The sequence below is a fragment of the Consotaella aegiceratis genome, from assembly GCF_036541425.1.
In the GTDB taxonomy this organism is placed as follows: Bacteria; Pseudomonadota; Alphaproteobacteria; order Rhizobiales; family Rhizobiaceae; genus Consotaella; species Consotaella aegiceratis.
Genome location: NZ_JAZHFT010000002.1, coordinates 56,450 through 285,928 on the forward strand (window position 1 = coordinate 56,450; position 229,479 = coordinate 285,928).

The 229,479-nt window shown below is 65.3% G+C and carries 209 protein-coding genes, 1 tRNA gene and 5 pseudogenes (2 of these 215 only partly in view); 105 read left to right on the forward strand and 110 right to left on the reverse strand.

The window, feature by feature from the left end:
- From SMD10_RS01845 to xylF, 7 genes are all read right to left on the reverse strand, one after another.
- Positions 1-933, reverse strand: the 5' portion of a protein-coding gene (locus SMD10_RS01845; protein WP_331683937.1) for an ABC transporter substrate-binding protein. The gene continues 15 nt to the left of window position 1, outside the view; 933 of the gene's 948 nt are visible here — the first part of the coding sequence; its start codon is at positions 931-933; its stop codon lies off the left edge, out of view.
- A 71-nt stretch (positions 934-1,004) separates the two neighbouring features.
- Positions 1,005-2,006 carry an ABC transporter permease subunit gene (locus SMD10_RS01850; protein ID WP_432757156.1) on the reverse strand — a complete coding sequence of 334 codons (1,002 nt, stop codon included), beginning with the start codon at positions 2,004-2,006 and terminating at the stop codon, positions 1,005-1,007.
- 40 nt (positions 2,007-2,046) lie between these two features.
- Positions 2,047-3,585 (reverse strand): sugar ABC transporter ATP-binding protein, encoded by a 1,539-nt coding sequence (locus SMD10_RS01855; protein ID WP_331683938.1) that lies wholly within the window; start codon positions 3,583-3,585, stop codon positions 2,047-2,049.
- A 110-nt stretch (positions 3,586-3,695) separates the two neighbouring features.
- On the reverse strand, positions 3,696-4,613 hold the full coding sequence (locus SMD10_RS01860; protein ID WP_331683939.1) for an aldo/keto reductase: 918 nt from the start codon (positions 4,611-4,613) through the stop codon (positions 3,696-3,698).
- Between the two features lie 126 nt (positions 4,614-4,739).
- Complete coding sequence (locus SMD10_RS01865; protein WP_331683940.1) at positions 4,740-5,888, reverse strand: sugar ABC transporter permease; 1,149 nt, start codon at positions 5,886-5,888, stop codon at positions 4,740-4,742.
- A 42-nt stretch (positions 5,889-5,930) separates the two neighbouring features.
- Positions 5,931-7,469: a xylose ABC transporter ATP-binding protein gene (locus SMD10_RS01870; RefSeq protein ID WP_331683941.1), complete on the reverse strand. Its 1,539-nt coding sequence runs from the start codon at positions 7,467-7,469 to the stop codon at positions 5,931-5,933.
- Between the two features lie 132 nt (positions 7,470-7,601).
- The gene (gene xylF / locus SMD10_RS01875) at positions 7,602-8,618 is read right to left on the reverse strand and encodes a D-xylose ABC transporter substrate-binding protein (protein ID WP_331683942.1); all 1,017 of its coding nucleotides are present in this window, start codon (positions 8,616-8,618) and stop codon (positions 7,602-7,604) included.
- A 501-nt stretch (positions 8,619-9,119) separates the two neighbouring features.
- Between xylF and SMD10_RS01880 the strand changes: the two genes are divergently transcribed.
- Positions 9,120-10,148, forward strand: a complete 1,029-nt coding sequence (locus SMD10_RS01880) for a LacI family DNA-binding transcriptional regulator (protein ID WP_331683943.1) — start codon at positions 9,120-9,122, stop codon at positions 10,146-10,148.
- Here SMD10_RS01880 and SMD10_RS01885 read toward each other — a convergent pair.
- Positions 10,145-11,092 (reverse strand): LysR substrate-binding domain-containing protein, encoded by a 948-nt coding sequence (locus SMD10_RS01885; protein ID WP_331684183.1) that lies wholly within the window; start codon positions 11,090-11,092, stop codon positions 10,145-10,147. The two genes, SMD10_RS01880 and SMD10_RS01885, sit on opposite strands and share 4 nt — an antisense overlap.
- Before the next feature lie 189 nt (positions 11,093-11,281).
- On the opposite strand from SMD10_RS01885, the gene SMD10_RS01890 reads away from it, so the two are divergent.
- From SMD10_RS01890 to SMD10_RS01900, 3 genes are all read left to right on the forward strand, one after another.
- A complete protein-coding gene (locus SMD10_RS01890; RefSeq protein WP_331683944.1) occupies positions 11,282-12,319 on the forward strand; it encodes an aldo/keto reductase in 1,038 nt (345 codons plus the stop codon).
- A 158-nt stretch (positions 12,320-12,477) separates the two neighbouring features.
- A complete protein-coding gene (locus SMD10_RS01895) occupies positions 12,478-13,275 on the forward strand; it encodes an SDR family NAD(P)-dependent oxidoreductase (RefSeq protein ID WP_331683945.1) in 798 nt (265 codons plus the stop codon).
- 119 nt (positions 13,276-13,394) lie between these two features.
- A complete protein-coding gene (locus SMD10_RS01900; RefSeq protein WP_331683946.1) occupies positions 13,395-14,291 on the forward strand; it encodes an NAD-dependent epimerase/dehydratase family protein in 897 nt (298 codons plus the stop codon).
- Between the two features lie 102 nt (positions 14,292-14,393).
- Here SMD10_RS01900 and SMD10_RS01905 read toward each other — a convergent pair whose 3' ends face one another.
- The 8 genes from SMD10_RS01905 to SMD10_RS01940 form a co-directional block, all read right to left on the reverse strand.
- Entirely contained in the window at positions 14,394-15,008 is a 615-nt protein-coding gene (locus tag SMD10_RS01905) for an NUDIX hydrolase (RefSeq protein ID WP_331683947.1), read from the reverse strand.
- A gap of 263 nt (positions 15,009-15,271) precedes the next feature.
- Complete coding sequence (locus SMD10_RS01910; RefSeq protein ID WP_331683948.1) at positions 15,272-18,100, reverse strand: heavy metal translocating P-type ATPase; 2,829 nt, start codon at positions 18,098-18,100, stop codon at positions 15,272-15,274.
- Between the two features lie 110 nt (positions 18,101-18,210).
- The gene (gene yjfF, locus SMD10_RS01915) at positions 18,211-19,197 is read right to left on the reverse strand and encodes a galactofuranose ABC transporter, permease protein YjfF (protein WP_331683949.1); all 987 of its coding nucleotides are present in this window, start codon (positions 19,195-19,197) and stop codon (positions 18,211-18,213) included.
- Entirely contained in the window at positions 19,194-20,219 is a 1,026-nt protein-coding gene (locus SMD10_RS01920) for an ABC transporter permease (protein ID WP_331683950.1), read from the reverse strand. Before SMD10_RS01920 ends, yjfF begins: the two co-directional genes overlap by 4 nt.
- Positions 20,216-21,739: a galactofuranose ABC transporter, ATP-binding protein YtfR gene (gene ytfR / locus SMD10_RS01925; RefSeq protein ID WP_331683951.1), complete on the reverse strand. Its 1,524-nt coding sequence runs from the start codon at positions 21,737-21,739 to the stop codon at positions 20,216-20,218. Before ytfR ends, SMD10_RS01920 begins: the two co-directional genes overlap by 4 nt.
- Positions 21,740-21,888: 149 nt before the next feature.
- The gene (ytfQ, locus tag SMD10_RS01930; protein WP_331683952.1) at positions 21,889-22,851 is read right to left on the reverse strand and encodes a galactofuranose ABC transporter, galactofuranose-binding protein YtfQ; all 963 of its coding nucleotides are present in this window, start codon (positions 22,849-22,851) and stop codon (positions 21,889-21,891) included.
- Positions 22,852-23,120: 269 nt separating this feature from the next.
- Positions 23,121-25,433 carry a carbamoyltransferase HypF gene (gene hypF / locus SMD10_RS01935; protein ID WP_331683953.1) on the reverse strand — a complete coding sequence of 771 codons (2,313 nt, stop codon included), beginning with the start codon at positions 25,431-25,433 and terminating at the stop codon, positions 23,121-23,123.
- A complete protein-coding gene (locus tag SMD10_RS01940) occupies positions 25,408-25,740 on the reverse strand; it encodes an ArsR/SmtB family transcription factor (protein WP_331683954.1) in 333 nt (110 codons plus the stop codon). Before SMD10_RS01940 ends, hypF begins: the two co-directional genes overlap by 26 nt.
- Positions 25,741-26,159: 419 nt before the next feature.
- Between SMD10_RS01940 and SMD10_RS01945 the strand changes: the two genes are divergently transcribed.
- A complete protein-coding gene (locus SMD10_RS01945) occupies positions 26,160-26,387 on the forward strand; it encodes a sulfurtransferase TusA family protein (RefSeq protein WP_331683955.1) in 228 nt (75 codons plus the stop codon).
- Between the two features lie 222 nt (positions 26,388-26,609).
- On the opposite strand, the gene SMD10_RS01950 is transcribed toward SMD10_RS01945, so the two are convergent.
- Together SMD10_RS01950 and SMD10_RS01955 are read right to left on the reverse strand one after the other, a co-directional pair.
- On the reverse strand, positions 26,610-27,284 hold the full coding sequence (locus tag SMD10_RS01950; protein WP_331683956.1) for a phosphoribosyltransferase: 675 nt from the start codon (positions 27,282-27,284) through the stop codon (positions 26,610-26,612).
- A 41-nt stretch (positions 27,285-27,325) separates the two neighbouring features.
- Positions 27,326-28,018, reverse strand: coding sequence for an orotate phosphoribosyltransferase (locus tag SMD10_RS01955; RefSeq protein WP_331683957.1), 693 nt, complete (start codon positions 28,016-28,018; stop codon positions 27,326-27,328).
- 251 nt (positions 28,019-28,269) lie between these two features.
- On the opposite strand from SMD10_RS01955, the gene gnd reads away from it, so the two are divergent.
- The 10 genes from gnd to modC all read left to right on the forward strand — a co-directional run bounded on the left by gnd (position 28,270) and on the right by modC (position 38,038).
- A complete protein-coding gene (gnd, locus tag SMD10_RS01960) occupies positions 28,270-29,247 on the forward strand; it encodes a phosphogluconate dehydrogenase (NAD(+)-dependent, decarboxylating) (protein ID WP_331683958.1) in 978 nt (325 codons plus the stop codon).
- A 184-nt stretch (positions 29,248-29,431) separates the two neighbouring features.
- Positions 29,432-30,058, forward strand: coding sequence for a TetR/AcrR family transcriptional regulator (locus SMD10_RS01965; RefSeq protein ID WP_331683959.1), 627 nt, complete (start codon positions 29,432-29,434; stop codon positions 30,056-30,058).
- A gap of 197 nt (positions 30,059-30,255) precedes the next feature.
- Entirely contained in the window at positions 30,256-30,573 is a 318-nt protein-coding gene (locus SMD10_RS01970; protein ID WP_331683960.1) for a hypothetical protein, read from the forward strand.
- Positions 30,574-31,436: 863 nt separating this feature from the next.
- Positions 31,437-32,423 carry a Bug family tripartite tricarboxylate transporter substrate binding protein gene (locus SMD10_RS01975; RefSeq protein WP_331683961.1) on the forward strand — a complete coding sequence of 329 codons (987 nt, stop codon included), beginning with the start codon at positions 31,437-31,439 and terminating at the stop codon, positions 32,421-32,423.
- Positions 32,424-32,524: 101 nt separating this feature from the next.
- Positions 32,525-32,956, forward strand: coding sequence for a tripartite tricarboxylate transporter TctB family protein (locus tag SMD10_RS01980; RefSeq protein WP_331683962.1), 432 nt, complete (start codon positions 32,525-32,527; stop codon positions 32,954-32,956).
- 4 nt (positions 32,957-32,960) lie between these two features.
- Positions 32,961-34,499, forward strand: a complete 1,539-nt coding sequence (locus SMD10_RS01985) for a tripartite tricarboxylate transporter permease (protein ID WP_331683963.1) — start codon at positions 32,961-32,963, stop codon at positions 34,497-34,499.
- A gap of 201 nt (positions 34,500-34,700) precedes the next feature.
- Positions 34,701-35,486, forward strand: coding sequence for a TOBE domain-containing protein (locus SMD10_RS01990; RefSeq protein WP_331683964.1), 786 nt, complete (start codon positions 34,701-34,703; stop codon positions 35,484-35,486).
- 12 nt (positions 35,487-35,498) lie between these two features.
- Complete coding sequence (gene modA / locus SMD10_RS01995) at positions 35,499-36,257, forward strand: molybdate ABC transporter substrate-binding protein (RefSeq protein WP_331683965.1); 759 nt, start codon at positions 35,499-35,501, stop codon at positions 36,255-36,257.
- 6 nt (positions 36,258-36,263) lie between these two features.
- Positions 36,264-36,950, forward strand: a complete 687-nt coding sequence (modB, locus tag SMD10_RS02000; RefSeq protein ID WP_331683966.1) for a molybdate ABC transporter permease subunit — start codon at positions 36,264-36,266, stop codon at positions 36,948-36,950.
- Positions 36,947-38,038, forward strand: coding sequence for a molybdenum ABC transporter ATP-binding protein (gene modC, locus SMD10_RS02005; protein WP_331683967.1), 1,092 nt, complete (start codon positions 36,947-36,949; stop codon positions 38,036-38,038). Before modB ends, modC begins: the two co-directional genes overlap by 4 nt.
- 37 nt (positions 38,039-38,075) lie before the next feature.
- Here the strand turns inward: modC and SMD10_RS02010 are convergent, their stop codons facing one another.
- From SMD10_RS02010 to aroC, 7 genes are all read right to left on the reverse strand, one after another.
- Positions 38,076-38,918, reverse strand: coding sequence for a fumarylacetoacetate hydrolase family protein (locus SMD10_RS02010; protein ID WP_331683968.1), 843 nt, complete (start codon positions 38,916-38,918; stop codon positions 38,076-38,078).
- Between the two features lie 107 nt (positions 38,919-39,025).
- A complete protein-coding gene (locus SMD10_RS02015) occupies positions 39,026-40,255 on the reverse strand; it encodes a class I SAM-dependent RNA methyltransferase (RefSeq protein WP_331683969.1) in 1,230 nt (409 codons plus the stop codon).
- Entirely contained in the window at positions 40,248-41,018 is a 771-nt protein-coding gene (locus tag SMD10_RS02020; RefSeq protein WP_432757157.1) for a TlyA family RNA methyltransferase, read from the reverse strand. Before SMD10_RS02020 ends, SMD10_RS02015 begins: the two co-directional genes overlap by 8 nt.
- A gap of 69 nt (positions 41,019-41,087) precedes the next feature.
- Entirely contained in the window at positions 41,088-43,004 is a 1,917-nt protein-coding gene (gene dxs / locus SMD10_RS02025; protein WP_331683971.1) for a 1-deoxy-D-xylulose-5-phosphate synthase, read from the reverse strand.
- Positions 43,005-43,153: 149 nt separating this feature from the next.
- Positions 43,154-43,429 (reverse strand): exodeoxyribonuclease VII small subunit, encoded by a 276-nt coding sequence (locus SMD10_RS02030; protein ID WP_331683972.1) that lies wholly within the window; start codon positions 43,427-43,429, stop codon positions 43,154-43,156.
- Positions 43,430-43,453: 24 nt separating this feature from the next.
- Positions 43,454-44,380 (reverse strand): histone deacetylase family protein, encoded by a 927-nt coding sequence (locus SMD10_RS02035; protein ID WP_331683973.1) that lies wholly within the window; start codon positions 44,378-44,380, stop codon positions 43,454-43,456.
- Between the two features lie 82 nt (positions 44,381-44,462).
- Positions 44,463-45,557 carry a chorismate synthase gene (gene aroC, locus SMD10_RS02040; protein ID WP_331683974.1) on the reverse strand — a complete coding sequence of 365 codons (1,095 nt, stop codon included), beginning with the start codon at positions 45,555-45,557 and terminating at the stop codon, positions 44,463-44,465.
- 224 nt (positions 45,558-45,781) lie between these two features.
- Between aroC and SMD10_RS02045 the strand changes: the two genes are divergently transcribed.
- Complete coding sequence (locus SMD10_RS02045) at positions 45,782-46,009, forward strand: DUF1344 domain-containing protein (RefSeq protein WP_331683975.1); 228 nt, start codon at positions 45,782-45,784, stop codon at positions 46,007-46,009.
- A 138-nt stretch (positions 46,010-46,147) separates the two neighbouring features.
- On the opposite strand, the gene SMD10_RS02050 is transcribed toward SMD10_RS02045, so the two are convergent.
- From SMD10_RS02050 to SMD10_RS02060, 3 genes are all read right to left on the reverse strand, one after another.
- Entirely contained in the window at positions 46,148-46,756 is a 609-nt protein-coding gene (locus tag SMD10_RS02050; protein WP_331683976.1) for a histidine phosphatase family protein, read from the reverse strand.
- 3 nt (positions 46,757-46,759) lie between these two features.
- The gene (gene fabI / locus SMD10_RS02055) at positions 46,760-47,578 is read right to left on the reverse strand and encodes an enoyl-ACP reductase FabI (RefSeq protein ID WP_331683977.1); all 819 of its coding nucleotides are present in this window, start codon (positions 47,576-47,578) and stop codon (positions 46,760-46,762) included.
- Positions 47,579-47,816: 238 nt separating this feature from the next.
- Complete coding sequence (locus SMD10_RS02060) at positions 47,817-48,779, reverse strand: DnaJ C-terminal domain-containing protein (protein WP_331683978.1); 963 nt, start codon at positions 48,777-48,779, stop codon at positions 47,817-47,819.
- 258 nt (positions 48,780-49,037) lie between these two features.
- Between SMD10_RS02060 and SMD10_RS02065 the strand changes: the two genes are divergently transcribed.
- The gene (locus SMD10_RS02065; RefSeq protein WP_331683979.1) at positions 49,038-49,658 is read left to right on the forward strand and encodes a VC0807 family protein; all 621 of its coding nucleotides are present in this window, start codon (positions 49,038-49,040) and stop codon (positions 49,656-49,658) included.
- On the opposite strand, the gene SMD10_RS02070 is transcribed toward SMD10_RS02065, so the two are convergent.
- Complete coding sequence (locus tag SMD10_RS02070) at positions 49,655-50,077, reverse strand: RT0821/Lpp0805 family surface protein (protein ID WP_331683980.1); 423 nt, start codon at positions 50,075-50,077, stop codon at positions 49,655-49,657. The two genes, SMD10_RS02065 and SMD10_RS02070, sit on opposite strands and share 4 nt — an antisense overlap.
- Positions 50,078-50,141: 64 nt before the next feature.
- On the opposite strand from SMD10_RS02070, the gene pdxH reads away from it, so the two are divergent.
- A complete protein-coding gene (gene pdxH / locus SMD10_RS02075) occupies positions 50,142-50,762 on the forward strand; it encodes a pyridoxamine 5'-phosphate oxidase (RefSeq protein WP_331683981.1) in 621 nt (206 codons plus the stop codon).
- A gap of 91 nt (positions 50,763-50,853) precedes the next feature.
- Here pdxH and SMD10_RS02080 read toward each other — a convergent pair whose 3' ends face one another.
- From SMD10_RS02080 to SMD10_RS02095, 4 genes are all read right to left on the reverse strand, one after another.
- Positions 50,854-51,276 carry a YciI family protein gene (locus tag SMD10_RS02080; RefSeq protein ID WP_331683982.1) on the reverse strand — a complete coding sequence of 141 codons (423 nt, stop codon included), beginning with the start codon at positions 51,274-51,276 and terminating at the stop codon, positions 50,854-50,856.
- 109 nt (positions 51,277-51,385) lie between these two features.
- Positions 51,386-52,093 carry an NAD-dependent deacylase gene (locus tag SMD10_RS02085; RefSeq protein WP_331683983.1) on the reverse strand — a complete coding sequence of 236 codons (708 nt, stop codon included), beginning with the start codon at positions 52,091-52,093 and terminating at the stop codon, positions 51,386-51,388.
- Between the two features lie 69 nt (positions 52,094-52,162).
- On the reverse strand, positions 52,163-53,578 hold the full coding sequence (gene tldD, locus SMD10_RS02090) for a metalloprotease TldD (RefSeq protein ID WP_331683984.1): 1,416 nt from the start codon (positions 53,576-53,578) through the stop codon (positions 52,163-52,165).
- A gap of 114 nt (positions 53,579-53,692) precedes the next feature.
- Positions 53,693-54,214, reverse strand: coding sequence for an invasion associated locus B family protein (locus SMD10_RS02095; protein ID WP_331683985.1), 522 nt, complete (start codon positions 54,212-54,214; stop codon positions 53,693-53,695).
- An 80-nt stretch (positions 54,215-54,294) separates the two neighbouring features.
- Between SMD10_RS02095 and SMD10_RS02100 the strand changes: the two genes are divergently transcribed.
- From SMD10_RS02100 to SMD10_RS02165, 14 genes are all read left to right on the forward strand, one after another.
- Positions 54,295-54,498, forward strand: coding sequence for a hypothetical protein (locus tag SMD10_RS02100; protein ID WP_331683986.1), 204 nt, complete (start codon positions 54,295-54,297; stop codon positions 54,496-54,498).
- A gap of 134 nt (positions 54,499-54,632) precedes the next feature.
- Positions 54,633-55,535, forward strand: a complete 903-nt coding sequence (coxB, locus tag SMD10_RS02105) for a cytochrome c oxidase subunit II (protein WP_331683987.1) — start codon at positions 54,633-54,635, stop codon at positions 55,533-55,535.
- A gap of 25 nt (positions 55,536-55,560) precedes the next feature.
- Positions 55,561-57,159 carry a cytochrome c oxidase subunit I gene (ctaD, locus tag SMD10_RS02110; RefSeq protein WP_331683988.1) on the forward strand — a complete coding sequence of 533 codons (1,599 nt, stop codon included), beginning with the start codon at positions 55,561-55,563 and terminating at the stop codon, positions 57,157-57,159.
- 91 nt (positions 57,160-57,250) lie between these two features.
- Entirely contained in the window at positions 57,251-58,195 is a 945-nt protein-coding gene (gene cyoE / locus SMD10_RS02115) for a heme o synthase (RefSeq protein WP_432757164.1), read from the forward strand.
- Positions 58,195-58,326, forward strand: coding sequence for a cytochrome c oxidase system small membrane protein (locus SMD10_RS02120; RefSeq protein ID WP_331683990.1), 132 nt, complete (start codon positions 58,195-58,197; stop codon positions 58,324-58,326). The genes cyoE and SMD10_RS02120 overlap by 1 nt, the downstream gene beginning before the upstream one ends.
- A gap of 1 nt (position 58,327) precedes the next feature.
- Entirely contained in the window at positions 58,328-58,954 is a 627-nt protein-coding gene (locus tag SMD10_RS02125; RefSeq protein ID WP_331683991.1) for a cytochrome c oxidase assembly protein, read from the forward strand.
- A 102-nt stretch (positions 58,955-59,056) separates the two neighbouring features.
- The gene (locus tag SMD10_RS02130) at positions 59,057-59,935 is read left to right on the forward strand and encodes a cytochrome c oxidase subunit 3 (RefSeq protein WP_331683992.1); all 879 of its coding nucleotides are present in this window, start codon (positions 59,057-59,059) and stop codon (positions 59,933-59,935) included.
- 82 nt (positions 59,936-60,017) lie between these two features.
- The gene (locus tag SMD10_RS02135; protein ID WP_331683993.1) at positions 60,018-60,413 is read left to right on the forward strand and encodes a DUF983 domain-containing protein; all 396 of its coding nucleotides are present in this window, start codon (positions 60,018-60,020) and stop codon (positions 60,411-60,413) included.
- A gap of 46 nt (positions 60,414-60,459) precedes the next feature.
- Positions 60,460-61,194, forward strand: a complete 735-nt coding sequence (locus tag SMD10_RS02140; RefSeq protein ID WP_331684184.1) for an SURF1 family protein — start codon at positions 60,460-60,462, stop codon at positions 61,192-61,194.
- A gap of 92 nt (positions 61,195-61,286) precedes the next feature.
- Positions 61,287-62,261 (forward strand): 4-hydroxy-3-methylbut-2-enyl diphosphate reductase, encoded by a 975-nt coding sequence (gene ispH / locus SMD10_RS02145; RefSeq protein WP_432757165.1) that lies wholly within the window; start codon positions 61,287-61,289, stop codon positions 62,259-62,261.
- A gap of 40 nt (positions 62,262-62,301) precedes the next feature.
- Complete coding sequence (locus tag SMD10_RS02150) at positions 62,302-63,282, forward strand: homoserine kinase (RefSeq protein WP_331683995.1); 981 nt, start codon at positions 62,302-62,304, stop codon at positions 63,280-63,282.
- On the forward strand, positions 63,279-63,758 hold the full coding sequence (gene rnhA / locus SMD10_RS02155; RefSeq protein WP_331683996.1) for a ribonuclease HI: 480 nt from the start codon (positions 63,279-63,281) through the stop codon (positions 63,756-63,758). Before SMD10_RS02150 ends, rnhA begins: the two co-directional genes overlap by 4 nt.
- Positions 63,759-63,978: 220 nt before the next feature.
- Positions 63,979-65,226: a DUF3500 domain-containing protein gene (locus SMD10_RS02160; RefSeq protein WP_331683997.1), complete on the forward strand. Its 1,248-nt coding sequence runs from the start codon at positions 63,979-63,981 to the stop codon at positions 65,224-65,226.
- Positions 65,227-65,229: 3 nt separating this feature from the next.
- A complete protein-coding gene (locus SMD10_RS02165) occupies positions 65,230-66,528 on the forward strand; it encodes a HupE/UreJ family protein (RefSeq protein WP_331683998.1) in 1,299 nt (432 codons plus the stop codon).
- Between the two features lie 149 nt (positions 66,529-66,677).
- Here SMD10_RS02165 and SMD10_RS02170 read toward each other — a convergent pair whose 3' ends face one another.
- Both SMD10_RS02170 and SMD10_RS02175 read right to left on the reverse strand, forming a co-directional pair.
- The gene (locus tag SMD10_RS02170; RefSeq protein ID WP_331683999.1) at positions 66,678-67,163 is read right to left on the reverse strand and encodes a peroxiredoxin; all 486 of its coding nucleotides are present in this window, start codon (positions 67,161-67,163) and stop codon (positions 66,678-66,680) included.
- A gap of 35 nt (positions 67,164-67,198) precedes the next feature.
- Positions 67,199-68,047, reverse strand: coding sequence for a protein-disulfide reductase DsbD domain-containing protein (locus tag SMD10_RS02175; RefSeq protein ID WP_331684000.1), 849 nt, complete (start codon positions 68,045-68,047; stop codon positions 67,199-67,201).
- Between the two features lie 171 nt (positions 68,048-68,218).
- On the opposite strand from SMD10_RS02175, the gene SMD10_RS02180 reads away from it, so the two are divergent.
- Positions 68,219-68,821, forward strand: coding sequence for a YqgE/AlgH family protein (locus tag SMD10_RS02180; RefSeq protein ID WP_331684001.1), 603 nt, complete (start codon positions 68,219-68,221; stop codon positions 68,819-68,821).
- A 6-nt stretch (positions 68,822-68,827) separates the two neighbouring features.
- Here SMD10_RS02180 and SMD10_RS02185 read toward each other — a convergent pair whose 3' ends face one another.
- Genes SMD10_RS02185 through thrC form a run of 5 tightly spaced genes read right to left on the reverse strand, consistent with a single transcriptional unit; the run spans position 68,828 to position 75,635 of the window.
- Positions 68,828-69,343: a 2-thiouracil desulfurase family protein gene (locus SMD10_RS02185; protein ID WP_331684002.1), complete on the reverse strand. Its 516-nt coding sequence runs from the start codon at positions 69,341-69,343 to the stop codon at positions 68,828-68,830.
- Positions 69,343-72,252 carry an EAL domain-containing protein gene (locus SMD10_RS02190; protein WP_432757166.1) on the reverse strand — a complete coding sequence of 970 codons (2,910 nt, stop codon included), beginning with the start codon at positions 72,250-72,252 and terminating at the stop codon, positions 69,343-69,345. Before SMD10_RS02190 ends, SMD10_RS02185 begins: the two co-directional genes overlap by 1 nt.
- Positions 72,253-72,287: 35 nt before the next feature.
- Entirely contained in the window at positions 72,288-72,911 is a 624-nt protein-coding gene (locus SMD10_RS02195) for a GNAT family N-acetyltransferase (RefSeq protein ID WP_331684004.1), read from the reverse strand.
- 7 nt (positions 72,912-72,918) lie between these two features.
- Positions 72,919-74,232: a M16 family metallopeptidase gene (locus SMD10_RS02200; RefSeq protein WP_331684005.1), complete on the reverse strand. Its 1,314-nt coding sequence runs from the start codon at positions 74,230-74,232 to the stop codon at positions 72,919-72,921.
- Complete coding sequence (thrC, locus tag SMD10_RS02205) at positions 74,229-75,635, reverse strand: threonine synthase (RefSeq protein ID WP_331684006.1); 1,407 nt, start codon at positions 75,633-75,635, stop codon at positions 74,229-74,231. Before thrC ends, SMD10_RS02200 begins: the two co-directional genes overlap by 4 nt.
- A gap of 300 nt (positions 75,636-75,935) precedes the next feature.
- Between thrC and SMD10_RS02210 the strand changes: the two genes are divergently transcribed.
- On the forward strand, positions 75,936-76,283 hold the full coding sequence (locus SMD10_RS02210) for a hypothetical protein (RefSeq protein WP_331684007.1): 348 nt from the start codon (positions 75,936-75,938) through the stop codon (positions 76,281-76,283).
- Between the two features lie 61 nt (positions 76,284-76,344).
- Here SMD10_RS02210 and SMD10_RS02215 read toward each other — a convergent pair whose 3' ends face one another.
- Positions 76,345-77,031 (reverse strand): HAD family hydrolase, encoded by a 687-nt coding sequence (locus tag SMD10_RS02215; RefSeq protein WP_331684008.1) that lies wholly within the window; start codon positions 77,029-77,031, stop codon positions 76,345-76,347.
- Positions 77,032-77,223: 192 nt separating this feature from the next.
- On the opposite strand from SMD10_RS02215, the gene SMD10_RS02220 reads away from it, so the two are divergent.
- Entirely contained in the window at positions 77,224-78,357 is a 1,134-nt protein-coding gene (locus tag SMD10_RS02220) for a site-specific DNA-methyltransferase (RefSeq protein WP_331684009.1), read from the forward strand.
- A gap of 156 nt (positions 78,358-78,513) precedes the next feature.
- Here the strand turns inward: SMD10_RS02220 and SMD10_RS02225 are convergent, their stop codons facing one another.
- Positions 78,514-79,137 carry an HAD family hydrolase gene (locus SMD10_RS02225; protein WP_331684010.1) on the reverse strand — a complete coding sequence of 208 codons (624 nt, stop codon included), beginning with the start codon at positions 79,135-79,137 and terminating at the stop codon, positions 78,514-78,516.
- 39 nt (positions 79,138-79,176) lie between these two features.
- Positions 79,177-80,289 (reverse strand): A/G-specific adenine glycosylase, encoded by a 1,113-nt coding sequence (mutY, locus tag SMD10_RS02230; protein ID WP_331684011.1) that lies wholly within the window; start codon positions 80,287-80,289, stop codon positions 79,177-79,179.
- Between the two features lie 110 nt (positions 80,290-80,399).
- Here mutY and SMD10_RS02235 point away from each other — a divergent pair, with 110 nt between their 5' ends.
- The 5 genes from SMD10_RS02235 to ppdK all read left to right on the forward strand — a co-directional run bounded on the left by SMD10_RS02235 (position 80,400) and on the right by ppdK (position 86,725).
- A complete protein-coding gene (locus SMD10_RS02235) occupies positions 80,400-81,167 on the forward strand; it encodes a glycosyltransferase family 25 protein (protein WP_331684012.1) in 768 nt (255 codons plus the stop codon).
- The gene (locus tag SMD10_RS02240) at positions 81,164-82,408 is read left to right on the forward strand and encodes an O-antigen ligase family protein (RefSeq protein ID WP_331684013.1); all 1,245 of its coding nucleotides are present in this window, start codon (positions 81,164-81,166) and stop codon (positions 82,406-82,408) included. Before SMD10_RS02235 ends, SMD10_RS02240 begins: the two co-directional genes overlap by 4 nt.
- Positions 82,409-82,414: 6 nt before the next feature.
- Positions 82,415-82,939 (forward strand): DUF721 domain-containing protein, encoded by a 525-nt coding sequence (locus SMD10_RS02245; protein ID WP_331684014.1) that lies wholly within the window; start codon positions 82,415-82,417, stop codon positions 82,937-82,939.
- A gap of 141 nt (positions 82,940-83,080) precedes the next feature.
- Positions 83,081-83,857: a DsbA family protein gene (locus SMD10_RS02250; RefSeq protein WP_331684015.1), complete on the forward strand. Its 777-nt coding sequence runs from the start codon at positions 83,081-83,083 to the stop codon at positions 83,855-83,857.
- 195 nt (positions 83,858-84,052) lie between these two features.
- Positions 84,053-86,725, forward strand: coding sequence for a pyruvate, phosphate dikinase (gene ppdK / locus SMD10_RS02255; protein WP_331684016.1), 2,673 nt, complete (start codon positions 84,053-84,055; stop codon positions 86,723-86,725).
- A gap of 31 nt (positions 86,726-86,756) precedes the next feature.
- On the opposite strand, the gene SMD10_RS02260 is transcribed toward ppdK, so the two are convergent.
- Positions 86,757-88,538, reverse strand: a complete 1,782-nt coding sequence (locus SMD10_RS02260) for an SLC13 family permease (RefSeq protein WP_331684017.1) — start codon at positions 88,536-88,538, stop codon at positions 86,757-86,759.
- 165 nt (positions 88,539-88,703) lie between these two features.
- Here SMD10_RS02260 and SMD10_RS02265 point away from each other — a divergent pair, with 165 nt between their 5' ends.
- Positions 88,704-89,630 carry a DUF1499 domain-containing protein gene (locus tag SMD10_RS02265; RefSeq protein ID WP_331684018.1) on the forward strand — a complete coding sequence of 309 codons (927 nt, stop codon included), beginning with the start codon at positions 88,704-88,706 and terminating at the stop codon, positions 89,628-89,630.
- A gap of 57 nt (positions 89,631-89,687) precedes the next feature.
- Here the strand turns inward: SMD10_RS02265 and purD are convergent, their stop codons facing one another.
- The gene (purD, locus tag SMD10_RS02270; protein WP_331684019.1) at positions 89,688-90,956 is read right to left on the reverse strand and encodes a phosphoribosylamine--glycine ligase; all 1,269 of its coding nucleotides are present in this window, start codon (positions 90,954-90,956) and stop codon (positions 89,688-89,690) included.
- Positions 90,957-91,189: 233 nt separating this feature from the next.
- Here purD and ubiA point away from each other — a divergent pair, with 233 nt between their 5' ends.
- Entirely contained in the window at positions 91,190-92,185 is a 996-nt protein-coding gene (ubiA, locus tag SMD10_RS02275) for a 4-hydroxybenzoate octaprenyltransferase (RefSeq protein ID WP_331684020.1), read from the forward strand.
- 40 nt (positions 92,186-92,225) lie between these two features.
- On the opposite strand, the gene SMD10_RS02280 is transcribed toward ubiA, so the two are convergent.
- The 12 genes from SMD10_RS02280 to SMD10_RS02335 all read right to left on the reverse strand — a co-directional run bounded on the left by SMD10_RS02280 (position 92,226) and on the right by SMD10_RS02335 (position 104,628).
- On the reverse strand, positions 92,226-92,795 hold the full coding sequence (locus SMD10_RS02280; protein WP_331684021.1) for a DUF6101 family protein: 570 nt from the start codon (positions 92,793-92,795) through the stop codon (positions 92,226-92,228).
- A gap of 172 nt (positions 92,796-92,967) precedes the next feature.
- Positions 92,968-94,395, reverse strand: a complete 1,428-nt coding sequence (locus SMD10_RS02285; RefSeq protein WP_331684022.1) for an FAD-binding oxidoreductase — start codon at positions 94,393-94,395, stop codon at positions 92,968-92,970.
- Positions 94,396-94,511: 116 nt separating this feature from the next.
- On the reverse strand, positions 94,512-95,480 hold the full coding sequence (locus SMD10_RS02290; RefSeq protein ID WP_331684023.1) for an L-threonylcarbamoyladenylate synthase: 969 nt from the start codon (positions 95,478-95,480) through the stop codon (positions 94,512-94,514).
- A 164-nt stretch (positions 95,481-95,644) separates the two neighbouring features.
- Positions 95,645-95,779, reverse strand: a complete 135-nt coding sequence (locus SMD10_RS02295; protein ID WP_331684024.1) for a hypothetical protein — start codon at positions 95,777-95,779, stop codon at positions 95,645-95,647.
- 168 nt (positions 95,780-95,947) lie between these two features.
- On the reverse strand, positions 95,948-97,549 hold the full coding sequence (locus tag SMD10_RS02300) for a glycoside hydrolase family 25 protein (protein WP_331684025.1): 1,602 nt from the start codon (positions 97,547-97,549) through the stop codon (positions 95,948-95,950).
- A 295-nt stretch (positions 97,550-97,844) separates the two neighbouring features.
- Positions 97,845-100,178 carry a glycine--tRNA ligase subunit beta gene (gene glyS, locus SMD10_RS02305; RefSeq protein ID WP_331684026.1) on the reverse strand — a complete coding sequence of 778 codons (2,334 nt, stop codon included), beginning with the start codon at positions 100,176-100,178 and terminating at the stop codon, positions 97,845-97,847.
- Between the two features lie 87 nt (positions 100,179-100,265).
- Positions 100,266-101,156, reverse strand: coding sequence for a KPN_02809 family neutral zinc metallopeptidase (gene ypfJ / locus SMD10_RS02310; protein ID WP_331684027.1), 891 nt, complete (start codon positions 101,154-101,156; stop codon positions 100,266-100,268).
- A 149-nt stretch (positions 101,157-101,305) separates the two neighbouring features.
- Complete coding sequence (locus tag SMD10_RS02315; RefSeq protein ID WP_331684028.1) at positions 101,306-102,250, reverse strand: glycine--tRNA ligase subunit alpha; 945 nt, start codon at positions 102,248-102,250, stop codon at positions 101,306-101,308.
- A gap of 122 nt (positions 102,251-102,372) precedes the next feature.
- On the reverse strand, positions 102,373-102,555 hold the full coding sequence (locus SMD10_RS02320; RefSeq protein WP_331684029.1) for a hypothetical protein: 183 nt from the start codon (positions 102,553-102,555) through the stop codon (positions 102,373-102,375).
- 85 nt (positions 102,556-102,640) lie between these two features.
- Positions 102,641-103,516, reverse strand: coding sequence for a S49 family peptidase (locus tag SMD10_RS02325; protein WP_331684030.1), 876 nt, complete (start codon positions 103,514-103,516; stop codon positions 102,641-102,643).
- Between the two features lie 97 nt (positions 103,517-103,613).
- Positions 103,614-104,423, reverse strand: coding sequence for a tRNA1(Val) (adenine(37)-N6)-methyltransferase (locus SMD10_RS02330; RefSeq protein ID WP_331684031.1), 810 nt, complete (start codon positions 104,421-104,423; stop codon positions 103,614-103,616).
- Positions 104,410-104,628, reverse strand: coding sequence for a putative signal transducing protein (locus SMD10_RS02335; RefSeq protein WP_331684032.1), 219 nt, complete (start codon positions 104,626-104,628; stop codon positions 104,410-104,412). The genes SMD10_RS02330 and SMD10_RS02335 overlap by 14 nt, the downstream gene beginning before the upstream one ends.
- A 353-nt stretch (positions 104,629-104,981) precedes the next feature.
- On the opposite strand from SMD10_RS02335, the gene SMD10_RS02340 reads away from it, so the two are divergent.
- The 3 genes from SMD10_RS02340 (at position 104,982) to SMD10_RS02350 (ending at position 108,904) form a co-directional block, all read left to right on the forward strand.
- Positions 104,982-105,986, forward strand: coding sequence for a polyprenyl synthetase family protein (locus tag SMD10_RS02340; protein WP_432757158.1), 1,005 nt, complete (start codon positions 104,982-104,984; stop codon positions 105,984-105,986).
- A gap of 181 nt (positions 105,987-106,167) precedes the next feature.
- Positions 106,168-107,994, forward strand: a complete 1,827-nt coding sequence (locus SMD10_RS02345) for a tetratricopeptide repeat protein (RefSeq protein WP_331684033.1) — start codon at positions 106,168-106,170, stop codon at positions 107,992-107,994.
- Between the two features lie 10 nt (positions 107,995-108,004).
- The gene (locus SMD10_RS02350; protein WP_331684034.1) at positions 108,005-108,904 is read left to right on the forward strand and encodes a 4-(cytidine 5'-diphospho)-2-C-methyl-D-erythritol kinase; all 900 of its coding nucleotides are present in this window, start codon (positions 108,005-108,007) and stop codon (positions 108,902-108,904) included.
- Between the two features lie 13 nt (positions 108,905-108,917).
- Here SMD10_RS02350 and SMD10_RS02355 read toward each other — a convergent pair whose 3' ends face one another.
- Positions 108,918-109,445, reverse strand: a complete 528-nt coding sequence (locus SMD10_RS02355) for a glycosyl transferase family 2 (RefSeq protein ID WP_331684035.1) — start codon at positions 109,443-109,445, stop codon at positions 108,918-108,920.
- Between the two features lie 133 nt (positions 109,446-109,578).
- On the opposite strand from SMD10_RS02355, the gene SMD10_RS02360 reads away from it, so the two are divergent.
- The gene (locus SMD10_RS02360; RefSeq protein ID WP_331684036.1) at positions 109,579-110,736 is read left to right on the forward strand and encodes a PA0069 family radical SAM protein; all 1,158 of its coding nucleotides are present in this window, start codon (positions 109,579-109,581) and stop codon (positions 110,734-110,736) included.
- A gap of 394 nt (positions 110,737-111,130) precedes the next feature.
- Positions 111,131-111,751: a ribonuclease HII gene (rnhB, locus tag SMD10_RS02365; protein ID WP_331684037.1), complete on the forward strand. Its 621-nt coding sequence runs from the start codon at positions 111,131-111,133 to the stop codon at positions 111,749-111,751.
- Positions 111,752-112,045: 294 nt separating this feature from the next.
- Here rnhB and SMD10_RS02370 read toward each other — a convergent pair whose 3' ends face one another.
- The 9 genes from SMD10_RS02370 to SMD10_RS02410 form a co-directional block, all read right to left on the reverse strand.
- A complete protein-coding gene (locus SMD10_RS02370) occupies positions 112,046-112,531 on the reverse strand; it encodes a F0F1 ATP synthase subunit B family protein (protein WP_331684038.1) in 486 nt (161 codons plus the stop codon).
- 13 nt (positions 112,532-112,544) lie between these two features.
- Positions 112,545-113,153 carry a F0F1 ATP synthase subunit B gene (locus SMD10_RS02375; RefSeq protein WP_331684039.1) on the reverse strand — a complete coding sequence of 203 codons (609 nt, stop codon included), beginning with the start codon at positions 113,151-113,153 and terminating at the stop codon, positions 112,545-112,547.
- 77 nt (positions 113,154-113,230) lie between these two features.
- A complete protein-coding gene (locus SMD10_RS02380; RefSeq protein ID WP_331684040.1) occupies positions 113,231-113,458 on the reverse strand; it encodes a F0F1 ATP synthase subunit C in 228 nt (75 codons plus the stop codon).
- Positions 113,459-113,528: 70 nt separating this feature from the next.
- Positions 113,529-114,278 (reverse strand): F0F1 ATP synthase subunit A, encoded by a 750-nt coding sequence (locus tag SMD10_RS02385; RefSeq protein WP_331684041.1) that lies wholly within the window; start codon positions 114,276-114,278, stop codon positions 113,529-113,531.
- Positions 114,279-114,360: 82 nt separating this feature from the next.
- A complete protein-coding gene (locus SMD10_RS02390; RefSeq protein WP_331684042.1) occupies positions 114,361-114,759 on the reverse strand; it encodes an AtpZ/AtpI family protein in 399 nt (132 codons plus the stop codon).
- Between the two features lie 306 nt (positions 114,760-115,065).
- Complete coding sequence (locus tag SMD10_RS02395; RefSeq protein ID WP_331684043.1) at positions 115,066-116,250, reverse strand: cell wall hydrolase; 1,185 nt, start codon at positions 116,248-116,250, stop codon at positions 115,066-115,068.
- A gap of 143 nt (positions 116,251-116,393) precedes the next feature.
- Entirely contained in the window at positions 116,394-117,785 is a 1,392-nt protein-coding gene (gene der / locus SMD10_RS02400; RefSeq protein ID WP_331684044.1) for a ribosome biogenesis GTPase Der, read from the reverse strand.
- A gap of 16 nt (positions 117,786-117,801) precedes the next feature.
- Positions 117,802-118,809, reverse strand: coding sequence for a tetratricopeptide repeat protein (locus SMD10_RS02405; RefSeq protein WP_331684045.1), 1,008 nt, complete (start codon positions 118,807-118,809; stop codon positions 117,802-117,804).
- A 194-nt stretch (positions 118,810-119,003) separates the two neighbouring features.
- Entirely contained in the window at positions 119,004-119,582 is a 579-nt protein-coding gene (locus SMD10_RS02410; RefSeq protein WP_331684046.1) for an NnrU family protein, read from the reverse strand.
- Between the two features lie 259 nt (positions 119,583-119,841).
- Here SMD10_RS02410 and SMD10_RS02415 point away from each other — a divergent pair, with 259 nt between their 5' ends.
- The gene (locus SMD10_RS02415; RefSeq protein WP_331684186.1) at positions 119,842-120,300 is read left to right on the forward strand and encodes a GNAT family N-acetyltransferase; all 459 of its coding nucleotides are present in this window, start codon (positions 119,842-119,844) and stop codon (positions 120,298-120,300) included.
- A 17-nt stretch (positions 120,301-120,317) separates the two neighbouring features.
- On the opposite strand, the gene SMD10_RS02420 is transcribed toward SMD10_RS02415, so the two are convergent.
- Positions 120,318-121,223, reverse strand: a complete 906-nt coding sequence (locus SMD10_RS02420; RefSeq protein WP_331684047.1) for an AraC family transcriptional regulator — start codon at positions 121,221-121,223, stop codon at positions 120,318-120,320.
- 95 nt (positions 121,224-121,318) lie between these two features.
- On the opposite strand from SMD10_RS02420, the gene SMD10_RS02425 reads away from it, so the two are divergent.
- Positions 121,319-122,146, forward strand: a complete 828-nt coding sequence (locus tag SMD10_RS02425) for an oxidoreductase (protein WP_331684048.1) — start codon at positions 121,319-121,321, stop codon at positions 122,144-122,146.
- A gap of 235 nt (positions 122,147-122,381) precedes the next feature.
- Complete coding sequence (locus SMD10_RS02430; protein WP_331684049.1) at positions 122,382-122,696, forward strand: type 2 periplasmic-binding domain-containing protein; 315 nt, start codon at positions 122,382-122,384, stop codon at positions 122,694-122,696.
- 155 nt (positions 122,697-122,851) lie between these two features.
- On the opposite strand, the gene SMD10_RS02435 is transcribed toward SMD10_RS02430, so the two are convergent.
- On the reverse strand, positions 122,852-123,865 hold the full coding sequence (locus SMD10_RS02435; protein ID WP_331684050.1) for a zinc-binding alcohol dehydrogenase family protein: 1,014 nt from the start codon (positions 123,863-123,865) through the stop codon (positions 122,852-122,854).
- Positions 123,866-123,963: 98 nt separating this feature from the next.
- Here SMD10_RS02435 and SMD10_RS02440 point away from each other — a divergent pair, with 98 nt between their 5' ends.
- Complete coding sequence (locus tag SMD10_RS02440) at positions 123,964-124,326, forward strand: winged helix-turn-helix transcriptional regulator (protein WP_331684051.1); 363 nt, start codon at positions 123,964-123,966, stop codon at positions 124,324-124,326.
- Between the two features lie 132 nt (positions 124,327-124,458).
- On the opposite strand, the gene SMD10_RS02445 is transcribed toward SMD10_RS02440, so the two are convergent.
- The gene (locus SMD10_RS02445) at positions 124,459-125,160 is read right to left on the reverse strand and encodes an HAD-IA family hydrolase (protein WP_331684052.1); all 702 of its coding nucleotides are present in this window, start codon (positions 125,158-125,160) and stop codon (positions 124,459-124,461) included.
- 92 nt (positions 125,161-125,252) lie between these two features.
- Between SMD10_RS02445 and SMD10_RS02450 the strand changes: the two genes are divergently transcribed.
- Positions 125,253-126,134 carry a LysR substrate-binding domain-containing protein gene (locus tag SMD10_RS02450; protein ID WP_331684053.1) on the forward strand — a complete coding sequence of 294 codons (882 nt, stop codon included), beginning with the start codon at positions 125,253-125,255 and terminating at the stop codon, positions 126,132-126,134.
- 263 nt (positions 126,135-126,397) lie between these two features.
- On the opposite strand, the gene SMD10_RS02455 is transcribed toward SMD10_RS02450, so the two are convergent.
- Both SMD10_RS02455 and SMD10_RS02460 read right to left on the reverse strand, forming a co-directional pair.
- Complete coding sequence (locus SMD10_RS02455; protein WP_331684054.1) at positions 126,398-127,402, reverse strand: ABC transporter substrate-binding protein; 1,005 nt, start codon at positions 127,400-127,402, stop codon at positions 126,398-126,400.
- 136 nt (positions 127,403-127,538) lie between these two features.
- Positions 127,539-129,008 carry a mannitol dehydrogenase family protein gene (locus SMD10_RS02460; protein ID WP_331684055.1) on the reverse strand — a complete coding sequence of 490 codons (1,470 nt, stop codon included), beginning with the start codon at positions 129,006-129,008 and terminating at the stop codon, positions 127,539-127,541.
- A gap of 612 nt (positions 129,009-129,620) precedes the next feature.
- Here SMD10_RS02460 and SMD10_RS02465 point away from each other — a divergent pair.
- Complete coding sequence (locus SMD10_RS02465) at positions 129,621-130,511, forward strand: AraC family transcriptional regulator (protein ID WP_331684056.1); 891 nt, start codon at positions 129,621-129,623, stop codon at positions 130,509-130,511.
- Between the two features lie 118 nt (positions 130,512-130,629).
- On the opposite strand, the gene SMD10_RS02470 is transcribed toward SMD10_RS02465, so the two are convergent.
- The 7 genes from SMD10_RS02470 to SMD10_RS02500 all read right to left on the reverse strand — a co-directional run bounded on the left by SMD10_RS02470 (position 130,630) and on the right by SMD10_RS02500 (position 141,442).
- The gene (locus tag SMD10_RS02470) at positions 130,630-131,631 is read right to left on the reverse strand and encodes an alcohol dehydrogenase catalytic domain-containing protein (protein WP_331684057.1); all 1,002 of its coding nucleotides are present in this window, start codon (positions 131,629-131,631) and stop codon (positions 130,630-130,632) included.
- An 80-nt stretch (positions 131,632-131,711) separates the two neighbouring features.
- Positions 131,712-132,770, reverse strand: a complete 1,059-nt coding sequence (locus tag SMD10_RS02475) for a Gfo/Idh/MocA family protein (RefSeq protein ID WP_331684058.1) — start codon at positions 132,768-132,770, stop codon at positions 131,712-131,714.
- Between the two features lie 8 nt (positions 132,771-132,778).
- Positions 132,779-133,564 carry a ThuA domain-containing protein gene (locus SMD10_RS02480; RefSeq protein WP_331684059.1) on the reverse strand — a complete coding sequence of 262 codons (786 nt, stop codon included), beginning with the start codon at positions 133,562-133,564 and terminating at the stop codon, positions 132,779-132,781.
- Positions 133,565-133,626: 62 nt separating this feature from the next.
- Positions 133,627-136,332, reverse strand: coding sequence for a malto-oligosyltrehalose synthase (gene treY, locus SMD10_RS02485; RefSeq protein WP_331684060.1), 2,706 nt, complete (start codon positions 136,330-136,332; stop codon positions 133,627-133,629).
- A 2-nt stretch (positions 136,333-136,334) separates the two neighbouring features.
- A complete protein-coding gene (gene malQ / locus SMD10_RS02490; protein ID WP_331684061.1) occupies positions 136,335-138,185 on the reverse strand; it encodes a 4-alpha-glucanotransferase in 1,851 nt (616 codons plus the stop codon).
- Positions 138,182-140,056, reverse strand: coding sequence for a malto-oligosyltrehalose trehalohydrolase (gene treZ, locus SMD10_RS02495; protein ID WP_331684062.1), 1,875 nt, complete (start codon positions 140,054-140,056; stop codon positions 138,182-138,184). The genes malQ and treZ overlap by 4 nt, the downstream gene beginning before the upstream one ends.
- Before the next feature lie 300 nt (positions 140,057-140,356).
- Entirely contained in the window at positions 140,357-141,442 is a 1,086-nt protein-coding gene (locus SMD10_RS02500; RefSeq protein WP_331684063.1) for a zinc-binding metallopeptidase family protein, read from the reverse strand.
- Between the two features lie 199 nt (positions 141,443-141,641).
- Between SMD10_RS02500 and SMD10_RS02505 the strand changes: the two genes are divergently transcribed.
- The 4 genes from SMD10_RS02505 to ybaK are packed head-to-tail and all read left to right on the forward strand — an operon-like array spanning position 141,642 to position 148,816.
- The gene (locus SMD10_RS02505) at positions 141,642-145,010 is read left to right on the forward strand and encodes a transglutaminase family protein (RefSeq protein WP_331684064.1); all 3,369 of its coding nucleotides are present in this window, start codon (positions 141,642-141,644) and stop codon (positions 145,008-145,010) included.
- Between the two features lie 17 nt (positions 145,011-145,027).
- On the forward strand, positions 145,028-147,445 hold the full coding sequence (locus SMD10_RS02510; RefSeq protein WP_331684065.1) for a circularly permuted type 2 ATP-grasp protein: 2,418 nt from the start codon (positions 145,028-145,030) through the stop codon (positions 147,443-147,445).
- On the forward strand, positions 147,442-148,332 hold the full coding sequence (locus SMD10_RS02515) for a transglutaminase family protein (RefSeq protein ID WP_331684066.1): 891 nt from the start codon (positions 147,442-147,444) through the stop codon (positions 148,330-148,332). The genes SMD10_RS02510 and SMD10_RS02515 overlap by 4 nt, the downstream gene beginning before the upstream one ends.
- Before the next feature lie 4 nt (positions 148,333-148,336).
- Positions 148,337-148,816: a Cys-tRNA(Pro) deacylase gene (ybaK, locus tag SMD10_RS02520; protein WP_331684067.1), complete on the forward strand. Its 480-nt coding sequence runs from the start codon at positions 148,337-148,339 to the stop codon at positions 148,814-148,816.
- A gap of 124 nt (positions 148,817-148,940) precedes the next feature.
- On the opposite strand, the gene SMD10_RS02525 is transcribed toward ybaK, so the two are convergent.
- The 6 genes from SMD10_RS02525 to SMD10_RS02550 all read right to left on the reverse strand — a co-directional run bounded on the left by SMD10_RS02525 (position 148,941) and on the right by SMD10_RS02550 (position 158,780).
- A complete protein-coding gene (locus SMD10_RS02525; protein ID WP_331684068.1) occupies positions 148,941-149,474 on the reverse strand; it encodes a P-loop NTPase family protein in 534 nt (177 codons plus the stop codon).
- Between the two features lie 248 nt (positions 149,475-149,722).
- A complete protein-coding gene (glgB, locus tag SMD10_RS02530) occupies positions 149,723-151,954 on the reverse strand; it encodes a 1,4-alpha-glucan branching protein GlgB (RefSeq protein ID WP_432757159.1) in 2,232 nt (743 codons plus the stop codon).
- The gene (gene treS, locus SMD10_RS02535; RefSeq protein ID WP_331684069.1) at positions 151,954-155,283 is read right to left on the reverse strand and encodes a maltose alpha-D-glucosyltransferase; all 3,330 of its coding nucleotides are present in this window, start codon (positions 155,281-155,283) and stop codon (positions 151,954-151,956) included. Before treS ends, glgB begins: the two co-directional genes overlap by 1 nt.
- 16 nt (positions 155,284-155,299) lie before the next feature.
- On the reverse strand, positions 155,300-157,324 hold the full coding sequence (locus SMD10_RS02540; protein ID WP_331684070.1) for an alpha-1,4-glucan--maltose-1-phosphate maltosyltransferase: 2,025 nt from the start codon (positions 157,322-157,324) through the stop codon (positions 155,300-155,302).
- A 177-nt stretch (positions 157,325-157,501) separates the two neighbouring features.
- Positions 157,502-158,350 (reverse strand): fumarylacetoacetate hydrolase family protein, encoded by an 849-nt coding sequence (locus tag SMD10_RS02545; RefSeq protein WP_331684071.1) that lies wholly within the window; start codon positions 158,348-158,350, stop codon positions 157,502-157,504.
- A 151-nt stretch (positions 158,351-158,501) separates the two neighbouring features.
- Entirely contained in the window at positions 158,502-158,780 is a 279-nt protein-coding gene (locus SMD10_RS02550) for a hypothetical protein (protein ID WP_331684072.1), read from the reverse strand.
- Between the two features lie 441 nt (positions 158,781-159,221).
- Between SMD10_RS02550 and SMD10_RS02555 the strand changes: the two genes are divergently transcribed.
- Positions 159,222-159,527, forward strand: a complete 306-nt coding sequence (locus SMD10_RS02555; RefSeq protein WP_331684073.1) for an urease subunit beta — start codon at positions 159,222-159,224, stop codon at positions 159,525-159,527.
- A gap of 49 nt (positions 159,528-159,576) precedes the next feature.
- Here SMD10_RS02555 and SMD10_RS02560 read toward each other — a convergent pair whose 3' ends face one another.
- Positions 159,577-159,960: a hypothetical protein gene (locus SMD10_RS02560; RefSeq protein WP_331684074.1), complete on the reverse strand. Its 384-nt coding sequence runs from the start codon at positions 159,958-159,960 to the stop codon at positions 159,577-159,579.
- A 199-nt stretch (positions 159,961-160,159) separates the two neighbouring features.
- Here SMD10_RS02560 and ureC point away from each other — a divergent pair, with 199 nt between their 5' ends.
- From ureC to SMD10_RS02590, 6 genes are all read left to right on the forward strand, one after another.
- On the forward strand, positions 160,160-161,872 hold the full coding sequence (gene ureC, locus SMD10_RS02565) for an urease subunit alpha (RefSeq protein WP_331684075.1): 1,713 nt from the start codon (positions 160,160-160,162) through the stop codon (positions 161,870-161,872).
- Positions 161,873-161,965: 93 nt separating this feature from the next.
- A complete protein-coding gene (locus tag SMD10_RS02570) occupies positions 161,966-162,412 on the forward strand; it encodes an urease accessory protein UreE (protein WP_331684076.1) in 447 nt (148 codons plus the stop codon).
- Between the two features lie 70 nt (positions 162,413-162,482).
- Complete coding sequence (locus SMD10_RS02575) at positions 162,483-162,764, forward strand: YrhK family protein (RefSeq protein ID WP_331684077.1); 282 nt, start codon at positions 162,483-162,485, stop codon at positions 162,762-162,764.
- The gene (locus SMD10_RS02580; protein ID WP_331684078.1) at positions 162,761-163,432 is read left to right on the forward strand and encodes an urease accessory protein UreF; all 672 of its coding nucleotides are present in this window, start codon (positions 162,761-162,763) and stop codon (positions 163,430-163,432) included. The genes SMD10_RS02575 and SMD10_RS02580 overlap by 4 nt, the downstream gene beginning before the upstream one ends.
- Entirely contained in the window at positions 163,429-164,058 is a 630-nt protein-coding gene (gene ureG, locus SMD10_RS02585) for an urease accessory protein UreG (protein ID WP_331684079.1), read from the forward strand. The genes SMD10_RS02580 and ureG overlap by 4 nt, the downstream gene beginning before the upstream one ends.
- Before the next feature lie 72 nt (positions 164,059-164,130).
- Positions 164,131-165,042 (forward strand): Stf0 family sulfotransferase, encoded by a 912-nt coding sequence (locus SMD10_RS02590; protein WP_331684080.1) that lies wholly within the window; start codon positions 164,131-164,133, stop codon positions 165,040-165,042.
- A 29-nt stretch (positions 165,043-165,071) separates the two neighbouring features.
- Here SMD10_RS02590 and SMD10_RS02595 read toward each other — a convergent pair whose 3' ends face one another.
- The 4 genes from SMD10_RS02595 to SMD10_RS02610 all read right to left on the reverse strand — a co-directional run bounded on the left by SMD10_RS02595 (position 165,072) and on the right by SMD10_RS02610 (position 168,748).
- A complete protein-coding gene (locus SMD10_RS02595; RefSeq protein ID WP_331684081.1) occupies positions 165,072-165,566 on the reverse strand; it encodes an ureidoglycolate lyase in 495 nt (164 codons plus the stop codon).
- Positions 165,566-166,585 carry an allantoicase gene (alc, locus tag SMD10_RS02600; RefSeq protein ID WP_331684082.1) on the reverse strand — a complete coding sequence of 340 codons (1,020 nt, stop codon included), beginning with the start codon at positions 166,583-166,585 and terminating at the stop codon, positions 165,566-165,568. Before alc ends, SMD10_RS02595 begins: the two co-directional genes overlap by 1 nt.
- Positions 166,582-168,009: an allantoinase PuuE gene (puuE, locus tag SMD10_RS02605; protein WP_331684083.1), complete on the reverse strand. Its 1,428-nt coding sequence runs from the start codon at positions 168,007-168,009 to the stop codon at positions 166,582-166,584. The genes alc and puuE overlap by 4 nt, the downstream gene beginning before the upstream one ends.
- A 64-nt stretch (positions 168,010-168,073) precedes the next feature.
- Positions 168,074-168,748, reverse strand: coding sequence for an HAD family hydrolase (locus SMD10_RS02610; protein WP_331684084.1), 675 nt, complete (start codon positions 168,746-168,748; stop codon positions 168,074-168,076).
- Between the two features lie 143 nt (positions 168,749-168,891).
- Here SMD10_RS02610 and uraH point away from each other — a divergent pair, with 143 nt between their 5' ends.
- The 11 genes from uraH (at position 168,892) to SMD10_RS02665 (ending at position 182,190) form a co-directional block, all read left to right on the forward strand.
- Positions 168,892-169,269 carry a hydroxyisourate hydrolase gene (gene uraH, locus SMD10_RS02615; protein ID WP_331684188.1) on the forward strand — a complete coding sequence of 126 codons (378 nt, stop codon included), beginning with the start codon at positions 168,892-168,894 and terminating at the stop codon, positions 169,267-169,269.
- Between the two features lie 3 nt (positions 169,270-169,272).
- Positions 169,273-170,742 (forward strand): xanthine dehydrogenase small subunit, encoded by a 1,470-nt coding sequence (gene xdhA, locus SMD10_RS02620; protein WP_331684085.1) that lies wholly within the window; start codon positions 169,273-169,275, stop codon positions 170,740-170,742.
- Entirely contained in the window at positions 170,742-173,144 is a 2,403-nt protein-coding gene (gene xdhB, locus SMD10_RS02625) for a xanthine dehydrogenase molybdopterin binding subunit (protein WP_331684086.1), read from the forward strand. Before xdhA ends, xdhB begins: the two co-directional genes overlap by 1 nt.
- A gap of 26 nt (positions 173,145-173,170) precedes the next feature.
- Positions 173,171-174,019: a xanthine dehydrogenase accessory protein XdhC gene (xdhC, locus tag SMD10_RS02630; protein WP_432757167.1), complete on the forward strand. Its 849-nt coding sequence runs from the start codon at positions 173,171-173,173 to the stop codon at positions 174,017-174,019.
- A gap of 25 nt (positions 174,020-174,044) precedes the next feature.
- Positions 174,045-175,598: an ABC transporter ATP-binding protein gene (locus SMD10_RS02635; RefSeq protein ID WP_331684088.1), complete on the forward strand. Its 1,554-nt coding sequence runs from the start codon at positions 174,045-174,047 to the stop codon at positions 175,596-175,598.
- The gene (locus SMD10_RS02640) at positions 175,588-176,721 is read left to right on the forward strand and encodes an ABC transporter permease (RefSeq protein WP_331684089.1); all 1,134 of its coding nucleotides are present in this window, start codon (positions 175,588-175,590) and stop codon (positions 176,719-176,721) included. Before SMD10_RS02635 ends, SMD10_RS02640 begins: the two co-directional genes overlap by 11 nt.
- The gene (locus SMD10_RS02645; RefSeq protein WP_331684090.1) at positions 176,718-177,644 is read left to right on the forward strand and encodes an ABC transporter permease; all 927 of its coding nucleotides are present in this window, start codon (positions 176,718-176,720) and stop codon (positions 177,642-177,644) included. Before SMD10_RS02640 ends, SMD10_RS02645 begins: the two co-directional genes overlap by 4 nt.
- Before the next feature lie 40 nt (positions 177,645-177,684).
- Positions 177,685-178,785, forward strand: a complete 1,101-nt coding sequence (locus SMD10_RS02650; RefSeq protein ID WP_331684091.1) for a BMP family ABC transporter substrate-binding protein — start codon at positions 177,685-177,687, stop codon at positions 178,783-178,785.
- Between the two features lie 162 nt (positions 178,786-178,947).
- Positions 178,948-180,198 carry a urate hydroxylase PuuD gene (locus SMD10_RS02655; RefSeq protein WP_331684092.1) on the forward strand — a complete coding sequence of 417 codons (1,251 nt, stop codon included), beginning with the start codon at positions 178,948-178,950 and terminating at the stop codon, positions 180,196-180,198.
- Positions 180,195-181,601, forward strand: a complete 1,407-nt coding sequence (guaD, locus tag SMD10_RS02660) for a guanine deaminase (protein WP_331684093.1) — start codon at positions 180,195-180,197, stop codon at positions 181,599-181,601. Before SMD10_RS02655 ends, guaD begins: the two co-directional genes overlap by 4 nt.
- A gap of 112 nt (positions 181,602-181,713) precedes the next feature.
- Positions 181,714-182,190 (forward strand): lysozyme inhibitor LprI family protein, encoded by a 477-nt coding sequence (locus SMD10_RS02665; RefSeq protein ID WP_331684094.1) that lies wholly within the window; start codon positions 181,714-181,716, stop codon positions 182,188-182,190.
- Positions 182,191-182,247: 57 nt separating this feature from the next.
- Here SMD10_RS02665 and SMD10_RS02670 read toward each other — a convergent pair whose 3' ends face one another.
- On the reverse strand, positions 182,248-182,859 hold the full coding sequence (locus tag SMD10_RS02670; protein ID WP_331684095.1) for an MSMEG_1061 family FMN-dependent PPOX-type flavoprotein: 612 nt from the start codon (positions 182,857-182,859) through the stop codon (positions 182,248-182,250).
- Between the two features lie 94 nt (positions 182,860-182,953).
- Between SMD10_RS02670 and SMD10_RS02675 the strand changes: the two genes are divergently transcribed.
- The gene (locus SMD10_RS02675) at positions 182,954-183,841 is read left to right on the forward strand and encodes an AraC family transcriptional regulator (RefSeq protein ID WP_331684096.1); all 888 of its coding nucleotides are present in this window, start codon (positions 182,954-182,956) and stop codon (positions 183,839-183,841) included.
- Here the strand turns inward: SMD10_RS02675 and SMD10_RS25530 are convergent.
- Positions 183,762-184,058 carry a DUF1127 domain-containing protein gene (locus tag SMD10_RS25530; protein ID WP_432757160.1) on the reverse strand — a complete coding sequence of 99 codons (297 nt, stop codon included), beginning with the start codon at positions 184,056-184,058 and terminating at the stop codon, positions 183,762-183,764. The two genes, SMD10_RS02675 and SMD10_RS25530, sit on opposite strands and share 80 nt — an antisense overlap.
- A gap of 73 nt (positions 184,059-184,131) precedes the next feature.
- Between SMD10_RS25530 and SMD10_RS02680 the strand changes: the two genes are divergently transcribed.
- Entirely contained in the window at positions 184,132-184,932 is an 801-nt protein-coding gene (locus SMD10_RS02680) for an AraC family transcriptional regulator (RefSeq protein ID WP_331684097.1), read from the forward strand.
- Here SMD10_RS02680 and SMD10_RS02685 read toward each other — a convergent pair.
- From SMD10_RS02685 to SMD10_RS02695, 3 genes are all read right to left on the reverse strand, one after another.
- On the reverse strand, positions 184,914-185,309 hold the full coding sequence (locus tag SMD10_RS02685) for a VOC family protein (protein WP_331684098.1): 396 nt from the start codon (positions 185,307-185,309) through the stop codon (positions 184,914-184,916). The genes SMD10_RS02680 and SMD10_RS02685 overlap by 19 nt on opposite strands.
- A gap of 103 nt (positions 185,310-185,412) precedes the next feature.
- A complete protein-coding gene (locus tag SMD10_RS02690; protein ID WP_331684099.1) occupies positions 185,413-185,937 on the reverse strand; it encodes a disulfide bond formation protein B in 525 nt (174 codons plus the stop codon).
- Between the two features lie 20 nt (positions 185,938-185,957).
- On the reverse strand, positions 185,958-186,539 hold the full coding sequence (locus SMD10_RS02695) for a YqaA family protein (RefSeq protein WP_331684100.1): 582 nt from the start codon (positions 186,537-186,539) through the stop codon (positions 185,958-185,960).
- Positions 186,540-186,780: 241 nt separating this feature from the next.
- Here SMD10_RS02695 and SMD10_RS02700 point away from each other — a divergent pair.
- Positions 186,781-186,867, forward strand: a tRNA-Leu gene (locus SMD10_RS02700).
- Between the two features lie 45 nt (positions 186,868-186,912).
- Here the strand turns inward: SMD10_RS02700 and SMD10_RS25535 are convergent.
- Positions 186,913-187,241 (reverse strand): annotated as a pseudogene (locus SMD10_RS25535) (IS481 family transposase); the annotation flags it as partial.
- A 5-nt stretch (positions 187,242-187,246) separates the two neighbouring features.
- Here SMD10_RS25535 and SMD10_RS25540 point away from each other — a divergent pair.
- Entirely contained in the window at positions 187,247-187,471 is a 225-nt protein-coding gene (locus tag SMD10_RS25540; protein WP_432757168.1) for a LysR family transcriptional regulator substrate-binding protein, read from the forward strand.
- Between the two features lie 832 nt (positions 187,472-188,303).
- Here SMD10_RS25540 and SMD10_RS02705 read toward each other — a convergent pair.
- A complete protein-coding gene (locus SMD10_RS02705; RefSeq protein WP_331684101.1) occupies positions 188,304-189,224 on the reverse strand; it encodes a membrane dipeptidase in 921 nt (306 codons plus the stop codon).
- A 44-nt stretch (positions 189,225-189,268) separates the two neighbouring features.
- Between SMD10_RS02705 and SMD10_RS02710 the strand changes: the two genes are divergently transcribed.
- Positions 189,269-190,420 carry a carboxylesterase family protein gene (locus tag SMD10_RS02710; protein ID WP_331684189.1) on the forward strand — a complete coding sequence of 384 codons (1,152 nt, stop codon included), beginning with the start codon at positions 189,269-189,271 and terminating at the stop codon, positions 190,418-190,420.
- A 178-nt stretch (positions 190,421-190,598) separates the two neighbouring features.
- Here the strand turns inward: SMD10_RS02710 and SMD10_RS25545 are convergent.
- From SMD10_RS25545 to SMD10_RS02725, 4 genes and pseudogenes are all read right to left on the reverse strand, one after another.
- A pseudogene (locus SMD10_RS25545) lies at positions 190,599-190,751 on the reverse strand (SMP-30/gluconolactonase/LRE family protein); the annotation flags it as partial.
- A gap of 140 nt (positions 190,752-190,891) precedes the next feature.
- A pseudogene (locus SMD10_RS25550) lies at positions 190,892-191,095 on the reverse strand (hypothetical protein); the annotation flags it as partial.
- 207 nt (positions 191,096-191,302) lie between these two features.
- Entirely contained in the window at positions 191,303-191,713 is a 411-nt protein-coding gene (locus SMD10_RS02720; protein ID WP_331684102.1) for an ADP-ribosylglycohydrolase family protein, read from the reverse strand.
- Positions 191,703-192,401 carry an extracellular solute-binding protein gene (locus tag SMD10_RS02725; RefSeq protein ID WP_432757169.1) on the reverse strand — a complete coding sequence of 233 codons (699 nt, stop codon included), beginning with the start codon at positions 192,399-192,401 and terminating at the stop codon, positions 191,703-191,705. Before SMD10_RS02725 ends, SMD10_RS02720 begins: the two co-directional genes overlap by 11 nt.
- Between SMD10_RS02725 and SMD10_RS02730 the strand changes: the two are divergent.
- Positions 192,384-192,503 (forward strand): annotated as a pseudogene (locus SMD10_RS02730) (transposase); the annotation flags it as partial. The gene SMD10_RS02725 and the pseudogene SMD10_RS02730 overlap by 18 nt on opposite strands.
- Before the next feature lie 334 nt (positions 192,504-192,837).
- Here the strand turns inward: SMD10_RS02730 and SMD10_RS02735 are convergent.
- The 7 genes from SMD10_RS02735 to SMD10_RS02765 are packed head-to-tail and all read right to left on the reverse strand — an operon-like array spanning position 192,838 to position 201,514.
- A complete protein-coding gene (locus SMD10_RS02735) occupies positions 192,838-193,962 on the reverse strand; it encodes a M24 family metallopeptidase (RefSeq protein WP_331684190.1) in 1,125 nt (374 codons plus the stop codon).
- 2 nt (positions 193,963-193,964) lie between these two features.
- The gene (locus tag SMD10_RS02740) at positions 193,965-195,185 is read right to left on the reverse strand and encodes a M20 family metallopeptidase (protein ID WP_331684104.1); all 1,221 of its coding nucleotides are present in this window, start codon (positions 195,183-195,185) and stop codon (positions 193,965-193,967) included.
- Between the two features lie 13 nt (positions 195,186-195,198).
- Positions 195,199-196,851 carry an ABC transporter ATP-binding protein gene (locus tag SMD10_RS02745; protein ID WP_331684105.1) on the reverse strand — a complete coding sequence of 551 codons (1,653 nt, stop codon included), beginning with the start codon at positions 196,849-196,851 and terminating at the stop codon, positions 195,199-195,201.
- Positions 196,852-196,862: 11 nt separating this feature from the next.
- Positions 196,863-197,687 carry an ABC transporter permease gene (locus tag SMD10_RS02750; RefSeq protein ID WP_331684106.1) on the reverse strand — a complete coding sequence of 275 codons (825 nt, stop codon included), beginning with the start codon at positions 197,685-197,687 and terminating at the stop codon, positions 196,863-196,865.
- On the reverse strand, positions 197,680-198,627 hold the full coding sequence (locus SMD10_RS02755) for an ABC transporter permease (RefSeq protein WP_331684107.1): 948 nt from the start codon (positions 198,625-198,627) through the stop codon (positions 197,680-197,682). Before SMD10_RS02755 ends, SMD10_RS02750 begins: the two co-directional genes overlap by 8 nt.
- 51 nt (positions 198,628-198,678) lie before the next feature.
- Positions 198,679-200,232 (reverse strand): ABC transporter substrate-binding protein, encoded by a 1,554-nt coding sequence (locus tag SMD10_RS02760; RefSeq protein WP_331684108.1) that lies wholly within the window; start codon positions 200,230-200,232, stop codon positions 198,679-198,681.
- 10 nt (positions 200,233-200,242) lie between these two features.
- Entirely contained in the window at positions 200,243-201,514 is a 1,272-nt protein-coding gene (locus SMD10_RS02765) for a M20 family metallopeptidase (protein ID WP_331684191.1), read from the reverse strand.
- A 121-nt stretch (positions 201,515-201,635) separates the two neighbouring features.
- Between SMD10_RS02765 and SMD10_RS02770 the strand changes: the two genes are divergently transcribed.
- Complete coding sequence (locus tag SMD10_RS02770) at positions 201,636-202,427, forward strand: GntR family transcriptional regulator (protein WP_331684109.1); 792 nt, start codon at positions 201,636-201,638, stop codon at positions 202,425-202,427.
- A gap of 230 nt (positions 202,428-202,657) precedes the next feature.
- Here the strand turns inward: SMD10_RS02770 and SMD10_RS02775 are convergent, their stop codons facing one another.
- Complete coding sequence (locus SMD10_RS02775; protein WP_331684110.1) at positions 202,658-204,262, reverse strand: ATP-binding protein; 1,605 nt, start codon at positions 204,260-204,262, stop codon at positions 202,658-202,660.
- A 544-nt stretch (positions 204,263-204,806) separates the two neighbouring features.
- Here SMD10_RS02775 and SMD10_RS02780 point away from each other — a divergent pair.
- The 9 genes from SMD10_RS02780 (at position 204,807) to SMD10_RS02820 (ending at position 215,881) form a co-directional block, all read left to right on the forward strand.
- Entirely contained in the window at positions 204,807-205,883 is a 1,077-nt protein-coding gene (locus SMD10_RS02780) for a BMP family ABC transporter substrate-binding protein (RefSeq protein ID WP_331684111.1), read from the forward strand.
- The gene (locus SMD10_RS02785) at positions 205,883-207,418 is read left to right on the forward strand and encodes an ABC transporter ATP-binding protein (protein WP_331684112.1); all 1,536 of its coding nucleotides are present in this window, start codon (positions 205,883-205,885) and stop codon (positions 207,416-207,418) included. Before SMD10_RS02780 ends, SMD10_RS02785 begins: the two co-directional genes overlap by 1 nt.
- The gene (locus SMD10_RS02790; protein WP_331684113.1) at positions 207,418-208,500 is read left to right on the forward strand and encodes an ABC transporter permease; all 1,083 of its coding nucleotides are present in this window, start codon (positions 207,418-207,420) and stop codon (positions 208,498-208,500) included. Before SMD10_RS02785 ends, SMD10_RS02790 begins: the two co-directional genes overlap by 1 nt.
- On the forward strand, positions 208,497-209,423 hold the full coding sequence (locus SMD10_RS02795; protein ID WP_331684114.1) for an ABC transporter permease: 927 nt from the start codon (positions 208,497-208,499) through the stop codon (positions 209,421-209,423). The genes SMD10_RS02790 and SMD10_RS02795 overlap by 4 nt, the downstream gene beginning before the upstream one ends.
- A 203-nt stretch (positions 209,424-209,626) precedes the next feature.
- Entirely contained in the window at positions 209,627-209,818 is a 192-nt protein-coding gene (locus SMD10_RS02800) for a hypothetical protein (RefSeq protein WP_331684115.1), read from the forward strand.
- Positions 209,819-209,927: 109 nt separating this feature from the next.
- The gene (locus tag SMD10_RS02805) at positions 209,928-210,782 is read left to right on the forward strand and encodes an FAD binding domain-containing protein (protein WP_331684116.1); all 855 of its coding nucleotides are present in this window, start codon (positions 209,928-209,930) and stop codon (positions 210,780-210,782) included.
- The gene (locus SMD10_RS02810; RefSeq protein WP_331684117.1) at positions 210,779-213,094 is read left to right on the forward strand and encodes a xanthine dehydrogenase family protein molybdopterin-binding subunit; all 2,316 of its coding nucleotides are present in this window, start codon (positions 210,779-210,781) and stop codon (positions 213,092-213,094) included. The genes SMD10_RS02805 and SMD10_RS02810 overlap by 4 nt, the downstream gene beginning before the upstream one ends.
- Complete coding sequence (locus SMD10_RS02815) at positions 213,087-213,575, forward strand: (2Fe-2S)-binding protein (RefSeq protein ID WP_331684118.1); 489 nt, start codon at positions 213,087-213,089, stop codon at positions 213,573-213,575. The genes SMD10_RS02810 and SMD10_RS02815 overlap by 8 nt, the downstream gene beginning before the upstream one ends.
- A complete protein-coding gene (locus SMD10_RS02820) occupies positions 213,575-215,881 on the forward strand; it encodes a xanthine dehydrogenase family protein molybdopterin-binding subunit (RefSeq protein ID WP_331684119.1) in 2,307 nt (768 codons plus the stop codon). The genes SMD10_RS02815 and SMD10_RS02820 overlap by 1 nt, the downstream gene beginning before the upstream one ends.
- On the opposite strand, the gene SMD10_RS02825 is transcribed toward SMD10_RS02820, so the two are convergent.
- On the reverse strand, positions 215,790-216,557 hold the full coding sequence (locus SMD10_RS02825; RefSeq protein WP_331684120.1) for a cupin domain-containing protein: 768 nt from the start codon (positions 216,555-216,557) through the stop codon (positions 215,790-215,792). The genes SMD10_RS02820 and SMD10_RS02825 overlap by 92 nt on opposite strands.
- Positions 216,558-216,680: 123 nt before the next feature.
- Here SMD10_RS02825 and SMD10_RS02830 point away from each other — a divergent pair, with 123 nt between their 5' ends.
- The 14 genes and pseudogenes from SMD10_RS02830 to SMD10_RS02895 form a co-directional block, all read left to right on the forward strand.
- Complete coding sequence (locus tag SMD10_RS02830; protein WP_331684121.1) at positions 216,681-217,019, forward strand: cupin domain-containing protein; 339 nt, start codon at positions 216,681-216,683, stop codon at positions 217,017-217,019.
- Positions 217,019-217,414, forward strand: a complete 396-nt coding sequence (locus SMD10_RS02835; protein WP_331684122.1) for a cupin domain-containing protein — start codon at positions 217,019-217,021, stop codon at positions 217,412-217,414. The genes SMD10_RS02830 and SMD10_RS02835 overlap by 1 nt, the downstream gene beginning before the upstream one ends.
- Positions 217,414-218,262, forward strand: a complete 849-nt coding sequence (locus SMD10_RS02840) for a nitrilase-related carbon-nitrogen hydrolase (protein WP_331684123.1) — start codon at positions 217,414-217,416, stop codon at positions 218,260-218,262. Before SMD10_RS02835 ends, SMD10_RS02840 begins: the two co-directional genes overlap by 1 nt.
- Positions 218,263-218,316: 54 nt before the next feature.
- Positions 218,317-218,925 (forward strand): SRPBCC family protein, encoded by a 609-nt coding sequence (locus SMD10_RS02845; protein WP_331684124.1) that lies wholly within the window; start codon positions 218,317-218,319, stop codon positions 218,923-218,925.
- A 276-nt stretch (positions 218,926-219,201) separates the two neighbouring features.
- The gene (locus SMD10_RS02850) at positions 219,202-220,050 is read left to right on the forward strand and encodes a cyclase family protein (RefSeq protein WP_331684125.1); all 849 of its coding nucleotides are present in this window, start codon (positions 219,202-219,204) and stop codon (positions 220,048-220,050) included.
- 31 nt (positions 220,051-220,081) lie between these two features.
- Complete coding sequence (locus tag SMD10_RS02855; protein WP_331684126.1) at positions 220,082-220,624, forward strand: carboxymuconolactone decarboxylase family protein; 543 nt, start codon at positions 220,082-220,084, stop codon at positions 220,622-220,624.
- 59 nt (positions 220,625-220,683) lie between these two features.
- Positions 220,684-221,916 carry an ABC transporter substrate-binding protein gene (locus tag SMD10_RS02860; protein WP_331684127.1) on the forward strand — a complete coding sequence of 411 codons (1,233 nt, stop codon included), beginning with the start codon at positions 220,684-220,686 and terminating at the stop codon, positions 221,914-221,916.
- 97 nt (positions 221,917-222,013) lie between these two features.
- Positions 222,014-222,709: a cysteine hydrolase family protein gene (locus tag SMD10_RS02865; RefSeq protein WP_331684128.1), complete on the forward strand. Its 696-nt coding sequence runs from the start codon at positions 222,014-222,016 to the stop codon at positions 222,707-222,709.
- A 29-nt stretch (positions 222,710-222,738) separates the two neighbouring features.
- Positions 222,739-223,608, forward strand: a complete 870-nt coding sequence (locus SMD10_RS02870; RefSeq protein ID WP_331684129.1) for a carbohydrate ABC transporter permease — start codon at positions 222,739-222,741, stop codon at positions 223,606-223,608.
- Complete coding sequence (locus SMD10_RS02875; RefSeq protein ID WP_331684130.1) at positions 223,605-224,510, forward strand: carbohydrate ABC transporter permease; 906 nt, start codon at positions 223,605-223,607, stop codon at positions 224,508-224,510. The genes SMD10_RS02870 and SMD10_RS02875 overlap by 4 nt, the downstream gene beginning before the upstream one ends.
- Positions 224,511-224,513: 3 nt before the next feature.
- The gene (locus SMD10_RS02880) at positions 224,514-225,596 is read left to right on the forward strand and encodes an ABC transporter ATP-binding protein (protein WP_331684131.1); all 1,083 of its coding nucleotides are present in this window, start codon (positions 224,514-224,516) and stop codon (positions 225,594-225,596) included.
- 13 nt (positions 225,597-225,609) lie between these two features.
- A complete protein-coding gene (locus tag SMD10_RS02885; protein WP_331684132.1) occupies positions 225,610-227,931 on the forward strand; it encodes a beta-glucosidase in 2,322 nt (773 codons plus the stop codon).
- A 30-nt stretch (positions 227,932-227,961) separates the two neighbouring features.
- A complete protein-coding gene (locus tag SMD10_RS02890) occupies positions 227,962-228,957 on the forward strand; it encodes a molybdopterin-binding protein (RefSeq protein WP_331684133.1) in 996 nt (331 codons plus the stop codon).
- A gap of 142 nt (positions 228,958-229,099) precedes the next feature.
- Positions 229,100-229,479: pseudogene (locus SMD10_RS02895) on the forward strand (IS5 family transposase) (its annotated part continues 412 nt past the right edge of the window); the annotation flags it as partial.

Here is a 229,479-nt window from a genome sequence, read left to right on the forward strand (position 1 = left end):
CCAGCCTTGGTACTCGTCGACATTGTCGGCGGTAATCAGCTTGGGGTCGAGCAGCACCGTATCCTCTTCGGGCTTGTTGCCCATGAAGACCTCGTAGCCCATCTTGAAGGCTTCGCCGGCCATCACGTAGGGGTCCTGCGAAGCCGAAGCCTCGAGCAGCGTATTGCCGCTCTTCAGCGCCTTCTCGACGTCGGGCGCGCCGTCCACCGCGGTGATGAAGAAGTTCGTGCGGTTGAACTGCTTGGCCGCCAGGTCGGCGCCCAGCCCGGTGGGATCGTTGATGGCGAACACCGCGTCGATGTCGTCGTAGCGGGTGAGCAGGCCCTGCATTACCTCCAGGCCGCCCTCGCGCGAGCCCTTGCCGTTCTGGTTGTCGGACAAAACGGTGATGCCGGAGTTCTGCGAGAACACGTCCTTGCAGCCCTTCACCCGATCGATGATCGACGAGCTCTGCGGGCCGTTGATGATGATCACGTTGCCCTCGCCGTTCAGCTTGTCGACGATGTACTGGCAGGCGATCTCGCCGGCCTTGACGTTGTTGGTCATCACGGTGACGTCGGCGCCGGGCGCGGAGACGTCGAACGCCGCGACCACGACGCCGGCATCGGTGGCGCGCTTGACCGCCGGCGCGATGGCTGTCGCATCGACCGCGTTCAGCATGATGATGTCGGTGCCGGCGGCGATGAAGCTGTCGATCTGTGAGGCCTGCTTGTTGAGATCATAGTCCGCCGAGACCGAGGTCACCTGGACGTCGGGGTTGATCTCCTTGGCGCGGTCCTCGATGCCCTTGATGGTGGCGACGAAGAACGGATTGCCGAGCAGGCCGACCGAAATGCCGATCTTCTCGAGCGTCTTGCCGTCCTGGGCCGAGGCCGGCGCAGCAGCGATGGCCGCCAGCGCGATGCCGCAGAGAGCACGCTTCAGAAATGTCATTGGTCTTTTCCTCCTGGAGTTCGCGGGAAGCCTCCTCCCGCATGGATGCGCCGGCCGTGGCCGGAACGCCGTCAGGTCCGGCTCCCGCCCTTCTCGCGATAGCGATCGAGCGCGACCGCGCCGATGATCACCAGACCTTTGATGATGTACTGCCAGATGTCCGAGACGCCGACGAGGATCAGGCCGTTGGACAGGACCGCGATGATCAGCGCGCCGACCAGCGTCCCCCAGATCGAGCCGACGCCGCCGACGAAGCTGGTGCCGCCGAGAATGACGGCCGCGATCGCGTCCAACTCGTAGGACTGGCCCAGTTGCAGGCCGTTGGCGGCATAGAGCCGCGCCGCCGACATCACACCGCCCAGACCGGCGAACAGACCCGAGACGCCGTAGACGAAGAGCAGCACCTTCCAGACCTTGATGCCGGTCAGCCGTGCGGCATCGACATTGCCGCCGACCGCATAGATCCAGGTCCCGAGCACCGTCCGTTTCAGGACGAACCAGGACAGGATGACGACGGCGAAGGCGATGATCACCAGCCAGGGGACGCCGAACAGCGACCCGTTGCCGATGAAATCGAACGGCAGATCGGAGTTGAACACCGTGGTGTCGTCGCCGAGCAAGCGGGCGAGGCCTCGCATGGCGGTCAGAGAGCCGAGCGTGACGATGAAGGGCGGCAGGCCGAGCGCCGAGATCAGCCCGCCATTGGCCAGGCCGCAGGCAAGGCCCATCGCCATTCCACCGGCGATGCCGAGCATGCCCCAATCGGGCACGAGCGACACGATCACCGCCACCATCGCCGACGAGGCCAGGATCGAGCCCACCGACAGGTCGATGCCGCCGGTCAGGATGACAAAGGTCATGCCGGCGGCCAGCACGGTGTTGACCGACGCCTGCTGCATGACGATGGACAGATTGTTCCAGGCCAGGAAGCGGCCCGACATGATCTCGAAGCCGATCGCCAGGAGCACCAGGACCGGCAGCATGCCGACGGCGCGCAGCGTCGATCGCAACCTCGGCCCTACTCCCACCATGCCCGATCGCGCTTCCGCACGTTCGCCCGCACCTTCCGCCATCGCAGACCTCCCCATACTCCCATTCGGGACCGCCGCCGGGCTATGCCGCCGCCGCTCCGGTCGAATAGTTCATGATCTCCTCCTGCCGGATATAGCCGTCCTCGGCAGGCATCACCTCGCCGACGATGCGCCCGTCGCGCATCACCAGAGCGCGGTCGGCGATACCGACCACCTCGGGCAGCTCGCTGGAAATCATCAGGATCGCGACACCGGCCTGGGCCAGTTCGTCGATCAACCGGTAGATCTCCGACTTGGCGCCGACATCCACGCCGCGCGTCGGCTCGTCCAGGATCACCACCCGCGGACCGGTCTCGAGCAGGCGCGCCAGCAGCACCTTCTGCTGATTGCCGCCCGACAGCGAACCGGCCGTGACGGACGCGCTCGGCGTGCGAATGGCGAAATCCTTGATGGCCTTGCCGGCGCGCCTCGCCGCCGCCTGGAAATCGAGGATGCCGCCCGCATGCGCGTCCTTCTGGATGACGCCGATATTAATGTTTTCGCGGATCGACATGTCGAGAAACAGGCCGAGCGCCTTGCGGTCCTCCGTCAGATAGGCGATGCCGGCCTCCAGAGCGGCGCGCGGCGTATTGAGAGCGACCTGCCGGCCATTGAGCCAGACCTCGCCCGTGGTCTTCGAGTCGGCGCCGAAGATCAGCCGCGCCAATTCGGTGCGCCCGGAGCCGACGAGGCCCGACAGCGCCAGCACTTCGCCAGCATGCAGATCGAAGCTGCAATCGTGGACGCGGTGGCCGTCGCCCAAACCGCGCACCGACAGCACCACGTCTTCCTTGCCCTCGCGGGCGTGGTGGTCCTTCTTGTAGAAGGTCGACAGATCGCGCCCCACCATCATCGACACCAGCCTCTCGGCGGACAGCTCGTCGCGCGACAGGGTGCCGACATCGGCGGAGTCGCGCAGCACCGTGACGCGGTCGGCCAGTTCGTAGACCTCGTTCATCCGGTGGCTGATGTAGATGACGGCGATGCCGTGCCGCTTGAGGTCGCGGACGACGTCGAACAACCGCTCGGTCTCGCGCGTGGTCAGCGACGTGGTGGGTTCATCCATCACGATGATGCGGGCACGTGTCGACAGCGCCCGGGCAATCTCCACCAGTTGCCGCTCGCCCAGCGACAGGCGGGCGACCTGCGTTCCCGGCGAGAACGATACGCCGAGGCGCTGTAGGATCGCCTGGCAATCACGTTCGCTGGCGGCGCGATCGACGAGGCCGTAGCGCGCGGTCTCATTGCCGAGATAGATATTCTGCGCCACGCTGAGATTGGGCGCCAGCGACAGCTCCTGATAGATCACGGCGATGCCGGCCGCCTTGGAGGTCCATGGATCGCCGGTGGCGAGCGCCTCGCCGGCCACCAGGATCTCACCACCGGGATCGGCGCGGTAGGCACCCGACAGGACCTTTATCAGCGTGGACTTGCCGGCGCCGTTCTCGCCCATCAGGGCATGAACCTCGCCGGCGTAGGCGGTCAGCGAGACGCTCGACAGCGCCTTCGTCGGCCCGAAGGTCTTGCTGATATTCCGCATTTCGAGGAGCGGCGGAGCGCTCTCGGCCCGGTCATCCGTCATCGGCTCCTCCCCGACGGTTATCGTTGCAAACGGTACCACCGCCCGCCGCGCCCCGTCTACGCGTCCCTTCGGCCCGTCGCATTATGCTGTGGACGGCGCCGCCGGACGGCTCAGGCGCGCATCGGCGCGGTGATGCGGTCGATCTCCGCCAGCTCGACGGCATCGAGCGCCCAGCCGGCCGCCGCCACATTCGCCCGCACCTGTTCGGCCGAAGTCGCGCCGGCAATGACGGAAGCGACGGGACGATGGTGGAGCAGCCAGGAGAACGCGAGTTCAAGAAGCGTGTGCCCCCGCGCCTCGCAGAAACCGACGAGACCCTCGATGACGTCGAGCGCCTGCGGCGTGACGTGATCGGTGCCGTCCAGACGCGTGCCGGTGGGCATCGCCGCATCCTTGCGATACTTGCCCGTGAGCAGGCCCCGCGCCAGCGGGAAATAGGGCAGGAAGCCCATGTCCAGCCGCTCGCAGGCATCGAGAACTTCCTGCTCGGGTGCGCGGTGGAACAGGCTGTATTCGTTCTGCACGCTGACGAAGCGCGCCGCGCCCTCCGTCACCGCCGTTCGCGCCTCGGCGAGTTGCCGAGCGTCGAAATTGGAGCAGCCGATCTCGCGGACCTTGCCCGCCTTCACCAGATCGCCGAGCGCGGCGAGGGTCTCGGCGATCGGCGTGGACTCGTCAGGCCGATGCAGCTGGTAGAGGTCGATCACGTCGGTCTTCAGGCGCTTGAGGCTGTCCTCGACGGCCTGGCGAATATAGGCCGGCTTGGCGCCCTGGCGCTCTTCGTCGACCTTCATGCCGAACTTGGTGGCGAGCACGAACCGGTCGCGGCGCCCGGCCAGCGCTTCGCCCATGAAGCTCTCGCTTTTGGTGTCGCCGTAGATGTCGGCGGTGTCCAGCAGCGTGATCCCGGCATCCAGCGCGGCGTCGATCACGCGCGTCGTGGCCGCCTGATCGAGGCGCCGCCCGAAATTGTTGCAGCCGAGGCCGACCTCCGACACCTCCAGCGAACCGATGCGACGTGTCTTCATGACGACCTCCGAACAAGACAGGACCCGAATGACAGCATTGCCGCCACGCCTGCGATCTGTGTCGCAGAGCGGTGGCGGCAAGTGTCGTGCCGTTTCGGAGTTCCCTCCCGAGGGAGGAGAGGCGGATCAGGCCTTGGCGCTGGTGGCGATGTCGACCCAGACGGCCAAGAGCAGGATCGAGCCCTTCACGATCATCTGCCAGAAGGTCTCGACGCCGAGCATCGACATGCCGTTGTCGAGGCTCGCCATGATCAGCGCGCCGATCAGCGCGCCGTAGACCGTGCCCGAGCCGCCGCGCATCGAGGTGCCGCCGATGATGCACGAGGCGATGGCGTCGAGTTCGCCCAGATTGCCGGCCGAGGGCGAGCCGGCGGCCAGACGCGCCGTGGTGGTGAGCCCCGCAAAGGCGCACATCAGACCGACGAGGCCGAAGATCATCAGCTTGACGGTGCGCACGTTGACGCCGGAGAGCCGGGTCGCCTCGAGGTTCGAGCCGACGGCGTAGATGCGGCGGCCGAACACCGTGCGCTGCGCGATCAGCGTGAAGACGCCCAGGATCACGCCCAGCACCAGCACCGGGATCGGAATGCCGCGATAGTCGTCCAGCATGATCACGAAACCGGCGAGAACGGCGCCGATGGCGGCGAGCTTCAGGATATCCTGCCACAGCGGCGGGACATCGAGATTGTACTGCTGGCGTTTGGCGCGCGAGCGGAAGAACAGGACCGCCATCAGGGCGAACACCAGGACCGCCAGCGCGTCACCGATCAGAAGCGGCAGGTAGGCCTGGCCGATCAAGACCAGCCCCGGCGAGACCGGCGCGATGGTCGCGCCGTCGGTGATGCCCAGTAGCACGCCGCGATAGGCCATGAGGCCCGCCAGACCGACGATGAAGGACGGCACCCCGCGATAGGCGACCCACCAGCCGTTGAACAGGCCGGCCGCCAGGCCGAGGGCGATCACCACGATGATCGTCAGGACGACCGGAAACCCGTAGATGACGTCGAGAATGGCCGCGACACCGCCGAGCACACCGAGCAGCGAGCCGACCGACAAGTCGATCTCACCGGAGATGATGACGAACACCATGCCCGACGCCAGCATGCCGGTGATCGCCATCTGGCGCAGCAGGTTCGAGAAGTTGCGGGCCGACAGGAAGGCGCCGTCCGTCTGCCAGCCGAACAACAGCCAGATCACCGCGATGACGGCCAGCAGGCTCAGCACCTTGTAGCGGCTGAACAGGCTGGCGAATTGTTGTGTCCCCGACGCAATCATGAACGTCCCCCACTATCGTCGTTTTATTGGGTTTGTGCCCGCTCAGGCCGCTTGCTTGCGCCTGGTCAGGGCCGCGGTGAGGATCTTTTCCTGCGTCAGCGTTCCATCGTTGACGAAGTCACCGCGCAACTGGCCCTCCCCGATCACCAGGACGCGGTCGCTGATGCCGAGCACCTCGGGCATCTCCGACGAGATCATGATGATGGCGATGCCTTCCTTGGCGAGGCCGTAGATCAGTTTGTAGATTTCGTATTTGGCGCCGACGTCGACGCCGCGCGTCGGCTCGTCCAGGATCAGCACCCGCGGCTTCGGCATCAGCATCTTGGCGACCACGGCCTTCTGCTGGTTGCCGCCCGACAGGCTGGCGATCGGCAGAACCGGGCTCGCCGTCTTGATGCCCAGCCGGTCGATCTCGCCATGAATGGCGGAGAATTCGGCCGCGTCGTCGATCAGCCCGCCGTTGGTGAACCGGCTCAGAACCGACATGGTGATGTTCTGGCCGACGCCGAGCAGCGGGACGATGCCGTGGCGCTTGCGGTCCTCCGGCACCATGCAGATGCCTTGCCGGACCGCATCCTTGGGATCTTCGACGGAGATCGGCTTGCCGTCGAGCTTGAGCTGCAGCGAATGCGAACCGCGATAATAGCCGAAGATGGCGCTCGCCATCTCCGTGCGCCCGGCCCCCACCAGCCCGGCGACGCCGAGGATTTCCCCGGCGCGCACCGCGAACGAAACGCCGTCCACCTTTTTCATGTCCGGATTGAGCGGATCGTAGCAGGTGACGTTCATCACCTCGAACACCACGTCGCCGATCGCGTGCGGCTCGCTCGGATACTTTTCCGTCAGCTCGCGACCGACCATCATGTTGATGATCTTGTCGACGGTCAGCTCGGCCATCGGCTCCGCCCCGATGAACTGGCCGTCGCGGATGACCGTGACGGTGTCGGCAATGGCCTCGATCTCCTCCAGCTTGTGCGAGATGTAGACGCAGGCGACGTTGCGCCGCTTCAGATCGCGGACGATGTCGAGAAGGATCTGCGTCTCCGACTGCGACAGCGCCGAGGACGGCTCGTCCAGGATCAGCAGCTTGGCGTTCTTGCCGAGAGCCTTGGCGATCTCGATGAGCTGCAGAATGCCGCCCGAATAGTGCGAAACCGGAAGCGCCACGTTGACGTGGCTCATCTTGAGTTCCGCCATCAGCTTGGCCGCTTCGGCGTTCATCGCCTCGTAGTCGAGAAACCCGCCCCGCGACGTCCGTTCGCGTCCCAGGAAGATGTTTTCGGCCACAGACAGTTCGGGCACCAGCATCAGTTCCTGATGGATGATGACGATGCCGGCGTCCTCGGTCTCGCGGATCGATTCCGCCTGGAGCGGCTTGCCTTCCCAGAGGATCTCGCCGTCCCAAGTTCCATAGGGATAGACGGCCGACAGCACCTTCATCAGGGTGGACTTGCCGGCACCGTTCTCGCCGCACAGGCCGACGACCTCGCCGGGACGAACCTGCAGGTTGATGCCGTCGAGCGCTTTGACGCCCGAGAATTCTTTGACGATCCCTCGCATTTCGAGGAGGTATTCGGACATGACACGGCTCCCTTGGAGGAGGACGAGCACCCAAGGCTCGAGGCACGGGCCGGTCGGCGGCGCACGCCGAGAATCAAATCGTTTGAATGGAAGAAGGGGCGGCTGGCGCCGCCCCCATTTTGGTCCTTCGGCTTATTGGCCGAAAACCTGTTCCTTGGTGTAGAAGTCGTCGTCGATCAGGACCTGGACGTTGTCCTTGGTGATGGTGGTCGGGGTCAGCAGCAGGCTGTCCACTTCCTTCATCCCGTTGTCGAGCTTGGCGTTGAATTCGGGCTTTTCGCCCTTGACCAGCTGGACGGCCAGCTTGGCGGCTTCCGAAGCGATCTGCTTCAGGGGCTTGTAGACGGTCATGGACTGGGTGCCCTGGACCACGCGCTGCACGCCGGCGAGATCCGCATCCTGACCCGAGACCGCTACCTTGCCGGCGAGACCCTGGGCGGCGAGCGCCTGGATCGCGCCACCGGCGGTGCCGTCGTTCGACGCGACGATGGCGTCGACGTCGTTGGCATTGGCCGTCAGCACGTTCTCGATGATCGACAGAGCCTCGGTCGGGCTCCATTCCTTGACCCACTGGTCGCCGATGATCTCGATGTCGCCCTTGTCGACCAGCGGCTGCAGGACATTCATCTGGCCTTCGCGCAGCAGCTTGGCGTTGTTGTCGGTGGGCGAGCCGCCGAGCAGGAAATACCGGCCGGTGGGCTGCACGTCGACGACGCCCTGGGCCTGCATCTCGCCGACCCGCGTGTTGTCGAAGGAGATATAGGCGTCGACGTCGGCGTTGAGGATCAGGCGGTCGTAAGAGACGACGGCGATGCCGGCGCTCTTGGCTTCGTTGATCGTGTTGGTGAGCACCTTCGAATTGAAGGGCACGATCACGATGGCGTCGACGCCCTGCGCGATCATCGTCTCGATCTGCTGGATCTGACGCTGCTCGTCGGCGTTGGCCGACTGAACGTTCACGGTCGCGCCGAGCTCTTCGGCAGCGGCGATGAAGTAGTCGCGATCGCGGGCCCAACGTTCGACGCGCAGGTCGTCGATCGAAAAGCCGAGGACCGGGCTATCGGGACTGGCAACGGCCGGTGCGGCAAACGCTCCAAGCCCAACCATCGCCGCGGTCACGACACTGGCGACTGAAAACAGGCTTTTCATACTTCTCCTCCTGATTACCAACCCGACGGATCGACGCGACCCGCAAAGGCGGCCTTCGCGCGCGATGCTGCGCGCAGCCAAATCAAATACCGAAGCGAAACCCTCCCCGAACCCTTAGATCGGCCGATCAAATCGACCGTCTTGGAGGCCCCGCAAGCAACCTGTGGCTTCAAGCCTCTCAGCCCGGCTACCGACCGCCTTATAGTCAGCCGACGTTCGTGCCTCAAGTCCCTTCATCAGAATGTTCGACAGCCAAGCACGAGACCAATCGCCACGCCCCTGCGACGCCTCGACCAATTCGAACGCCTTGCTGAGCAAAGACTATTTGTCTAAGTAAAGAAGCTCTTCTGCTCCATGACCTCGACCAGATTTTGCCTTCGACGAATCGCGGCATGGCGCGGAGAGGCAGCAAATATGGTAAGCGATGAGCAGCATGTCAGGTCTTTCTGAGCAGCGTACCTCAAGGCGGACATCTCGTCTCCGCTGTCGCGGGTTTCTACCGTGAAGAGAGTGACGGTCCACGACGTCGCCGCCGAGGCGGGTGTCAGTCTCGCGACGGTGGATCGCGTCCTCAATGGCCGGGTCGGCGTCAGCCCGGCAACGATCGCCCGCGTCAAGACCGCCGTGGAACGGCTGAACTATAGGCGGGACGTCTTCGCCGCCAGCTTGGCGACGGGCCGCGACTACCGCTTTCAGTTCCTTGTCCCGGCCGGCAACGCCAACACCTTCATCGGCAATCTGGGCCAAGCGGTCCAGGAGGCGGCCGAGCGGCTCGCCGACCAGCGCATCTTCCTGTCGCTCATCCCGTACGAGGCGTTCGCGGAGGCCTCGCTCGCGCGCAAGCTGGCGGCGATCGATCCGGCGACCGTCAAGGGCGTCGCCGTGGTGGCGATCGATTCGCCCAGCGTCCGCCAGGCGATCGACGGGCTGGTCGCCCGCGGTGTCGCCGTCGTCACCGTCGTCTCCGATGCGGTCCCCTCGCACCGCGCCCGCTGCGTGGCGATCGACAACATCTGCGCCGGCCGCGTCGCGGGCACGCTGATCGGTCGGTTCCTGGGCGGCCGCAAGGGCAAGGTGGCGCTGATCTTCGGCTCGCTTTCGCTGCACGATCACGCGGAGCGGCGCATCGGCTTCGAGCAGATCATGCGCCGCGACTTTCCGCACCTGCAGATCCTTGCCGCCGAGGAAGGGCGCGACGACAGCGGCCTGACCAAGCCGCTGGCCGCACGGCTCATCGCCGAACATCCCGATCTGATCGGGCTCTACAGCCTGGGCGCGGGCAACCGCGGCATCATCGAAGCGCTGGAGGAAAGCGGGCGCGCCCATTCGATCGTGACCATCGGCCACGAGCTGACGCCGCATTCCCGGATGGCCCTGATCTCGGGGACATTCGACGCCATCATCCACCAGAACGTGGCGAGCGAAGTGACGGCCGCCGTCAACACCTTGAAGGCGCTCTGCGACAAGGAGCCGGCCACGTCGGAGCCGAACATCCCGATCGACATCTACTTCCGCGACAACCTTCCCTAAGGGGCCACCGGCTCCAGATCGACCGCGTTCTTCGCCTCGTCTCGATCCCGATCGGCCGGGGTCAGCAGAAGCTCCAGGAAGGCGCGCGCCGCCGGATCGCTCGGCCCCTCGTCCGGGCGTTCCGCCGCAGCGTAGGCGACCACCAGCTCCCAGCACATTTCCGGCTCCGCCAGCCGAATGACGCCCAGCGAAGACGATCGCGCTTCCGCTACCGCCTCGGGCACCAGCGCGACGCCGAGCGCCCGCGCCACGAGGCCAAGAAGCGTGTCGAGATCGCTGACCTCGAAGGCGATGCGGCGGTCGACCCCGGCCTCCGCGAAGGCCTGATCGGCGAGACGCCGGGTTCCCCAGGAGGGTTCGAAATCGACGAAGGGCTCATCCTTGAAGGCAGCCAGCGGCACGTCGTCGCGTCCGGCCAGCCGATGGTCGGGCGCGCACGCCATCACCAGCGTCTCGCAGGCGATCAGCGAGGTGGCGATGCCCTCCGGCAGGTCGCCCAACGGCAGCACCGCTAGATCGAGCCGGCCGCCGCGGATCTTGTCGGCAAGGTGCGAGGCGTTGCCCTGGCACAACCGCACCTCGATATCCGGATAGCGCTGGTGGAATGCGGCGAACAGCGCGGGAAGATCGAGAAAGGCCGGCAGGCTCTGCACCGTACCGATCGACAGCGTGCCCCGCTTCATGCCGTTGAACGCGCTCACCGCCTCCTGCGCGTCACGCACCGCATCGAGCGCGATCCGCGCCTTTTCCAGAAAGATCTGGCCGGCGGCTGTGACCCGCACGCGCCGCGTGGTGCGCACGAACAGCTTGGCGCCGAGTTCCTGTTCCAGCGCCCGCACCGAACTGGACAGGGCCGACTGCACGATGTTGACCCTTTGGGCCGCTCGCGTGAAATGCTGCTCCTCGGCCACGGCGACGAAGTGCTGAAGCTGGCGCAGTTCCATGAACACCCCCGATTAATCCATGGCGTCGAATAATATCATCTCCCTTTTCAATTTGAATGATGAGTTTTGCAAGCGCATGGTGCGCGTCATCGGCGGGAGGCGCCGGCCGGGCGATGCTTTCGCGCGCACCACCGCAAAGCCGCTTTGACAGTCCGCGACCCTCGAAGGTCGCCAGCAGGAGGCAAACCCATGGCCACCGACACCTTTGCGCAGGGCGTCCCCCTGCCCACCCGCCGCTTTGGCCGGACCGACATGGAGATCACGCGCGTCGGCTTCGGCGCCTGGGCCGTCGGCGGCACCAATTCGCCCTACAACTGGGGCAGCCAGGACGACCGGGATTCGATCGCGGCCATCCGCCATGCGGTGGCGAGCGGCGTCAACTGGGTCGACACCGCGCCGATCTATGGCAAGGGCCATTCCGAGGAGGTCGTTCGCGAGGCTTTGTCCGCCATTCCGGCAGCCGAACGTCCCTATTTCTTCACCAAGTGCGGCCTGGTCTGGGACGAAGAGGGCGCCGAAGGTGGATCGCGCCGGGTCGGCGCGGCGGCGAGCCTGCGCGCCGAGGCCGAGCGGTCGCTCAAGCGCCTCGGCGTCGAGCGCATCGACCTCTATCAGGTTCACTGGCCGGCCGAGGACGGCACCCCGATCGAGGACTATTGGCAGACGTTGCTCGACCTGAAGGCCGAAGGCAAGGTCCGCGCCGTCGGCCTGTCGAACCACAATCCGCAGCAGCTCGAACGGGCTGAGGCGATTGGGCATGTCGACACGCTGCAGCCACCGTTCTCGGCGATCCGCCGCGATATCGCGGCCGCCGAACTGCCCTGGTGCCGGGCCCACGAGACCGGCGTCATCGTTTACAGTCCGATGCAGTCCGGCCTGCTCACCGGCCGCTTCTCGATGGAGCGCCTGCGCTCCCTGCCGGAGGGCGATTGGCGCACCCGCAACCCGCAGTTTTCCGGCGAGGCCCTGGAGCGCAATCTCGCGCTGGCCGAGGCCTTGAAGCCGATCGCCGAACGTCACGGCACCAGCGTCGCCGCCGTGGCGGTCGCCTGGACGCTCGCCTGGCCGGCGGTCACCGCGGCCATCGTCGGAGCACGAACCCCGGCCCAGGTCGACGGCTGGATCGGCGCGGCCGCGCTGGAGCTGACCGGCGCGGACATGACCGCGATCGCGGCCGCCATCGAGGCGACCGGCGCGGGCAGCGGCCCCGCCCTGCCCGAGGTCTGAACCGGGGCCGCTTCGTTGACGCGGGCCGGCGGCCCTCCCTATGCTCGACGCGGCCGAAGGCCGGACGACAAGCGGCCCTTCCAGGACGATCGCCGGCCATGGCTCATCCTGCCGGCGGACCTCCAACCGGCCACCCAAGCGAACGACAGAGACAGCCCATGACCGAGACCGCCGCCACCGAAAATCTCCGCCTGATCATCCCCGACCTTGCCGGAAAGGTGGTCCTGATCACCGGCGCCTCGACGGGTATCGGCGCCGCACTCGCCCGGGCCTTTGCCGCGCAAGGAGCCCAGGTCGGCCTGCATTACAATGCCAGCGTCGACGCGGCCGAGACTGTTGCCGAGGAGATCGTTCATGACGGCGGCAAGGTCTTCCTGGTCCGCGGCGACGCGGCCCAGTCGGGCGAACTGACCCGCGTCGTGGAGGAGACGGCGGCGCATTTCGGCCGCCTCGACGGCCTGATCAACAATGCCGGCGCCATGCTCGGCCGTGTGCCCTATGCCGAGATGACCGACGAGCAGTACGACAAGGTGATGGACCTCAACGCCCGCTCGGTGATCACCGCCTCGCGGGTGGCCCTGCCGCACCTGAAACAGCAGGGCGGCTTCATCATCAACACCAGTTCGATCGCGGCGCGCAACGGCGCCTCGCACGGATCGGGCGTCTACGGCTCGGCCAAGGCATTCGTCTCCAACGTCACCAAGGGCATGGCCAAGGAGTTCGTCGAGTTCGGCATCCGGGTCAATGCCGTGTCGCCCGGCACCATCATGACGCCCTTCCACGAACGCTATTCGACACCGGACAGACTGGCCCAGATCGCCGAGACCATCCCGCAGAAGCGGCTCGGCACGGCCGAGGACTGCGTCGGCGCCTACCTCTTTCTCGCCTCGGAAGGCCTGAGCGGCTACATCACCGGCCAGACCATCGAGGTCAACGGCGGACAGCTGATGGTTTAGGCCCATCCTCGTCCGAGGAGGTTTGCCGCCTCGGGCACCGGCATTTCGCCGCTCAATGAATTTTTTGCGGCGGCGCAGCCCGGCCCCGGCCGCGCGGGCCGCCGATCGGAGGAGACCCCATGTCCAAACGGATCGTTTTCACCGGCGGCTCCGGCAAGGCCGGCCGCCATGTCATCCCCTGGCTCAAGGCCAAGGGATACGACATCCTCAATCTCGATCTGAAGCCGCTCGACTGTCCCGGCGTCAACACGCTGATCACCGACGTGACCGACGGCGGCCAGGTCTTCAACGCTCTGACCACGCATTTCGGCTTCGCCGACCAGGCGGCCGGCGCGGTCCCGCCCAGGGTCAACGCCGTGGTGCACTTCGCAGCGATCCCGCGCATCCTGATCGAGCCGGACAACGAAACCTTCCGGATCAATGCGGTCAGCACCTACACCATGATCGAGGCGGCGCTGAAGCTCGGCATCCGCAAGGTCGTCATCGCCTCCAGCGAAACGACCTACGGCGTGTGCTTCGCGGAAGGCGACAAGGATTTTCACCAGTTTCCGCTGGAGGAGGACTACGACGTCGATCCCATGGACAGCTATGGCCTGTCCAAGGTGGTGGGCGAAAAGACGGCGCGCGCCTTTGCCATGCGTTTTGGCGCCGACGTCTACGCGCTCCGGATCGGCAATGTGATCGAGCCGCACGAATACGGGAAATTCCGTGGCTTCCTCGCCGACCCGATGTCGCGCAAGCGCAACGCCTGGAGCTACATCGACGCACGCGATCTCGGCCAGATCGTCCATCTCTGCCTAGAGAAGGACGGGCTCGGCTTCCAGGTGTTCAACGCCACCAACGACACGATCACGCTGAACGAGCCGACCGAGGCGTTCCTGAAGCGCGCCTGCCCGAACGTGCCGATCACCCGTCCTCTGGACGAATACGAGGCGCCGCTGTCGAACCGCAAGATTCGCGAGGTGCTCGGCTTCAAGGAAGAGCACAACTGGCGAAAATACCTGCCGGACGCCTGAGCGCGCGGACGGTCGAGCCAAGGGCATACGCTCTTGGCTCGCGCACGATCGCCGGCCGCCCGGCAATGACTGGCGCCGCCACAGTGGCTCGAACTCGCGGGCTCAGGCGCCGAATCTCTCCTTGATCGCCTGGTTGATTTCCCAATACCAGTCGATGTCCTGACTGTAGGGTTTGGTCTTTTTCAGCGCCGCTTCGATTTCGCCGCCCGAATAGCCGTACCATTCGACTGGAACGTCTACACGAATCCCCAGATCCAACTCGCCGGGCGGCACCTGGCAGAAGCGCTGCCCCTCGAACTCCCAGTCCACCACGTCCTTGCCCGGCGGCGACGTGCGCCCTGACGCCTGGGCGACCGTTTCATGCAGAGCCAGACAGACCTGCTTCAAGGTCTCCCGCTCCAATTTCAGCAGCAGCGCATAAAAGTTCGAGGTATCGTGCGGCTCGATCAGAGTTTCGAAAGCAGCCCCGGCCGGATCGACAGGAAACTTCAGCCCCGATTCTTCCTGAAATTCCTTGACCACCGTGGCTTTCGCCGCGCCCAGACCCGAGCCGGTCTCGATACGGCCGCCAAAGGGCGCCCATTGGCCGGCATTGTTGGGGCAACTCGGCGGGCCGGCTTTGCCCTGCCAGAATCCGTTCAGCCAGTTCTTGGTCCCGAGCAGGAACAGGAACCCATGCTCGTCTTCGCCGTAAAAAATCAGATAGGCCTGGGTCATTCCAACCTCCCATTTGGATCGTGCGACGAGGACGCCTCTTCGCCGCATCAGGTCGGGGCAGAATGACTACAACCTATAATTGTGTCAAATGGATTCCTCGCGCCGGGCGTGGACGAGGAGCCCACGCAAGGTGCCAACACCGGCGAGCCTCAGTCACCGATAACCTTTACACCACCGACGATCGTGATCGCTCCGCATCAACGGGAAATGCCCGAGCGGGACCGACCACTCGGGCATTGGCATAAATGCAGAAAATCCGGTGGTCAGGCCGCCTGCAGCGTCTCGTTCGGATAGCCGGCCTGCGCAATGGCCTGCTTGATGGCGGCTTCATCGGCGCCGCTCTCGACCATGGCCGTGCCGGCCTCCAGGTCGATGTCGACCTTGGCGGCCGGATCGACGCTTTTCACCGCCTTCTCGACAGTGGCAACGCAGTGCTTGCAGGACATTTCCTCGACTTTCAGTTTCAGCATGGGAGCTTCCTTTCCAGGTGAGAGGTTTGGAGTGGATTCCGGCGTCGCCGGGATTTTTGCCGGCTCGGGTTGCGCGGCAGGCCTTTCCTCAGGCGTAAACGACGGCGACGCCTCGCGAACGGCTTCGTTACGGCCCGCCGACGACGGCCGAAAACGCTTGAGCCGCAGCGCATTGGACACCACGAAGACGCTCGAGAGCGCCATCGCGCCAGCCGCGAGAACCGGCGACAGGAGAATGCCGAAGCCGGGATAGAGCGCACCCGCCGCCACCGGGATCAGCACCACGTTGTAGGCAAAGGCCCAGAACAGGTTCTGCTTGATGTTGCGCAGCGTCGCCTTGGACAGCGCGAGCGCATCGGCGACGCCGGTGAGATCGCCCGACATCAGCACCACGTCGGCGCTTTCGATGGCGACGTCCGTGCCTGTGCCGATGGCGAGCCCGATGTCGGCTTCGGCCAGCGCCGGCGCGTCGTTGATGCCGTCGCCGACGAAGGCGACCGTGCGCCCGCCCTGGCGCAGCGACTTCACCGCCTCGATCTTGCCTTCCGGCAGGACCTCGGCCACCACCTCGTCGATGCCGAGCTTTTGGGCGACGGCTTGCGCCGTGCGGCGGTTGTCGCCGGTGATCATGGCGACGCGCAGCCCCTGTCCGTGCAGCGCGGCGATCGCCGCCGGCGTCGTCTCCTTGATCGGATCGGAGACCGCGAGCAGCGCCGCGGCCCGCCCGTCGAGCGCGGCATAAAGCGGCGACTTGCCCTCTTCTGCCAGCCGCCCGGCCGGGTCGGCGAACCGGGCCGCATCGATGCCAAGCTTGACCATCAGCCGATCGGCGCCAATCGCCACGGCGCGGTCGCCAACCGTTGCCGTGACACCGAACCCAGGCACCGCCTCGAACTCGTCGACCGCCGCCGGCGCAGACGCGCCCTCCGCCTCGGCTGCGGCCACGAGCGCGGTCGCGATCGGATGCTCCGACTTCGCCTCCACCGCCGCGATCACCGCCAGCACTTCGGCGCGTTCGAACCCGTCTGCCAGGACGAAATCGGTCAGTTCCGGCCGGCCCTTGGTCAGCGTGCCGGTCTTGTCGAGCGCGACCACGCTCGTCTCGTTCAAGGATTGCAGCGCCTCGCCCTTGCGGAAGAGCACGCCGAACTCGGCCGCCCGGCCGGTGCCGACCATGATCGAGGTGGGCGTGGCGAGACCCATGGCGCAGGGGCAGGCGATGATCAGCACCGCCACCGCATTGACCAGCGCCAGGCCCAGCGCGGGCGACGGGCCGAACACCATCCAGACCACAAAAGTGAGCGCCGCCGCCGTCATCACCGCCGGCACGAACCACTGCGTCACCCGGTCGACCAGCGCCTGGATCGGCAGCTTGCCGCCCTGCGCCGCCTCGACCATCTTGACGATCTGCGCCAGCACGGTGTCGCTGCCGACCTTTTCGGCGCGGTAGGTGAAGCTGCCGGTCTTGTTGATCGTGCCGCCGACCACCGTGTCGCCCTCACCCTTGACGACGGGCACCGGCTCGCCGGTGATCATCGACTCGTCGACATAGGACGAGCCGGCGGCGAGCGTGCCGTCCACCGGCACCTTCTCGCCGGGGCGGACCTCGATTACGTCGCCGACAGCGACCTGTTCCAGCGGCACTTCGGCAAAACGTCCGTCGCGCTCGACGCGCGCCGTCTTCGGCTGAAGGCCGATCAGATGTTTGATCGCCTCGCTGGCCCGCCCCTTGGCGCGCGCCTCGAGCAAACGGCCGAACAGGATCAGCGTGACGATCATCGCCGCGGCTTCGAAATAGACGTGCACCGTGCCTTGCGGCAGCGCCGAGGGCCAGAAGGTGGCCACGACCGAAAAGGCCCAGGCGGCGCTGGCGCCGACGACGGTGAGCGAGTTCATGTCCGGCGCGCCATGCAGAAGCGCCGGCACGCCCTTCCTGAAGAAGCGCAGGCCGGGACCGAACAGGACGACGCTGGTCAGCACGAACTCGACGAGCCGGCTGCCGAAGACACCGAGACTGCCCTCGACGACCGCTCTGGCCCCGGGGATGAAATGGGAGCCCATTTCCATCAGGAAGACGGGGAGCGTCAGGAGGGCGGCCAGCAGAAGGTCACGCTTCAGCGCGCTGAATTCCTTCGCCTTGGCCTCGGCGCGCTTGTCGGCAGCGCCCGCACCGCCGTCCAGACGATGCGGTTCGTAGCCGGCCTGGCGCACCGCCGCTTCGACGGCGGCAAGATCGACGGAGGTCCCCGCGATCGACGCGCGCTCGGTGGCGAGATTGACCGAAACGGTCTGCACCCCGGGCACCGTGGCGATCGCCTGCTCGACGCGCCTGACGCAGGAAGCGCAGGTCATGCCCTCGACACCGAGATCGATCGTCTCGCGCGGCACCTCGTAGCCGGCCTGCTCGATGGCGCCGACCACCGCCGCATCGTCGGGTGCGGCCTCGAAGGTGACGTCGGCACGCTCGGTCGCGAGATTGACGTTGGCGGACCGAACGCCCGGCACCGAAGCGATCGCCCGTTCCACCCGCCGCACGCAGGAGGCGCAGGTCATGCCCTCGACCGTATAGTGGCGCGACGCTCCAGGCTGGACGAAGCGCTCGGCTGGAAGACTCTCGTTCATCGCATCGTCTCCATAAGCAGACGATAGCTAGATGGAGCTTCCAGTCACTGGAAGGTCAAGGAGGATATCCCGCCCGAGACATTTCGTCCGGGCAAGGCAGCCTTGCGCCGTCACGCCGACTGGGCGCGCCAGGGTCCGACGCCGCGCTCCGACATCCACAGGATGCCGCGTTGCAGCGCGATGAAACCGAAGAGCAGCAGGCCGATGACGATCTTGGTCCACCAACTCGACAGCGTGCCGTCGAAGACGATGTAGGTCTGGATCAGCCCCTGGATGAAGATGCCGATCAGCGTGCCGGCGACGAACCCGGCCCCGCCGGTGAGCAGCGTTCCGCCGATGACCACGGCGGCGATGGCGTCGAGCTCGACGCCGACGGCGGCCAGCGAGTAGCCGGCCGAGGTGTAGAGCGAGAAGACGATGCCCGACAGCCCGGCCAGGAAGCCGGAGACGGCGTAGATGCCGATGGTCGTGCGCGCCACCGGCACGCCCATCAGTTCCGCCGATTGCAGACTGCCGCCCAGCGCGTAGACGTTGGTGCCGAAGCGCGTGCGCTGCGCCACCAGCGTGCCGACGACGAAGACGACGAGCATGGTGACGCCGATCAGCGTCAGCCGACCACCGCCCGGCATCTTGTAATAGATGTGCTGGAGCGTGTCGTAGAAGGGATGGGTGATCGGCACCGAGTCGATCGACAGGAGGAAGGCCACGCCGCGGGCGAGGAACATGCCGGCCAGGGTGACGATGAAGGCTGGCATCTGAAGATAGTGGATGATTGCCCCCATGCAGGCGCCGAAGGCCGTGGTGATCATCAGCGCCAGCGCGAAGGCGACCAGCGGGTGGATGCTGAAATTCTTCAGAACCACGGCCAGGAAGACGCCGGTGAAGGCGATCACCGAGCCGACCGACAGGTCGATGCCGCCCGACAGGATGACGAAGGTCATGCCGACCGCCGTGATGCCGAGGAACGCATTGTCGGTCAAAAGATTGCCGGCAACGCGGGTCGACCACATCGACGGGAACTGCGCCACGCAGATCAGATAGGCGAGGACGAAAACGACGATGGTCGTCAGCAGCGGCAGATATCGCGATCCCTTCATCGCACCGGTGTCTCCTGCTTGATCGGCGTATGCCGGCGCTCGCGGCGCAGATAGGCCCAGACCATCTGGCTGGCCGGCGACTGGACGATCAGGATCACCAGAATGATCGCCGCCTTGATGATCAGGTTGAACTCGGGCGGGAAGCCGGCCACCAGGATGCCGGTGTTCACGGCCTGCATGATCATCGCGCCGATGAGCGACCCAACGATGGAAAATCGGCCGCCGAGCAACGACGTGCCGCCGATGACGACGGCAAGGATGGCGTCGAGTTCGAGCCACAGGCCGGCATTGTTGGCGTCGGCGCCTCTGATGTCGGCGGCGGCGATCACGCCGGCGGCGGCGGCGCAGAGCCCCGAGGTGGCGTAGACCGCCAGGAGCAGCGAGCGCGAATTGACGCCGGCGAGCGTCGAGGCGCGACGGTTGATGCCGATCGCCTCGATCAAAAGCCCGAGCGCCGTGCGCCGGACGATCGCGACGATCAGGACGGCCATGAGGATCCAGATGACGAACGGCATCGGCAGCCCCAGGACCGACCCGCTGCCGACGAAGATCAGCCCCGGATGGGTAAAGGTCAGGATGACGCCCTCGGTGATCAGTTGCGCGATGCCGCGCCCGGCCACCATCAGGATCAGGGTCGCGATGATCGGCTGAATGTCGAGCAGAGCGACCAGCGCACCGTTCCACAAGCCGCACAGGATGCCGACGCCGAGCGTGCCGGCGAGCGTGGCAGGCAGCGAATAGCCCTGGGTGATCAGCGACGCGGCGACCGCGCCGGTGATCGCCATTGCCGCTCCCACCGACAGGTCGATGCCTTTGGTGGCGATCACCAGCGTCATGCCGATGGCGAGCAGCGCCACCGGCGCGCCGCGGTTGATGACGTCGATCAGGCTGCCGTAGAGCCGCCCGTTCTGGATTTCGACATGGAAGAAGCCCGGCGAGATCAGCGCGTTGAGAAGCAGGATGACGGCGAGCGCCGCCAGTTGCGGGGCGAGCCGCCTCAATGTCCGGGATACGCCGCTCATGCCACTGCCTCCGGGGTGCCACGCGAGGCGATCGCCCGCATGATGCCGGCCGTCGAGACCTCCTCGCCGGTGAGTTCGGCGACGTGCCGCCGGTCACGCAGGACGATGACGCGCGACGAGTAGCCGACCAGTTCGTCGAGTTCCGAGGAAATCACCAGGAGCGACATGCCCTGGCGGCAGAGCTCGCGGATCAGCCGGATGATCTCGGCATGCGCCCCCACATCGATGCCGCGCGTCGGCTCGTCGAGAATGAGGAAGCGCGGATTGGTCGCCAGCCAGCGGGCCAGGAGCACCTTCTGCTGGTTGCCGCCCGAGAGGAACTTCAGCGGCATGTCCTTGCCCGCGGTGCGGATGTCCAGCGCCGCGATATAGTGGTCGGCAATCTCGTCCTGCTCGCGCCGCGACAAGGGCCGCGCCCAGCCGCGCCGTGCCTGCAAGGCGAGCGCGATGTTCTCGCGCACCGACAGATCGCCAGCGATGCCGTCGGTCTTGCGATCCTCCGGGCAGAAGCCGAAGCCGGCGCGCACCGCCTTTTGCGGCGAGGCCAGGGTGACGAGCTTGCCCTCCACCTCCAGCGTGCCGCCATCGGCCGCCTCGATGCCGAACAGAAGCTGCGCCGTCTCGGTGCGGCCGGAGCCGAGCAGCCCGGCGACGCCGACCACCTCGCCGCGCCGAACGTCGAGATCGAAGGGCGCGATCACACCGCGTTTGCCGAGTTGCCGCACCCGCACAATGGGCTCGCCGGCGGGCGGCGGCGTGGCCGCCTGCGCGCTGTCTTCCGCCTCCTCCAGCCGGTGGCCGAGCATCATGGAGACGAGGTCGAGACGGTCGAGCCCGTCCACCGACCGCGAGGCGATCAGCCGGCCGTTGCGCAGCACGGTCACCGCGTCGGCGATCTGGTAGACCTGATCGAGGAAGTGGCTGATGAAGATGATGCCCAGGCCCTGGGCGCGCAGCTGTCGCACCACGTCGAACAGCATCTCCACCTCGGCCGCGTCGAGACTGGCCGTCGGCTCGTCGAGGATCAGCACCTTGCCGGAGATATCGACGGCGCGGGCGATCGCGATGATCTGCTGGATCGCCACCGAAAAGCTCGAAAGCTGCGCGCGGGGATCGATGCCCAGCGCATAACGGTCGAGGATCGCGCGGGCGCGGCGGTTCATCTCGCGCACATGGGTGAGACCGAAGCGCATGGGCTGGCGGCCGATGAAGAGGTTTTCGGCCACCGAGAGGTTCGGCAGCAGGTTCACCTCCTGATAGACCGTGCCGATGCCGAGCGCCTGGGCGTCGAGGACGTCGCGCGGGGCGATCGCCGCGCCGTCGAGGAGCACTTCGCCGCTGTCGCGGCGATAGGCACCGGTGATGACCTTGATGAGCGTCGACTTGCCGGCGCCGTTCTCGCCAAGCAATGCGTGGACCTCGCCGGCCTGGAGCGAAAAGTCCACGTTGTCGAGCGCGGTGACGCCGAAGAAACTCTTGCTGACTCCTCTGACGCGGAGCAGCGGTTTGTCATTCACCATCGATCCGATCCCCATGAGCGGCGCGGACGCCGGTCGCCTCGCCGCTCGACCTTTGGATTCCGGCACGAGCGGCAGGCCTGGGGCCTTATCCGGCAGCGTCCGGAAGGGCGTGCCGCCCGCCGAAGCGGACGACACAGGACGGATGGGGCTCAGTAGCCGAGGTTCTTCTTTTCCTCGTAGACGGCCTTCGGGTCGTCGGCCTGGGTGTAGAGCTTCGATTCGGTCTGGATGAACTTCGGCGGCACGGTGCCGCTGTCGAAATAGGCGGCCAGCGCATCGAAGGCCGGGCCGGCCATGTTCGGCGTCAGTTCGACCGTCGCGTTGGCCTCGCCCTCGGACATCGCCAGGAAGATGTCCGGAACGGCGTCGATCGAAACCACCAGGATATCCTCGCCCGGCTTCAGGCCGGCTTCCTTGATCGCCTGGATCGCGCCGACGGCCATGTCGTCGTTGTGGGCATAGAGCGCGCAGATGTTGCTGCCGCCGTTTTCCGCTTTCAGGAAGCTCTCCATGACTTCCTTGCCCTTGGTACGGGTGAAGTCGCCGGTCTGGCTGCGGACGATCTTGATGTTGTCGTGGCCCTCGATCGCTTCCGCGAAGCCTTCCTTGCGCAGGATCGCGGGCGACGAGCCCGTGGTGCCCTGCAGCTCGACCACGTTGCAATCCTTGTCGCCGACCTCGCCCACCAGCCACTCGCCGGCGACGACGCCCTCGTGATGCAGGTCCGAGCCCACCGCCGTCAAATAGAGATCGTCGGAGGAATCGACCTGACGGTCGAGCAGGACGACCGGGATATCGGCGTCCTTGGCCTCTTCGAGCACCGAGTCCCAACCGGTGGCGACGACGGGCGCGAGCAGGATCGCGTCGACGCCCTGGGCGATGAAGCCACGGATCGCCTTGATCTGGTTTTCCTGCTTCTGCTGCGCATCGGCGAACTTCAGGTCGATGCCGCGCTCCTTAGCCTGCTGCTGCGTCAGAGTAGTCTCGGCGGCGCGCCAGCCCGATTCCGAACCGATCTGTGAGAATCCGACGGTCATGTCGGCCGCGCTTGCGGACGACCAAGCCAAACTCGCCGCGACTGCCGTCCCGGCCAGCAAAATCAACGATCGCATGGTATCTCTCCCATTTGTATTGACCGGTCTCCCCACCGGTGCCGCTACGCTAGCGCGCACCGATTGGTCGCGCTAGGGTGGAAACCGCTCAATAGATGGACGATCCTGCTGCGACGCGTGAGCGACCGGCCCCCAGATTTTCTGGAAACTTGCCGATTCTGCCCGACAGCACAGCCAATACTTTCCCGCCAAGGACAAGTTCTTTTGCACTGCAGCAAAAGCAATCGTATCGCGGGGGTGATCCGGCCGTGACGGCAGCCGCGATCGCCTCAACCCTTGCGTGATATCTCCGCCGCACCGCAGCGAAGAAGGGCCTGAGCCTCGATGATCTGGCCGAACGCAAGCCCGCCGTCGTTGGCCGGCACGAGACGCGGAAGATGGGCGACGATGCCCTGCTCCGCGCAAAGCGCGAGCACGCGCTCGGCCAGGCGGCGGTTCTGGAACACGCCGCCCCCGAGGCCAACAGCATCGAAGCTCAGCGTCTCGGCCAGAGCGAGGACCTGACGCAGCAAAGCGCGCGCCAAGCTCTCGTGAAAGATGCCGGCCCGCGCCGCCGGCGCGAGACGCTCGTCGACCAGGATCTCCAGCAGCGGCTCCCAGTCGACACACGACACGCCGTCTCCGCTCTCGATCAGCGGCAACGGCACCGCGTCGCATCGGTCCTGAGCGATGCTTTCCAACAGCATCGGCCCCTGGCCTTCGAAGCTTGCCGTCTCGATCCCCAGGATCAGAGCGGCGGCGGCATCGAAAAGCCGGCCGACGGAGGAGGTCCGCATTAGCCGCACGCCCTTCTGCCAGGCCTCGGCGGCCAGCGGCCCCGCCTCGTGGCGCGGCAGCCAGGAGCGGCCGGTCTCCCACATCAGGGCGGCGGCCGTGCGCCAGGGCTCGCGTCCCACCCGGTCGCCGCCGATCAGGCGGAACGGCCGGATGCTGCCGACCCGATGCCAGTCGCCCGGCGCGCCCAGCAAGGCCTCGCCGCCCCACAATTCGTTGTCCGGCCCCAGCCCGACGCCGTCCCAGGCAAAGACCAGCCAGCGGCCGATCTCGGGATGTTCGCCCGCCAGAGCCGAGGCATGGGCGACATGATGCTGCACTCGGGTGACGGGCCGGCCGTCGGCAACCGCCCATCGTGTCGAGGCGTAGTCCGGGTGGCCGTCGCACACGACGCGGCGGGCCAGGACGCCATAAAGATCCTGGAGATCGGCGATCACCTGCTCGAAGACGGCACGGCTGCGCGGACTGTCGAGCTCACCGATATGCGGCGAGACGATCGCCCGGCTGTTCCACGCGAGCGCGATCGCGCCCTTCATATGTCCGCCCACCGCCAGCAGCGGCTCGCCCAGCGGCGCGTCCAGGTCCAGTTCCAGGGGCGCCAGGCCGCGTCCGACGCGGATCGGCCGTGCCCGCCCGCCGATCACCCGCACCACGGAATCATCGGCCGGACGCAGGATTGGCCGGTCGTGCTCCAGAAAAGCGTCGGCCACCCAGGCGAGACGGTGCCGGGCCTCCTCGTTGTCGGTGATCACCGGTTCGCCGCTGATGTTGCCCGAAGTCGCCACCACCGGCGCGCCGAAATCGGACAGCAGCAGATGGTGGAGAGGGCTATAGGGCAGAAAGACGCCGAGCTCCGACAGGCCGGGGGCGAGCGCCTGCGCCAGAGCGCTGTCGGCACGCTTGGTTGCCAGCACGATCGGACGCACCGGATCGGCCAGCGCCGAGGCTTCCGCCGCATCGAGGGTGACAGCAATCCGCGCGGCATCGAGGCCGTCTGTGCCGGTCTGCGGCACCATGATCGCCAGCGGCTTGTCCGGGCGCCGCTTGCGCTCCCGCAGGGCGGCGACAGCCTTTTCGTTCGCCGCGTCGCAGACCAGATGATAGCCGCCGATCCCCTTGACGGCGACGATGCCGCCAGCTTGGAGGCAGGCGACCGTCGCGGCCAAAGCCGCTTCGCCGTGGGCTTCGCGAACGCCTTCGCGAAAAAAGCTCAGTCGCGGACCGCAGACGGGGCAGGCGAGCGGCTGGGCGTGAAAGCGCCGGTCCATCGGATCGCCGTACTCCGCGCCGCAGTCCGGACACAGCGGAAAGCCTGCCATCGCAGTCGATGGCCGGTCATAGGGCAGCGCCCGAATGATCGTATAGCGAGGGCCGCACTGGGTGCAGTTGGTAAAGGGATAGCGATGCCGGCGCTCGCCCGGATCACGCAGTTCGGCGACGCAGTCGTCGCAGCAGAAGAGATCGGGCGGCAGATGAATGTCCGGCTCGCTCGCGACCGCGCTGGCCAGAATGCGAAAGTCGGCAAAATCGCTGGCCGCGACGACTTGCGAGGATTCGAGCCGCGGTCGCGCCAGGGGCGGCGCCTCGTCGGTGAGCGCCAGCTCGAAGCGCTGCAGATCCGCCGACGCACCGGCGATCTCGATGATCACCCGCCCGGCGTCGTTGCGCACCCAGCCGACGAGCCCGCAACTCTTGGCGAGACGATAGACGAAGGGCCGAAAGCCGACGCCCTGCACCCGCCCGCCGACCACGATGCGGCGAGCTGCCCGGTGCGGGCCGCCATCAGCGTTGGACGTCGGGTACCCCACAATAAAGCCCGTACAGCGTCGAGAGAACCGCGCTGACCTCCCGGCCGTTGAGCGAATAGAAGATCATTTGCGCCGAACGGCGCGTCTGCACAAGCTCATGACGGCGAAGAACCATCAGATGCTGGGACAGAGCCGACTGGCTGAGCCCGATGATCCGCTCCAGTTCACCGACGGATTTTTCCCCGTGGACCAGCTGGCACAGGATCAAGAGGCGCCACTTGCTGCCGATCGAGCGTAGCAATGCGGCCGCCCGTTCTGCATTTTCCTCGAGCGCAGCTGTGTTCATTTCCACGGGAAAATCCAGCATGGACCACCACTGACCAAACGAGCATCGCCACCGCCCCCAACCTCCGGCTGCGACAAACTCGACCGACTAACTCAACTCTGTTGTTCTACATCCCATCTTTTGGGCCGTAGGATCAAGAGCCATTCCAGTTCCAAGGTCCAAACCACGCGCTTCAAACCCGTGGTCTTCCGCCGTTCGATCGACCGTCGGGCCTTTGCTGCACACGATTGCAGCTCGCCATCGTCATGCTTGCCCACTCTTCAGAAGAACCCGGCGATAGACTCGGACGGCTCAAGTCTATCCCGGACCGACCATGGCCGTTGACGCTACGGAGACACTGTCGCCGGCCCGTTGGGCGGCACGTCGCGCTTTGTGCTAAATGGCCGCCGATGACCGGCCCTCGCCGCGAGCCGGCTCGACATCGGGAGCACCCCATAGCCATGGCCGACACGGTCCTCGATACCAGAGGCTTGAACTGTCCGCTGCCCGTGCTGAAGACCCGGAAGGCCCTCCGGACGATGGCGGCTGGCGAAATTCTGGAGGTGCTCGCCAGCGACCCGCTGTCGGTGATCGACCTGCCCGCCTTCTGCCGGGAGAGTGGCAACGATCTCCTCGATCAGACGCAGGATGGCAGCGTCTACCGCTTCGTGATCAGACGCGCCGGCTGAGCAAATGCCGGCGTTAACCATTCGTTAACCAACCGAGCGGAAACTGAGCTGTGCAGCAAGCGTGGATACGGACAGGTCGACGAAGATCGATCGCCACTAGGACAGCGGGGGCGCGGCGCGAGGGGTGAAATATCGCCGCGCCCTTGCCGCTACCTGGAAGACCGGAATGCCGGCGCCGCATTTCATCGAGGCCAAAGTGGCGGCACCTGCCGAACAGGACGGTCAGCCTTTGCGCGTCGTGAAGGCCCGGGCTTCGACCAGCAGCCGAACGACGTCGTCGTCCGAGGTCTGTGTGAAGTCGGCATAATGGATGCCGACCGCCTGGAACGGATTCGGCGTTTCCAGACAGATCACCTCGTCGGCTTCTTCTTGAAGAATTTGCAGGCTTTCGCGCGGAGCCAGCGGGATGGCAAGAACGAGGCGGCTCACGCCCGCTTTGCGCAACGCCTTCAGCGCCACCCGCGCGGTGCCGCCCGTAGCGATGCCGTCATCGACGAGGATGACGGCGCGCCCGCGGACGGAAACGGGTGCGCGCTCGCCCAGATAGAAGCTGCGCCGCCGTTCGATTTCGGCAAGCTGTCGCTGCATCTCCGCCGCGACGTAGCCGTCGGGCGGCTGGACGAAGCGGATCGCCTCGTCGTTGAGAACGAGTTGCGGATCGTCGCCGTCGATCACCGCGCCGATGCCGAGTTCGGGCGCTCCCGGAGCGCCGAGCTTGCGCGCCAGAAGGAGGTCGAGCGGCGCCCGCAGCACCCGCGCAACCTCGAAAGCGACCGGGACGCCGCCTCGCGGCAGCGCCAGCACCACGGGATCGAAATCCTTGAACCGGGCCAGCGCGGCCGCTAGCTGGCGACCGGCGTCGTAGCGGTCCGTGAAATATTCGTCGAAGTGCAGCATGGAGGTTCTCCCGCTGCCCACGATGCGGTCAGCCGTTTCGCTCAGCTCCCGCTGGCAGGAGTTGCGCCGCCGTGGGCGCGCGACCACTCGTCGGGACCATGCAGAAAGTCCTCCACCGCCGAGAGGGTTGCATCGTCGAAATAGCCCTTGCCGCGCGCCACCTTCAGCACATCCCACCAGCTTGCCAGCCAGTGCAGTTCGAGGCCGAGATCGGCCAGCGTCTGCCGCGAGCGCGGGAAGATGTCATAGTAGAAGACGACGAAGGCGTGGTCGACCTGCATGCCCGCCTTGCGCATGGCCTCGCAGAACTTGGCCTTGCTGCCGGCGTCGCTGGCCAGGTCCTCGACCAGCAGAGTGCGCGCCCCGTCCTTGAAGGCGCCTTCGATCTGGGCGCCGCGGCCGAAGCCCTTGGGCTGCTTGCGCACATACTGCATCGGCAGCGACAGCCGATCGGCGAGCCAGGCGGCGAAGGGAATGCCGGCGGTCTCGCCACCGGCGACGGCGTCGAGCGATTCGAAGCCGATCTCGCGCAGCACGACGGAGGCGGCGAAATCCATCAGGGTGGTGCGCAGGCGCGGATAGGAGATCAGCTTGCGGCAGTCGATATAGACCGGGCTCACCATGCCCGACGTCAGGCGGAAGGGCTCGTCGGCGCGGAAGTGAACGGCCTCGACTTCGATCAGCATCGACGCCGTCAGTTCGGCGATGAGAGTTTTGTCCGGAAAGCTCGTCACATCTGGCCTCGCGCTTGAAGGGATGACCCGCAGGACGGGCCGCGACGCTTGCCACGACCCGCCCGGGTCCGGCGCGCATCTAGCCTCGCCATACTCTCTCCATCAAGGTCCGAACCGCGACGAGTCGCGATGCTGTCGGCGGGGCTCGCCTTGCCATGCCTTCCTCCCTGACCAGTTTCGCAGGCATGACCGTGCCGGAGCGACCTGACGGTTGCCGGCGCAGACTGTCGATCGGATTGAAGGATATTGCCATGCGTTTGGGAATCATCGGTCTCGGCCGGATGGGTGGGAACATCGCGCGCCGCTTGATGCGCGGCGGTCACGAATGCGTGGCCTATGACCGCTCCGAACAGGCGGTCGCCAAGCTCGGGGCGGAAGGCGCCGTTCCCGCCTCGTCGCTGGGCGACATGTGCGGGAAGCTGACCGGGCCGCGCATCTTCTGGCTGATGCTGCCCGCCGGAGCGCCGACCGAGCAGACGGTGGCCGACCTGGCAGGTCTCGCGGGCGAAGGCGACGTCATCATCGACGCCGGCAACACCTACTACAAGGACGACATTCGCCGGGCGAAGATGCTCGCCGAGAAAGGCATCCGCTATATCGACGTCGGCACGTCGGGCGGCGTCTGGGGCCTGGAGCGCGGCTTCTGCATGATGATCGGCGGCCCGAAGGAGGAAGTCGACCTGCTCGATCCGATCTTCGACACGCTGGCTCCCGGCTATGGCGAGATCGAGCGAACCGAGGGCCGCGATACCCCCGACGACCGCGCCGAGCGCGGCTATATCCATACCGGCCCGGCCGGCTCAGGCCATTTCGTCAAGATGGTCCACAACGGCATCGAGTACGGCATGATGCAGGCCTATGCCGAAGGGTTCGATCTGCTCGCCCAAAAGGCCTCCGAACGCCTGCCGGAAGACGAGCGGTACGAACTCTTCCTGCCCGACATCGCGGAGGTGTGGCGGCGCGGCAGCGTCATTTCCTCCTGGCTTCTCGACCTCACCGCCCAGGCGCTTGCCCACGACGAGAAGCTGTCGAAGTTCTCCGGCCATGTCAGCGATTCCGGCGAGGGCCAATGGACCATCGAGGCGGCCATGGAGGAGGCCGTGCCGGCCCATGTGCTGACCGCCGCGCTCTATGCCCGCTATCGCTCGCGCGTCGACCATACGTTCGGCGAGAAGCTGCTGTCGGCCATGCGCTTCGGCTTCGGCGGTCACGTCGAGATCCCGCAGTAAGCCCGGCTGCCCCCGCGCTCCAGGCCCGGGCGAAACAGGCTCGGGTGTAGCCGTGGCGGCCTGCGAAACGATTCCTTTACCGTAAGGGCCGAGCGACCGAGGGGTTGAAAACCCGTCATCTTGTCGCCCCTATCGGGTTCTCGTATGCCGATGGCGCATCCCGAGCCACGGAGCCCATCCGCCTTTGCGCAAGTCGATCTCGAACATCCGCAAGCCGGAGATTGTGCAGGCGACGCTCAAGGCCGTCGCGCGCAACGGACTTCCCTTTCCGGCCTACGATGCGATTGCCCAGGAAGCCGACATGTCGCGGCAGCTCATCCGACACTATTTTCCGGATCCGGAAGAGCTGATGCTGGCCACCTGCGACGCTCTGGCGGCGGCCTATCGGGATCTGATGCTGCAGGGGATCATCGCCTCGGCCAAGACGGAGCGGCTGGACGTCTTTCTCGACTTCTACTTCAACTTCCTGTCCGACAAAGGGCTGACCAAGCCGCTCGACGACACGGTCTACGACGCCATGATGGCGCTCGCGACCCGCTCGCCGCGAATCCGCAAGAACCTCTACGAGCAGTATACGCTGCTGCAGCATACGATTGCGCACGAGGTGCAGATCAGCCACCCGGCGCTCAGCCAGAAGGCCTGCCGGGAAGTCGGCTTCCTGTTCGTCAGCCTGATGTACGGCCATTGGAAAATGGTCGCGAGCCTGGGTTTTTCGGACGACAACAATCGCGTCACGAGACAGGCGCTGGATCGCCTCATCCAATCCTACATCGCCCATTACGTCGACCCCGATCTCGGCGACGAAACGTAGGTGCGACGGCAGCGAGGCGTGCTCTCCCCAGCGCACGACCACGCTCGGAAAGTCAGTCTGACATTCCTGCTAATTATAAGCAGCAGTTAGTTTTTTTGTCGCTCGGTGCGGTTTGCGATCCAGATTCGCACCAGCCATCGGAGGCATAGTGCGCCCCATCGCAATCCGATCGACGTCCGAGCGAACGTGGGCCACCCATGACCGACGAAAACGCCTGCCCGATTCCTCTCGAACTCCTCGCGCTGATGATGCGGGCCGACCAGAACAAGGTGTCCGACATCGTCCAGGCGATGCCGATGGCGCAACGCGCCGCCTTGGCCGCCTTCTGCATCGCGCGATGCCATCTGCGTCCCTTGGCCTTCCAGGTCGCCCGACACTGCGACGCTCGCTCGTTGCGGCTGATGGCCGGCAACGCCGGGGAAGTGCTGCTCGACCAGGCTCGCAATCACACCTTCGACCAGGACCCCGCCGAAGCCCGCAAACCCAAGATCACGCTGGCGAAATGCGTCGCGTAGAGCACGCCACGCGCAAGTGGACGCCGACGGCGCGTGAGGGCAAGAGAGGCAGCAAGTCCGCCAAGCGGTCGAATGAAGCCGTCCAGGCACCGTCCGTGCCGGCCGGGCTCGCCGGCACGCTTTAGCCTTACCGAAGCAGACCAGTGAGGCCCGGGCGCGTTACCTGCGCCACGGGAAGCGATACAACCGCACCAACTCCATCGACGCCGGAACTATTGGCCCGTCGCAGGCCGTACGGCACCGTCTCCCTCCGCTTTGGACTCGTAGTGGTCCGCGCTTGGCGCCGCCACTCGGCGGCGGCTTTGAGGATGGTCGCCGGCTTTACCGTTCGCCGCGCAAACTTCGTCGGCAGCCGCTTCCATCGCCTGTGTTGCAACCCTTAGATGATGTTCGGCCTCCGGGATGTTCAATTGCCGGGTCAGGTTCAGCATGTCTCGCAATTGCCGGCCCAACGCCCGCAACGTCACGAGATTCCAACGGTTTTGAGGCATCCTTTCGCTCCACCGGCTGACTGCGAAGGGGCAACGGTATCCTGTCTCCGCAGGCAGGGCCTGCGAGATGGGATGGACGACCGCCTCGCCCCGATTGAGCCGGATTTTTCAGGTCATGCCTATTTCGACACCCGCAGGCGCGTCCGTGTCAACGCCGACGCAATAGGCATTTCTACGCAATAATGACCCGCACGCTTATTGTTCCCAAGTCTTATGGTTTGTGTTGCAAGTCTCGCCTCGTCTGATCAGCATGGCGTTCATCGCTTGACTGACCGGTCTTCCGTGAATTCCCCCACACGCCTCAACAAAAGCCGCTTGACGCGACATCAAAGCGCAGAAAAACTCGTGCGCGTATTCTTGGGAGGAACACGAATGAAGCAGACCCTTGGCCTCGCGGCCGCCTTTGCCGTATTTTCGGTATTGGCGTCGCCCGCCGTCGGACAGGAATTTTCGCCCGGCAACACCGAATGCATCGCACCGGCGGCACCCGGCGGCGGCTGGGACTTCACCTGTCGCCAGGTCGGCAAGACCATGCAGGATCTGGATGTCATCCCCGGCACCATGCAGGTTTCGAACCTTGTGGGCGGCGGCGGCGGCGTGGCCTATGCCGAGGTCGTCAACAAGCGCAGCGACGACAACAATCTCGTCGTGGCAGCCTCCTCCGCGACGGCCACGCGGCTGGCCCAGGGCGCCTTCCCCGGCAACACCGCGGATCAAGTGCGCTGGCTCGGAGCGGTCGGTGCCGACTACGGCATCATCGCGGTTGCCGCCAGCTCCGACATGACGACGCTGCCCGAGTTGTTCGACCGCATCAAGACCGATCCGACCTCGATCTCTGTCGCCGGCGGCTCGGCGGTGGGTGGATGGGATCATTTGAAGGTCCTGATCGCGGCCAACAAGGCCGGCATCGAAGACGTTCGCCAGATCAAGTACGTCGCGTTCGACGGTGGTGGCGAAGCGGTGACGCAGCTTCTGGCCGGATCCGTCCAGGCGTTCACCGGGGATGCGTCGGAGGCCAAGGGCTTCGTCGATTCCGGCGACATCAAGGTGCTCGCCGTCCTGGCGCCGGAACGCCTCGAAGGCGACTTCGCCGAATTCCCGACCGCCAAGGAGCAGGGTATCGACGCCATCGGCGCCAACTGGCGCGGCTTCTACGGTCCCGGCGACATGTCGGACGCGGCCTACGAATTCTGGTCGAATGCGATCGGCAAGGTCTACGCGTCGGATGAATGGAAGCAGGTGATGGCGCAGAACGGTCTCGCTCCGCTCGACCTGCAGGGCGAGGAATTCCAGGCTTTCGTCCAGGAGTCGATCGCCAACATCGAGTCGATCTCGCGCGATATCGGAATCATCCAATAAGGCGTCGGGTGTCCCGCGCCGGCCGACAACCGGCGCGGGACACGTTTCTTGCCCCCATATCGTCCTCGCGCCCCGCGGCGCGACGGCTCGGAGCACGCGTCATGAGTGACCGCATTCTCGGCATCGCCGGCCTGTTGATCGCCGCCTTTTACGCCTTTTCGGCCACTCTCATTCCGTTGAGCTTCATGTCCGACCCGGTCGGACCGAAGGCCTTTCCCTTCATCATCGCCGCGACGCTCGGACTGTCGTCGCTGGTGTTCGTCCTGAAGCCGGACGAAGAGCCTGAATGGCCGACCCTGGGACGGCTGGCCGAGATCGGGTTCGCGGCCGTCGTGCTGGTTCTCTACGCGCTGGCCCTGCCCAAAGCCGGGTTCGTGCTCGCCACCGCGGTCACGGCTGCCTTCCTGTCCTGGCGCATCGGCGCCCATCCGCTGGCGGCTGTCATTGCAGGGGTCTGCATTGCCGTCGGCATCTACGTCTTCTTCCATCTCGTGCTCGGCCTGTCGCTCGCGCGCGGGCCCTGGGGCTTCTAGGGACATGGATACGCTCGTCGCCCTCGCCGGCGGCTTCGCCGTCGCGCTGACCTGGCAGAATCTCTTCCTCGCCTTCGTCGGCTGTTTTCTCGGCACGGTGTTCGGGGCCTTGCCCGGACTGGGCCCGTCCAACGGCGTGGCGATCCTGATCCCGCTCGCCTTCACTCTGGGCCTGCCGGCGACACCGGCCATCATTCTTCTGACCAGCGTCTATTACGGCGCCATGTATGGCGGGCGGATCTCTTCGATCCTGCTCAACATCCCTGGCGACGAGCCGGCGATGATGACGACGCTCGACGGCTATCCGATGGCGAAGAAGGGACAGGCCGGCGAAGCCCTGGCGCTGTCCGGCATCGCCTCCTTCGTCGGCTCGTTCTTCGCCACCTGGGGGCTCGTCTTTCTGGCGCCGCAGCTCGTCGGCCTGGCGCTCCTCTTCGGGCCCGGCGAATATTTCGCCCTCTACGTCCTCGCTTTCGCCACGCTGGGCGGCGTCGCCAGCCGCAACCAGGCCAAGGCCGCCTTTGCCGCCGCGATCGGGCTTGGCATCGCGACGATCGGCGTCGACGGCCAGACCGGGGTGCCGCGCTTCACCTTCGGCGAGGTTCACCTCTACGACGGGATCGACTTTCTGGTCGCCATCGTCGGGCTCTTCGCGGTCTCGGAAGTCTTCGTCTTCCTCGAGCATCGCGGTGACGAACGCAAGACCGGTGCGCCGAGCAGCATCGGCCGCGTGACCGCGCCCTGGTCGATGCTCAAGCGGACGCTCGGCGCGATGGGCCGCTCCACGGTGTTGGGCTTCATCGCCGGCGTGCTGCCGGGTGCCGGCGCGTCGCTGGGCTCGTTCATCTCCTATTCGGTGGAAAAGCGCGTTTCGGACCGCAACGGCACGTTCGGCGAAGGCGACCCGCGCGGGGTCGCCGCGCCCGAAGCCGGCAACAATGCCGCCGCCGGTGGCGCGCTGGTGCCGATGCTGGCGCTGGGCGTCCCCGGCTCGGGCACCACGGCGGTTCTGCTCGCCATGCTGCTCGCCCTCAACGTGACGCCCGGCCCACTGCTGTTCCAGAACAATCCGGATGTGGTGTGGGGCCTGATCGCGGCCCTCTTCATCGGCAATGTCATGCTGCTCGCCATGAACATCCCCCTGGTCAGCCTGTTCGTGCGCGTCCTTCTGGTGCCGCCGAAATATCTGATGCCGACCGTGGCGATGATCTCCTTCGTCGGCATCTACGGGATTTCCGGCTCCAGCTTCGACCTCATGGTCATGGTGCTCTTCGGCGTCGCCGGCTGGGGCCTGCGCAAGCTGGGCGTCCCCCTCGTCCCGATCATTCTCGGCGTGCTGCTCGGCGACCAGATGGAAAAGAATCTGAGACGCGAGCTCACCATTTCGAACGGCGACTGGCTGGCGCTGTTCGATTCGCCGCTCGCCATCGCCCTATGGGCGCTCGCCATCGCCGGCTTCGTCCTGCCCATCGTGGCGGGACGCTATTTTCGCGTCGCGCGGGACACCGGCGACGCATCCGTCGAGGGCGCCGACCCCGACTAGGACCACCTGCCGTCCACTAGGCTGCCGACCTTCCCGGGCGGATCCGCCCGAGAGAGTCGGTGGACCGTGCCGGTCAGCGAGTTGCACTTGACGCTCCACGCTTCGCGTCGACCGATGGCGCATGTCGCGACGGCGGGGCTTGCGCATGGAGACGATCTATCGTTATGTAGCCAACATACATAACGATAGATCGCATCGGTCATGGAAGCCCTCATCAGCCTGCGCGACGAAAACCGTTCCCAGATCGGGCGCGAGCGCATCCAACTTCTGGAGGCGGTGGCGCGCGAGGGGTCGATCACCGCCGGCGCCAAGGCGGTGGGCCTCACCTACAAGGCGGCCTGGGACGCGCTCGACGCCATGGCCAACCTGTTCGGCCAGCCGCTTCTGGAAAAGCGCACCGGCGGTCGCGCCGGCGGCGGCGCCACCCTGACGCCGGCCGGCATCCGCATCATCCAGGCCTATCACCGCATGGAAAGCGAGATGGCGCGGGTCATGCGCACGCTGGAGCCCGAGCTCGCCGGCACCGGCATCTCCCCCATCAATCTGATTTCCGGTTTTCTGATGAAAACGAGTGCACGCAACGCCCTTCGCGGGCCGATCACCGCCATGCATCACGATGCCCTGCGGACCGAGGTGGAAGTCGAGGTGGCAAAGGGCCGCGCGATCCACGCCATCGTGACGAACGCCAGCGTGCGCGAGCTCGGATTGTGCGTCGGCCGCGAGGCGACGATGCTGATCAAGGCCCCCTTCGTCGCCGTCGCCGTGGGCGACGAGCCGCCCAAGGTCACCGCCCGCAACGTCATTCCCGGCACCATCCTTCGCTGCGAGAGGTCGGCGGTCGATGCCGAGGCCGTCATCGACATCGGCGGCGACAAGACGCTCGCCGCCACCATCACCGCCCGCAGCGCCGAGGCCCTGGGCCTCGAACCCGGCCGCGCGGTCTTCGCCCTGTTCGAAGCCACGCATGTCATTGTCGCCATCGACTGAATGGAGATCCATATGAAGTCCTCCCCTCTTCTGACTGCCCTCGCCCTGACCACCGCCCTGTTCGGCGTGGGTCAGGCAAATGCCGCCGAAACCAACGTCGCGGTCGCCGCCAACTTCACCGAAGCGGCCAAGGACATCGCCGCAGCCTTCAACAAGGCCACCGGCGACACGGCCACCCTCAGCTTCGGCTCGACCGGCCAGCTCTATACGCAGATCAGCCAGGGCGCGCCCTTCCAGGTCTTCCTGGCGGCGGATGCGGAGCGTCCGGCCAAGGCCATCGAAGAAGGCTACGGCGTCGCCGACAGCAACTTCACCTATGCCATCGGCAAGGTGGTTCTGTGGAGCCCGGATGCCGCCATGGTGAGCGGCGAGGACACGCTGAAGGACACGAGCTTCGAGAAGATCTCCATCGCCAACCCGACGGCCGCCCCCTATGGCGCCGCCGCCGTCGAGACAATGCAGGCGCTGGGCGTCTACGATACGCTGAAGCCGAAGATCGTCGAGGGCAACAACATCGCCCAGGCCTTCCAGTTCGTCGATAGCGGCAACGCGGAACTCGGCTTCGTCGCCCTGTCGCAGATCGCCGGGCGCGAGGACGGCTCCCAGTGGATCGTGCCCCAGGAAGATTACAGCCCGATCCTCCAGGATGCCGTGCTCCTGAAGACCGGTGAGGACAGCGACGCCGCCAAGGCCTTCCTCGACTTCCTGAAGGGTCCCGAGGCCCACGACATCATCGAGAACTACGGCTACGCCACCGATGGCGGGAACTGATCGGCATTGCTGGGCCTGCCACCTGACGCCTGGACGCCGATCCGGCTGACGCTGGAACTCGCCTTCGTCACGACCGGCGTGCTGCTTATCCTCGGCACGCCGCTCGCATGGTGGCTGGCGCGCTCGAAGGCATGGTGGAAGGAAGGCGTGGCGACGGTGGTGGCGCTGCCGCTGGTGCTGCCGCCCACCGTCCTCGGCTTCTATCTTCTGGTCACGCTCGGCCCCAACGGGCCGGGCGGCGCGCTCGCCTCGCTCTGGGGCGCACGCACGCTGGCCTTCACCTTCGAGGGTCTGGTGATCGGCTCGGTGATCTACTCGATGCCGTTCGTCGTCCAGCCGATCCGCAACGCCTTCGAGGCGATGGGCGACCGGCCGCTGGAGGTGGCGGCGACGCTGCGCGCCTCGCCGCGGCGCGCCTTCTGGAGCGTGGCGATTCCGCTCGCCCGGCCGGGCTTCCTGACCGGCGCGGTGCTCGGCTTCGCCCACACGGTCGGCGAATTCGGCGTCGTGCTGATGATCGGCGGCAACATTCCCGGCGAGACCAAGGTGCTGTCGGTGGCGATCTACGACTATGTCGAGACGTTGCAATGGCGCCAGGCGAACATCCTGGCCGGAGCGATGGTGATCTTCGCCTTCGCCGTGATCCTTTCGGTCACCGTGATCGGCCGGCGCCTCGGACGGGTCGCCCAATGAGCCCGACCGACCGCATCGAAGCCGCCTTTCGCGGGCGGCTGGGCAGCTTTGCCCTCGACGCCGCCTTCGAGATACCGGCGCGCGGGGTGACGGCGCTGTTCGGTCCTTCCGGCTGCGGCAAGACCAGCGTGCTGCGCTGCCTCGCCGGCCTCCAGCGCGTCGCCGACGGCGTGTGCCGGGTCGGCGGCGACGTCTGGCAGGACGCGACCACGTTCCGCCCCACCCATCTCAGGCCGATTGGCTATGTCTTTCAGGAGCCGAGCCTGTTTGCCCATCTCTCGGTCCGGCGCAATCTCACCTTCGGCGCGCCGCGCGCCCCCGCCGAAACCGGGAACGGCGTCGGCTTCCGCGAGGTGGTGGAGCTTCTCGGCATCGCGCACTTGCTCGACCGGGCGCCCGAAAGGCTCTCCGGCGGCGAGCGCCAGCGCGTGGCGATCGGCCGGGCTCTGCTCTCGCAGCCCCGGCTGCTGCTGATGGACGAGCCGCTGTCGGCCCTCGACATCGCGACCAAGCAGGAGATCATGCCGTTCCTGGAACGCCTGCATGCTGCCCTGGCGATCCCCGTGGTCTATGTCAGCCACGACATCGCCGAGGTGGAACGCCTGGCCGATCACCTGATCCTGATGGAGTCCGGCCGGGTGATTGCAGCCGGAGCCCTCAACGAACTGCAGAGCGACCCGAGCCTGCCGCTGGCGCTCGCCCGCGATGCCGCGGTCAGCCTCGACGCGACGGTGGAGTCCTACGAGACCGAAGACGGCTTGATGAGACTCACCGTCAAGGGCGGACGCTTCCTCGTACCCTCGCCGCCGGGCCGCCCCGGAGAGACGCGCCGCCTGTCGATCGTTGCCGGCGACGTCAGCCTGACGCTCGAACCGGCTCAGGGCACGACGATCCTCAACATCCTGCCGTGCCGAATTCTGAGAGGAGCGCCGCGCGGCGAGCACGAAATGGTGGCGCTGCTCGGTCTCGGACCGGACGGCGACGGCGACCGCCTGCTGTCACGCATGACGCGCCGCTCCTGGCACCATCTGGATCTGGCCGAAGGCAAGACCGTCTATGCCCAGGTCAAGGGTGTGGCGCTACGCTAAGCAGACCAGTCACCGAGCGGATAGAACGCGAACCGGCTTATGCCGCCACACACACATACTCGTGCTCGCCGAGGCCGGTGCCGCTCAGATGGATGCGATCGCCCGCCTTCAGGAAGCGAGGCGGGTCGTAGGACAGGCCGACGCCGCCCGGTGTGCCGGTGAAGACCACGTCTCCCGGCTCGAGCCGCATGAAGCGGGAGATGTAGGAGACGAGATAGGGGACGTTGAACACCATTTCGCCCGTATGGCCCACCTGCTGCTCCACACCGTTGACCTCGAGCCGCAGGGTGATGTCGTCGAGATTGGGCATCTCGTCCTTGGTCACCAGCCAGGGTCCGAGGGGCGCGAAGGTATCGTGCGACTTGCCCTTGACCCACTGGCCGCTACGCTGGAGCTGGAAATTGCGCTCCGTCAGGTCGTTGCCGAGCGTATAGCCGGCGACATAGTCCAGTGCGCGCTCGACCGGCACGTATTTCGCCATCCGACCGATGATGACGGCCAGTTCGATGCCCCAATCGGTGCGCGCCGACATACGCGGAATCTCGATGTCGTCGTTGGGTCCGCACACCGATGACGACGCCTTCATGAAGATGGTCGGCTCGGGGTTGATCTTGAAGCCGGCGAGTTGCGCGGCATCGTGATAGTTCGGACCGACGCCGACGATCTTGCCGATCTTGGCGACGGGGGCGCAGAGCCGAACGCCCGGCTCCGCCTCGGGCAAATCTTCCAGGGACTGGCCGGCCAGGCCGGCGAGATTGTCGGGGTCGATCGCCGAGCCGGATAGGGATGGAACGATACTGGAAATGTCGCGGATCCTGCCATCGACATCCAGCGCGCCCGGTTTTTCCGAACCACGCAGCCCGAACCGCACCAGCCGCATAAAGATCTCCTCGCATTTTTGAGGAATAACTGCCTGAAACAGAGGCGGTTCCGCCTACTCAGCTCTTCTTCGTTTCCCTTTTCGGCACCGAAAAGCGCATTGGTCCTTCAACGGGCGAACGCAGCCACCGCTTCGACATGGTGAGACCACAAAAATTGGTCGATCGGTGTGACAGAACGAAGACGATAGCCGGCTTCGATGAGAAGATGCGCATCGCGCGCCAGCGTTGCCGGGTTGCATGAAACGGCGACCACGCTGCGAACGGTCGAGCGGGCCAGTTCGCGCGCCTGCGCTTCCGCACCGGCGCGGGGCGGATCGAAGACTACACCGTCGAAGCGGGACAACTCCTTGGCCGTCAAGGGTCGCCGGAAGAGGTCGCGTCGCTCCAGCGTCATCGGCTTGAGCCCCGGCACGCCTCGCACGGCCCTGTCGAGCGCGGCCAGCGCCGGCGCATCGCTTTCCACCGCCATCACTCGGGCATGGCGGGCCAGACGCAAGGCAAAGGTCCCGACGCCGGCAAAGAGATCGGCGACCTCCTTCGCTTCGCCGAAATGATCCAGAACCTGGTCGGCCATCGCCTCTTCAGCCGCCGCCACCGCCTGCAAAAAGGCACCGGGCGGCGGCGCAAGCGCAATGCCGCCGATCTCGATCAACGGCTTGCGGGCTTCGACCACCACCTCGTCGTCGATCGACACCCGGGCGAAATCGCGTTTCAGGGAAAAGGCGACCACCGCCTGCCGGCTCTTCTCGGAGAGCTTCGTCGCGTCGGCAAGCGCGATGTCGAGGCCGGAGGGGGTAGCCGTAACAGCCATGCGCAGCGGCCTCCGGCGGTCGAGCACCATGCCCGCCAACGCCTTGAAATCGGGGAGCCGCGCGGCGATCTCCGGCATCACGACGAGGCAGACGTCGAGGTCGGTCAGGCGATGGCTCGCGACCTCGAAGAAACCGAAGCGCACCTGCCCCCCCTCGCGCACGGCCGAGAACACCGCGCGACGGCGCGAGGCCGGCGGGCAGGCGACCAGATCGCCGATCGGCGGCTGGATGCCGCGGCGCGCAAAGGCATCGACCACGATCTGGCGCTTCCACGCCCGATAGAAGGCATCGCTCGCGTGTTGCAGATCGCAGCCGCCGCAGGCGCCGAAATGCGGACAGGGCGGTTCCCGCCGCTCCGCCGAAGGCTCCAGGATCGCCGACGGCCGCGCCTTCGACGCCTTAGCCCCGTCGATCTCGACGAGTTCGCCGGGAAGCGTGAACGGCACATAGACCGGGCCGCCTGCCACCGCGGCGACGCCGTCGCCCTTAGCGCCCAGCGACTCGATGCGCAGAGACTCAGCCATCCTTGATTCCCGCCAGCAAAAACTCCGCGTTGCCGTCGCCCCCGGTGATCGGCGAGGGCATCAAGCCGGTGGCGCGCCAGCCCGGCTGCCCGTCCAGCCAGACCCGCAGATCCTCGGCCACCCTCGGTCCGTCGGCGGGATCCCGAAGCAGCCCGCCCTTGCCGAGCGCGGCGCGCCCCGCCTCGAACTGCGGCTTGACCAGAAGCACCGCGATCGCCCCGGCTTCGGCCAGCGCCAGGGCCGGCGGCAGCGCCAGCTTGAGCGAGATGAAACTGACGTCGCTGACGAGGCGTTCGATCGCCCGTCCGCCCAGATGCTCGCGGGCAAGATTGCGCGCATTCAGCCCCTCGATCGCGGTGACACGCGGATCGGCCTCGATATCGGCATCGAGCTGCCCATGCCCGACGTCGATCGCCACGACATGCGCAGCACCGCGCTGCAACAGCACCTGGGTGAAGCCGCCCGTCGAAGCGCCGACATCGAGAGCCGTGCGTCCCGCCACCTCGATGCCGAAGCCGTCGAGCGCCGCCTGAAGCTTCAGCGCCGCGCGCGAAACATAGCTGCCGGCCGGATCGTCCAGCACGATCGCGGCATCGGATGCGACCAGTTGACCGGGCTTCGTGGCGACAGCGCCATCGACCCGGACATGTCCACGCAGAATGGTGTCGCGCGCCCGCGCACGACTGCCGACCAGCCCGCGCTCGGCCAGGATCTGATCGAGGCGAAGACGCAACTTGGCCCCTGAGAAGCGATCGGATGCCATGTTCGCGCTTGGGTCACAGCCTCGAAGTCGAGATTGGAGGTTTTGGAGCAAATCCAGCGGCACGAGCCGTCATGCCTGCAGGCTGCGTTTGGCACTCTCGCCCAGAGCCTTGAACGCCGCATCCACGATGCCGGCCTTGTCGAGTCCGGCCTGGGCGATCATCGCCTCCGGAGCGGCGTGCTCGACGAACCGATCCGGCATGGTGAGCGCGCGAACCTTCAGGCCGCCGTCGAGAAGGCCGCGAACCGACAGATGATGCAGCACCTGCGAGGCGAAACCGCCGGACGCCCCCTCCTCCACCAGGATCAGAACCTCGTGATCGCGAGCCAGCCGCAGAATGAGATCCTGATCCAGCGGCTTGGCGAAGCGCGCGTCGGCGACCGTCGTCGAAAGTCCAAAGCTGTCGAGGTCGGTCGCCGCCGCCAGACTGTCGGCGAGCCGCGAGCCGAAGGAGAGAATCGCGATTTTGGTGCCTTCCTTGACGATCCGGCCCTTGCCGATCGCGAGCGCCTGCCCGCGCTCCGGCAGATCGACGCCGACACCGGCGCCGCGGGGATAGCGGAAGCTGATCGGTCCTTCGTCGTAAAGGACGGCGGTCTTGACCATGTGGCGCAGTTCCGCCTCGTCGGCCGCCGCCATCACCACCATGCCCGGCAGCGGCGCCAGGAAGCCGGTATCGAACGAGCCCGAATGGGTCGGCCCGTCGGCGCCGACGAAGCCGGCCCGGTCGATGGCGAAGCGCACCGGCAGGCGCTGGATCGCCACGTCGTGCACGATCTGGTCGTAGGCGCGCTGCAGGAAGGTGGAATAGATCGCACAGAACGGCTTGTAGCCCTCAGCCGCCAGACCTGCCGCGAAGGTCACGGCATGCTGCTCGGCGATGCCCACGTCGAACGTTCGTTTGGGAAAAGCCTCGGCAAAGGCGTCGAGGCCGGTGCCCGAGGGCATCGCAGCGTTGATCGCGACGATCCGGTCGTCCTCGCGGGCTTCGGCGACCAAGGTATCGGCGAAGATCTTGGTATAGCTCGGCGCGTTGGCCTTGGATTTCGCCTGGGCGCCGGTGATCACGTCGAACTTGCCGACGCCGTGATATTTGTCGGCCGAGTTTTCCGCCGGCGGATAGCCCTTGCCCTTCTTGGTGACGACGTGGACGAGGATCGGCCCGGTCTTCGCGTCGCGGACATTCTTCAGAACCGGCAGCAGATGGTTGAAGTCGTGCCCGTCAATCGGCCCGACGTAATAGAAGCCCAGTTCCTCGAACAGCGTTCCGCCGGTGAACAGGCTGCGCGTCAGTTCCTCGGTGCGCCGCGCCCCTTCGCGCATGAAATCGGGCAGATGGCGGGAGAAATTCTTGGCGCCGGCACGCAACGCCCGATAGGTCCGGCCGGAGACGAGACGCGCCAGATAGGCGCTCATCGCGCCCGTCGGCGGCGCTATCGACATATCGTTGTCGTTGAGGATGACGATCAGCCGGGCGTCGAGCGCACCGGCGTTGTTCATCGCCTCGTAGGCCATGCCGGCCGACATCGCCCCGTCGCCGATGACCGCGACCACCCGGTTGTCGCCGCCGGACAGGTCGCGCGCCACGGCCATGCCGAGGCCGGCCGAGATCGAGGTGGAGGAGTGTCCGGCGCCGAAGGCGTCAAAGGGGCTCTCGGTGCGCTTGGCGAAACCGGAGAGGCCGCCCTCCTGGCGCACCGTGCGCATCCCCTCGCGCCTTCCGGTCAGGATCTTGTGCGGGTAGGCCTGATGGCCGACATCCCAGATCAGGCGGTCGTCGGGCGTGTCGAAAACATAGTGCAGCGCGACGGTCAGTTCGACCACACCGAGACCCGCGCCCAGATGGCCGCCAGTGCCCGACACTGCATCGATCAGGTCGACGCGCAGTTCGCCGGCCACCTGCTTCAGCTTCGATTCGGGGAGTTGCCTCAGGTCTTCCGGAGTTCTGACGCAATCGAGCAGCGGCGTTTTCGATTCTTCTGACACGGGAACGGAGAAACCTTTTGCGTTCGGGCCTGCCGCTAAGCCTGCGAAGCTCGGGGCCCGAAGCGGTGAGACTCATTCTAAAATCGGGTTCGCGACGCCGGAATCAAGCATCCTCCAACGGAAAGTCCAACGACGCCGCTTCCCAACGGTCAACCGAGATCGAGAGGTTCGGCCCCCTCGGGCTTGCCGTTGCGCGAAACCTTGATCTTCTCGATCTTGTCCTCGGCGGCCGAAAGCAGCCGTTCGCAATGGTTCTTCAGCTTCTCGCCCCGCTCATAAATTCGGATCGAACGGTCGAGCGGGACGTCGCCATGTTCCAGATCGGCGACGATGCGCTCCAAGGCGGCGAGCGCCTCCTCGAAGGTCATCCGCCGGATGTCCGAATCGTCGGCGGGCAAAGCCTGTTCATTCGCTTGGTCGGTCATTCCTGTCCTGTTCTTTCAGCCGGCTCAGCCCGTCATCAGGCGCTGGATATGCGCGGCGACCGAATTGGCCAAGCCGGTGAGATCATAGCCGCCCTCCAGCACGGAGAGGAGCCTGCCATCGCAATATCGGTCGGCGATGTCCAGCAGGCGGCTGGTGGCCCAGTCGAAATCCCCTTCCGACAGCTTCAGGTGGCCGAGCGGATCGCGATAATGCGCGTCGAAGCCGGCGGACACAATGACGAGATCGGGCTGGAAGCGATGCAGGGCGGGCAGAATGCGCGACTTGAACGCCTCGCGGAACGGCTCGCTGCCGTCACCGGATCTGAGCGGGGCGTTGACGATGTTGCCCGCCCCGATCTCCGTCGTGGCGCCGGTGCCCGGATAGAGCGGCATTTCGTGCGTCGAAGCGTAGAGCACGGAGGGGTCTTCCCAGAAGATGTCCTGGGTGCCGTTGCCGTGGTGGACGTCCCAATCGACGATCGCGATGCGCTCGAGCCCATGCACCGCCTGCGCGTGACGAGCGGCGATCGCCGCCGTGTTGAAAAGGCAGAAGCCCATGGCCGACTGGCGTTCGGCGTGATGGCCCGGAGGCCGTCCGGCCACGAACACGCTGCTGGCAGCACCGCTCATGAGATCGTCGACGCCGGCACAGGCGCCGCCCACGGCATGCATCGCCGCCGCGAAGCTTTTCGGGCTCAGCACCGTATCGTACTCGACGCGCGCCAGGCCGCTATCGGGGACCGCCTTCGCGATCTTGCGCACGAAGCTTTCGGGATGACAGCGCTCGATCGCCTCCAGCGTACCTTCCACGGCGGCCGCCCGGTCGAGAAAATGGAAGGCTTCCGCCTCCAGTGCCGCCGCAATCGCCTGCACCCGCTCCGGCCGCTCGGGATGCCCTGGGCCGGTCATATGCTCGGCGAACACCGGATCGTGATAGAAGCGGGTGTGCATGAGCAGAAATTAGCGCTCTCCGCGAAGGCTTCCACACCATCACGCGCAATGCGCGATTACGGTTTGGAAAGAAACCCGTCCCTCATCCTTTTCCGGTCTGGCCGCGATGGCGCAGATAGTGGTCGGCGATGGCGCAGGCGACCATCGCCTCGCCCACCGGCACCGCCCGGATGCCGACACAGGGATCGTGCCGCCCTTTGGTCATCACCTCGACCTCGTTGCCGTCGGCGTCGATCGAACGGCGCGGCGTCAGGATCGACGAGGTCGGCTTCACGGCAAATCGCGCCACTACCGGCTGGCCGGTGGCAATGCCGCCCAGAATGCCGCCGGCCTTGTTGGACAGGAATTCCGGTCTGCCGTCCGGCCCGATCCGCATTTCGTCGGCATTCTCTTCGCCCGACAGCGTCGCAGCCTCGAACCCCGCCCCGATCTCGATACCCTTGACCGCGTTGATCGACATCAGTCCGGCGGCGATGTCCTGATCGAGCTTGCCATAGATCGGCGCGCCGATGCCGGCCGGCACGCCCTCGGCGACGATCTCGACCACGGCGCCCACCGAGGAGCCGCGCTTGCGCACCTGATCGAGAAACTCCGCCCAGCGCTCGACTGTCTTCGCATCCGGGCAGAAGAACGGATTGCGACCGACCTCGTCCCAATCCCAACGATCGCGGTCGATCCGGATGTCGCCGATCTGCACCAGCGCCCCGCGCACCACCAGTCCGGGCACCACCTTGCGCGCCAACCCGCCGGCCGCGACCCGACACGCGGTTTCGCGCGCCGACGAGCGCCCGCCGCCGCGATAGTCCCGGACGCCGTATTTGATGTCGTACGTGACATCGGCATGTCCGGGGCGATAGCGTCGCGCGATGTCGGAATAGTCCTTGGAGCGCTGATCGACGTTTTCGATCATCATCGAGACGGGGGTGCCCGTGGAGACCAGTTCGCCCTCGGCCTCGCCCGGCATGACACCCGACAGAACCCGCACCCGATCGGGCTCCTGCCGCTGCGTCGTATAACGCGACTGGCCGGGTCGCCGCCGGTCGAGCCAGGCCTGGATCTCGGCTTCGGAAAACCGGAGGCCGGGCGGCAGGCCATCGACGACGGCGCCGATCGCCGGCCCGTGGCTTTCGCCCCAGGTGGTCACGCGAAACAGGTGACCGAAGCTGTTGTGCGACATGGGAATTGGCTCGCTCGAAACAGAATGGCGTTCGTTTACGGACGCGCGCCAACGGGGTCAATCGATCACATAAACAATCGAAATGCGGCTTTACAAATTGTTAAGCATAGCCGCCCCAGCAAATGCCATAATTCCGTCTGACGGTAAGCAAATCACGAAACATCGCCTCGCCGCTGGATGCGGCAGGGAGAACACAGGACCGGGGTGCAATGGAGGGTGTGGGAATGGCCAAGAGAATCGTAGCCTTTTTCGCCTGTTCGTTCCTGAGCGTTGCGTTGACCATCCCGGCGCTGGCGCAGGAGACTGCCGGCCGGGTCGTCGAAATCGACCAAGCGAACGCGATGCTGAGGCTCGAGGATGGCAGCATCTACCTTCTGCCGCCCGAATTCGACTATGCCGCCGTCGAACCCGGCATGGAAGTCTACGTCATCTACGACGAGACCGAGAGCTGAGCGAAGCTTCCAGGATCATCGCTGAGGCAACCCTACGACAAGTGCTCGACGCCGCTCGCGCCGGGCTCTCCGGGGTTCCTTCTGCAGATGCTCGTCCGTGCCCGGAAGGCGCGGCATGAACGGCCCGGCAGATCGAGTTCAGATCCACTCTGCCCGGTTGTCGGCCACCCGCAGAACCTGATCCTGCGGGATTTGGGCATGCGCCGCGTGATTGACGGCAACACCCTCGTAGAGCTTGAAGAAGGCACGCATGACGCCACCATGGGCGACGATCAGGCTCGGCCGGTCCAGCCCCTCGAAGACCGGTGCGACGCGCGCTGCCAGCGCCTCGTAGCTTTCCGCATCGTCGCCGGGCGGCACATAGTGCCACTTGTTGGCTTCGCGCTCTTCCACCGCCGCGGCGTCGACGACCGCGAGTTCCTTGATCGTCGAGCCCTGCCAATCGCCGAAATGGATTTCCTTCAGCCGGGCGTCGGTCTCGAAATCGGCAGGCGGCAGGCCCAGTTCGGTTCGGATGAGGCGCATCGTCTCGCAGGCGCGTGACAGCGGGCTGGCCAGGAAATAGAGGTCCTTGGCCCCGGCGCCGAGGACCTCGGCGAGCCGCCGGCCGTTGCGTTTTGCCTGGGCGCGGCCGATCTCGTTGAGCGGGATATCGCGCTGGCCCTGGATGCGCTCCTCGGCGTTCCAACTGGTCTGGCCATGGCGGCTGAGATAGAGCAGCGGCAGGTTGCCGAGGGAAAGCGCCACGATTCAGTCCTTGACCACCGAGATGTCCGGCGCGTCCACGGCCTTCATGCCGACCGTGTGATAGCCGCTGTCGACGTGATGAACCTCGCCCGTTACGGCGCTGGACATGTCGGAAAGCAGATAGAGCGCCGACTGGCCGACCTCGTCGATGGTCACCGTCCGCTTCAGCGGCGAATTGTACTCGTTCCACTTCAGGATATAGCGGAAGTCGCCGATGCCCGACGCCGCCAGCGTCTTGATCGGACCGGCGGAAATCGCGTTGACGCGGATCGCCTTGCCGCCCAGGTCGACCGCGAGATAGCGCACCGACGCCTCGAGCGCCGACTTGGCGACACCCATGACGTTGTAGTGCGGCATCACCTTCTCGGCGCCATAGTAGGTCAGCGTCAGGATCGAGCCACCGTTCGGCATCAGCTTTTCGGCGCGCGCCGCCACCGCCGTCAGCGAATAGACGGAGATATCCATGGTCTTGCGGAAGTTGTCCCGCGTCGTCTCGATGTAGCGGCCGGTCAGTTCGTCCTTGTCGGAAAAGGCGATGGCATGGACGAGAAAATCGATCGTGCCCCAACGCTCGCGCACCGTCTCGAACACCGCATCGATGGTCGGCTCGTCGGTGACGTCGCAATGGCCGACGACGATCGCGCCCAGTTCTTCCGCCAGCGGATCGACCCGTTTCTTCAGGGCCTCGCCCTGATAGGTCAGGGCCAACTCGGCACCCTGATCGGCAAGAGCCTTGGCAATTCCCCATGCGATCGAACGATTGTTCGCCACCCCCATGACGATGCCGCGCTTGCCGTTCATGAGGCCGTTCGCTTGAACCATGATCGCATCCTCCGGGGACTAACTGCGCAGCCAGCGCTGTGCGGCGGGGGGTATGGCACAGCCTTCCAGGACCTTCAAGCCAGCGCGCCGGCGGCCAGGGCGGACCGTCGCCCGGCGCCGTCGGGGCAAGGCCTGGAGTGGCATGCCGTCGAAGGGATGCGCGCGGGGCGTGCTAACTTTTTGTTTGCACGCCGTATCTTTCGCGAAGAAGTCTCGCCGGAGGCCGTCCGCGCACCTCTCAGGGCCGGCGCGAGCGGAAAAAGTCGATGAGATCCTGATCCGGCGCATCGGGCAGCATGACCTTGAGTGCCACCAGAATGTCGCCGTGGCCACCGCCCTTTTTGGTCAGACCCTTGCCCTTGATCCGCATGGTCTTGCCGGAATTCGACCAGGGCGGCACGGTGAGCGAGATCCGTCCGTCCAGGGTTTCCACCGTGACCTTGCCGCCCAGAACGGCATCCTCGAGCGGCACCGGCAGATCGAGCGTCAGATCGCGGTCGACGACGTCGAAGCGTGGATGCTTGACGAATTCGATCGTGACCAATGCGTCGCCGGCCGGCGCGCCTTCGAAGGCGGCGGGCTGGCCCTGGCCGCGCAGCCGGATCGTCTGACCGTCTTCGACGCCGTCCGGCAGGCGGATCGCCAGCCGCTTGCCGCTGGGAAAGATCGCCTCCACCTTGTGGTGAGCAACGACGTCCTCGAGGCGGACCTTCAGGTTGGCGCGGATGTCCTCGCCCTTGGCCGGCGTGTTGCGTGCTGCGGTGAACCCGCGCGTCCCGCGGCGGCCACCGAAACCGCCAAACCCGCCAAAGCCTCCGCCCCCGCCTCCCCCGGCGCCTCCGAAGGCTTGCTCGAAAAAGTCGGAAAAGGCGGCTTCCGAGGCGAAATCCTCGGCTCGCGTGCTCGAGTGGAAATCCGATCCTTGCGCCCCGCCGCCCGGTCGTCCGCCACCGAAGCCGGAAAAGCCCTGAAACTTGGGCTTGCCTTCGGCGTCGATCTCACCGCGATCGAACTGGCCGCGCTTTTCCTTGTCGCCGAGGATCTCGTACGCCTGGTTGGCCTCGTTGAAGCGGGCGGATGCGTTGGGATCCTTGGCATTCGCGTCAGGGTGATACTTTTTCGCAAGCTTGCGGAAGGCGGACTTGATTTCCTTCTCGCTCGCAGTCTTGGGCACGCCGAGCACGGCATACGGATCACGCATGAAGCTTCTGCTCTCCGCTATGGCACTGACTTGGATAGGACCGGAGGACAGATTCCGGCAACCGTTCCTATATGGAGAGGATCGAGCCGTTTTTTAAGATGGCGCGCCGACGGGTCGATGCCGAAGAGCCGTATCCGTCGACGACGAACCGGCCCGACGATATAAGCAGGTCAATCGAAACGGACATCAACTGACGGTCTCGGCGACCTGGACCGAGACCGACTGATCGTCCACCGTCCAACGTCGTGTATGGCCCCCATGCTGAAAGACATCATCGTCAGCGCGGTTCTGCCCTACGCCACCTATCTCGTCCTGACGGGCTATGGCGTGGGCACCGTTCATGCGCTGATTGCCGGCGCCATCTTCCCCGTCGTGTCGGTGCTCTGGGCGTTTTTGCGGGAACGACGGATCCAGGCCTTGGGCCTCATCGTGCTGGCGGCGACCGTCGCCTCGGCGCTGGGCGCCCTTGCGGTCGACAGCCCGACGCTGGCGCTCGCCAAGGGCTCGATGATCACCGCGTCGGTCGGCCTGATCTTCGGCGCCTCTTTGTTCGCCCGCCGTCCGCTGGTCTTTCATCTGGCCGCCGGCAGCGATGCCCAGTCGCGAGCCGAGACCGAGCAGCGCTGGGGAACGAGCCCGCGCTATCGCGCCACCTTGCGCACCATCACCATCGCCTGGACCATCGGGCTCTTCATCGAGGCCGCCTTGCGGCTGGCGCTCATTCCGCTGCTGCCAATCGCCATTTTCCTGCCAACCAGCGAAACCATGTGGATCGTGTTCTTCGCCCTGATGACCGCCTGGAGCTGGCGCTATGGGCGAATGCGCATGGGCCGGGACCCGACGGCGGGCCCGCCGACCGACAGGGCAGCCGAAGGCTAGCCTTCTTCGGCGAAGCGCGTTAGCGTCCATTCGCCCGCGCCGTTCGTGCAGGCCTCGCCGTTGTAGAGGGCGATGCCGTCGAAGCGCTGGCGCGATGTCTTGAACAGACGGCAGATCTGCCCGCCGCCCTTGATCTCGGTGATCGCGGTGATCTCACCGCGCGTCCCGGTCTCGGCGTTGGCCCACGGCAACGGCTGCGCTTCGACCGTGTGAATGTCGGCCGCCGAGACCGCGTTGCGCACGGTGCGATTGTCGGAAATCAGGTCGTTGGACGGAGCGGCGGCCGCAGGCGCCTTCGAAATCGAGCCCGTGGTGATGGTGTCGTCGATCAACCCGTTCATTCCGCCGTCGGAAATGGTACAGCCTGCCAGCACCAGGGCCGCAGTGGCGGGAATGAAGATGCTTTTGATCGAGGGCATCGCGCTCTAGAGGTTGTTGTCCGGCCGTGTGATGCGGACGGACTTTGTCAGATGAGTGGCATTTATGACCAAAGATCCGTTAAAGGACGATGAACTCCACGCGGCCGAGGAGCCGCTCGACCTCTTCGCAGCCTGGATGAAGGATGCCGAGGCCGGCGAGCCGAACAATCCGAACGCCATGGCGCTGGCGACCGTCGACGAGACCGGGCTGCCGGACGTGCGGATGGTTCTCCTCAAGGATTTCGATTCGCGTGGCTTCGTGTTCTACACGAATTTCCAAAGCAACAAAGGCCGCCAGCTGCTGGCGACGCGCAAGGCGGCGCTGTGCTTTCACTGGAAGAGCCTGAGGCGACAGGTTCGCCTGCGCGGCGACATCGAGATCGTATCCGAGGAGGAGGCCGACGCCTATTTCGCCAGCCGGGCGCGCGGCAGCCGCATCGGCGCCTGGGCGTCGGAACAGTCGCGGCCGCTGGAAAGCCGTCACGCGCTGGAAAAGCGGGTGGCGCAATTCACCGTCAAATACGGCGTTGGCACTGTCCCGCGGCCGCCCCATTGGTCCGGGTTCCGCCTGATCCCGACGCGCATCGAGTTTTGGCGCGACCGGCCGTTCCGACTGCACGACCGTCTTGTCTACGAGCGAACAGCGCCCGCGCAAGGCTGGACCACCGAGCGGCTCTATCCCTGACCACTGGAGCGCCGGGAACGGCTTCGGTCGCTCGGCGGGCGTGCGTCGCCGTCATCAGAGGCAGCGACGCAATGTCATTGCGCGGGCGACGCTATTGCTTCTCCGACGTCGTGCGCAGCCGCTCTTCCTGCTCGGCGGCTTCGGCAGGCAACACATCTCCAAAATCGGCCCGTTCATAAAGCGGACGAATCTCGATTTCCGAAGGCCCCGGCATCGGGTTGGGGCAACGCTTCACCCACTCGACCGCCTCCGCCATGTCCTTGACCTCCCAGAGCCAGAAGCCCGCGACCAGCTCGCGAGTCGCGGCGAAGGGACCGTCGACAACGGTGCGAGTGGCACCGTCGAAGGCCACCCGCTTGCCGTTCGACGACGGCTTGAGGCCGTCGGCGGATCGCAGGATGCCCGCACTCGCCAGCTCTTCGTTGAACTTTCCCATGGCTTCGAACATCGCGGGCGACGGCATCAGCCCCGCCTCGCTGTCCTCCGTTGCCTTGACCAGAACCATCACGCGCATTCTCTCCTCCGATCGTCAGGGCCGTGATCGCCCGAGCGTCCAAGAAGATCGGGGGGCCCCTTGATCGGCAAGGATCGCGATTTTTTTCTGGCGAGACGGCAAAATCCGGTCAAGCCGCCAGGATCTCATCCACGAAAGCCGGAACGACCTCTGTCGCCCGGCCATACCGCGCGGAGGCGAAGTGGTAGGAGCCGGCCGACGGCTCCAGATTGAGCTCGATCGTCCGGGCTCCGGCGACGCGGGCCTCGGCGACAAAGCCGGCGGCCGGATAGACGGCGCCGCTGGTGCCGATGGAGACGAAGACGTCGGCGCTCCACAGCGTCTCCTGGATCGCCTCCATGTGATACGGAATTTCTCCGAACCAGACGATGTCGGGCCGCATCCGGCCCACCGCCGAGCAGGCCGGACACGCGTCTTCCACCGACGAATCGCCCGCCAGCTCCTGTCGCACTCCGCAGGATGCGCAGAAGACGCGGTTGAGCTCGCCATGCATGTGGATGACGCCGGTCGAACCGGCGCGCTCATGCAGATCGTCGATATTCTGCGTGACGATCGTCACCCTGCCGGCATAGTCGCGCTGAAGACGCACCAGAGCGAAATGAGCGGCATTGGGCTCGGCCTCGGCACCCGACCGCCGCCGATCGTTGTAGAAGCGATGGACCAGAGCGGGATCGCGCTGGAACCCCTCCGGCGTACAGACGTCTTCGATCCTGTAGCGGGACCAGATCCCGCCCTCGTCACGGAAGGTGTCGATACCCGATTCGGCGGAAATCCCCGCACCGGTGAGGATGACGATGGATGCTTGGCTCTTCGGCATGACCAACCTTTTCGCATCCCCGGCATGTCTATTTCATGATGCACCGCCGGCGCACGATGTCGCAGCCGTTCAGGCCTCCGTGCCGCCGACCGTCACCTGGTCCATGCGCAGATGCGGCTGGCCGACGCCCACCGGCACGCCCTGGCCGGCCTTGCCGCACATGCCGATGCCGGTGTCGAGTGCCATGTCGTTGCCGATCATCGAGACGCGATGCATCGCCTCCGGCCCGTTGCCGATCAGCATGGCGCCCTTGAGCGGCTCGCCGACCTTGCCGTCGCGGATGCGATAGGCCTCGGTGCAGCCGAACACAAACTTGCCGCTGGTGATGTCCACCTGGCCGCCGCCGAAGGAGACGGCATAGATGCCGTCCTTCACCGAGGCGATGATCTCCTCCGGCGACTTGTCGCCATTGACCATCAGCGTGTTGGTCATGCGCGGCATCGGCACATGGGCATAGGACTGGCGCCGGCCATTGCCGGTCGCCCGCATGCCCATCAACCGGGCGTTCTGGCGGTCCTGCATGTAGCCGACGAGCTTGCCGTCCTCGATCAAGACGGTGCGATTCGTCGGCGTGCCCTCGTCGTCGACGGTGAGCGAGCCGCGCCGCTCGGCGATCGAGCCGTCGTCGACCACGGTGACGCCCTTGGACGCGACCTGCTCGCCCATCAGCCCGGCGAAAGCCGACTGCTTCTTGCGGTTGAAATCGCCTTCCAGCCCGTGGCCGACGGCCTCGTGCAGCATGACGCCTGGCCAGCCGGCGCCGAGCACGATGTCGAAACTGCCCGCCGGCGCGGGCACGGCCTCCAAATTGATGAGCGCCTGACGCAACGCCTTGTCGGCAAGATCCTGCCAGCTTTCCCGCGTGACGAAGCCGCCGAATCCGAGCCGGCCACCGGCGCCGAACGAGCCGCTCTCCTGCCGGTCGCCCCGACCGGCGACCACCGAGACGTTGATTCGCACCAGCGGGCGCACGTCTTTGACCAGTTGGCCATCGGCACGCAGGATCTCCACGCTCTGCCATTGCGAGCCCAGGCTGACCGACACCTGACGCACGGCCTCGTCCTTGCCGCGCAGATAGGCGTCGATGTCCTGCAGGAGCTTAACCTTGGCCTCGAAAGACGGCTCGGGAATCGGGTTCTCCTCGCCGTAGAGCTTGCGGTTGGTGCCCTGCGGCGGCTCGGCGAGAACGCCGGCATGGCCGCTCTTGATGGTGGAGACTGCGGCCGCCGCCCGCTTCAGCGCAGCCTCGGAGAGATCGCCCGAATGGGCGTAGCCGACCGACTCACCGGCCACCGCCCGCAACCCAAAGCCCTGGTGAGTGCTGAAATTGCCGGCCTTGAGGCGACCGTTGTCGAACACCAGCGATTCGGACTCGTGATATTCCAGATAGAGTTCGCCGTCGTCCGCGCCGTGCAGGGTTTCGTCGACGATGGCGCCGACGGCATCGCGGGACAGGTCGAAGCGATCGATCAGGGAGACGGCCATGGCAGCTTCCTTGTGAAGGACGCGACCGAACGGCCACGTCGAGGAAAACCTCAATATGGCGACACGGCCGCCCGATACCAGGGCGGATTCCGTGAAGGGCGCGCGACAGGCCTCTTACGGCAGCGCGTCGAAGCCGTCCTTGAAGCCGTTGAGATCGACGGGAATGCCGATGCCCTCTTCCGGCGTCTGGAACACGATGAAGGTCGCCATGGTGCCCTCCGAGAGGGTCTGGAGAAGCGTGTCCTCCAGAATCACCTCGGCGTAGCAGCCGTCCTCGAAGCAGCGCACGAACTGGGCGCGGCCGATATCCTTGCCGTCGACATAGAGGCCGAGCCCGTTGGGCAGAAGCGTGCCGAGTGGAGCCAGTACCCTCAGGATGCGCGCCTGCTTGTCGGCGGTCTTCAAGGCCACGACCGACAATCCGATTTCGGGCCGATCCTCGGCCACGACGTTCTGCAGCAGCGCGCACTGCTCGGTGGAGGCACCGGCCGGCTTGTCGCAGACGACCGCCCAGGCCCCATGCTGCGAGCGCACCGCACCCGTTGCCCCGGACTGCGCCTCGGCGCCACCCGTCAGGCATAGGATCGACGCGAAGGCGAAAAGCGCGGCGGCGGATTTCTTCAACATGATCATCATCCAGATCGATGTGGCCCAACAGATACGCGCTCGGTTACGGGCCGCCCGTCGCGGACATGGCGTCCACAACCAGAGGGCCGATGCTTGCGCAAGCCTTTGTGCTTGAACGCGGCGGCGGCATCAAGCCTGAAGTCTGCGCGCCCGAGCGTAGCCTCCGGCAGACCGCGCCGCAAAGCGCCGATCCGGGCATCGCCGCCCGACAGCCAACCGAGCACGGATCAAAAGCGATGCCCGGCACCCGGGATCGAGCAAATCGATTCGATGCCGAAAATGCCGCCGCGTAAGGCGTTCGGCATTTTTTCGAATGGGTCTAGACCGGCGGTTCATTGACCTATATCAAACCCTGTTCATGTACCGTTAAAGGTTGCAACTCGATATGGCCCCGGGCGAAATCGCCTCGTGTCAGGGAGGGTGATGGGTGAAGAGACAATTTATCGCAGCCTCGATCTTGCTGGCGACGGTGGCTTCGGCTGCCGCTCAGGAGGGTGCGCCGGACGGCCAGCCCCACTCCTGGGAAATCGGGCTGCAGCGGGCGTTCTCTCCGGTCGCGGAGCAGATGCACTGGTTCAACAGCTACATCCTCTTCTTCATCATCCCCGTCGTGGTGCTGGTCGGCGCCCTCCTGGCCTGGGTCGTTTTCCGGTTCGGCGCATCGCGCAACGCGACGCCCTCGCAAACCAGCCACAACACCGTGATCGAGGTGGTTTGGACGGTCGCGCCGGTGATCGTCCTGATCCTGATCGCCATCCCCTCGTTCCAGCTTCTCACGCTCCAGTACAACCCGCCGAGCGACCCTGAGATGACGGTCAAGGTGACCGGTTATCAATGGTACTGGAACTATGAATATCAGCCCGAATCGGGCGACGGGGCCGAACCGGCGGAAGCCGTGGCCTTCGATTCCTATCTGCTCCAGGACGGCGACCGGGCGGGCGCCGGCAAGGAAGACATGGCCGCCTATCCGCGCCTGCTGGCCGTCGACAACGAGCTGGTCGTTCCGGTGAACACGGTGGTGCGCGTACTCGCCACCGCCGGCGACGTCATCCATTCCTTCGCCGTCCCCTCCTTCGGCATCAAGGTCGACGCGGTGCCGGGGCGGATGAACGAATATTGGTTCTCGGCCGAGAAGGAAGGCATGTTCTACGGCCAGTGCTCCGAGCTGTGCGGCAAGGACCACGCCTTCATGCCGATCGCCGTCCGGGTGGTTTCCAAGGACCAGTTCGACACGTGGCTGAGCGCGGCGGGAACGAGCGTCGAGGATGCCAACAAACAGCTCATGGCCGAGATCCAGGCGGCGGATGCCGTCGAGGTCGCCGGACGATAGTCGGAAAGGTTTGAGGGATATCGAGATGGCCGACACCGTTGCCCACGACACCCACGATCACAGGCCGACCGGCTGGACGCGCTGGGTCTATTCGACCAACCATAAGGACATCGGGACGCTCTACCTGATCTTCTCGATCTGCGCGGGCGTCATCGGCGGAGCGCTGTCGGTGGCGATGCGCGCCGAGTTGCAGGAGCCGGGGATGCAGATCTTCGGGGATCCGCAGCTCTTCAACGTCTTCACCACCGCCCATGGCCTCATCATGATCTTCTTCATGGTGATGCCGGCGCTGATCGGCGGCTTCGCCAACTGGATGATCCCGATCATGATCGGGGCGCCCGACATGGCGTTCCCGCGCCTGAACAACATTTCGTTCTGGCTGATCGTGCCCGCCTTCCTGCTCCTGCTGCTCTCCATGTTCGTGGAAGGCGCGCCGGGCTCCAACGGCGCCGGCACCGGCTGGACCATGTATCCGCCGCTGTCGATCACGGGCCATCCGGGGCCGGCTGTCGATCTTGCCATCTTCGGCCTGCACATTGCGGGCGCCTCATCGATCCTCGGCGCCATCAACTTCATCACCACCATCCTCAACATGCGCGCGCCGGGCATGACGCTGCACAAGATGCCGCTGTTCGCCTGGGCGGTGCTGGTGACCGCGTTCCTCCTGCTGCTGTCGCTGCCGGTGCTGGCCGGCGCCATCACCATGCTTTTGACGGACCGCAATTTCGGCACGACCTTCTTCGCGCCGTCGGGCGGCGGTGATCCGATCCTCTACCAGCACCTGTTCTGGTTCTTCGGACATCCCGAGGTCTACATCCTGATCCTGCCGGCCTTCGGCATCATCAGCCACGTCATCTCGACCTTCTCGAGGAAGCCCATCTTCGGCTATCTCGGCATGGCCTATGCCATGGTGGCGATCGGCGTAGTCGGCTTCGTGGTGTGGGCGCACCACATGTACACCTCGGGCATCTCGCTCGACACGCAGCGCTACTTCGTGTTCGCGACCATGGTCATCGCGATCCCGACGGGCATCAAGGTGTTCTCGTGGATCGCCACCATGTGGGGCGGCTCGATCTCGTTCCGCGTGCCGATGCTGTGGGCGCTGGGCTTCATCCTGCTCTTCACCATCGGCGGCGTCTCGGGCGTCAAGCTCGCCAACGCCTCGATCGACCGCTACCTGCACGACACCTATTATGTCGTCGCCCACTTCCACTACGTGCTGTCGCTGGGCGCCGTCTTCGCCATCTTCGCCGGCTGGTACTACTGGTTCCCGAAGATCACCGGCTACATGTACAACGAGCGCATCGGCCAGATTCACTTCTGGATGACGTTCATCGGCGTCAATCTGGTATTCTTCCCGCAGCATTTCCTCGGTGCCGCCGGCATGCCGCGGCGCTATGCGGACTATCCGGACGCCTTCGCCGGCTGGAATTTCGTCTCCTCGATCGGCTCCTACATCTCGGGCTTCGCCGTTCTGGTGTTCCTGTGGGGCATCTTCGAGGCGTTCTCGCGGAAGCGGATCGCCGGTCCCAACCCGTGGGGCGAAGGTGCGACCACGCTCGAATGGCAGCTCTCTTCGCCGCCGCCCTTCCATCAGTGGGAAGAGCTGCCGCGGGTCCGCTGACCGCCGCGTCGATGATTGAGGGATGGGCTGGCCGCGCGCCGGCCCTACCTTGCCCGATAGAGACGATCGACAAGTGGAGTGCGCCGTGTCGCTGATCGAAGCTGACAATCACTTGGTGGCCAGCCGGGGCGTGAGCTTGGCGACGCCGGGCGACTATGTCGCGCTTCTGAAGCCGCGCGTGATGTCGCTGGTCATGCTGACGGCGGTGACCGGCTTCATGCTCGCGCCCGGCCATCTGCATCCGGCGCTCGGCGCCTTCGCCATGCTGTCGATCGCCATCGGAGCCGGTGCGTCCGGCGCGCTCAACATGTGGTACGACGCCGACATCGACCGGCTGATGACGCGCACCGCCAAGCGGCCGATTCCGCTCGGCCGCATTGAAAGGCAGGAGGCTCTGGCCTTCGGGCTGACGCTCTCGGTCTTCTCGGTTGTCATGCTCGGGTTGACGGTGAACCTCGTCGCGGCCGCGCTGCTCGCCTTCACCATCTTCTTCTATTCCGTGATCTATACGATGTTCCTGAAGCGCACGACGCCGCAGAACATCGTGATCGGCGGCGCGGCCGGCGCCTTTCCGCCGATGATCGGCTGGGCCTGCGTCACCGGTACCGTGTCGATCGAGAGTGTCGTCCTGTTCCTCATCATCTTCCTGTGGACGCCGCCGCACTTCTGGGCGCTCGCGCTGTTCAAGCTGAAGGACTACGGCGTCGCCGCCGTGCCGATGATGCCGAACGTCGCCGGCGAGGCTTCCACCCGCCGCCAGATTCTCGCCTATTCGCTGCTGCTCGCGCCGATCGGCGTCATGCCGTACGTACTGGGCTTCGCCGGCCCGGTCTACGGGGTCGCCTCGGCGCTGCTCGGCTTGAATTTTCTGCGCCATGCCTGGCTCACCTATCGGATGGCCGACGGCGACACGCAGATGCTCGCGGCGAAGAAGCTGTTCGGCTTTTCGATCGTCTATCTGTTCGCGCTGTTCGCACTCCTTCTTGGCGAGGCGGTGGTGGCGAAGACGCTGCCCATGCTGATGGGTCTGATCTGATGCTGGAGCGGATCAAGCTGACCGCGGAAGAGGAGCGCGCGCGTCGCAAGCGCTCGCTGGCGATCGGCGTCGCGCTGGTCGCTCTCGTCTTCATCTTCTACGTCATCACGCTCGTGAAGATGGGGACCTGAGATGGCGGATCGTCCCATCCCCTCGGCCACGGAGCGCCAGAAGGCGGCCCAGCGTCGCGGCCTCAAGATCGCTGTCGCCTGCGCGGCGTTCGCGGCGGGCATGGTCGGCGCAGCCTTTGCCTCGGTCCCGCTCTACCAGGTGTTCTGCCAGGTGACCGGCTACGGCGGCACGACGCAGCGCGCTACCGCGGGCGCGAACGAAGTGATCGACAAGGAAATCACGGTCCGCTTCGATTCCAATTCTTCGCCAGGAGTGCCCTGGTCGTTCCACCCGGTCGAGCGCTCGATACGGGTGAAGCTCGGCGAAACCCGACAGACCGCCTATCATGTGAAGAACCTGTCCGATCAGCGCATCACCGCGCGTGCCACCTACAACGTGACGCCGGATGCCGCGGGGCTCTACTTCAACAAGATCGCCTGCTTCTGCTTCACCAACCAGACGCTGGAGCCGGGAGAAGAGAAGGACATGCCGATCGTCTTCTTCGTCGATCCGGATATCCGCGAAACCGAAGAGATGGCGAGCCTACCGCCGATCACGCTGTCCTACACCTTCTTTCCCGTCGCTGTCGGCGACGTGCCGGTCGCCGAAGCACCGGACCCCGGCGGAACGCCGACGGGCAAGCTGTGACGACGAGACGAGAAGAGCGCCAGGCGGCGCCATTGGTAATTGACGATCGATGCTCGATCCTCCCAGGGGACGGGCGCGGAGGAAAAGAGGCCGGGGACGCGAATGGCTGAAACGCACGTGAAGCATCACGACTACCACATCATCGATCCGAGTCCCTGGCCGTTCCTGGCATCGCTCGGCGCGTTCATCATGCTGTTCGGCGCCGTCGGCCTGATGCGTTTCCATTCGGGCGGACAGTTCCTGTTCTTCGGCATGGATCTGGCCACGCCCTGGATCTTCCTGGTCGGCTTGGCGATCGTGCTCTACACCATGTTCGCCTGGTGGTCGGACACGATCGAGGAAGGCCGCGCCGGCGCCCATACGCGCGTCGTCTCACTGCATCTGCGCTACGGCATGATCATGTTCATCGCCTCGGAGGTGATGTTCTTCGTCGCCTGGTTCTGGGCCTACTTCAACGCCAGTCTGTTCCCCAACGAGGCGATCGAGGTGGCTCGCGTCCAGGCCACCGGCGGGCAATGGCCGCCGGCCGGGCTCGAAGTGATCGATCCGCTGCATCTGCCGCTGTTCAACACCATCACTCTGCTTCTGTCGGGCACTACGGTGACCTGGGCGCACCATGCTCTGCTCGAAAACGACCGCAAGGGGCTGATCGCCGGGTTGTCGATGACCGTCGTGCTCGGCGTGATCTTCTCCTTCGTCCAGTTCTACGAGTACGCCCACGCGCCCTTCGCCTTCGCCGGGTCGATCTACGGCTCGACGTTCTTCATGGCGACCGGCTTCCATGGCTTCCACGTCATCATCGGCACGATCTTCCTGCTGGTCTGCCTGATCCGGGCGATCAACGGCGGGTTCACGCCACAGAAGCATTTCGGCTTCGAGGCGGCCGCTTGGTATTGGCACTTCGTCGACGTGGTCTGGATCTTCCTGTTCTTCTGTATCTATGTCTGGGGCGGCTGGGGCGCGCCGCTCGCCGAAGGCTGACCGCCGACAGGAGAGCTTCGACGAGGGCGGTCGCCGCGGCGACCGCCCTTTCTATTTGCGCCCTGGCAGGACGGAGGAAGCGATGAGCCAGCACGACAGCATCGAGGCGCCGGTCGATCCGGTCATCTCGGGTCTCAAGGGACGCTGCCCGCGCTGCGGCAAGGGGCCACTGTTTTCCGGCTACCTCACGACGGCCGATCGCTGCAGCGAATGCGACCTCGACTATGCGTTCATCGACTCCGGCGACGGCCCGGCGGTGTTCGTGATCCTGTTCATCAGCATCATCGTCTGCGCCCTTGCGCTTGCCGTCGAGGTCGCCTACAGCCCTCCCATCTGGGTGCATCTGATCCTTTGGATTCCATTGGTATTGGTTCTCTGCCTGCCGCTTCTGCGCGTGCTGAAAGGGGCCATGATCGCCCAGCAATATCGCCACCGCGCCTCGGAGGGGCGGCTGGAGCATCATGACACAGACGACTGAGATCGAAATGCCGGCCGAAACCGCGCCGAAGCGCCAGGTCCGGCCCATGTCGCGAGCCCGCCTCTGGAGCATTCTGGTGCTGGGCCTCGTCGTCTTCGTCATCCTGTGCGGCCTCGGCACCTGGCAGGTGCAGCGGCTGGCCTGGAAGGAAGGCCTTCTCGACGAGATCGCCACCCGTATGGCTTCTGCGCCGCAGCCGCTCGCCGAGATCAACGCGCGCTATGCCGAGACCGGCGACGTCGACTATTGGCCGGTCGAGGTCAGCGGGCGCTTCGTGCATGCGGGCGAGCGCTATTTCCTGTCGACCCACGACGGCGAAGCCGGCTGGAACGTCTATACGCCGATGATGCTCGACGAGGGCCGGGCGGTGTTCGTCAATCGCGGCTTCGTGCCTTACGAGATGAAGGACCCCGCGACCCGGCCGGAGGGCCAGATCGAGGGCGTGGTCACGGTGACCGGGCTCGCCCGCGACGGCGAGACCGAAAAGCCCAACTCTTTCGTGCCGGACAACGACGTTCGACAGAACATTTTCTTCTGGCGCAGCGTGTCCGACATGGCCGAAGATCTGAACCTGCCCGGCGAAGTGCGAATCACGCCGTTCTTCATCGACGCCGGACCCGGTGCCGCTCCCGGCGGCTATCCGATCGGCGGCACGACGATCGTCGACCTCCCGAACGATCATCTGCAATATGCCATCACCTGGTTCGGGTTGGCCCTCGTTTTGGTCGTGATGCTGGTCATGCTCGTGGTCCGCCGCCGCCGATACGACACCCTCGCTTGACAGCGGCCTGCCTCGTCCCTTCATTCGGGGCGTCCGAGACAGCGGAGAGCCTTTTGCCCGACATCCTAGCAAGACCCGCGCTGACGATCCGCATGTGCGAGCCGCGCGGCTTCTGCGCCGGCGTCGACCGGGCGATCCAGATCGTCGTGCTGGCGCTGAAGAAGTACGGCGCGCCGGTCTATGTCCGTCACGAGATCGTCCACAACCGCTATGTGGTCGAGGGCCTGCGTAACATGGGCGCGATCTTCGTCGAAGAGCTCGACGACGTCCCGGCCGACGGCCAGCCCGTGGTGTTTTCCGCCCATGGCGTGCCGAAGTCCGTCCCGGCCGCAGCCGAAGAGCGCGACCTGCTCTATCTCGACGCCACCTGCCCGCTGGTCTCCAAGGTCCACAAGCAGGCCATCCGCCACATGCGGTTGGGCCGCCATGTGCTGCTGATCGGCCATCGCGGCCATCCCGAGGTGATCGGCACCATGGGACAGCTGCCCGAAGGCGCGGTATCGCTGATCGAGACGGAGGCCGACGTCGCCGCCTTCGTGCCGCCCGAGGGCGTCGAGCTCGGCTTCGTCACCCAAACCACGCTCTCGGTGGAAGATACCGCCGGCATCATCGCCGCGCTCAAGCGCCGCTTTCCGACGCTCAACCGTCCCTCGTCGGAATCGATCTGCTACGCCACCACCAACCGCCAGGACGCGGTGAAGGCGGCAGCCCCCGGCGCGGACCTGTTCCTGATCGTCGGCGCGCCGAACTCGTCCAATTCGCGCCGTCTGGTGGAGGTGGCCGAACGGGCGGGCGCCACGGCCGCCGCCCTGGTCGAAGGCGCCAAGGACATTCCGTGGGACAGGCTCCACGATGGCGCGACGCTTGCCATCTCGGCCGGGGCCTCGGCTCCCGAGGTGCTGGTGGACGAATTGGTCGATGCGTTTCGCGGCCGCTATTCGGTGACCGTCGAATTGGTGCAGACGGCCCAGGAGAACGAGAATTTTCCGGTGATGCGATCGCTGCGCGATCTGCCGCTGACCGTCGACGACATGGCGTTCGTCAACGGCCGCGGAGCCGAGCGATGAGAGGCCGCGCGACGGCGCCGGCACGCGGGGCGAAGGTCTGATGGCAGTCTATACCGATGTGACGGAGCCGGATCTTGCCGCATTCCTGGCGCGCTACGATCTCGGCAAGCTTTTAAGCTACAAGGGCATCGCCGAGGGCGTCGAAAACTCGAACTTCCTGCTGCGCACCGAAGCCGGCACGTTCATCCTGACGCTCTACGAACGGCGGGTGGCCAAGAGCGACCTGCCGTTCTTCATCGACCTGATGGAGCATCTGGCCAAACACGAGCTCTCCTGCCCCTTGCCGGTGCCGCCGCGCGACGGCGAGGCACTAGGCGAATTGGCGGGCCGACCGGCGGCGATCTTCACCTTCCTGGAAGGCATGTGGACGCGCCGGCCAACCGCCAACGACTGCCGCCAGGTGGGCGCCGCCATGGCCGGCATGCATCGCGCGGCCTCGGACTTTGCGTTGACGCGGGCCAACGCGCTGTCGGTCTCGGCCTGGCGGCCGCTGTTCGACACCTGCGGCGGACGCGCCGACGAGGTCCAGGCCGGGCTCGGTGCCGAGATCGCCAAGGACCTTGCCGTCCTGGAGCGGTCCTGGCCGGCGGATCTGCCGCGCGGCGTGATCCACGCCGATCTCTTTCCCGACAACGTCTTCTTCCTGGGCGGCGAGTTGTCGGGGCTGATCGACTTCTATTTCGCCTGCAACGACCTTCTCGCCTACGATCTGGCGATCGCGCTGTGCGCCTGGTGCTTCGAGCCGGATCACGCCTTCAACGTCACCAAGGGGCGCGCGCTGATCAACGGCTATCGCTCGGTGCGGCCGCTGTCGGACGCCGAGATCGCGGCCTTGCCGGTTCTGGCGCGGGGCGCGGCCATGCGCTTTCTGCTGACCCGCCTCTACGACTGGCTGACCATCCCCGACAGCTCGTTCGTCACCAAGAAGGATCCGCGAGAATATCTGAAAAAACTGCGCTTCCACCGCTCGGTGGTGAGCGCAGCCGACTATGGCATCGATTTGGAGCCCGCCGAGCGATGAGCGAGACGACGGACGAAGAGCGGGTGGAGATTTTCACCGACGGCGCCTGTTCCGGCAATCCGGGGCCCGGCGGCTGGGGCGTGATCCTGCGCTGGAAGGGCAAGGAGAAGGAGCTCTCCGGCGGCGAGGCCATGACCACCAACAACCGCATGGAGCTGATGGCGGCGATCCAGGCGCTGACGGCGCTCAAACGGCCGTGCGCGATTGACCTCCACTCCGACTCCGAATACATGCGCAACGGCATCACCAAGTGGATCCACGGCTGGAAGCGGAACGGCTGGAAGACGGCCGACCGCAAGCCGGTCAAGAACGCCGAGCTGTGGCAGCAGCTCGACGCCGAGCGCGACCGCCACGACGTCACCTTTCACTGGGTGAAGGGCCATGCCGGCCACGACGAGAACGAGCGCGCCGACGAACTGGCCCGCGCCGGCATGGCGCCGTTCAAGAAGCGGTCGGTGGCTGCCGGACAAAGATAGAGGCGCCTCCGCGCTTTCGGTCCTTCGCCGGCTCAATCGGCGCTTCCGCCTTGCCCATGACGAGCGGACGGCTCACGCGGTAATGGCTCGAAACCCTCTTGCGGCAGCCTTGTCGTGCGGGTCGGTTGCAGCAAATGAGCGCACAACAGGCGTGCAACGGGAATCTTCCTCAGTCGCGTCATGTGTGAGTTGCAGAGCCAAGATGATTGGAAATGAACCGATGACGATGATCCTACGCGCTGCCATGCTGATGGCCACGTTCGTCGCAGGCGCGATTTGCGGTCCTGCGTGGGGACAAACCTCGGCCGATGCCACGATCGAGCTGAAGGATGACGGGTCCGTCGCGGTCTCGGGTCTGAACCGGCCTGCCGCCGGCATGACGCTGCCCGAAGACTGCCGCGCGGAAGCGGACAACGCGGCGACGGTGACATGCATGGCCGAGCGTTTTCTCGGCATGCTGAGTGAAGAGCAGAAAAACCAGGTTCTGCTGCCGATGACATCGGAAAACGCGACATCCTGGTCGAACCTGCCCTGCGGCTCCTCCTGCCGGGTCGGGATCGAGTTGGCCGACCTCGACGAAGACCAGCGGCAGGCGGCGCTCGGCGTCATTCTTGCGGCCTCCGGCACCGACGCGGACAGCGGCTTCGACGAACTCACCCAGGTCCTCATGGCCGACGACATCCTGACGCTTGCCCAAGATGCCGGCATCGCCTCCGGGCCGGGCGGGGGGCCACCGCCCGACGACATGAAGATGCCGGACGGCGCCGAGGCCCCGGAAGGCGGGGGCGACATGGGGCCGCCGCCCGATGGCGGACTGGCCTATTCCAGCAACGCCTATTTCATCGCCTTCCTCGGCGAACCGAGCACGACGTCGACCTGGCAGCTTCAGTTCGGCGGACACCATCTCGCGATCCTGCACACTTTCGCAGCCGGCAAGGAAATCGCGGCCACGCCCAATTTCATCGGGATCGAGCCCAAGGTCTGGACGCAGGACGGCACCACCTACGCGCCGTTGACCGATGATCGCGACACGATGGTCGATATGCTCTCGTCGCTTTCGGCAGAGCAGATGGCCAAGGCGAAGCTGAGCCAGGCCTTTTCCGATGTCCTGCTCGGACCAGGCAAGGACGGCCAGTTTCCCGAGACGAAGGCGGGCCTTCCGGCCGGTGATCTGACTGGGGAGCAAAAAGCACTGGTGCTCGACGCCATGCGTTCCTGGGTCGCCGACACATCAGCGACCTCCGCCGCGTCGATCATGACGCAATACGAGGCAGAGCTTGACGACACCTATATCGCCTTTTCCGGCCACGCGACGCTCGATAACCATGCCGATTACGTCCGCATCGACGGGCCCGGCGTCTGGATCGAATTCGTGTGCCAGAACGGTGTCATTTTCGGCGATCAGATTCACTACCATACGATCTGGCGCGACCATGTGAACGATTACGGTGCCATCTACGACTTCTGATCCATGATCACCGGTATCCTCGTGCGCGTTCTCCAAGTCCTGGGCATCGCGCTGGCCTGTCTGGTCTGCGTAACCGCCCAGGCCCATCCTATCCCGGAGAGCACCCTTGCTCTTCGGGTCGAGAAAGATCGCGTCGAGGCGAATCTCACCATCCCCCTGTCCGAGTTCCGACTCGCCTTCGATCTGGCAGACCCCGTCACCGAAGCCGGAATCGACGCCCGGTCCGGCCAAATCGCCAACTATCTCGTCCGCCACATCGTGGTGACATCGCTCGACGGCACCGATGGCGATGCGTCCTGGGCCGTGGAAGCCCAAAACATCCGGCTTGATCGGGGCGAGACAGCGGAGGGAGCCTATGCGGAGATCGCCGCCCGTCTTGCCTTCCGATCTCCCGACGGCGAGATCGGTCCGTTTCGCCTGTCCTATGACGCGGTGCTGCACAAGGTCGTCACCCATCGGATCCTGGTTTCGCTCACCCAGGAGGAAGGCGATGGACTCGGCCGTCAGATCGGCATCATTTCCGCAGCTCCGAAGGACGGCAGTGTCGCGCCGCTGATCGTCACGCCCGAGACATCCGCCAACAATTTCACCTCAATGCTGCGCCTCGGCATGTCGCACATCGCCGAGGGGACCGATCATTTGCTGTTCCTGCTCGTGCTCCTGCTGCCTGCGCCGCTGATCGCGGTGGCCGGACGCTGGCGCGACCAAGCGCCAGGCCGGTGCGCCCTATGGACGATCGCGAAGGTGGTCACGGCCTTCACGATCGGGCACTCGTTGTCCCTGGCCGTGGCCGTTCTTTTGCATCTGGACATTCCCCAGGCTCCGATCGAGGTGCTGATCGCATTGACGGTGTTGATGGGCAGCCTGCATGCGATCCGCCCGCTGTTTCCCGGAAAAGAGGCCTGGGTGGCAGGCCTGTTCGGTGTCGTTCACGGCCTGGCCTTCTCCTTCACGCTGGCTCGTCTCGATCTGAGCTCGTTACAACTGGCGCTCAGCCTCCTCGGCTTCAATCTCGGAGTCGAGATCGTCCAGCTGGCTATCGTCGTGGCGACGATGCCGTTTCTCCTGGTTCTGGCGCGAGTTCCGGGCTACCGCGCCCTGCGCCTGGGCGGAGCGACCGTGACCGGGCTTGCCGCCATCGGCTGGACGGCTGCCCGGATGGGACAGAACAATCCGCTCGCCGAAATCGGCGACGGGATCGGCGCCGTTGGCGTCTACATCTGGGTCGCTCTCGTGATGGTCGCTCTCTTTTCCCTATTTGCCGGTCCTGGCCGCAAAGCCAGATCGGGAATAGCTGGCTGATTGCGTCCGCTCCCGCCTCGGACGACGGTTGATGTGTGTATGAGCTGTGGGTTCCGGAGGGATCCCCAGCGTTCGTTCCAGGTCGATTGAGAGGGGTCTGTCCGCTTTCATGTGCGGATAAAAGCCAAGCGAAGCAGGACGACGCCCCCCTACAGCAGCTCCAGCATGTGCGCGGCGGACGAGCGCTCGGTCTGGCCCGGCGAATCCTCGACTTCCAGCGCGCGCACCACGCCGTCTTCGACCAGCATGGAGTAGCGCTTTGAGCGCGCGCCCAGGCCGCCGGCCGAGAGGTCGATTTCGAGCCCCAGCGCCCGGGTGAACTCGCCGTTGCCGTCCGAGAGGTAGAGGATCTTGCCCGCGCCGCCGGTCGACTTCTCCCAGGCGTGCATGACGAAGACGTCGTTGACGGCGACCACCGCAATGGTGTCGACGCCCTTGGAGCGGATTTCGTCGTTGTAGTCGAGATAGCCCGGCAGATGATTCATCGTGCAGGCCGGCGTAAAGGCGCCCGGCACGCCGAACAGCACGACGCGCTTGCCCTCGAACAGATCGCCCGTCGACAGGTCCGTCGGCCCCTGCTCGCTATGGGTCTTCAACGTGGCATTCGGAATGCTGTCGCCGATGCTGATCGTCATGTTGGTTCCCCTTGGCGCTCGAAGCCGCCGTTTCGTCATGTCCGCGGTTTGATCGCGACTGCGAGCTCGCGTGCCTCGACGGCCGTTTCGCCCAGTGTCATCACCGCATCGACGGCCAGCGCTGAGCTAGGCTCCTTGCGCGGCTTTTCCAGAACGGGCACCTCGAAAACCGTCCGGCCGCCAAGGCTGCGAATTTCGGCGGGAGAACCGAACGTCCAGCCCTTCGGCCCGGCGACGAACAGATCGGCGTCGTGTGCTTGCGTCGGAGCGAGCGTCGTCTCCACCGAGAGGGTTGTCATATCCGGATCAAGCGAAGCACCGCTGATGTCGCTCGCCGCCTCGTCCCGCCGAGGCAACGCGGCAAAGGCCGCTTCGACGGCCCCCGTCTCGTTCGGCGCGGTATCCGGATCGAGCGAAAGCTCCGCCTGGACCGGGATGCAGACGTCGTGGCAGACGCCGAGGAAGACGGAGACGGCGAGGCTCGCCGAATCCGCGGGTTTCGGCTTGCGCAAGGTCAGCGCCACCGCCAGCGGCGCCGAATAGCCATTGGTCTCGAAGCCCGCCTCCTCGTAGCGTCCGGGGGCGGGATAGCCGACCTCCTCCAGTTCGGCGTTGCGGCTCTGCGAGGTGTCGATCATCGGCGGGATGCCCGCTTCGCCGGGATCGATCCAATAGGTCTTCCAGCCGGGCTCGAGATCGATGGTAAGCGCGGCGCGAAAGCGTCCGTCCGCGGCGGGCGGCTCGGCGACCAGCGACAGCGTCACGGTGTCGGCCTTGAACACGGCGCCGGGCGTCGTCGACTGCGCCGGCGCGTCTTTGATGCCGAGCGGCAACAGGGCCGCGAGCAGGGCCATCGGCCGGACCAGCGCAAAACGACGGAACATGGAACACCTCCGGTGATCGCTTTCAGCCCCTTCCCTACCCGCAAGGCGCTGGACCGATCCATTCAAAATCCCGGGAAATCTCCGATCGCAAAAAAGCGTCGGCGCGCATCCACGATACGACAATTGCAAGAAGCAGGTGCAACGGCGGGGAAACTCTCCTATCTTAAACTCATGGCCATGAGCATCAAACCGGATCCGTCATCGTCTTCGCTGGAGGATCATTTCCTCATCGCGATGCCAGGGATGCAGGATGAGCGCTTCGTCAAAAGCGTCATCTACATCTGTGCGCACTCGCCGAGCGGCGCCATGGGATTCGTCATCAACAAGGCCCAGCCGATGTCCTTCGCCTCGCTGTTGAAGCAGCTCGGCATCGTCGAGGACGAGGCGGATATCCGGCTGCCGCGCCAGGGACGCGAGGTTTCCGTATGCATGGGCGGCCCGGTCGAGCAGGGCCGCGGCTTCGTTCTTCATTCGAGCGATTATGAATCGGAATCGACGGTGCCGATCGCCGACCAGATTCGGCTCACGCCGACGCTCGACATCCTGAAGGCCATCTCGGAGGGCATCGGCCCCCACGAGGCGGTCATGGCGCTCGGCTATGCCGGCTGGGACGCAGGCCAGCTCGAAGCCGAGATCGCGGCCAATGGCTGGCTGACCTGCAAGGCCGACAGCGCGATCATGTTCGACACCGATCTCGACAGCAAATACGACCGCGCGCTCGGACTTCTGGGCATCGATCTCACCTTTCTCGCCTCCGACGCGGGCCACGCCTGAAGACAGTCAGTCCGCCGCCTCCCCGAGGTCCTTCGCCAACACATCCACTTGGTCGTCGCCGTAGACGGCCACGCCGTGGCGTCGCAGAAGCGCGGCGACGACGCCGGCACCGGCCGTCCGGTCCCCGGAGAACGTCCCGTCATAGATCTCGCGGCTGCCGCAGGACGGACTGCGGTCGGTGAGGACCGCCGCGCGGCAATCGTGGCGCCGGGCCAGGTCGAGCGCTCGATGCGCCGCCTCGATGAAGGCAGCCGTCACGTCGCGCCCGCTGCGGTCGACCACGCGCGCTCGCCCGTCGAGAACGTCGTCGCCGGTCCCGCCGCGGATTTCCGCAGGCAGACGCGGGACGCCGAAGCCTGCCGCCATCTCCGGACAGATCGACACCAACCGACCCTCGTCACGCCAGGCCGCCAGTTTCGTCGGGTTGGAGGGGGTACGGACGCCGCCGTCATAGCGCACCGGCTGGCCGACCAGGCAGGCGCTGACCAGGATGGACGGTCGCCGTTCCTCGGAGACGGCCATCAGGCCGACCGCCGCAGCGCCTCTCGCTGCTCGACCAGTTCGCGGCGCGCTTCGTCGGCCGTCAGCGGCGCCGAATAAAGGAAGCTCTGCGCATATTTGCAATCGAGCTGGCGCAGCCGGCCGGCGTCCTCCTCCGTCTCCACCCCCTCGGCAACCACGGTGAGATCGAGTTCGTGGGCCATGCGAATGATCGAGCTGAGGATGATCGGCCGCTTGGGGCGGCCATCGCTCTTCAGGAACGACTGGTCGACCTTCAGCGTGTCGAAGGGGAACTGCATCAGATAGGACAGGGAGGAATATCCCGTGCCGAAATCGTCGAGCGACAGACCGAGCCCCATCTCCTTCAACCGGGCCAGGACCTGGGCAGAGCGTTCCGGATTGTCCATCACGAGCGATTCGGTGAGTTCCAGCTTCAACGTTCCCGGCGGCAGCTGATAGCGCTTCAGCACCGCGGCGACGTCGCGCAGGAGGTCCTGCCGGATCAGTTGCCGGCTGGAGATGTTGACCGAGACGAACAGCTCGGCATCGATCATCTTCTGCCATTCCGACAGCCGCCTTGCCGCCTCGTCCAGCGCGAACTGACCGAGTTGCACGATCTGCCCGCTGCTTTCGGCGATCGGGATGAACTCCGCCGGCGAAATCGCGCCGCGCTTCGGATGCTCCCAGCGCAGGAGCGCCTCGAAGCCGGCGATCCGACCATCTTCCAGACGCACGATCGGCTGGAAGGCAAGCGCCAGTTCGCCACGACCGAACGCGCGGCGCAGATCGGATTCGAGCTGTAGGCGACCGGCCCCCGACGTGCGCAGCGACGGCCGATAGGGCTCGATCCGGTCGCCGCCGTAGCGCTTGGCCTGGTACATGGCCAGTTCGGCTTCCTTGAGCGCATCCTCCGGCCGCGTCGCCTCGGTCCATCCCGTCAAGCCGACCGAGCAGGTGAGCACGATCTCGCGCCCGCCGAAGGAAATCGGCGCCTTGACCGCCTCCCGCAAGGTTTCGGCAAAGCCCGCGATGGCGTCGAGGTCGGTTTCCGACATCAGGATCACGCCGAACTGGTCTCCGGCCAGCCGGGCCAGCGAGTCCTGCGGCCTCAGGATCCGCTTCAACCGCCGACCGACGGTCAGAAGGATCGTGTCGCCCGTGGCGATGCCGAAATCGTCGTTGACCTGCTTGAAGCGGTCGATGTCGATCATGAAGACGGTGGGCCGCACGTCCGCGCGTACGGCCGCCAGCGTGCCGATGGCCTCCAGCCGGTCGATGAACAGCTCGCGATTGGGCAGGCCGGTCAACTGGTCGTGCAGGGCATCGTGGAGCATGCGCTCCTCGCCCTTCTTGCGCTCCGTCACGTCGGTGAGCGTGCCGACGCAGCGCACCACCTCGCCGTCCGTCCCGAGCACCGGGCGCGCTCGCAGATGCAGCCAATGATAGGCGCCGTCGTGGGCACGGACGCGGAAATCCTGGGCGATGCGCCCGCATCGCTGTTCTACGACCGTGTCGAGCGTCAGCCTGAAGCGGTCGCGGTCGTCGGGATGGAGAATCGGCAGCCAGTCGCGCGCCGGCCCGTTCATCGTGGCGATCGGCAGCGGCGATGGCAGATCGTCGTCGACACCGGCGAAGATCCGGTCGCGATCGACGTCCCAGTCCCAGACGGCGTCACCGGTGCCGGCGAGAGCCAGCGAGCGACGTTCCAGGTCAGAGAGTGGGCCCAGGTTAAAGGAGCCGCCGGCAAAAGCGTGCTGCATGACCGTGAAGCCGATCAGCAGCACGATCAGCACCAGCCCGCCGCCGAGCGCCGGCTGAATCACGTCATTGGTGAGCCGGCCGGTCACGGTGAGCCAGCCGCCCACCAACCACAGAATGATCAGCGCCCAGGTCGGAATCAGCATGATCGCCCGGTCGAAGCCGAGCCACGAGAGATAGAGGATCAGCAGCAGCCCCAAGCCGCCGATGGCCGCCAGCGACAGACGGGCGAGACCGGCGGCGATCGGCGGATCGAAGGCGGCGAAGACGCCGAGCCCGACCAGCGCCAGCATCCAGAGCGCCGTGAAGATGGTGAAGACGCCGTGCCAACGATTGAGGTTGAGATAGGCGTAGAGGAACAGGACGAGGGTAAGCGCCAGCGCCACCTCGGTGGCGGCGCGCCACATGCCCTCCTGCCCCGGCATGATGGGCACCAGCTTCTGCCAGAAGTCGAAGTCGATGCAGATATAGGCGAGCACCGCCCAGGCGAGCGCCGCCGTCGCCGGGAACATCGCCGAACCCTTGACCACGAAGAGGATGGTCAGAAACACCGCCAGCAGGCCGGCGATGCCGAGCACGATGCCGCGATAGAGCGTATAGGCGTTGATCGCGTCCTTATAGGCTTCCGGCTCCCAGAGCCGGATCTCCGGCAGGCTCTTCGACGTCATCTCGATCACGAAGGTGACCACCGAGCCGGGATTGAGCGTCACCAGGAAGACGTCGGCCTCCGAGCTCGGCTGCCGGTCGAGCGCAAAGCCTTCCGAGGGTGTGATGGAGGCGATCCGCTGCGAGCCGAGGTCGGGCCAGATGATGCCCGAGCCCGGCAGCTTGAAGTTGGGCGCGACGATCAGGCGATCGAGCTGCTGGTCGGTATCATTGGCAAGCGCGACGACCGCCCAGTCTCCCGAAGCGTTGGGGGCCTGCGCCTCGACCTCGATGCGCCGCACGATGCCGTCCGCGCCGGGCACCGTGGAGACCTGGAGGTTCGGGCCACGCCCGCGATAGACCTCCACTGCGGGTGCGAGATCGATGACCGAGACGTCGCGCGAGATGCTGACGGGTTCCAGCGCCTGGGCCGTCAACGTGGTGCCCGCCAGCACGACAAAGGCGAGGCAGATCTGCACGAACGCGAAAAAGGCGCATGAAACGGCCGATCGCCGACCGGCGAGCATCGCATTCGCCGATGCGTCGAAGCACAACGCTCTCATTACAGAACCGCCGATGTCAGGCCGGGCAGAACGCTGTCCGACGCCCTCCACTCTTCGGAGAGAAGAGCATAGAGATAGTGATCTTCCCAACGTCCGGCGATCTTCAGATAGCGCCGCAGATGGCCCTCGCGCGTGAACCCGGCGCGTTCCAGCAGCCGGATCGAGCGTTGGTTGGACGGCAGGCAGGCCGCTTCGATCCGGTGCAACCCCTCGAGCTCGAACACGAAATGCTTGAGCGCCTCGACCCCTCGCGACATCAGCCCCGCGCCCGCATAGGGCTCGCCCATCCAGTAGCCGAGGGTGCAGGACTGGGCGACCCCTCGGCGGATCTGGCCGACGGTCGCCCCGCCGTAGAGCGTCGCTTCCGACGGATCGAACAGGAAGAAGGTATAGCTGGTGCGGTCCCGCGCGTCCTGGCGGTAGCGCTGCAGCCTCAGATGATAGGATCGGCGGCTCAACTCGTCACTGCTCCAAAGCGGCTCCCAGGGCGTGAGAAACGCGCGGCTGCGGTGTCTGAGATCGCGCCAGGCGAGGTAGTCGCCCCCTTGCGGCATGCGCAGAACGACACCCTGGCCCTCGACCTTCGGAAACACGGGATGGAACAGGGTGTCGAAGACGCTCATCGTGGTCTCAGGAGAGGGCCGTCTTCGCAGACTGGGTGTGCGGCGACGAGCCGAGCCGCGCCGACAGGTCCTCCAGGGTGGAGAGCCCCCCAACGGGGCCGATCGCGGCGATCGTCGGAGCGGTGGCCACGAAAGTCCGCTCGGCAAGATCGGTCAGGCGCCCGGCATCGATCGCGGAAAGCCTGTCGATCAGCGCGGTATTGGAGATCGTCTGGCCGCTGAACAGGATCTGGCGGGCGATCTGCCCGGCACGCGACGATGGACTTTCCTGCGACATCAGCAGGCTGGAGCGCATCTGGGCGCGGGCGCGCGCCACCTCCTTTTCGGAGATGCCCTCGACCGCCCGCATCAGCTCGTCGGCAATGATCGGGGCGAGTTCGGCGAGCTGCTCCTCGCCAGTTGCGGCATGGACGCCGAAAATGCCGGAATCCGAAAAGCTCCAGTGGAAGCTGTAGATCGCGTAGCACAGGCCCCGCGCCTCGCGGATTTCCTGGAACAGACGGGACGACATGCCGCCGCCGAGAATCAGTGACAGCACCTGCGCGGCATAAAAGTCCCGCTTGTAATAGGGGCGCCCCTCGAAGCCGAGCACCACCTGGGCATCCATCAGGTCGCGCCGCTCCCGGAAGTCGCCGCCGGTGTAGGTGGCGGGCTGGCGAGGCGTGACGTCCTTTGTGGTGGCCGGCAGCGTCGACCAGCCGCCGAGCGTATCGGAAATCCGCTTGACGATGTCGTCGTGGGAGACGGCGCCGGTTGCCACGACCACCATGCGGTCGGGCGCGTAGTGATGGGCGAGATAGTCGCGCAGCGCCTCCGGCGTAAACGAGGTCACGGTCTCCCGCGTGCCCAGGATCGGCCGGCCGATGATCTGGTCGCGATAGGCGATCTCCTGGAACCGGTCGAACACCACGTCGTCGGGCGTATCCTCGGCCGCACCGATCTCCTGGATGATGACATGCTTCTCGCGTTCGAGCTCTTCGGCATCGAACTTGGAGTCGACCAGGATGTCGGTCAAAATGTCGAGGGCGAGCGGCACGTCGTCCTTCAGCACCCGCGCATAGTAGGCCGTCGTCTCGACGCTGGTGGCGGCGTTGAGATCGCCGCCGACGTTCTCGATCTCCTCGGCGATCTCGCGGGCGCTTCGCCGGCTGGTGCCCTTGAAGGCCATGTGCTCCAGGAGATGGGCGATGCCGTGGTCGGCGGGGCTCTCGTCGCGGGCACCCGCCTTGACCCAGATGCCGAGGGCGGCGCTTTCCAGATGCGCCATGGTTTCGGTCGCGATCGTCAGACCGTTGGCGAGGGTGCTGGTTTCGACCGTCATGCTGCCCCCGCACCGACGGCGCGGCTGAACCGCGCCACATAATCCTCGACATGGCCAAGATCGTTGGCCAGACGCTCGAACCGTTCCTTCTTCGCCATCAGATCGGAATGACTCGGCGGCAGCGCCGGCGCAACCCCGCAGGCCGCTTCCACGGCCGCGGGAAACTTGGCGGGATGGGCCGTACCCAGCGTCACCATCATCTCCTCGTCCCGCCGCTCGCGGGCGACCTTCACGCCGACCGCGGTGTGAGGATCGAGGAGATAGGCGGTCGAGGTCAGCACCTCGGCGATGGTCGTCGCCGTATCGTGCTCGTCCGCCGAGCCCGCGTCGAACTCGGCGCGGATCGCGGCGAGCCAGGGTTCGGGCAGCGTGAAACCGCCAGACTGGCTCAGCTGTTGCATCAGGCGGCGTACGCCCGGCGCATCGCGCCCTGAAGCCTCGAACAGCAACCGCTCGAAGTTGGACGACACCTGGATGTCCATGGAGGGCGACGAGGTCGCGTGGACGCCCGCCGTCTCGTACCGCCCGGAGGCGAGCGTGCGGGTCAGGATGTCGTTCTGGTTGGTGGCGATGACCAGCCGATCGATCGGCAGTCCCATGCGCTTGGCGGCAAAACCGGCGAAGATGTCGCCGAAATTGCCGGTCGGCACCGTAAACGAGATGGGCCGATCGGGCGCGCCAAGGCTGGCCGCCGCCGTGAAATAGTAGACGATCTGGGCCATGATGCGCGCCCAGTTGATCGAATTGACGCCCGACAGCGAGACCTGGCGGCGGAAGCGGGCGTCGTTGAACATCGCCTTGACCAGCGCCTGGCAGTCGTCGAATGTCCCCTCGATCGCCAGCGCATGGACGTTGGCGGCGTCCGAAGCCGTCATCTGCCGCTGCTGGACGGGCGAGACGCGGCCTTCCGGAAACAGGATGAAGATGTCGGCGCGCTCGCTGCCGGCGAACGCCTCGATCGCCGCACCGCCCGTATCACCGGAAGTGGCACCAATGATCGTCGCCCGCTCGCCGCGCTCCTTGAGAACATGGTCCATCAGCCGTGCCAGGAGCTGCATGGCGACGTCCTTGAAGGCGAGCGTCGGACCGTGAAACAGCTCGAGGACGAAATCGGCCGGGCCGATCTGCACCAGCGGCACCACCGCGGGATGGCGGAAGGTGGCATAGGCCTCGTCCACCATCGTCTTGAGGTCGGCCTCGGCGATATCCTCGCCGACGAAGGGGCGCAGCACGGTCAGCGCCACCTCGGCATAGGGCCGCCCCCGGAACGACCGGATGTCCTGGTCGGTGATCGTCGGCCAGACCTTGGGGACGTAGAGGCCGCCGTCATTTGCGAGTCCGGCCATCAGAACGTCCGCGAATGTCAGCGTGGGCGCCTCGCCGCGCGTACTCACATAGTCCAAGTCGTCACCATTCGTTCTCCCGTCAACGGCTGTTTCAGCCGCTCATGTCGATTTCACGGCGCCGGTCGCAAAATCCTTCCCGCGCTGGTATAGAACGGCCCGCCACAGGAAGGGAAGAACCGTAGCATGGATATGTCTATCGCGTCGCGGCTCGGTGCCTTGGCCGCTCTTGGATTGCTCGCGGCTTGCCAGTCCACGACACCGCCCAGCGACATCGCGGCCCCGAGAACGGCAGCCCGAGAGGAAGGCACCGTCCCGGACTATTGTCCACAAATCTCGCTGAGGGACGGGACCGCGGTCTTGAACAAGCAATCGGGCGATCAACTGCAATATGCCGCTTCGATCACCGAAACCAGCCGCGAATGCCACATCGTCAACGGGCAGCTGTCGATCCGCGTCGGCGCGGCGGGACGCGTCATGCCCGGCCCGGCTGCCACGGCGGGGGCGGTGCAGTTGCCGATCCGCGTCGCGGTCGTTCGCGGCTCGGACGTGCTGTATTCGAATCTTGGCGCAAAAGCCGTCGACCTGGTGCCGAGCCAAGGGGCGTCGCAATTCGTCTTTGTCGACCAGAACGTCGTCGTACCGCAGCCGACGGCTCACGACTATCTGATCTATATCGGCTTCGACGAAGGCGCGCCGCAGCGCTGAAGCGCGGCCTGGTCCGTTCTCGGCCCTTTCGAGGGTCGAGAACGCGGCGGTCACGCGAGCCTCAAAGCTCGCTCCATTCGGACAGGGCCTGGATGACGGCGGGGAAATCGGCGAGCCGGCCGATCACCGTCTCGGCTCCGGCCTCGGTCAGGGCGTCGGCATGGCCGGGATAGGAGTGACCGGCACCGGTAAAGCCGACCACCCGGCAGCCGGCTGCCACCGCACCGGCGACGCCATGGACCGAGTCCTCGAGCACGATCGCCTGACGCGGCTCCACGTCGAAGGCCTTGCAGGCGTAGTGGAAGATGTCAGGCGCCGGCTTGCCGCGCTTGCTGCCGACTTCCACCGCCGAGAACACATACGGCCGGAAGCGATCCCACAACCCGACATGGTCGAGCTCCGCCTCGAGCCGGACCGAACTGGAATTCGAGCAGATGCAGCGCGGCAGCTCGAGGATGTCGAGAATCTCGTGGGCGCCGGCGATATCATTGACCTCCTCACCCAGCCGCCGATCCGTCTCCGCCTCGACGCGCTCGACGAAATCCTTCGGAAAGGCGAGCCCCACCTCCTCGGCGAGAAGTTCCATCATGCGCGTCAGAGGCAAGCCGGCAAAGCGCGTCTGGATCTCTTCCGGCGCGATCTCATAGCCGAGGTCCTTCAGCATATCGGCCTCGACCCGGGCCGAGATCACCTCCGAATCCACCAGGGTCCCGTCGCAGTCGAAAATGGCGAGGGCGATGGCGGTCATGATGAGCTCCGGTATCGTCTGGACGTCGGATGCGGCTTCGTCTCGGCCGCAACATGGGAGGAAGAATGCCTAACGGCAAGCGGATGGCCGGTTAGCACGGTACGCGCTTCCGCACAAAGCAAGCTTCATCGATTGTTTACTCCGTTCGGTAACCATGATCGCGGTTTCACGTAATGCGTACCGGGGACGGACATGGCAAAGGCACAAAGCGTCGCAATCGAGACGCGGGGTGAGCATCGAAGCGTCTGGCTCGACCAAATCCTCAAAGGCGATTGCATCGCGCAGCTCGAAAGCCTGCCGGAAAAGTCGATCGACGCGGTCTTCGCAGACCCGCCCTACAATCTGCAACTCGCCGGCGACCTTCACCGCCCCGACCAGAGCCTCGTCGATGCGGTGGACGACGCCTGGGATCAGTTCGAAAGCTTCGCCGCTTACGACGCCTTCACGCGGGCCTGGCTTCTCGCCGTGCGCCGCGTCCTGAAGCCGACCGGCTCGATCTGGGTGATCGGCTCCTACCACAACATCTTCCGGGTCGGCGTCGCGATGCAGGATCTCGGCTACTGGCTCCTCAACGACATCGTCTGGCGCAAGACCAACCCGATGCCGAATTTCCGCGGGCGCCGTTTCCAGAACGCCCACGAAACCCTGATCTGGGCGGCACGCAGCCAGGACGCCAAGAGCTATACCTTCAACTACGACGCCATGAAGGCCGCCAACGACGACATTCAGATGCGATCGGACTGGCTGTTTCCGATCTGCAGCGGCGCCGAGCGGCTGAAAGACGACGCGGGCCGCAAGGCGCACCCGACCCAGAAGCCCGAAGCCCTGCTCAGCCGCGTCATCCTGTCCTCGACCAGGCCGGGAGACGTGGTGCTCGACCCGTTCTTCGGCAGCGGCACGACAGGCGCCGTGGCCAAGAGACTGGGCCGCCACTTCGTCGGGATCGAGCGCGAACAGGCTTATATCGATGCCGCGGAACAGCGCATCGCCGCGGTCGAGCCGCTCGATTCCCTGTCGATCCAGGTGACGACGGGCAAGCGCGCCGAGCCGCGCGTGCCGTTCGCCAGCCTGATTGAGGCGGGCCTCATTCAGCCCGGCGCCGAACTCACCGACGCGAAGGGCCGCTGGCACGCCCGGGTGCGGGCGGACGGCACCGTGGCGATCGGCGGCGAGTCCGCTTCGATCCATCGGTTGGGTGCCAAGGTGCAGGGGCTGGCGGCCTGCAACGGCTGGACCTTCTGGCATGTCCGCTCGAACGGCAGCCTTAAGTGCATCGACGAACTGCGCCAGGAAATCCGCGCCCGGATGACGTCGGTTCACGCTTAAAGCATGATGCCGAAAAGTTGCAGACTTTTCTGACCCACATCATGCGGGAAAACAACAGGCTAGAGCGACATGGCGATTCAATCTGAACGCATATCGCTCTGAAGCCGGTCTTTCGATCGGGCGCGGGCCGGCGCCCGCCTTGGCGTCGGCCTTCGCTCAGCCGGCGGGCGCCACCATGACGCCAGCGGCACGCAGCTCTTTCCGCAGCTGCTCCGGGCCTTCGTGGCGGATCGCCTGCCAGCCCGCGCGGATCGCCGCCTCCACGTTCTTCGGCGAATCGTCGATGAACAGCGTCGCCTGGGGGTCGAGGCCGAAGGCCTTGGCGTGATGGTGGAAGATCTCCGGCTCGGGCTTGGCCATCTTCAGCCGGCCGGACACGCTGACGCCGCGCGGCTCGGCCAGGAAGTCGAACAGCTTCTCGGCCTCGGCGAAGGTATCGGCGGCCCAGTTGGTGAGCAGCGTCACGTCCATGCCCATGGCGATCACCTCGCGCAGGATCGCCACGCTGTCGTCGTAGGCGTAGGGGATCATCTCCATCCAGTGCTTTCGGAAGGCCCGGATGAGATCCGCCCGCTCCGGATGCACCGCGATCAGTTCTGCCTCCGCGTCCTGCCAGGATCGGCCGCGATCCTGCTCGTGGTTCCAAGCCGGCGAGCAGATCTCCGCCAGAAAGCGCCGTCGCTCCGCCTCGTCCTCGATCAGCCGCCGAAACGGAATTTCCGGATCCCAATGGATCAGGACGCCCCCGATATCGAAAACCACATGCTTGATCGCCATCATCGTCCCCCTTTGTACTGAACTTGACCGTTGCTCGTCGGATCACGATCCAGCCGACGGGCGTCGCGCCGTCCGCGACCTGACGGCAGACCGTGGCCGGACAAAGGCATCGGGCACGGCGACGGTCACCACCTTCTTCATCAGCGTCGGAAGCGCCTCGCCGGCCAGCGTCTCGGGTGGCGCCCACCATCCCTCGACGGCCGGATCGAAGGTGATCTCGGCCCGCCAGACGGTGAGATCCAGATCGAAGTGGGTGAAGCCATGCGAGGCGGAGCCGATCGCGCGCCAGGTCGCCGGAAAGGGCGCCGAAGTGGCGTCCTCGGCACCGTCCTGGCGCGCACTCCAGGCCGTGGTGGGCGGCTCGGCCATACCGCCGAGCATGCCGCTGTCGGGTCGACGGCGCAGCCAGATCGCTCCATCCGCCCGACGAATAGCGACGAAAGCGGCACCACGCCGGCTCGGCTTCGCCGCCTTGGGCCGCTTGACGGGAAAAAGCGCCTGCGTCCCGCGATCGCGCGCCAGGCACCCCTCGGCGACCGGGCAAAGGATGCAGGCCGGCCGCTTGGGCGTGCAGATCGTCGCGCCCAGATCCATCATCGCTTGCGCGAAATCGCCGGGCCGCTCGGCTAGCGTCAGATCGGCCGCACGGCGCCGGATTTCCGGTTTGGCGGCGGGCAGCGGCGTCTCGATCGCGTAGAGTCGCGAGATCACCCGCTCGACATTGCCGTCGACGACCGCCACCGATTCGTCGAAGGCGATCGCAGCGATCGCCGCCGAGGTGTACTCGCCGATACCGGGCAAGGCGCGCAATTCGGCGGCAGTGCCGGGAAATCGCCCGCCATGGTCTTGCGCCACCCTCCGGGCGCAGGCGACGAGATTGCGGGCCCGCGCGTAATAGCCCAGGCCGGCCCAGGCGCTCATCACCTCCGCCGTGTCGGCGGCGGCAAGGTCCTGCACCCGCGGCCATCGGCCGACGAAGGCCTCGAAATAGGGTTTGACGGCCGCCACAGTGGTCTGCTGCAGCATGATCTCCGACAGCCAGACGCGATAGGGATCGGGCCGATGGCCCGCCGCACGCTCGCGCGGTCCGCTGCGCCACGGAAGCTGGCGGGCGTGGCGGTCATACCACGCCAACAACGAAGTCGTCGCGTCCACGGCCAATCGGCGATCCGTGGCCGACAAAAGTGTTGCATTCGTTATGGGTTTGTATCTTTTGGCGGACATCCGCCCGGCTCCCATTTACTGACCGAAGGGCCCCTTGCGTCGTGTCGAGTTCGAAAAGCGCGCCGATCGTGTTTTACGTGATCAATCTCGATCGATCCTCCGATCGACTGGGCGCGATCGAAGCCGATGCCAGCCGAAGCGGCATCACGCTGATACGTGTTCCGGCAATCGAGGGAAAGATGGTGCCGGAACAGACGCGCAGGACGCTTCTCGACGAACGCGGCTTCAAGCAGTGGCACGGCAAGCGGCCAATGCCGGGCGAATATGGGTGCTATGCCAGCCATCTGAAGGCGCTGGAGCAGTTTCTCGACCATGGCGCGCCGTTTGCGGCCATTCTGGAGGACGACGCGCATTTCGGCCCGGAACTGTTGCCCCATATCGACGAGATCCTCTCGACCGACGATTGGGACGTCGTGAAGCTCTACCATCATCGCAATCCGCTGATTCGCCCGATCCGCAAGATCGGTGTCCGCCATCGCCTCGGCATCGGCACCTGGGGCCCGACCGGCAGCGGCGCGGGCTATCTGGTCAACCGGAAGGCCGCAGAACGGCTGATCGACGGTCTCCGGCCCATGCGCCTGCCCTATGACGTGGCTCTCGAACGCGGCTGGGCGTTCGGGCTGCGGGTGCGCGCCGTCTGGCCGAATCTGATCAAGACCAACCCCCGCACCCGCGCATCGATCCTCGACGGCGGGATCAAGTATTCTTCGATGAAGCTCAAACCCTGGCAACGCCTGCCGACGCTGGCCTTCCGCACCCGCGACCTGGCCCATCGCCTGCTCTATGCCATGGCAGGAGGAGGCTCGTGACGTTCAGGCGCTGGCTGTTCTGGCGCAGACGCTTCGACACGTCCCTTTTGGCCCTGACATTTGCGCTTCTGGCGATGGCCGAGCTGCTGGGCAAAGGCTTGCTGGTGCTGTTTGCGGGGATCGGCATCTACCTCTTCTTCGGCTGGCATCGGGTCCGTCGCCTGGCGTCGCCCCCCTTCACCGTCGCCGTCGTAGTCTATTTCGTCTGGTCGACCGGCCTCAGCATCGTCAGAGGCGAGCCGCTCACCGACAATCGCCAGATCGCCTATGACGCCATTATCCTGGTCTCGATCTTCCTGCCCTTGGGCATCTGCCTCGTTCCCCATCCCGCCAAGGCCATGGCGCTCGGGGCACGGGTCGGCGTCGGCGCCGTCTTCATCCTGACCTTCACCATGCCGCTGAGCGAAAGCGGTCGCGTCGGGCTCGGCATCAACGAAGCGGTCTTCGGCTTTCTCGCGGCCGCGATCGGCGTGATCAGCCGTCTTCCAGCCGGCAGGCTCCCGGCAGGCTTGGCGACGGGACCGGCGTTCTTCTATATCGCCGCGGTCCCGGCCATTCTGAGCGGAACGCGAGCGGTCTGGCCGATCATCATCCTGATCGCGGCCTTCGACGCCATCGCCGCGCTGCGCCATATGGTGCGCGCCGGTCGTGCCCGCCTGGCGGCGATCGCCGCCACCGTCGCGCTGGCCGCGATCGCCCTGTCTCCACTGCCGGGGTTCGTAGCAGGCCGCGTGATGGAGGCTCACGCACAGCTCGACTCCTTCATGCAGGGCCGCGAATTGCGGAGCTCGATCGGCGTCCGCGGCGCCATGTGGCAGGGCGGTCTCGCCGTCATCGCGGAACACCCGGTGATCGGCGTCGGACCGACGAAACGCGTCGAGGCAGCGGCCGAGGCGGCCTCGATGGGCTCGGAATTCATCCGGGAATACCTCCACCTGCACAATCTGATCCTGGATACCGCCTTGAGCAGCGGGGTGGTCGGCCTCATACTGCTTCTCGCCATCTTCGGCGCCTTCCTTTGGGAGGTGTTCCGCGGACCGGCGGATCGACAGTTGAAGGAGACCTCGGTGGCGATGGTGTTTCTGGTCTTTCTGTTCGGTTCGTTTCACGGCATCTTCCTGAACGAATGGAGCCTGTGCATCATCTTCGGCTTCCTGACTGTCGTCCTGACGGACTTGCGACGTCGCACGCTTCTCACAGAGGCTCGCAGCCGGCTTCTTTCGGCTACGCCCGGGGGCTAGTCGGCCATGGCGAGGCAGCAGCAACCGAGAGGCGGGCGAAAGCGGACGGGCACGCGGCCGCTCGGCGATATCGCCGCCGACATCCTCGATCCGGTTCTGGTCAAGAAGGCCGGCATGAGCTCGGCGCTGGCGGTGTCCTGGGCCGATATCGTCGGCGCTCGCCTTGCTGGAATCTCCCGACCGGAACGGCTGCGCTGGCCGCCGCGCCGCAGCGAGGACGATCCGTTCGAGCCTGCGACGCTGGTAGTCGCCTGCGAGGGGTCCGGCGCGCTTTTCCTGCAGCATCAGACCGGCGAACTGATCGCCCGGGTCAACGCCATGTTCGGCTTTGCCGCCGTGGCCAGGATCCAAATCGTGCAGCGGCCGGTCCATGTCGAGCGGCCGAGCCACAAGCCGACGCTGCGCACGCTCGGTGCCGAGGAGCGCCGGAAGATCGCCGAGTTGACGCAGACCATCGAGGATCCGGCGCTGCGGGCAGCGCTGACGGCCTATGGCGAGAGCTTGGCTCAGCGCCGGCGCACGCCCAAGTGATCGCCCGACGGCCCGGTAAAGCGCCTTTTCCTGTTGGAAAAGACACAATCTCTTTCTAGAAACCCCTCGGTCGTCGTGGTTTCAGGGACTGCCGCGTCGCAGCCAGTAAGCAAAGCCGAGAGCAAAAAGGGTGAAGAGTCGATGAACCGTTTGCCGAGACACGCCGGAAAGCCGCGCCAGAACCCTGCGACATCCCCCCTGCGGCTGGCTGGGACCCTTCTGGCCGGAGCCGCGCTGCTGACGCTCGCCGGCTGTTTCGACGAGGCCGAGGATCAGGCCAACGATCAGGTCGAGCAGATGATCGTCGCCCAGGCCGAGCAGCCCGCCGAACAGACCGCCAAGTCGGCCGCCGTCGATGCGCCGGCCGCGCAGGGCAGCGTGGACGTCGCCAAGCTGATGGATACACAGCCCCTGCCCGACGTCGTCGTCGGCGATGCCGATGCACCCGTGACCATCGTCGAATATGCGTCGCTGACCTGCAGCCACTGCGCCGACTTTCACGCCGAGACGCTGCCCGTGGTCATGAAGGACTATGTCGACACGGGCAAGGCGAAGTTCATCCTGCGCGAGTTCCCGTTCGATCCGCTCGCCCTTTCGGGCTTCATGCTGGCGCGGTGCGCGCCGGGCGACCGCCGGACGGCCATGACCGACGTGCTGTTCGAGCAGCAGGACACCTGGGCCCGGGCCGAAAAGCCCTCGGTCGCGCTGCTGCAACTCGCCAAGCTCGCCGGCTTCACCCAAGACACGTTCACCCAATGCCTGAACGACAAGGATCTGCAGGGCAAGGTCATGGAAGTGCAGAAAGCCGGCGAATCGTTCGGCGTCAACGCCACGCCGACGTTCTTCATCAACGGCGACAAGTACGCCGGCGCGCTGTCGCCGGATGAGATGTCGGCGGTGCTCGACGCGCATCTCTAGGCCCGCGTCTCACGGCTTCGCGCAACATCGGAGCGGCCTTTTGCTTGGGAATCCGGCTCTCGTCATCAGGATGGTGCGGCGACCGGGGCGGCTGGCAGAGGGATGGATTGGCCCTAGCTTGGCCGGTAAGCTAGAACGTCTGGGCGGAGTGGCTCCGCATTGACGTTCTAGCGCACCGGATTTGTCGACACGGCGATGACCAAGCGGATTTTCACCTTCAAGCGGGGCGCCGCCGATCGCACGTCCGACGCGGCCGAAGCGCTCGGCTTCAAGGGGGCCAATCTCGCCCTCCTGGCCTCGCTCGACCTTCCGGTCCCCCCAGGCTTCACGATCTCCACCTCCGCTTGGCGGCAAGCCGCGCTCCACAAGGAGCTGACGCAGGAGACCAGGGCCGATATCCGCGCGGCGGTGGAATGGCTCGAGGAGGTGACCGGCCGCCAGTTCGACGGCGAGCGGTCCTTGCTGCTGGCGGTGCGCACAAGCGCCAAGGTCCGAATGCCAGGTCTTGCCGAGACCGTGCTCGACCTCGGCCTCAATGACCGGACCGTGGAGCTGATCGCGACGGAGCTCGGCGACGAGGCCTTCGCGTTCCGCAGCTACCGGCGCTTCATCGAATCCTTCTCCGCGCTTGTCTACAATGTCGATCCGGCGGACTTCGAGGATCTGGCGGACGAGGAGCGCCAGAAGTCCGGCTGGACCTCCGACGAGCCCGCGACGGCCGATGAATGGCGCGCGCTGATCGCCGCCTATCTGACCTATCTCGAAGACGAACTGGGCGAGACGCTGCCGCAAACGCCGCTGGAACAGCTCTATCAGGCGATCGAGGCATGCTTCGCCAGCTGGCGCAAACCGGTGGCGCGAACCTTCCGCGCAGCACACGGCGTTCCCGAGAATGCCGGCCTTGCGGTAACCGTCCATGCCATGATCTTCAACGAACGGGACGAAAATTCCGGCACCGGGCGGGCCTTGTCGCGCGACTTCGCCACCGGCGAATCGCGCCTCACAGGCGAATTCGTCCTCGGCGTCCGCGACCGCGACCAGTTCGGCAATGGCGGCGAGGTCTGGGATCTGGGCAAACTGCACGAACCGCAGCATCGGCCCCTCTTTCCCGCCGCCCTCGATCAGCTCGCGGACCACGTACGCCGCCTCGAAGCGCATGTCGGCGATGCCGTCGAGGTGAGCTTCATGGTCGGCGACAGCGAGTTGTTCCTGCTCCAGTCCGGCATCGCCAAGTGCAACGCCGCCGAGGCGATCCGCGTCGCCGTCAAACTCGTCGGCGAAGGCCTGGTGGATCCGGAAGAGGCCTTGCTGCGCATCGACCCCAACTCGCTGGACCAGCTGCTGCATCCGACCATCGAGCGCTCCGACGCGCTGCAGCTCGTCGGCAAGGGCATGCCGGCCTCGCCCGGAGCCGCGACCGGCGTGATCGCCTTCACGGCCGAGCAGGCCCAGGCGCTGGCGGCCGAAGGCCGTCCGGTGATCCTGGTGCGCACGGAGACCTCTCCCGAAGACATTCACGGCATGCATGTGGCCGAGGGCGTGGTCACCGTTCGCGGCGGCACCACGAGCCACGCGGCCGTCGTCGCGCGCGGCATCGGCAAGCCCTGCGTGACGGGGGCCGGCTGGATGCGCATCAATCTCGACGCCGGAACCGTCACGACGCAGGAGCAGACGCTTCGCAACGGCGACTGGATCACCATCGACGGTTCGACGGGCGAGGTGATCCGAGGCCGGACGGCGCTGCGCACTCCCTCGCTCACCGGCGACTTCGCCGCATTGATGGCCTATTCCGACCGGGCGCGGCGGATGCGCGTGCGCACCAATGCCGAGACTCCGAGCGAGGCCCGAGCGGCGCGAACCTTCGGTGCGGAAGGAATCGGCCTGTGCCGGACGGAGCACATGTTCTTCGACGGCGAACGGATCCAGGCGATGCGCGAGATGATCCTCGCGGCGGACGAGGCCGGGCGCCGGGCCGCCCTCGACCGGCTCCTGCCGATGCAGCGGTCCGACTTCATCGAGCTGTTCGAGATCATGGCGGGACTGCCCGTCACCATCCGGCTGCTCGATCCGCCGCTGCACGAATTTCTGCCGAAGGGCGAGGCGGAGGTCCAGGAAACCGCCCGGCTGCTCGACATGGACGCCGACGCGTTGTGCGAACGCATCATCGCACTGAAGGAATTCAACCCGATGCTCGGCCACCGCGGCGTCCGGCTGGCCATTTCTTATCCGGAGATCGCCGAGATCCAGACGCGGGCGATCCTGGAAGCGGCGATCGAGGCGGGCGCCAGGGCCGGCGCGGCCGTGGTCCCGGAAATCATGCTGCCGCTGGTCAGCCTTCGCAAAGAGCTCGACTTCGTCAAGGCACGGATCGACAAGGTCGCCGAGCTCGTCATGGCCGAGCGCGGCACCAGCGTGACCTATCACGTCGGAACCATGGTGGAGCTGCCGCGCGCGGTGGTGCGCGCCGATACGCTGGCCGACATCGCCGACTTCATGTCCTTCGGCACCAACGACCTCACCCAAACGGTGTTCGGCATTTCGCGCGACGATTCGGCAAACTTTCTGGCGACCTACGAGCGGCAGGGCATTCTCGCGCGGGATCCGTTCCAATCGGTCGATGTCGAGGGTGTCGGCGAGTTGATCGGGCTGGCCGTCGACAAGGCCCGGCGGACACGGCCCGACATTCCGATCGGCGTCTGCGGCGAGCAAGGCGGCGATCCCGCCTCGATCGACTTCTTCGAGCAGGTCGGGTTGAACTACGTCTCCTGTTCACCCTTTCGGGTGCCGATCGCGCGGCTGGCGGCGGCGCAGTCGGCCATCCGTTCCGCCCGGCTTCTGCAGGGGCGGCGGCGCAGCCCGCTGGTATAGCGGGGGCGGCCAGTCTTTGCCCTTTCGGGCTTCAGAGCCCGTAATAGAAGCTGATGGCGATACAGCTTGCCAGGCCGACGAGAATGTTCATCGGCACGCCGATCTTCACGAAATCCAGGAACTGGTAGTTGCCCGCGGCATAGACCAGCGTGTTGGTCTGGTAGCCGATCGGCGTGGCGAACGAGGCCGACGCGCCGAACATGACGGCCGCCACGAGGCTGCGCGGCTCCATTCCCAGCGACACGGCCAGACTGATCACCACCGGTGTCAGGATCACCGCGACCGCGTTGTTGGTGACAATCTCCGTCAGCACCGAGCAGATCGCATAGACGATGACCAGCACCAGGAACGGCGGCGCATCGCGCATCAGCGGCTCCGCCGTCTTGACCAGCAGGTCGATCGCACCGGCCTGCTCCATGCCCTGGCCGATCGCCAGCATGGCGAAGATCAGGATCAGGATGTCGCCGCGAATCGAACGCCAGGCTTCATCCGCGTCGAACACGCGCACCAGCAGCAATCCGGCGATGGCCAGAAAGGCGAGGATCTGAATCTGGGCGACGTCCATGGCAGCCAGAATGACGACGGCCGCCAGGGCGCCGATCGCCAACGGTGCCTTGGAGCGGCGGAAGGAGCGCGCCTTGGTGACGTCGACGCCGATGAGGTCGTTGGCTTCGGCGATGCGGGCGATCGCCTCCGGGCGACCTTCGAGCAGCAGCCGGTCGGCCGGACGCAGCCGCGTTTCCGAAAGCGAGGGGCCGGGAAGATGGCGATGGCGGGCCACGCCGAGGACCGCGACGCCCGAGCCGGACAGCTCCACCAGATCGGAAATCCGCCGTCCGATGCCGCGCCGGAATGGCGCCACGGTCGCCTCGGCGACGATGCTCGCCTCGTCCTTGGACCGCTTGGCGACCCGCGCCACCCGATAGTCCTCGCTGTCGTTGAGGGTCAGGATTTCCTCCGGCGTGCCCACCAGAATGATGCGATCGGCCCGCTGCAGTTCCTGCTCGCCGAGATTGGCGCGCAGATGATTGCCCCCACGCTTGAGCGCCACCACCCGGACCCCGCGCGTGGAAAGCTCGGCGATGTCCTTCAGCTGCTTTCCGATCGAGGCGGCGCCTTCGCCGACGACCACCTCGGTCAGGTAGCCGCCGGCATTGACGGCACCCAGCGCATCGACGGCGGAAGCTCGGTCGGGCAGCAGATACCGCCCCGCAAAGACCAGGAAGGCCACGCCGACCGTCGCCGCGACAATGCCGATCGGCGTGATCTCGAAGATCGAGAACGGTTCGAGGCCGTTGTTGCGGGCGACGCCGTCGACCAGGAGGTTGGTCGAGGTGCCGATGAGCGAGCAGGTGCCGCCGAGAATGGCGACGAAGGAGAGCGGAACCAGAAGCCGCGTCGGGGCGAGGTCGAGCTTCTTGGCCAGTTCGATGACCACCGGGATCAGCACCAGCACGACAGGCGTGTTGTTCATGAAGGCGGAAGCGACGAGCGTCCCGGCGACCATGGCCGCAAGCGTCAGTCGCGGACGCTTCTCGGCGCTGGCGACGATGCGGCTGGCCGCGCCTTCCAGCGTTCCGGTGCGGATCAGCGCGCCGGACAGGACGAACATCGCTCCGATGGTGATCGGCGCGCTGTTGGAGAACACTTCGGTGAACTGGTCTCCATTGATGTAGCCGAGCGCCAGAAAGGCAACGGCTCCGGCCGTCGCCGACACTTCCGGCGGATAAAGCTCCATTGCGAAGGATACGAAGACCAAGGCCACGATGACCAAACCGATCAGGGCCGAATAGTCGAGCAGGAAAGCTTGCATGAAGGCTCGATGACAGACAGCACGAGCGAATGAACATGCAGGGCCGAGACGGAACGGCAAGAGCCGCCCCTAAAATGTCGCGGTTTCAGGGCCATGCCGGACGACGCCAAGACCGGAAGCCATGGCGTGCATTGGTCAGAATCCCGTTCTGAGGTATCAGAAGCCATGAGCATCGCCGCCCGATATGCCGGATCCAGGATGGCCGGCCACTACCTCACCCGACGCCTGCGTGCCGCGGGTTGGGCGTGGCGGCTCGCGACCTTTTCGTTGATCCTGCTGCCGGTCACGATCCTGCTCTACCGCCTCGGCGTGGTCGAGCTGAACGCCCTCTTCATGCTGCTGGGCCTGACCGGCGGCCTTGCCGCGCTGGCCCTGTTGCTGTCGCTGTTGGTGCTGCAGCGGGTCTGGCGCAAAGGCGATCATGGCGGCGGACGTGCGGTTTCCGCCCTGCTCTTGGCGCTTCTGGTTCTGGCCCCCTTCGTTCTGGCGGCCGCCCTGTGGGAAGCCAATCCCCGCGTCAACTGGGCTGTGACCGGAGAAGAGGAAGCGGTTCCCGTCGGCACGATCCAGGCCCGCGCGCTCGGCGAGATCCGGACCACCGGCACGGCCTCTCCCGATCAGACGCTGAGCGGACGTCGCTTCAGGGCGAGCGCCGCCCAGATCAACACGGTCGCTCGCGACGTGCTGGATGCGAAGGGATGGTCCGTCGAAAGCGTCATCGCCGGCGCGCCGGTTCCACCGGAACCCGCATCGGAGGCTTTGCCCAACGACCTGCAGGACGGGGCGGCCGCCGGCGGCACCGCGCTGACAGAGGACGACGAGGCCCAGGGACCTGCTCCCGATCCGGCGAGCCGGCCCGACGCCCAGGATTACGTCATCACGGCCGTCGCCCGCAGTCCGGTCTTCGCCTTCCCGAGCGAAATCGTCATCCGCATCCATGAGGTGGCGGACGAAACCCGCGTCGAGATGCGGTCGACCTCGCTCACCTTGCCCTACGATCTCGGGCAGAACGCCCGTTTCATCCGGGGCTTCCTCACCCAGCTGGACGATGCCGCCGCCGCCGTCGAAGGCGTCACGGCCGCCGGCGGCTAAGCCTTCGGCTTCCCTCTCCGGCCGAGGACCAGCGGGTCACAACGGTCAATTTGATGGTCAGGAGGTCTCGCGCATGATCGCCCGGTGGCCGATGTCGGACCGGTAGAAGCCCTCCGGCCAATCGACCTGCTCGACGGCCTCGTAGGCGCGCCTCGCCGCCTCGCGGACGGTGCCCCCCCGGGCGGTGACGGCGAGTACGCGTCCGCCGCTAGCCAGCAGTCGGCCATCTTCGAGCCGCGTGCCGGCATGGAAGACGTGCCTGCGCTCGTCTCCCTCCGGCAGCGATCCGATCACGCTGCCCTTGGCGTAGGGGCTGGGATAGCCGCGCGTCGCCATGATCACCGTCAGCGCGGCGTCCTCGGACCATTGCGGCTCGACGCCCGACAGGTCGCCCTTGGCGACGGCGAGCAGGATCGGCAGGAGATCGCTGTCGAGGCGCATCATCAGCACCTGGCATTCGGGATCGCCGAAGCGCACGTTGTATTCGATGAGCTTGGGACCCTGCTCGGTCAGCATCAGCCCGGCGTAAAGCACGCCCTTGAACGGCGTTCCCGCCTCTCTCATGCCGGCGAGCGTCGGACGGATGATCTCGTCCATGGCACGCCGGACCAGGGACGGCGTCATGGCGGCGGCTGGCGAGACGGCACCCATGCCGCCGGTGTTCGGCCCGCGATCGCCGTCGAAGGCGCGCTTGTGGTCCTGAGCCGTGCCGAACAGCAGCGCCTGCTCGCCGTCGCACAGGCAGAACAGGCTCGCCTCCTCGCCCTCGAGATATTCCTCGATCACCACGCGGGCGCCGGCCCCCTCATCGAAACAGGCACGCACCGCGCCGAGCGCCTCGTTGAGCGTCGTCGCCACGGTGACGCCCTTGCCGGCGGCCAGCCCGTCGGCCTTGACCACGATCGGCACGCCGACCCGCCGCAGATGGGCCTCGGCCTCGTCGAGTGCCCGGAAATGGCCATAGCGCGCCGTCGGAATGTCCATGCGCTCGCACAGGTCCTTGGTGAAGGCCTTGGAGCCTTCGAGCCGTGCGGCTGCCGCCGATGGACCGAAGACGAGGATGCCGGCCGCCTCCAGAGAGTCCGGCAGTCCTGCAACGAGCGGCGCCTCGGGTCCGACGACGACCAGGTCGATCGCCTTGTCGCGGCAGAAGCCGATCACCGACGAATGGTCGTCGACGTCGCACTCGGCGAAACGGGCACAGGCGGCCATGCCCGGATTGCCGGGCGCGACATAGAAATTGCCGAGTTCAGGCGACTGCGCCAGCTTCCAGGCGAGAGCGTCCTCACGGCCGCCGGATCCGATGAGGAGAACGTTTAGGGTCATGGGTTGGCCGTCTATATCGCAGGTCGATCGAGTAAGCCAATTACGGATGCGCGACGGCCAAGGTCAAGACCAAATGGCGCGGCATGGCACGATGCCCGCGCAACGACCGCTAGTCTGGAATGTTGATAAACAACCCTTCCGGCAACGCATCCTCGATGCTAACAATTCTGTATAAGTTGCCGATGGCAACGAAAAGTCCTTGACGGATGAACCGTCGCAGGCACTCTCCGAACATGACGAATCTCAGAGGCGGCCTCGCGTCATCCGTAGACCGTGTATCCGATGCGCCGTCTAACAATTGGGTCTATCGACTGCTGCCACGCGGCCTGTGGCCCTATGCGCAACTGGCCCGCTGGGATCGTCCGATCGGCTGGCAACTGCTTCTGTGGCCGTGCTGGTGGGCGGCGGCCCTCGCGCCGCAAAAGATAGCGCCGACTGCGGTTCACACCGGCCTGCCCTCGGGCTGGCATCTGGCCCTGTTCGTGATCGGCGCGATCGCCATGCGCGGCGCCGGCTGCACCTACAACGACCTGGTCGACCATGAGATCGACGCCAAGGTGGCGCGCACCCGGTCGCGGCCGCTGCCGTCCGGCCGCGTGACGCGGCTGGAGGCCAAGCTGTTCCTGCTCGTGCAGGCGCTGGTCGGGTTCGTCGTGCTGCTGCAGTTCAATTTTTTCGCGATCCTGCTCGGCATCGCCTCGCTCGCCGTGGTCGCGATCTATCCGTTCATGAAGCGCTTCACCGACTGGCCGCAGTTCGGCCTCGGCCTCGCCTTTTCCTGGGGTGCGCTGATGGGCTGGGCCGGCTACTGGGGCTCGCTTACCCTGTCGCCGTTGCTGCTCTATGCCGCATGCGTGCTGTGGACGATCGGTTACGACACGATCTATGCGCATCAGGACAAGGAGGACGACGCCCTGGTCGGCGTACGATCGACGGCGCGTCTGTTCGGCGAGCGCACCAAGCTCATGCTCGCCGTCCTCTATTGCGGCACGATCGTCTTGATGGCGCTGGCCTTCGCCACGGCAGGCGCCGATGGCGGCCCCGGCTGGCCGGCCTATGCGGGGCTGGCGATCGGCGCCATGCAGATGACGTGGCAGATCGCCACGCTCGACATCGACGATCCGGATCAGTGCCTGCTGCTGTTCAAATCGAACAGCCTGTTCGGCTGGATCATCTTCTTCGGCCTGGTGTTCTCGGCCCTGTGGATGCTGTCTTTTCCGATCCGGTGAGCCTGCTTGCGCGGGAGAGACGTTTCCCCCGCGCGACGCGTCAATTCCGCGCGATGATTTCCTTGCCCTCGACGACCATGCGCACGCCGAGGCCCGGCTTGCGTCTCGCCAGGAAGCGCGGACGACGACCACGATTGGGCGAGCGGCGACGCGGCGCCGGCTGGCTGGATCGCACCATTCCGAGAGAATCCTCCAGCGGACGAGCCTGCCCGTCCGCCTCGATCATCAGCATCGGAAGGCTGTAGAGGTCCGACCATCCGCGCCAGTCGGCCGCGACGTCGTAAAGATCGGAGGCGACCAGCAGCGGCACCGACAGCAGCGGATCGTCGTGCAGCAGTTCCAGCGTGACGGTCACGTGTCCCGCGTCGTCTTCCATGGCACGCGCCGCAACGCCGCGGAAAGCCCGGGGCGCCAGAGCGACCGACACCGGAATCTGGCACTGGTCGAGCGTGCGGCGAACGACGGCGCCGCGCCGGCTGACCCGATAGGAGATCTTTTCGCCGGCTTTGGTCATCTCGACGCTTTGATAGCCGTCGAGACTGGGATCCAGTCTGATCGGCGCGCTGGCCCACTCGGGCCTTGCCATCTCGATATTGGACACGGTGCTCATTGTTGACGCCTCTGTCTTTGCCTCCTGAGAGCCGATGTTTCGGTCTCTCACTGGTCGGTAGGTCCGACCGAATGTCGAGAAGCTACAGAGGTGCCCTTGCACTCATGCTAAGAAATTCGGTTAAGTGTTTATCACTTCAGCGAAGGTTATCAGGATCACAATAGAAAAGATTCTAAATAACTTTTCCGGGGTTCAGAATGCCGTGCGGATCGAAGACCGCCTTGATCTGGCGCATCAGCGCCAGCGCCGTGGGATCTCCCGTCTGAGCGAGTTCGTCCCGCTTGAGCTGGCCGATACCGTGTTCGGCCGAGAAGGTCCCGTCGAGTTCACGGACGATACCATGGACGATGTTATTCATTTCCTTCCAGCGATCGAGAAAAGCGTCGCGGTCGGCATCGACGGGCTGGGAGATATTGTAGTGGATGTTGCCGTCGCCGAGGTGACCGAAGGCGACGATCCGCGCTCCCGGTATCGCCGCCAGGACGGCCGCGTCGGCCCGGCGCAGGAAGTCCGGTACCCGGGCCACCGGCACGGCGATGTCGTGCTTGATCGAGCCGCCTTCGGGAATCTGGGCCCAGCTCAACTCCTCGCGCATCCGGCGAAACATGGCGGCGTCGGCAAGCGACTGCGCGATCACGGCGTCGACGATTCCGCCGGCTTCGAATGCCGCGCCGAGCACGGTTTCCATGGTTTCGCGCGCATCCTCGGCCGAGCGGCCCGAGGAGATTTCGATCAGCGCGTACCAGGGATGGATCGCCGCCAGCGGGTCGCGGAGTCCGGACACATGGCGTAAGGCGAAGTCGACGCCGATCCGAGGGATCAGTTCGAAGGCCGTGAGCTGCACGCCGGCGCGCGCCTGAGCCTCCTGGAAGAGAGCCAGCGCGGCCTCCGGCGTCTCGAGCGCGACATAGGCCAGTTCGCGCCCGGCCGGCTTGGGGAAGAGCTTCAGGACGGCGGCCGTTATGACGGCGAGCGTGCCCTCCGATCCGACCAGGAGATTGCGCAGATCATAACCCCGATTGTCCTTGCGAAGCCGCCTGAGTCCGTGAACGATCTCGCCCGAGGGCAGAACCGCCTCCAGGCCGAGGCAGAGGTCGCGCGCGTTGCCATAGGCCAGCACGCCGATGCCTCCGGCATTGGAGGCCAGATTGCCGCCGATCTGGCAGGAGCCTTCGGCGCCGAGCGACAGCGGAAACAGGCAGTCCGCCTCGTCCGCCGCCTGCTGGACGCGGGCCAGCACCGCGCCCGCTTCGACCAGCATGGTACGGCCGACGGGATCCACCTCGACGATGCGGTCGAGGCGCGACAGAGACAGGAGCACCTCGGCGTCCGACAACGGTTGCTGGCCGCCAACGAGCCCGGTGTTGCCGCCCTGCGGCACGATCGGCGTTCGGGTCTCGGAGGCCAGCCGCATGATCGCCGCTACTTCGTCGCGGTCGCGCGGGCGCAGGACCAGGCGCGAGCGGCCGGTGAAGCGCTGGCGCGGCTCGTGCAGATAGGGTTCGATCAGGCTGTCCTCGCGCAGCGCATGGGCGGGGCCCACGATGGCGGCGAAGCGATCGGCAAGATCCGGAGACAGGGACGTGCGATGATTTGACATAGGCCGCCCATTAGACCTGTCGGCGCGTCCCGTCGAGCGCAGCGCAGCATGATGGCCGCAAGGCACCCATCCATGCGGCGGGAGCCCACGTGCCGGTGCGATGGTCGCTTGAAAATTCAACGGGAGTCGCGCGGCGCCGCTGCCCGGTGCAGCCGGTCGTTGATCGCCTCGCCCAGGCCGTGGCTCGGGACAGGGGCGACGGCGATCCGGATCACCTCCGGCCGGTCGAACGCCGTCAGCGCCGAAAACAGCGTTGCCGCCGCCTCGCGCAGGTCGCCGGTCGGGCTGAGGTTGATCACGGCGGCGGCGGCGTCTTGTCCCTCGATCGGATCGGGTCCGAAGGCAATGAGATGCTCGCCCGGCTCTACGAACTGGACATCGAGGCGAACCAAGCCCGCAGGAGCATAGTGCGAGGCGAGCTGTCCCGGCGCCTGCACCGCGGCCCCGGGCGCGACGCGCACCACCGGCAGACCGGCGGCCGCTTCGATGTCCTCGACGGCGACGGCTCCGGCGCGAAGCAGCAGAAGATGATCGCCCGCCGGTTTCACGATGGTCGATTCCAGGCCCATCGGACAGGGGCCGCCGTCCAGGATCATGTCGATCCGACCGTCCAGCCCGCGCCGGACATGCTCGGCCGTGGTCGGGCTGACACGCCCCGAGGGATTGGCGCTCGGCGCGGCGACGGGACGGCCGAGTTCGGCAATGAGATCGAGCGCAATGCCGCGCGGCGAGCGGACGGCGAGCGTCGGCAGTCCCCCCGACACCAACGGGTGGATATCCGAACCCGACCGCGCCGGCAGGACCAGCGTGAGGGCTCCCGGCCAAAAGGCCGTTGCCAGTCTCTCGGCAACGGGGTCGAACGTCACGATCGCAGCCGCCATGGCGAAACTGTCGACATGGCAGATCAAAGGATTGAAGCGAGGCCGCCCCTTCGCCTCGAAAATGTGGGCGACCGCCGGTCCGTTGGTGGCATCGGCGGCAAGCCCGTAGACGGTTTCGGTCGGGATGGCCACCAGTCCGCCATCGCGCAGACAGCTTGCAGCCTGCCGGGTAGCATCCGGCGACACGGGAATCACGATCGTCATCGGCCCAGCCTATAGCAGCCCGGCGACTTCCTCATCCATCAAGAACGCAAATGCACAGAGGCCGGCAGCCCGGCTCATGGGCGCCAGTCACAAAACACTGTGGGCAGGCGGCGGCTAAGCCGCCGCTCCATGAGGACTCAAAAAGGAGCCGAGTAGGATCGGTATTATTGCGTCGTGGTCGTCGCCGCGTCCGGAGCCGGCGCCACCGCCGCGTCCTGGGCCGACCAATCCCAAACGAACCAAATGATGATCAAAACGACGATAATGCCGATGATCCAGCCGATCGTCCGATTATTCATCGTGCTGACTCCGCACTGTACGGCTGGACACTTTTCCAGCCTACCGAACAACCCGTCAGCACCGCCTTTGGTTCCCTCGGATCCAAAAAAGCCGGCGATGCGGACCGCCGGCCTGAAGCGAGAAACTCAGCTTGCCGGGACGGCACTCGCGCCCCGGCAAAGACGGGCTTAGCGCGTGGTTTCGAACGCCATCAGCACACGCTGATCGACGCTATCGGCCGGCAGCAACTCTGCCGATGCGAAGCTCGTCAGACGAGGACCGCGCTCGGCACCGTGCGGCAGTGCCTGCGACAGCACATAGGCCGGCATGGACAGCATCGAACTCTTGCGCTGGGCATCGGCGGCACGAATGATGTCGAGGAGCTTGGACTTCTGATCCTTGGTGAGCGGCACAAGCCGGCTCGCCGCGGACTTTTTCCTGTCGCCGGCCGAAACGGCGGCATCGACGGGGTGGTAGGTCCGCGAGACGATCGAGCCGATCGCCTGCATTTCTTCCTTGGCCTGGTCGAGCCCGCTCAGGACCGAGGGGGCCGCGGAGGCCGTCTTCACCGCAGGCTTGGTCTCATCGGCCGCAGGCGTTTCCTTGGATGCCGTCTCGGCGTCCGGGCGGGGCTGCGGAATGGCGACCTCGGGTGCGGCGTGCTTCCAGTCGCCGACTTTGTGCTCCTCGAAGGCGGCCTGGTTGAGAAGACGCAGCGGATCGACGGCGTGGCGCTCCGCACCAGGGCCGTAAGCAGCCACGACCGTATTCAGCGAGCCGTCAGCATCCTCTGTCGCACGGTCGGCTGCGGCAGCGACTTGGACTTCACTCGCCTCGATCGCCTTCGACAGCGCACCACCGACGACATCCATCGCATGGCGAGCCTTGCCGCCCAGATCGGCGACCAAAGCCCACGGGCTCGTCGCAGGAACCTCGTCCTGCTTCTCGACCAGGCCATCGAACGGCCAGGCGGCCCGCAGTCCGGCGACGTCCAGGGACGCGACGTTGACGTCGATATCGGACTTGGCGCCCTTCACGCGGTAGGGGCAGGACCGTTCGTTGCAGTTGTGCATGGAGGAAAACTGCCACAGCGCGTAGGTCGGCCAGGTGTCCTCCGGAAACAGCCCGGTGATGTCGTCGCGATAGCGCGCATACCAGAGCTGCAGGCGCGACAGCAGCGGATAGGTGGCCTTGTGCTGGGCGATCCACTTGGCGGTCGAGCCGTTGGTGTAGAGCACCGGATAGCGACCGGTGCGGATCTTCACCTGGTTGGCGAAGATCTCGGCGTCCTGAAGCGACATCCACTCGTCGGTGTTGTCCTCGATGTCCAGCGCGATCAGGTCGTCGGCCTCGGGCTCGGCGAAATCGATGAAATGGTCGGCCTGCTCGCGAGGATTGCCGGGACGGCCGAGATGGTAGGCGCCCCACTTGAGGCCCAGCGTCTTCGCCATCTCGCGGCGCGTCATGTAAAGCTCTTTGGTGACGGAGTACTTCCACCACCGGTTCTTGCAGAGAAGCGCCTCGTCGCCGGACTTGCCCGAGCAATTCCATTCCGGCGGCAGACCGTCGGAGGCCTTGTTGATGAAACCGACGACCCGCTTGTCGGAGATCAGCTGCTTCCAGTCGATCGGATTGAACTCGTAGGCGTCGATGACGAGCGCCCGATCCGAGTTCTTCCAGGGCTGATCGAAATCAGCCCGGGCCGGCGCCGAAAACAACAAAACAGTAGCGGTCAAAGCACAGGCGAGTCTGATGGCAGCCGCAATAGCAGCAGCAGGCGCGTCTTGCATTCCCGATATCCCCTCGGTGTCGCTCGTATGGCTCAATCGTCCCCCGCGACGGTTCCGGTCCCCCAAGCCAAGCGACTTGCCGTTCCCTGCGGTATGAGACTGATTTCCCCCGACAATCGGGCAGGTTCCGGGCGCTGCGATCACGAATTGTTAACAGATCGCCGGAAAATGGCGCAAAACGCCCGTTTCAGGCTGCCTCGGCCCACGCAGAGCAAGCTTGCGGCAAGCTTCACGGAAGCAGCCGCGCCGCGCCGCAATATCGAAGTCGAATCAGAGCCGAATCAGGAGCCGGCGGTCAGCCGGCGACGCGAGAAAAGTCGGCAACCTTTTGCGTCGCCTCGCGGATCCGCGTGAGCAGAGCCAAACGGTTGGCGCGCACGGCCTCGTCCTCGGCATTGACCAGCACCTTGTCGAAGAACGCATCGACGGGCGCGCGCAGATCGGCCAACGCGGCCATGGCGTGCTCGTAGTTTTCGACCTTCAATGCTTCGTCGAGCTGAAGTTCCGCCCGGTCGATCGCGCCGGCGAGAGCCTTTTCCTCGTGCTCGGCGAGAAGCGACAGATCGACGCTCCCGGCGATGCGCGTGCCCTTCTTCTCTTCCGCCGCCAGGATGTTGGCGGCGCGACGGAAGCCCGCAAGCAGGTTCTGCCCGTCCTCGGTGTCGAGAAAGGCGCCCAGCGCCGCGACACGACGGGTGATGTCGAAGAGGTCGTCGCGCGCGAAGGCCGATGCCGAGCTTTCCTTCTCCGATTGGCTGATCTCCCCCCTGGTGGGGGAGATGGGCGGCAGCCCAGAGGGGGGGACTGCGGCGTCGGCGTCCTGGGTTCGCCCCCCCTCTGCCTTGCCAGGCATCTCCCCCACGAGGGGGGAGATCGAAGCGGCATCGTCCCGCCCGCTGGAGAGCACCGCATCGACGAGATCGTGCCGAGCGCCGGATTCGCGCAACTGCACCTTCAGCCGATCGTGGAAGAAGGAGAGGAGATCGCTCGACGCGCTCAATGCCGTCATCCGGAGGCGCAGCCCATTCTCCAGCACTAGCCGGATGACGCCCAGTGCGGCGCGGCGCAGGGCATACGGGTCCTTCGACCCCGTCGGCTTCTCGTCGATCGCCCAGAAGCCGACGAGGATGTCCAGCTTGTCGGCGAGCGCCACCGCGATCGCGACGGGATCGGTCGGCACGCGATCCGAGGGGCCGAGCGGCTTGTAATGCTCCTCCACCGCCGCCTGGACGGACGGATGTTCGCCCTGCAGAGCGGAATAGTACCGCCCCATCAGGCCCTGCAGCTCTGGAAATTCGCCGACCATCTCGGTGGTCAGGTCCGCCTTGGCGAGCAGTGACGCACGCCGCGCCAGGCCTTTCAGCGTATCGACGGAGACCGTTTCACCACCAAGCTCCGCGCCGTCCGGCCAAAGCGTCTCGGCGATCGTCTCGGCCAACGCAGCGATGCGCTGGACGCGCTCGCCCTGCGTGCCGATCTTGGCATGGAAGGTGACGCCCAGCGCATCGAGCTTGGCCATGCGCTGGTCGAGCGGCTTCGACAGATCGAGGCCGAGCTTGTCCGCCGACGGCTTGAGGCTGGAGAGATCCGGCAGGTCGCCCTGGTCCGTTTCCCAGAAATAGAGCGCGTCGGAGAGCCGCGCCGCCACGACCTTGCCGTTGCCGCGCGCGATCTCGGCGCCGCCGTCCTTGGCCGCGATGTTGGAGACCAGGACGAACTGGTTGGCGAGCCGCCCGTTGCCGCCATGCGGCCGCGTGACGAAGCACTTCTGGTTCGCCTTGATGGTGAGCTGGACGACCTCGGGCGGGATATCGAGAAACGCCTCGTCGAATTCGCCCATCAGCGTCACCGGCCGCTCCACGAGCCCCGACACTTCCTCGAGCAACGCTTCGTCGGGCACCACTTCCAGGCCCTTGGCGAACGCCAGGTTCTCCGCATCGTGGCGGATCATGTCCTTGCGGCGCTCGGCATCGAGCACCACGAAGGCGCGATCGAGGCTCGCCGCATAGTCGTCGAAGCGGCGGACCCGGATCTCGTCGGGCGCATGGAAGCGGTGGCCCACCGTCATCCGGTCCGACTTCAACCCATCCACCTCGAATTCGACCACCACCGGCTCCTCGGTCTCGGGGCCGAAAGTGCAGAGGATCGAATGGAGCGGGCGCACCCAGCGCAGGCTGCCCGGCTGCCGCGAGGCCGCCCCCCAGCGCATCGACTTGGGCCAGGGGAAATCGCGGACGATCCCCGGCATCAGATCCGCGACGATGGCCTCGGCCGTGCGGCCGGGCTTGCGCACCACGGCGACGTAGAAATCGCCCTTCTTCGGATCGGATCGGACCTCCGCCTCGTCGACGGAAGCGAGGCCGGCGCCGCGCAAGAAGCCTTCGATTGCCTTGGGCGGCGCGTCGACCCGCGGCCCCTTGCGCTCTTCCGCCACGTCCTTCGACTTCGCCGTCACGCCGCGCACATCCAGCGCGAGCCGGCGCGGCGTCCAGTATTCGCGCGCGCCCTCATATGTCAGACCGGCATCGACCAGACCGTCGGTCACCAGCTTCCTGAGATCGCCGGCAGCCTTGCGCTGCATGCGAGCGGGAATTTCCTCGGAGCGGAGTTCGATCAAAAGGTCGGGCATGGCGATTCAAGCAAAAGGAAGGACGCGTGGCGCGTTGACACCACGCGTCCTGACGAATTGCAAGCGCTCGCGTGCGATTTCGTCGCCCTAGATGTCGCCCGAGAAGGTGTCGCAGGCGTTCATGTCGCCGCTCTGGTAGCCGCGGCGGAACCAGGTCTGACGCTGCGCCGACGTGCCATGAGTGAACGAGTCGGGCACCACCACGCCCTGGCTGCGCTTCTGCAAGGTATCGTCGCCGATCTCGCCAGCCGCATTCAGCGCCTCATCGATATCGCCGTCGTCGAGATAGCCGGCGCTGTCGGTGTCGTGCGCCCAGATGCCGGCATAGCAGTCCGCCTGCAACTCGACGCGCACCGACATCGCATTGGCCTGAGCTTCGCTCATCTGCTGCCGCGCCTGGTTGAACTGCGGCAGGATGCCGGTGAGGTTCTGCACGTGATGGCCGACCTCGTGCGCGATCACATAGGCCTGCGCGAAGTCGCCGGGCGAATTGAGCTGATTACGAAGCTGCTGAAAGAAATTGAGGTCGAGATAGAGCTTGCGGTCGTTCGGGCAGTAGAACGGCCCGGTGGCGGCGCTCGCCGTGCCGCAGGCCGACTGGACGACGTTGGTGAAGAGCACCAGGGTCGGCTCGGGATAGTCCTCGCCGGCATTGGCGAAGCGCTTGTTCCAGACGTCCTCGGTATCGGCCAGCACGGTGGCGACGAAATCGTCCGTCTCGTCGGCGGTGCCTTCGACACCGGGCCCCTGGCTGCCGCTCGTCTGATAGCTGCTGCCGCCGTCGTTCATCATGCCGAGAAGCGACAGGGGATTGACGCCGAAGCCGAGCCACAGCACCGCCATGACGATCAGCAGGCCGATGCCGCCTCCGCCGCCGGCGCGGACCGGGATGCGCATCCCGCCGCCTCCGCCGCCGCCGAAGCTGGCGCCCCGCCGGTCCTGAACATTGCGAGACATCCGCCGCCCGCGCCACTCCATCGCACTCTCCTGACTCCGTGGGTCGGAGCATGAACGCAGCAGGGGCGATTTGGTGCCACCATCACCCGCCCGCGATGGGATGCGCCTGTAAGTCGGCGCCGGAGCGGGGCCGTTCGGTCGTGGAAGGGTCCTGCCGCCCCCGTATTCGGTCAGGCAGCGGCCGCTGTGGCTCCGCCGGCCTCGGTCAGGAGAAATGCCTCGCCGCAGGCCTTCGCCAGCGTGCGAACCCGCAGGATGTAGCTCTGGCGCTCGGTGACCGAGATGACGCCGCGCGCATCGAGCAGGTTGAAGACGTGCGAGGCCTTGATGCACTGGTCGTAGGCCGGGAAGACACAGGCATGCAGAGTGCTCTTGCCGTTCGGTGCGCCGGCCGCAAGGATCGCCGCGCATTGCTGTTCGGCTTCGTCGAAATGGCGATGCAGGATGGCCGTGTCGGCGAGCTCGAAATTGTAGCGCGAATATTCCTGCTCGGCCTGCAGGAAGACGTCGCCATAGGTGACCTTCTCCTCGCCCTCGCGGCCGTTGAAGTTGATGTCCCTGAAGTTGTCGACCCCCTGCACGTACATCGCCAGCCGTTCGAGCCCATAGGTGAGTTCGCCGGCCACGGGCGCGCATTCGATGCCGCAGACCTGCTGGAAGTAGGTGAACTGCGACACCTCCATGCCGTCGCACCAGCATTCCCAGCCGAGCCCCCAGGCGCCGAGCGTCGGACTCTCCCAGTCGTCCTCGACGAAGCGGATGTCGTGGAGCAGCGGATCGATGCCGATCGCGTCGAGCGAGCCGAGATAGAGCTCCTGGAGGTTCGACGGATTGGGCTTCAGGATCACCTGAAACTGATAGTAGTGCTGGTAGCGGTTCGGGTTTTCGCCATAGCGCCCGTCCTTCGGCCGGCGCGACGGCTGGACATAGGCGGCGTTCCACCGCTTCGGCCCCAGCGCACGCAACGTCGTCGCCGGATGGAAGGTGCCGGCACCCACCTCCATGTCATAGGGCTGCAGCACGACGCAGCCATAGTCCGCCCAATAGCGCTGGAGGGTCAGGATCAGGCCCTGGAACGAGCGGCGGGGATCCATATGGGGGGCGATGGCGGACATGGCGGCGCTTTCCTCTCATGCGGCCCGAGGGCGGACACGGATGAGCGGGTTGCCATGGGCGGGGAGAAGCGGTCAAGCCGAAAGCGAAGCGAATCGGCTGGATGTCGACGCGCCGACGCGCGTCAGTCGCGTTTCAGCCGATAGACGCCGTCGGATCCGCGCACCAGCGTGCCCTGCGCCCCGGTGCGGCTTTCGGCCTCGGTCCGCCGGTTGCGTTCCATGACGCGGGTGGCCTCCTGCTTCATCCGCTTGTAGCCGAGATAGGCTGCGGCGCCGACGAGGCCGAGAAAGATAAACTGCGGCATGATCTGGCCCTGACCGTTCCTGCGCCGACTATGCTCCTCGCGATTCGGCAAGTAAAGCAGCCGGCGTCCGGCCGCCGTGACGAACTCACAGACCGTAGCGCGTCCAGAGCGCCTTGTCCTCGGCGACCGAAATCAGCGCCTCGGCAGCGCCGGCCCCGATCGTCTCGCCGTCCAGTCCGAACAGACCGAGGCCGGCAATCGCCGGCGTCCGCCGGCCGAACCATCCCCGCGCCTGCTGAACCAGAGAGGGCTTGGCCTTGTCGCCGAAGCGCTCCCGGATCACGCCGTGAAGATCGCCGAGCCGATCCACGAGGCCGAGGTCCTGGCCCCGCTTGCCGGACCAGAACAGGCCGGAAAAGAGATCGGGATCGTCGGACAGCCGGGCGCCGCGACGCTCCTTCACGAGGTCGATGAACGTCTGGTGCACCTCGATCTGAAGCGTCTTCAGATGTTCGACGTCCTCCGGCTTTTCCGGCTGGAAGGGATCGAGGGTCACCTTGTTCTTGCCCGCCGTATAGACGCGCCGCTCGACGCCGAGCTTGTGCATCGCCTCGACGAAGCCGAAGGAGCCGGACACCACGCCGATCGAGCCGACGATCGACGAGGGATCGGCGATGATCTCGTCGCCGGCGCAGGCGATCATGTAGCCGCCGGAGGCCGCGAGATCCTCCACGAACACCAGCACCTGCTTGTCCTTCTCGGCCGCCAGATCGCGGATGCGCTGAAAGATCAGGCGCGACTGCACCGGCGAGCCGCCCGGCGAATTGACCAGGATGGCGACGGCCGGCGCCTTCTTGACGGAGAACGCCTTGTCGAGCGCCTGCGCCACCGTGGCCAGCGACAGGCCGCTGCGCAGCCGGCCACCGCCGGCCATGATCGTGCCGCTCATCCGGACCACCGGAATCGGGACGGTGTCCTTGCGGAACCGGGCGGGAAGATAGCGGGTGAGAGTGTTGGCCACGCGAAAGCGCCCTTTTGCAGCAGATTGACGTGGCTTGCCATGTAAGTATGCCGCCGGGTTTCGCAACGAGGGGGCGCGGCAAAAGGATATCGTCGGCTCAGCCGTCGACGGCGATGTCCGCGGTCCCCTCGGCGATTGCCTCGGCCAGCGGGGTCAATCCACCGTCCGGCCCATGCAGCACCAGCGGCGGCAACAGCGAAAGCCCGCCTCGCGACGCTTTGCGGGCGCTGACGAGCAGTCGGATCGCCGGTTTGGCAGGATGCGCATGGACGGGCACCAGCCCGAGATCGCCGAGCCGACCCTGGGCGGCCGCAAGCACCTCGCCGACGACCTCCGGCCGCACGATCATCGAAAGACGGCCCCGGGACTTCAGAAGTGCGGCGGCAGTGCGCACCCAGCGATCCAGAAAGCCGGTACCCTCCATGTGCCGGGCCTCGGCGCGCAGGGCATCGGGAGACCGCCGGCCCCTGGCCTCATGAAACGGCGGATTGCTGAGGACGAGATCGAAGCTCTCGTCGAACAGGCCCGCCGCCTCCCGACCCGGCCGGGTGGCCAGAACATCGGTCTCGATCACTCTCAGCCGGGGCGCGAGGCCGGCGTTGTCGGCCACCTCGATCGACTGCCGCGCCAGCATGGCCATCGACGGATTGATCTCGACCAGCGCCATGTCGAGCATCGACGCGCGCGCCGCAGCGGCGAAGCCGACGACACCGGTGCCGGCGCCGAGATCCGCCGCATGGCCGACCTGGCTCGCGCCGACGGTCGCCGCCAGCAGCATGGCATCGAGGCCGGCGCGATGGCCGGCGCCCCGCGGCTGAAAAAGCTGGAAGCGGCCTCCGAAAAACCCGTCGAGCGTCGTTTCGAGCCCGGCCGTGGCAGCGCTGCGATCGGCTTCAGGAGAGCTCATGACCGAGATCGGCATCGCGCAGGAGCCGGCGCGCCTGCTCGGCCCGCTCCGGATCGACCATGACACGGCGCGGCAGGACCCCGATCGAGCCGTCGAGGATGCTCATATGGCCGTCGGCCACGAAATGCGGGATGGCGGCATCCTTCAGCAGTGCCTCGACGAAGCTGATCAACACGGCGTCGTTGGAGCGGATCAATTCTTCCATTCGATGGTACTTCTCCCTCTCGAACCCCGCAGCGTCATTGTACCGGCTCGAGGCAGAAAAACGACATCGGGTTTTCCGTTTCGCGATCGATGGCCCTGCCCGATGCCGAATTCCAAGGCTTTTCGACGCTTAAAATCTGGAACGACCCTTCGCGTCCGGTCATTGCCGTCGGCAGGCACCAGGCGGAATGCGAGCGTCGCAAGCGACTGCAGGTGCTCTTGCAGGCCTGAAGCAAAGAGGCAAGGATGGTGGATGATGACGATCTCCTGCTTTCCGAGAAACGTTCGACCCAAGTTCCTGCTTGCCCCCGCCGCGCCGGACCGCTATTCCGACGCAATCAACGGAGTGAGATTGTGAGCCTCGCCAGCGAGATCAAACCGCAAAGCGGCATCGATCCGATCGTCAAGCTGACGGCGCCCGACATGGATCAGGTCAACGCGCTGATCTTGGCCATGGCCGGGTCCAATGTCGAACTGATCCCGCAGATCGCCGAACATCTGATCTCGTCGGGCGGCAAGCGCCTGCGCCCCATGCTGACGATCGCGGCGTCTCTGGCCTGCGGCTATCGCGGCCAGGGCCATATCAAGCTGGCGGCGAGCGTCGAGTTCATGCACACCGCCACACTGCTCCACGACGACGTGGTGGACGAGAGCGATCTGCGCCGGGGCAAGCAGTCCGCCCGGATGATCTGGGGCAATCAGGCCAGCGTGCTGGTCGGCGACTTCCTGCTCGGCCAAGCCTTCAAGATGATGGTCGAAGTCGGCTCGCTGACCGCCCTGGAAATCTTGTCCAACGCCTCCGCCGTGATCGCGGAGGGCGAGGTCTGGCAGCTCGCCGCCTCCAAGAAGTTGACCACGACCGAAGCCGACTATCGCTCGGTGATCGAGGCGAAGACCGCGGCGCTGTTCTCCGCGGCCGCCGAGGTCGGGCCTGTCATCGCCGATGCGGGCACTGCCCTGCGCGAGGCGATGCGCAGCTATGGCCTCAATCTTGGCCTCGCCTTCCAGCTCGTTGACGACGTTCTCGACTATGGCGGGACGTCGGTCATGCTCGGCAAGAACACCGGCGACGACTTCCGCGAGGGCAAGATCACTCTGCCCGTCATCCTCGCCTATCAGCGCGGGACCGACTCCGAAAAGGCGTTCTGGCGCGAGGCGATGGAGGAAGGCCGCACGGACGAGAGCGCGCTCGCCCAGGCCACGGCTCTGCTGCAGCGTCATGGCGCGCTGCGCGATACGGTCGCGCGGGCTCGCCACTATGGCGGTCTGGCCTATCAGGCGGCGGAGGCGCTGCCTGCCTCGGAGAGCCGCGATGCGCTGCTTCAGGTGGTCGAATTCTGTATCGACCGCGTCACCTGACCCGACGAGCCGACCACGGGCCTTGCCCTGAGTCGCAAAATCGTCATGGTGCGCATTCAAAACGGACAGTCCTGGCGGAGAGGACAGCGCGTCGAAGCGCTGCCGTCCGACCAGCAAAGACAGCGCTTTCATGCGGCATTCGCGAACGTTGCCGCGCGACACCTCTCGGAAGGAACGGAACGTGCAGATATCGCGCCTTTTTCCGCTGGTTTGCGTCGGTGCCCTCGCCATCGCATCCGCCGTCGGCGGCGCTTCGGCCGCAGCTAATGACAGCACCCAGACGCCGCGCATCGATCTGAGAACCCAGAGCCTTTCCGGCGCCTACCTGGCCGCCAAGGCGGCGCAGCTGGCCGGCGATCTGACGGCCGCCACCGACTATTACGAGCAGGCGCTGAAGATGGATCCGACTGCGCCGGAGTTGCAGCAGGACGCCATGTTCGCCTTCCTCGCCGCAGGCCGGTTCGACGAGGGGGTGCAACTCGCCGCAAAGCTTCGGGATTCGACCGAGGCCGGCAAGGTCGCCCGGATCGCCATGGGCATCGATGCATTGCGCCGGGGCCAGTTCGACAGCGCCCTGAAAGAATTCGACATCAGCGACCTCAGCGACCTGGATGCGTTGCTGCTCGGCCATCTGTCGGCCTGGGCCGAGGTCGGCGCCGGCGATGTGGACAAGGCCCTGCAGCGTCTGGACGAGCTTGAGGGGGTGCCCTGGTACCCGATCTTCAACCAGTACCAGAAGGGCCTGATGGCCGGCTTTGCCGAACGGCGCGAGATCGCCCGCCAGGCCTTGAACGCCGTGCTCGACGACGAGACGGACGCCCGCACCTCGCCCGATGCCTATCTCTCCGCAGCCGAGGCGCTCGCCCGGATCGAGGCTCGCGAAGGCCAGCGCGACGCCGCGCTTGCCGCGATCGACAAGGGTCTGGCGATCGCCGCCGCCTACGATCCGCTGCTGCGCCTGCGTGAGCGCATCGAGGCCGGCGAGACGATCGAAGCGCCCGTGACCAGCGTGCGCCAGGGAGTGGCCGAAACCCTCTACATTCTCGGCCAGGCCATCAATCGCGGCGAGGGTCAGCAGGTCGCGCTTCTCTACTTCCAGCTGGCTCATGCCATCGCGCCGGCCGACGATACGTTGCTGACGGCCCTGGCCGGCATCGCCGAACGCGGCGATCGCCTCGACCAGGCGATTTCCTATTACGAGAAGATCCCGGAGGATTCGGCCCTACGGCGCAACGCCGATCTGCAGATGGGCCTCGACCTCTGGTATGCGGAGCGCAAGGACGAGGCGAAGACCCATCTTCGGCGCGCGCTCGAGCAATATCCGGACGATCTTCAGGCTCATCTGGCGCTTGCCGACGTGCTCGCGGCCGACAAGGACTATGCCGGCGCGGCCGAGGTGCTGGACAAGGCGGTCGACCTCGCCGACGACACGGACGAGCAGAACTGGAACGTGTTCTATCAGCGCGGCATCGCCTACGAGCGGCTGGGCGAATGGGACAAGGCGGAGCCGAATTTCCGCCAGGCGCTCAAGCTGGTGCCGAACCAGCCGCAAGTCCTGAACTATCTCGGCTATTCCTGGGTGGATATGAACCGCAACCTGGAAGAAGGCCTGGAGATGATCAAGACGGCTGTCGATCTGCGGCCGAACGATGGCTACATCATCGATTCGCTCGGCTGGGCCTATTATCGGCTCGGCCGCTTCGACGATGCCGTCGAGCAGTTGGAGCGGGCGGTTCTGCTCAATCCGGTCGACCCCACGATCAACGATCATCTGGGCGATGCCTATTGGCGGGTCGGCCGTAAGCGCGAGGCGCATTTTCAATGGCAGCGGGCTTTGGGCGGCGATCCGAAACCCGAGCCGGAGCAGATGACGAGCATCGCCGAAAAGCTGCAGGACGGGCTCGGACCGGTCGAGAAACGGCCTGACGCGCCTGCCGGCACCGACCGGACCGACGATCGTGCGTCCAACGCCGAGAAGCCCGTAGCCCAGCCGCAGAGCGCCGACTGACGCCGAGGCCGTGAGCGCGGTCGACCCAACCCGCTCGGCGGAGCGCCAAGGTTTTGCGCCCGCCAAGGTCAATCTGGCGCTGCATGTGACGGGCCGACGGGCCGACGGCTTTCATGAACTCGACAGCCTGGTCGCCTTCGCAGAGCATGGCGACCGGCTCGCTGTCGCTCCATCCGCTTGCGACCGACTGACCCTGATCGGGCCGTTCGCGCCCGCCCTGGACGGCGTGGCGGCCGACAATCTCGTGATGCGAGCACTTGACCTGGCACGCCACTGCGCGGCCACCCGAGGCACCCGCATCGGTCCCCTTTCCATCACCCTCGAAAAGCGCCTGCCGGTCGCCGCCGGCCTCGGCGGCGGGTCGGCCGACGCCGCGGCGCTGCTGGCGCTTCTCGCAGAAGCCGATCCAGGGCTCCGCGACGATCTCGCTTCGGCCTGCCTGGGCCTTGGAGCCGACGTGCCGATGTGCCTGGCCGGACATCCCGCGCGCGTTCAAGGGGTCGGCGAAATCGGGCAGGCTCTGCCGGCCTTTCCGCGGGTTCCCGTCGTCCTGGTCAATCCGGGAGTCCCGGTCGCGACGCCGGAGGTGTTCCGTCGCCTCGTGAAACGGCAGAATGCGCCGCTCCCGTCGGTCGCCGGCGGCTGGCCGACGATCGAGAGCCTGGTCGCCTACCTGGCGGGGGCGCGCAACGATCTCGAAGAGCCGGCGCTCTCGATCGCGCCAGCGATCGACGAGGCCCGCAAGGCGCTGACTGAGGCAGGCGCCCTTCTGTCGCGCATGTCGGGCTCCGGCGCCACCATCTTCGGCCTGTTTGCGACGAAGGATGCCGCGCACGACGCGGCCACCGCGATCGGTGCCGAGCATCCGCATTGGTGGGTATTGCCGAGCACTTTGCGCGGGACGGGGTAACGAGTACCGGACGCTAAGGCTGGGCGGCGTAGGGACGGATCGCCGCATCGAGGCGCACCGAGGCCACGCCTTTGGCGAGATCCGCGAGCGAGCGCGCGTTTCCGGCCTTCGACAGCGCCTGGCCTTTCGACAAAATCAGGCCGCAGGAAAGCGGCGGGCTCCACCACGCGAACGGATCGAGGAAACGGCTGAGCCCGCGGCCCTCCCACGACCTGGAAAACCGCGCCGGACGCGGCCCGGCTCCATGTCCGAACGAAAAGTGGTTGCCGACCGCCTCGATCCAGCCGGGACTGAGACGCGCACCGACGCATAGCAACAAAAGCCATTCGCCGCGCGCCGCCGAAATCGTACCGGCCATGCTCTCCCCCTCGGCGATCCGGCAGCCGGCCTCCTCCGCAACAGCACGCGCCTCTTCGCCGAGACCGCGATCCAGCACCACGACGTCGCGCACCATTCCCTCGACGGCTCCGGGCACCAGCGAGAGAAGGCTGGCGGCCAGCGGCCCGGGCTCCTCACCCACTTCGATCAAGACGCTCAACATGACGTCCCGTCTATCCAAATGACGGTTCCATGAACAGCGGGAACAAACCGGCCGCAAGAATGTTCTTGTAATGTTCTCATCTCGATGTTAGGACTTTGTTCACAACACTAGACCCGAAACGGGAGGTAATCCCATGCAAGAGGTCCAGGCCGCCGACAGCGCCGCGTTCTCGGCGCCGGGTGGCGTCGATATCGCCAACCACATCATTGCCGAGTCCGGGCTTCGGGTTGGGTTCGACCGGCGGCGCGGGCGGGGCGCCGGCGTCAATCCGTCGGGGCGCTTCGAGCCGATGTCCCGCCACGTCTTCGACGACGGCTGGCAGACGCTCGACGAACTGCCCGCCTTCAAGACCGAGGTTCAGGTGGAGCGGCCGAAGACGGTCATCACGCGTAACACCTCTCCGGACATTTCCTTCGACCGGTCGATCAATCCGTATCGTGGTTGCGAGCATGGCTGCGTCTACTGCTTCGCCCGGCCGACCCACGCTTATATGGGACTGTCGCCGGGCCTCGATTTCGAATCCAGACTGTTCGCCAAGCCGAATGCGGCGCGACTTCTGGAGGACGAGCTGTCGAAGCCGACCTATCAGCCGCGCACCATCGCCATCGGCACCAACACCGACCCGTATCAGCCGATCGAGAAGACTTGGCGTGTCATGCGCGAGGTCCTGGAGGTGCTGGAGGCGGCCAACCATCCGGTCGGCATCGTCACCAAGTCGGCGCTCGTCGCACGCGACATCGACATCCTGTCGCGGATGGCCGCCAAGGGCCTGGCGCGGGTCGCTCTGTCAGTGACGACGCTCGACCGGACGCTCGCCCGCGCGATGGAGCCGAGAGCGGCAACGCCGGAAAAGCGCCTGGAAACGATCCGGCTCCTAAGCGAGGCCGGAATTCCGACGATGGCGATGGCCGCGCCGATCATCCCGGGACTCACCGATCACGAGATCGAGCGCCTGCTGGAGGCGGTCGCCACCGCCGGGGCCAAGGAGGCCGGCTATATCCTGTTGCGGCTGCCTTTAGAGGTGAGCCCCATCTTCAAGGACTGGCTGCTGCGCCATTATCCCGACAAGTACCGGCATGTCCTGACGCTGATCCGCTCCATGCGGGACGGTAAGGACTACGATTCGGAATGGGGCAAGCGGATGCGCGGCAAGGGGCCCTACGCCTTTCAGATTAAACGCCGGTTCGAGATCGCCTCCGAGCGATTCGGCCTGAACCGGGGTCGCACGCCGTTGCGCACCGATCTCTTTACCGCTCCGAAGGGCAGCGGCGTGCAACTGTCCCTGCTCTAGAAGCACTGCTGTCGTCTGCCGGGCTCCGGCCGGGCGCACAGATCCCGGCCGAAGGCTAAAGTTGGGATGCTGCCGGATCGAGCGGCGACAAATTTATACGCCGAACCGGCCGAACCGGCACCGGTGTTGCGGTCGCAAAGCGGTGCTCGGACGGGCTGTGTGAGATGCCCGACGGAGGCAAACATTCGCCCGCTCATCCCCACCCCTCGATGCGGCGGGCCTTGTGGAGAATCGGAGAATGCGCGAGTCTTGCCGCATCATGACTCGCCATTCCTCCGATTCTCTTTTTTCTTCGCCCCAGCCGAAGGCGGCGGGCAAGGCGGCCGCCGCAGCGCGCACGAAGGATACGGCCGGCGCCAAGCAGGCCCGGCCGAAGACCGCCAGGATCGAAGTGTTGGCGCCGACCTTCACCCTCGAGGAAGAACGGCTGGCCAAGGGTGCACGGCTGGTCGCGGGGGTCGACGAGGTGGGCCGCGGGCCGCTCGCCGGACCGGTGGTCGCCGCCGCGGTGATTCTCGATCCGAAGCGTATTCCGGCCGGGCTCAACGATTCCAAGAAGCTCACCGCCGAAGTGCGGGAAGCCCTTTTCGCCGAGCTGCTTTCCGTTGCGCGGGTGTCGTTCGCGTCCGCCAACGCGCTGGAAATCGACCGCTACAACATCCGGGGCGCCACGCTCATCGCCATGACCCGCGCGCTCGCCGCATTGGACGAGCAACCCTGCCACGTCCTGATCGACGGCCGGGACGTGCCGCCGCGCGTCGGCAGCCGGGGGACCGCCGTGATCGGCGGGGACGCGCGATCCGTGTCGATCGCCGCCGCGTCGATCGTTGCCAAGGTGGTACGCGACGCCATGATGCGGCGCGCCTGCGACGTGTTTCCGGGGTACGGCTTTCGCCGTCATGTGGGCTATGGCACGGCCGAGCATCTCGACGCCCTGCGCCGGCTCGGTCCCTGCTCGATCCACCGCATGAGCTTCAGACCCCTGCGCCCCGATCTTCTTGCCGCGGCAGAATGAGGCAAAGGAAGCCGCTCAAGAGATAGCGGCGGCACCCGACGTTGAGTGGATCAGCGACGCGACGGCCGACGATGACGCCGCCGCAATGGACTTCCCATTCCTTCGATACGGATGAAGCAGGCCGACCGCGAGAGATTGCCGCGAAGCCGCGAGCCTACGGCACCTGCAATAGAGGCGAACGTCCGCGTCGACGGCTCCAAACGAAAACGAGCAGCCCGACGGGCCGCTCGCCAATTCGATAAGAATGAATTTCGGCAGCCGCCATGACGGCCGTCCGTGACGAGGTCCGCCGGACTACTGAAGCCGCTTGCGGACCTCGGCGATCGACTGCTCGAAGAACCGGTCGTCCTTCGCCGCGCCGTTGCGCTCGGCGATCAGCTTGGCCGCTGCGGCTATGGCGATATCGACGGCCGAAGACCGCACGTCGGCCACCGCGTCAGCTTCGGCCTGGGAGATCTTCATCTCAGCCATCGTCGTGCGACGCGCGATATAGTCGGCGCTCTTGACGCGTGCCTCTTCGACGATCGCGTCGGCTTCCCGCTTGGCCGAAGCCACGATCTCCTTAGCCTCGTCTTCCGCCTCGCGGCGGCGACGCTGGAATTCGGCCAGCTGCTGCTTGGCCTCTTCCTTGAGCTCGCGCGCTTCCTCGATCTCGTTGCGGATCTGATCCGCACGAGCGTCGAGAGACCGAATCATCATGGCCGGGGCTTTGAAATAAACGGCCACGCCAACCAGAACGAGCAGGCCGACGGTCGCCCAGAATGCCGCTTCTGCAAACATTGACTGCTACTCCCTAGGCCTGCACCGAGCGGATCGCCGCCAGTGCCTCCTCCTGCGAAACGTCGAGGCCCGCGACCTCCCGCAGGATCGTCGCCGTCACATCCTCGGCAATCTCGCCGACATTGGCCATTGCCGATGCCTTGATCTCGTTGATCCGGGCCTGTTCCGCCGCGAGCTTGTCGTTGAGCTCCGCCTCGGCCTTGGCCCGTTCGCGATCGGCGTCGGCGCGGGCCGCGTCGCGCGCGGACTGGGCAATCTCCTGCGACCGCTGACGAGCCTCGGCCAGCTCCTGTTCGTAGGCAGCCTGGGCCTCGTCGGCATCGGCCTTCATCTGTTCGGCCGCTTCCAGATCGAAGGCGATCCGGTCCCTGCGATTTTCCAGGATACCGGACAAGCGCGGTACGATCACGCGGTCGAGCACCATGTAAAAGGCGCCGAAGACGATGACCAGCCAGAGAATCTGGGACGCAAAAAATTCTGAATTCATCGGCGGGAAGACGCCGGATTCGTGGCCGCCTTCGACTTGCACGACCTCGCCGTGCGTCACTCCGCCGTCATCGGACGGCGACGCGTGACCGGTTTCCGGCGCTTCCGTCTGAGCAAAGGCTTCAGTCACGAACATTCTCGTCTCCCGCTCCATCGGCCGGTCGGCGACGAAATCGCCAACCGGCCTGAACCGCGATCACCAGCCCGCAATCGTCAGCCGACGAAGAGGAGCAGCAGCGCGATCAGCAGCGAGAAGATGCCGAGCGCCTCGGTCACGGCGAAGCCGAAGATGAGGCGGCCGAACTGGCCATCCGCCGCGCTGGGGTTGCGCAATGCGCCGGCGAGGTAGTTTGCGAACATGTTGCCGAGGCCGAGCGCCGTGAAGCCCATGCCGAAGCAAGCCAAGCCTGCGCCGAGGTAACGTGCAGCTTCCGCGTCCATCATTTTCTCCTTCGGGTTTTGATCGTGCGGTGGGTTGGCGGCCGACGGATCGACCGCGGTTTGGGTGGAATCAGTGATGCGGATGAACCGCGTCGTTGAGGTACATGCAGGTCAGAATCGCGAAAACATAGGCCTGCAGGACGGCGACGATGAGCTCCAGCGCCGACAACGCCACCACCATGAACAGCGGCAGGATCGCGCCGGTCACGCCCAAGGCGCCCAGCGTTCCCAGAGACACGACGAAGCCAGCGAAAACCTCGAGCGTGATATGGCCCGCCAGCATGTTGGCGAACAGTCGAACGGAATGCGAAACCGGGCGCGAGAGGTAGGAAATGACCTCGATCAGCACCACGAAAGGCAAAATGACGGGCGGGACGCCGGACGGCACGAACACGCGGAACCAAGACAGGCCGTGCTTATAGATGCCGTAGCCGGTCACCACCGCCATCACGGTGATCGCCAGCGTAAACGTCACGATGATGTGGGCGGTGATCGTGAAGAAAAACGGAAACAGACCGATCAGGTTGGCGAGCAGCACGAACGTGAAGATGGCGAAGACGAAGGGAAAGAAGCGCATTCCCTGCGTCCCGGCGGCATCGCGCAGCATCCCCGCCGTGAATTCGTAGAGCAGTTCCGAGATGGATTGCACGCGGCTGGGGATCAGGCCACGGCCGCTCGTCGACCAATAGAGAAAACCTGCCGCCAGTCCGGCCGTAATGACCATGAAAAGCGAGGAGTTCGTGAAGGAGAGATCGACTCCGCCGATCTCAATCGGGATCAGCCTCGTGATCTGGAATTGATGGATCGGATCCACTGCCAAAACGCACACCCTTCAACGGTTTTAGGGCTTAAGGAAGCCGCATTGCCATAACCGGCCCAACCGCTATTCGCAACACCCCTCTTCAATCATTGGCGGGCTTTTCGGACGTTTGCCCGGCCTTTTGCGGTGCAGCATCGCCGGTCTGATGGGCCTTCTCCGCCGATACGGAGCGCACGACATTCAGGACTCCGGCCGCAAAACCGAGCATCAGAAAGACGATGAGAGCGATCGGCAACGTTCCAGCGACACGATCGATCAGGTATCCGATGGCACCACCGACGAAGATGCCGCCGATGAACTCGCTGGCCAGCCGCATTCCTTGTGCCATGCCCTGCATGACCGGTGCGCCGCGACGAGGGGGTTTGACCTTCGCGGTCTTGGCGCGCTGCGCCGACAACCGTTCGGCCAGCGTGTTGCGGCGTGCCTCCCATTGCCGTTCAGTGAGGGGCGTTGCGTGAGAAGCCTCGGCGTCCTTGCCCATGGCCGTCTGGTCGCGATCGTCCGCCGACATTCGTGCTCCCCGATCCGCGCGGCCTCGTGTCGAGCCGCCTTCCCGAAACATGTCCCGCCTGAGCGGCATGGTTCGGGTATCATCAAGTGTCGGCACAGAAAATAGGGCAGGCTGGCGATTCGGCTTGCCCGCGGGCTGGCCTCAGCGGCCCTCAGGCTAAAAGCCGGCGAACAGTTCTCCGAAATCCCGACGATCCCTTCGGAGACCGGATTTCAAGACGCGCTAACGCCGCGCAGGCTCGATATCTCTCCCGACCCGATCGATCGGAAAGCCGTATCAATCCCAGCCGCCACCAAAGGTGCGATAGAAGATGTGCTGGCCGATGCGGTCGACCCGCTCCATGGCGCGTGCCCAGCGTGGTTTTACGTAGGTCGCGTGGTAATGGGTCGCGGAGCCGACCTCGTTGATCCAGATCTGGCCCTTGCTGACCTGATCGGCCACCCGCTTGGCGATCTCCCACGCGTCGCGGTCGCTGACACGGTCGCGCCGTCCGTCGCAGGCGAAGGAGAACTGGCAGCGATTGCGCCAGTCCTTGTTCTGATAGACGACGCCGCAGATCGTATTGGGAAAGCTCGGATTGCGAACCCGGTTCAGAATCACCTGGCCGACCGCCGCCTGCCCGAGCTCCGATTCGCCGCGCGCCTCGTAATAGATGCCGTTGGCAAGGCAGGTCTGCTCGCGCTCACTGAAGGCCGAAGCCGGCAGCGGCGTCGCCGCCCAGGCATGATCGCCGGCTTCCAGCGGCGGCACGAACGGCGCCTGGGGCTCCTTCAGGATCTTCTCGAACAGCGTTGCGATGGTGCCGCGTTCCTCCGCGGCATAGCCGAGCGCCGTTGCGGTCCCGGTGTCGTCCAGCGAGGCGACCATGGTCTCGCTGGCGCCTGCATCGAACGAGCCCGACCGACTCGGCTGAAAGCTCATGGCGACCTGGATCAGGTCGGCGCTCGGAGCGGGAACGAGAAAGGCCTGGCGGACGGCATCGTCGCCCTTCGACAGGTTTGGTTGCAGCAGGCTGTGGCGCTCCAGGATCGAACCGGCGGTGAACGCCTTGGGCGGCGTCACCGGCGCCGAGGTGATCACACGGCTGCTCTTGTCGCGACGAGCGACGCGGGCCTCGTCCGGCGTATCGAAGGCGGGCCGAACCGTATCCATCGAAAACAGACCGCCATCGGCGCCACGCACGCCCGAGCCCGCCGGAAGCCGCTGCTGCTGCTTGTCGTCAGCATAGGCCAGCTTGGCTTCGGCGATGGCGCCGGCCGGCGACGGCACGAAATAGGCCTGCCAGCGCGCTTCAGCATTGGCGCCTTCGAGCAGGCTGGCCATGTCCTGGAAGGCGGCCGCGGTCGTCATCGCCGGAACCAGCACGAGGCCGAGCGCCACAATCGTCGGCCACCGCCGCGTGCTTGCCGCGCCGCGCCGTGTCGCCGTCTTCCCTTTTTGCTGCCGTTGTTCCGCCGGCATACCCGCCACTCGCCCCACGCCATTCATGCGGGCGAGTATCGGAGCTCAACCTTGTATCTTGGTTAACAAGTGGTGGATCGGACCAGAAAAATGGTTTCCATTTCAAGACCTAGAGCGGAAATGCAGCCACGACCCGAGGCCCGCTAGCGGCCTCGCTTGGCATAGGGGTTGTCGGGCTTGCGCAGGCCGAGCCGGATCGGCACGCCGAACAGGCCGAAATCCTCGCGCAGCCCACCGACGAGATAACGCGTATAGGAGGTCCCGAGCGCATCGGGACGGGAGGTCGACAGCATGAAGGTGGGCGGCCGCGTCTTCACCTGGGTCATGTATTTCAGGTTGACGCGGCGGCCGGAGACCGCCGGCGGCTGATGCCGGGCCACCATGCCCTCCAGCCATTGATTGAGCCGCGCCGTGGAGATCCGCTTGTTCCAGACCTCGTGGGTCTCGGCAACGGCCTTCATCAGGCGCTCCAGCCCCTCGCCGGTCTCGCCGGAGATGGGAACGGCGCGGATGCCACGCGCCTGCGGCAACAGCCGGTCGGTCTTCTCGCGGAGATCGGCGAGCACGGCCTGCCGGTCCTCTACCACGTCCCACTTGTTGAAGGCGATCACCGGCGCGCGGCCTTCGCGCACCACGAGATCGACGATCTGCAGATCCTGGCGCTCGAAGGGGATCGTCACGTCGATGACGATGATCACCACCTCGGCGAAGCGCACGGCGCGCAGCGCATCGGCAACGGAAAGCTTTTCCAGCTTCTCCTGAATGCGCGACTTGCGCCGCAGGCCGGCCGTGTCGAACATCTTGATGCGGCGGCCGCGCCAATCCCACTCGACCGAGATCGAATCGCGCGTGATGCCGGCTTCCGGCCCGGTCAGAAGCCGGTCCTCGCCGATGAACCGGTTGATCAGCGTCGACTTGCCGGCGTTGGGGCGGCCGACCACGGCGATGCGCAGCGGCTTGGTCGGATCGTAGGCTTCCGGCTCGTCCGTCTCGCCCACTTCGACCTCGGTCTCGGCGACCTCGTCCCCCGACGTGAAGGCCTCCAGTCCGAGCCCCTCGACGATCGCGTCGCGGAGGTCCGCCATGCCCTCGCCATGCTCCGCCGAAATTGGACAGGGCTCTCCGAGGCCGAGCCCGAAGGCATCGGCGAACCCGGCTTCGGCGCCGCGCGCCTCGGCCTTGTTGGCGACGAGCACCACCGGCTTGCCGGACCGCCGCAACAGCTCGCCGAACACGGCATCGAGCGGCGTCACGCCGGCCTTCGCGTCGATCAGGAACAGCGACAGGTCGGCGGCCGCGATCGCCGCTTCCGTCTGCGCCCGCATGCGTCCCTGCAGCGTCTCCGCGGCGGCCTCCTCGAGCCCGGCAGTATCGATCACCTCGAATTCGATGTCGGCGAGCTTCGCCTCGCCCGCGCGCCGGTCGCGCGTCACCCCCGGCCGATCGTCGACCAGGGCGAGACGCTTACCGACGAGGCGGTTGAAGAGCGTCGACTTGCCGACATTGGGTCGGCCGATGATGGCGATCGTGACCATGGCCGCCCGTCCGCGATCAAGAGGGCGGAATGCCGGCCGGCTGCTCGGCCGGCTCGGCTTGCGATTCGGGAGCCGGAGCCGACGTCGCGTCGGATGCAGGCTCTTCGGATCCGGCCGGGGCGTCAGCCGCCGTTCCGTCGGCGCCTGGAGGTGTTTCGGCAGCATCGTCACCAACCGTCCCTTCCGTCACCGACCCGGATTCGGTCTCGTCGGGTGCGCTGGCAGGTTCGTCCGGCAGCGCGGATGCGGGAGCGGCCTCGTCGCCGGCTGCAGGCTCGACCGCAGGCGGCGCCGTGTCGGGAGCAGCGGTCGCATCTTCGGCGGGTGCCGCAGATGTCGAATCGGCCGGGGTCACCTCTCCATTGCTGGTGTCGCCGGCAGCGATCACGTCGAGCATCAGATGCGCCCGGTCGACGATGCCGCGCGGCGTGCTGCCATCGTCGGCCAGCTGCTGGAACAACAGCTTTGCGTCGTCGACGTCGCCGGCCTTCCAGGAGGCAAGCGCCAGGGCCTCGCGCGCGGGCCCGCGCAGCGGATCGGCATCGCTGGTCAGCCGCTCGACCTGCCCGCGGACGTCGTCGAGGCTGCCGGTGTCCACGAGGATATAACCGGCGCGCACCGCCGCCATATCTCGAACCGCCTGCGTCGCGGAGGAATCGGCTTCCACCGCCTTGTACTCGGCCAGGGCCTTGTCCACCGCGCCGGCCTTCTGATGAACAGCGGCCAGGCGCATACGGGCGAGCACCGGATAGACGCCATAGCCCTCGTCGATGATCGACTGGAGGGCGGGTTCGGCCTCATCGGCGTTGCCGGCCGAAGCGAGATCGCTGGCGGCGATGAAGCGGTCGCCGGCCTCGTTGGCTCGACGCGTCTCATAACGCTCCCAGATCACGACGACGCTGGCGATCACGACCACCGCAACCGCGCCGCCGATGACGAGTCTGCCATAACGCTTCCAGAGCGCATGGACCCGGTCCTGGCGGAGCTCCTCGTCTACCTCGCGAAAGAAACTGTCGTCGCTCATCCACCCACTCTCGAAAGCCGTGGCGCACTTCCCGTCCGGAAGTCTGCCTCCGCTCTTTCTCGTTGCCTGCGTGAGGATCCCGTGCGGGCTCCTCTCAGATCATGCTCTGGTGCCATCGTCGCGCTCACCGGCCGTGGGCCGCGATCGCTTCCCGCGTCTTCTACCGATTTTTCCGGTCCGCGAAAGGGGCGACCTCACGCAAGCGGCGAGACACCGAACAGCCAGACGTGAAGGCCGCCCAGGAAGAGAGCGGCGAAGACGATGCCGATGACCAGCGCGGCAACGTCGCCCCGCATCCCCTGCGCGGTCGGATAGGAGCCCATCCGGCGGCTTCGCGCCAGAGACGCGACATAGTCGGCCACGGACCAGACCAGGAACCCGCCGAAGAGCAAGAGATCGGCACTCGTCCCATTGGCCAGCAGATGGCCAAGCGACCACAGGACGACACTCAACACCAGCGGATGCACGACGGTCGCCTTGATCCGACCGACCGGCGCGTAGGCCGCCGATGCCAGGATGAATGCGATGGGGACGAGAAGCAGCGCCAGGTGGCGCGTGCCGGCCGGCGGGACCCACAGCTGCGTTGCCTCCAGCCGGGCGTCGCCGTAGCCGAAGATGATCAGCAGCAGACCGATCAGCGAGAGCAGTCCATAGATTGCCTTGTAGGGCGCCTCTCCCAAGCGGCGCATCACTCGATTGCGGGCTCTCTCGGCGACGATTCGTGTCGAGTGTACCGCGAGGAAGAGGATCAGTCCCGCCACCAACATCAACATGCCGCCCCCCGTCGCTTGCCCGGCGCCACCCGCAGGCATCGCGTCAAGCGACCATAGGGCGATACGCCGGCCGACACCATAGGAGTCGGTTTCGAGCACCCCCGCCCTTTGGAGCGGCCAGTCTCGACATCGCCCGGCTCCGGCCTTAGCCTCGTCCCAATAGATCGCGCCCGCCGCGCCTCCGCCATGAACGGCCGGCGGAACTTCAACCCTTCGTCCCGATGGGGACAATCACGAACCCGGCCGCGTTAGCATGACCATGGACAATCTCATCGTTCGCCTCGCCACGCCGGACGATCTCGATGCGCTGATCGCGCTGTTTGCCGACGACCAGCTCGGCGGCCATGGCGACAGCGCCGATCCGGCCCTGCGCCCGGCCTACCTCGCCGCCTTCGAACGTATCGCCGCCAGTCCGTCCCAGCATCTCTACGTCGCCGAGTTGGAGGGCGCGGTCGTGGGAACGTTCGAGTTGACGCTCAGCACCGACCTCGTCGAGCGCGGCGCGACCAAGGCGATCCTGGAAGCGGTGCAGGTTCGCTCGGACTTGCGCGGGCGCCGCATCGGCGAAGCGATGGTCCACTTCGCCATGAACGAGGCGCGACGTTATGGCGCCGTGGGGATGAAGCTGACCTCCAACGCCAAGCGCGTCGACGCCCACCGCTTCTACGAGCGCCTCGGTTTCGCCAAGAGCCATGCCGGCTTCACGATCAAGCTCTGACCGCCGATGCGATCGGCTCAAAAGAACTCGCCCAGATGCTCGCGCATCCATCGGGCTTCTTCCGTCGCGCTGCGGCGAAAATGACGTCTGAAATCGCGACTGAACTGGGCGGCGCTGGCATAGCCCACCTCGGCGGCGATCGCAGCAATCGGGCCCTCCCGTCGCGCGATCATCAGACGCGCTTCGTGCAGCCGCATGGCCTTGACGTATTGGATCGGCGTGCTGCCGGTCAGCGCCTTGAAGTGCGCGTGATAGGTGGGAACGCTCATGCCGGCCTCGGCCGCGAGATCGGCCACCGACAGTCCCGTCCGATAACGATCGCGAATCCGCGCGAGGCTTTGCACGATCCGGCCCGTCGCGCCGCGCTGTCGGAGGGCCGCCGCCAGCGCCCCGCCCTGCGGCCCCATGAGCACCCGGTAGTGCAATTCCCGCAGCAGTCCCGGGCCCAGGATCGCAAGCTCCGTCAGGTCGTGGAGCGCCCGCAGGATCCGCAGCAGCACATCCCCGATCGCCGGCTCCATCGGGCTTGAGATCAGGCTTCTGGCCGGCTCTGCCCGCGAGCCTTGATGTCGCGCGTCGAGTTCCGTCGCGATTTGGGCGGCAAGACGCAGATCGAAATCGACATAGACCGCCAGCAATGGCCGCCCCGGTGCGGCCTGCGACGCCATCCGGAACGGAACCGGCACCGAGACGGCCAGGTAGTGATTCGCATCGTAGCGGTAGAGCTCGCCCTCCAGAAATCCCTGCTTGGCGCCCTGCAGCACGAAGACCGCACCGGGCCGGTAGAGCACCGGCACATCCTCCAGAACCGTCTCCGACCTCAGAAGGCGCACGGAGGAAAGAGACGTGGCGTTGTAGCCCGGCCGAGGCGCTAGACGCGCCGCCAGGGTCAGGAGCTCGCCGGACGCATCACCCTGATTCATAGGATCGAGCAAGAAATCAACAGGATATGCCCTAGGGGCGTGAATTTGGAGAGAGTATCCGTCAACTCACGCAAACGATCAAGACGGAGCCGACCATGTCAGCCAAGACGTTTTTCATTACCGGCGCCAACTCGGGCTTCGGCCTTGCCATTGCCGAGGCGGCCATCCGAGCCGGCCACACGGTTGTCGGCACCGTCCGATCGGAGACCGCAAGAGCCGCGCTCCTCGAACGACTGCCGCAGGCCCATGCGATGCTCTGCGACGTCACCGAATTCGACCAAATCCCCGAGATCGTCGCACGGGCGGAGGAAGACCACGGTGCCGTGGACGTTCTGATCAACAATGCGGGTTATGGCCATGAAGGCGTGCTCGAGGAATCGCCGCTCGACGAGATGCGCCGGCAGTTCGACGTGAACGTCTTCGGCGCCGTCGCCGTGGCCAAGGCCTTCCTGCCGCGCTTCCGCGAGCGGCGCTCCGGCTTCATCGTGAACGTGACGTCGATGGGCGGACTGATCACCATGCCGGGGATCGCCTATTACTGCGGCAGCAAATTCGCGCTGCAGGGCATCTCGGAGGTCATGCGCGCCGAGATGGCCCCGTTCGGGGTGTACGTGACGGCGCTCTGCCCCGGCTCTTTTCGCACCGACTGGGCCGGCCGTTCGATGGTCCGGACCGACCGCTCGATCCGCGACTATGACGAGCTGTTCAATCCGATCCGAGCAGCGCGTCAGGAGAAGGACGGCAAGCAGCTCGGCGATCCGGCGAAGCTGGCGGCAGCCGTTCTTACGCTCGTCGCCTCCGACAATCCACCGCCGCAACTGCTGCTCGGCAGCGACGCGCTCAAGCTGGTGACCGACCGCATCGAGCGCATGAAGCAGGAAATCGCGGCCTGGGAAGAGTTGACCCGCTCGACCGACGGCTGAGACCGGAGGGGCGAACCGAAGAGGCCGCACTTGCGCCCGCGACGCGCGCGGTCGTGGACGCGCTCAAAACCCACGCCCGCGCCGCGAACTTTCTATGGGCCGCATCCCAAGCGACGGCCTCCACCGATCGCAACCGGTCACGGGATCAGCCGAGAGCTTTCGCGAAGACCTCTGCGGGCTGCGTCGAGCAAGGCACCTTGACGGTCCCATCCCGCCCCGGCGCAATCCAGCCGGAGTGGATCGCGTCGAGCAAGACCTCGTGCTGGCTGGCACCGCGTGGCGAGAAACCAATGCCCCTGATTGTCTCGTTCCATGCCTCGCGTGGCACGGCCTGCGGCCTCACTTCGCGCCCGAGCGCCTCTCCCATGGCATCATCGCGACGTTCCGGAACTGGCTCAACGCCGACTTCGAACGCGGCACGCTCGCGCCCGTCCTCTCCGAATGGTGGATGTCCTTCGAAGGGCCGCGACTTCATTGTTCCAGCCGTTTCATGCCGCCGCCTCTTCGCGCCTTCGTCGATCTGCTGAGAGAGCAGCCGAGGCGTCGATGAAACGAGCGGACGATGGGCCGCTGCTGGCCGGCCCGCCCCACTCGCCCTTCGTGTCAGAGCCATCTGGCGACGCAGTAGGCGATCCAGGGCGCCGGCGGAAAAGAGCCGAGCCATCGGTTCGACAACGCTGCGTCCCGGCCGTGGCGCGGCTTCGACTACCAGCCCTCGAGCACGATCTTGCCCTTGGCCATACCGCTCTCCAGCAGCGCGTGGGCCTTCCTGAGATTGGCCGCATTGATCGGCGACCAGCGCTCGTTGATGGTGGTCCTGATCTTGCCGTCGTCCACCATCTGCGAAACCGCGTCGAGCAACTTGCCTTGTTCGTCCATGTCGGGCGTGCCGAAGATCGGACGGGTGAACATCAGTTCGTGGTGGATTGACACAGCCTTCCGCTTGAACTGCATGACGTCGAAGCCCTGCGGATCATCGATCAGCGCGAAGCGGCCTTGCGGCGCGATGAATGCCGCGATTTCGCCGACATGCTTGTCGGTGTGCGTGGTCGAAAAGACGAAGCCCGGCGCGCCGATCCCGAGCGCTTCCACCTGGGCGGCCAGAGGCTTCGAATGATCCAGCACGTGATGGGCGCCAAGCCCCTCGACCCAGTCCCGCGTCTCGGGGCGCGACGCCGTGGCGATGACGGTGAGGTCCGTGCGTTGACGCGCGATCTGCACGGCGATCGAGCTGACGCCGCCGGCGCCACCGATAATCACGATGGCCCGCGCCGCGCCGGGCACCGCCTTGTTGACGTCCAGCCGGTCGAAGAGGGCTTCCCATGCGGTGATCGACGTCAGCGGAAGCGCCGCAGTCTCGGCCCAATCCAAGGATTTCGGTTTCCTGCCGACGATGCGCTCGTCCACCAGGTGGAATTCGGCATTGGTGCCGGACCGCGTGATAGAGCCTGCGTAATAGACCTCGTCGCCGACCTGAAAAAGCGTGACGTCGGGACCCACAGCGGTGACGATGCCCGCCGCGTCCCAGCCGATCACCTTCCAGTCGGCATCCTGCGGCGGCGTGCTGCGCCGGACCTTGAAGTCGACCGGGTTCACCGAAACGGCCTTCACCTCGACGAGAATGTCATGGCCGGTCGGCGCCGGCGTCGGCAGTTCGATATCGACGAGCGATGCGTCGTCGGCGATCGGCAGGGGCTTTTGGTATCCAACGGCTTTCATGAGCGTGTCTCCTTGCTTGTGGAGCACGAATTTAGCGGGTACCGTGATAAAGCACGATACGCACAAGTTCTGCCTATAGTGTCAAAAAGGATACCATGGTGGCCAAGCTTCCCCACTCGCGATTCGACTGCGTTCCCGGCTGTTCGGTCGAGGCGGCGATCAGCCTGATCGACGGCAAGTGGAAATGCGTCATCCTCTTCCACCTGCTCGAAGGCACCGCTCGCTTCAACGAGATCCGGCGGAGGATTCCGGGCGTCACCCAGCGCACGCTCACCAACCAGCTGCGCGAGTTGGAGGCCGACGGGCTGATCGTGCGCAAGGTCTACGCCGAGGTGCCCCCGAAGGTCGAATACAGCCTGTCGGAGCTCGGCCACAGCATGACGCCGATCTTGGGCGCGCTGAAGGACTGGGGCGACGCCAATCTCGACCGTTTCGCCACGGCGGGTACGCCGGCGGCGTGAAATCGGGCGCGATATCCGTGCAAGATCCGCCGGCACGAGCGGCCGCGGTTTCGAGCCGGACATTCCTCCGATCTGCCGGGATCTCGTTCAAAGCAAGTTCATCAGCTTTCCTGGTGCCCTTCCCGGAATTCGTTACATCCAGCGGGCCGCGGCGAGCAGCGCCGGCACCGCGTCGAGCGTAAGGGCAATCCCGTCGGGCGCATAGTCGCGAGGCGGTTCTCGGCCGGTCCCCCGATCGATCCAGATCGCGCGAAAATTCAGATCACGGGCCGCCACCAGATCCAGATGCGGACTGGCGCAGACATGCACGAGCTGGTCTCGAGCAATGCCGAGTTCGTCCCAGGCATGGCGGAAAATGTCGCCCGACGGCTTGTAGGCTCCAGCCTGCTGTGCCGTGATCACACGGTCCACATGGCCGCCGAGCTGAGCCACGTTTTCAGCAATGACGGCATCGTCGGCGTTCGATATCACCGCCAGCCGAAACCCTGCCTCCTTCAGCCGCCCCAGGGTGTCGACGACCTCCGGAAAAGGCGGCATCCTGCCGATCGAGGCAGTGAGAATTTCGGCATCCCGGGGATCCGACGGCTGCGACAGGTCCGCCATGGTGCGTTCAAGCGCTTTGGCGCTGACCTCTCGGAATGAGAGATGTGGCCGCGACTGCTCCAGTTCGTGCTCGTGGCCGTCGTAGACCGAGATGAACGACCGAGGATCGATCGCTGCTCCGGTTCGCGAGAGGATCGCGTCCACGGCCGCCAGCAGACCCTCGTCCCACTGGATCAGCGTTCCGTAACAGTCGAATGTCAGCCAGTCCGGCCGGGGTCCCGTCAATGCCATCGCCGAATACTCCATTGATCCAGCGAGATTATTGACGGCCGCTTCATGCATATGGAAATTAAATATAACAATAAACGACATTGGTATTTTAAATGACGATGGATTTCGATCTGTTGAGGACCTTCGTCGCCGTGGTCGATGCCGGCGGCTTCACGCGTGCCGCCGAGCGCGTTCACCTCACTCAATCGACGGTCAGCCTTCAGATCAAGAAGCTGGAAGCGGGCATCGGCCGTCCCCTTCTGGTTCGGGAACGAAGCGGAGGCGGCGTTCGCACGACCGAGGAGGGCGATATCCTCCTCGGCTATGCCCGCCGCCTGCTGGCTGTCTCGGCCGAAGCCTTGGAAACCCTGCGCCATCCCTCGGCGCCCAAAACCGTGCGGCTCGGCGTGCCGGAGGATTTCGCCGGCCGGCGGCTGATCGGGCTGCTGTCGTCGTTCTCCCGCGCCTTTTCCGATATCCGCCTCGACACTCAGAGCGGTTGGAGCGCCGGCATCTGGCGCCTGCTCGACAATGGCGACATCGATCTTGCCCTGATCAAGCGGGAGCCCGGCGATGGGCCGTGCCTGGCGAGTTGGACGGAGCAGCTGGCATGGGTCTCGGGAGCCGATCATCCGCTCCCCCGGGACCCGATTCCGCTCGCTCTCTTCCCGCCCGGCTGCATCTATCGCGAGCGCGCAATGCGGGCGCTCGACCGCGCCGGCCTGCGCTGGCGCATCGCCTATACCAGCCAGGGTCTCATGGGGGTCCAAGCCGCCGTCGCCGGCGGTCTGGGCGTGAGCGTCCTGCCCCCGGACGCGATGCTGGACGGCGAGCACAGGATTTTGAGCGAGGCCCGTCTGCCGGATCTGGCTGCGTCCGAACTCGCGCTCGTCGTCGCCGACCGCCGGCCGGACCCGGCGGTGCGAACGGTGGCCGACTTTCTGGTGGACCAAGTCGGCCGGATGGTGGAGGGACGGGGCGCAAGACGCGGCTGAGATCGGTCCTCGTGAGCTCCTCGGAGAACTTTGCGACAAAACCAATGGCCAGACGACCGCCAGGGTCGCGGAGCGCACGAGCTTACCCGCGGAGCAGGCTCCGCTTTTGCGCCGAACGAGCACCTTGCGGCCCTCGTTCGGCAGGATGAGGCCATCTGCGCGACGCAGACCGAGCCCCTCGGCCCGATGGTCGTGAACCGGCCAATTAGAGTCGGGCCAAGATGGACGGACCGACGGGATACGCTTTCAAGGCCGGCCGGCGGTCAGAGCGCGGCCTTCACCTTTTCAGCGACCTCCGGCGATACCCACTTCGTCCAAATGTCCTCGTGCGTTTCCAGGAACTCCAGCGCGGTGTCCTCGCCGGTCGCCTGATTCTCGTCCTTCCAGGCGAGCACGCCGTTGACCGTGTCGTTGTCCCACGACCGTGCCTTCAGATACTCCGCGGCCTGCGGGGATTTCTTGGCGAGGTCCGGCGTGATCAGCGTGTAGACGTCGGCCGGCGTCCAGGCGTTGAGCTTCGGATCTTCGCAATCCGGCTGCGTCGTACAGTTTTTCCATTCGGCAGCGTCAAACGGCGCATCGAACTCGAGCAGCTTCATCGGATAGCGACCGACGATCGCCGTCGGCGACCAATAATAGCCGAGCCACCCCTTCTTGCCTTCGAAGGCATTGGCGATCGAGCCGTCGAGTCCGGCCGACGAGCCGGTGTCGAACAGCACGAACCCCTTGTCCTTTGCATCATAGGCCTTGAAGAAATTGCCGACCATGATCTGGCAGCCCCAGCCCGCCGGGCAGTTGTAGACCGCCCCCTGGGACGGGTCCTCAGGCGAGGGAAACAACTCGGGATGCTCGAAGGCGTCGGACAGCTTCTGAATGTCGGGATGCTCGTCGGCAATATACTGCGGGATCCAGAAGCCCTCCTGGCTCCCGTCCGACAGAACCTTGGCGCCGTATTCGATCCGGCCGTCCTTGACGGCGGCGTCGATCTGCTCGCGGAACTGGTTGACGAACATCTCGGGCGCCACGTCCGGCTCGCCCTTTTCCGTCATCGAGGTGAAGGTCGGCATGGTGTCGCCCGGCACCAGTTCGGCGTCGCAGCCATAGCCGTTTTCCAGGATGAAGCGGTCGATCTCGCCCATCACCTCGGCCGAAGCCCAGCTCATGGCGGCGATGCGGATCTGGCCGCATTCGCCGTCCTGGGCCCGAGCGGCGCCCGGCAGCACGCACAGCGCCACCGCTGAGGCAGCCAATAGAACTGCAGTCTTCATGGATTGCCCTCCGGTCGGCGCGCCGATGGACGCGCTCTCCGCAGGGCAACTAGTTCGGCCGGACCACCCGGCGAGAGGATGACGCCCCGGCCACGAAAATTTCAGCCGCTCTACTCGCCGGCACGCCGAGCCGGCGTCAGCAGAACGCCTCGACCGTTTTGCGCGCACCTTCGCTGTGCAGCATCTGCAGGGCCTTGGTGTAGAGTTCGACGAAGCGCGGCTGGTCGGCCAGATCGCCGAACACCTCGCGGTTCTCGATGAAGGCGGTGATGCTTTCGCGGTTCTTGGCCGCGACCGCCATCAGTTCGTCCTTCAACCGGTCGACCACTTCGATGGGCTGGCCCTGTTCGTCCGTGCCTTCGGCATAGCGGGCCCAGCTCGCCACCACCGCGGCGCTGCGCGAGATTTCGCCGCCCGAGGCGAGATTGATGCGGATGACCGGCACCAGCCACTTGGGAATTCGGTCGGAACTCTCGGCACACAGCCGTGCCAGCGTGTCGCGCACTTCGGGATTGGCGAAGCGCTCGATCAGGGTGTGGCGATACTTGTCGAGATCGATGCCGGGCACCGGATCTAGGGTCGGCGTCGCTTCCTTCTCCATGTAGTTGAGCAGGAACTGGACGAACAGCGGATCGGCGCAGACCTCGTGGGCGTAGCGATAGCCGGCGAGATAGCCGAAATAGGTCAGCGCCTGGTGGCTGGCATTGAGCAGCCGCAGCTTCATCAGCTCGTAGGGCACCACGTTCTCGACCATCTGGACGCCCGCGTCCTCGAAGGGCGGGCGGCCTTCCGGGAAATGATCCTCCACCACCCATTGCGTAAACGGCTCGCAGACCACCGGCCAAGCGTCGTCGATACCGAAGCGTTCGGCGACCTGCCTGAGGTCGTCCGGCGATGTGACCGGCGTGATGCGATCCACCATGGCGTTCGGGAAGGCCACCGACTTCAGCATCCAGTCCCCGAATTCGGCATTCTTGGCGCCGGCAAAGGCCGTGAACATCTTGCGCGCCACGTCGCCGTTGCCCTGGATGTTGTCGCAGGACATCACCGTGAAGGGCGCGATGCCACGCTCGCGGCGGCGCCTCAGCGCCTCGGCGACGAGACCGAACGTCGTGCGCGGGACGGCCCCGTCCTGAAGATCCTGGGCGACGTCGGGCGTGTCGAACAGGAATTCGCCGGTGACGTGGTGAAAATTGTAACCGCCCTCGGTCACGGTGAGCGAGACGATCCGCGTCGTCGGCGCGGCCATCAGCTCGATGACGCCTTCGGGATCGTCGGGCGCGTAGCGATAGTCGACGATCGAGCCGATGACGCTCGCTTCGTAGCGGCCGTCGGGATGCTTGATCACCAGGGTGTAGAGTCCGTCCTGGCCCTTGAGGGCGTCGCGCATCTTCTGGTCGGCCGGCATCACGCCGACGCCGCAGATGCCCCAGTCCATGGCTTTGCCCTGGTTCATCAATTGATCGAGGTACATGGCCTGGTGCGCGCGATGGAAGCCGCCCACGCCGAAATGGACGATGCCGACCTTGACCGCGCTGCGATCGTAGCTCGGCTTGGCCACCTCCTTCGGCAAAGATGCCAAGGTCTGATTGCTGAGCTTCTGCATGATTCCGGTAACCCCCAAGGTCTTCGTGGGCCGTTTTCCTCGTGGCCCTGTCTTGCCGTTGCCACGGGAGGGTGCGTTCCGGCTGCGCGGGTCGCTGGGTTTTGCAGAGAAACCTGCCCCCGACCGGCCTCGCTCCCTGCGGCGGATGGACACGGGCCTCGCATCCGGCCCCCGTCAATCCACACCGGACGTCGAGTCCGACCCGACCGCGCCGCTTCCGGCCGAAGCACCTCCCTTGGGCCGCGATTATGATGCCGAACCATCCCGTTCCGCTACGCGACGATTGGCAACTAGCGTGCAATAATTGACAGAAAAGGATCAGGCTCGAACAGGAGACATTGCAGGCCCGCGACTTATGCTTGTATAAATTCGGCAGGCGAAGCGTTGGAGGACTTGGTCGCTTGATCCTGCAGACCCGCATCCTACGGATCGGATTGCATGTGTCGTCCGGAGGCGTCCCATCGGCTCGGCGAGACGGCCGAAATGGCTCTATTGCACCACCCATCCCGCAAAACCGCCGTTTTTCGTCCGACGTTACGCAGCACCGCCGCCGAGGTCCGCCCGTGATCGGCATGGGCTTGGACAGGCCGGCGGAGGGCGCCGGGTGAAGCCATGTTCGACAAGGCACTGCGCGAAGTCATCGCGACACCGCTCGATACGTCGTTCCTCATAATTTGCCACGACTACCCCTATCCCTACACCGTCTGGCACTATCATCCCGAGTACGAGATCCATCTGATCCGCAAGACCGCGGGCTCGTTCTATGTCGGCACCTATGCCGGGCTGTTCGAGCCCGGAAATCTGGTGATGACCGGGCCGAACCTGCCGCATATGTGGGTGACGACCGCCGCCGGCCCGGACAAGGAGGCGGCGACCGGCATCATCCGCGACCGGGACGTCGCCCTGCAGTTCAGCGGCGAATTCGCGCAGAGCTGCCTGCAGTCGTTCAGCGATTGCGCGGGGCTGCAGGACCTTCTCGACGATTCCGTCGCCGGCCTCGAATTCTCTCCCGAGATCTCGCGCGAGGGTGCGGTGCTGCTGGAGGCCATCCTGAAAGCGCAAGGGCTGGAGCGGATCGCCCTGTTCTTCCGGCTCACCGCACTGCTTGCCTCGGATACCGAGCGGCGATCGCTCTCTATGGCGCCGCCGCGCAGTCAGGACAGCGCGGCGGACGATCTCAAGGCGGTTCTCGAATACATCGCCGAGCACTGCAGCCGCAGCGATCTCACCTGCGGGGAGATCGCCCGGGCGAACGGGATGACACCATCGGCCCTGTCGCACCTCTTCGAGCGCAACACGCGCTGCACCTGCATCGAGTATCTGAACCGGCTGCGGGTCTACCACGCCTGCCAGAAGCTTGCGGAGACCGACGAGCCGGTCACGGCGATCGGCTACGACGTCGGCTACAGCGTCCTGTCGACCTTCAACCGCAACTTCACGCGTTATATCGGCATGGCGCCGTCGGAGTTCCGCCAGCAACGCGGCCTCAAGAAGAGCGCCTAAAGCAAGATGCCGAGGGATCGCGGACGTTTCGAATGCGGATCATGCGACCCGACACGAGCACAGAGCGCCAAGGCGATCCAACTTGAACGCATGTTGCCCTGGAAGCTCCGCTCGCCGCCTATCCGGCAAAGTCGGTGACGGTCACCTTGCGCAGGTCGCCGTCGCCAGCCTGCATGCGCTCGATGAACGTGGGGACCTGCGACAGCGCGATCCTGTGCGACACGATGTCGGAGACGTCGATCAGGCCGCTACGCATGAGATCGATCGCCTGAAGGCTGTTCTTCAGCGAGGTATAGCTCGCGATGATCGAGATCTCGTCGCGGAACAGGCGGAAATGGTCGATGGCCAATTGCCGCCCCATGGCCGGCACGCCGAAGGCCAAAACCTTGCCGCAGGAGCGGGTCAGACGGTTCGCCGCCTCCGACACCAGCATCGAGCTGCCCGAGGCGTCGGCGACGCTGTCATAGGCCCTGTCCGGCACCGCGCCCAGATCGCCGAAAACCTCGCCATAGCGCATCTCGGCGACGCGCCGACCGCGTGTCGGATTGCGCTCCAGGAAATCGATCCGGGTCACCCCGCGAGCGCGGATCAGCCGCGCCATCAAGAGACCGATCGGGCCGGCGCCCAACACCAGCACCCGTTCGCCGATCTGCGGGTCGAGCCGCTCGATGGAGCGCACCACGCAGGACAACGGCTCACACAAGGCGCCCTCTTCCCACGGCAGATCGCCGATATCGAAGGCCGCGCGCTCGGCCACGACCGCGTATTCGGCCATGCCGCCCGGACGATTGACGCCGGGCACGACCATGTTGCGGCAGAAATGGTGCTGGCCTCGCAGGCATTCCGGGCAGTTGTTGCACGGAGTGTTCGGCTCCACCGCCACCCGGTCGCCGACCTTGAAACGCGTGCAGTGCGGCCCTGTCTCGACCACCTCGCCGGAGAACTCGTGGCCCGGCACGAGCGGATACTGCGCCGTATACTCGCCTTCGAAGATATGCAGGTCCGTGCCGCAGATGCCGCTCGCTCTGACACGGATCAGAAGCTGATCGTCCGCCGCGACCGGTTGCGGCAACTCCTCGATCGCCATCTTGTGCGGCTCTGAGAAAACCAGGGCTCTCATGATGATCCTCTCATGTCCGGCCGGCCGGCGACCACCGCTTCGCACCGGCACGCCGTCTCCTTCTAGCACCAGGGCGCCGCTCAAGGCAGGCCGGTTTGCAACATGCGACGTTCGGCGTCGGAGACGAAGCAGAGGTCGAGCAGCTTCTGCACGCCGGCGGCATGGCGGAAGCTCGGATCGCCGTTCTCGCCGGTGAGCAGCGCGAGCACGAAGCGCTCGGCGTTCCTCGGTGTCGGCGGGCACTCGATCGGCCGCCAGGTCTGCGTCTGGATGTCGGAGCCCAGGCATCCCGACAGACTGGAGTCCGTGCTGTTGGCCCAGACCTTCAGCGCGCCGGTCTCGCCGTGGATCATCAGGTCCAGGTCGTTCTCCTTGCCGGTGCCGTAGCGGCTCATGTGGATGACGCCGAGCGCCCCGTTCTCCATCTCCACGGTCATCACGCAGGAGTCGTTGACGTCCAGCTCGTAGGAGCCCACCCGGTTGCCCTCGGCCTTGTCGAAGGTCTTCAGTCGCGCCTGCAACGCGGTGATGGCCAGGCCGGTGCCGTAGCTCACGAAATCCAGGATGTGGATGCCGATGTCGCCGAGCACGCCCTTGGAGCCGTGCACCGAGGACAGCCGCCACAGCCAGCGCTCCTCCGAGCGCCAGTCGCCCCAATGCTGGCCGGTGAGCCAGCTCTGCAGGTAGCTGCCTTCGACATGGCGCACGGTGCCGATCGCGCCGTCCTCGATCATGCGCCGTGCCATCTGCAGGGCATGGGCGTTGCGATAGGTGAAGTTGACCATGTTGATCAGGCCGGCGGCTTCGGCGGCCTCCGTCATCACCATGGCGTCGGCATGGTCGAGCGCCAGCGGCTTCTCGCAGAACACCGGCTTGCCGGCCTCGATCAGCCGCAGCGTGGTCGGCATGTGGGCCGGATCGGGCGTCGAATTCACCACTGCGTCGAATTCGCCCCAGGCGATGGCCGCCTCGAGATCGTCGAAGGTCCGCTCGATCTTGTGCGTCTCGGCGAAGGCGCGCAGGCGCCCGGCATTGAGGTCGCAGGCGGCGACGATGCGGCAGCCGGGGATGACGGAGAAGAATTCGACATGACGGTGCGAGATGCCGCCGGTGCCGAGGATCAGGATGCGCTTTTCCATCGGCCGCCTCAGCGATAGCCCTCTTCGCCCGGTCTGTGCAGGCTCGGCCCGCGCGCCTCGATCGGCTCCGGAGCCTCGTCGACCGGCACGTTCGGCGCATTCGAGACGTCGCGCCAGGCCGGCGCGGCGTTGTAGGTCCAGCGCACGGCATTCCTGAGCACCGTCTGGATCTCGGGATTGTGGTAGATCGGATAGGTTTCGTGGCCGGGGCGGAAATAGAAGATCCTGCCCGCGCCGCGCTTGTAGGTCAGGCCGGAGCGGAACACCTCGCCGCCTTCGAACCAGGAGACGAACACCGTTTCCATCGGTTCGGGCACCAGGAAGGGCTCGCCGTACATTTCCGCGTTGGGCAGTTCGATCGAGGGACCGACGCCCTGGACGATCGGGTGGGCCCGGTCGATCGCCCAGAGCCGCTCGCGCTCGCCCGCCTCGCGCCAGCGCAACGAGCAGGGCGTGCCCATCAGCCGCTTGAACACCTTGGAGAAGTGGCCCGAATGGAGCACGATCAGCCCCATGCCCTGATGAACGCGCTCGAGCACACGTTCCACCACCGCATCGGCGACCTGCCCATGCGCCTTGTGCCCCCACCAGACGAGCACGTCGGTCGTATCGAGACGTTCCGCCGGGAGGCCGTGCTCCGGTTCCTCCAGGGTCGCGGTCGAAACCTCGACGTCCGGGTCGGCGGCCAACACCTCGGCGATCTTGCCGTGGATGCCCTCGGGATAGAGCTCCCGGACGACCGGGTTCTCCTTCTCGTGGACGAACTCGTTCCAGACGACCGTGCGAATGGCCATGGGGCACTCCTCCCAACTCTTGTCTTCCGGCTGACCCGGACAGGCCCGCCTCGCAACTGTTTCTACTGCGCGACGAGCAGCGCCAGCGGCAATGTCTTCAGGACGACGCCGAGGTCGATCGTCTCGTCGAGCGTATGCTCCTCGCCCGAGAGGACATCGCGATAGCGCCGGCCGGCCAGTTCTTCCGGCACGCGCACGAGCGTTCCGCTCCAGCGGCCGTCCACCGGAAGGGGACCATCGGCCCCGTGCAGGAGCGACAGGCAGAAGCGCGGCGCCAAGACGATCGCCGCCTGATCCTTGTCGAGGACACGAGCGAACGCCACGAGATGCTCGGCCGATTCGCCCTCGATCGCCAGCGGCCGGTAATCGCCCTGTGTAAACAGCTTCGGCTGCTCGGCTCGAGCGGCCAGGGCAGCGACGGTGAGCTTGGCCTTGACCCGACCGTCGCGCCACTCGCCCAGCGCCTCGGCAATCGACGTTTCGTCGTGCATCGCCTCCTCGCGCCCCTTGAGATCGACCGGCCGGCGGTTGTCGGGATCGACCAGGCTGAAATCGTAGAACTCCGTGCCCTGATAGACGTCGGGCACGCCCGGCACGGTGAACTTCAGCAGCGTCTGCGACAGCGACGTCAGCGCGCCGGCGGCGACGAACGGCTGGATGCTTTCCCAGAAGTCGGCCAGGAAGAAGCCGGATGCGCCAGGGTTGAAGACCGCGCGAACGAACGTTTCGAGTTGGTTCTCGTAGGCCTCGCCCTGGGCCGTCCAACTGGTGAAGCGCTTGGCCTCGCGCACCGCCTTCTGCATGAAGGCGAGCATGCGCGCCTCGACGCCCGCCCGCGCTTCGGCGTCGCGCGGGTCGAAGTCCGGCGGCAGGACGCCGGCCAGGGCCTGATAGAACATCCATTCGGTCGCCGGATCGGGCGACAGGGTGCGCTCGTCGACGGCTCCGCGGAAGGCGGCCAGACGCTTGGTCCAGCCCTCGACCAGACCCGCCCAATGCTCCGGCGCCTCGCTCAGCGTATAGAGCCGGGTGCGGGCGTCCTCGGCCCGCTTGGTGTCGTGGGTCGAGGTGGCGACAAGCCCTTCCGGCTGATCCTCGAGCCGGATGCGCATCGCCTCGTGAAAGTCCTCAACCGTTCCGCCGTAGTGGTCCGGTTCGCCGCCCACTTCGTTGAGGGCGATCAGCCGGTTGTAGCGGTAGAACACGGTGTCCTCGACCGCCTTGGCCATCACCGCGCCGGTCGTCTGCTGAAAGCGGCGGGTGAATTCCAACGCGCCCGCCACGTCGAGGGAATCGGTGAAATCGAGTTTCAGGAGCCGGCCGATGAACTCGATCGGCTCGTCCGCATCGACCTCGCGTCCGGCCTTGGCCCGCTCCACCGCGCCGTCGATCATCTCGGCATCGGCCACCGGCACGCCCTCGACGCTCACATAGGTGCGATAGACCGGGAGCTGGGCCGCAACCTCGACGACGGAGCGCGCCATGGTGTCGGGTCCCAGGTCGCGCGTGGCGAGCCCCCGCCCGGCAACGCTCATCGCCTCATTGGTGAGATGCTGCAGTTCGCCCGCGAGATTGCGGAAGAACATCACGCGCTTCTGCCGCGCGATCATCACGCGCAGCGGGTCCTCCTCGCCGACGAAACTGCAATAGGCGCTGGTCATCGCGTCTTCCTGGTCCGCGTCGACGAACAGGCCGCTCACCGCCGCGATGAACTCGTAGCCGGTGGTCCCCTCGATCTCCCAGGATCGCCGCAGGCGCTCCGGTCCGGTCAAAATCTTCTCGACGTGGATCGACGGCGTGCGCCGCACGCCTTTGAAGGCCGCCCGCAGATCCTCCAGATAGGTCTTGGGATCGCCGAGCCCGTCCACATGGTCGATGCGGATGCCGTCGAGACGGTTCTCGCGGGCCAGCCGGATAACCGTACGGTGCGATTCCTGAAACACGCGCCGGCGCTCCTGGCGCACGCCGATCAGGTCGGCGATCTCGAAGAAGCGGCGATAGGTGAGTTTTTCCCGCGCGGTGCGCCACCAGGCGAGCCGCCAGCTCTGGGCCTCGTGCAGTTCGTGCAGCGCCGAAGGATCGTCGTTGATGTCGTCGACGGCGGCGGCAAGCGCACTGCGGAACGTGCCATCCTCCAAATGTTCCTGGAAACGCTCATCGAGGTCCTGGGCATCCCATGGCGTGGCGACGGCGAAGCGGCGGATCAGTTCGTCGCGCTCCTCGTGCTCCAGGAACCGGAAGACGATGCCGAGACTGCGCGGATCGAGCGGAACCTGATAGCCCGCCGCGTCGAAGCGCAAACGGCCGCGCTCGGCATCGAACACCAAGGCCAGATCGCCGTCCGACAGTGCGTCTCCATAGGGCTTGCCGAGGACCGGAACGAGGATCTTTTCGGCGTCCCAGGCAATGTCGAAGATGTCGCGATACCGACTGTCGGCACCCCAGGTGAGCACGTCTTCCCACCAGCCGTTTTCGGGACTGACGCCCATGTGGTTGGGAACGAAGTCGAGGATCAGCCCGATGCCGTTCTCCGTCAGCGCCTCGCTCATCGCGCCGAAGCCGTCCTCGCCGCCGAGCGACGGTTCGAAGCGGTTATAGTCGACCACGTCGTAGCCATGCGTCGAGCCCGGCGCCGCGGCCAGGATCGGCGAGGCATAGAGGTGGCTCACGCCCAGGCGCTTGAAATAGGGCGCGAGCTGGCGTCCGCTCTCGAAATCGGTGCCGTCGCGGAATTGCAGCCGATAGGTGGCAACGAGCCGTCGTTTCATCGCTATGCCGGTCTCTCCTCCCGCATCGCCTGCGCCAGCGCCTGGAATCCGTCATGGGCCTCCAGGTCGTCCAGCAGCACCAGCGAGCGGATGCGCCAGTTGGGATACTGGTCGGTCGTTCCGGGCATGTTCGGCTGCCGGGTCGAGCCCACCATGTCGTCGAGCTGCACGGCCACCATGACGCTGCGCGTCCTGGCGACGAAACGATGAACCGCAAGCACCAGATCGAAGGGCAGTTCGGGCGGCATCGCTTCCTCGCCGGAGGCGGCGCGATCCAGCTCGGCCGGCAACAGCTCACAGTCCTTCAGCGTCATGACGAGAGCGCGACGGTCGCGGCGGCGCTCCTCCCAGGTCCGGTCGGTCGCCGTCTGGTCCTGCGTACCGACCTCCTGGCGCAGCCGCACGTCCTCGCCCGTCCACCAGCCGGCCAGCGTCGGCAGATCGTGCGTCGACACGCAGGCGAGCGCGAGATCTGGATAGGCCCAGGGATGCAGGAACCCCGCCTCGCCGTGCCGCTCGAAATAGAGCAGCCGATAGGACAGGATGGCCGCCTCGTGCATGGCATGGCGGAAGCCCGGCGGCACCGTGCCCAGATCCTCGCCGATGACGATGCACCGGTTGCGTTCCGACGCCTCGGCGACGATGTCGATCATCCGGCCCAGGGGATAGCGGACATAGCCGCCGTCCTTCGAGCCCACGCCCTCGGGAATCCACCACAGCCGGGCGAGACCCATCGCATGGTCGATGCGGATCGCACCGGCGTTGCGCATCAGCGCTTCGAAGGAATCGCGCAGCGGCGCGAAGCCGCGCGCCGCCAGCGCAGTCGGCGACAATGGCGCCAGACCCCAATCCTGCCCCTGCGAATTGAACATGTCGGGCGGCGACCCGATCCGCGCGGCCCCCACCGTCAGGCTCGGATCGGCCCAGGTCTCCGCACCGTCCGGCGCGACGCCTACGGCCAGGTCGAGATAGAGACCGAGCCGCATGCCGGCCGCCTTGGCACGCGATTGCGCTTCGCCCAGTTGCTCCTCGGCCTGATACTGAAGCCAGAGATGGAAGAGCAGTTCTTCCTCGTTGGCCTCGGCGAAGTCGTGGACGGCGGGATTGCGCCGCATGCGCAATTCGTCCGGCCAGTTGTGCCAGCCGGCATGGCCGCCATCGGCCACCACATGGGTCGAGATCGCCTCGAACAGGGCGAAGTCGCGCAGCGCTTCGCCACCGCCGGCGCAGAACTGCTGGAATTCGTCGTCGCCCAGGATGCGCTCTTTGCGATCCTCGAAGATCGCCCGCAGAAGACGGATCTTCAGACCGCCGACCTTCGGGTAGTCGATGAGATCCCCGTCGAGCCCATCGAAGGCCTCCGGCGCCTCCGCCTTCAGCGCCGCGATCGCCGTGGCACCGCCCTCGACCCTGTCGATAGCGATGTAGAGCGGGTTGAGAAACCGCCGGCTGGACGGCGAATAGGGGCTGAAGCGGCCCGGATCGGCGGAAAACAGCGCATGCAGCGGATTGACGCCGACAAAGGCGGCCCCGGCCGCACCCGCGATCGTGGCGAGCGTCGCCAGGTCCTCGAAATCGCCCAGGCCCAGACCGCGCCGCGAGCGCAGACTGTAGAGCTGGCAGGCGACGCCCCAGACGCCCTTGGGCCCGAGCGAGGGATGATGGCATCGCCGCAGCGCCTGGTCGTTCGCCTCGTCGAAGCTGCCGAACGGCCCGTGCTCCGGATCGATGCCGAGGACCCTCAGGAGCCGTTCCTTGGCCTCGTCCGAAATCATGTGCCGCTCGCCCAATTCGGAGATGTAGGCGAGCTGGATGCCGTGGCTTTCGGCGAGCCGATCGAGGCGTTCGTTCATGCGGAGGTCTCGGTCTTGGTGTTGCGGGCCAGACGGAAAACGACGGAGGGACCGGGGAGCTCACCCTTGGCCAGGCTGTCGGCGGCGCCCGGCTCGTGGTCGAACAGCACTTCGCCCTCGTGCAGATCCTGCGGTGTCACGTCGTGCGGCACCGACCAGGGTTCGTCATCCAGATTGGCGAAGAGGTGCAGGGTCGCGTGATCCGCAAGATGCCAGGTGACGGCGAAGGCATCGGTGTCGTTGTCCACGTGATAGCTGCCGATGCTTCCCCCGACGCCCTTCAGAAGCGGAACGATACGCTCCCGCCGGATCGTCAGCAGGCGCGTCACCAGGTCGAGGCGACGCCGATAGGTCGAGCGGCCGTGCGTCGTCCAGTCGATCTTGCACTGGTTGTAGGTTTCGGGATCGTTCGGATCGGGAATGAGCTTCCGGCTTTCCGGACTGTGGAAGGCAGCGAAGTGCTTGAATTCGGCCCGCCGCCCTTCACGCACCAGATCGCCCAGTTCGCCGTGGAAATCGGTGAAGAAGCAGAACGGATTGGTCTCGCCGTATTCCTCGCCCATGAACATCAGCGGAATCTGCGGCGCGAGCAGCAGGATCGACTGCAGCACGGCCACGATCCGCCGCGAAGCGAGGTCGGTCAGCCGCTCGCCGAAGGCGCGGTTGCCGATCTGGTCGTGGTTCTGAATGAAGTTGACGAAGGCGGTCGGCGGCAGATGAGACGACGGGAAGCCGACGTCCTTGTCGCGGTGCGGCGAGTGTTGGCCCTGATAGACGAAACCCTCGGCCAGAGCGCGCGCCATCTGGCGGACCGCGCCGCGAGAATAGTCCTGATAGTAGCCCTCGCTCTCCTTGGTGGCGATCGCGTGGGCGGTGTGGTGGAAGTCGTCGTTCCACTCGCCGCTGACATAACGCGGACGACCATCGTCGTCGCGCTCGACATGCCAGGTGATGTTGCGCGCGTCCTCGCTGGTCAAATGCACGTGTCGGCCGGTGATGCGCTCGCGCACCGCCGCGGCGAGTTCGCGCACCAGCGGTTCGTCGGTGACGTCTTCGATGGAATCGATGGCGTCGAGCCGGAGGCCGTCGATGCGATACTCCTCGAGCCAGAACAGCGCGTTCTCGATCATGAAGTCGCGCACCGGCTTCTCGTCATAGGCGATCGCCGCGCCCCAGGCGGTATGGACCTCGTTGTGAAAGAACTCCGGCGTGTAGGAGCCGATATAGTTTCCGTCCGGCCCGAAGTGATTGTAGACGACGTCGAGAAACACCATCAGGCCGCGCTCGTGCGCGGCGTCCACCAGCCGCTTCAGGCCCTCGACGCCGCCATAGACCTCATGCGGGCAATAGAGGCAGACGCAGTCGTAGCCCCAGCCACGCTTGCCCGAGAACTGGGCCACCGGCATCAGTTCGATGGCGGTGATGCCCGTCTTCTTCAGATAGTCGAGCTTCCCGATGATCGCCTCGAAGGTGCCCTCCGGCGTGAAGGTCCCCGTGTGCAGCTCGTAGAAGACGGCGTCCTCCCACGGCCGCCCGGCCCAATCGCCGCTTTTCCACCGATAGGCCTTCGGGTCGACCAGCTTGGACAGGCCGTGGACGTCGCCGATCTGCGCGCGCGCAGCCGGATCGGGCACGACCAGATCGCCGTTGACGCGGAAGCCGTAGCCGCCGCCGACGGCGACCGCATCGGTGGTCGTCTGCCACCAGCCTCCGTCGTTGCGTATCATCGCCAGGAAATCGAGACCGCTTTGGCCCGCGACCGCCAGTTCGATCGACTTTGCACCTGGAGCCCAAAGCCGAAACCGGGTGCCGTTATCGCCCAGAAGAGTGCCCCAGGACGTTTCACACGAAAAGGTTGCGCCGGCTGTCATAAGTCTTTCGCGTCCCCTGGCGCCCCAGGGCGCCCCATCTCGTCATGGCGTCCTTGCGAGAACGCCAGCTCTCAATGATTGGCTTTCGCCGAACCGCTGATCCGGACAGACCGAAGCCGCCGGCTCGATCGGCGAGGCGCAGCCAGGAGCCGTGCCGGCTCAGGTGCACCCTTCTTCGACTAATTGGAGCACTCTCGCACGCGTCCAGCCGTCGGCGCGGAAATTTTCGCGCGAAGACCCGAAGACCGCCGACGATCCGTCCTTCGCGGCCGCACTCTGCCGCGCACACCCGACCGATCCCTACGACGCGTTCGCGCCTTGCGAGGCGAGCCGTCCGTGCACCAGATCGTGAATGAAACCGAGCTTGCCGATCACCACCTCGGAGAGAACGAACGGATAGAGATCCTGGTGTCCCATGGAGCGGTTGAACGAGTTGAGCGCCGCAGCCAGCGGCAGCCAGGCATCCGTGATCTGCTTGATCGTCACGTCGCCGGCAAACACGTCGAAGCCGAGATCGGCGTTGAGGAGCCCCTCCCGGTCGGCCATCGGATGGGTGGAAAGCCCCCAGCTTCCGCCAGTCTCCAGCGTATCGACGATGTGAAGGTAGTGAGCCCAGGTCTCGGCGAAATCCTCCCAGGGATGGGAACCGGCATAGGCCGAGACGTAGTCGGCCTGCCAATCCGGCTTGGGACCATTGTCGTAATGGCGCTGCAGCGCCTCGCCGTAATCCTCCTCGTCATTGCCGAAGACGGCGCGGCAGGCGGCCAAAGCGCCCCCGTCGCGCACCAGCCGGTCCCAATACCAATGGCCGATCTCGTGGCGGAAATGGCCGAGCAGCGTTCGATAAGGCTCGCCCATCGCCGCCCGGCGTTTTTCGCGCTCGGCATCGTCGGCTTCGACCAGCGCGATCGTGATCAGACCATGGTCGTGGCCCGTCATCACGTGCTCGGTGCCGGCCACGCCTTCGGCCAAGAACTCGAAGCCGAGACCCTCTTCGTGCTCGTCTCGGGTCGTCAGCGGCAACTTCAACCTGAGCAGCGTATAGAACAGCCGGCGCTTGGCGATTTCCATCTTCTGCCAAAGCGGCAGATTGGCGGGATCGGAGAGCGGCGGGATGATCATGTTATGGCGACAGGCCAGGCAGAACGTGGCGTCGCTCTCCGCCGGCACGAGCCAATTGCAGACGCCGTGCTCGTAGTTTTCGCAGTATTTCCAGGTCGCGCCGTCGGCAAAGGAGCCGGCGGCCTTCCACAAGCCGTCCTCCGGCTCCAATGCCAGCATCTCGAAGGACTGCGGCTCGAATCCCAGTGCGTGGCCGCAGCGCTCGCAGACGACGTTCTCGAAATAAATGACATTGCCGCAGGAGGGGCAGGAAAAAAGCTTCATTGGCCAAGCCTTTAGAGGGCGTCGTCACGCCCGTTTCGCAATCCGCGCCCATCAATGCCGAGATCGACCGCCGGTTCCGCCGATCCGGCAAAACACCGCGTGAAGCCGAATACTTGTCGCCTCCGCGCCACCGCGCGCTTGCCGCGACGCCGCGTTCGTCTACAGTCCATGCGATCCGTAGCGTTGTCCAAAGGCCCCGATGTCGATCCTCGCCGCCCTTCACCACGTCACCCATTACAAGTACGACCGCTGGGTCAATCTGGCGCCGCAGACGATTCGGCTCAGGCCGGCGCCGCATTCGCGCACGAAGGTGCCGTCCTATTCGCTGAAGGTGACGCCGGAAGAGCACTTCATCAATTGGCAGCAGGACCCCTTCGGCAACTATCTCGCGCGCTTCGTCTTCCCAGAAAAGACCAAGGAATTCAAAATCGAGGTCGACCTTCTGGCCGACATGACGGTCTATAATCCGTTCGACTTCTTCGTCGAGGAATATGCCACCGAATGGCCGTTCGACTATGTCGAGCCGCTGAAGAGCGATCTCGATCCCTATCTCGAACGCGAGCCCGCAGGACCGCTGCTCCAGGCATTCCTCGCCGATCTCGACCGCAGCGAAAAGAACACCGTCAATTTCCTCGTCGGCCTCAATCAGGTGCTCGAGCAAAGAATCGATTACCTGATCCGCATGGAGCCGGGCGTCCAGACGCCGGAAGAGACGCTGGCGAAAAACTCCGGCTCGTGCCGCGACACGTCCTGGCTGCTTGTCCAGATCCTGCGTCATCTGGGCTTTGCCGCCCGCTTCGTCTCCGGCTACCTGATCCAGCTGAAGCCCGACCTCGTCTCGCTCGACGGTCCTCCGGGAACGGATCACGATTTCACCGATCTCCACGCCTGGGCCGAGGTCTTCCTGCCCGGCGCCGGCTGGATCGGTCTCGACCCGACCTCCGGCCTGCTCACGGGCGAAAGCCACGTGCCGCTGGCCGCCACCCCGCACTATCATTCCGCCGCGCCGATTTCAGGTGCCGTCGACTATGCCGAGGTCGACTTCGACTTCGAGATGACGGTGAAGCGCATCGCCGAGCGGCCGCGCGTCTCCTATCCGTTCTCCGACGAGAGCTGGGCGGCACTCGACGAACTCGGCAAGGCGGTCGACGCCGAACTGGCGGCCAACGACGTGCGCCTCACCATGGGCGGCGAGCCGACCTTCGTGTCGATCGACGACTTCCAGTCGGCGGAATGGAACACCGAGGCGACGGGACCGCAGAAGCGCGGCCTCGCCGATGCCCTGATCCGCCGTCTGCACCAGCGCTTCGCGTCGGGCGGTTTTCTCCATTACGGCCAGGGCAAATGGTATCCGGGCGAGACGCTGCCGCGCTGGACGTTCTCGCTCTATTGGCGCAAGGACGGCAAGCCGATCTGGAAGAACCCCGATCTGTTCGCCCGCGAAACCGAGCATCGGCCGGTCTCGATCGAGGACGCCGAAACCCTGACCCGAGTGGTCGCCGGCAAGCTCGGCGTCGACGAAGCCAATGCGGCGCCGGCCTTCGAGGATCCGTCCTACTGGCTTGCCCGCGAAGCCCAGTTGCCCGAAAACGTCGAGCCGACCGACCCCAAGCTGGAAGACCCGGAAGAGCGTGCACGCATCGCCCGTGTCTTCGACCGCGGCCTGTCGAAGCCGTCCGGCTACGTGCTGCCGATCCAGGCCTGGCAGGCCAAGGGCGTCAAATGGATGTCGGAGCGCTGGACGACGCGGCGCGGCAAGATCTTCCTGACGCCCGGCGACAGCCCGGTCGGCTATCGTCTGCCGCTGGGAGCGCTGCCTTACATCCCGCCCGCAAGCTTCCCCTATATCGTTCCGGCCGACCCGACCGTCCCACAGGGTCCGCTGCCGGAGCCGGGCGAGATCGGCCCGGGGCGCGATCAGATGAAGATCGACGTGCCCGGTCCGGCCCAGAGCCAGTCGGCCGGTGGGCAGTATCAGCTCATGGGCGGTCAGGGACAGTCGCAAGGCGGTGCCTCGCCCGACGGCCCGGAGATTTCCGGTTTCGTGCGCACGGCGCTCTCCATCGAGCCGCGCGATGGCAAGCTGTGCGTGTTCATGCCGCCGATGGAGACGATCGAGGCCTATCTGGAGCTTCTGGCGACCATCGAAGCGGTGGCGGAGGAGCGCGGCTTGCCGGTGCATATCGAGGGCTATCAGCCGCCGCACGACCCGCGCATGAACGTCATCCGGGTGGCGCCCGATCCCGGCGTCATCGAGGTGAACATCCATCCGGCCACGTCGTGGGACGAGGCGGTCGACATCACCACCGCGGTCTATCAGGAGGCGCGTCTGTCGCGCCTGGGCACCGACAAGTTCATGATCGACGGCCGGCATGCCGGCACTGGTGGCGGCAACCATGTCGTGGTCGGCGGCGCGACGCCGCTCGACAGCCCCTTCCTGCGCCGGCCGGACCTGTTGAAGTCGCTGGTGCTCTACTGGCAGCGCCATCCCTCGCTGTCCTATCTGTTCTCCGGCCTGTTCATTGGACCGACAAGCCAGGCGCCGCGCATCGACGAGGCCCGACACGATCAGCTCTACGAGCTGGAGATCGCCATGGATCACGTATCAGGCCCCGGCGAGGGGCTGGCGACGCCGCCCTGGCTGGTGGACCGGCTGTTCCGCAACCTTTTGATCGACGTCACCGGCAACACCCACCGGTCCGAGATCTGCATCGACAAGCTCTATTCGCCGGATGGGCCGACGGGTCGGCTGGGGTTGATCGAATTCCGCGGCTTCGAGATGCCGCCCGACGCGCGCATGAGCCTTGCTCAACAGCTCCTGATCCGCGCGCTCATCGCCAAGTTCTGGAAGGAGCCGGCGAGCGGCAAGTTCGTGCGCTGGGGCACGCGGCTGCACGACCGTTTCATGCTGCCGGAATTCGTCTGGGCCGATTTCCTCGAAGTGCTCGACGACCTGAACCGGGCCGGCTATCCGATGCGGCCGGAATGGTTCGAGGCGCAATCGGAATTCCGCTTCCCGTTCTGCGGCCGCATCGAGCGCGAGGGCATCTCGCTGGAGCTGCGCCAGGCGCTCGAGCCCTGGCACGTGATGGGCGAGACCGGCGCGATCGGCGGCACGGTGCGCTTCGTCGATTCCTCGGTCGAGCGCCTGCAGGTGAAGGTCTCGGGCTACGATCCCGCGCGCCATAGCGTCACCTGCAACGGCCGGCCGGTGCCGCTGACGCCGGGGCGGGCGAATGGCGAGGCGGTCGCCGGTGTCCGCTTCAAGGCGTGGCAGCCGGCCTCGGGCCTGCACCCGACGATCCCCGTGCATGCGCCGCTGACGTTCGACATCTACGATCGCTGGAGCGGGCGGTCGCTCGGCGGCTGCGTCTATCACGTGGCGCATCCGGGCGGCCGCAACTACGAGACCTTCCCGGTCAATTCCTACGAGGCCGAAGCCCGCCGCCTGGCGCGCTTCGAGGACATCGGCCATCGGCCGGGTTCATTCCTGCCGCCGGCCGAAATGCCCGATCCCTCGTTTCCGACGACGCTCGACCTGCGCCGCCCGCCCCATCTCGCGTCGTGATGGAGCCGGCGGCGGAGATGGCGGGGCGGGCAGGAGGGCCGGACGCAAATTTCCTGCGCGCCTATCGGCCGCCTCCTGGCGGTTTCGACGAAATGCTGGACGCGGACGGGGCGCTGCGGCCGCATTATCGCCCGCTGATCGAAGCCTTGAGCGCCATGAGCGAGGAGGAGCGCTCTGGCCGTACCGCCAGCGCCGCACGCTACCTGCGCGAGGCCGGCGTGTTCTACCGCGTCTATGGCGGCGCCGATCCGGCCGCCGAACAGCGCGCCTGGCCGCTCGCCCATCCGCCCCTGGTCGTTTCCGAAGTCGAGTGGGCCGGGCTCAAGAAAGGGCTGATCCAGCGCGCCGATTTTCTCGAACGCCTGCTCGCCGATCTCTACGGCGACAACCGGCTGGTCGGCGAAGGCATCCTGCCCGCCGCCGTGGTGGCCGACAATCCGGAGTATCTGCGACCTCTCGCGGGCCAGGGCCGGAAAGGCGAGCCGCTACTCCGCTTCATCGCCGTCGATCTCGGCCGCGGCCCGGACGGGCGTTGGTGGGTGCTCGGCGATCGCACCCAGGCCCCCTCCGGCGCCGGCTTCGCGCTGGAAAACCGCGTGGCGACGGCGCGCGCCTTCGGCGACCTGCGCCATTCGATGAAGGTCGAGCGGCTGGCCGGCTTCTTCCAGCGCTTCCGCACCACGCTCTACGATCTCACAGGATCGGCCACCGGCCGCGTCGGACTGTTGACGCCCGGGCCCCACAACGAGACCTATTTCGAGCACGCCTATCTCGCCCGCTATCTCGGTTTCATGCTGCTCGAAGGCGGCGATCTGGCGGCCGACGAGACCGGCGTCGCCGTGCGCACGGTGCACGGGCCACGGCCGATCAAGGTGCTGTGGCGACGGCTCGACGCCGACTATGCCGATCCGCTGGAGCTTTACGCCGCCTCGCAGATCGGCACCGCCGGGCTGGTCGAGGCGGCGCGCGCGGGACACGTCACACTGGTCAACGCGTTGGGCTCCGGCATTCTGGAATCCCGCGCGCTGCTCGCCTTCCAGGCGCGCATGGCCGAAGCCCTGATCGGTGAAACGCTGGAGCTTCCCGTCATCGCCACCTGGTGGTGCGGCCAACCGGCCGAGCGCGACCATGTGCGCCAGCACCGCGACCGGCTGGCGATCGCGCCGGCCTTTCCCCCTGCATCGGGAGCCAAACCTTACGCGCGTCCAACACTGCCGGCCTTGCAGGGTGCGCCCGACGATCCGCTGTTCGGCTCGGCGGCGGCCGGGCTGGTCGGGCAGGAACTGGTCGGCCTGTCCACCGCACCCGTCGTCATGGACGGACACCCGGTGCCCAGGCCGGTGACGTGGCGCGTGTTTCTGGCGCGCGACGATGCGGGCTGGCACGTCATGCCCGGCGGTTTCGCCCGAGTCTCGCACTCCGCCGACCCCCGCGCGGTCGCCATGCAGGCGGGCGGCCATTCGGTCGACGTCTGGGTGAGATCGCGGCGCGAGCCGCGCCCTGTGACGCTGCTCGGACCCGGCGAAAGTCGGTTCCCCCGCCGCCTGCCCAACGCTCTGCCGGCCCACGCGGCAGACAATCTGTTCTGGCTCGGGCGCTATGTGGAGCGCGCCGAGGGCGCCACGCGGCTGCTGCGTCTGGCCGCCGGACGCCGGGGCGAGCGCGACATCAGCCGCCCTCTGCAGATGCGGCTCGACGCCCTGCTCGCGAGCTTCGGCCTGGCGAACGGCACGCCGCCCGTCGACGGTCTGCACCACCTGCTGCGATCGGCCTTCGACACCGCCTCGCGCATCCGCGATCGCTTTTCGCCGGACGGCTGGCGCGTTCTGGCGGAGTTGGACGAGTGGCTGCGGCAACCGGCGGCCCCGGACGACGAGGCGCTGGTGCGCCTGACCGGCGAGGTCCTGACCCGGCTCTCCGGCTTTGCCGGCCTCGTCCAGGAAAACATGTACCAGTTCACCGGCTGGCGCTTTCTGCAGGCGGGGCGGCACCTCGAGCGCGGCTCCATCGGCGCGGGCGTGGCCGCCGCCCTCGTCAAGGGCGAACCGCCGGAAGGGGCGTGGGAGGCATTGCTCGAATTCACCGACAGCCGCGTCGCCTATCGCCGCCGCTATTCGGTGGCGCTGTCGCGCGAGACGGTGATCGACCTGACACTTCTCGATCCGCTCAACCCGCGCTCCCTGACGTTCCAGGCCGAGCACCTGCGCGACGGTCTTGCGGCGCTGCCGGGATCGGCGATCGCGACGGCGCCGGATGCTCTGTCGCGTCGGATGGCGCGGCTGGCCGTGCGGATGCAGACGGCGGAGCCGATGGAGGTCGACGAAGCGTTTCTGACACGCGCCAAGGCTGATTTCGCCGCCATCTCCGAGCTGATCGACGGACGCTACTTTGCCGGCAAATCAATAACCGGCGACCATGAGGCCGACGACGAATGATCTACGACATTCGCTTGCGGATCGGCACCGATTATCCCGGCACCGTGGGCGAGGCGCAGCACGTGCTTCGCATCCGCCCGCGCGGCGATTTCGGGCAACGAGTCGAGGCCTTGGCGCTTGCGGTCGATCCTCGCGCCGAACGGAGCGAGGCGACGTCCGACTTCTTCGGCAACGATGTCGAGCGTCTGCGGCTGCGCCGGCCGCATCGGCGCCTCGCCGTCGAGATGCGCGCCCGTGTCACGGTGGAACGCGAGGCTCCCTCGTTCGCCGACACGCCGCCTCTGGCTGCCGCGATCGCCACGGCCGAAACTTCACGCGACCTGTCCTCGCTGGCGCCCGCCCACTTCCGGGGCGAGAGTCGCGCCGTCGATCTGGTTGCCGAGGTGGCCGACTATGCTCGCCCCTCCTTCGCCGACGACGGGCCGAGCGGTCCGGCGTGCCTTGATCTTGCCCGGCGCATTCAGCAGGACTTTCGATACGAAGAGGGCTTCACCGACACCGGCACCGATGTCGCGACCGCGTTTTCGGCGCGTCGCGGCGTCTGCCAGGACTTTGCCCATGTGATGATCGCCGGCCTGCGCGGTCTCGGGCTTCCCGCCTGCTACGTCAGCGGCTATCTGAAGACCGATCCACCGCCGGGCCAACCACGCCTGGAAGGCGTCGACGCCATGCATGCCTGGGTCATGGCCTGGCTCGGCCCGGAAACCGGCTGGTTGGGTTTCGATCCGACCAACGGCATTGTCGCGGGCGATGGCCACATCGTCGCGGCCATCGGCCGGGACTATGCCGACGTCGCGCCGATCGCCGGCGTCGTCACCACGGCCGGTTCGCAATATTCATGGCACGCGGTGGACGTGATCCCGCTGGACGAGACGCATACGAGTTGACGTGATGGCCAAGAGCACACAGGCGACCCTGGCGCTGGACAAGGCCGGTGTCGCCTACTCCACCCGCAGCTACGACTACCAGTCCGGCCACGAGCCGATCGGCCTTCAGGCGGCAGCGGCGATCGGCGAGCCGCCCTCGCGCGTTCTGAAGACGCTGATGGTGGAGGTCGACGGCAAGCCCGCCTGCTGCGTCATCCCGTCGGACCGCGAACTGTCCATGAAGAAGGTCGCCTCCGCCTTCAAGGGCAAGACGGCGGCGATGATGCCGGCGGTGAAGGCCGAGCGCCTGACCGGCTACCACGTCGGCGGCATCAGCCCCTTCGGCCAGAAGCGCGCGGTACCGACGGCGATCGAGGCAAGCGCACTCGCCGAGGATTACGTGATCATCAACGCCGGCCAGCGCGGCCTGATGCTGCAATTGGCGCCGAAGGACGCGGTGGAGGCGCTGGGGGCGACGGCGGCGGTGCTGGTGGCGGAGGGGTGAGGACAAGACGTCAGGTCGGGAAACTGCCGCGCCGACGAGCGCTGCTTTGGCAACCTATATTGAGCTGCTCGGCTCTTGGCCAGGCGACCGGAGCGGAGGTAGGATGAAGCAGAATGCTATGCCATCATCGTGCCCCTTGGTCAGGCGTGTTTCCCAATGCTTGGATGGCTTTTTCAACATCACTCCAGCGGGAACAATGCCAAAGGCAGACGCCGTTTTGCAGAGAGAGGCGGGTCTCTATAAATGCTCGAAACTTGTCTCGATTCTTGAGACTTCGAAGCGCAAAACGATATTGTTCAAGTGGCCAATCGATGTTCCCCGATGGCAGCTCTGGACGTGTTTTGCCGAGATTTCGCCAAGGCCGGATGGCAAGACGCCATGCTCGCACGATTTCGGGCGGATCCAGCCAGATCACTCCGTCAGCCCTTTTTAGCGCCTGCGATAGGAGGCTTGGGCCGCCTTCGATAATCCAGGCCTCTGTCTCTATGATTTTTGAAAGCGCCGTGTCGATCTCGATTTGAGGACGTTTGGCCCAGTTCTTTGTAAGTCGGATTGCATCATACGAAACCAATGGAAGATCTGGTCGCGCTGACGCGAGGCGTCCAGCCACGTAGCTCTTGCCGCTCCCGTTGGCACCTGTGACGATCACTCGCTTCATAGCCAAGCCCATTATCGCAGCGTGACCTACGATTGTCACCTCAAGCGCCTAACCAGGAAGAATTACGCGTTCCGTCTCGCGCCACTTTCCTCCAAGGCAGATCCAAGGACATCCTTACGCTCCGCCAGCAATCCGACGACAACTTGGCGAACCCGCGGGCTTGGCATGGATCCCCGGCCTTGAGGCCGAGGATGACGAGGTGAGCTATGCGCCGGAGTAGCTGAACGAGTCGCCAGCCGCCGCTTCTCTCAGCCATGCCCTTCCGGCATCAGCATGATCGTTGCCAGCGGCGGCAGGGTCAGCTTCACGGAATAGGGCCGGCCATGCGCGGGTACCTCGTCCGCTTTCACCGGCGGATTGGTGAGGTTCGAGCCCGCATAGGCTTCGCGGTCGGTGTTGACCTTCTCCACCCAGGTGCCGCCGGTCGGGACGCCGAGACGGTGGTCGTGGCGCGGCACGGGTGTGAAGTTGGAGACGATCAGCACCTGGTTGCCGTCGCGGTCCTTGCGCAGGAAGGCGAGCACCGTCTGATCGGCGTTGGCGGCATCCACCCATTCGAAGCCGGCGGGATCGCAGTCCAGCTGATGCATCGCTGGCGTGTCCCGATAGAAGGCGTTGAGGTCCTTCATCAGCGACTGCACGCCCTTGTGTTCGGGATATTGCAGCAGGTGCCAGTCCAGCGAATAGTCGTGCTGCCACTCGTGCGACTGGCCGAACTCGCCGCCCATGAAGATCAGCTTCTTGCCGGGATGGGCCCACATGAAGCCGAAATAGGCGCGTAGATTGGCGAACTTCTGCCAGCGGTCGCCCGGCATCTTTTCGAGCAAAGAGCCCTTGCCGTAGACGACCTCGTCGTGGCTGAGCGGCAGGATGAAGTTCTCCGAATAGGCGTAGACCATCCCGAAGGTCATGTTGTGGTAGTGGTAACGCCGGTGGACCGGGTCTTCCTGCATGAAGTGCAGCGTGTCGTGCATCCACCCCATGTTCCATTTGAAGTGGAAGCCCAGGCCGCCGAGATAGGTCGGCGTCGACACGCCTGGAAAGGCGGTCGATTCCTCGGCATGGGTCGAGGCCTTCGGATAGTAGCTGCCGATCTTCTCGTTGGCCTCCTTCAGGAAGGCCATGGCCTCAAGATTCTCGCGCCCGCCATAGATGTTCGGCTCCCACTCGCCCGCCTTGCGCGAGTAGTCGAGATAGAGCATCGAGGCCACGGCATCGACACGCAGACCGTCGATGTGGAAGCGGTCGAGCCAGTAGAGGCCGTTGCCCACCAAGTAGTTCTTGATCTCGGTGCGGCCGTAATTGAAGATCAGCGTGTTCCAGTCCTGGTGGAACCCCTTGCGCGGATCCGGATGCTCGTAGAGCGCCGTGCCGTCGAACCAGCCGAGGCCGTGCACGTCCGTCGGAAAGTGCCCCGGCACCCAGTCGAGCAGCACGCCGATGCCTTCCTGGTGCAACGTGTCGACCAGCCGGGCGAAGGCTTCCGGCGAGCCGAAGCGCGAGGTCGGCGCATAGAGGCCGATCGGCTGGTAGCCCCAGGATCCGTAGAACGGATGCTCGGAGACCGGCATGAACTCCACATGGGTGAAACCCATCTCCTTGACGTAGGCCGGAAGCGTTTCGGCCAATTCGTCATAGGTCAGGAAGGCGTTGCCGGCGCCGCGCCGCCACGAGCCGAGATGCACCTCGTAGATCGAGATCGGCTTCTCGCGGTCCTGCCAATCGGCGGAATTGTTCTGAAACTCCTGGTCTTTCCAGTCGTGTTCGACCAAGCCAGAGACGACCGAGGCGGTGGAGGGCGCCATCTCCTGCAGGAACCCGACCGGGTCCTGCTTCAGAGGCAGAAGCTCGTTGTTCGGACCCAGCACCTCGAACTTGTAGACTTCGCCGCGCCCGACCCCCGGGATGAACAACTCCCAGACGCCGCATTCGTGGCGCCGGCGCATGATATGGCGGCGACCGTCCCAGGAGTTGAAATTGCCGACGACCGAGACGCGCCGCGCCATCGGCGCCAGCACGGCGAAGGCCGTGCCGTCGACGCCGTCCATGGTCTTCGGATGGGCTCCCAGCGTCTCGTAGAGCTTGTAGTGCGTCCCTTGCGCGAAATAATAGAGGTCATGATCGCCGAGGATGAAGCCGAACCGGTAGGGGTCTTCCTCTTCCCAATCGACGGACCCATGCGTGTAGCGCAAGCGATAATGCCCGTCCTCCGGCAGCGACGGCATCAGACCGGAAAAGAAACCTTCGGGGCCGAAGCGCTCCAGCGTCCCCAGAACGGCGCCCGCCTCGGTGATCACCGAGGCTTTCTCCGCACCCGGCCGGAAGACGCGCACGGCCACTCCGCCCGACACCGGATGCGGCCCCAGGACGTGATAGGGATCCCCATGCGTGCCGTGGCCGATCTCCCAGGCCTCGTGCTCGCTGGGCCGGTGGTCAGGCCCCGGCGTGGTCGTCTCGGGGCTCATGTCTGTCATGCTCATCAGAGAACCTGTCGTTTCTCGAGAAGGGCCAAGATCCCGCGCAGCGGAATCGACAGCCACGCCGGACGCGAGGCCGCCTCGTATTTCAATTCGTAGAAGGCCTTCTGCAGGATAAAGAGGTCGAGTAGCCGAGCGTTCCCTTCATCCGCGATGGCGATGCCCGAAGCCTCGCTCCAGGCGGACAGGAAGGTCGCCGAAGCGTCGTCGCGCCAGCCTTCCGCCATTTCGAACAGCCGCTGCATCGTCGCCTCGTCGGCCGGACCCGACCGGTCGTAGGCGGCGTAGGCGGCGTAGTCGAAGGAGCGCAGCATGCCGGCCACGTCGCGCAGCGGCGAGGTCTTCTTGCGACGCTCCTCGAGCGGCCGGCTCGGCTCGCCCTCGAAGTCGAGGATGACGACGTCGTTCTTGGCGACCAGCACCTGCCCGAGATGGTAGTCGCCGTGGATGCGGATGCGCGAGCTGGAGAACGACATGCCGCCGAAGCTGTCGAACCAGGCGAGGATCGACGCCTCGGCCGCGAGCAACCGGTCTACGCCCTCGGGCAGATTGCTCGGCTCCATGCGGCGCAGCATGGCCAGCGCATCCTCCGCCTCGCGCCTGGCCTCGGCCACGATATCGGCGAGCGCCTCGGCATCGATCGGCTCGGGATCGAAGGCCGGATCGCCGGTCACGGTCGACAGCCCGGCATGCATTTCGCCGGTACGCTGGCCGATCGTCAGACCCGGATCGATCTGCATCTGCAGAACCTGCTCGGGAATCGTATCGAGCTCGTCGGTCAGCTCTTCGGCCACCGGCGGCGGTGCACTGACATAGGCGTTGTCGCGCAGGTAGCGGGCAAGCGCATCGGTCACCACCGACCAGGCGTCGCCCTGGTTCTCGGCCCGCTCGAACAGGGCGGCGATCGCCGCCTCGCTGCCGTCCGCCCGCTGCAGCACGACGCTGCCGAGCAGGGCCGGTGCCGCGTCGAACGAGGTCTTCTCGGTCAGGAAGCGGGTCACTTCCAGCTCGGGCTGGATGCCGTCGCGCAGTTGGCGATAGAATTTGAGGATCGCCACCGTGCCGATCTGCAGGGAGGTGTTGGACTGCTCGCCAGACATGGCGTGGATGGCGTCCGGCTGCACCTCGGCGGCCGCCGCGACATCGTCCGCCACCGCCTGCGAATGCTCGATCCGCAGCGTCGCGTCGCCCAGCGCGAGGTCCTCGCCCGTCGCGATCAGATCGACGAACACCTTCGCCAGATCCGGATCGCGCGCCCCGTCGAGGATCGCGCCGGTGCGCGGACCGCGCCGGATCTTCGCCAGCGTATAGGGCAAAGCCGGCGCATCGCGATGCAGATGCTTCTCGCCCCATTTGACGCCGAACGGCAGGAAATAGCGCTGCTCGCCGGTGGCCCCGTCCACCTTGATCTCGGAGATCAGGTGGTGCCGCGAGGCCGGCGGCGAATCGTAAGTGATCAGTTCCACCCGGCGCGGCCGCGCCGTCTTGCCCGAGAACCAGCGCTGGCGACCGACGAATTCCGGCAGGACGGACTCGATCTCGCGGCCGTTGCGACCGCTCATCGTCTCCTTCAGGTCGCCCGAAACCACGATGGTGGAGAAGTCCGGCAGGGGCGTCGGGGCCATCACCTCGCCCGTGCCGCCCCCCTCACCCGAGCCGAGCTCGAACCAATAGAACCCGAAGGCCGGCATAGTCAGCAGATAGGTGAGTTGGCCGATCCGTGGAAAATGCGAATGGCCCAGCATCTCGGTCGGGATGCAGCCCTCGTGCTGCGACAGATCGAGCTCCACGGCCTGCGCCGAGCTCGAAAGGTTGGCGACGCACAGGATGCGCTGGTTCTTGTACTCGCGCAGATAGGCCAGGATCTTGCGGTTGTTGGGATAAAGGAAGGTGATCGTACCGCGGCCGAACGCCTCGGTCGTGCGCCGCACCTGGATCAGCCGACGCATCCAGTTGAGCAGCGAGGCCGGATTGTTGGTCTGCGCCTCGACGTTGAGGCTGAGATAGCCGTAGGTGGGGTCCTGGATCAGCGGCAGATAGAGCCGCTGCGGATCGGCCCGGCTGAAACCGCCATTGCGGTCGACCGACCATTGCATCGGCGTGCGCACGCCATCGCGGTCGCCGAGATAGTAGTTGTCGCCCATGCCGATCTCGTCGCCGTAATAGACGACGGGGGTCCCCGGCATCGACATCAGGAGTGCGTTGAGAAGCTCGATCTTGCGCCGGTCGTTGCCCATCAGCGGCGCCAGGCGACGGCGGATGCCGAGATTGATGCGCGCCCGCGTATCGGAGGCGTAGGTCTGCCAGAGGTAGTCGCGCTCCTCCTCGGTCACCATTTCGAGCGTCAGCTCGTCATGGTTCCTGAGGAAGATCGCCCACTGGCAGTTTTCCGGGATCTCCGGCGTCTGCCGCATGATGTCGGTGATCGGGTGCCGGTCTTCCTGGGCCAGCGCCATGTACATGCGCGGCATCAGCGGGAAGTGGAACGCCATGTGGCATTCGTCGCCCTCGCCGAAATAGGGGCGCGTGTCCTCGGGCCACTGGTTGGCCTCGGCCAGCAGCATCTTGCCGTCGTAGCGTTCGTCGAGCGCCGTGCGGATCTGCTTCAGGACGTCGTGGGTTTCCGACAGGTTCTCGTTGTTGGTGCCCTCGCGCTCGACCAGATAAGGAATGGCGTCGAGCCGCAGCCCATCCACCCCCTTGTCGAGCCAGAAGCGCATCACGTCGAGCACCTCCTCCATCACCCTCGGATTGTCGAAGTTGAGGTCGGGCTGGTGCGAATAGAACCGGTGCCAGAAGTACTGCTGGGCCACCGGATCCCAGGTCCAGTTCGACGACTCCGTATCCAGGAAGATGATGCGGGTGCCCTTGTAGCCCTGGTCGTCATCGGCCCAGACGTAGAAGTCGCGCTCCGGCGAGCCCTTCGGCGCGGCACGGGCCGCCTGAAACCAGGGATGCTGGTCCGAGGTGTGGTTGATGACCAGCTCGGTGATGACCTTGAGGCCGCGCTTATGGCATTCCTCCACCAGCCGCTCGAAATCCTCCATGGTGCCGTAGGAAGGATGGACGGAGCGGTAGTCGGCGATATCGTAGCCGTCGTCGCGCAGCGGCGACGGATAGAACGGCAGAAGCCAGACCGCGGTCACGCCGAGCTCGGCGATGTAGTCCAGCCGCTCCAGCAGGCCGGCGAAATCGCCCGTGCCGTCGCCCGACGAATCGGCGAAGGTCTTGACGTGCAACTGGTAGACGATGGCGTCCTTGTACCAGTCGTTGGCCTCCGGGTCCGGCACCGAGGTGGTGTCAGAAGGAGTGGAAATGATGTGATCGTTCATGCGGATGGACCCGGGACTACTGTCTAGAGATACGGAAAACGGCATAGGGGCAGATGGCGGGATCGAGCCACCAGTGCTGCACCTTTCCTTGCCAGACAAAGCGCTGGCCGCTCGCCAGTTCCTCGACGTTCACTGAGCCCGAGTCCGGCAGGCCGAACTCCCAGAGCGGAACCTCGAAGCTGCCGCCCTGCCCGTTATGCGGGTCGAGATTGACGGCGAAGAGCAGGAACGACGAAAGATCCGCCGTCCGCTTGCCGTACCACAGCACGTTGTCGTTCCAGAACGTATAGAAGGCGAGGTTTCGGAACTGACGCATCGCCGGTTCGCTCTGGCGCAGCCGGTTGAAGAAGATGATGTCGTCGCGGATGTTGCCCGGCCGCTTCCAGTCGAAGGCGCGGATCTCGTATTTTTCCGAGTTGAGGTATTCCTCACGCCCCGGAACGGGCTCGTATTCGCACAGCTCGAAGCCGGAATAGACGCCGTAGTTGCCGGCCAGCGAGGCCGCCAGGGCGAGACGCATGCGAAAGCCCGGCCTGCCGCTGGTCTGCAGCGGGATCGGGTTGATGTCCGGCGTGTTGACAAAGAAGTTCGGCCGCATGTAGTCGGCGCATTCCTCCGTCGTCAGCTCCGTCATGTACTCCTCGAACTCCCACTTGGCATTTCGCCAGGTGAAGTAGGAGTAGGACTGGTTGTAGCCGACTTTCGCCAGCCGCTTCATCACCTTGGGCCGGGTGAACGCCTCGGCCAGGAAGATGGCGCCGGGCTCGACCTTGCGCACCTCGTCGATCACCCATTCCCAGAAGGGAAACGGCTTGGTGTGCGGATTGTCGACGCGGAAGATCCTGACGCCGTGCTCGACCCAGTGCAGGAACATGTCGCGCATGGCGATCCACACTGACGGGATGGCATCGCGGTAGAAGTGGAAGTTGACGATGTCCTCGTACTTCTTGGGCGGGTTCTCGGCGTACTTGATCGAGCCGTCCGGCCGCCAGTCGAACCATTCGGGATGCTCCTTGATCCACGGATGGTCGGGCGAGGCGTTCAGCGCGATGTCGAGCGCGATTTCCAGGCCGTGGTCCTTAGCGGCCGCCACGAGGCGATGGAAATCGTCGAAGGTGCCAAGTTCCGGATGGATCGCCAGATGGCCGCCCTCTTCGGCACCGATGGCGTAGGGGCTGCCAACGTCGCCCGGCCCAGCCTTGAGCGAATTGTTCTTGCCCTTGCGGTTGGTGTGCCCGATCGGATGGATCGGTGGGAAGTAGAGGACGTCGAAGCCCATCTCCTGGATGTCGGGCAGCCGTGCGATGACGTCGTCGAAGGTACCGTGTCGATTGGGATCGCCGGACTGCGACCGCGGAAAGAGTTCGTACCAGGCGCTGAAAGCGGCCCTCTCGCGGTCGACCCAGACCGGCACGTCCGCATAGCTGGTCAAATTGGTGCGCACGCCCGTTGCATAAAGCAGCGCAACCGACTCCGGCGCATGCAGCAGGAAATACTGTCCGTCGCCATCGCCAGCCCCGTGCATTTCGCCGAGCTGCCACGCCAGATCGGCCAGCGCCTTCTGCTGCTCGTCAGTGCCGCGGCCTGAGGTCTGGGCCTTAGCGACCAGATCGCGCCCTTCCTGAAGCTCGAGCTCCGTCAGGACTCCCGCATCGCGCTTCTTCTTGGTCTCGTCCCGCCAGGTGGCATAGAGATCGCGCCAACCGATGATCGAATAGCGATGCGGACCCACGTTGCCGAAACTGATGGTACCGGTCCAGCGGTCATTGACGACGAAGGTGAGCGGCACCTCCTCCGTCGGGCCGCCTACCGGCCCATAGGCGATGGCGGCGTCGATCTTGTCATGGCCGTCGCAGAAGACATCCGCCGAAATGACGAGCGGCTCGCCCACGATCCGCTTGACCGCGAAGCGGCCACCGTTCACCTCCGGGGTGACGGCCTCGATCGCAACGCGGCTTTCGGCAAGGGTCCGCAGGTGCGCCAGCGCGGCATCCTCGCTTGCGGTGGCATCGGCTCGGGTGGCTTCCAAGGCTGTCGTCATCCGTAAATCCTGCTTCGCTCCCACGATTGCCCCTCCTCGCCGGCAGATGGATAGGTCCCGATCAGACCTTCTGCCCGCGCCATAAGGCATAGGAGCGGGCGGCGACATGTCCAGCCGACGAGGGCGCTCTATCGTATAAATTGCAGATATATCAGCCGATATATCGGCAGCGGCAGGTCATTCCGGGAAGGCCTTCACCACCTGGCGCTGCTCGCCGAGATGCGTTCCGCCGAGGGTGATGATGTCGCCTGGCTTGAGAAAGCGCGGGGGTGTGCGCCCCATGCCCACGCCCGGAGGCGTGCCGGTGGTGACGACGTCACCCGGCATCAGCCGGATGAACTGCGAAATGTAGGAGATCAGCGTCCTGATGCCGAAGATCATGGTGCCGGTCGAGCCGGTCTGCATGCGCTCGCCATTGACGTCGAGCCACAGATCGACGGCCTGGACATCCTCGAATTCGTCCGGCGTCACCAGCCAGGGCCCGATCGGGCCGAAGCTCGGAAAGCCCTTGCCCTTCATCCACTGGCCGCCGCGATTGCTCTGGTAGTCGCGCTCGGAGACGTCGTTGCACAGGCAGAAACCGGCGATGTGATCCATCGCCTCGTCCTCGGAAACATAGAGTGTCTCCTCGCCGATGACGGCAGCGATCTCGACCTCCCAGTCGAGCGACTGCGATCCCTTTGGCTGGATCACCTCGTCGTGCGGCCCGACGATCGACGAGGGCGCCTTGTTGAAGAGGATCGGTTCCTGGGGAATGGCCGCTCCGGTCTCGCGGGCGTGGTCCGCGTAGTTGAGACCAACGGCCACGAAATTGCCGACCCGGCCGACCGGCGGGCCGATGCGATGCGAGGGGTCGGCCTTGGGCAGGCTCTTGGGATCGAGGCCGCGCAGAAAATCCATTTTGTGGCGCGACAGGACTTCGCCGGCGATGTCGGCGACCTCCCCCGACAGATCCCGCAGGACGTTGTCACCGTCGATCAGTCCGGGTTTTTCGTGCCCCGGTTCGCCGAACCGCACCAGTCGCATCTGCCACCTCTCCGCTTGTTCGTGCCCCGCATCCCGCAGGGTCAAACGGAAAGATAGACAGGCTTGTCGGTCTGTCGCTAGCGTAACCGGCTTTTTATCGAAAAGGACGCCGTGGCGAGAGGATGGTTCGAGGTCGGAGACCGCCCGGATTTCAATGGGCGGGCAGGTCGGAGGGGACCGCCAGCGAAGCGATCTCTTCTTCATTGCCGACACTGTCGTCTGAGGCGCCGGCAATGAGATCCACGGTGGCGATCGGCGAGGCCACGAAGACGAACCGACGATCCGGGGCGGAGTAGAACGCGGGTCCGCGCAGTGCGTTCAGCGTCACGGTGCGCAGGATCCACGGCGCATCGCCGCCAGCCGGCAAGCTGGCCAACCCGCTTGCTGCGGCAATCGTCGCGATGCCGAGAACCAGGTGAGTCAGTCGCATGTCGTCGTCCCCTCATGACGCGGTCGGCAGACCGGCCGGACCCTTCGGCCCGTTTCTTCATTCCATTCCGATCCGTCGCCACCTCTTACCGGATATCCTTTTGCGGACGATCAATTCAGTCGATCAAAAGCGATCGATTCCGCCAACACACAGACGGTGACCCATACTTAAAAAGAAATCCCATAGCTTACGCAGCGACGACCGAGCCCATTTCTTATCAAAGTATGAACCGAGAACCTTCGGTAAGCGGGTCGATCGATCAAATCAGCGTGATGAAGCGGGACGTGGCGATACCGGCCGGCAAATCGCTGGGGACGAGAGATGAGCCGTCTCGTCGAAATCTCCGGCTAACGGTCCGATGGAGCCCGTGCAAGGCTTGCTTTTGTCGCCCTTTCCGGCTTGTTTGGGCGATCTTTGAGCGGCAAACGAGGACGCCATCCGATGATCCCCGGTGAGATTCTGCCGAAGGACGGCGAGATCATCCTGAACGACGGTCAGGCCACGGTCACGCTGGAGGTCTCGAACACCGGCGATCGCCCGGTGCAGGTGGGCTCGCACTATCATTTCGCCGAGACCAATTCGGCGCTCGCCTTCGACCGCGACAGAGCGCGGGGCATGCGCCTCGATATCGCGGCAGGCACCGCCGTGCGCTTCGAGCCGGGCCAGACACGAGAAGTGACGCTGGTGCCCTATCGCGGCGACCGCAAGGTCTACGGCTTCAACGCCAAGGTGACCGGCACGCTCTAGGCGTCAGCCGTCGCTTCGCGCCTCGCCAGGCCGCACGAGGCAAAGCGGATCAGCGGTCGATCCGGGTGTACGGGCCGCTGCCGGCAGCCGTGCTTCCCTGGCGCGCCAGGGCACCGGCATTGGCCGGATTGATCTTGCCGGTGCCTTCGGTTGCGCGCAATTCCATCGGCACGTCCTCGGTCAGCCGGGGAATGACCGGCTTCACCGGCGTGACCGGCTCGCTGCCGCCGACCTTGTCGCGGAAGGATTCGGCATCGAGAAGGCGCTGCCGTTCCACGGGCCTGACCTCGATCCTCGGACGCACGCGCAAAACCTCGATCTCGGGGCCGCCATGCGATCGACCCGGAAAGGCGGTATAGGGCTGCGCCAGGACCGTGCCCGGACCCAGCAAAACCAGTGCCGTCGCCATCGCCCCCCGTTGCCACCGTTTCATTCGCGATCCTCGCCGTTCGACAGCCCGCACTCCCGAGCCCAGACGGACACCCACCGGGTCGGCGCATGATGACAATATAGGTTTCGCGGGCGAGACAATCAGCCCGCGCGTCGCTATGGTCGGCGAAGCAAGCGCGGCCAGAGAGCGCGGCGCTTGGTGGGTTGTTCGAAAGCTTTTGTTGTCAGCGGGGTTATCGCCAGTGCCAGCCACCATCTCGCGTTCGTCCTATGCCGCCATGTTCGGCCCCACGACCGGCGACAGGGTGCGCCTCGCCGACACCGAACTCTTCATCGAGGTGGAGAAGGACTTCACGATCTACGGCGAAGAGGTGAAGTTCGGCGGCGGCAAGGTGATCCGCGACGGCATGGGCCAGAGCCAGGCGACCCAGGCGCAAGGGGCCGTCGACACGGTGATCACCAACGCTCTCGTCCTCGACCACACCGGCATCTACAAGGCCGACATCGGGCTGAAGGACGGACGCATCGCGGCCATCGGCAAGGCCGGCAACCCCGACACTCAGCCGGGCGTTAGCATCATCATCGGTCCGGGAACCGAGGCGATCGCCGGCGAGGGCAAGATCCTCACCGCCGGCGGCTTCGACAGCCATATCCACTTCATCTGCCCCCAGCAGATCGAGGAGGCGCTCTATTCCGGCGTCACCACCATGCTCGGCGGCGGCACCGGGCCGGCGCACGGCACGCTCGCCACCACCTGCACGCCCGGCCCGTGGCATCTCGCCCGGATGATCCAGGCCGCAGACGCCTTCCCGATGAATCTCGGCTTTTCCGGCAAGGGCAACGCCTCGCTGCCCGGCGCGCTGGAAGAGATGATCCACGCCGGCGCCTGCGCGCTGAAGCTGCACGAGGACTGGGGGACGACGCCGGCGGCGATCGACAACTGTCTCTCGGTCGCCGACGATTTCGACGTCCAGGTGATGATCCACACCGATACGCTGAACGAGTCCGGCTTCGTCGAAAACACCGTCGACGCCTTCAAGGGCCGCACCATCCACGCCTTCCACACGGAGGGCGCAGGCGGCGGCCACGCGCCCGACATCATCAAGGTGTGCGGCCTGCCCAACGTCCTGCCGTCGTCGACCAATCCGACGCGGCCCTATACGGTGAACACGCTGGAAGAGCATCTCGACATGTTGATGGTGTGCCACCACCTCGACGCCTCGATTCCCGAGGACATCGCCTTTGCCGAAAGCCGCATTCGCAAGGAGACGATCGCCGCCGAGGACATTCTGCACGATCTCGGCGCGTTTTCGATCATCGCCTCCGACAGCCAGGCGATGGGCCGCGTCGGCGAGGTGATCATCCGCACCTGGCAGACCGCCGACAAGATGAAGCGCCAGCGCGGCCGGCTCGCCGGCGAGACCGGCGACAACGACAATCTGCGCGCCCGCCGCTACGTCGCCAAATACACCATCAACCCGGCGATCGCCCAGGGCATGAGCCATGAGATCGGCTCGATCGAGGTGGGCAAACGCGCCGATCTGGTGCTGTGGGACCCCGCCTTCTTCGGCGTCAAGCCGGCGATGGTGCTGCTCGGCGGCTCGATCGTCGCCGCGCCGATGGGTGATCCCAACGCCTCGATCCCGACGCCGCAGCCGGTGCACTACCGGCCGATGTTCGGCGCCTATGGCAAGGCGGTCGGGGCCTCGGCGGTCACCTTCGTCTCCGGCGCGGCGATCGCCGACGACCTGCGCAAGCGGCTCGGCTGCGAGAAGACGTTCTTGGCGGTGGAAAACACCCGCGGCGGCATCTCCAAGGCCTCGATGCTCCTCAACGACGCCACGCCGACGATCGAGGTCGATCCCGAGACCTACGAGGTGCGCGCCGACGGCGAGTTGCTCACCTGCGCGCCGGCCGACGTGCTGCCGATGGCGCAGCGCTATTTTCTCTTCTAGATCCGACACCACCTATAGAGGCCCATGGGACGACCGTCGCGCTCGGACGCGGCGGCCGACCCGCAGTGTTCGGCATAAGGACGAGGACAGACAATGATCGTTGCGGAGGCGGTGCGAAAGCACGGCGATTGGAGCGAGGCCGCCGATACCATCACGCTCGACGAGACCGCCCGGCATCGCCGCCGCATGCATATGGTCTCCGACGGCGGCATCGCCTTCCTGCTCGACCTTCCCGAGGCGGTGCTTCTGGCCGATGGCGACGGACTGCAGCTCGATGACGGCCGCATCATCGAGGTGAAGGCCAAGCCCGAGCCGCTTTATGCGGTGACCGGCGACAGTCCGCGCCACCTGCTGGCGCTCTCCTGGCATCTCGGCAACCGCCATCAGGCGGCGGAAATCCTGGAGCACCGTCTTTTGATCCGTCGAGAGCCGGTGCTGCGCGAGATGCTGATCGGCCTCGGCGCCACCGTCGAAGAGGTCGAAGCGCCCTTCCACCCGGAAGGCGGCGCCTATGCCAACGGCCATGAGCACAATCACTGAACGGGTGCATCGGCGTGGGCCTGCGGCGCGCGCCGGCTGAAGCCAACGCGAACGGACACACGAGCATGCCATGAAAGTCTTCGAGCCGGACTATCGCGGACGATCGCCTCGAAACCGCCGCATCTACGCCCTCTACGAGGTCGCCTATACGATCGTCGACTTCCTCGCGGCGCTGACGTTCCTGATCGGCTCGATCTTCTTCTTCTACGATTCGCTAATGACGGCCGGCACATGGCTTTTCGTCATCGGCTCAATCCTGTTCGGATTGAAGCCGACGCTGCGCGTGGTGCGCGAACTGCATTACCTCGCGATCGGCGACTACGACGATCTGGCCGAGCGGCAACGGTCGTGAGCCGTCCGCTCGTCCGGCTTCTCACCTGGCTGTCGCCATCCTTCCCGATCGGGGCCTTCGCCTATTCGCATGGACTTGAAGCCGCGGTGCGAGACGGGGGCATCGAAGACGCCGAAGCCGTCTTCCATTGGCTCGAGACGCTGCTTCTCCACGGCAGCGGCTGGAACGACCTCGTGCTGTTCGCGGCCGCGCACAGGGCTGCAACGGCCAGGGAGAACGGAACCCTGGACGAGATTGCCGAGCTCGCTGCCGCGCTCGCGGGAACGGCGGAACGCAGAACCGAGACGCTAGCTCTCGGCGCGGCCTTCGGGCAGGCTGCGCGGCCGTGGCACGATGCGGGCGATGCGGGCGATGCTGAGGATTATGCGACCCGCCCCTATCCCGTCGCGGTCGGCCGGCTTGCGGGCATGACCGATATCGCACTCCACGAAGCGCTGACGGCCTATGCGCATGCCTTCGTCGCCAACCTGGTCGGAGCCGCGATCCGGCTGGTGCCGCTCGGCCAGAGCGATGCCATGGCAGTTCTGGAACGGCTGGAACCGACGATTCTCGCCGCGGCCGACCGAGCGTCGACCTCGGGGCTTGACGATCTCGGTTCGGCTGCGATCCTGTCGGAGATCGCGGCGATGCGCCACGAAACCCTCTCGCCCAGGATCTTTCGCTCATGAGAAACAATGGCCCGCTTCGCGTCGGCATCGGTGGTCCGGTCGGTTCCGGCAAGACGACACTCGTCGAAAAGCTGTGCAAGGCGGCCCGCGAGACATGGTCGATCGCCGTCGTCACCAACGACATCTACACCAAGGAGGACGCCGAAGCCTTGGTGCGGCTGCAGGCGCTGCCGGCCGATCGCATCGTCGGCGTGGAGACCGGCGGCTGTCCGCACACCGCGATTCGCGAAGACGCCTCGATCAATCTCGCCGCCATTCGGGAATTGAACCGAATTCATGGCAATCTTGACCTGATTTTGGTTGAATCGGGTGGCGACAACCTCGCCGCCACTTTCTCGCCGGATCTGGTGGACCTCTCGATCTACGTCATCTCGGTGGCCCAGGGTGACGATATCCCGCGCAAGGGCGGCCCGGCGATCACCCGCTCCGATCTCCTGGTGATCAACAAGACCGATCTCGCGCCCTATGTCGGCGCCGATCTGGAGCGCATGGCGCGCGATGCCGAACACGGCCGCGCCGGCCGCCCGACCGTCTTTACCGACCTGTCGCGGCAGAAAGGCGTCGGCGACATCCTCGCCTTCCTGGTCGCCACGGGCGGCCTGCCGGAAGTCTCTTCGGCGGCTTGAACCGTTCGCTCAAATCTCTTTCTTGCCTAACCTACCAGTCCTGATTTGTCGGCATCGTTCAATGTAAAATGCATGACTGACGACCGTTGGGGCGAGGTCCTCAAAATGGCCTTACTTACCCGGCTCCCTATCGGCCGGCCTTGCCAAACGAGCGTTGTTTTCATGACCACGAGTAGGAAATCTGGAATGCCGCTTTACGAGTTGCAGTTCAGTGAGGAGTTGGACGTCCGCCAGGCGCCGAAGCCGAAGACCACGATCCTAATCGCCTCGACGCCGCGTTCCGGCAGCCATATGCTCGGTCATTCGATGCTGGAGACCGACAGGCTCGGGCGCCCCTTCGAATACTGCAATCCGGTCAATCTCGATGAGTGGAAGAGGCGCCTCGGACTGACTGATACGCACGCGGTGATGCGCGAGCTGATGGCTCGCCGAACCACCCCGAACGGAATTTTTTCGGTCAAGATGCATTTCGAACATCTGGAAGTCCTAGGCGGTCTCGAGCGCGTGCTGGAGCTGTTTCCGGATGTGCGCGTCGTTCGCATTGTGCGCTCCGATGTCGTCCGGCAGGCCGTATCCCTGGCGATCGCGCAACAGACCGGCGTCTGGATCTCAGGACAGGGCAATTCGGGCGCAGAAGCAACCTATTCCTATTGGCAGATCCGCCGCGCGCTCGATCAACTGCTCTCCGACAATTACGAATGGTCAAAAGCACTCCGCGGCGCCGGGATCAGCCCGATGACTGTCGAGTTCGATGAGGTGCGCAGCAACACGACAGGGGTGATCCGCAACATCGCCGAGCATGCCGGTGTCGATGCATCGACATTGACGACCGTTCAATCGCCCCCGACTCGGAAGCAGTCGACCCCCCGCTCCGACGACTGGTGTGGGCGGTTCCTCGAACAGGACGCCAAGCTGAAGAATCTCCAGCGAGGCGTAGAGCGCATCTATTCCAAGTTCGTGCTTCCGCGTCGCGCCAACGCTTGAGCATCAGGCGGCAATTCGGACGCGATTGGTTAGCCCTCCACCCAATAGGGCGCCTTGTAGAACGCCTCTTCCAGGTTCCCGCCGGGACCTTCCCGATCGACCACCAGGAAGTCGGAGACCTCCTCCAGGGCGATCAGCGGGTGGTGCCAGGTGTTCCTGGCGTAGCTGACGCCGAGCCGATCGGTGACGAGGAAGACAATCGGGGCGCCGGGCTGACCGCCCTGGTCGGGCGCCACGACCGCGAGATAGGGCCGGTCGGAGAGCGGCACGAAGGCCTGACTGCCGAGGGGATGGCGCTCCATCATCCGAACCTCGAACGGCAGCCCGAAAGGCTTGCCGCGAAAGATCGAGATCAGCGCCTTGCCGCCGCCCGCCGTCACGTCGACGGGAGCTACGTCGTGAAAGCGCGTCGTCGAACCGTTGTTGATCAGCTTGATCTGACGCGCGTTGTCCGCCTCGACCACATCGCCGAAGGGTGCAAAGGCGGCGCTCGTCAGCTTCTGCGGCCGGATGACCTCCGCCATCAGCCGGCCTTTTTGCCGATGAGACGCAGGCGCGAGACGCCGCCGTCGGGAAAGATGTCGAGCCGCACATGGGTAACCGGGCCGAGCGCGGAGACGTCGTCGACGTCGAAGATCGAATCGGCAGCCAGCTTCGTTTCCGGCACGAGCAGGGGCCAGGCTGCGCTTTCGGCCTCCACCCTCTCGGGCGCCGGATCGGCGTCGAGACGCACCGCCTTGAGCGAAAAGCGGTCGGGATAGTTGCCCTTGAAGTGGGCCGTATCGATGATCGCGCGCTCGATCACCCCGGCATGGCCCAGTTTCAGAACGCACCAGTCGTTGCCCGGCCGCCGGCGGCGCGCCGTCTCCCAGCCGTCGCCCATGTTGACGCCACGCCCCGGCGCCATCAGGTTTGCCGGCGACCCGTAATGGGCGTCGTTCCAGGCGATGGCCGTACCGCCGTTTTCCAGCGCCACGAGATCGAGCGTCTCGTCGCGCGACACGGCCGTCCAGTCCTTGGCGACGAGGCCATAGACGCGCAGCCGCGCCACGCCGCCGTCCGGGAAGATCGCAAGCTTCAGCCAGCGGAACGGCCCGGCCTCGCGGCATTCGACGATGTTATGGCTGTCGCCGGCGAGTGCGAGGCGCGGCACGATGACGCGCCAGTCTTCCTCGCCCGGCTCGGCTTCGGTGTCGGCGGCCAGCAGTTCGGCCTCGGGCGGAAAATTGCCGGTGAAGAACGACGTGTCGATGTCGACGACATGGATCAGCCCGCGCTGGCCGAGCCGGATCACGCACCAGTCGTTGCCGGGCGTGCGCTTGCGGCGCGATTCCCAGCCGTCCATCCACTTGCCGTGATCGTCGTATTTGCCGGGAACGAAGATCGCCGGCTCGGGCTGGATCAGGCGGCTCTTGTCGGCGAAGAAGTCGTCGGTGGCAAAGGTGACCTGCGAGCCGAGGCGCGGCTGGGCGAGGTCGACGAAGCGCCTTAGAAGCCCCTCGGCTTCCGGCGCGGGCTTGGCTGTCAGAAATGTCTCGCTCACGCGGCGTCTCCAAAAATCTGTCCGATGCGCAGCCGCGCGATCCGTTCCACTTCCCGCGCCGCGATGGAAAACTCCGTGTCGCGGTCGTTCTCCACGCGGGTTTCGAAGGCTGCCAGAATTTCGCCCTTGGTCTTGCCCTTCACCGCCATGATGAAGGGAAAGCCGAAAGCCGCAACATAGCGCGCGTTGAGCGCCTGGAAGCGGGCGAGTTCGTCCGGCGTAAGCCGGTCGAGACCGGCCGAGGCCTGCTCGCTTTTCGAGGCTTCGGTCAGGTCGCCGGCGAGCGCCAGCCGGCCGGCGAGGTCGGGATGCGCCTTGAGCACGCCGAGGCGCTCCTCGACGCTCGCCGCGCGGAAGGCCGCATTCATGGCGCCCGACAGCCCGGCGGGGTTGTCATGGGACGCGTGCAGTCCGCGCTCGAAGGCTCGCTCGACCACGAAGGGCGAATGCTCGAACACGCCGCCGAACGTGGCGACGAAGGTCTCGCGGTCCATCGCACTCGGTTTCAGGCCCGGCAAAGGGGTGAAATGCTCGTGCCAGTGGCGGGCGATATCGATGCGCCGCGCCACCCAGACGTCGTCGTGGCTCTGTACGTAGTCGAGGAAGCGGGCGAGCGCCGCGGCACGCGCCGGTCGGCCGACCAGTCGGCAATGCAGCCCGACATTCAGCATCTTCGGGCTGCCCGCCTCGCCCTCGGCGTAGAGCACGTCGAAGGCATCCTTGAGGTAGGTGAAGAACTGATCGCCTGAATTGAACCCCTGGGGCGTCGCGAACCGCATGTCGTTGGTGTCGAGCGTATAGGGGATGATCAGGTGCGGCCCGTTCGGCCCGTCCACCCAATAGGGCAGGTCGTCGGCGTAGGAGTCGGAGGAATAGACGAACCCGCCCTCCTCCATGACGAGCTTCAGCGTGTTGGCCGACGGCTTGCCCTGATAGATGCCGAGCGGCCGGGTGCCGGTGATCTCGGTGTGGATGCGCACGGCGTCGCGAATGTGCCGGCGCTCTTCGTCTTCGGAAAAGTCCTTGTATTCGAGCCAGCGCAGCCCGTGGCTGGCGATCTCCCAATCGGCCTCCTGCATCGCCTCGACGACTTCCGGATTGCGCTCCAGCGCGCGCGTCACGGCGTAGACGGTAACCGGCATCCGGCGCACGGTGAACATCCGCCACAGCCGCCAGAAGCCGGCGCGCGAGCCGTATTCGTAGAGCGACTCCATGTTGAGGTTGCGCTGTCCCGGCCAGCGTTGCGCCCCTACGATCTCCGAGAGCAGCGATTCGGAGGCCGGGTCGCCGTCGAGGATCGAGCTTTCGCCGCCCTCCTCGTAGTTGATCACGAACTGGACGCAGAGCTTGGCGCCGCCCGGCCATTGCGGATCGGGCGGGGTGCGGCCATAGCCGCGCAGATCACGGGGGAAGCGGTCGGTCATCAGCATTCCGGAAAGAAGCGATCATGCCTCGGCGCGATCGCGGATCGAAAGGAGTGGTGGCAGGCTAACGCCGTCCGCCGACCTCGTCGAGATGGTCCAGCATGTCGGCGGGGTCCTCGTAGACACGAAACGCGCCGGCGCGCTCCAGCTCCTCCGTCCCGTAGCCGCCGGACAACAGGCCGACGCCGAGCGCACGGCAGCGCTGGGCGGCGAGCAGATCCCAGATCGAATCGCCGACGACGATGGCATCGAGCGGTTCGACGCCCAGCCGCTCGGCGGCCGCGATGAAGAGATCCGGATCCGGCTTGGCATATTTCACCTCGTCGCGGGTCACCACCGTCGCCCTGTCGGGATCGACGTCGAGACGCTCGAGATTGTACTTTGCCGTCTCCATCCGGCCGCTGGTGGCGATGGCCCATTTCAGGCCGGCCTCGTCCAGCGCTTTCAGCAGCGCCTTGGCGCCGGGCAGTGCCCGCACCTTGTGCGAGTACCGGCCATAGGCCTCGGCGTGCAGATGGCGCAGCCGTTCGCCCTTCTCCTCGGTGATCGCCTCGCCCGTCTCGCGCAGAAGCTGATCGGTGAAAAGGCCGCCGCTCATGCCGATCTTGCGATGGACGCGCCAGACGGACAGCTCGATTCCCTCTTCGTCGAGAGCGTCCTGCCAGGCCATGACATGCTGGTAGACGCTGTCGACCAGGGTACCATCGAGATCGAACAGAAAGGCGGGTTTGCTCCTCATAGGGGCTCCTGCGGGTTGGGCTTCGACGACGATCAGTTGCGCCGGCTTCATTATCGGAGAAAATAGGGCGGAAAAGACAGGCGCCCCGCCCTTTACGCATCGGCTGGTTGCTGTACACAGAGTGGTTGACCATCCGGTCAAAAATCAAGAAGCGGAGGACGGCTCTGAGCGACTCGGCCTATCTGACGACGCATGTTCTCGACGTGAGCCGCGGTGTCCCTGCCGCCGGCATTTCCGTGACGTTGTGGCGTCTCGGTGCGAGTCGGGAGAAGGTGGCAGAAGCCGTCACCAACGCCGACGGTCGCTGCGACGCGCCGCTCGTTGCCGGCGACGCCTTTCGGCCGGGACCCTACGAACTGGTATTCATGGCTGGATCCTATTTCGACGCTGCCGGCATCGATTTGCCGGACCCCAAATTCCTCGACGAGGTGGTGATCCGCTTCGGCGTCGCCGAGGCCACGCACTATCATGTGCCGCTGCTGCTGTCCCCCTTCGGCTATTCGACCTATCGGGGATCCTAGCCGATGACCGAACCCATCCGCTTCCTCCTCAACGGCGAGGAACACCGGATCACAGATCTGGCGCCGACCACCACCATCCTCACCTACCTGCGCCGCGAGGCACGCCTCACCGGCACCAAGGAAGGCTGCGCCGAGGGCGATTGCGGCGCCTGCACGGTGCTGCTGGCCGAACCGGACGGCCAGGGCGGCATCGCCCGCCGCGCCGTCAACGCCTGCATCCAGTTCGTGCCGTCGCTGCATGGCCGCGCCATCGAGACCGTCGAACATCTCGACCATGACGGCCCGCACCCGCTGCAGACGGCGATGGTAGAGCGTCACGCCAGCCAGTGCGGCTTCTGCACGCCGGGCTTCGTCATGCAGCTTTATGGCGGATGGCTCACCGGCGCGCTGACCGACCGCCAGTCGGTCAAGGACGTCATCGCCGGCAACCTCTGCCGGTGCACCGGCTACGGCCCAATCATCGACGCCGGCATGGATCTCGCGGCAACGCCGCTCCCGGACCGCACCGCGGAGGACGTCGCCTTGGCCGAACGGCTCGCCTCGCTTCTCGGCGCCGAGATGTTTCACTACGAGGCGGCCGGCGGCGCCTGGTATGCGCCACGCCATGCCGACGAACTGGCCGATCTCTACGCCGCCCATCCCGACGCCCGCCTGGTCGCGGGCGCCACGGATGTCGGCCTGTGGGTGACCAAGCAGCACCGCGACCTGCCGGTGCTGATCGACGTCTCGCGCGTGGCCGACCTGCGCCATGTGGAGGCGGCGCCCGGCCGCATCTATGTCGGTGCCGCCGTGACCCATCGCGAGGCCGCCACCCATCTGGCGGACATTCATCCGGAGCTGGGCGAACTGATGCGCCGCTTTGCCGGCTATCAGATCCGCAATGTCGGCACCGTCGGCGGCAACATCGCCAACGGCTCGCCGATCGGCGATCTGCCGCCCGCGCTGATCGCGCTGGGAAGCCGGTTGCATCTGCGCAAAGGCGACGAGGCCCGCAGTCTGCCGTTGGAGGATTACTTCCTGTCCTATGGCAAGCAGGACAGGACGCCGGGCGAGTTCGTCGCGGCGGTCGAGGTGCCGACGCTTGCCGACGAGCAGCGCTACTTCGCCCACAAGATTTCCAAGCGCTTCGATTCCGACATCTCGGCGGTGATGGCCGCACTGCGTCTCACCTTCGACGGCGGCATCGTGAGCGAGGCGCGCTTGGCCTTCGGCGGCATGGCGGCGACCCCGAGGCGGGCATCCCATGCCGAAGCCGCACTCGTCGGCTCGCCCTTCGACGCCGCAGCTGCCGAACGCGCCGCAGCGGCGCTGGCGGAGGATTTTTCGCCGCTCACCGACATGCGGGCTTCGGCCGCCTACCGGCTGAAGGTGGCGCAAAACCTGCTGCGGCGCTTTCGGCTCGAACATGAGGGCGGAGCGCCGGCGCGGCTCGCCATGCCGGGCGCTCTGGATGCGAGCGAGGTCATGGCCTGATGGACGAGACCCGGATCCAGGACCGCAGCGGCGCCGGCGAACCGGCGTTCAAGGAGTTGCACGAGCAAGCGCCGGGCCACCAGGCTGCAATCAATGGCGGCGTCCGCACCGCACGCGCTCACGACAGCGCGCTGAAGCACGTCTCGGGCGCCGCTCGCTACACCGACGACGATCCCGAGCTGCCGGGCACGCTGCAGGTCTACATTGCCATGTCGGAGCGTCCTCACGCCCGCCTCGTCGCCATGGGTCTCGACGCCGTGCGCGCGGCACCCGGAGTGGCGGTGGTGCTGAGCGCGGCCGACATTCCAGGCCAGAACGATTATTCGCCGGTGATGGGCGACGATCCGATCTTTGCGACGGAGACGGTCGACTATGTCGGCCAGCCGCTGTTCGCCGTCGCCGCCGAGACGATCGAGGCGGCGCGCGCCGCCACCAGACTGGCGGCGATCGAGTACGAGGCATTGCCGGCGACGATCCGCTTCGACGAAGCGATTGCCGCGGCCGATGCGGCGGGCGAGGACCTTCTGCCGCCCCACACGATGCGGCTGGGCGACGCCGAAGCGGCGCTGTCCTCGGCCCCCCGGCGGCTGGACGGCCGCGTCGAGGTCGGCGGCCAGGATCATTTCTACCTGGAAGGCCAGATCGCTTATGCCGTTCCGCAGGAGGATGGCGACGTCGTCGTCCATTCCTCCACGCAGCACCCCTCCGAGATTCAGCACAACGTCGCCAAGATGCTCGGGCGCCCGGACCATGCGGTGACGGTGGAAGTGCGGCGCATGGGCGGCGGGTTCGGCGGCAAGGAGAGCCAGCCGGCGCTGTTCGCCTCCGTCGCGGCGCTCGCCGCGATCCGAACCGGCCGGCCGGCGAAATGCCGGCTCGATCGCGACGACGACATGGTGATGACCGGCAAGCGCCATGAGGTGCGGATCGACTATGCCGTCGGCTACGACGAGAATGGCCGAATTGAGGCCGCGAGCTTCGATCAGGTCGTGCGCTGCGGCTACTCCTCCGATCTCTCGGCGGCGATCGCCGACCGGGCGATGTTCCATGCCGACAACGCCTATCGGCTGCCGGCCGCGCGGGTGCATTCGCGCCGGCTGAAGACCCACACCGTCTCCAACACCGCCTTCCGGGGGTTCGGCGGGCCGCAGGGCATGGTCGGCATGGAGCGGGCGCTCGACCGCATCGCCTTCGAAACCGGCCTCGACCCGCTCGACGTGAGGAAGCGCAACTTCTACCCCGCTGATGGGACGGGCGTGACGCCCTACCACATGCCGGTCAGCGACTGCGTCATCGAGGAGATCGTCGGGGAGCTGGAAGCCTCGTGCGGCTATCGCGCGCGCAGGCAAGCGGTGCGGGCCTTCAACGCCAAAAGCCCGATCCTGAAGAGGGGGCTGGCGCTGACGCCGGTGAAGTTCGGCATCTCCTTCACCACCTCGCATCTCAATCAGGCGGGCGCGCTGGTCCACGTCTACAAGGACGGGTCGGTTCACCTGAACCACGGCGGCACGGAAATGGGCCAGGGCCTTTTCACCAAGGTCGCCCAAGTGGTCGCCGAGGAATTCCAGATCGACATCGAACAGGTGAAGATCACCGGCACGACGACAGCCAAGGTGCCCAACACCTCGGCCACGGCCGCCTCCTCGGGCTCGGATCTCAACGGCATGGCCGCCCAGGCGGCGGCCCGCACCATCAAGGACCGGCTCGTCGCCTATGCCTCAGAGCATTACAGCGTGCCGGCCAGCCAGGTGGTGTTCGCGCCCAACCGGGTGCGTATCGGCAACATGGAAAAGAGCTTCGCCGATCTCGTCGGCGAGGCCTATCTCGCCCGTGTTTCCCTGTCGTCCACGGGCTTCTACGCCACGCCGGGCATCGCCTACGACCGGGAGACGGCATCGGGCACGCCGTTCTACTATTTTGCCTACGGCGCGGCGTGCTCGGAGGTGATCATCGACACGCTCACCGGCGAATACCGGCTGACGCGCGCCGACATCCTGCACGATGTCGGCAAGTCGCTGAATCCGGCGCTCGACCGCGGCCAGATCGAGGGCGGCTTCATCCAGGGCATGGGCTGGCTCACCATGGAGGAGCTCTGGTGGGACGATAAAGGCCGGCTGATGACGCACGCGCCCTCGACCTACAAGATTCCCACCGCCAACGACCGACCCGATGACCTTCGCATCGAAATCTGGGAGAAGGGTGAGAATCGGTCGCCGACGATCTATCGCTCGAAGGCTGTGGGGGAGCCTCCCTTCATGTTGGCCATCTCTGTCTTCTGCGCGCTCACCGACGCCGTCATTGCCGCCGGCGACGGCAAGGTCTTTCCCGACCTCGATGCGCCGGCGACGCCCGAGCGGGTGCTGGCCGCCGTCGAGCGGGTGCGGGGGACCGCAGTGTCGTGACAAACGTCCTCGCCGCCTTGCGCACGATGCTCGAGACCGCCCGCCCGGCCGTTCTCGTCGAGGTGGTCGAGGCGCTAGGCTCGACACCGCGCGAGGCCGGTGCATCGATGCTGGTGGCGGAGGATTCGACGGCCGGCACCATCGGCGGCGGCGCATTGGAATTTCGGGCAATCGAGGCCGCGCATGCCATGCTCAAGGATGGCCGCACGGCGGTCGAACTCGATCTGGCTTTGGGGCCGGCCCTCGGCCAATGCTGTGGCGGCCGTGTCCAACTCGCGCTGCGACGGGCCGATCAGGCGACCCTGGCGACGTTCCAGGCGCGAACCCGTGACGAACAGGCGCAGCGGCCAACGGTTCTCATCTTCGGAGCCGGCCATACCGGACGCGCTCTCGTGGACGCGCTTGCCCCTTTGCCGTTCCGGACGCGACTGATCGACACACGCCCCGAGATGCTGGGCAACCTGCCCGTCGGCGTTGCGGCCAGCGCCACGGTGCTGCCCGAGGCGGCGGTGACCGACGCCCCGCCCGGAAGCGCGTTCCTGGTAATGACCCACGACCACGCGCTGGACTTTCTCATTGCCGAGGCAGCGCTGAATCGCGGCGACGCCGCCTATGTCGGCCTCATCGGCTCCAAAACGAAGCGTGAGCAATTCCGCCGGATGCTGGCCGGCAAAGGCATGGAGGCGGCGATCGAACGGCTGACCCTGCCGATCGGCGGCAGCGCGGTGCGCGACAAACGGCCGGCGGTGATCGCCGCGTTGACCGCGGCGGAACTGGTTACGTGCCTGCTTTCGCGTCAACAAGAAAATCTGACCGATCGCTTGGCAGCGCAGGGGCCCGAGTGCAATAGTGCCTCGAACGGTCAGACGCGCTGAGCCTCTGAAGGAACGACCGCCACCCATGCATCCGCGTATCGAGCTTTCCGGCATCACCAAACGATTTCCGGGCGTCCTGGCCAATGACGCGGTATCCTTCAAGGTCCGGCCCGGCGAGATCCACGCGCTTCTCGGCGAGAACGGCGCCGGCAAGTCGACCCTCGTCAAGATCATCTACGGCGTGCTGCAGGCCGACGAGGGCGACATCCTCTGGGATGGCCGCGAGGTGACGATCGGCTCGCCGCGCGAGGCGCGTGCCCACGGCATCGGCATGGTCTTCCAGCACTTCTCGCTGTTCGAGGCGATGACGGTGCTCGAAAACATCGCGCTCGGCATGGACAACCCGCCGCCCCGCCGCGAACTGGAAAACGAGATCAGGCGGGTTCTCGAATCCTATGGCCTAGCGCTCGATCCGCATCGCGACGTCCACACCCTGTCGGTGGGCGAGCGGCAGCGCATCGAGATCGTGCGGGCGCTGCTGCAGAAGCCCAAGCTGCTGATCATGGACGAGCCGACCTCGGTGCTGACGCCGCAGGAGGTCGACGAGCTCTTCACCACGTTGCGCCAGCTGGCGTCCGAGGGCTGCTCCATCCTCTACATTTCGCACAAGCTGGAAGAGATCAAAGCCCTGTGCGGCAGCGCCACGATCATGCGCGGCGGCCGGGTGGTCGCGACCTGCGATCCGGCCCAGGAGACGGCGCGCTCGATGGCCGAGATGATGATCGGCGGCAATCTGAAGGATATCGAGGGCCGCAACGGCCGCAGCGGCGGAGAGCTCCGTTTCACGGTCGAGGCCGTGTCGGCGCCGGGCGAGCCGCCCTTCGGCACGAGTCTCAACGAGGTTTCCTTTTCCGTCTCGGCCGGTGAAATCCTGGGGATCGCCGGTGTCGCCGGCAACGGTCAGAACGAGCTTCTGAGCGTGCTCTCGGGCGAACGGCGACGCGGCGTCACCGGACGGATCCTGATCGACGGCAGCGACGTGACCAATCTCGGCGTCACCGATCGGCGGCGCGCGGGTCTCGCCAGCGTCCCGGAAGAGCGCAACGGTCATGCGGCGGTGCCGGGCATGTCGCTGGCCGAAAATGCGATCCTGTCGGCGCGAACGCGCAAGCGCCTCGCCTCCGGCGGCCTGCTGAAAGGCGGAGCCGCCAAGGCCTTCGCCAGCTCTGTGATCTCTGCCTTCTCGGTCAAGGCCACCGGCGCCAAGGGCGCCGCGGGCAGCCTGTCGGGCGGCAACCTGCAGAAGTACATCATGGGCCGCGAGATCATGCAGGAGCCGGCGGTCCTGGTCGTGGCGCAGCCGACCTGGGGTGTCGACGCGGGCGCTGCGAGCTTCATTCGCCAGTCGATGGTGGATCTCGCCGCTTCGGGCTCGGCGATCGTGGTGATCAGCCAGGATCTCGACGAGTTGCTGGCGCTCTCCGATCGGATCGCCGTCATCAACCGGGGGCATCTCTCCGTGGCCACGGACGTGGCCAGCGTGTCGATCGAGGAGTTGGGACTGCTGATGGGCGGGGTCCATGGCAAGGGCGCAGCAAGCCAGGCGGCTGCAGCGGAGGGGATCGCACATGGTGCTTAGGCTCGAAGCGCGGCGGGAGCCCTCGGTTGCCATGGTGCTCGCTTCGCCGGTGATGGCGGTCCTCGCCACGCTGGTCGTCGGCGCGATTCTCTTCACCCTGCTCGGCTATGACGGTCTGGGCGCGGTGACGAAGATCTTCATCGAACCGTTGTTCAACCCCTATCGCTGGCAGGACCTGCTGGTGAAGGCGGCACCACTGGCGATGATCGCGCTCGGCCTGTCGATCGGCTTTCGCGCCAATGTCTGGAACATCGGCGCCGAGGGTCAGTACGTCGTCGGCGGTCTCGCCGGCACCGGCGTCGCTCTCCTCACCTACGACATGGCGGGATACTGGATCCTGCCGGCGATGATCGGCGCTGGCATCCTCGGCGGCATGGCCTATGCGGCGATCCCGGCGGTTCTGAAGACGCGCTTCTCCGTCAACGAGATCCTCACCAGCCTGATGCTGAACTACGTGGCGTTTCAGCTTCTCTACTATCTGATGCGCGGGCCGTGGAAGGACCCGATGGGGTTCAACTTTCCGCAGACGGTGCTGTTCACCGAATGGCAGACGCTGCCCATGGTCGTGCCGGGCACGCTGATCCATCTCGGCGTCCCGATGGCCGGCGCGCTGGCGCTCCTCGTCTGGTTTCTGGTGGCGCGAACGGTGACCGGCTTCCAGATCCGCGTCTTCGGCCAGGCGCCCATGGCGGCGCGCTACGGCGGTTTCCACGAAAGCGGCACGGTGTGGATGTCGATGCTGATCGGCGGCGGACTGGCCGGTCTCGCCGGCGTGCTGGAGGCCTCCGGCCCGTTCGGCCAGATGGTCCCCGCCTTCCCGGCCGGATACGGCTACACCGCCATCATCGTCGCCTTTCTCGGACGGCTCCACCCGATCGGCATCCTGCTCGCCGCCCTGGTGCTGGCGCTCACCTATGTGGGCGGCGAAAGTGCCCAGACCGCAATCCGGCTTCCCTCGGCCGCCGTCGGCGTGTTCCAGGCCATGATGCTGTTCTTCCTGCTCGCCGCCGACGTCCTGGTGCGTTACCGTCTGGTCAATCGCACCGTCGGCCCTGCGGTGCATGCCGCCAAGGCCGGGGCGGTCGTCGAGACCGCCCCCCGCGAACCGGAGACCGTGGCATGACCCTCGCCGTCTTCGTCTCCATCCTGATGACGGTGGTCGCGGCCGCGACGCCGCTCCTGCTGGCCGCCCTCGGCGAACTGGTCGTCGAGAAATCGGGCGTGCTCAATCTCGGCGTAGAAGGGCTGATGCTGATCGGCGCCGTCACCGCCTTCGCGGTCTCCGTTTCCACCGGCTCGCCCGCTCTCGGCGCGCTCGCCTCGATGGTGCCGGCAGCCGCCGCAGCCGGCATCTTCGCCTGTCTGACCCTGGGGCTTGCCGCCAATCAGGTCGCCACGGGGCTGGCGCTGACCATCTTCGGCACCGGCATCTCGGCGCTGGCCGGCGCTCCCTTCGTCGGCATCACCACCGCGCGGCTGGGTCCGATCTTTCCGGATTTTCTGGCCAACGATCCCTATCTGCGGCTGATCTTCGGCCATTCTCCCCTGGTCTACGTCTCGCTCATCCTGACGGTCGCGGTCTGGTGGTTCCTGAAGCACAGCCGCTCGGGCCTGATCCTGCGCGCGGTCGGCGAGTCCGACGAGGCCGCCCACTCGATCGGATATCCGGTCCTGAAGGTGCGGGCGCTCGCCATCCTCTTCGGCGGCGCCATGGCCGGGCTCGGCGGTGCCTATTCCTCTTTGGTCGTCACCCCCATGTGGGCGGAAAAGCTGACCGCCGGCCGTGGCTGGATCGCCATCGCGCTGGTGGTCTTCGCCTCGTGGCGGCCGGGCCGGCTCGCGGCCGGCGCTTATCTCTTCGGTGCCGTCATCACGCTCGAGCTGCAGACCAAGGCGGCGGGCTTTTCGGCGCTCGCGCCGGAGTTCATGTCGAGCCTTCCCTATCTGGCGACGATCGCCGTCCTGGTCGCGATCTCGATGGGGCGCCGCAGCGCCAAGACAACCGCGCCCGCCTGCCTCGGCAAGCCTTTTCGCGCCAGCGCGTAATCCCAGCAGGAACAATGAGGAGCAACAAGGAGTGACGTCGATGTTCAATTCCACCCGCCGCCGGATGATCGCCGGCGCCGCCGCGCTGGCCGCAGCGGCCACGGTCGCGCTGCCGGCCTTTGCCCAGGACGCCCTTTCGACACCGAAGGACAAGGTCAAGGCGGCCTTCGTCTATGTCGGTCCGGTCGGCGACTACGGCTATTCGTTCGCCCACGACCAGGGCCGCAAGTACCTGGAGGAGAAGCTTGGCGACAAGGTGGAGACCACCTTCGTCGAGAACGTGCCGGAAGGCCCGGACACCGAGCGCGTGTTGCGTCAGCTCGCCCAGGACGGCAACGACATCATCTTCGCCACCTCCTTCGGCTTCATGAACCCCACGGTGAAGGTCGCTCAGCAGTTCCCGAACGTCGCGTTCGACCACGCGACCGGGTACAAGAAGAACGACACCAACATGGGCATCTACAATTCGCGCTTCTATCAGGGGCGCGCCGTGCTCGGCACGATCGCGGCGATGATGTCCAAGACCGGCAAGGCCGGCTACGTCGCCTCCTTCCCGATCCCCGAGGTGGTGATGGGCATCGACGCCTTCACGCTCGCCGCCCGCAAGGTCAACCCGGACTTCGAAGTGCAGGTGGTATGGGTCAACTCCTGGTACGATCCGGCCAAGGAGGCGGACGCCACCAAGGCCCTGCTCGACCAGGGGGCGGACGTCATCACCCAGCATACCGACTCGCCGGCGCCGCTGCAGGCCGCCGAGGAGCGTGGCGCCATCGCTTTCGGCCAGGCCTGGGACATGTCGAGCTTCGCGCCCAACGCCCACATGACGGCGATCGTCGACCATTGGGGTCCGTACTATGTCGAAGAGGTCCAGGCGCTGCTCGACGGCACTTGGAAGCCGCGCGACATCTGGGGCGGCATGAAGGAAGACATCCTCGAAATGGCGCCCTTCAACGACAAGATGCCCGACGACGTGAAGGCGGCGGCTCAGAAGATCATCGACGACACTAAGGCGGGCAACTACGAGATCTTCACCGGCCCGATCTACGACCAGAGCGGCGAACTGAAGGTCAAGGAAGGCGAGGTCATCCCGGACGAGCAGCTTCTGCAGCTCGACTGGTACGTTCAGGGCGTGAAGTCCTGAGCCCAAGACCGAGCGCGATCGTCCGCCGGCTCGAATGGCCGCTTCTTGTGACCACTGGACGGGCGGCACCGCCTGACGAAAGATCGAGGGGCGCTTCGGCGCCCCTTGCTTTGCCTGCCGTCTGCGCCGGCATCAAACCCTCTATGGAGACGAACGCCGACCATGTGGTCCTATTTCTATGAATGGCTGAGCTTCGCCGTGCGCTGGCTGCATGTCATCGCGGCGATGGCGTGGATCGGCGAGTCGTTCTACTTCATCGCGCTCGATCTGGGCCTGCGCAAACACCGCGTGCTGCCGGACGGCGTTTCCGGCGAGGCATGGCAGGTGCACGGGGGCGGCTTCTACCATCTGCAGAAGTACACCGTGGCGCCCGCCGAGATGCCGGAGGACCTGCACTGGTTCAAATGGGAGAGCTACACGACCTGGCTGTCGGGCGCGGCGCTGCTCTTCCTGGTCTATTACGTCGGGGCCGACCTGCACCTGATCGATCCGCATAAGGCCGACCTCTCGCCGCTTTCGGCCAGCCTGATCTCGATCGCCGGCATCGCCCTCGGCTGGATCGTCTATGACTGGCTCTGCAAGTCGCCGCTCAAGAGAAACGATACGGCTCTCCTGGCCGCGCTCGCGATCTACGTGGTCGTCGCCAGCTACCTGTTCTCGCAGATCTTCTCGGGGCGCGGCGCCATGCTCCAGACCGGCGCGCTGATCGCCACCGTCATGACGGCCAACGTCTTCTTCCTGATCATCCCGAACCAGAAGATCGTGGTGGCCGATCTCAAGGCCGGCCGGACGCCCGACCCGCAGCTCGGTCTGGACGCCAAGCAGCGCTCGCTGCACAACAACTACATCACCCTGCCGGTGATCTTCCTGATGCTCTCCAATCACTATCCACTGGCCTTCGCCACCGAGTGGAACTGGGCGATCGCCGGCCTCGTGATGTTGACGGGCGCCGTCATCCGGCACTTCTTCAACACCAAGCACAAGACCGGCCGCCAGCTCTATTGGTGCTGGGGCGTCGCCGCCGTGCTTTTCGTCGTCATCATCGCCTTGTCCGGCTTCCCGGGCTGGAACGCGGGATCGCCCGAGGCCGACGACACCGCCGCGCACGAGTGGACGCAGGATCCCCAATTGGCGCTCGCCACCTCGCCGGAGTTTGCGGACGCGACGATGATCGTGCAGTCGCGCTGCTCCATGTGCCATGCGCGCGAGCCGCTCTGGCCCGGCGTCAGCCACGCCCCGCGCGATGTCCTGCTGGAGACCGAAGCCGACATCGTGCACAATTGGACCCGCATCGAGACCCAAGCCGTGAGGAGCCACGCCATGCCGCCCGGCAATGTGACCGAACTCGAACCCGAGGAGCGCTTGGCGCTTGCCCAATGGATCGCGTCGGGCGACGGGCTCTACCACCCGTGACCGACGCTGCTGCCCAAGGCGCGCGCGAAACCTTCGCGCTTCGCGGCCGGCTGCTGACCTTCGATGGCGATCCCGCCGTCGACGGACCGTCCGCCGTGCGCTTCTGGGAGGACGGTCTGTTGATCGTGGCGGATGGTCTGATCCGCGACATCGGCGAAGCCGCCGACCTGCTGCCGGGCAAGGCCAAGGGCCTGCGCGTGGTCGACCACCAGCCGCATCTGGTGATGGCCGGCTTCATCGACCCGCATCTGCACATGCCGCAGACGCAGGTGATCGCCTCCTTCGGCACCGAGCTGATGGAATGGCTCTCGCGCTACACCTTCCCGGAGGAAAGCCGCTATGGCGACCCGGCGGTGGCAGCGGCCGGCGCGAAGTTTCTGCTCGACGAGCTCCTGCGCAACGGCACCACCAGCGCCGCGGTCTACTGCACCTCGCATCCCCAGTCGGTGGACGCCTTCTTCGCCGAAGCAGCGCAGCGGAACGTGCGGATGGTCGCGGGCAAGGTGATGATGGATCGCGGCGCGCCGGATGCGCTGCTCGACACGGCGCAGTCCGGCTACGACCAGTCCAAGGCATTGATTGCGCGGTGGCACGCGAAGGGCCGCCTGGCCTATGCCGTCACCCCGCGCTTCGCCCCCACCTCCAGCGAGGCCCAACTCGAGGCCGCCGGCGCGCTGGCGCGCGAATATCCCGATCTGCACATCCAGACGCATCTGTCGGAAAACCAGGCTGAGATCGCATTCGTGCGCGACGCTTTTCCCTGGTCGAAGGACTATACCGAAGTCTATGAGCGCTTCGGGCTGGTGCGCGACAAGGCGCTGTTCGGCCATTGCATCCACCTCTCCGACCGCGAGAGGGCGGCGCTGGCCGGCGCGCGGGCCAGCGCGATCTTCTGCCCGACCTCCAACCTCTTTCTCGGCTCCGGCCTGTTCGATCTTGCCACCGCGCGGGCCGCCGGCCTCAAGGTGGGATTGGCGACCGACATCGGCGGCGGCACCAGCTACTCCATGCTTCAGACGGCCGCCGAAGCCTATAAGGTGCTGGCTCTCAGGGGCCAACGGCTGCCGCCCGTCGAGGCCTTCCACATGATGACGGCCGGCAATGCCAGGGCGCTTGGTCACGACAACAGGATCGGCCGGCTCGAACCGGGGCTGGAAGCCGACATCGTGGTCCTGGACAGCGCCGCCACCGCCGCCCAACGCCGCCGCATGGAGCGCGTCGAGACGCTGGGCGAAGAGCTGTTCTGCCTCATGATGATGGGAGACGACCGCTCGGTGGTCGCCACCTATGCCGGCGGCCGCCGTCTCCACGAGCGCGACGCCCCGCTGCAGCGGACACTGCCGGCGCGGCAGGACTTCAGTCCAGCCGTGCTGCGAGACGATGGCCAGGCTCCGCAGCAGTGAACGGTTGCCCGACCAACTTCCCCTACGGTAGACTCTCGCAACGCCCATCGGATCTGCTATTGATCGAGGTCTGCGTGGTTCTCCGCCACCGGCTGCCGATCGGGATGAAGCGATGAAGATCTTGATGCTTTGGGGCGTAATTCTCGAAATCATGGTGCTCGGCACGACGGCCGCGGCGGCGGATGAGACGCCGGCTCGGCAGGCCGAAATCGAGCAGTGCCTGGCCGACAGCGAGCAGCCGGCCGACTGCATCGGGCTCACCCTCGAAACCTGTCTGGACGCTGCCGGGACGTTCGAAGACCAATATGCCTGCTATGACGACGAAACGGCGGGCTGGGACGCGATCCTGAACCAGTATTATCAAGCCGACATGGCGCAATTGAAGGAGCTCGCGGCCGGTTCGACGACCAACGAAGAGGCGGCGAACGCCTTTCAGAAAGCGCAACGCGCCTGGATTGCCTTTCGCGATGCCGAATGCGATGCGGAGTTCGCCGAACTCGCCACCGGCATGATCGATTCACAGCTCAACCTGGCCGACTGCCTGAACAGGATGACGGCCGAGCGCGCCATCGAGATCCGGCCGCAGTAAGCCGCTTGAGGCACCGACCCTGCGGACCACCGCGGGAATCGGTTTCGTCTCCTCAATTCAATAGAGATCGGTGCGCATCGTGCGGTCGTAGCTCGCGTCGATCGCCTCGGCCTCCGCCGCATTGCCGCCCGACATCGCGGCCTTCATCTGGCCGACGCTCGGCAGCGCATGCCGGTCGAGTTTCGCCTCTTCCGACCACAGTCCGGCGCGGTTGATCGCCCGGCCGCAGTGGAACAGGACCTGGTCGATCGCCATGACGATGGCCGTCTTCGGCGTCTTTCCGCCTTCCTGCAAGGTGGCCAGAAGCTCCGGCGCCGTCGAGACGTGGGCTCGCCCGTTGATGCGCATGAAGATGCTGAGGCCGGGAAACAGGAACAGCATCGCGATCCGATCGTCCTCGACCAGGTTGCGCATGGATTCGATGCGGTTGTTGCCGGTCCAGTCGGCGAAGGTGACGTGTCGGTCGTCGAGCGCCTTGACGAACCCGGCTTCCCCTCCGCGCGGCGAAGCGTCGAGCCCTTCCGGCCGGCCGGTCGCCAGACAGAAGAAGGTCGCGGCGGCCAGATACTCCCGGTGAAACGACGTGAGATGCGGCAGCACGCCGTTCTGGATGCACTCGGACGGCGCGTCGTAAAGGATGTCCAGGTCGGATCCGTCAAGACTGTCCATGGAGGTCGTCTCCTTGATGAGCTTGCACCTTGTGTTAGCCCGTCGCACATGGCTAAAATCAGAAGAACAAGCCAATCAGTAACGCTTTGGCGCCATGTTCGATGTCGACAAGATGCGGATCGCCCAGGGCGACCCGACCCAAGGCCCGATGGTTCTCGCCTTCCGCGACGACTTCGAAGACGATCTGGACACGCCGGCCCACAGCCACGGTCGTGGGCAACTGATGGGCTGCGAGCGCGGCATAATCTCCATGGGCCTTTCCAGCGGCTCGTGGGTGGTGCCGGCCGGCCATGCCTTGTGGCTGCCGCCCGGCCATGCCCATTCCGGCCGCACGCACGGCCCTTTTTCGGGCTGGAGTGCCTATCTCTCGACCGAGGCCGGCCTTGATCTGCCCGAGCCCTTCACCGCGCGCGTCCCGGCGCTGCTGCGCGAAGCGATCCGGCGCGCCGTGTCGTGGGACGCAAGCCCGCTCGATGAGCGGCGCGATCGGATCGCACGGCTCATCGTCGACGAGCTCCACAGCCTCTCGGCCACCGATTTCGGCCTGCCCATGCCGGCCGACGCCCGTCTGCGAAAGGTTGCCCAGGCGCTGCTCGAACATCCGGAAGATCGCCGCGGCATCGAGGCCTGGGCACGCTGGGCCGGAACGAGTACGCGCACGCTCAGCCGCCGGTTTCCCGTCGAGACCGGTTTCAGCCTTTCCGCCTGGCGTCAGCGTGCGCGCCTCCTGCGGGCACTGGAGATGCTGGCCGACGGGACACCCGTCACGACGATTGCGTTCGACCTCGGCTATGGCAGCGTCAGCGCCTTCATCGCGCTGTTCAAGCGCACCTTCGGCACCACGCCGGCCGCCTACGCCGCAAGGCGCCCCGTCGAGGATTTGGGATCGACCAAAAGGGCCTCTAGCGCCAGAACGGCTTGCGGCATTCCCGCCGGACGTCGGTTCGGGTCAACCCGATATCATCGAGCTGATCCTCGGTGAGATCGGCCAGCGACTGGCGCTGCCGACGGCGCGCAATCCATAGGCGAACCGGAAAGCCTTCGATGCGCCACCATAGTCCTTGGCCATCAAAGCATCGCGCGTCGGCTCGTTGCCCCTCATCGGGCCGTGATGTCCCCGATACGGCCGTTCGAAAGGATGTCCGGGTCGAAGAGTCCATCGGCGCTGACCTCGCCTTGGGTGAAGCATCGAGGCGCATTTTCGGCGGGACGGACGTTGACCCGCCACCGTGATAAGGCCATTGTTCTATTCAAATGGGCCAAAATCGTCAGATGCCTCACTCGAACGCGGCGACCTTCGACGACTATCGACGCCCGTCGATCATCGCTCTCGGGGTGGACTATCCTGACGGTCATGTGGAAGCGCCGCACCGGCACCGCCGCGGCCAGCTTCTCTACGGCTCGACCGGTGTCGTGATGGTGGCCACCGATCACGGCGCCTGGATGATGCCGCCGCTGCGCGGCTTATGGATACCGCCCGGCACGCTTCATGAGGTGCGGATGCTCGGCACTGTGGGGATGCGCAGCCTGTACGTCGAGCCGGATGCCGTCCGACGCCTGCCCGATCGGTGCCAGGTCGTCGCCATTTCGTCCCTGCTGCGAGCACTCCTCGCCGAGGCGGTCACCGTTCCGGCGGACTACGATCAGGACGGCCGCGACGGCGCGCTGATGACATTCATTCTGCACGAACTGTGCCGTCTGAAGCCGCTTCCCCTGTCGCTACCCCTGCCGCGAAACGAGGCCCTGGCGCAGCTGTGCAGGACCTTTCTGCTGAAGCCGACGCCACACACCGCCATCGATGCCTGGAGCGATCGTCTCGGCATGAGCCGCCGCACCTTCACGCGTCTGTTCCGGCGGGAAACCGGGATGAGCTTCGGGAGCTGGCGCCAGCAAGCCTGTATCATGGCGGCCCTCCCCCGCCTGACGGCCGGCGAGCGGGTCACGACGGTCGCGATCGATCTCGGCTACGACAATCCGGCAGCGTTCACCGCCACGTTCAAGCGTGTTCTCGGACGTCCGCCGCTCGCCTATCTCGCGGCGGATGAGGAGACGGCTCAGCCCTCCGCCCGATGACAGACCACGCACAGCTTGTTGCCGTCGGGATCGCGAAAATAGGCGCCATAGTAGTTCGGATGGTACTGCGGCCGTAGCCCCGGTTCGCCCTCGCTCGCGCCGCCATGGGCCAGCGCGATCGCATGGCAGCGATCGACGGTGGCGCGGCTCTCGGCGAGGAACGCCGTCATCTCCCCATTGCCCGGCGAAGCCGGCTGGCCGTCATAGGGCCGGCCCACCAGAAACAGCGGGCGGTCAACGCCCGGCTGCATCCAACCGACCCAGCCCTCGTCGGGTTCATGAAATTTCAGCGCCAGGCCCAGCGCCTCCATCAGCGGCGCATAAAACGCAAAGACACGATCGAGGTCGTTGGTCCCGATGTGAACATGCGAGAACATCACCGTCCCTCCAATGGATGAGGCGAATTCGTCTGATCCCACGGATGATACCAAACCCGTCGATCCCTTCGGGATACAGGATCGGAAGCTCTATGAGGCACGATCAGGCCCAGCGGTTCGGCTTGGCCGACGCGCCCCAGAACGCGACGACCACGAACACCAGCGAGGCCAGCACGTTCCAGCCGGCAAAGGACAGGCCCAGCATGCGCCATGGCGCCTCGTCGCAGGCCGGGGGCTTGATGGTGTCGATGGCCGAGAGCAGGTCGCCGCTGAGGTCGACGCCGCCCGACGACGTGCAGTCCGCCGGGCCTGCCCAGAAATGCCATTCGACGCCGGCGTGATAGATGGCGGTGCCGAAGCCGAAGAGCATCAGAAGGCCGATCACCACCAGGAGGCCGCGGGTGAGCATGGCCGGCGCCCGCCCGGCCGCCGCCGCGAGCGCGACCAGTGCGAGAGGCGCCGACAGGTAATAGGGCCAGCGCTGCAGCAGGCAGAGTTCGCAGGGCATATAGCCGCCGACATACTGGAAGAGCAGCGCGGACGTGATGGTTGCCACCGAGCCGACCAACAGAACGGCGGAAGCAACGGTCTGCCGGTTTCCGGCAGGTCGTGAGAAGGCTTGAGACATCGGACGAGACTCCGCTGACATCAGAACAGGTAGCGCACGGCGACGAAACCGCCGATCAGAAGCGCCATGAAAAGGGTGAAGAGAAGGCCGAGATTGCGCTCGATGAAGCTCTGGATCGGGGCGCCGAAGCGCGACAGCAGCCAGGCCACGAGGAAGAACCGGATTCCGCGGCCGACAATGGACACCACCGTGAAGACGATGAGATCGAGCCCGGTGACACCGGAGAAGATGGTGATCACCTTGTAGGGAAACGGCGTCAGCGCGGCGAAGAGCACGGCCCAGCCGCCCCACGCATTGTACCACGTCGTCAACTCGTTGAAGGCTTCGGCCTTGCCGTAAAGCTCCAGGATCGGCTGTCCGACGAGTTCGAAGAAGGCCGCACCGATCAAATAGCCGAGATAGGCGCCAACCACCGAGCCGACGGTCGAAATGAGCCCGATTCGAATCCATTTGGCCCGGTTGGCCAGGACCATCGGGATCAGAAGCGCGTCCGGCGGCACCGGAAACACCGAGCTTTCGATAAAGGCGATGGCCCCCAAGGCCCACTCGGCATGTCGGGTTGCGGCAAGCGACATGACCCAGTCGTAAAGGCGGCGCAGCATGAGGTGGGCGGGATCCATTGGGGTTTGCCGGTCCGGTGCCGGCCAGGGTCGGGTACCTCTAGCGGGCGCGCCGGGCTCTGGCAATCGCCTGGCCCTGCGACGCTGCGTTCATCGATCGCATCGGATCGCGCCGATGGAGCGCTCTCTGGCGCATTTGCTCTGGCATTTTGCCCGAAGCTCGGCTAGGTGACGACAGCCGTCCCGAAGGCGCACGACCATCGTGCTCGCGGGGCCGCGGCATGCGGGTGTGGCGGAATTGGTAGACGCGCTGGACTCAAAATCCAGTTCTGGTGACAGAGTGTCGGTTCGAGTCCGACCACCCGCACCAAGCACAACTATGTCCGTCTCAGACGACATGGGTAACGGAACGTCCCTAAGACATGGGTGACAATCTGGTGCTAGACGAGGATTGTCGATGGTCTGCAGGGTCCTCTGCTCCAGGTCGATATATTCCAGACCATAGCTCATGAAGCTGACGAGCCAAATCCCCTCGTCGACTTCCTTGATGCCGAGCCTTTGGCCGGCCATGTCAGTGGAGATGGTGATCTTCCTGCGGTGCATGCAGATGCGCCCGCAGGCGGTGACCAGCACATCCTTGTCGTGGAACGGATAGGTCAGCTCGGGCAGGCCTTGGTAAGGCCGTGACGAGGGCGAATAGGCTTCGCTCGGCGTCTTCATTCCGAGCGCCTTGTGAGTCTCATCTCGTGGTGGCCCTGCCCGAGGCATCGGCTCTTGCCCAGCAGGAGACGATACCGCTGACGGCCTTGGCCGATAGCCACCTAGTGACCCTCAGCAATCCCCGCCGCGTCCGCCGCCTGATCGAGGCGGCGTTGTCCAAGGCCGGCATTAGGCCCCGCTCAGAACTGTCCACAAATTCCTCGCTTAACGCTATCGCGGCTGCGCGTGCGGGTCTCGGCATCACCCATCGTTGATCCCGTCAGCGCATTCGGTATTGGGATCAAGGGCATCGCCATTCGGCCACCGGATATTGTCATTCCTTACTCCTGGGGTGTCTTCACTCCTGGGGTGTCTTCAGCGTGGCCGGCCGCGTTATTTTGGAGCCGCTGCAAGACTTCGTCGCCGCTTTTCGCTCCACCAGCGCAGTTACGGTGCCGGAATGTATGATCCGCGAACTCTCCGCCGCATGAATCGGGAGACCGAAGGCGACGCAAGGCGCCGGCACGGATCGAGGTGCATCCATGGCCACCAATGGACGCAATCGGCGGATCAAGCCGGTCCCACAAGCAGCGTGCGGTGGTGGACGAGTGCGGCGTGATTCTGGACGCGGAAATCACGACCGGCGAAATCAAAGAAGGACAACCCCTATCGGGAGCATCGACGCGGCGGTTGAGACTATGGGAGCATTGATCCGTGCTGGGCGAATAAATCAGGCTCGTGCAAACTACTGACGTGCAGTGCCATCCTGGTCGAAATCACGAGTGTACCAGCAAGGCTGTTCGACCGCCTCCGGATCGCATTCTTTGCCGTGCTTATCGATCATCATCTGTTGCAGGCTGTTGACGTTGTTAAGAAGCGACTAAAGTTCGGCTTTCAGTCGCCTCGCATCTCCGTCAGTAGCGCCGAAGGGTCTCCGCGACGGCCTTGCAAACGTTCGCGCGTAACGGCCTGGCGACCGTGTCCGACGATTTTTATGATCCTGATAACGGAGAGCTGAACTGATGCAGTGAATGTCCCACACCAGCAGCATCTTTTAGGCCATCAGGGTTCTCTGGAACCAATCGAAAGGCACATCAATAGCAGAGATCAGCATGTTGGCGATCGGCCTGGCAGCCCTCGGCCCCAGACCTCACCCAGCAGGCGCATCCAGTTACCGCCCAGGATCTTTCCGATACGTGTTTCGGTCCAGCCGCGATCCACCATGGCCGCCGTGAGATTGGGAAATTCGTCATTGCGACGAATACCTTGGGGTTTCATGATCTTGGCTGAGCCGAACTCCGTCAGCGTGCGGCCGGTCCCCTTGTCCTTGTTAGCCCACAGCAGCCAGGGGCCTGGCCGCGGACGGTTGTGGCTGAAGTCGGTTCCGATGGCCACGTGATCCTCGCCCACCAGGTCGAGCACGTATTCCATCGCATCGATGACGTCCGAAACGGTGGCCTCGTTGCCTTTCCTGAGTCCGGGCGCGAACAGCGACGTGCCGATCACTCCACCCTTTTCGGCACAAGCTTTGAACAACGCGTCCGACTTGTTGCGCGGGACATCCTTGAGCGCGCGTGGCAAGCAATGGGTGATGGCGGTCGGCTTTTTCGAATAAATGATCGTATCCATCGCCGTCGTCTCGCCCACATGGCTCAAGTCGATCAGGATGCCGCATCGCGCCATCTCGTCGACCGCCTCACGGCCCAGGCCGGTCAGCCCGCTGTCGTTATCTTCCAGGTAGCCGGCTCCAAAGAAGTTCTGGGTGTTATAGGTGAGCTGCATGATGCCCACACCCAGATTTTTGAAGATCTCGAAATAGTCCAACCGATCCTCGACCGGCGATGTGTTCTGCCAGCTGAAGATGATCCCCACCTTGCCTTCCGCCTTGGCTGTACGGATATCATCGAGCGTACGGATCGGCATGGCGATATCGGCGTTCTCGCGCAGCTTCTTGTTCCACATGATGACGTATTCCATACCGCCGTGGAAATTCTCCCACAGCACGGACGACGCGCTGATCGCCGTCACGCCACGGCGGCGGCTACGCCGTCGGCTCGGCCAACGAGCCGGTCATCCAGTCCGGCGCCTTCGCCGCATCGGGGGTGGTCGAGGTCAGTGTCAACTATCGCCTCGGCGCCCTGGGCTTCCTCCATCTCGACGGCTGTCCGGACAATCGTGGCCTGCTCGACCAAATCGCGGCGCTTGAATGGGTGCAGCGGAACATCGCCGCGTTCGGTGGCGACCCTGCGCGGGTGACCTATGCCGGACGCTCGGCCGGCGGATTCTCGATCGCCACCGTCATGGCGATGCCCGCCTCACACGGCCTTTATGCGCAAGCGATGCCCCAAAGCGGCGCCTCGACGGCGGTCGCGACGATGGAGGAGGCACAGAAGCTAACGGCGCGAATGACGGCGGCTCTCGGCACGGATGAAACTGGGCTTCGCTGCGTGTCCATCGACGATCTCCTGACGGCACAGCGCGATCTCTGCAACGAAAGCTACGAGCAGCACGATTACGCCCGCGACGGCGCGGCGGCCATGGTGGGCGTTCCCTTCGTCCCTGTGATTGACGGGCAAAGCCTGCTGGAGCATCCTGAAGCCGCCGCTGCGGCCGGGCGCACGGCTTCCGTTCCAATGATGATCGGCTGTACCAGCGGAGAATACGTCACCCATGCCACGGCCCACTCGGCGATGGACTTCGCGGCCTGCATCGGATTGTTGCATGAGCGCGTGCGCGCCAAGGGGCTGACGGGTGCGGAAATCGTCACGCGCTATCGTGCCACCCTGTCCGACCATACGCCACTCGGCATCTGGCGGGCTGTCGCTGGCGATCTGGTGTTCCAGCTTCCGGCCATCCGGTTCGCAAAGCTCCACGCCGCGCATCAACCGGTTTGGAAATATCTCTACGGGCCGATTGTCGCCGACGAATTGGGCGCGCCGCACGGCGCCGAGGTCGGTGCAGTCTGGTATCGCCGTGGCATGGATCTGGCCCTGCAACCTGAGCGGCAGCGCGTCAAGGATATCGCGTTTGCCGCCGACGTCCACGAGACCTGGGCGACATTCGTTCGAGCCGCCGCCGATGAGCACAAGTCGCTCCGGCTCCGCCGCGACCTCGACTGGCCCCGCTATTGCAGCGACGATCCCCGCGTGCTGCGCATGAAGGAGGGTTCGTTCTCCATCGAGCGTGACCCATTTGATGCACGCGCTTCCCTTTGGCAGCGGTGAAGCCGCTGTCTGCCGGATTTGCGGTTGGCACGCCCAGTGTTGGTCTCAACGAAGGACGGCCTTTGGCCGCCCATGGCTTTGGGCAAGGCGCTGAACTCGACGGTCTAGTCCTGCCGGCGCTTGACCAGAAATAGCCGCGATCGTCCAGCATCATCCCGTCGGGTACGACGTCGCCGAAGTCGGCGAAGATCGAGGGCGTACCCAGCCGGGTGCCGCCGAGAACCGGATGGACGCGAATCATCAGCGGGCCGCCGGGGGTATGCGAGCCGCCGCTTTCGGCAACGTAGAGCAGGCTCTCATCGGCCGAAAAGGCCAAGCCGTTCGGCCGCATATAGCCGACGGCCACCTTTTCGACGGCGCCGCTATGCCCGTCGATCCGATAGACGGAGCACTCGCCGAGCTCGTTGCCCGACCGCCTTCGTAGTCGGTCATGATGCCGCAGTCAGGATCGGTGAACCAGATCGATCCGTCGCTCTTGACCACCACGTCATTGGGCGAATTCAAACGCTTGCCGTCGATGCGGTCGGCCAAGGTAAGGATACGTCCGTCGGGATCGGTGCGGCTGACGCCCGCCCCTGATGTTCGCACGTGACGAGGCGACCGAGCCGGTCGCGCGTGTTGCCGTTGGAAAAGCCGGACGGGGACCGGAAAATTCCGGTCGTTCCGTCCTCGCACCCATAGTGCATCCGATCCGAGGGCACGTCGCTCCAGACGAGGCGCCGCTGGTCAGCGAACCAGACGCGACCTTCCGTCCAGCGCATCCAGCCGGCCAGCCTATCGACGCGGTAGACATTGCTCAAAAAGCAATCCGCCGCTCGCTCATCAAGCCACTCGAAGTCCGTCTCATCCACGTCTGCCCTCCCTCGGCCGCCGAGCCTCGGTTCAGCCCAGCGCCTCAATGCGTTTGCGGAATTGCACTTCGCCCTCGACGATCTTGTCGATGAGCGCGTCCACCCATCGCGGCGTCCAGGCGATCTCCCGCACCATATCCTCCGCCATGTCCCAGGCGTCGATGTGGCGATTGGCCTTGTCGTAGACCGACATCAGGCAGAGCGTCATCAACGTATCATCGGTGACGATGCCGCCGCCACGCACCCGGTTGTTGCGCGCCGCGTCGCTCTCGTTCCGGCGGTGCCAATCGGCGTCCAGCGAGGTCAAGCGGCCGTAGCGCTCCGCGATCTGGGCGGCCGAGAGCTTTTCCACCGGCGCCCCGAGGGCGTCGCCATAGGCCACCCCAAAGAGGAGCGCGCGAACGCGCTCCCGAAAGGAAAGACCCTTTCCATCATTTTCCATTGAGAACAGTCCTTGCATAGGCGGTCATACGTTCGCCAGCAGCCGCCTTCCATTCGGAGACGAACTGGTCCCACTGATCCATCGAGGCTTCGCCGGCGATGAACTTGTAGACCCAGGCTCGATAGACGTTTTCCGCCGCATCGATCTCAGAGGCGTATTCCGCCGGCCACAGAAAAGCGTTGTCAGGAGTGAAGTCGGTGGAAGCCGTCTTCAGAAATTGTTCCGCCGCCTCACTCATGAGCGGCGCGGGCGGCTCCCAGTTGGCAGAGCGTATGAAGCGGGCATACCAGATCGCCATCTTCGGCGTCGGCTTGATGGTGTCGCCGTCCTTTTCGTACTGCTCACCCTCGAAGCCGAGGCGCTCGATCGCCTGGCCCTCAGGGCTCACGACGAAGTCAGGGAACTGGACCACTTCCTCCTTGTCCTCCGACGTCGTAGCGATGGCGAAGCCGCGGCTTTCCTTCGACACGTCCATCGCCGCAAGCCCCTGGCCTCCTGGACCCTCGGGGGCCGGCAGCAGCGTCAACGTCGGCCCCTCTTCGGGATGCGCCTGGTGCATCTTGCCGCCGTAGACGTCGACGTTCTCGGCCGAATTCGCAAAGATCACCGCGGCCCTGCCCGCGTAGAACTTGTCTTCCTTCACGTTCCACTTGGTGCTGATGTATTCAGGGTCGACCGTGTCGATGATCGCCGGGTGATCAGCGGCATCCTATGGCGGTTTCGGATCGGATCGTCCTGGGCAGATGTTCTCGACCGCTACGGGCCGCGCACGACGCGTTACAATCACTTTTAGTGCTGGCGCGGCATCTCGACCTGGACCCTGCCGGAGCTGTGCCGCTGGATCGAGGCGCACTTCGGCACGAGCCTGCACCCGGTAGCCTATCGCGCATCCTGCGCCAGAACGGCTTCTCCTGTTAATCAGCGTTGAATGTTGACCATCAAATGGGGAAGATCAGCCGGAGTGGTCTTTCTTCCCCGGGGACCGAACGGAACCTGCACCGAGATGGCCTTCCTCCGTTCGGGCCGACAACATCCTCCGCGCCGTCAACATCAAGACCACCGCGGCCTGCACGGGTTGGACTTTGGCCCTCAACGCTGCGGCACAAAGGCGCCGGCTCTGTTTCCTATTGGGTGAGAAGCGCTCGCCGAGCGTTGGTAAGCCGCCGCCCACCGCTCTGCGTTACGACCACGGTCTCGCTGAAAGCCAAGCCTTCGGCGGAGGTATAGACATGGAAGACCATCCCTTCCTCCAGGTGCCATTGCGCAGTTGGCAGAAAAGCGCGGGAAAAGTCGCTGGTACGCGGCGTGCGCGTTACCAGGCCGAGCGTGTAGGCGGTGACGTTCGGATATTCGGTGCGCAGGCCTTCGGCAAGCACACCCTCTCGCACGATCGCATCGACGTCGCAGGCTCGCACCCCCGCCTTCATGGCTGCGATCTGTTCGCCCTGAAGCGCGATCAGCCGTTCAGCAACACGGCTTTGGCGCTCCGTGGGACGGCCGCCGATGACGATCGGGCGCATCAGGCGAGCGCTGTAGTTGGCAACCTTCGGGATCAGCTCGACATGGAGAACATCGCCTTCCCCCAGACGCTCACCCGAAAACGGACCATGCAGGAAGGCATGTGGCCCGCTCGACTTGACGATGGGACCGACCTCGCCGGTGTCGGCGCCTTCGCGCAGGAAGATCGCGGCCGCAGTTGCCGCCGCGTCGCGTGTCGTCATGCCCACGCAAGCTGAATCGCGGATCGCCGCCATCGCCTTGTCGGCGATCGCCGCAGCCTGCGACAAGAGAGCGATCTCGGCCTTCGATTTTCGATCCCGCAGCCGATGGCCGAACTCGCCGAGATCGACGAACGTTGCTCGCGGCAGCAGTGTGCGCAGGCGTTCGGCCGTCAGTGTGCTGTAGCCGTAGGAATTGGCGTCGATGCCGATGCGCGCCGATCCGAAGCCGCGCGCCTCGATCGCCTCGGCCATGATCGCGTGCGGCGAGGCGGTATCGGGATAGCCGACGATATCCTCGAACCAGACCGCCTCACGGCAGTTGTCGGCGTCGAGCGCCCGCAGCACGAAGAACGGGGCGCCCTCGCGCGGCAGGAAGGCCGCGCGGTACATCGTCTCCGAGACCGTATAGCCGGTCAGCCAGGCGAGGAATTCGCCGCTGTCGGCCACGATCATGTCGACGCCGGCTTCCGCCATCAGGGCGCGGGCCTTCGCGGCCCGCTCCTCCATCTCCGAGCGCTCGAAGAGCATGATCAAGCGACCTCGCAGATGTCCAGGATCGCCAGCATGTAGATCCGGATCATGTCGAGGAAGTCCGGAATGTCGACGCGTTCGTCCGGCATGGTGTTGTAGCGTCCACCCGGCCCACAGACGACGCCTTCCATGCCGAGCTCCTGATAGAGGTGGCCGGCGTCCGTGCCGTAGAAGCCCGTCGGCGTGATCGCGCCGGTCGGCTGTGCCTCGCCTCGGACCATCTCGTAGGCGGCGTTGACGGCTTTGACGATGCGTGAGCTCGGCGACACCTCGAAGGGCGGCATCAGCGGGCGCCCTTGAATCTTCTCCGGCACGAGCGTCGCCTTCAGGCCCGGGAAGCGCTTTTCCAAATCGTCGAGCACCTCGCGCATGTCGGCGAGCACGTCCTCCTCGCATTGGCCTGGAGCATAGCGCGCCGAGCCCTTCAGCCGGGCGAAGTCGGCGACCTGTGGCGGCCGCCATTCATCGAGCTGGTGGCCGAGCGCGCCGTGAACCACACCGACATGCGCCCGGTTGATCGAGCGGTGCACCTCGCTCGGCGCGTTTCGAAAAGTCATCGCATTGATGCGCGGGATGAGATCGCAGGCAGCTGCGATCGCATCGACGGCCTGCTCGCGCTTCGACAAATGCCGTGTGTCGCCGACAAGCTCGATGACGAAGCTCAACGCTGCGGCATGCATGGTGACAGCCTGGAGGTCGCTTGGTTCGCTGTTGATGAAGTAGTCGGCCTTCAGCCCATTGTGGATCGCTGCAAGCGTGCCGACGCCTCCTTGGAGCTCGCCGACGACGAAGGAGAGGACCACGTCGCCCTTGAGCTTCACCCCGGCATCGAGCAGCGTTTTCACCGCGCAGAAATAGGCCGCGTCGCCAGCCTTCATGTTGGAGACGCCGATGCCGTAGATGAACGTGTCGTCGATGACGCCACCCCAGGGATCGACGGTCCAGCCCTCGGTCACCGGGTTGGTGTCCACATGGCCGTTGAAGAGCAGGCTCTTGCCGCCGCCGCTCCCCTTCAGCCGGCCGATGGCGTTGAAGCGGGTGCCCTCGGCGAAGGGTTGCAGATCGCTTTCGAGGCCGAGCGCCGCCATCTGCTCGGCCATGTATCGCGCCAGGTCCCGCTCGCCCTCGGTCTGCGAGTAGCTCTTATGGCGGACCATGCTTGCGAGAAAGTCGAGACAGGCCTTCTCGTCGACCGAAGCGACGAGGGATTTCGGGTCCATTTTCGGATCTCCTTCAGAATGCGGGAACGTGCGGGGCCGGCGGTGTCGGAACCGCCTCGATGAGCCGGCGCGTATAATCCTGCCGGTCGGCGTCGCCGATCGCGCGGGCGTCGGCGATCTCGATCAGGTCGCCGCGATACATGACGGCGATACGGTGGGCGATCTGCCGGATCAGGTTGAGGTCGTGGGTGATGAACAGATAGGCGGTGCCATATTGGCGCTGCAGGTCCAACAGCAGTTGCACCACCGAAGCCTGGACCGAGACATCCAGCGCCGAGGTGATTTCATCGCAGATGACGAGCCGCGGTCGCGAGGCGAAGGCGCGGGCGATCGCCACCCGCTGCTTCTCGCCGCCCGAAAGCTGATGCGGATAGCGCTCGGCGTGCTCACGCGGCAGCCGTACCTGTTCCAGAAGATCGCCGATGAGGCTCGCCCGGTCCTTGCCACCGTCGACGCCGTAGAGTGCCAGCGGCCGCGACAATATCTCGCCGATCTTGTGACGCGGGTTGAGGGAGGCATCCGGATGCTGGAAGATGATCTGGACGTCACGCCGATAGGCCGCGTCCATGTCGCGCAGACCGTCGATCGGGCGTCCGCCGAACCAGATCCGGCCCTCGAACGGATTGAGGCCGGTCATCGCCTTGGCCAGCGTCGACTTGCCCGAACCGGACTCGCCGACGACGCCGAGGATCTCGCCGGGAGCGATCGAGAGGCTGACGGCGCGGTTGCCGACGACCCGATTTTTCGTCCGGCCCAGCAGCGCGGCGAAGAAGGGCTGGCGGCCATAATGCACGCTGACATTCTCGACGCGGGCGAGCGGCTCGGCTTCCACCGAGCCGACAGGAACCGCCTCGACCAGCCGGCGCTTCGGATCCGGCACGGCGGCGATCAGCTCGCGTGTGTAGTCGTTCCGAGGCTGCGAAAAGACGTCGATCGCTCCACCGGTTTCGACGATCTCGCCCCGGCGGATCACGGCAACCCGGCCGGCGACGCGCGAAACGAGAGCGAGGTCGTGCGAAATGTAGAGAGCGGCGACGCCGGTCTCCGCCTGCAGTTCACCGAGAAGGTCGAGGATCTGGCGGGCGGTGATGACGTCGAGCGCGGTCGTCGGCTCGTCGAAGATGATGAGTTCGGGATTGCAGGCGAAGGCGGCGGCGATGACGAGGCGCTGCTTCTCGCCGCCCGAGGCTTCGTGCGGCATCCGATCCATCATCGCGGCCGGCGTCTTCAGCCCGACCTGGGCCAAGCGCTCTTGCGCTTCGGCCCAAGCCTGGCGACGCGTCAGGCCGCGATGCTGGACAAGCACTTCGCAGAGCTGTCGTCCGAGGCTCAAGGTCGGATTGAGCGAGGTGCTGGGGTCCTGGAACACCATCGACATCCGCCGCCCTCGGATCGACTGCATCTCCTTTTGCGACTTCTCGCCCAGTTCCTCACCCGAGAGGCGGATGGCGCCGCCCAATTCGCGCGCATTGCCCGGCAGGTAACGCATGATCGACCAAGCGAGCGACGTCTTGCCGGAGCCGGATTCCCCCACGAGACCCAGGACCTCGCCACGGGCGATCTTGAGATCGACGGCCTTCAGGGCGTGATACGGCCCATGCGGCGCCTGATAGTCGAGAGAATAGGTGCGTACGTCGAGCACCGGCTGCGTCGTCGTATCGGACATCGGCCCCTCCCTCACGTGCGCGGGTTGAGGGCGTCGCGCAGACCGTCGCCCAGAAGATTGAAGCCGATGGCGACCGCCGCGATGCCGATGCACGGCCAGACCAGCATCCAGGCGCTGCGGTGCATGTAGGCGCGCGCCTCGGAGACCATGAGCCCCCATTCCGTCGCTGGCGGTTGCGCCCCGAGGCCCAGGAAACTGAGCGTCGCAAACAGCATGATGGCGAACGAGACGCGGATCGTCATCTCGACGATAACCGGTGCCACGACGTTCGGCAGCATCTCGCGCAGGACGATATAGCTGGAGGATTCGCCCCGCGCGAGCGCCGCACTGACATAATCCTGCTTGCGCACGGTCAGCGCGACGGAGCGCGTGATCCGGGCCATACCGGGCGCAAAGGCGATGGCGACGGCGAGGAGCGCGTTGGTGGTGCTGGAGCCGAGCAGGTTGACGATTAGAAGCGCGAACAACAGGCTCGGGATCGACATTACCGCGTCAACGGTGCGCATGATCGCCTCGTCGGCCCGGCCGCCCAGAAAAGCGGAAGTGGTGCCCAGCACCGCGCCGATCAGCGTGCCGAGCAGGGTCGCGGCGAAGGCGAGTGAGACGGTGGAGCGGCCGCCGACCAGCAACCGCGAGAGGATGTCGCGGCCATACTGGTCGGTGCCGAGCAGGAATTCAGCGCTCGGCCCCTTGTAGCGGGCGAGCGGCGACATGGCGTCGGGATCGTGCGGGGCCAGTTGCGGACCGGCCACGACCAGCACGATGGCGGCCAGGATGATGACGGCGCCGATGGCGCCCTGCGGCGTGCGCACCAGGCGCTTCAGGACCTCAATCATACTGGATCCGCTTGTCGAGATAGGCGTAGAGCAGATCGGCTGCGAAGTTCACGATCGAGTAGGTCGCCGCCATGATCAGAACCCCGGCCTGAATCGCCGGGAGGTCGCGCGCCTGGATGGCGACGATGAGTTGGCGGCCGATGCCGGGAATGGCGAAGATCTCCTCCACCACGATGACGCCGCCGAGCAGATAGCCGACGTCCAGCGCGACGATGGTAATGGTCGGCAGAAGCGCGTTGCGCAGCGCATGGCCGAAGAGCACGCGACGGGCGGGCAGCCCCTTCAGCCGCGCCGCGCGGATATAGTCGGTGTGAAGCACGTCGACGAGTTCGGAGCGCACCATGCGCGAGACGTGCGCGATCAGGATGATCGAGATGACGAAGACCGGCAGAACGAGATGCGACAGCGAGGCCACGGGATCCTCGGTGGGCGGTACGTAGCCGGTCGGCGGCAGCAGGCCGAGCCAGTCGGAGGCGACCAGGATGACCAGCGTCGCGGTGACGAATTCCGGAAGCGACACGCCGAGATAGGAGATGAAACTGACGACCATGTCCGCCAGCCGTCCCCGCCTGACCGCCGCGACGATGCCGACCGGGATGGCGAGAACGAGCATGAAGGCGATCGATAGGACCGCGAGCAGTAGCGAGCGGCCAAGCGCATCGAACAGCATCGGACCGACCGGCTGGTTGGTGCGCAGCGAGGTGCCGAAATCGCCCTGAACGACGCCGCCCAGCCAATGCAGGTACTGCAGCCACATCGGATCGTTGAGGCCCATGCGCGCACGCAGCGCCGTCAACGCCGCGGGCGTGGCGTTCTCGCCGAGCATCATCACCGCCGCGTCCGACGGCAGCACCTGGGTGACGGCGAAGACGATCGCCGACACTACCAGCAGGGTATAGAAGATCAGCGCGACGCGCTTGAGGAGATAGGTCGGGGACACGGAAAGCCTGTCTGTCGGCGGTGCCGGGCAGATCGCCCGGCACCGGCCCGGTCACTTGCGGGTCGGAGCCTCATCCGACAACGACACGAGATCGAGACGGAAAACCGAAGCGCGAGGATGCACCTCGTAGTTTTCGACCCAGCCCCGCTTGGCGGCCATGACGTCGAAGAAGACCGGAATGATCGAGGGCACGTCCTCGTTCATCAGTTTTTGTGCCTGGGCGTAAAGATCCGCACGCTTGCTCTCGTCGGACGTCTGCCGGGCCTCGACGATCAGCTTGTCGAAGTCCTTGTTGTTCCAACGCGTCTCGTTCCATGCAGCGTCGGAGGTATAGAGCAGCGAGAAGATGCCATCGGCCGTCGGCTGCATGTTGTAGAAACCGACGTAGAAATTGCCCTTCTTCCAGACCTGATCGAGATAGGTGGCGTGCGGCATGGTCTGGACGTTGATGGTGATGCCGGCCGGTTTGGCCATCTCGCGCAGCGCCACGGCGAGCTGTGTGCGATAGGATGGCTTGTCGGAGGCGATTAGCGTCGCTTCGAAACCATCGGCATAGCCGGCATCGGCGAGCAGCGTCTTGGCCTCCTCGATGTTCGCCTGGCGCATCGGCAGGTCCCCATCGAAGAAGCGATAGGCCGAATTGATCGGGGTATCGTTGCCTGGCTGCCCAAAACCCTCGGTCACGAAATCGACCATGGCGTCTCGATCGATGGTCAGCGCCAGGGCGCGGCGCACCCTCGGGTCATCGAACGGCTCGGTGTCGCAGCCGAAATTGATGTTGCAGAACTGGCCAGACGGCGTGCGCAGGGCATCGATGCCATCGGAATCCCGCAGCCGCAGGAATTCCGTCGGCTGGACCGTCGACATCAGGTCGATGTCACCCGAGATCAGAGCCGAGCCCTCGGCCGTATAGTCCGGATAGACATTGATCTCGACGCCATCGAGATAGGGCCGCTCGGGATCGTAGTAGTCGGGATTGCGCTCGACCACGATCTTGCGATCGGGCTCGTAGGAGACGAGCTTGAACGGTCCGGTGCCAACCGCCTTGGTCGACAGGCTCTGGAAGTCGCTCTCGAGGATCGAGGCCGGCGCGATCCGCGCCGTGGTATAGGCGACGGCAACGGGAAAGTCCGAATAGGGCGCGGACAGCGTAAACTCGACTGTGGTGGGATCGGCGGCCACGACATCGGCGATCGGCCCGACATTCTTGGCGCCGGGCGAGGCGTTGTCGGGATCGAGAATGGCCTTGAACGTCGCCACCACGTCGTCGGCCGTACACGGCGAGCCGTCGTGGAAGGTCACGCCGTCGCGCAGCTTGAAGGTCCACTTGGTCAGGCTGTCGTCCGAAGACCAGCTCGTCGCCAGGTCCGGCTCGATCGACATGTCGGGTTTGAGCCGCGTCAGATTGCTGTAGAGGAGCTCGGTGACCATATATTCCGGATTGACGCGGGTTAGCAGCGGATGGATCACGCTGGCCGCCTGGTCGACGGAAACGCGCAGGACGCCGCCTTTGGCGGGTGCAGCAATCTGAGCATGGACCACGCCCGGCAAAACGAGAGCACCGGCGGTCCCCGCGAGGAAATGGCGTCGAGAAATCTTCAGCATGGGCTAACCTTCATTGGTGGATGCGTTCGGGAATGAGAGCGGATTCGAAGTCTGCGGCGAGATAGCTGAGAATGCTCCTGGCGAGAGCGATGATGTCGCCGACAGTGGTATGTTCTTCTGGACTGTGGATGCAGCTCTCGGGGCGACCGAGCCCCCCAAGCAGAACTTCTTGCGTAACACCGGCCCGCTGCACCCAGCCGAAGTCGGAGCAGCTTGCAGCACCCCATTTCTGAAAGTCCTCCGGCCGATAACCGAAGCCGGCACCAAGCGCCTTTTGCCAGCGCGGCCAATGGGGCCCATCCGGGTCGGAGGTCGGGCAGAGATGGCCGACGAGATGAGTCTCGACTTCGAGGCCCGGGTATGGCGCGACACTCCTGTCCAGGCACTCCATGATCTCGGCAAGAGCGTCCTCGAAGCGCTCTTCCGGAGCATATCGCCGGTTGAGGATCACCTCGAAGAGCGCCGGCACCTGCCCCCCGGCGGTGCCGCCGTGCGCCGCGGCGACGGCAAGCTGCGGCCGCAATGGACCGGTTGCATGGGGTGGCGCAGGCAGAGCGGATCCACGCTCGGCGATCGCCTGCTTCAACTTCGTCAGCGCCGCGAGGAAGGGAACGGCATGCTCGATGGCATTGACGCCCGCCCCTGTCCGGTTGCCTTCGCCCGCGTGGACGCCGTGACCCCGGAACCGCACAAGAAGATTGAAAAGACCGAAGCAGCCGGCCCATACGCGCGGCGCGGCCGATCCATTGAAATTCAGGATATGCGGGGGCAGCAAGCCCTGCTCGGCGAGATAGCGGACGCCCGGATAGAGGCCGCCCTCCTCGTCGCTGCAAAACAGCAGCACCGGATCATAGGCCAGCTCGACGCCGCACTTCGCCGCAGCGCGCAACGCCAAAAGCGCGGCCGCGATGGTTCCCTTCATGTCGGCGGCACCCAAGCCGTAGAGCCTGTCGCCTTCACGGATCAGGCTGAACGGATCCCGCTGCCATCCCGGAGCGACCGGGACCGTGTCGACGTGAAAATAAAGGCCGCAGGGCGGACGGCCTGTCTCGGCGGACGCCAGCAGATTGACCCGCTCACCCGACGCCGTCCCACCCGGTACGCGGCAAAGCTCGGCAGGCACCGAGACACGACGCGTCGCCAAACGGAGCGGCGATACCATCTCTTCCATCAGATCGGAGAAAGCGGCATAGCCACGGCCCGGCGGAAAGCTCGTGTCGAGAGCCACCATACGTCCAAGATCGCGCACGGCCTCGTCGCCTCGTTCGCCAACCCACGCCATTGCCGCTTCGAGCCTGGAGCCCGCGCCTTGCGCCACCGCCCTCGCCTTTCACCGAACCGCCGATGGACATGCCTTCGGCGTTTTTCTATAAACTATATAGTAATTGATGCGGATGAGAGCCTTGAGTGTCAACGCTAAAGATTCAGCAGAAAATGCCGACGATCTGCCTATTTTCGAGGCGCAGCGTGTCGGCGCACAGGCGCAGCCGCTCTATCAGGCGGTCAAGCGGCAGATCAGCGACGCGATCATGCTCGGGCGATGGCCGGCGGGAACCGTGCTTCCGAACGAGATCGATCTTGCCCATTCCTTCGGCGTCGCGGTCGGAACGCTGCGCCGGGCGCTTGCGGATCTGACCAAGGAAGGCATGCTGAGCCGGCGCCGCAAGACCGGGACGATCGTCACCGGACGCACGCCGCAGCACAGCCTGCGCTTCTTCTTTCAGTATTTTCGGCTGCATGGCCGGGATGGCTCCCTCCAGCACTCGGAAGCCGAAGTGACCAGCCTGCTCCGCAGCGCGGCATCGGTGGAGGAGTGTGCTAAACTTCGGCTTGAAGACGGTGTGGAGGTCGTCCGACTGCAGCGAACGCGCCGTGTCGGTGGCATACCGGTGATGCACGACACTTTCAGCCTGCCGGCAGTGCGCATTCCCGATTTTCCAGAGGATCCGGCGGCCGTGCCCGCCCTTCTCTATCTCTATCTGCTCGATCGCTACGGCATCCGCATTTCGGCCGTGCGCGAGCAGATCAGCGCGGTCCTGGCGGAAGAGGCCGACGCTCGTCTTCTCGGCATTGGTCTGCCTTCTGCCTTGCTGCATATCGAGGAAATCGCCTACGATCAGGCGGGCCAACCGATGATCCACGCTGTTCATCGCTGCACCACGGCCAATCACCGTTACGTCAACGAGGTGCAGTGACGCAGGCAAAGGACGATTTGTCACGAGTCCCACCACCCGCACCAATTGAGAAAGTGGCCTACTTGGCAAGCTCGGGGTCGATGGAAGGTGTCGCTTCCATTATCGATGATCGACAGATGGGACTGCTTTTTCCGATACGATAACTGGCCTTTTTTGAAGCCCAACCCAAAACTCCGATAAAGGGGGCGGGACCAGTGAATTGCACGTTCAAAGCGGTTGATTTGTAGTCGTCAATGGGCTTGAGCGATGCCGCAAGAAGACCATTTCTCCGTCGAGTTTCGAGTCGGGCTCTTGGACAACGGCAGGTCGACATAAAACGTCGTCCCCTTGCCGACGCACGTTTCGAAGGTGATTCGTCCGTCCATTTTCTCCACGATGGCTTTGCTGATATTCAGGCCGAGGCCGGTCCCTCCGGTCTTACGAGTACTCGAGGAGTCAGCCTGTTCGAACTTGCTGAAGATGCGGTCGCGAAAATCCTCCGGGATTCCAGGGCCTTCGTCGCGGACCGACATTCGCAAGAATGCATCGTCGACCAATTCCGTCGACACGGTCACGATCGAGCCTGCAGGAGAGAATTTTATGGCGTTGGACAGAAGATTCGACAAAACCTGATGGAGCCGGTCGGGATCGGCCACGATTGCCGCGTTCGGCGTCGCATCGACCAAATTGATCTCGATTTCCTTGTCGGGCAAATATTCGGCATTGGCCGCGACCGCCTGTTTGAGCAATGCCCCAATCGCGATCTCCTTCAGGGAGAAATCGAGTTTTCCCGACTTGATCTTCTCCATGTCCAGAATGTCGTTGACCAGCATCACCAGCCGTTCACTGTTTTGGTGGGCAATCTTCGCCAGCCCCGCCATCTTGGCGGGGAGTTCGCCCACCTTGCCGCTTGCGATGAGCCCCAGCGAGCCACGGATCGAGGTTAGCGGCGTCCGAAGCTCGTGACTGACGATGGAGATGAATTCATCCTTCATCCGCTCCGACTGCTTTTGGCTGGTGACGTCCGTCGCCGTCCCGTCCCACACGAGTGTTCCGGAGCCATCGACGCGAGGTTCGGCATCGAAACGAACCCAGACGATGCGCTTGTCCGGGCGAATGCATTCCGCCTCGATCGACCACGGTGCGCGCTTCTGGTCCGCCTCGGCCAACCGGGCCGCAAACAACAAGCCATCTCCTTCTGAGATGATCCGCCGGAAGAGACAGCCCTCATCCCGCAACTCATGAGGCGAGACGCCGAAGACACGCCACGCGCCGTGCGACACGAAACGGAAACGCGGGTTTCCGTCGCGACCTCGGGCCATCTGAAACAGAACGACAGGCGCATTGTTGGCAATCGTGGTCAGCTGGGCCTGGGTCTCCTCGTGCGCCAGTGCCAAGGCATGCCGCTCCTGATCGCGAAGCAGCAGGCGCCCGAAGAGATAGGCGGCCAAGAAATTTGTCGGCGCGAACAAGGCGACGGACTGTCCGAAGGTCCATGCATCGGCCTTCGAGGTCAAGAGCAGAACGATTGTGGGAACGATCGCAGCCGAGGTCGCCTGCAGACTCACGTAACGCCGATCGGCCCGCCCCTGCGCCACGCGCTGCCAAATATACCAGAAGATGACGCTGGCGATTGTCGCGCCGATAATGCTCAGCGCACCGGCCTGGTCTCCGAGGCCGCCGAAATAGAAACGCAAGCTGGCCAGCGCAGTTCCTGTCATCACCGCCGCAACGGGGCCGCCGAAAGCGCCGGCCAGGGTCGCCACGGCACTGCGCGGATCGGTGCGAATGCCCGGAACGATTTCGACCGGATTGTATCGGCTATTCGGGGGCCGGCAAGACGTCTTGGCTGGCACAGTCCGCGCAGCATGCCCCGGACAGTCTGGTGTGCATCGACGTCGGCGACACCCCGGGCGCCGCGCTCGTCAACGCCGTCGCCCGAGAAGTGGCGGGTCGGGTGTTCGGGACTGGTCACCGGCTTGGAGAGATATTCCTGCCCGGCGCGTCCGACTCCTCACCGTTCCATTCATGCGTACAGGCCTAATTATGTAATTTAAATATTTATAGTTATATATACAATATGAACGTGATAAAATGTTAAAACAAATTAACAATTAATTCAATATATTAGAAAATATATACATAATAATTTTTATTACCTTGAGATTCGAAGCGGATAATCATGTGTAAATTGGTATGTCATATGACAGGCCGATATTTATATTTAAGTATATATCGGCTATAATGAAATAATAGCTAAAAAAATAAAGACCAAACAGATCTCGGCTTCAGCTTCAGAACACAGCCGACGATTGGATCTGGGTGTGCTCATTTTTTAGGCTTGCCATAGGAAGGTACAGCATATTTAATGACATTGAAATCGTGTGAATGAGGTTATCGATGACGCCACACCTTCCTTGGGCCGCTGGCCTCGCCATGTCACTGGTATTGGCCGCTGTGCCTGCCAACGCACAAGAGGACGATCTTTCCGCCGCATTCCTCTATGTGGGGCCTCGTGCCGACAACGGCTGGACCTCCCGGCACGAGGCTGGGCGTCAATGTCTCGAAGAGGATGGCATCAAGACGACTTACGTGGAGTCGGCACCCGAAGGCCCCGATGTCGCCCGCATCGAACAGGACTTCATCGATAGCGGCTACGACGTCATCTTCGCCACGGCGTTTGGCTACCAGCCTTTCACCCAACAGGTCGCGCAGGCCAACCCCCACAAGCATTTTTTCGGCATTCTGCCGACGATTGCGCCCGGCGACAACATCCGCAACTTCTACGGCAAGCTCTGGGACGGCCGCTATCTCACCGGTCTTGTCGCCGGAAAGATGACGAAGTCGAACAAGATCGGCTTCGTCGCCGCCCAGCCGATTCCTTCCGTCATCGCGGGCATCAACGCCTTCACGCTCGGCGTCAAGGCCGTCAATCCCGATGCCGTAGTCAACGTCGTCTGGACCTTGTCCTGGTTCGATCCGCCGGCTGAGAAGCAGGCGGCCGTTGCGCTGGTGCAGGCCGGCAACGATGTCATCGCCCAGCATCAGGATACGGGATCGGCCGCGCAGGGCGCCGCCGAGGAAGGTGCCTATGCGATCGGCTCGGAGGCCGACATGTCGGAGGTGGCAGGCGATCACGTTCTCACCGGCACGGTTTGGAACTGGTGCGACTTCTATAAGAGCGCGATCGCCAGCGTGAAAAACGGCACTTTCGAGCCCGGCGACCAATGGGGCGGCCTCGCGGACGGCATGGTGGATCTGGCGCCCATGTCCGAGGATGTGCCTCAGGACCTCGTCGATCTTGTCAAGAAGCAGAAGCAAGAGATCATCGATGGCAAGCTCGACTATTGGAAGGGCCCGCTCAAGGACAACGAAGGCAACGTAGCGGTCGAGGACGGGAAAACGGTTTCGCTCGACGAAATTCAGGGAATGCGATGGTTCGTGGAAGGCGTCAACGGCACTTTGCCGAGTAAGTAATGGACGTCTTCGCTGCTAAGAGCCTGCCGGTCGAAACGGCTGCCGGGCCGACATCCAAGGCCGCCGGCTCCCTGTTGCGCTTGGAGGCCATCTCCAAGCACTTCGGCGCTCTTGTCGCCAATGATGAGGTTTCCTTTGATGCCGCCGCGGGGGACGTGGTGGCTCTGCTCGGCGAGAACGGGGCCGGCAAGTCCACCGCGATGAATGTTCTCTGCGGACTCTATCACCCGGACTCCGGGCGGGTCACACTTGACGGCAAGGAGATCGAGCTCGGCTCGCCCAAAGCGTCCGCCCGGGCGGGCATCGGCATGGTTCATCAGCAATTCAAGCTGGTGGACGCGCTGACCGCCTTCGAGAACCTGTCGCTGGCCCTCGACCGTGGCAATTTCCTGCAGAAGAACCGACCGTCCGGCGACCTCGCCTCTTGGATGGCCGATCTTGGATTCGAGATCGATCTGACGCAGCGGGTCCGCGACATGCCGCTCGCCGCTCGCCAGCAGCTCGAAATCGTCCGTGTCCTGGCGTCCGGCGCCAGGATTCTGATCCTCGACGAGCCGACATCTGTCCTTTCGCCCCTCGAAACCGACCGTCTTTTCGCCATCGTGCGCCGCATCGCCGCCTCGGGGCGAGTGGTGATCCTGATATCCCACAAGCTGGCCGAGATCCGCGACGTCGCCACCCGCCTGGTGGTCATGCGTCAGGGCCGCAGGGTGTTCGAAGGAAAAGCGGCCGGCATGTCGGGCGAGAAGATCGCCGAGTTGATCGTTGGTGAGCGATCCTACCGCAACGACAGGCGCCCGCAGGCGCCGGTCGGCGAGCACCGCCTGACGGTCCGCAATCTCTCGCTGGCCGGCGCCGGCGGCGAGCCCATCGTCAAGGACGTCTCCTTCACGGTCGCGCAAGGCGAACTGGTGGCGATCGTCGGCGTCGCCGGCAATGGCCAGATTGAGCTTCTCGACGCAATCGGCGGCCTGCGCCGTCCGGCGACTGGCGAGATCATCGCGCCGCGCCTCGGCTCACAGCGCGATTTCGCGTTCATCCCCGCCCAGCATCTCGGTGTCGGGCTCGCTCCGGGTCTGACATTGGAGGAGAATGCCCTTCTGGGGCATCAGGCGCGCTCGCCGTTTGGCCGTCTCCTGCGCCCGCGCGAGCGCCGGCGCAGGGCCCAGAGCGTCTTGGCGGCCTACGATGTACGTACCCCTGCGCGCACGGTCACCAGCGCGCTATCCGGCGGCAATCTGCAACGGGTTGTTCTCGGACGCGAATTGCTAAACGAACCCGACTTGGTCGTGGCGAGCTACCCGACGCGCGGGCTCGACATCGCCTCGGCGGCGCAGATCCGCAACGCCCTCATCGAGCGCGCCAATGCTGGGGCCGCCGTGCTGATGGCATGCGAGGAGCTGGAGGAATCGCTTGAGATCGCCACGCGCATCCTGGTGATGAGCGGTGGCCGGATGGTGGCCGACCTCGACGCCAAGGAAGCGACCTTGGGCGAACTGGGGCGGTTGATCACCCAGGCAGACGAGGCCGCGTGATGAAAGTTTGGCTGGAACCGCGTCGCATCACCGTCAGCCCCTGGGAAATCGCGGTTCGGATCGTTTGCGCATCGATTCTGGCCCTCGTGGCGGGAGGATTGTTCCTGCTCTGGTCAGGTCTCGATCCGCTGGCGGGGCTGAGCGCGCTGTTTCGGGGCAGCTTCGGCAGCGGCTCCGCGCTGTTTCGCTCGCTCAACAAGGCCGTGCCCATCGGCCTGTGCGCTCTGGGGATCGCGCTCGCTTCGCGCGCCAAGCTGACCAATGTCGGAGCCGAAGGACAGTTTTTCTTCGGCGCCTTCGCCGCCACGGGTGTCGGGCTTTCGCTGCCGGACGCGACACCAACCTTTCTGGCGATCCCGGCCATTCTGATCGCTGGGCTGATCGCCGGCTTCCTCTGGGCCTCGCTTGCGGCAATTCCGCGTGCCCTCTTGGGCATGAACGAAGTTCTGTCGACGCTGATGCTCAACTACATCTGCCTGTTGTGGGTCAGTTATCTTGTGCGTGGCCCGTGGGCCGATCCGCTCACCTACTCGTTTCCTTATTCGCCGCCGATCCTCGCCGCCGCGCAACTCGGCCCCTTGGCGCGGCCGCTGTTCGGGGCGCTCAACAGCGGATTCATCGTGCTAATTGCGGCAACCGCGCTCGTGGCGGCCGTCGATCGATGGACGCGTTGGGGCTACGAGCTGCGCGTATCGGGTGATGCGCCGCGAGCAGCCCTCTATGGCGGCATCAATCCCACCGCCGTCATCGTTTCAGGTCTTTGCTTTGCCGGTGCCTTGGCTGGGTTGGCCGGCGCCATCGAGGTCTCCGCCTCGACCGGACGACTGCAGATGGGCCTCTCACCGGGCTATGGCTTCATGGGCATTCTCGTCGCTTGGTTGGCCGGCGGCCGCGCCCTGCCGATCCTGTTCGTCTCCATCGTCTATGCGGGACTTTTGAACGGCGGCTTCAGCCTGCAGGTGTCGCATATTCCCTCGGCGATCAGCACCATTCTCCAGGCATTGATCCTGCTTTTCGTCCTTTCGGCGGTGACGCTATCTTCCTATCGGATCCGCTTCGAGGGGGGTGCCAGGTCCTCATGAACATCGAATTCCTGCTGGCGGCCGCCTTCGTTTCGGCAACGCCGATCATCTTCGCGGCTTTGGGGGAATTGCTGATCGAGCGCGCCGGCATCCTCAATCTCGGCATCGAGGGCACGATGCTGATCGGCGCGGTCACCGGCTTCACTGCCGCCAGCCTGTCGGGCTCTCCGGTGGTCGGCATCGCGGCGGCAGTGGCGGCGGGCGGTCTTTGGGGGGCGATCTTCGCCGCCGCGGTGGTGACGCTCCGCCTCGACCAGGTGGTGACGGGCCTCGCCTTCACGATCCTCGGGACGGGGATCTCTTCGTTCATCGGCGAAGGTTTCGTCGGCAAGACCCTGAGCGCCAAGCTGCCGGACATCGATTTGGGCGTTCTGGAAGACATGCCGTTCTTCGGCCCTGTTCTTTTCTCACAGGATCCGCTCGTGCTGGCCTCCCTGGTCCTTGTCGGGCTCGTTTCAGTCTTCCTGTGGAAGACCCGCGCGGGACTGATCTTGCGCACTCTCGGGGAAAGCCCTCAGGCTCTCGACGCGCTCGGCCAGCCGGTTGCGGGCCTGCGCTTCCTCTACAGCATCGTCGGCAGCGGATTCATCGCGCTGGGAGGCGCCTATCTTTCCGTCGTGTTTACGCCGTCCTGGGTCGAGAACATGACGGCGGGGCGCGGCTGGATCGCACTCGGCATCGTCATCTTTGCCGGTTGGCGTCCGAGTTGGATCGCCCTGGGGGCTGCCTTGTTCGGCATCATCGACGCTTATCGCTTCCGCGCCCAGATCGGCGGTGAGCCCTGGATCGACCCCCATTTTCTCAACATGTTGCCCTATGTGGTCATCCTCGTCGTTCTCGGGATGACGAGCAGCGGGGCCGGGCGTCGGCGACTGTTCGCACCGGCCGCTTTGGGGCGCCCGTACGATCGCGAACGGCGATGATGCCCTCTCGCCAGTTCAACGACGTGTATCGTTACCATTTGCTTACGTCGGAGTGTTGATGATGTCTTTCTCCCCGCCAGAGGCATGGCTGTCCTTGCCGAGGGACTTGCCACTGGGCGCTCCTTTCTTTGACTCCAAACGCAATCCCCGCGGTCAGACGTCGTCATCAAGCAAGGCCCGTTCTTATTCAAGGAGGTCGGGCCATGCCCGAGGACATCACTTCGCACCCGGTTCCCACGAGTAACCGGGACAAGGCGTTGGACCTCCTGACGAGAGCCATTTACATCCTTTCGCTGCTCGACCGGCAAACCCAGTGGAGCCTCGGCAGGATGGAAATTGCCGAGGCTCTTAGAAAGCCCTGCCATGCGGCGGCGCAAAGGCGGCCTGGATCATGACAGCTCGACTGTGCGCCGGCGACGATTTATCGCCAACTGTAGCGCGGCTGCGTAGACACACTTCGCGATGGCATGCTATATAATTCAAAAAATTTGAGTGTTATTCAATATGAAGCCAGCAGCCTTTGCTTATCACGCTTCTGTGAGCCTACCGGAGGCGCTTTCGCTCCTGGCAGAGCTTGGGGACGAGTGCAAGGTTCTCGCCGGCGGGCAGAGTCTCGTGCCGGCCATGAACTTCCGTCTTGCGCGGCCCGCAGCCCTGGTCGATATTAATGGTTTGAACGAATTAGATTATGTGCGGGTCTCTTCCGAGACGATCGCCATCGGCGCCCTGACGCGCCATGCCGTCTTTCATAGGCCGGTCTGCGACACGATGCTCGGACGGCTTCTGACGCGCATCGTTCGTTACATCGCCCACTATCCGATCCGTCAGCGCGGTACGTTCGGCGGCAGCCTGTGCCACGCCGACCCCGCGTCGGAATGGTGCCTGGTGACTGCGACGCTGTCGGCGCAGATGGTTTTGCGTAGCGCCACGAGCGAGCGTGTTTTGGCCGCCGAGGACTTCTTCAAAGGCACATTCACCACGGTGGTCGAGCCCGGAGAGCTCCTGACAGAAATCCGCGTGCCGGCGATGAACGAGGGCTGGCGCTTCGGCTTCTTCGAGTTTTCGCGCCGGGCGGGCGACTTCGGTCTGGTCATGTGCCTTGCGGCGCTGAAGGTCGATGATGGCCGGATCGTCGACGCGCGCCTTGGTCTCGGCGGCGTCGCCGATCGGCCGCTGCGCCTGGCGGAGGCGGAGGCCGCGCTGATCGGCCAGCCCGCCGTCGCGCAGATCTTCGAAAGGGTCGCATCAGATGCTGCCCAGGCCCTGGATCCCACAGAAGACATTCACGCGTCCGTCGAATATCGGCGTGATCTCGTGCTGGCGGGTGTCAAGCGCGCTCTGGCGGAAGCGATAGCATGAACTGGATCGGGCGATCGCTTCCCCGCCTGGAGGACCCGCTCCTGCTCAAGGGGGCAGGCAGCTATGTTGCCGACCGGGCGTCCGGCACTCTCCGAGTGAAGTTCGTACGCAGCCCCGTCGCGTGCGGCGCCATTGTCGACATCGACATTCCCGAAGGTGCGATCGTTTTCACCGGACGCGACCTTGAAGGCGTCAAGCCGATCAGGCCGATTCTGCACCGTTCGGACTATATTCCGGTCAGCCAACCGATCCTGCCGACCGATCGCGTCGTCTTCATGGGGCAGGCGGTCGCCGCTGTCGTGGCTGAGGGCGAAGCGGAGGCGGAAGACATCGCCGAACAGGTGTTCCTCGACGTCGACGCCGAGAATCCGATTCTCGACTTCGACGCCGCGCTTGCCGAAGGCGCCGAGGCAGTCCACCCAGAGGCGCCCGGCAACGTTCTGGTCGAGGGCCGCCTGAAGACGGAAAACGTCGATCGGGCCTTTGCGTCTGCGGCAACCGTCGTGGAGCTCGACTTGCGCTCGCGCCGGCAGGCGGCGCTACCGATGGAAACGCGTGGCGGCGTTGCCGAATTCGACGCGGCGACGGGACGCGTCACGCTAAGCGCCTCGGTGCAGATGCCGCACATGCTGCGAACAGGCATCGCCGATACCCTCGGGATCGCCGAATCCGAACTGCGGGTGATCGCGCCGGACGTTGGTGGCGGCTTCGGCCAGAAGATGTCGCTGTTTCCCGAATACGTCGTGCTGGTCTGGTTGGCGCGCCGGCTGCGCAAGTCAGTCGCCTGGATCGAGGACCGCCGGGAGAATCTCCTCGCCTCGACCCACGGGCGCGACCAGGCGTTCAGGATAAGGGGCGCCTTCAGCGCTGAGGGGCGACTGCTGGCGGTGGATGCGGACCTTTGCTCCAATGTCGGCGCTTTCTCCTGCTATCCGGTGACCTGCGGCGTCGAGCCCCTGATGGCGTTAGGCGAACTGCCCGGCCCCTACGACTTTTCCGAATATGCGGTGCGCTCGCGCGGCGTCACCACCAACACTTGCATGATGGCCCCCTATCGGGGCGTCGCCCGGCCGATGCTCACCTTCACCATGGAGCGTCTGATGGAAGCGGCGGCCAAGGCGCTCGGCATCGATCCGGTGGAGATCCGGCGGCGCAACCTCATCACCAGCTTTCCGCATCGTTCGCCGACCGGCGTCGTCTATGACGAAGGCTCCTATCTTGAGGCCATGGAGATGGCGGTTGGCGCCATCGACATCCCGGCCTTCCGCGCTCGTCAAGCCGCGGCCCGGGAGCAGGGTCGCTATCTCGGGCTGGGCCTGTCCGTGTTCAGCGAAAGGACGGGCTACGGCACGCCGGTCTATGCCCAGCGCGGCATGGAGATCGTTCCCGGCTATGAGGTGATCGACTGCACGATGGATCCCTCCGGCTATGTCGAGCTGCGCATCGGCGCCTCGCCGCATGGCCAGGGACTGAAGACCAGCATGGCCCAGATCGTCGCCGACGAACTGCAGGTTCCGGTGGACGCCATCCGGATCGTTTCTGGCGATACCGATGCCACGCCATATGGATGGGGAACGTTCGCCAGCCGCTCGGTCGTCATCTCCGGCGGCGCCGCGAAATTGGCGGCCGGCAAGATGGCCGGCCGGTTGAAGGAGATCGCGGCGGTACTCCTGGAGGCCGACCCCAGTTCGGTCGTTCTCGACGCCGGCTTCGCCCGAATCCCGGGCACCAACAAGTCGGCCCCGATCAGCGAACTGGCGCGGGCAGCTTATCATCAGAGCCACCGTTTCGCCGGCCTCGGCGCCGGCCTCAAGGAATCGGCATTCTACGATCCGGCCGGCACCTTCTCCAACGCCTGCCATATCGCCATCGTCGACGTCGACGTCGAGACCGGCGCCGTGCGCATCGAGCGGTTTCTGGTGGCCGAGGATGCGGGCATCCTCATCAATCCGATGATCGTCGACGGCCAGATCGCCGGCGGTGTCGTGCAGGGCATCGGCAACGCTCTCTTCGAGGAAATGATCTACGACGATTTCGGCAACCTGCTGACCACCTCGCTGGCCGACTATCTGCCACCTACCACGGCCGAGATTCCCGATATCGAGATCCTGCATATGCAGACGGTCTCGCCCGAAAGCGTCACCAAGGCCAAAGGCGTGGGCGAGGGCGGCACCATCGGCGCCCCGGCCGCCCTCCTCAATGCGATCACCGACGCGCTGTCGCCCTTCGGTGTCGAGATTACCCAAATGCCCGCCACGCCGCAGCGAATTCGCGAGCATTTGCGGCAAGCAAAGGCTGCTCTTCATGACTGACCAGATTTCCTTCACACTCGACGTCAACGGCAAGGCGTACGCGATCTCTACGGAGCCACGCCGCACGCTGGCCGACGCTCTGCGCGACGATTGCGGGCTGACGGGCACCCATCTCGGCTGCGAGCACGGTTTTTGCGGCGCCTGCACAGTGCTCCTGGACGGCAAGCCAGTGCGCTCGTGCCTGATTTTCGCGGTACAGGCGCAGGGCAAGGCGATCACTACTGTCGAGGGTCTGGCCGATGGCGATACGCTGCATCCGCTCCAGCAGGCCTTTTGGGAGAATCACGGGCTGCAATGCGGCTTCTGCACGCCCGGCTTTCTGATGCTGGCCGCCGGCGCCCTTCAGGAGAACCCCAATTTGTCGGACGAGGAGATCCGCGAGGTGCTCTCGTCGAACCTGTGCCGCTGCACGGGCTATCAGAACATCATCAAGGCCGTGCGTCTCGCCGCGGCCGAGATGCGCCGCGGCCAAGCTGCCTGATGGGCGCGATCGGCCAGTCCCTGAAGCGCCTGGAGGATCGCGATCTGCTCCTCGGCAAAGGGCGTTTTGCCGCCGACATCAATGTCAAAGGGCAGCTCCACATGCGAGTGGTGCGCTCACCCATCGCCTTCGGTCGCATCCTCGGCATCGACATCGAGGAAGCGGCAGCTCTCGACGGCGTTGCCGCAGTCTGGACCGGCGCCGACATTGCCGATCTGCCGCCAATCGACTTCCGCATGACCCGCATCCAGGGGCTCGAGCCCTATCGGCAACTCGTTCTGGCGCGGGACTACGTGCGCTATGTCGGCGAGCCGGTCGCGGTCGTCTTCGCGGTCGATCCCTACGTGGCGGAGGACGCCGCCGAACTCGTGTTTTGCGACATCGACGAACTGGACCCGCAGCTCGACGCCGCCGCCGATCCTGGACCCTTTATGCCCGATACCCAGCCTGGCCTCTTGTCCGAGCCGGCGGTCGTGCGCAAGGCCTATGGCGATATCAACGCGGCCTTTTCGGCAGGCCATCGCGTCGTCGAACTGGAAGTGCGTGTCGGTCGCCACAGCGGCGTTCCTTTGGAAACCCGCGGGGCGCTGGCGGTCCATGACGCGGCCACGGACGTTCTCACCATGTTTGGTGCCGCCAAGGTTCCGCACTACAATCGCGACGCCATCGCGCGGATGCTCGGTCTGCGCCAGAACCAGGTCCAGCTCAGCGAGGGCCATGTCGGGGGCGGATTCGGGATCCGCGGCGAGCTCTATCCCGAAGACGTGCTCGTCTGCTTGGCGGCCCGGGCGCTGGGGTCACCGGTCAAGTGGATCGAGGACCGAAAGGAACATCTCGTCGCTGCCAACCATTCGCGGGATCAGCTCTACCGGATCCGAGCCGCTGTCGACGAACGCGGCTTCATCCATGGTCTGGACGTCCAGTTCTTCACCGATCAGGGCGCCTATGTGCGCACCCACGGTGCCACTGTTTCCGACCTGTCTGCGGGACTGCTGCCCGGTCCCTACGTCATTCCCGCCTATCGGGTCGCCGGTCACATCCGGCTGACCAACAAGACGCCCGCCGGCACCTATCGGGCGCCCGGCCGCTTCGAATCGACCTTCGCGCGCGAGCGCCTGATCGACCGTATCGCCCAGGACCTGGGTCTCGACGCGGTCGAGGTCCGGCGCGTCAATCTGGTTCCCGCCGAGTCCATGCCATTCGATCGCGGCATCGAGACGCTGGGAACCGACGTGGTCTACGATTCGGGGCGCTATCATGATCTCTTCGACCGTCTTCTGGCGCACATCGATGCCGGGCGGCTTGGCGCCGAACTGGACGAGCGCCGCCGAAACGGCGAAACCATCGGCATCGGGTTCGCCTATTTCGTCGAAAAAAGCGGGCTCGGGCCGCGCGACCTCGTGCGCATCGCGGTTGGGCAAGACGGCGGGGTCGAGATCGTCACCGGCGTCGCCTCGGTCGGACAGGGCGTTGAAACGGTGCTGGCGCAGATTTGCGCCGAGATGCTCGACATTTCGATCAACGGCATACGCGTAGTCCATGGGCAGACGGATCGCATTGAGTTCGGCATGGGGGCCTTCGCGTCCCGGGTCACCGTGATGGCGGGATCGGCCGTCAAAATCGCTGCGGAGGCCTTGCGCGAGCGGGCCTTGGCGGTCGCAGCCCCATTGCTCCAGACTGACGCGGCGGCGCTGCGGATCGAAAAGGGCGAGGTGCTGGGTCCGAAGGGGGCTTCGATCTCGCTCGCCGCCTTGGCTGCCCATCTCGAGGGCGAAGGGGGGCTGACGGCCGAGGGAAGCTTCACGAGTAGCCACATGGCCTATCCCTACGGCATTCACTTCGCCCAGGTTCGCGTCGATCCCGAGACCTGCGAGGTGAAGATCGAGCGTTACGTCGTGGCCTACGACGTCGGGCGCGCCATCAACCCTATGCTGATCGAGGGGCAGATCGTCGGCGCCGCGGCCCAGGGTATCGGCGGCGCGCTCCTGGAGGAGTTCGTCTACGACTCCTACGGGCAGCCTCTGGCGACGAGCTTTGCCGACTATCTCATGCCGACATGCCGGGAGATGCCCCCGGTCGAGATGCTGCTTCGCGAAGACGCTCCGAGCCCGATCAACCCGCTGGGTGCCAAGGGAGCGGGGGAAGGCGGCCTGACGGCGGCCGGAGCCACCCTGGCCGCAGCGATCGACGATGCCCTTCAGATGCCGGGCACGATCACTCGTTTGCCGATTTCGCCGAGCGCTCTTCACGAGGCACTGCGGGCGCAAAGCCGCTCGCAGAGGGCAGCCTTCCACCCTCGCGATTGATGTTGAACCAGAGGGCGCGAACCTTCGTCTGCCCATGGTTCCAAATCTTGTGGTTGCGGCGCGAATTGTAGGAAATGAGGTCGCCCTGATGCAACTGGTGCCTGTTGCCTTCGACCTCCACGGTAAGCTCGCCTTCGAGTACGAACCCATATTCGAACCCTTCATGCGACAACGGTCTGTCAGTGCTGCCCGTGTGGGGATCGTATTCGTTGATCGCGATCGAGACGCCTCGGGCGGGATCTTCGCGCAACAACCGTCGGACGACATGCTGGGCGGCCTCGATGATTCGGGCGTCCGAGGCCCGAATAACCATCTTCTCTTCCGGTTCGTTGTCGATGGCCAGCAGCTCCGACATGGTGACGCCGAGCGCGCTGGCAATCACCACCAGAGACCCGATGGAAGGCGAGGCGCGACCGCGTTCGACCAGGCTCAGCATGGACGGGCTGAGATTGGCGGCATTCGCGATCGCCTGCAGCGTCATCCCGCGGGCCTGGCGCGCCTCGCGAATACGGTTGCCGATAGCGGCCAAAGCCTGGGCGGTGGTTTCTGCCATCTCCCCGGCATCTGTCTCAGGCAAAACTGTTTTCACTCTCGTTCCACTTGCTGGCGTATATTCGTCGGTCGGACTCCCGCAATGGGCCCATGGGGCGGGAGCCATCAGCTCTGCATTGCACAAGCCAAGAATTTTTACTATAGTAAAATCTGTTGATCATTATTGAAAGTGCTGCCATTCATGACGTCCCAGGATACATCGAAAGTTCGCGTGATTGACAGTGCGCAGCCATGTCCGGAAATAGCCTTGGTTGAAGGGGACGGCAACGCAAGGGTGGTCCTTTGGCCGGGCAATGGCGGGCGTTTTCGCAGCTTTCAGGTCATCACTATGAAAGACGGAGCGGCAACAGTGGAGCTTCAGCATGCCACGGATTGCGTCTACTACGCTGTTAGCGGCAATGGCGACGTGGTCGATCTGACGACCGGCGAGCGGCAAGCCCTGGTCGAGGGCGCGATGGTTCATATCGATGCCGGTGACCGCTATCGGATCGATGCTGGCGATGCCGGGATCGAGGTTTTGGGCGGGCCGTGCCCGCCGGATGAAGCGTTCTATGCCGCGTTCGGCGTCGAGGTGGAGTCGGCATAATGGCGATCCGCATCTTTCATCGCGACAAGCCCTCGATCCGGCTTCCTCTTATTTCCAAGGACGCGCGCTTCGTCATCTGGCCGGGCGTCGGCGCCTGGCACGCCAATATGAACTATGTCGTGCTCGAACCCGGTGAGGCCAACGTGCCGCATATTCACACCGAGTCGGAGGATTCGATCTTCATCCTCGAGGGGGAGGGCACGGTCGACGATCTGACGCACGACATCTCCGTCCCGTTCAAGGCCGGTTGCGTCGTGCATGTTCCCGTCGGTGTGAAGCATGCGGTAAAGGCAGACCAGGGAGTGCGGGTCGTCAGTGTCGGAGGACCGGCGCCGGCGGATGTGACGCTGCTGAAGGCGGCGGGAGCTTTGCCTGCGGACGCAGAGCCCAGCTGATGGCCGTCGCCCTGGCCGTCGTCCAGATGAACGCTGCGCTCTACGACGGCGGAGCGAACCGGCGGCGCTCTCTGGATTTCGTCGACGAGGCGGCCTCGGCCGGCGCCCGGTTGGTGGTTCTGCCTGAGCTGGCGATCAGCGGCTACGGGCTCGATGCAGATGGCTTGCGCGCCGCGGCCGAGCCGCTCGATGGACCGACCCTGGCCGCCTGGAGCAAGAGCGCGCGCCGGCACCAACTCTGGATCACCGGCGGATTTTGCGAAGCCGACGGCGACCGTCTTTACAATTCCGTGATGCTGGTGGGACCCGACGGCCTAGTCGGTCATTACCGCAAGTTGCATCTCTTCGACAGGGAGAAGACGGTTTTCGCGCCGGGCGACATGGGGCTGGCGGTTCACGATACGCCGATCGGCCGCATTGGTCTGTGCGTGTGCTACGATCTTCGCTTCGTGGAGGTGGCGCGCGTCCTGGCCCTTCAGGACGCGCATGTCGTTGCCGTTCCGACCGCTTGGGTCGGGGGCTTCGACCGCAATCCCTATGATTCCGGCGGCTTCATCGCCCAGGCCCGAGGCGCCGTTCTGCAAGCGAACCTCAACCAGGTCTATATGGCCTGTGCCTCGCAGTGCGCGAACGCTGGCCGTATCCGCTTCCTGGGATCCTCACTTGTCGCAGACCCCTTTGGCGACATGCTTCTCGAACCGATGCCCCGCGACAAAGAGGGGATCGGCCTCGCGCTGATCGATCCCGAGGTGGCGTACCGCGCTCGCGCCCGATCCGAGTTGATCCGCCCCAGGGATGATCGGCGTACCGATGTCTACGGCATCGCATTCCAAGGACGCTGCCTCTGAGCGGAGCACTGGCCGCCGCGAGCAACCACGAATGTCCAGCAAAAGGACTGACGCATGAAACTCCACCAGGAATTCGAACTCCAGAACCCGATCGACGAGGTTTGGAGCTTCTTTCACGACATTCCGACGATGGCCGCCTGTCTTCCGGGCGCGAACTATCTCGGCCCGAAAGAGGATGGCGGCCATCGCGGCAAGATATCATCCAAGGTGGGGCCGTTTCAGACCAACTTCGAAGGGGAAGCCGCCGTCAAATATGACGATGCCGCAAAGACGATCGCGCTGGAGGGCAAGGGCGTGGACCGCAAGGGCGGCAGCCGTGGAAAAATGACGATGAACTGCCAGCTGGAGAGCCTCGGCGCGGCGACTAAGGTGACCGTCGACTCCGACGTCCAGCTCTCAGGGGCGATCGCCCAGTTCGGTCGGACGGGCCTGATCAGCGAAATCGCTAATGTCCTCGTTCAGGACTTCGTGCGCAATGCCGAAGCCGAGATGGACCGCGGAAAGCGGGCGCGGGCGACGCCTGATGCCTCTGCCGATCAGACCGATTCGATGTCTTCGGTGCCGCCTCCGGTCCGGTCGGCCAACAAGCCGATCAGCGGGCTGTCCCTGCTGTTTCTGTCGATCAAGGGGCTGATACGCTCGGTGTTCGGCAAGAAGGCGTAGGCGGGCCGTTCGAGGTCGCCGCCGACGCACGGCTGACGTGGCGGTCTCTCGGCATCGCGATCGCCCCGCTCACAGCAGAAATTTTGATAAAGATAAAACTTTATGCCGTTGCCTTGACTAGATAGCTCTTTTGGCGGGCGAATATGCCTAAATTTTCGGCGCTACAGCGATTGAGGCAAAAAGCCTGTTTTAATGTCATTAAAAATGAGCTAGCACTAGAACATTCGCTGAGGGCCGGCATCGAGCCCAGCGGCGTGTCTGTCTAGAGGATCCAGCATGAAAATCGTCGATCTGACTCATTTGATGAACGTGCATACGCCTGGATGGGTCGGCTATGCCGGGAACAAGATGTACTACGCGCAAAATCTGCAGACCAAGCAGATCGTCGCGCAGCGGATCGATACGGCGCTTCACACCGGCACTCATATCGATGGTGCGATGCACGGAACCGACGGAATGGGCGACATGGCCTCATATCCGATGGACTTTCTCGTCGGTCCCGGTGCGGTCGTTGATGTTTCCGAGCACATGGACGATTGGGCCGTGATCACGCCGGAGATGATCGAGGCTGCGCCCGTCGAGGTCAAGGAGGGGGACATCCTGATCCTTCACACGGGATGGCACCGCTATTGGGAAGGCCAGCCGCAGCAGGACCTCGTTCGATATTTCTGCATGCATCCGGGAGGCAAGATCGAGCTTCTGGAGTGGATGCTCGAGAAAAAGATCAAGTGGTTCGGAATCGACGCGGGATCCGGCGATCATGCGATGAACACGTCGATCCGGCATATGCGCCCGGACCTTGCCAAGCGTTTCGAAAAAAAGGTCGGCATGACCTGCGACGAGTTTTTCGGCGACTATTCGTACACCCACAAGAAGTCGGGCCGCGAGGTCGAGGAGAGCATCTTTCCGTTCCACGCCTATGCTTTCCAAGAAGGGCTGATCCACGCCGAGAACGTCGGCGGCGATATCGAGCTGATGCTGAACAAAAGGGCGGTCATCGGCGCCTTCCCTTGGCGCTACGAGGGCCTTGAAGCCTCACCCTGCCGTATTCTGTGCTTCGAGGGCATGGATGAGAACGTCGAAGCGATCGGCGACGCGGCCAAGGCGATTTTCCGCCGAAGCTGAGAGCGATGACAGTAGCCCCTGGGAGTCGACGATGCTGATCGGAGCGCGCGATGTCACTGCAATGACACAGGAGCAGGTCGGCGTCTATCGAGCGATCGCGTCGGGGCCGCGCGGCGATGTGCCCTATCCGTTCCTGGCTATGCTGGACGCGCCGCATCTGGCCGACGCCATCCAGCAGGTCGGCGCTGCCATCCGATATGGCGGCGAGATTACCGATGAACTGCGGGAGATCGCGATCCTTGCGACGGCGGCGGCTTTCGGGTCCGGCTACGAATGGGATTATCATGCCGCGATCGCGCGGCGGCTCGGCATGAGCGAGGAGCGGATCGCGGCCTGCTCTTCCGCCGAGGTGGATGAGGTCGAGGCGGCCGACCGCGCGATCATTCGGCTTTGCCGGGCGGCCGTTCTGGAGCGGCGGGTTCCGCCCCGCCTTCTTGAGGATCTTGTGGCCGCCGTGGGCCGCAAGGTCGCGAGCGAGGTCGTCGCGATCTCCGGTTACTATCCGCTGCTTGCCCTTTTTCTGGCGGCCGGCGAACTGGACCATTCCATTGATGCCGACCGGCCGAGGGGCTGATCGGAACGACACTCGAGCACTATCAGGGAATCTTCCCCGTCGAAAAAGGGAAAGCCGCGATGAAATCGATGAAAGTCCTTGCAATCACCGCTTTGACGATGGCTGCCCTCGAAGGGACCGCCGCCGCGCAAAGCGCCGACGTCCTGCACTACTGGACCAGCGGCAGCGAGGCCAAAGCCCTGGGCGCCATCGCCCGGGCCTATGAAGAACAGGGCGGTGAATGGGTCGACAGCGCCGTCGCCGATTTCGACACCGAACGCTCCGTGGCGATGAATCGCTTCGCCGGCGGCAATCCGCCGACCGCGATGCTGACCGAACTCGGCCAGCAGGTGGTACAGATGAGTGAGGCCGGGCTTCTGCGCGACATCAGCGCCTTGGCGGAGGACGGTGATTGGAAGAGCGTCCTGCCACCGGCTGTCGTCGAAGCCGTCACGGTCGACGGCAAGTTCACGGCGATCCCGGTGGATATCGGTGGGCGCAACTGGATGTACTATTCACCGAAGGTCCTGTCGGACGCCGGCGTCGAGGTGCCGACGACATGGGACGAGTTCCTCGCCGCGGCCGAGAAGATCAAGGCGGCCGGCTACATCCCGCTCGCGCTGGGCGGTCAGAGCTGGCAGGAAGCGCTGTTGTTCAGCTCCGTGATGGCTGGCGTTGGCGGCAACGACTTCTTCAAGAAGGTCTATGAGGAAGGCGACGCCGAAGCGGCTCGCGGGCCGGAGATGGTCAAGGTCTTCGAGACCTATCGCAAGCTTGGCGCGTATGTCGACGAAGGCAGCCCAGGGCGTGCCTGGAACGATGCCACCAATCTGGTGATCACCGATCAGGCTGCCGCCATCGTCATGGGCGACTGGGCAAAGGGCGAATTCGCCAATGCCGGCCTCGAGCCGGGCGAGGGCTTCGGCTGCGTCCTGGCACCGGGCACCCAGCATTTCTACGACATCATCGTCGATGCCTTTGCGTTTCCGAAAGTTTCTGAGGATGCGCAGGCCGCGCAGGATAAGCTGGCCAAGGTCATGATGGACCCTGCGGTCCAGGTGGACTTCAACCGCATCAAGGGGTCTCTGCCACCACGCCTCGACGCCGACGTCAGCACTCTGGATTCCTGCGCGGTCAAGGGGCAGGAGGTTCTGGCCGCCGACGACACCTATGTTCCGAGCATCAACAGCCAGCCCAACAACGACGTCGCAGGACAACTCGAGGATATCGTCAGCGAATTCTGGAACACGCCCGATATGAGCGCGCAAGACGCCGCCGAGCGGTACGGTGACGTGCTCGAGTCGGCGCAATAGCACCTGTAATCCGACTCCGCCCTTTGCTTGACGGCTCGGCCCCGATCCCTTCGCTCGCGCCGAGCCGTTGTACCTGATAGCCGAACCAGGAGGGATCATGATGATCGACGCCTATGTCTATGGCGAAAAGCGTGCGATTCCGGACACCTTCACCGAGTTCGTCGCCTTGACCAACACCGCCGTCGTCTCCATTGACATGCACCAGGGGCATCTGTCCGACAGGCCGGATTGTCCATGCCCGGCGCCCCGCGCTCGCGCCATCATCGAGCCGGTGAACGCCTTTCATCGCGCCTGCCGCGAACGCGGCGTGCCGATCATCCACGTGCGAAGCGTCGTGCGGCGCAACGGCGAGGACGATCTGAAAGGCACGCCCGCCGCCTGGCGCTATTTCGTGCCCTTGCATGGCGATCCCATTCCCGGGATCGATCAGCATGCCATCGAAGGCAGCCCATGGACCGAGTTCGCCACGGAAGTGCTGGACGGTGACTTGATCGTCGAGACCAAGAAACGCTTGTCGCCGTTCTATCCCACGGACCTCGATTTTCTCCTGCGCAACATGCGGATCAAACGTGTCGTCTTCAATGGCGGCATGACCGACTGCTGCGTCCTCAACGCGACCTTCGACGCCTCCAATCTTGGCTACCGAGTGGTCGTGGTGGCCGATCTGGTGCGTGGCTCGAACCCGGAGATGGAGGACGCGGCGCTCAAGATGATGTCGCTGCACACTGCCTTGGTGATGGACAGCGCGGACATTCTCGCGGCGTGGCGGAGTGCCGCCGCGGACGCTGCCTGAGCCAGTCGCGCGAAGACGAGGACAAGCCGATGCGGTTGACCAGCATGGCCACTGCCAAGATCACCATCCTTCCCATGGTGGTTTCGGCCGGCGTCTGCTTTTACGGCACGCTGATCTGGACGGGCTACGTCTCGTTTACACCCTCGACGATGATCCCGAACTACAGGTTCGCGGGCCTGGAGGAATATGAGCGTCTGCTTTCGACGTCTCGCTGGTGGGTGGCCGTTACCAACATGGCGATCCTCGGTGTGGTCGGCATTGCCGCCTCACTGATCTTCGGCACGCTGCTGGCCATCCTCATCGACCAGAAGGTCAAAGGGGAAGGCCTCTTCCGCACCGCGTTTCTTTATCCGCAGGCGATGTCCTTCATCGTCACTGGGCTTGCCTGGCAGTGGTTCTTCAATCCCCAGATGGGATTGCAGTCCTTCGTCCGCGGTCTTGGCTATGAGAGTTTTCAGTTCGACTGGATCGTCGATCGCGACTATGCAATCTACACGATCGTCATTGCGCTGATATGGCACTCGTCCGGTCTCGTCATGGCGTTGATGCTGGCGGGGCTTCGGGGGATCGATTCGGAGATCTGGCGCGCCATCCGCATCGAAGGCATTCCGAAGTGGCGAGCTTATCTCAGCATCATATTGCCGATGCTTCGACCGATGATCGTCACCAACATCGTCTTTCTCGCGATCGCGGTGGTCAAAAGCTACGATCTGGTGATCGCGATGACGGGTGGCGGGCCGGGCAACGCGACCGATGTGCCCGGTAAGTTCGTCGTCGATTATGCCTTCGGGCGGGCCAATATTGGCTTGGCTTCGGCCGGTGCAATCTTCATGCTGTTGGCCGTCGCCGTCCTTCTGGCGCCCTATTTCTACTTCGAATTCGGGCGGAAGCAGTCGTGAGCGACACAGCCGCACCCAAAAGCTTCGCCTTTGTCAGGGCCGCGCGATGGCGCCGTCTTTCTGCCGGGCGCATCGGGCTCTACGCGTTCCTCATCATTTCGGTCTTGTTCTTTTCCATTCCGCTGCTGATCGTACTGTCGACGTCCTTGAAGCCGATGGAAGAAATTCGGCAGGGCAGCATTTTCGCCTTGCCCCATTCGCTCGATTTTTCCGCCTGGCGCATCGCTTGGTCGTCGGCCTGCACGGGGCTGGAGTGCGGCGGCATCCGCGTCGGCTTCTTCAATTCGGTGAAGATCCTGGTGCCGAGCGTGATCCTGTCGATCTTTATCGGAGCGTTGAACGGCTATGCGCTCGCGCAATGGCGCTTCAAGAGGGCTGACGCGATCATGTTGGCACTGATGATTGGCGCCTTCATCCCCTATCAGGTAATCCTCTACCCTCTGGTCAAGATATTCAGCACCATTGGGCTCTACGCCACTCTTCCCGGTATCGTCGCCATCCACATCATCTTCGGTCTGCCATTCATGGTGCTGATCTTTCGCAATTTCTACGCCACACTTCCGCCCGATCTGCTCAAGGCTGCGCGGGTGGACGGCGCCGGATTCTTTCGAATATTCTTCTACATAATGCTTCCGATGTCGAAGAACATCATGATCGTGGCGTTGATCATCCAATTCACTTACATCTGGAACGACTATCTTCTGGGGCTGATCTTCGCGGGCCATCCCAATCTGCCGATGACGGTGCAGCTCAACAATCTCGTGGCCGCGTCCAAATCCGCGGTATCCTACAACGTCAACATGGCTGCGACGGTCCTGACGGCGATTCCGCCGCTTCTCGTCTATCTCATTTCGGGGCGGTACTTCGTCCGCGGAATCGCCTCCGGCGCTGTGAAAGGGTGATCCTTGTCTCTGGATATCTCCATCTCCCAGTTGAACAAGTCCTTCGGGCCGTCGCACGTTCTGCAGGACATCGATCTCGATGTCGCTCCTGGCGGCTTCACGGTTCTGCTGGGGCCGTCCGGATGCGGGAAGTCGACGCTGCTCGCGGCGATCGCCGGCCTGGAGGAGATCGATAGCGGCACGATCCGGATCGGCGGACACGACGTCACTATGCTGCAGCCCGACCAGCGCGGGATCGCGATGGTGTTCCAGTCCTACGCCCTCTATCCGACGATGACGGTGCGCAAGAATCTGTCGTTCGGCCTCAAGATCGCCAGCGTGCCGAAGCCGGAGGTGGAAACGCGCCTACAATGGGCCTCCGACATGCTGCAGCTGACCGCTTTGATGGACCGTAAGCCGAGCCAGCTGTCCGGCGGTCAGCGCCAGCGGGTCGCCATCGGACGCGCCCTGGTGCGCCAGTCGCAGGTCTTTCTGTTTGACGAGCCGTTGTCGAATCTCGACGCCAAGCTGCGCGCCGAGATGCGCGTCGAGATCAAGGAACTGCACAAGCGGCTGGGCTCCACCATCGTCTACGTCACCCATGATCAGGTCGAGGCGATGACCTTGGCCTCCAAAATCGCGGTGATGAACGGCGGCCGGATCGAACAATACGCCGAGCCGGAAACCCTCTACGAATACCCCCAGACGTTGTTCATCGCTGGCTTCGTCGGCTCGCCCGCCATGAACTTTCTTCCGGCCACCCTGACGCGGCGCAGCGATTGCTGGGCCGCGGAGGTCGGCGGCGTCAATCTTCCTCTCGATGCCTACCGTTTCAAGCGGCCGACGTCCGAGACGAACGTCATTCTGGGTATCCGCCCGGAGGATGTCGTCCTGGGCGATCCGCAGGCACCGAACGCCGTCTCCGCCGACTTCCTGTTCGCCGAGCCGATGGGAGCGGATACGCTTGCCTGGTTCGATCTGGCGAACACGCGCGTGTCCATGCGCATGCCGCCCGCCGCCGCCCGAACGCTGTCCGGGCGCTGCTCCCTGGTTTTCGACCTGGACAAGCTTTCCTTGTTTTCCAAACGGACTTCGATGCGGCTCTAGCCGAAGGACCACCATGACAGAACTGTTCAACGGGCGTTCGATCGTAGAGACGGTCGATGCGATGACCCTGGACGAGAAGGCGGAGCTGCTGTCCGGACGCGGCATGTGGCGCTCCCAGGAGATCGCCCGCCTGGGGGTTCCCTCGATCGTCATGACCGACGGCACCTATGGCGTGCGCTATTCGATCGACCAGATCGACGAGGACAACGGCGAGCTGGACATGGCTGCCTTTCTCGACATCGTCAACCGGACGGCGCGCGGCATGGAGGAGGCCTTCGGTCGGACGAAGCCCGCCACCTGCTTTCCCAACGGCTCGACCCTGGGCTGCTCGTTCGACGTCGACCTAGCCTACGAGATCGGCGCCGCGCTCGCCGCCGAATGCCAGGAATACGGCGTCAACCTGCTCTTGGGCCCCGGCATCAACATTCGCCGGACGCCGCTCGCCGGACGCTCTTACGAATATTATTCCGAAGATCCGGTGGTGAGCGGTGACTTCGCTGCCGGACTTATCCGCGGCTTGCAGGACAACGGCGTCGGGGCCAGTCTCAAGCATTTCGCCTGCAACAATTCCGAGATCGAGCGGACCACGATGGACAGCGTGGTGGAGGAGCGGGCGCTGCGCGAGATCTATCTCCTCGGCTTCGAGCGGGCGATCGAACGGTCAGACCCGTGGGCGGTGATGAGCTCCTATAACGTCCTGAACGGTGTCCAGGCGTCGCATAACGAATGGCTGCTGACCGACGTCCTGCGCCGGGAATGGGGCTATGGCGGCCTCGTCGTCTCAGACTGGCACGGCATCAAGGACCGGCCCGCCTCACTTCGCGCCGGCAACGACCTTGACATGCCCGAAAGCGGCGCCCGTAAGGCGGTTCTGCGTGCGGCGATGGAGTCGTCATCGCTCTCGTCCGGGACGGTCGACGCCGCCTGCCGCCGGGTCCTGGACCTCGTCGCAAGGGCCAAGGCCGGGGAACGCGGCGGCAAGACCGATCTCGACGCCCACCACGAATTGGCGCGCCGCGCCGCGTTGGAATCGATCGTCCTCTTGAAGAACGAGCAGGCGTTGCCGCTCGGCAAGGGGCGGCTTCTTGTCGTCGGCGAAGGTGCGAAGTCGCCGATCGTCCAGGGCTCAGGCAGCGCAACCACAAATCCGCACCTGATCGACAATCCTTTCGAGGAAATCGTCCGCTGTGCCGGAGACGACGGCCGCGTCGACTTCTGCGCCGGCTGGCCCGCGTTTGAAGGAGATGGCGGGGCCTTGAAGGACGAGGCCCTTTCCCGAGCCTGCGATGCGGACGCGGTCGTCGTCTTCGCCAACAGCGTGGTCGGCGAGGACGGCGAGGGCGCCGATCGAAAGGACTTGAATCTGGCTGCCGGCCAGGACGAGCTCATCGCGGCGCTGAGCAAAGTCTGCCGGCGCATCGTCGTCGTGCTCGCCACCCCCGATGCGGTTCTCATGCCGTGGCTCGGGGATGTCGCAGCCGTCGTTCAGACGTTCTTCGGCGGCCAGGGCGTCGGTTGGGCCGTGGCGCGGATTCTGTTCGGAAAGGCCAACCCTTGCGGCAAGCTGTCGGCGACCTTTCCCAAACGGCTCGAGGACGTGCCGGGTTATCTGACCTATCCGGGAGAGAACGGCCGGCATCTTTATGCCGAAGGCATCTATGTCGGCTATCGCGGCTACGACAAGCGAGATATCGAGCCGCTGTTCCCCTTCGGCTTCGGGCTCAGCTACACGACGTTTACCTATAGCGGATTGAGGCTGGACCGCAGTGCCGTCAGGGGCTCGGAAGCTGTCACGGTCTCGTTTCAGGTGACGAATGCCGGCTCCGTCGCCGGCAAGGAGATCTGCCAGCTCTATCTGCGTCCCATCAATCCGCGGCTAGCGCGTCCGCCACGCGAACTGAAGGGCTTTGCCAAAGTCGCTCTCGAGCCCGGCGAAACGAAAACTGTCAGAATCACGGTCGCCCCCCGCGACTTCCGCTACTACGATCCAGCCCATTGCGACTGGGTGCTGGATGACAGCTGGATCGCTGTGGAGATCGGTGCCTCCTCGCGCGATATTCGCCTGTCCGCTGAAATCGAGGTCGAGGCTTCGATGGTGCGCCGCCGCAAGCTGACGCTCGAAACACAGCCGCGCTTCATCCTCGAAAATCCCGACGCAAAGGCAGCGTTCTGCCGCTACTTCGAAAAGAAATTCGATGTCTCGGCAACCGACGCCGAAAAGATGCTCGAATACACATCGACATCGTTTTTCGGCATCTACACGACGATTAATTATTTCTTCAAGAAAAACATTTCCGAAGGCGAGATACAGGCCGTGATCGACAGCATCGCCTGAACGGCTGAGGCAAGCTTGGGACAAATAGCCATGAAGTTCGGTCCTGTCCCGACGTTACAGGCGGAAGGTACGATCCTCGCCCATGCCGTCTGTCTTCCGGATATGAAATTGACCAAAGGTCGGCAGTTGCGTTCGTCGGACGTGGCCGCCCTCGCGCGGGCCGGTCTTGACGAAGTCGTCGTTGCGCGTCTCGAAGCCAGCGACGTCGGTGAAGACGAGGCGGCCGTACGCGCGGCCCGGCGCCTTGCCGGCCCCGGTGTCGTCGCCGGTCCGGCGCGCGGCGGCCGGGTCGATCTGCGCGCCCGGACACACGGAGTTCTGGTGATCGACCGAACGGCCGTGGACAGGCTCAACGCGATCGATGAGAGCCTCACCGTCGCGACGCTGCCGGCCTATGAAACGGTCACCGAAAACCAGATCGTCGCGACGATCAAGGTGATCCCCCTGGCCGTCGGCGAGCCGGCCATCGCGGCCTGGGAAGCAGCGGCTATCCCATTGGAAGTGAGGCCGTTCACACGTCATCGAGTGTCCCTTGTCCAGACGATTCTGGCCGGCGCGAACGAAGCGCTTCTTTCCAAGACCCGCGACGTGACGGCCCGGCGGCTCGACGCCTTGGGAAGCACGCTCGTGGATGAGGTCAGAACCGAACATCGGACGCTTGCCGTGCTGCAGATCCTCGCCAGGCGCGCGGAAGCGAAAGATGACGTCATTCTCCTGTGCGGTGCCTCTTCGATCATCGATCGCAACGATGTCATTCCGGCCGCCCTTGTCGCGGCGGGCGGCGATATCGACTGGTTCGGGATGCCGGTTTTTCCAGGCAATCTGCTTCTGCTCGGCCATATCGGCGCAATCAAGATCGTCGGATTGCCGGGCTGCGCTCGCTCGCCCAGGCTGAATGGCATCGACTTGGTGCTGCGGCGACTGTTCGCCGGGTTGCCGGTCGGCGCTACAGAGATTCAATCGATGGGTGTAGGCGGGCTTCTTGGCGATCCACATCGGCCGGGGTCTGCCACCGAATGGGGGTAACGGACGTTTGGCTATCCGGTTGGCTGGCCGATGAACGGCGTGCGCTCTCCGGATTTGTTCGCACCGGCTTCAGAGAACCACGGCCGTCGATACCCGGCGAGAGGCGTGTCCATCGTCAGAACATTTGGCGTAGATTGGGTCGCAGGCGGAGTTCATGATCCAGGACCGGCTGTCGTTCATGCGGTTTCTCGGCCTTGGGCTCGCCGACACGGTGCCGGACGCCAAGACGATCTGGCTGTTCCGCGAGCACCTGGCGCAGGCCGGCGCGATCCGGAACCTGTTTACCCACTTCGACAAGCATCTGGCCAAGGCCGGCTATCTGGCGATGGGCGGTCAGATCTCCGGGTCAAGCCCGAGGACCTCCGCGACGATCGTCGCGGCGCCCAAGCAGCGCAATACCGAGGAGGAGAAGGCGGCGATCAAGGCCGGCGAGGTGCCGGAAGGCTGGAAGGACAAGCCCGCCAAGCTGCGCCAGAAAGACCGGGATGCCCGCTGGACGGTGAAGTTCTCCAAGGCCAAGCC

Excerpts from the sequence above, each read along its gene's own strand:
- SMD10_RS01855 (WP_331683938.1), bottom strand. The coding sequence starts at position 3,585 with ATGACGGATGACCGGGCCGAGAGCGCTCCGCCGCTCCTCGAAATGCGG.
- SMD10_RS02220 (WP_331684009.1), top strand. The coding sequence starts at position 77,224 with ATGGCAAAGGCACAAAGCGTCGCAATCGAGACGCGGGGTGAGCATCGA.
- SMD10_RS02540 (WP_331684070.1), bottom strand. The coding sequence starts at position 157,324 with ATGACGACAGCCTTGGAAGCCACCCGAGCCGATGCCACCGCAAGCGAG.
- SMD10_RS02665 (WP_331684094.1), top strand. The coding sequence starts at position 181,714 with ATGAAGATCTTGATGCTTTGGGGCGTAATTCTCGAAATCATGGTGCTC.
- SMD10_RS01870 (WP_331683941.1), bottom strand. The coding sequence starts at position 7,469 with ATGTCCGAATACCTCCTCGAAATGCGAGGGATCGTCAAAGAATTCTCG.
- SMD10_RS02265 (WP_331684018.1), top strand. The coding sequence starts at position 88,704 with ATGAGCATCGCCGCCCGATATGCCGGATCCAGGATGGCCGGCCACTAC.
- SMD10_RS25530 (WP_432757160.1), bottom strand. The coding sequence starts at position 184,058 with ATGCGCCTCGATGCTTCACCCAAGGCGAGGTCAGCGCCGATGGACTCT.
- SMD10_RS02425 (WP_331684048.1), top strand. The coding sequence starts at position 121,319 with ATGTCAGCCAAGACGTTTTTCATTACCGGCGCCAACTCGGGCTTCGGC.
- SMD10_RS02380 (WP_331684040.1), bottom strand. The coding sequence starts at position 113,458 with ATGGACGCGGAAGCTGCACGTTACCTCGGCGCAGGCTTGGCTTGCTTC.
- SMD10_RS01980 (WP_331683962.1), top strand. The coding sequence starts at position 32,525 with ATGAGTGACCGCATTCTCGGCATCGCCGGCCTGTTGATCGCCGCCTTT.
- SMD10_RS02545 (WP_331684071.1), bottom strand. The coding sequence starts at position 158,350 with ATGCGACTGGTGCGGTTCGGCGAACCGGGGCACGAAAAACCCGGACTG.
- SMD10_RS02575 (WP_331684077.1), top strand. The coding sequence starts at position 162,483 with ATGAAAGTCTTCGAGCCGGACTATCGCGGACGATCGCCTCGAAACCGC.
- SMD10_RS01895 (WP_331683945.1), top strand. The coding sequence starts at position 12,478 with ATGACCGAGACCGCCGCCACCGAAAATCTCCGCCTGATCATCCCCGAC.
- SMD10_RS02290 (WP_331684023.1), bottom strand. The coding sequence starts at position 95,480 with ATGACGATCGTGATTCCCGTGTCGCCGGATGCTACCCGGCAGGCTGCA.
- SMD10_RS02370 (WP_331684038.1), bottom strand. The coding sequence starts at position 112,531 with ATGTTTGCAGAAGCGGCATTCTGGGCGACCGTCGGCCTGCTCGTTCTG.
- SMD10_RS02280 (WP_331684021.1), bottom strand. The coding sequence starts at position 92,795 with ATGAGCACCGTGTCCAATATCGAGATGGCAAGGCCCGAGTGGGCCAGC.
- xdhB (WP_331684086.1), top strand. The coding sequence starts at position 170,742 with ATGGACGAGACCCGGATCCAGGACCGCAGCGGCGCCGGCGAACCGGCG.
- SMD10_RS02865 (WP_331684128.1), top strand. The coding sequence starts at position 222,014 with ATGATGATCGACGCCTATGTCTATGGCGAAAAGCGTGCGATTCCGGAC.
- SMD10_RS02570 (WP_331684076.1), top strand. The coding sequence starts at position 161,966 with ATGATCGTTGCGGAGGCGGTGCGAAAGCACGGCGATTGGAGCGAGGCC.
- SMD10_RS02500 (WP_331684063.1), bottom strand. The coding sequence starts at position 141,442 with ATGAAGCTTTTTTCCTGCCCCTCCTGCGGCAATGTCATTTATTTCGAG.
- SMD10_RS02225 (WP_331684010.1), bottom strand. The coding sequence starts at position 79,137 with ATGATGGCGATCAAGCATGTGGTTTTCGATATCGGGGGCGTCCTGATC.
- SMD10_RS02720 (WP_331684102.1), bottom strand. The coding sequence starts at position 191,713 with ATGGAAAATGATGGAAAGGGTCTTTCCTTTCGGGAGCGCGTTCGCGCG.
- yjfF (WP_331683949.1), bottom strand. The coding sequence starts at position 19,197 with ATGAAGGGATCGCGATATCTGCCGCTGCTGACGACCATCGTCGTTTTC.
- SMD10_RS02675 (WP_331684096.1), top strand. The coding sequence starts at position 182,954 with ATGTTCGATGTCGACAAGATGCGGATCGCCCAGGGCGACCCGACCCAA.
- SMD10_RS02800 (WP_331684115.1), top strand. The coding sequence starts at position 209,627 with ATGCCCGAGGACATCACTTCGCACCCGGTTCCCACGAGTAACCGGGAC.
- SMD10_RS02015 (WP_331683969.1), bottom strand. The coding sequence starts at position 40,255 with ATGGCTGAGTCTCTGCGCATCGAGTCGCTGGGCGCTAAGGGCGACGGC.
- tldD (WP_331683984.1), bottom strand. The coding sequence starts at position 53,578 with ATGGCCGTCTCCCTGATCGATCGCTTCGACCTGTCCCGCGATGCCGTC.
- SMD10_RS02555 (WP_331684073.1), top strand. The coding sequence starts at position 159,222 with ATGATCCCCGGTGAGATTCTGCCGAAGGACGGCGAGATCATCCTGAAC.
- SMD10_RS02160 (WP_331683997.1), top strand. The coding sequence starts at position 63,979 with ATGACGATGATCCTACGCGCTGCCATGCTGATGGCCACGTTCGTCGCA.
- ubiA (WP_331684020.1), top strand. The coding sequence starts at position 91,190 with ATGACGAATCTCAGAGGCGGCCTCGCGTCATCCGTAGACCGTGTATCC.
- modC (WP_331683967.1), top strand. The coding sequence starts at position 36,947 with ATGAGCCCGACCGACCGCATCGAAGCCGCCTTTCGCGGGCGGCTGGGC.
- gnd (WP_331683958.1), top strand. The coding sequence starts at position 28,270 with ATGCGTTTGGGAATCATCGGTCTCGGCCGGATGGGTGGGAACATCGCG.
- SMD10_RS01985 (WP_331683963.1), top strand. The coding sequence starts at position 32,961 with ATGGATACGCTCGTCGCCCTCGCCGGCGGCTTCGCCGTCGCGCTGACC.
- SMD10_RS02445 (WP_331684052.1), bottom strand. The coding sequence starts at position 125,160 with ATGGCATTGACGGGACCCCGGCCGGACTGGCTGACATTCGACTGTTAC.
- SMD10_RS01950 (WP_331683956.1), bottom strand. The coding sequence starts at position 27,284 with ATGCTGCACTTCGACGAATATTTCACGGACCGCTACGACGCCGGTCGC.
- xylF (WP_331683942.1), bottom strand. The coding sequence starts at position 8,618 with ATGAAAAGCCTGTTTTCAGTCGCCAGTGTCGTGACCGCGGCGATGGTT.
- purD (WP_331684019.1), bottom strand. The coding sequence starts at position 90,956 with ATGACCCTAAACGTTCTCCTCATCGGATCCGGCGGCCGTGAGGACGCT.
- SMD10_RS02820 (WP_331684119.1), top strand. The coding sequence starts at position 213,575 with ATGGGCGCGATCGGCCAGTCCCTGAAGCGCCTGGAGGATCGCGATCTG.
- SMD10_RS02815 (WP_331684118.1), top strand. The coding sequence starts at position 213,087 with ATGACTGACCAGATTTCCTTCACACTCGACGTCAACGGCAAGGCGTAC.
- ppdK (WP_331684016.1), top strand. The coding sequence starts at position 84,053 with ATGACCAAGCGGATTTTCACCTTCAAGCGGGGCGCCGCCGATCGCACG.
- puuE (WP_331684083.1), bottom strand. The coding sequence starts at position 168,009 with ATGACCGACCGCTTCCCCCGTGATCTGCGCGGCTATGGCCGCACCCCG.
- SMD10_RS02785 (WP_331684112.1), top strand. The coding sequence starts at position 205,883 with ATGGACGTCTTCGCTGCTAAGAGCCTGCCGGTCGAAACGGCTGCCGGG.
- ureG (WP_331684079.1), top strand. The coding sequence starts at position 163,429 with ATGAGAAACAATGGCCCGCTTCGCGTCGGCATCGGTGGTCCGGTCGGT.
- SMD10_RS02135 (WP_331683993.1), top strand. The coding sequence starts at position 60,018 with ATGAGCCAGCACGACAGCATCGAGGCGCCGGTCGATCCGGTCATCTCG.
- SMD10_RS02250 (WP_331684015.1), top strand. The coding sequence starts at position 83,081 with ATGAACCGTTTGCCGAGACACGCCGGAAAGCCGCGCCAGAACCCTGCG.
- SMD10_RS02390 (WP_331684042.1), bottom strand. The coding sequence starts at position 114,759 with ATGGGCAAGGACGCCGAGGCTTCTCACGCAACGCCCCTCACTGAACGG.
- glgB (WP_432757159.1), bottom strand. The coding sequence starts at position 151,954 with ATGAGCATGACAGACATGAGCCCCGAGACGACCACGCCGGGGCCTGAC.
- treS (WP_331684069.1), bottom strand. The coding sequence starts at position 155,283 with ATGAACGATCACATCATTTCCACTCCTTCTGACACCACCTCGGTGCCG.
- SMD10_RS02175 (WP_331684000.1), bottom strand. The coding sequence starts at position 68,047 with ATGTTCCGTCGTTTTGCGCTGGTCCGGCCGATGGCCCTGCTCGCGGCC.
- SMD10_RS02695 (WP_331684100.1), bottom strand. The coding sequence starts at position 186,539 with ATGCTGCGCCGCCTTTACGACTGGGTCATGTCGCTTGCCGCAACCCGA.
- SMD10_RS01890 (WP_331683944.1), top strand. The coding sequence starts at position 11,282 with ATGGCCACCGACACCTTTGCGCAGGGCGTCCCCCTGCCCACCCGCCGC.
- ispH (WP_432757165.1), top strand. The coding sequence starts at position 61,287 with ATGTGCGAGCCGCGCGGCTTCTGCGCCGGCGTCGACCGGGCGATCCAG.
- rnhA (WP_331683996.1), top strand. The coding sequence starts at position 63,279 with ATGAGCGAGACGACGGACGAAGAGCGGGTGGAGATTTTCACCGACGGC.
- SMD10_RS02475 (WP_331684058.1), bottom strand. The coding sequence starts at position 132,770 with ATGGAAAAGCGCATCCTGATCCTCGGCACCGGCGGCATCTCGCACCGT.
- ytfQ (WP_331683952.1), bottom strand. The coding sequence starts at position 22,851 with ATGCGATCGTTGATTTTGCTGGCCGGGACGGCAGTCGCGGCGAGTTTG.
- SMD10_RS02150 (WP_331683995.1), top strand. The coding sequence starts at position 62,302 with ATGGCAGTCTATACCGATGTGACGGAGCCGGATCTTGCCGCATTCCTG.
- SMD10_RS02360 (WP_331684036.1), top strand. The coding sequence starts at position 109,579 with ATGCAAGAGGTCCAGGCCGCCGACAGCGCCGCGTTCTCGGCGCCGGGT.
- aroC (WP_331683974.1), bottom strand. The coding sequence starts at position 45,557 with ATGTCGCACAACAGCTTCGGTCACCTGTTTCGCGTGACCACCTGGGGC.
- SMD10_RS02140 (WP_331684184.1), top strand. The coding sequence starts at position 60,460 with ATGTCGCGAGCCCGCCTCTGGAGCATTCTGGTGCTGGGCCTCGTCGTC.
- SMD10_RS02870 (WP_331684129.1), top strand. The coding sequence starts at position 222,739 with ATGCGGTTGACCAGCATGGCCACTGCCAAGATCACCATCCTTCCCATG.
- SMD10_RS02080 (WP_331683982.1), bottom strand. The coding sequence starts at position 51,276 with ATGCGCGTGATGGTTCTGGTCAAGGCAACGGAGGACAGCGAGGCGGGG.
- SMD10_RS02645 (WP_331684090.1), top strand. The coding sequence starts at position 176,718 with ATGACCCTCGCCGTCTTCGTCTCCATCCTGATGACGGTGGTCGCGGCC.
- SMD10_RS02765 (WP_331684191.1), bottom strand. The coding sequence starts at position 201,514 with ATGGCGTGGGTTGGCGAACGAGGCGACGAGGCCGTGCGCGATCTTGGA.
- SMD10_RS02300 (WP_331684025.1), bottom strand. The coding sequence starts at position 97,549 with ATGCAAGACGCGCCTGCTGCTGCTATTGCGGCTGCCATCAGACTCGCC.
- SMD10_RS02460 (WP_331684055.1), bottom strand. The coding sequence starts at position 129,008 with ATGCAGAAGCTCAGCAATCAGACCTTGGCATCTTTGCCGAAGGAGGTG.
- SMD10_RS02010 (WP_331683968.1), bottom strand. The coding sequence starts at position 38,918 with ATGCGGCTGGTGCGGTTCGGGCTGCGTGGTTCGGAAAAACCGGGCGCG.
- SMD10_RS01860 (WP_331683939.1), bottom strand. The coding sequence starts at position 4,613 with ATGAAGACACGTCGCATCGGTTCGCTGGAGGTGTCGGAGGTCGGCCTC.
- SMD10_RS02680 (WP_331684097.1), top strand. The coding sequence starts at position 184,132 with ATGCCTCACTCGAACGCGGCGACCTTCGACGACTATCGACGCCCGTCG.
- SMD10_RS01970 (WP_331683960.1), top strand. The coding sequence starts at position 30,256 with ATGACCGACGAAAACGCCTGCCCGATTCCTCTCGAACTCCTCGCGCTG.
- SMD10_RS02860 (WP_331684127.1), top strand. The coding sequence starts at position 220,684 with ATGAAATCGATGAAAGTCCTTGCAATCACCGCTTTGACGATGGCTGCC.
- SMD10_RS02415 (WP_331684186.1), top strand. The coding sequence starts at position 119,842 with ATGGACAATCTCATCGTTCGCCTCGCCACGCCGGACGATCTCGATGCG.
- SMD10_RS02330 (WP_331684031.1), bottom strand. The coding sequence starts at position 104,423 with ATGAGCTCTCCTGAAGCCGATCGCAGCGCTGCCACGGCCGGGCTCGAA.
- SMD10_RS01945 (WP_331683955.1), top strand. The coding sequence starts at position 26,160 with ATGGCCGACACGGTCCTCGATACCAGAGGCTTGAACTGTCCGCTGCCC.
- treZ (WP_331684062.1), bottom strand. The coding sequence starts at position 140,056 with ATGACAGCCGGCGCAACCTTTTCGTGTGAAACGTCCTGGGGCACTCTT.
- SMD10_RS02510 (WP_331684065.1), top strand. The coding sequence starts at position 145,028 with ATGGCGGGGCGGGCAGGAGGGCCGGACGCAAATTTCCTGCGCGCCTAT.
- SMD10_RS02130 (WP_331683992.1), top strand. The coding sequence starts at position 59,057 with ATGGCTGAAACGCACGTGAAGCATCACGACTACCACATCATCGATCCG.
- SMD10_RS02685 (WP_331684098.1), bottom strand. The coding sequence starts at position 185,309 with ATGTTCTCGCATGTTCACATCGGGACCAACGACCTCGATCGTGTCTTT.
- SMD10_RS02840 (WP_331684123.1), top strand. The coding sequence starts at position 217,414 with ATGGCCGTCGCCCTGGCCGTCGTCCAGATGAACGCTGCGCTCTACGAC.
- SMD10_RS02845 (WP_331684124.1), top strand. The coding sequence starts at position 218,317 with ATGAAACTCCACCAGGAATTCGAACTCCAGAACCCGATCGACGAGGTT.
- SMD10_RS02890 (WP_331684133.1), top strand. The coding sequence starts at position 227,962 with ATGAAGTTCGGTCCTGTCCCGACGTTACAGGCGGAAGGTACGATCCTC.
- der (WP_331684044.1), bottom strand. The coding sequence starts at position 117,785 with ATGGTCACGATCGCCATCATCGGCCGACCCAATGTCGGCAAGTCGACG.
- SMD10_RS02120 (WP_331683990.1), top strand. The coding sequence starts at position 58,195 with ATGCTGGAGCGGATCAAGCTGACCGCGGAAGAGGAGCGCGCGCGTCGC.
- SMD10_RS02185 (WP_331684002.1), bottom strand. The coding sequence starts at position 69,343 with ATGGCCGTCTCCGAGGAACGGCGACCGTCCATCCTGGTCAGCGCCTGC.
- SMD10_RS02760 (WP_331684108.1), bottom strand. The coding sequence starts at position 200,232 with ATGCTGAAGATTTCTCGACGCCATTTCCTCGCGGGGACCGCCGGTGCT.
- SMD10_RS01910 (WP_331683948.1), bottom strand. The coding sequence starts at position 18,100 with ATGAACGAGAGTCTTCCAGCCGAGCGCTTCGTCCAGCCTGGAGCGTCG.
- SMD10_RS02335 (WP_331684032.1), bottom strand. The coding sequence starts at position 104,628 with ATGGAAGAATTGATCCGCTCCAACGACGCCGTGTTGATCAGCTTCGTC.
- SMD10_RS02165 (WP_331683998.1), top strand. The coding sequence starts at position 65,230 with ATGATCACCGGTATCCTCGTGCGCGTTCTCCAAGTCCTGGGCATCGCG.
- SMD10_RS02420 (WP_331684047.1), bottom strand. The coding sequence starts at position 121,223 with ATGAATCAGGGTGATGCGTCCGGCGAGCTCCTGACCCTGGCGGCGCGT.
- SMD10_RS01940 (WP_331683954.1), bottom strand. The coding sequence starts at position 25,740 with ATGCTGGATTTTCCCGTGGAAATGAACACAGCTGCGCTCGAGGAAAAT.
- ypfJ (WP_331684027.1), bottom strand. The coding sequence starts at position 101,156 with ATGGAGTGGCGCGGGCGGCGGATGTCTCGCAATGTTCAGGACCGGCGG.
- SMD10_RS01885 (WP_331684183.1), bottom strand. The coding sequence starts at position 11,092 with ATGGAACTGCGCCAGCTTCAGCACTTCGTCGCCGTGGCCGAGGAGCAG.
- SMD10_RS01850 (WP_432757156.1), bottom strand. The coding sequence starts at position 2,006 with ATGGCGGAAGGTGCGGGCGAACGTGCGGAAGCGCGATCGGGCATGGTG.
- SMD10_RS02835 (WP_331684122.1), top strand. The coding sequence starts at position 217,019 with ATGGCGATCCGCATCTTTCATCGCGACAAGCCCTCGATCCGGCTTCCT.
- SMD10_RS02020 (WP_432757157.1), bottom strand. The coding sequence starts at position 41,018 with ATGGCATCCGATCGCTTCTCAGGGGCCAAGTTGCGTCTTCGCCTCGAT.
- SMD10_RS02285 (WP_331684022.1), bottom strand. The coding sequence starts at position 94,395 with ATGTCAAATCATCGCACGTCCCTGTCTCCGGATCTTGCCGATCGCTTC.
- ytfR (WP_331683951.1), bottom strand. The coding sequence starts at position 21,739 with ATGGTGAATGACAAACCGCTGCTCCGCGTCAGAGGAGTCAGCAAGAGT.
- SMD10_RS02315 (WP_331684028.1), bottom strand. The coding sequence starts at position 102,250 with ATGTCCGCCATCGCCCCCCATATGGATCCCCGCCGCTCGTTCCAGGGC.
- SMD10_RS02375 (WP_331684039.1), bottom strand. The coding sequence starts at position 113,153 with ATGTTCGTGACTGAAGCCTTTGCTCAGACGGAAGCGCCGGAAACCGGT.
- SMD10_RS02790 (WP_331684113.1), top strand. The coding sequence starts at position 207,418 with ATGAAAGTTTGGCTGGAACCGCGTCGCATCACCGTCAGCCCCTGGGAA.
- SMD10_RS02745 (WP_331684105.1), bottom strand. The coding sequence starts at position 196,851 with ATGTCCGATACGACGACGCAGCCGGTGCTCGACGTACGCACCTATTCT.
- SMD10_RS02750 (WP_331684106.1), bottom strand. The coding sequence starts at position 197,687 with ATGATTGAGGTCCTGAAGCGCCTGGTGCGCACGCCGCAGGGCGCCATC.
- SMD10_RS02595 (WP_331684081.1), bottom strand. The coding sequence starts at position 165,566 with ATGGCGGAGGTCATCCGGCCGCAGAAGCTGACGAGCGCCGCCTTTGCA.
- SMD10_RS02180 (WP_331684001.1), top strand. The coding sequence starts at position 68,219 with ATGGCCATGAGCATCAAACCGGATCCGTCATCGTCTTCGCTGGAGGAT.
- xdhC (WP_432757167.1), top strand. The coding sequence starts at position 173,171 with ATGCTCGAGACCGCCCGCCCGGCCGTTCTCGTCGAGGTGGTCGAGGCG.
- xdhA (WP_331684085.1), top strand. The coding sequence starts at position 169,273 with ATGACCGAACCCATCCGCTTCCTCCTCAACGGCGAGGAACACCGGATC.
- SMD10_RS02885 (WP_331684132.1), top strand. The coding sequence starts at position 225,610 with ATGACAGAACTGTTCAACGGGCGTTCGATCGTAGAGACGGTCGATGCG.
- SMD10_RS02560 (WP_331684074.1), bottom strand. The coding sequence starts at position 159,960 with ATGAAACGGTGGCAACGGGGGGCGATGGCGACGGCACTGGTTTTGCTG.
- SMD10_RS02100 (WP_331683986.1), top strand. The coding sequence starts at position 54,295 with ATGCTTGCGCAAGCCTTTGTGCTTGAACGCGGCGGCGGCATCAAGCCT.
- malQ (WP_331684061.1), bottom strand. The coding sequence starts at position 138,185 with ATGAACGAACGCCTCGATCGGCTCGCCGAAAGCCACGGCATCCAGCTC.
- SMD10_RS02655 (WP_331684092.1), top strand. The coding sequence starts at position 178,948 with ATGTGGTCCTATTTCTATGAATGGCTGAGCTTCGCCGTGCGCTGGCTG.
- SMD10_RS01900 (WP_331683946.1), top strand. The coding sequence starts at position 13,395 with ATGTCCAAACGGATCGTTTTCACCGGCGGCTCCGGCAAGGCCGGCCGC.
- glyS (WP_331684026.1), bottom strand. The coding sequence starts at position 100,178 with ATGCCCGACCTTTTGATCGAACTCCGCTCCGAGGAAATTCCCGCTCGC.
- SMD10_RS02735 (WP_331684190.1), bottom strand. The coding sequence starts at position 193,962 with ATGCTCTTCGAGCGCTCGGAGATGGAGGAGCGGGCCGCGAAGGCCCGC.
- SMD10_RS02515 (WP_331684066.1), top strand. The coding sequence starts at position 147,442 with ATGATCTACGACATTCGCTTGCGGATCGGCACCGATTATCCCGGCACC.
- SMD10_RS02030 (WP_331683972.1), bottom strand. The coding sequence starts at position 43,429 with ATGACCGACCAAGCGAATGAACAGGCTTTGCCCGCCGACGATTCGGAC.
- SMD10_RS02690 (WP_331684099.1), bottom strand. The coding sequence starts at position 185,937 with ATGTCTCAAGCCTTCTCACGACCTGCCGGAAACCGGCAGACCGTTGCT.
- SMD10_RS02260 (WP_331684017.1), bottom strand. The coding sequence starts at position 88,538 with ATGCAAGCTTTCCTGCTCGACTATTCGGCCCTGATCGGTTTGGTCATC.
- SMD10_RS02095 (WP_331683985.1), bottom strand. The coding sequence starts at position 54,214 with ATGATGATCATGTTGAAGAAATCCGCCGCCGCGCTTTTCGCCTTCGCG.
- fabI (WP_331683977.1), bottom strand. The coding sequence starts at position 47,578 with ATGGTTCAAGCGAACGGCCTCATGAACGGCAAGCGCGGCATCGTCATG.
- SMD10_RS02805 (WP_331684116.1), top strand. The coding sequence starts at position 209,928 with ATGAAGCCAGCAGCCTTTGCTTATCACGCTTCTGTGAGCCTACCGGAG.
- SMD10_RS02670 (WP_331684095.1), bottom strand. The coding sequence starts at position 182,859 with ATGGACAGTCTTGACGGATCCGACCTGGACATCCTTTACGACGCGCCG.
- SMD10_RS01865 (WP_331683940.1), bottom strand. The coding sequence starts at position 5,888 with ATGATTGCGTCGGGGACACAACAATTCGCCAGCCTGTTCAGCCGCTAC.
- SMD10_RS02395 (WP_331684043.1), bottom strand. The coding sequence starts at position 116,250 with ATGCCGGCGGAACAACGGCAGCAAAAAGGGAAGACGGCGACACGGCGC.
- SMD10_RS02640 (WP_331684089.1), top strand. The coding sequence starts at position 175,588 with ATGGTGCTTAGGCTCGAAGCGCGGCGGGAGCCCTCGGTTGCCATGGTG.
- SMD10_RS02480 (WP_331684059.1), bottom strand. The coding sequence starts at position 133,564 with ATGGCCATTCGCACGGTCGTCTGGAACGAGTTCGTCCACGAGAAGGAG.
- SMD10_RS02355 (WP_331684035.1), bottom strand. The coding sequence starts at position 109,445 with ATGTTGAGCGTCTTGATCGAAGTGGGTGAGGAGCCCGGGCCGCTGGCC.
- SMD10_RS02780 (WP_331684111.1), top strand. The coding sequence starts at position 204,807 with ATGACGCCACACCTTCCTTGGGCCGCTGGCCTCGCCATGTCACTGGTA.
- SMD10_RS02505 (WP_331684064.1), top strand. The coding sequence starts at position 141,642 with ATGTCGATCCTCGCCGCCCTTCACCACGTCACCCATTACAAGTACGAC.
- SMD10_RS02795 (WP_331684114.1), top strand. The coding sequence starts at position 208,497 with ATGAACATCGAATTCCTGCTGGCGGCCGCCTTCGTTTCGGCAACGCCG.
- SMD10_RS02035 (WP_331683973.1), bottom strand. The coding sequence starts at position 44,380 with ATGCACACCCGCTTCTATCACGATCCGGTGTTCGCCGAGCATATGACC.
- SMD10_RS02410 (WP_331684046.1), bottom strand. The coding sequence starts at position 119,582 with ATGTTGATGTTGGTGGCGGGACTGATCCTCTTCCTCGCGGTACACTCG.
- SMD10_RS02465 (WP_331684056.1), top strand. The coding sequence starts at position 129,621 with ATGTTCGACAAGGCACTGCGCGAAGTCATCGCGACACCGCTCGATACG.
- SMD10_RS02470 (WP_331684057.1), bottom strand. The coding sequence starts at position 131,631 with ATGAGAGCCCTGGTTTTCTCAGAGCCGCACAAGATGGCGATCGAGGAG.
- SMD10_RS02245 (WP_331684014.1), top strand. The coding sequence starts at position 82,415 with ATGGCGAGGCAGCAGCAACCGAGAGGCGGGCGAAAGCGGACGGGCACG.
- SMD10_RS02525 (WP_331684068.1), bottom strand. The coding sequence starts at position 149,474 with ATGAAGCGAGTGATCGTCACAGGTGCCAACGGGAGCGGCAAGAGCTAC.
- SMD10_RS01975 (WP_331683961.1), top strand. The coding sequence starts at position 31,437 with ATGAAGCAGACCCTTGGCCTCGCGGCCGCCTTTGCCGTATTTTCGGTA.
- treY (WP_331684060.1), bottom strand. The coding sequence starts at position 136,332 with ATGAAACGACGGCTCGTTGCCACCTATCGGCTGCAATTCCGCGACGGC.
- SMD10_RS02200 (WP_331684005.1), bottom strand. The coding sequence starts at position 74,232 with ATGACGGTCGAAACCAGCACCCTCGCCAACGGTCTGACGATCGCGACC.
- SMD10_RS01990 (WP_331683964.1), top strand. The coding sequence starts at position 34,701 with ATGGAAGCCCTCATCAGCCTGCGCGACGAAAACCGTTCCCAGATCGGG.
- SMD10_RS02070 (WP_331683980.1), bottom strand. The coding sequence starts at position 50,077 with ATGCCCTCGATCAAAAGCATCTTCATTCCCGCCACTGCGGCCCTGGTG.
- SMD10_RS02215 (WP_331684008.1), bottom strand. The coding sequence starts at position 77,031 with ATGACCGCCATCGCCCTCGCCATTTTCGACTGCGACGGGACCCTGGTG.
- SMD10_RS02740 (WP_331684104.1), bottom strand. The coding sequence starts at position 195,185 with ATGGACCCGAAATCCCTCGTCGCTTCGGTCGACGAGAAGGCCTGTCTC.
- SMD10_RS02550 (WP_331684072.1), bottom strand. The coding sequence starts at position 158,780 with ATGCGACTGACTCACCTGGTTCTCGGCATCGCGACGATTGCCGCAGCA.
- SMD10_RS02590 (WP_331684080.1), top strand. The coding sequence starts at position 164,131 with ATGACTGACGACCGTTGGGGCGAGGTCCTCAAAATGGCCTTACTTACC.
- SMD10_RS02045 (WP_331683975.1), top strand. The coding sequence starts at position 45,782 with ATGGCCAAGAGAATCGTAGCCTTTTTCGCCTGTTCGTTCCTGAGCGTT.
- SMD10_RS02060 (WP_331683978.1), bottom strand. The coding sequence starts at position 48,779 with ATGCGTGATCCGTATGCCGTGCTCGGCGTGCCCAAGACTGCGAGCGAG.
- SMD10_RS02405 (WP_331684045.1), bottom strand. The coding sequence starts at position 118,809 with ATGAGCGACGACAGTTTCTTTCGCGAGGTAGACGAGGAGCTCCGCCAG.
- SMD10_RS02810 (WP_331684117.1), top strand. The coding sequence starts at position 210,779 with ATGAACTGGATCGGGCGATCGCTTCCCCGCCTGGAGGACCCGCTCCTG.
- modA (WP_331683965.1), top strand. The coding sequence starts at position 35,499 with ATGAAGTCCTCCCCTCTTCTGACTGCCCTCGCCCTGACCACCGCCCTG.
- SMD10_RS02850 (WP_331684125.1), top strand. The coding sequence starts at position 219,202 with ATGAAAATCGTCGATCTGACTCATTTGATGAACGTGCATACGCCTGGA.
- ybaK (WP_331684067.1), top strand. The coding sequence starts at position 148,337 with ATGGCCAAGAGCACACAGGCGACCCTGGCGCTGGACAAGGCCGGTGTC.
- SMD10_RS02435 (WP_331684050.1), bottom strand. The coding sequence starts at position 123,865 with ATGAAAGCCGTTGGATACCAAAAGCCCCTGCCGATCGCCGACGACGCA.
- ctaD (WP_331683988.1), top strand. The coding sequence starts at position 55,561 with ATGGCCGACACCGTTGCCCACGACACCCACGATCACAGGCCGACCGGC.
- SMD10_RS01920 (WP_331683950.1), bottom strand. The coding sequence starts at position 20,219 with ATGAGCGGCGTATCCCGGACATTGAGGCGGCTCGCCCCGCAACTGGCG.
- SMD10_RS02085 (WP_331683983.1), bottom strand. The coding sequence starts at position 52,093 with ATGCCGAAGAGCCAAGCATCCATCGTCATCCTCACCGGTGCGGGGATT.
- SMD10_RS02320 (WP_331684029.1), bottom strand. The coding sequence starts at position 102,555 with ATGCCGCAGTTTATCTTTCTCGGCCTCGTCGGCGCCGCAGCCTATCTC.
- SMD10_RS02125 (WP_331683991.1), top strand. The coding sequence starts at position 58,328 with ATGGCGGATCGTCCCATCCCCTCGGCCACGGAGCGCCAGAAGGCGGCC.
- SMD10_RS02190 (WP_432757166.1), bottom strand. The coding sequence starts at position 72,252 with ATGCTCGCCGGTCGGCGATCGGCCGTTTCATGCGCCTTTTTCGCGTTC.
- SMD10_RS02455 (WP_331684054.1), bottom strand. The coding sequence starts at position 127,402 with ATGAAGACTGCAGTTCTATTGGCTGCCTCAGCGGTGGCGCTGTGCGTG.
- SMD10_RS02295 (WP_331684024.1), bottom strand. The coding sequence starts at position 95,779 with ATGAATAATCGGACGATCGGCTGGATCATCGGCATTATCGTCGTTTTG.
- SMD10_RS01905 (WP_331683947.1), bottom strand. The coding sequence starts at position 15,008 with ATGACCCAGGCCTATCTGATTTTTTACGGCGAAGACGAGCATGGGTTC.
- SMD10_RS02195 (WP_331684004.1), bottom strand. The coding sequence starts at position 72,911 with ATGAGCGTCTTCGACACCCTGTTCCATCCCGTGTTTCCGAAGGTCGAG.
- SMD10_RS02635 (WP_331684088.1), top strand. The coding sequence starts at position 174,045 with ATGCATCCGCGTATCGAGCTTTCCGGCATCACCAAACGATTTCCGGGC.
- SMD10_RS02170 (WP_331683999.1), bottom strand. The coding sequence starts at position 67,163 with ATGACGATCAGCATCGGCGACAGCATTCCGAATGCCACGTTGAAGACC.
- SMD10_RS02450 (WP_331684053.1), top strand. The coding sequence starts at position 125,253 with ATGACGATGGATTTCGATCTGTTGAGGACCTTCGTCGCCGTGGTCGAT.
- pdxH (WP_331683981.1), top strand. The coding sequence starts at position 50,142 with ATGACCAAAGATCCGTTAAAGGACGATGAACTCCACGCGGCCGAGGAG.
- SMD10_RS02855 (WP_331684126.1), top strand. The coding sequence starts at position 220,082 with ATGCTGATCGGAGCGCGCGATGTCACTGCAATGACACAGGAGCAGGTC.
- SMD10_RS02650 (WP_331684091.1), top strand. The coding sequence starts at position 177,685 with ATGTTCAATTCCACCCGCCGCCGGATGATCGCCGGCGCCGCCGCGCTG.
- SMD10_RS02065 (WP_331683979.1), top strand. The coding sequence starts at position 49,038 with ATGCTGAAAGACATCATCGTCAGCGCGGTTCTGCCCTACGCCACCTAT.
- SMD10_RS02610 (WP_331684084.1), bottom strand. The coding sequence starts at position 168,748 with ATGAGGAGCAAACCCGCCTTTCTGTTCGATCTCGATGGTACCCTGGTC.